Source organism: Streptomyces antibioticus, assembly GCF_002019855.1.
Classification (GTDB): Bacteria; Actinomycetota; Actinomycetes; order Streptomycetales; family Streptomycetaceae; genus Streptomyces; species Streptomyces antibioticus_B.
In genome coordinates this window covers 2389065-2617076 of record NZ_CM007717.1, presented here as the reverse complement: position 1 = coordinate 2617076, position 228012 = coordinate 2389065, and the positions used below count along the sequence as shown (strand labels likewise).

The window sequence follows — 228012 nt, the reverse complement described above, 5'->3', positions numbered from 1 at the left end:
CAGCCGGCGAGCTGGGCCGAACTGAGCGTGGAGGCGCAGGACGGCGTCGAGGGCTCGACCCTGGAGCTGTACCGCGCGGCGCTGCGACTGCGCCGCTCCCAGCCCGACCTGGGCGCGGGCGACGCGGTGGAGTGGCTGAAGGCTCCGGAGGGCGTCCTGGCCTTCCGGCGCGGCGAGTTCGTGTGCGTCGCGAACACCTCGGGCGAGTCGGCCCGGATCCCGGCGTACGGCCGGGTCCTGCTCGCCAGCGGTGAGGTCGCGGAGGTGGACGGCGAGGCGAAGCTTCCGGCCGACACCACGGTCTGGTTCACCACGGCCTGACCGATCGTCACGAGGGGTCGCCGTTCTTGGGGGAACGGCGGCCCCTTCCGCATGCCCGGGGTAACTTCTTGCGAATCCTTCACAACCTCACGGTGCCGTTTTCGGTCACGCGCCCTTAACATCACGCCACCGCAAGGTTTCTGAAAGATTTCAGCAAGAGCCTTCAACGACGAAGGAAACCCCACACATGGCACGCAAGAGAATCGTTTCGGGCGCCGTCGCGCTCTCCGCCACGACGGCCGTCCTGATGGCACCCGGTGTCTCGTACGCCTCCCCGCCCGGCACCAAGGACGTCACCGCCGTCCTCTTCGAGTGGAACTTCGCCTCGGTCGCCCGCGAGTGCACCAACACCCTCGGCCCGGCCGGCTACGGATATGTCCAGGTCTCCCCACCGGCCGAGCACATACAGGGCGGGCAGTGGTGGACCTCCTACCAGCCCGTCAGCTACAAGATCGCCGGACGGCTCGGCGACCGCACGGCCTTCCAGAACATGGTGAACACCTGCCACACGGCCGGTGTGAAGGTCGTCGTCGACACCGTCATCAACCACATGGCGGCCGCGAACGGCACCGGGACCGGCGGCTCGTCGTACACGAAGTACACCTACCCCGGCCTGTACTCGTCCTTCGACTTCGACGACTGCACGGCGCAGATCACCAACTACGCCGACCGCTGGAACGTCCAGCACTGCGAACTCGTCGGCCTGGCCGACCTGGACACCGGTGAGGACTACGTCCGCAAGACCATCGCCGGATACATGAACGACCTGCTGACCCTGGGCGTCGACGGCTTCCGGATCGACGCGGCCAAGCACATCGACACCGCCGACCTCGCCAACATCAAGTCACGGCTCACCAAGCCGGGCGTGTACTGGAAGCAGGAGGCCATCTACGGCGCCGGCGAGGCCGTCCAGCCCACCGAGTACACGGGCAACGGCGACGTGCAGGAGTTCCGGTACGCCTACGACCTCAAGCGGGTCTTCAACAACGAGAACCTCGCCTACCTGAAGAACTACGGCGAGGGCTGGGGGTACATGAGCAGCTCGGTCGCCGGTGTCTTCGTCGACAACCACGACACCGAGCGCAACGGCTCCACCCTCAACTACAAGGACGGCGCGAACTACACGCTGGCCAACGTCTTCATGCTGGCCCACCCCTACGGCGCCCCGGACGTCAACTCCGGCTACGAGTGGTCCGACATCGACGCCGGTCCGCCCAACGGCGGTGCGGTGAGCGCCTGTTGGCAGAACGGCTGGAAGTGCCAGCACGCCTGGCCCGAGATCCTGCGCATGGTCGGCTTCCGCAACGCGACCCGGGGCCAGGCGGTGACGAACTGGTGGGACAACGGGGGCGACGCGATCGCCTTCGGCCGCGGCACCAAGGGCTACGTCGCGATCAACCACGAGACGTCGTCCCTGAACCGCACCTACCAGACCTCGCTCCCGGCGGGCACGTACTGCAACGTCCAGAACAACACGACGGTGACGGTGAACTCCGGCGGACAGTTCACCGCCACCCTCGCCGCGAACACGGCCCTGGCGATCTACGCGGGCAAGTCGAGCTGCTGAACGGCCATCTGCGCTACTTCCAGGTGTCGTTCGCGCTGTAGCCGGACGAACCGCCCGTCGTGTACGTGCGGTTCGTGCCGGACTCCCAGGTCACGTTCCCGGACGCGTTCTTCTTGATGTACTTGTACTCGAACGACGTGTTCTTCGGGACGATCACCGTCCTGCTCCAGACGGGGTAGGACGCCGAGGAGAGCGGGATCGCGTCGGCCGGGTTCCAGGAGCCCAGGGAGGCGATCGAGCCGACGACGTAGACGTTCGTGCCCCAGTCGGTCGTCGCGGTGGCGTTGAAGGTCACATCGGTCGCGTTCGCCACGTTCCAGGAGCCCTGGAGCGTGAGCGCCGACGTGCCGCTCGTGGCGGTCCGGTCGGCGCCGGACTCCCAGGTCACGTTCCCCGCGGAGTCCTTCTTGATGAACTTGTAGGTGAAGGCCGTGCCGGCCGGGACGCTCGCCGTCCCCGACCAGAGCGGGTAGCCCGAGGACGACAGCGGGACGGCCTTGGCGGTGTCCCAGCCACCCAGCGCGGCGATCGAGCCGACGACGTGGACGGTGGTGCCGGACGGGGTCGGGGCGTACGCCTGGAAGGTCGCCGTCACCGTGGAGGTGCCGTCGTCCGGGTTCTCGCAGGAGGTGTCGCAGGGGGTGAACGCGCCGTCGTGGAAGGCGATCGCGCCCTTCGCCGGGAGCGTGAGGGTGGCGTTGCCGCCGGACACCGTGACCGTGGTGGCGCCGTTGTCGACGACATTGGCGTAGGTGCCGTCGGCCATCCCGGTGGCGAAGGTGTACGTCGCCGCGGCGGAGCCGTTGTTGAGCGCGAAGTAGCCGGCGGTGCCCCGGCCGAAGCCGATGACCTGGGACGACTTGGTCGACCAGTTCGTGACCGCCGCCGAGCCGACCGCGTTGTGCCACTTCACCAGGCCGGTGACGGCGGTGTCGCGCTGGAGGCAGTACCAGCCGGAGCCGCAGGTGGTGTCCGTGACGAAGCCGCCGGAGTGCGGCGGGGCCTGGTCGGAGGAGGAGAACTCGAAGCCGGAGTACACGGTCGGCGTCGACCACTGGTAGGCGAGCTGGAAGAGGTTGGCGAGCCGGTAGGCGTCGCCGTCCTTGTAGCTCAGGTGCAGACCGTTGCGCTCGGTGTCGTGATTGGTCACGAAGGACACCGAGTTCGCCGGGGTCAGCACCCCGGAGGAGGGCAGGGACGCGAGGTCCGAGACGTTGCCCTGGAAGGCGGACTTCAGCCGGCTCGCGTAGGTGAAGTCCAGCACGTCACCGGAGGCGTAGTAGTCGGAGGCGGCCGGGGTCGCGCCCGGGTACACCTCCTGGAAGACGTACGGCTCCGCGCCCGAGGTGGTGGTGTGCAGCTTCGCGCGGATCGCGTTCAGGTCGGCGACGGGCATGTGCTTGGCGGCGTCGACCCGGAAGCCGTCGACACCGAGGGCGATCTGCGCGTTGAGGTAGGCCGCGATGCCGGAGCGGACGTGGTCGTCCTCGGTCTTGAGGTCGGGCAGGCCCAGCAGTTCGCAGTTCTGGATCTCGGACAGATTCGACCAGTCGTCGATGATCAGGTCGGAGTCGTTGCACTGCGCCGAGGTGTGGTAGTCCCCGGGGTCCCAGTCGGGGGTGTCGTACTTGTTCGTCAGGGCCGTGCCGGCGTATCCGGTGCCGGTCTGGGCGGCGGTGTGGTTGATCACCGCGTCGGTGTAGACCTTGACGCCCGCGTCATGGCAGGCGCCGATCATGTCCGCGAACTGGGCGGCGGTCCCGAACCGGCCGTTCAGCGCGTACGAGTAGGGCTGGTAGACGTCCCACCAGAAGAAGTTCGACTGCTTGAGGGACTCGGACGGCGGGGCGACCCAGACCGCGCCGTAGCCGTTCGGACCGAGGACGTTCTCGCACTCGGCCGCGACCGAGTTCCAGTTGTACTCCCAGAGGTTGGCGATCACATCGCCCGAGGCCGTGGCGTCCGCGCGGGCCGGGGCGGCGGGCAGGGCGATCGCCCCGGCGAGGGCCAGCGCGGCGGCTGCCACGGCACCGGCCGTACGGCGGACGGCACCCGGAGGTCGTCGAGTTCTCATGTGCGGCTCCGAAACGTTTGCAGTGCGGGAGAGGTGCAGTGTTCGGCCTTCAACTACCCGTGAGAGTGGGGGAGTTGAGAAGAGGGCGTCAAGGACTCGGGTGAAAGTTCTTTCCGTCGGTTTCAAGCCTCTTGCTGTAAAGCTTTCGTTAGCGATACGGTCGCGCGGGGCGCCCGGCAACGAAGCCGATCAGGCCACGCCGCGGCGCAGGGGTCGGACCCAGAAGAGCCGTAATCGCAAGGAGTTCACGCCTGTGATACCGAGATGGGCGGCGCCCTCGACGCGCCGCCGCAGCGCTCATGCCGGACGGGTCGCGACCGTCACCGTCGCCGCGCTCGCCGCGGCCCTCGTCCAGCCCCTGGCCGCGGGCGCCGCCGCGCCGCCACCGGCGCCGTCGGACGCCAAGCTCGCCGCCGCGCCCGCCCGGCACGACGCCACCCGCGAGCAGTTCTACTTCGTCCTGCCGGACCGTTTCGCCAACGGCGACCAGCGCAACGACCGCGGCGGCCTGACCGGCTCCCGGCTCAGCACCGGCTACGACCCCGCCGACAAGGGCTTCTACCAGGGCGGCGACCTCAAGGGTCTGACCCAGCGCCTCGACTACATCAAGGGCCTGGGCACCACCGCCATCTGGATGGCCCCGATCTTCAAGAACCGGCCGGTCCAGGGCACCGGCGACAACGCCTCGGCCGGCTACCACGGCTACTGGATCACCGACTTCACCCAGGTCGACCCGCACTTCGGCACCAACAAGGACCTGGAGACCCTCATCTCCAAGGCGCACGCCAAGGGCATGAAGGTCTTCTTCGACGTCATCACCAACCACACCGCCGACGTCGTCGACTACCAGGAGAAGTCCTACGACTACCTCTCCAAGGGCGCCTTCCCCTATCTGACGAAGAACGGCGAGCCCTTCGACGACGCCGACTACGCGTCCGGCGCGAAGCGGTTCCCCGCCGTCGACACCGACTCCTTCCCGCGCACCCCCACGACCACCGCGCGGTCCAAGGTGCCCTCCTGGCTCAACGACCCGACGATGTACCACAACCGCGGCGACTCCACCTTCGCCGGCGAGAGCAGCGAGCAGGGCGACTTCTCCGGCCTCGACGACCTGTGGACCGAGCGGCCCGAGGTCGTCACCGGGATGGAGAAGATCTACCAGCGCTGGGTGCGCGACTTCGACATCGACGGCTTCCGGATCGACACCGTCAAGCACGTCGACATGGCGTTCTGGACCCAGTGGGCCACCGCCCTCGACGCCTACGCCGCCAAGAAGGGCCGTGACGACTTCTTCATGTTCGGCGAGGTCTACTCCGCCGACACCGCCGTCACCTCCCCCTACGTCACCCAGGGCCGCCTCGACGCCACCCTCGACTTCCCCTTCCAGGAGGCGGCCCGCCAGTACGCCTCCCAGGGCGGCAGCGCCCAGACGCTGTCCCGGGTCTTCGGTGACGACTACAAGTACACGACCGACAAGGCCAACGCGTACGAGCAGGTCACCTTCCTCGGCAACCACGACATGGGCCGCATCGGGTACTTCCTGAACCAGGACAACCCCAAGGCCACCGACGCCGAACTCCTCGCCAAGGACAAGCTCGCCAACGAGCTGATGTTCCTCAACCGCGGCAACCCGGTCGTCTACTACGGCGACGAGCAGGGCTTCACCGGCTCCGGCGGCGACAAGGACGCCCGCCAGACCCTGTTCGCCTCCCGCACCGCCGACTACCTCGACGACGACCAGATCGGCACCGACCGCACCCACGCCCGTGACGCCTACGACACGAGCGCCCCGCTCTACCGGCAGATCAGCGCCCTGGCCAAGCTCCGCAAGGCCGACCCGGCGCTCGCCGACGGCATCCAGACCGAGCGCTACGCGGCCGACGGCGCCGGAATCTACGCCGTCTCCCGCACCGACGCGAAGACCGGCACCGAGTACGTCGTCGCCTTCAACAACGCCGGCACCGCCAAGACCGCGACCTTCGCGGCCGGTTCGGCAGGCATGACCTACCGGGGCATCTACGGCACCGACGCCTCCCTCAGGAGCGGCGCCGACAAGAAGCTCACCGTCACCGTCCCGGCCGGCTCCTCCGTCGTCCTCAAGGCCGCCGCCAAGCCCGCCAAGCCCGCCACCAAGCCGGCGATCACGCTGAAGGCCCCGGCCGCCGGCGCCACCGGCACCGTCGAGATCGGCGCCGACGTCTCCGGCGGCGGCCTCAACCGCGTGGTCTTCGCCGCACAGGTCGGCAACGGCACGTGGAAGACCCTCGGCTCCGCCGACCACGCCCCCTACAAGGTCACGCAGACCGTCGGCGAGGACGTACCGGCCGGCACCGCGCTGCGCTACAAGGCGGTCGTGATCGACTCCGCCGGCCGCACCGCGAGCGCGCTCGCCACGTCCACCACCGGCACCCCGCCCGCCGAAGAGGTGCCCACCGCCTCCTCGCGCGACTACGCGGTCGTCCACTACCAGCGCAAGGACGGCGACTACGACGACTGGGGCCTGTACGCCTGGGGCGACATCGCCGACGGCGAGGCCACGAACTGGCCGGACAGCCACCCCTTCACCGGCCGGGACGCTTACGGCGCCTTCGCCTACGTCAAGCTCAAGCCCGGCGCCTCCTCCGTCGGCTTCCTCGTCATCGACAAGCAGGGCAACAAGGACGTCTCCGCCGACCGCACGATCGACGTGACCCGCACCGGCGAGGTCTGGATCGAGCAGGGCGAGGCCGACGTCCGCACCGAGCGGCCCGACTACCCGGCGCAGGACAAGACCAAGGCCGTCCTGCACTACCACCGCGCCGACGGGAACTACGACGGCTGGGGCCTGCACACCTGGACCGGCGCCGCCCAGCCCACCGACTGGTCGAACCCGCTGAAGCCCGTGCGGACCGACGCCTACGGCGCCGTCTTCGAGGTGCCGCTCGCCGAGGGCGCCACCAGCCTCAGCTACATCGTCCACAAGGGCGACGAGAAGGACCTCCCGAGCGACCAGTCGCTGGACCTGCGGGCCAACGGCAACGAGGTGTGGCTGCTCGGCGGCCAGGAGAAGTACCTGCTGCCGCAGCCGGCCGGCTCCGCCGCCGCCCTCGACCTGACCACCTCCAAGGCGGTCTGGATCGACCGCAACACCGTCGCCTGGAACGGCTCCGACGCCGCCGCCTCCACCCAGCTCGTCTACAGCAGAACCGGCTCGATCGCCGTCGACAACGGCGCGCTGACCGGCAAGGACGAGCGCTGGCTGCGGCTGTCCAAGACCACCCTGAGCGACGCCCAGAAGGCGAAGTTCCCGCACCTGAAGGGCTACACCGCCTGGTCCGTCGACCCGCGTGACCGCGACCGCGTCCGCGAGGCGCTCGGCGGCCAGCTCGTCGCCTCCCAGCGCGCCGCCAACGGCGCCGTCCTCGCGGCGACCGGCGTCCAGATCGCCGGCGTCCTGGACGACCTGTACGCCCGCGCCGCCAAGGCGGACCTCGGGCCGGTGTTCAGCAAGGGCCGTCCCACGCTGTCCGTCTGGGCGCCGACCGCGCAGAACGTCGCCCTGGAACTGGACGGCCTCACCGTGCGGATGAAGCGCGACGACGCCACCGGCGTCTGGTCCGTCACCGGCCCCGCGTCCTGGAAGGGCAAGTCCTACCGGTACGTCGTCACGGTCTGGGCGCCCAGCGTCCGCAAGGTCGTGACCAACAAGGTCACCGACCCCTACTCGGTCGCCCTGACCACCGACTCCAAGCGCAGCCTCGTCGTCGACCTCGCCGACAAGTCGCTGGCCCCGAAGGGCTGGACGTCGTACACCAAGCCCAAGGCCGTACCGCTCAAGGACGCCCAGATCCAGGAGCTGCACGTCCGGGACTTCTCGGTCGCCGACCCGACGACCCCTAAGGGCGACCGGGGCACCTACCTGGCGTTCACCGACAAGAAGAGCGCCGGCTCCACCCACCTGCGGGACCTGGCGAAGGCCGGCACCTCCTACGTGCACCTGCTGCCGGTCTTCGACATCGCCACCATCCCCGAGCGCAAGGCCGACCAGACGGCCCCCGCCTGCGACCTCGCCTCCTACCCGGCCGACTCCGACAAGCAGCAGGAGTGCGTGGCCGCGGCCGCCGCCAAGGACGCCTACAACTGGGGCTACGACCCGTACCACTACACGGTCCCGGAGGGCTCCTACGCCACCGACCCCAACGGCACCCGCCGCACGGTCGAGTTCCGCCGGATGGTCAAGGCGCTGAACGAGGACGGCCTGCGGGTCGTCATGGACGTCGTCTACAACCACACGGCGGCCAGCGGCCAGGCCGACACCAGCGTCCTGGACCGGATCGTCCCCGGCTACTACCAGCGGCTCCTGGCCGACGGCTCGGTCGCCAACAGCACCTGCTGCGCCAACACCGCGACCGAGAACGCGATGATGGGCAAGCTGGTCGTCGACTCGGTCGTCACCTGGGCCAAGGAGTACAAGGTCGACGGCTTCCGCTTCGACCTGATGGGCCACCACCCCAAGGCCAACATCGTGGCCGTCCGCAAGGCCCTGGACGCGCTGACCGTGGCCAAGGACGGCGTGGACGGCAAGAAGATCATCCTGTACGGCGAGGGCTGGAACTTCGGCGAGGTAGCCGACGACGCCCGCTTCACGCAGGCCACCCAGAAGAACATGGCCGGCACCGGCGTCGCCACCTTCTCCGACCGCGCCCGTGACGCGGTGCGCGGCGGCGGCCCCTTCGACTCCGACCCCGGCGTCCAGGGCTTCGCCTCCGGCCTCTACACCGACCCCAACACCTCGACGGAGAACGGCACTCCGGCCGAGCAGAAGTCCCGGCTGCTGCACTACCAGGACCTCATCAAGGTCGGGCTCTCCGGCAACCTGGCCGGATACCGCTTCACCGACACCGACGGCAAGGAGGTCACCGGCGCCCAGGTCGACTACAACGGCCAGCCCGCCGGCTACGCGGCGGTCCCGGGCGACGCCCTCGCCTACGCCGACGCGCACGACAACGAGTCGCTGTTCGACGCCCTCGCCTTCAAGCTGCCGAAGGACACCTCGGCCGCCGACCGGGCGCGGATGCAGGTCCTCGCGATGGCCACGGCCGCCCTCTCGCAAGGCCCGGCGCTCTCCCAGGCGGGCAGCGACCTGCTCCGCTCCAAGTCGCTGGACCGCAACTCCTACGACAGCGGCGACTGGTTCAACGCCATCCACTGGAACTGCGCGGCCGGCAACGGCTTCGGCGCCGGTCTCCCGCCGGCCGCCGACAACGCCGACAAGTGGCCGTACGCCAAGCCCCTGCTGACCACCGTCAACGTGGGCTGCCCGCAGATCACCGGGGCCTCGGCCGCCTACCGCGACCTGCTCAAGATCCGTACGACGGAGCAGGCGTTCTCGCTCGGCACGGCCGCGCGGGTGCAGTCGGCGCTCTCCTTCCCGCTGTCGGGCAAGGACGAGACCCCCGGCGTGATCACCATGCGCCTCGGTGACCTGGTCGTCGTGTTCAACGCGACGCCCGACGCGCAGCGCCAGCGCGTGGCCGCCGCGGCCGGTACCGGCTACCGACTGCACCCGGTGCAGGCGGCGGGCACGGACGCCACCGTCAAGTCCGCGTCCTACGAGAAGAAGTCGGGCACGTTCGACGTCCCGGCCCGTACGGTCGCGGTGTTCTCCCGGACCTCCTGACAGGGGCTGGGCAACAAAGGGAGGGGGCGGTCCCGGTCGGGGCCGCCCCCTCCTCCTGTTTCCGCTGTTTCTGTGACGGTGGCAGGCGCGCCTAAGGTGAACTCCCCGGACCACCCCCGACACCGGACCACCCGCCACAGGAGTGCCCCCATGCCGCAGATCACCGTCGACCACTCGGCCGAGCTGAGCGCCGCCCTCGACCGGGGCGCCTTCGCACGGGCGCTGCACACCGCCGTCGTCGAGATCGCGGCCGCCAGGCCGGAAGCCTGCAAGACCCTGTTCCGCGCGGCCGACTTCACGGCGTACGGCTACGAGGACCCCGAGGAGGGCCGGCACGCGATCGTGCACGTGACCCTCGGACTGCTCGCCGGCCGCACCGACGCGACCAAGGAGAAGCTCATCGAGGCCGTCCTGGAACTGCTGCGCACGCAGGTGAAGGACGACGGGATCGTGCTGCACGCCTCCGCCGAGATCCGCGATCTCGACCCGTCCTACCGCAAGTTCGAGCGCTGATCAGGACACGAGCGCGATGAGCCGGGCCGCCAGGTCCCCGAACGGCCCGCCGGCCGGCTCACCGTCGAGCACGGGCCGCAGCAGCGCCCGCGTCTCGGTGTCGTAGGCGGCGCTCACCGCCATCAGCGCGGCGAAGTCCCGCACGAGCTGCACCTCCAGCTCCTCGCGCGGGATGCGCCGCCCGTCCAGCCAGATCAGCGCCGTCGACTCGGCGAGCGAGATCCACGAGCGCACCACCAGATCCAGCCGGGCGGGCGGGTCGGCGATGCCCAGGTGCGACAGGATCTGCTCGTAGGCGGCCTGGCGCACCGAGTCGATGAGGGCGTTGGTGGTCGAGACATGGCTCATCGAGTCGACCCCGCCGACCGACACGGCCGGCCCGCCGCGCATCAGCGCGGAGAAACCGGGGCCGTGCTCGTCGACGAAGTCGAAGTAGCGGCCCATCACCCGCAGCAACCGGGCGCCCAGCGGCCCTTCGTGGGGCTCCACGAACCGGCTCGCGAGGTCCTCCGAGGCGCGTTTCAACGCGGCCTCGTACAGGCTGATCTTGCCGGGGAAGTAGTGGTAGACGAGGGGCCGCGAGATACCGGCGGCCGCCGCTATCTCGTCGATGGACACCTCGTCGGGCGAGCGCTGGGCGAAGAGTTCGAGGGCGACGCCGATCAACTGCTGCCGCCGCTCCTCGACTCCCATTCTGCGGCGAACCCCGGTTGTCATACGAACACCTTACCGATCGATTCAGGCCGCGATCGGCCCGGACCGGCCAGGGGCGTTCACATGTCGAGCACCAGCCGCTCGGTGTGCGCCCGCGACACACAGATGAGCATCGAGTCGCCGCGTTCGTCGTCGGTCAACAGCTCGTCGCGGTGGTCCACTTCGCCCTCCAGGACCCGCTGCTGGCACGTCCCGCAGAAGCCCTGCTCGCAGGAGTAGAGCGTGCCCGGCAGCTCGGCACGGACCGCGGACAGCACCGACGAGTCCGCCGGGACCGTCACCACCCGCCCGGTGCGCCGCAGTTCGACCTCGAAGGCGCCACCGGCCGCCGCCCGCGCCCCGAACCGCTCGATCCGCACGGCCGGGAACCGCTCGGCCACCGCCGCCATCAGCCCCTCGGGGCCGCAGCAGTACACCGCCGTCCCCTCGGGCAGATCCGCCGGCAGCACGTCGGCGTCCGGGCGCCCCTCCACCACGGTCACCCGCTCCCCGCCGAACGCCTCGATCTCCGCCAGGAACGGCATCGAGGCGCGCGTCCGGCCCGCGTACACCAGCCGCCAGTCGGCGCCCTCGGGCAGCGCCCGCAGCATCGGCAGGACCGGCGTGATCCCGATGCCGCCCGCGACGAACACGTACGACGGCGCGGCGACCAGCGGGAACCGGTTCCGCGGCCCCCGGACCTCGATCTCCGTGCCCTCCAGCAGCTTCTCGTGCACCTCCCGCGAACCGCCCCGCCCGTCCGCCACCAGCCGGGCCGCGATCGTGTACGACCCGGTGTCCGCCGGGTCCCCGCACAGCGAGTACTGCCGCACCAGCCCCGACGGCAGCACCACGTCGATGTGCGCCCCCGGCTCCCAGCGCGGCAGGTCCCGCCCTTCGAGCCGCAGCCGTACGACCCCGTCGGCCGCGGTCTCGCGCGCGGCCACCCGCAGCCGCAGCGCCCGCGAACGGGGCCGCCCGGACACCGGCTCCGCCAGCGCGGGCATCGGCCACAGCGGCGAGCCCTCGATCCGGCGCCGCAGCGCCCGCCGCACCAGCCAGGCCGCACCGGCGACGGCCACCACGGTCATCGGCCTCGGCATCACAGGACCCCCTTCTCGGCCTTCTCGGCGGCCAGTGCCGCGGGCGAGGACGCCAGATACGCCACCGCCTGCTCCGTCGAACCCTCCTGCGAGGGGTGGTAGTCCCGGCTCAGATAGCGCGGGACGGACTTCAGCAGCGCACCGGTCGCGGGCAGCGTGCCCCGCCGGCCCCGCAGGTAGAAGTCGCGGAAGCGCGCCCTGCCGTCGACCAGCGTCGGGTCGTTCGCCATGAAGAAGCGCGCCCCGCGCTGCCACAGGAAGAGCAGCGCCCCGAACGCCACGGCCCAGGTGCGCACCCGGCGCCGGTAGTCGCCGTCGAGGTGCATGAACAGGTCGAAGGCGACCGAGCGGTGCTCGACCTCCTCCGCGCCGTGCCAGCGCAGCAGGTCCAGCATGGTCGGATCGGCGCCCCGGCGGTCCAGCTCGTCGGCGTTGAGCACCCAGTCGCCCAGGAAGGCGGTGTAGTGCTCGATGGCCGCGATCAGCGCCACCCGCTCCTTCAGCCACCAGCGCCGCGCCCGCCCCGGCGGCAGCGTGCGGTCGCCGAGCAGCTTCTCGAAGAGCCAGTCGACCTGCGCGGTGTACGGCGTCGGATCGAGCCCCTGCTCCTTGAGGTGCGGCAGCACCTCGTCATGGGCCTGGGAGTGCATGGCCTCCTGGCCGATGAACCCGATGACGTCCTCGCGCAGCCGCTCGTCCCGGATGAACGGCAGCACCTGCCGGTAGACGTGCACGAACCAGCGCTCGCCGGCCGGCAGCAGCAGATGCAGCACGTTGATGGTGTGCGTGGTGAACGGATCACCGGGGACCCAGTGCAGCGGGGTGCCGTCCCAGGAGAAGGACACCTTGCGGGCCTTGAGCGGTATCCGGTCCTGCTTGTTAGACATGCTGTCAATGTACTGATGGGTAAGCCCGTGGTGAAGCCCTGTGCACGGATCAACGGGGATCAGCGGGGATCAGTGCGGATCAGCGCGGATCAGTGCGGATCAGCCGAGGCCGTCGACCGTCGTGCCGTCCGCCAGCGTCCCCTTCAGGCTCGCCTCGGCGCCCTGCTCGGCCTTCACGGTCAGCAGATTGCCCTGCGCCGAGCCGCTCACCCCGCCGCTCGCCCGCACCGACCGGGTCCCGCGGTCACCGGCGGCCAGCAGGTACCAGGTGCCGCCCTGCGACTTCCACAGCACCCCGGCGAGCACATGCGGTGCGCGCGGACCGCAGGCCGGCACGTCCCCGGCCTTCGCCACGGCCGCCCCGAACAGTCCGCCCGGCGTACGGAACTGGGCCAGCACCCTGCTGCCGTCGCCCCGCCAGGTCTCCGCCCGGGTGCACACCCAGGAGGCCGCCCCGCTGCCGTCGGGCAGCGACTGCCGCGCGTACGCCCAGGCATTGACCGTCCGCACGCCCTGCCCGCGCACATCGGCCAACGAGCAGGCGAACGGCGCCCAGGTGCTCAGCGCCTCGGCGCCCGTCGCGCGCTTGGTGGAGGACGGCCTGCCGGTGGTGAGCCGGGCCGGGACGAGTTCCCCGAGGTCGGTCAGGAGCTGGCTGCCGTCGGCGTCGGTGACCTGGAGGACGTTCCACGTCGTGCAGGTGCCGGTGCGGGTGGCGGGGCTGGCCTGCGGCGAGGTGATGCCGTCGGTCAGCGTCAGGTCCATCACCCCGGCGCCCGGCTTGGACAGGTCCCGCTCACCGGCCGAGGTGATCCAGGGCGCGGTGAGATAACGGACGTTGCCGTCGGCCCGGCCAAGGACCAGCGCCCCCGACTCGGCGCGGGTCGCGCCGTCGACCCGCGCGAAGTCCAGCGCCGCCCCGGCCGTGCCGTCCTTCGGCTCGGCGTAGCGGGCGATGCGCAGACCGTCGTAGAGGATCACCACGCGCGCGGTGTCGACCTCGCCCGCGTACAGCAGGTGGGGCGGGCCCGCGGGGCCGCCGGACGGGGTCTCGGGGGTCGCGGAGACCCGGACCGTCTCGCCGGGGCGGGCCCAGACGGCGAGGGCGCGGCGCAGCAGCGCGGTGTCGCCGGTGAGGGCGCCGCGGGCGGGCCAGACGGAGAAGTCGAGGCGCGGGGAGGTCTTCCAGGCGCTGGGGGAGACCTTGATCAGCCGGCCGGGGTCGAGCGCGGCCTCGGCGGCCGGGTTCTGCGCGTACGCCGGGGCCGCCGCGCCGTCGGGTCCCCAGCCGTCGCCGGGCAGCGCGACCAGGGCGCCGCACACGGCGAGCGCGGCCGCGGCGGCGAGCGCCGCCCTGATGTGCCGGCGGCGGCGCATCAGATCGGTGGGCCGGGCCTGGAGCGTGCAGGCATCGAACTCGGGGGAGTCGAGGAGCGCATACCGGGCGGCCGGGACCGCGTCGGCCTCGTTCAGCGCGGCGCCGACGTTCTTGACGCCGGCCTCGGTCAGCACCTTGCGGACCTCGCCGTCGGGCAGCTTCTCCAGACCGCGCAGCACATAGGCGGCGCGGGCCGGTCCGGCCAGGGTGGACAGGTGCTGGTCCAGGGCGAGTTCGTCGGCGCCGCCCGGACGCGGGAACAGCCGCAGGCCCCACACCTGGGGGAGCAGCGGCGGCAGTTGGGCGCGCCTGGGCCAGGCCGTGGGCCGCAGCGGCCGTCCCGCCTCCAGCGCGGAACGGACCACCTGGAGGCGGACGTAGGCGTACCCGGGGTCGCCGTCGCGGCCGGTGGACTGGGCCGGGATGACCGGGGCGGAGGCGCGGCCGCGGGGCAGGGCGCGCTGGGCGAGGGCGTGCGCGGTCAGGACGCGGCGGCCCCGGCCGAGTCCCGGCGGGAGCACCAGGTAGGCGAGCCGGACGAGGCGCGGGTAGTGCTCGACGAGCGCGGCCTCGGCCTGCTCGACGTCGACGATCCGGCCGGCGGCGGGACCGTGGGCGGGGCGCGGGCGCTGGGCGACATCCTGTGGCTGCACGTCCAGCGCAACGAGCCGGACGGTGGATGGTCACCCGCCGGCCGGGTGAATCACCCCACCGGGTCGGTCAGCGCGCGGGCGTAGTTGGCCATCGACCGCTGGTAGCGCGGCAGATGAGGGGCCAGCGCGCCCAGCACCAGCGCCAGTCCTTCGCGGTCGCGGCCCAGGCTCGACAGACACAGCGCCAGGGTGGCGCGTACGGCGTCGTCGAGTTCGTCGGACGGGCCGTCCAGCTCGGGGGTCAGCAGCGCGACGCCCTCCTCGGCCAGGCCGGTGTTGCGCAGGGAGCTGGCGAGCTGGATCCTCGCCCGCCGGCCCTTGTACCCGGACAGACCCCGGGCCAGGGCCTCCCGGTACAGCGGGACCGCCCGGTCGGAGTGGCCGGTCGAGTCCCAGGCGCAGGCCCGCTCGAAGGGGCCCAGCGGGCTGTCCGGCGGGAGTTCGGCGACGAGCGTGTCGACGACGGCCCGGAAGTCGGCCGCCCGCTCGGGCGGATATGTGTCGAAGGTCGCCCAGGCGGCGGTCACGCGGTCTTCCCAGTCGTCGTTCACCGGGTCACCTTCGCACGGGTGCGCGGGCGGGGGCACCGGTATTTTGAGCGGACCGCGCCCGGGAGCCGTATCCAGGACGAGGCTCTCGCAGGGAGGACAGATGAAGGTGACCCGACCGATGCTCGTGGCGGCGGCCGCCGTGGCGGCGCTGGCGCTGACCGGTTGCGGCGGCTCCGACGGGGGTTCGAAGGAGAAAGCGGTGCCCGAGACGGCGACCGGCAGCCTGGAGCACCTGGCCGCCGAGGTCAAGTGCACCCCGAACATGCAGACCGACGCGGACGAGATCCGCCAGGCCATCTGCAAGAACGGCGACGGCAAGTTCATCCTGGCGACGTTCGCCACCGACCGCGGCCAGCGCGAGTGGATCAACGGCGCCAAGGACTACGGCGGCCACTACCTGGTCGGCCGCAAGTGGGTGGCCGTCGGCGAGACCAGCACGGTGACCGCGCTGCGCGAGACGCTCGGCGGTGACCTCGAGGAGGGCATCGACCACTCCGGACACGGGGCGGGCGGCTCGGCCGGGGGCGCCACGCACTCCGGGCACTGAGCGTGCTCTGAGCACCGGCCGTCACGACAACGAAGAGGCCGGCGGTGAGGATTCCTCACCGCCGGCCTCCTTTCGTGGGGCCGGTCAGGCCGTCACTGGCAGCGCCTGCCGGAGTTGATGCAGTTGACCAGCTTGTTCATCGTGTTCGTGGAGAAGAAGTTGATGAAGTCGTTGTGGTCGGTGATCGGCTTGTGCAGGTTCTCCGGGAACGAGTCGACCGCGTAGGGGTTCACGACCGTGCCGTTCTGGATCCTGGGGGCCGGGACGTTGTAGACCAGCCGGACCTGGAGCTGGGGGATCGCCTTGAAGCCGTTGGCGCAGGTGCCGTCCGCCTGGACGAACGCCACGTGCGTACGGTGGTTGGCGCTGTCGATGTTCTGACCGTCCCAGCAGCTCTGGAAGTTGGTCGTGCGCACCACCTGGCTGCCGCGCGGGCAGATCGGGTACTTGTCCTTGAGCTGCACCCTGTTCTCGAAGCCGGTGCAGCTCCAGTTCACGTTGGCGTTGGCGTTGCCGTTGACGAACGCCTTGGCGTCACCGGTGATGATGCGCAGCGCGGTCGGCATCGCGACGACGGGGCCGCGCTTGTTGCCGACGAACTTGAGCTGGGCCTGCGCCGGCTGGAGGATCTTGCCGACGTTGCCCTCCTTGCCGCCGCCGTCGTTGTTCTGGTCGAAGTCCTGCGTGCCGTTCTGGAGACGCAGCACCGGCCAGAAGTACGACGACTTGTCGCCCTGGTTCTGGCACGAGGTCTGGGCCCCGGCCAGTTCCTGGTCGCTCGCGAAGGCGTCGTTGTTCTGGTTGCCGACGTAGTCGTGCAGGTGGTGGGCGCCGTTGGTGACACCGGGGGCCACGATCACGTTGTCCGTGTTGTGGTTGTCGTTGCCGTTGGTGCCGCACTTCGTGGTGAAGGTGCCGCGCGAACCGCCGTTGCCGTTGGCCGCGAGACCGTTGGCGCCGACGCCGAGCTGGGCGTTGCCCTGGACCTTGGTGATGTCCACGAAGTCCGCCGCGACCGGGCCGTTGCCGCCCTGACCGCCGCCGCCCTGCTGGCCGCCGTTGTTGTTCTGGCCGCCGTTCTGCTGGCCGCCATTGTTCTGCTGGCCACCGTTGTTGTTCTGCTGACCGCCGTTGTTCTGCTGGCCGCCGTTGTTGTTGTTCTGGCCGCCCGCGTTGGTCTGGTTGGCCGGGGTGGCGGTGCAGTTGATCAGGGAGTCCAGGTTCTGGGGCGTGGTGCCGCCGGCCCGGCCGACCTCCAGCCTGATGCGGTCGAAGATGACCTTCCGCCGCTGCTGGAGCGGCACGAGGATGCTGTTCTGGACGAAGCTCGCATCTCTGGCCTGGGCGTCCCGGGTGGTGGCGAGGCGCTGGTACGCCTCGGTGATCTGGCTGTCGAGATTGGCCAGTTCACCCCCGACCTCGTCGCGGGCCTGCCTCGGCACATTGGTCAGCTTCTGCCCCACGTCCGGGCAGGAGATGGTGGCGACCCAGCCCGCCGAGGCGGCCTTCGTCGCGTTCTGTCCCGACCTCGACTCGTGCGCCGAGGCGTAGAAGTTCGCCCAGATCAGCCCGCCCCCACCGAGCGCTAGGGCCGCCGATGCTGCCACGGCCTTGGTGGCCATCGACGAACGGCGTTTACGTGTGTTGCGTCCCATGGAACTCCTCTGACTTCCTTGCGGGGCAGCATCGAGGCGCCCGACAGGAGTGAAGCTGCCCCCTCCCATACGCACGTCGAGTCACAGGCGTTCAGCGGACTCAGGAATTGATGAGAGACCCGTACGACAAAACAACCCCAACAGCCTCACACTTCACGTGAGTTGGGGTGGTCACCGATCACGGTCCAGATAGGCCAGCACCGCCAGTACCCTGCGGTTGTCGTCGTCGGAGACCTCCAAACCCAGCTTCACGAAAATGTTCGCGGTGTGTTTGGCGACGGCCCGCTCGGTGACGACCAGTTTGCCGGCGATCGCGGTGTTCGACCGGCCTTGCGCCATCAGTTCGAGCACCTCCCGCTCCCGAGGTGTGAGGCGGCTCACAGGACTCTGTTCGTCGCCGGAGCGCCGCGCCAGCAACTGCTGGATCACCTGGGGGTCCATCGCCGTCCCGCCCGCCGCGACCCGCCGTACGGCGTCCACGAACTGCTCCGCGTCGAACACCCGGTCCTTCAGCAGATAGCCGACGCCGCCGCTGCCGTCGGCGAGCAACTCCCGCGCGTACAACTGCTCGACGTGCTGGGAGAGGACCAGCACCGGCAGCCCGGGCCGGGCGCGGCGCGCCTTCAGCGCGCACTGGAGGCCCTCGTCCGTGTGCGTCGGCGGGAGCCGGACGTCCACCACGGCGACGTCCGGCTCCAGTTCGGCGAGCGCCCGCTCCAGCTCGGGCCCGCTCTCCACGGCGGCGGCGATCTCGAAGTCGTACGCCTCGAGCAGTCGCACCAGCCCGTCCCGCAGCAGGAACAGGTCTTCGGCTAGGACAACACGCAAGGAATCTCCAGGGTCACCATGGTGGGGCCGCCCACCGGGGAGCTGACGGCCAGGACGCCGTCGAATGTACCCAGCCGCCGTTCGACCCCGGCCAGTCCCGAGCCGGCCCCGACCGCCGCGCCGCCCCGGCCGTCGTCGGTGACCGAGATCCGCAACAGCCCGTCCGCGTGGTGCAGATCGGCCCAGATCCGGCCGGCGCCGGAGTGCTTGACCGCGTTGGTGAGGATCTCGCTCACCGCGAAGTAGGCCGCCGACTCCACGGGGGCCTCGGCCCGGCCCGGCAGATCCACCACGACCTCGGTCGGCACCGGCAGCCTGAGCGCCAGCGCCCGGACCGCGTCGCCCAGACCGCGTTCGGCCAGCACCGGGGGGTGGATCCCGCGCACCAGGTCCCGCAGTTCGGCGAGCGCCTCGGCGGAGGCCCGGCGGGTCTGCGCGAGCAACAGCTTGGCGCGCTCCGGGTCCTTGTCGACCAGCGCCTCGACCGTGCCGAGATCCATGCCCATCGCCACCAGCCGGGCCTGCGCACCGTCGTGCAGATCCCGTTCGATACGGCGCAGTTCGGCGGCCGAGGTGTCCACGGCGTCCCGCCGCGTCTCCGTCAACACCCGCACGCGCTCGGCCAGTTCACCTTCGGGTGAGGCCAACAGGGCGCGGGTGAGCCGGAAGTGGAGGAGCAGCAGCGCCGGGGTGAGCCGGTAGGCGGCCACCAGCAGCACCGCGGCGGTCGCCCCCGCCCCCAGCGCGGTCGGCTGGTCGCTGACCGGCACGAAGCCGTACCAGTACGTCCCGTCGCCGGCCAGTTCCCGCCACAGCCCGGCCGCCACCGCGAACCCCTCCACCGGGTAGAGCAGCAGCACGGCCGGCAGCAGCGCGGTCACGAACCCCGCCGTCATGTCCACCGGCAGCCAGCGCACGTCCCGCCAGGTCTGCGGGTCGCGGAGCAGCTCGACGGTGCGCGTCCAGGGGCGGGCGCCCGGCGTCAGCGGCCGGTACACCACCGGTATCCGCACCCCGCACCACTCCTCGGCGAGCCGTCGGCGGGTGGCGGCGAGGGTGCGCACCAGGGCGAGCACCGCCGGGGTGGTGACGAGGCCGATCCCGAGCGGGATCAACGCCAGGGAGAGCAGGGTCAGTACGAGGCCCAGCACGGCGAACGGCAGGACCACCAGCGCCAGCACCAGCCCCTGCACGGCGGCGAGCACGACGGCCCGGGTCCGTGAACCGCCGCCGTTCTCGATGGTCCCCGGCCGGGTCGTGTCGGTCGTCTCGGTGTTCATGCCGCCAGTCTGTCCGACCGGCGGCGGCCGGGCACTGGCCCGAACCCCCCGGTCAGGGGGTGGTGCCAGATACACCCCCGACATTGTGCGTGCCGGCCAGCACCCGTGCCTCCACCTCCGGGTCCAGCCCCTTGACCGTACGGTCCGGGCGCTGCGGGGCGACCCCGCCGAGGGACTCCAGCCAGCGCCAGGTGTCGGCGACGGTCTCCTCGACCGGACGGCAGGACAGCCCCGCCGCCACGGCCCGTGACACGTCGGCCGAGTGCAGCGCGTCGTGCAGATCGCTGCCCGGCGGCACCCAGGCCGGGAGCTGGGTCCACGGCTCGATGCCCTCCTTGAGGACGATCTCCGGCTCGGTCCAGCGCAGTTCGGCCCCGGCGGCCGTGTCCGCGCCGGTGGCCCGCACGCACGCCTCCAGCAACGCGCCCATGGTGGCGTGTCCTTGGGGGCTGATCAGATTGAACGGCCCGCTCACCTCACGCTCCACCGCGCCGAGGATCCACTCGGCGAGGTCACGGACGTCGATGTACTGGAGGGGCAGTTCACGCGGACCGGGGGCGAGGACCGGGCCGCCGCGGGCGATCCGGTGGAGCCACCAGGGCAGCCGGCCGACGTTCTCGTACGGGCCGAGGATCAGCCCGGCCCGTACGAGCACGGAATGCTCCGCGCCGAACACGTCGACGGCGGCCAGTTCGCCGCCCCGCTTGTCGCGGGCGTAGTCGGTCGCGTCGGCGTCCGGCGCCGCGCCCTCGACCAGGGGCGCGTCCTCGGTGTACCCGGCGGGCGGGGCCCAGGCGTACACCGAGCAGCTCGACACGTACACGTACCGGCGGGCGCGGCCCCGCAGCAGCCGCGCCGCCTCGTGCACCGCCCGGGGCGCGGACGACCAGGTGTCCACGACCGCGTCCCACTCGGCCCCCGAGGGCAGGTCGATGCCCTCGGGCGCGGTCCGGTCGCCGATCAGGGTCCGGGTTCCGGGGACGGGTGCGTGCCGTCCCCGGTTCAGGACCGTGACGTCCCAGCCACGCCCGAGGGCCGTCTCGACGACGGCCCGTCCCACAAACTCCGTACCGCCCAGCACCAGAAGTCTCATGCCGGTGACTCTGCCCGGCCGGGCCGCGGAAGGGAACCGTGCTCTGCCCAGGGCAGAGCCGGGGGCCGTCCTGGGGGTCAGCGCCCGGTCGGCGGGGTGTACTTGTAGCCGACCCGGCGGACCGTCTGGATCGTCCGGCGGTGCTCCGCGCCCAGCTTGCGGCGCAGCCGGGCGACATGGACGTCGACCGTACGGCCGTCGCCGACATGGCCGTAGCCCCACACGGTGGTCACGAGCTGGTCGCGGGTGTGCACCCGGTTGGGGTGCGCCACCAGATGCGCGAGCAGCTCGAACTCCAGGTAGGTCAGGTCGAGTTCACGGCCGTCGACGGCGGCGGTGCGCTGCACGGTGTCGATCCGCACCAGCGGGTCGGCCGCGTCCGTACCGGGCCGGTCCGGCACGGCCACCGGGAGGAACGGCGGCTGCTGGTCGGCGGGGACGAGCACCAGGTAGCCGATCATCGGCGGCTGGCCGGGCAGGGTGGGCAGGGTGTGCTGCGGTGCGGGCAGCCAGGTGGCGCCCGGCGGCAGGAAGTCCGCGACGTCCACGACCTCGTCCCGGTCGACGGCACGCAGTCGGTGCCGGGCGGGAGCGGTCGGGGCGGGGGCGGGTGCCAGGGGAGCGGAGGAGAGAGAACGGGTGGTCGCCATGAGAGGTCAGCTCTTTCGCGCGAGAAAGTTCGTCGGAGAGGACGACGGCCGCGATTCGTGGTCGGGCTCGCCGAGGGACGTACGTCGTGCGCGCTGGCCGAAGGCCGGGGTGTACGGCTTTAGAGGGCCCGCGCGTTCCTCACGCGGCAACACACCCGGTCGAAATCGTGGTGCTGACGGGAAGGCCAGAACGGCTCGAGGTCGTGGCGACCCGTCGCGGTGTCCTTCTGGAAGCTGGCCATACCCTTATTGAAGCAGACACGCGCCCGTGACAGGACCCTCCTCTCACAGCTTGGACGAATCCTTGCGGAGGAACGCCGAAGGGGCGCCCGCCGATTCGGCGGGCGCCCCTTCGTGAGGTGCGGGGTGGATCAGACCTGGCCGGCCTTCTCCAGGGCGGCGCAGCAGGTGTCGACCAGCAGGCGGGTGACCACGTACGGGTCGACGTTGGCGTTGGGACGGCGGTCCTCGATGTAGCCCTTGCCGTCCTTCTCGACCTGCCACGGGATACGGACCGAGGCGCCGCGGTCGGAGACACCGTAGGAGTACTCGTTCCACGGGGCGGTCTCGTGCAGACCTGTCAGACGGTCGTCGATGCCGGCGCCGTAGTTCTTGACGTGGTCGAGCGGCTTGGAGCCCTCGCCGAGCGACTCGGCGGCGGTGATGATCGCGTCGTAGCCCTCGCGCATCGCCTTGGTGGAGAAGTTGGTGTGCGCGCCGGCGCCGTTCCAGTCGCCCTTGACCGGCTTGGGGTCGAGGGTGGCGGCGATGCCGAAGTCCTCGGCCGTGCGGTAGAGCAGCCAGCGGGCCACCCAGAGCTGGTCCGAGACCTCGAGCGGGGCGAGCGGGCCGACCTGGAACTCCCACTGGCCGGGCATGACCTCGGCGTTGATGCCGGAGATGCCGAGACCGGCGGCGAGGCAGTTCTCCAGGTGGGCCTCGACGACCTCACGGCCGAAGATCTCGTCGGCGCCGACACCGCAGTAGTAGCCGCCCTGGGGGGCCGGGAAGCCGCCCTTGGGGAAGCCCAGCGGGTAGCCGTCCTGGAAGAAGGTGTACTCCTGCTCGATGCCGAAGATCGGCTCCTGGGCGCCGTAGCGCGCCTCGACCTCGGCCAGCGCGGCACGGGTGTTGGACTCGTGCGGCGTCATGTCGATGTCGAGGACCTCGCACAGGACGAGGATGTCGTCGCCGCCGCGGATCGGGTCGGGGCAGGTGAAGACCGGCTTGAGGACACGGTCCGAGGAGTGGCCCTCGGCCTGGTTCGTGGAGGACCCGTCGAAGCCCCAGATCGGCAGCGCGTCCAGACCGACGGGCTCGCCCGTGATGATCTTGGTCTTGGAGCGGAGCTTGGCGGTCGGCTGGGTGCCGTCGATCCAGATGTACTCAGCCTTGAAGGTCACGGGCCACTTCCTTCGGGGTGTCTCTGACGCACTTGCGGGTGCTGCGGCGCTGCGGCACTGGGGCGCCGCCTTGTCTGCCCGGCAGACTGCCAACAGGCGATTTCCCGGTCATTGCTCGAATGTGAACCCCGTGTTACCTGGTGGTTCTGTGGTGCGAGTCACCGTGTGAGGGGTGCCGGGAGGCACCGGCGGGGCCGGTCCGGCACCGTTCGCGGAAGCACACTCGGGGCGGCCGGCGGCTCGTATGCGACGGGAATACGGGGGTGGGGGAGAGGGGGACGCGGGCGCGCGGGTGCGGGGCGGACACGCCGTCTGTTCCTCCTCGACCCCGGCCGTGCGGTCCTGTGGTGCTGTGGTCCGCCGGGTTCGAGACAGCGTGTCCGCCCCGCACATGCGGGCCCCGCCGCTCGTGGCCGCGAGCGGCGGGACCCTGTTCTCATCGTTCTCGTCGGCCGCCGGGGCCGGCGATCACCCCACCTTCTCGATCACGGCCCGGCGGATCAGGAACTTGCCGGGCTCGCGGACCTGCTCGAAGGCGGCGTTGTTGAGCAGCACGCAACTGCCCGACACCGAGGTCACCTCGACGGTCGTGGACTTGTTGTTGTCCAGGTTGGTGACCTTCAGCTTGGTCCCCGCCGGGAACTGGTTGCTGGAGGCCGCCGGGGCACCGCCCTCGCCGGAGAGCGTGACGGTCGAGCCGTTGCAGACCTGCTGGCCGGCGGCGGCACCGCCACCGTTGCCGGCGTTGCCAGCACCCGCGTCGTTACCGGCACCGGCACCGGCACCGGCGTTCCCCGCACCGGCCTCACCGGCGCCGTTGCCGGCGTTCCCGGCGCCCGCGCCGTTGCCCGCGTTGCCCGCAGGGGCCTCGGGCTGTGCCGCCTGGGAGCCCTGAGCCGACTCCCCAACGACGCACCCGGACGCCTTCTGCTGGACCTTGATCTGCGCGATGACGGCCTCGCGGTTGGCGATCCGCGCCTCCGACTGGGCGTCCGGAGCGGCCCGCTGGCCCTCGATGAACTTCTCGTTGTTGCCGAGGGCGGTGGCCAGCCCCTGACAGACGCTCGACTCGGCGGCCGTCTGCGCCGGCTGCGCGGCGTTCGAGGTGGCCGCCATGACAAACGCGCCGCCTCCCGCCACCGTCGCGGCACTCACCAGCAGGGCGAGCTTCTTCTTGGTGCTGAGGGTTCTCCTGCGCGACATCCGCGCCTCCTGAGCGGTAGGGAGCGTACGCCGGTATGTACGAGATACCGAACCGAGTTACTCAGCGGACACACAAGTCGGCTGTGGTGGCGTGCGTCACACGGCAACTCGGCGCCGGAGAACGGCCGTTGGCCACGGTGAATGACGGTCGGCTACCGCGACAACGCGTCCCGTACGGCCTCGTCGGTGCGGGCGACGACCGCCGTGCCGTCGTCGGCGGTGATGATCGGACGCTGGATGAGCTTGGGGTGCCCGGCGAGCGCAGCGATCCACCGGTCGCGCGAACCGGCGTCCCGCGCCCACTCCTTGAGCCCCAGCTCCTTGGCGACGGCCTCGCCGGTGCGGGTGATGTCCCACGGCTCCAGCCCGAGCCGGTCGAGGACGGCCCTGATCTCGTCCTCGCTCGGCACGTCCTCCAGATAGCGCCGGACCGTGTAGTCGGCCCCCTCCGCGTCGAGAAGGGTGAGGGCGCTGCGGCACTTGGAACAGGCGGGGTTGATCCAGATCTCCATGCCCCTCACGGTAGCGCCCGAAGGTGCCGAATGCCCTTGTGGCCAGGGGCTTTTGTCAGTGGGGGACGGTAGAATAGAAGCAGTGTTCGAGGGTTCCGCCGGACGTTCCGGACCGGGACCTTGACCGCGACAGGAGGATGCCCGTGCCCGCTGCCGCACTCCGTTCGAAGCCGCTGCCGACCCAGTCCACCGCGAACCACCCCGTCCAGCTCGACCTGCCGTACGTGCCCGTCGCGAAGCGGCCGCTGCCGCCCGGCCGGCCGCGTGAGTGGTACGCCACGCACAACCGCCGCCTCAAGGCGATGCGGCTCGCGATCGCCCTGCTCGACCTGGGCGTCTACCTGCCCGACCAGGCCCGCAACGAGAAGATCCGCAGCACGGCGGAACTGATCGGCATACACCCGCCGTCGGACACGACGTGTCACATGGTGCGGGCCCTGATGCGGTACTCCCGCTGACCCGACCCCGCCGGATGGCCGCCCCCCAGGGGGCGCCCCCCAGGGGGCGCCATCCGGCGGGGCGCCATCCGGCGGGGCGCCATCCGGCGGGGCGCCATCCGGCGGGGCGCCATCCGGCGGGGCGCCATCCGGCGGGGCGCCATCCGGCGGGGCGCCATCCGGCGGGGCGCCATCCGGCGGGGCGCCATCCGGCGGGGCGCCATCCGGCGGGGCGCCATCCGGCGGGGCGCCATGCCGCTCCCCCCGGGCGGCGCGTTTCTTACCGCGTCCAGCTCTGCCCGTCACCCCGTCTCACCGACCCAACTCCTTCTCCACCGGCGTCCGGAACCGCGGTGTCACCCGCGTGGTGCCGAGCCACGCCGTCAGGCGTTCCGCCTCCGACGCGATCGCCGTCTCCGCGTCGCGGCCGATGCCGCCCGCACCGTCCGCCCCCGTTCCCTCCCCGGTCAGGATCCGCCAGACGATCTCGCCGTCCGGACGCTGTGCCCAGCCGCCGACGATCCGGCCGTCCCACCACACCGTCGGACCGATGTTGCCGCTGTAGTCGAACAGGGCCGGCCGCAGCTCCGGGTCCAGATACCAGTCGCGGCCCTGCCAGCCCATCGCCGTGGGATCGAGCGCGGGCAGCAGCGCGGCCCACGGCTCCTGAGGCCCCGTCACCGGATCGCCGTCCTCCGCGAGGACGTACCCCGTGCCCTCGTCCAGTGACACGGCCCGCGCCCCGATCGCCGCCAGCGCCCGCCGTACGTCCGTGACCCGCCACCCCGTCCACCACTTGAGGTCCGCCTCCGTGGCCGGACCGCACGCCGCCAGCCAGTGGCGCAGCAGCTCCGCCTGGGCCTCGGCCGGGGGCAGTTCGGGATGCTCGGGGGCCAACGCCCAGCGGAACTGGCTCGACGTCCAGGAACCCAGCGGCCGCCCCCGGACCACCTTCCCCTCCACGCCCAGCACCCTCAGCAGCCGCGTCCCCACGGTGTGGACCCCCTCGTACGGCTTCCCGGCGGCGTACACGAACCGCTCCCGCAGCCGCGGCTCCGCCTCCGCCAGCTCGGACGCCGTGGCCTGGCCCAGCCGGCCCAGTGCCGCCAGCGCGCTCTCCTCGGTCTCCTTGAGCCACACCGCGTCCGGCGCGCCCGCCTTCGCCATGTCCTTGACCAGCGAGGCCCGCTCCCGCGCGGCCACGGCCAGCCCGGTCGAGGCGTGCACCACCGCCGTCAGCCCGGCCGGGAACGCGAACACGGTGTGCCGCATGCCGTGCATCCGCACCAGCGTCCGGTCCCCGTACAGCGCGCGGTCGGTCTCCGCGACGGTGCCCGCCGCGTCCGTCAGCCGGGCCCCCACCGCCAGATACACGGCCGCCGGGTCGCTGCCGTGCAGCGCGACCAGCGCGTCCGCCACCTCCTCGGGCGTCCCGGCCCGCGCCGCCGGGGCCAGCCGGTGCCGCAGTCCCAGCCGCGCCCGCCGCTCGTCCCCGCCGATGTACCGCACACCGTCACCCATCCCGGCCTCCGCCCGCCGTCCCCCGCCGGCCTTCGCCCGCGCTCCCTTCCGATACTCCCCGACGCCACTGACAACGGGACCGCCCGCGGGCCGTCCGCGTCACCCGTTCGCCGTATCCGGCATGCACACCACCCCCCGGGCCCACTTCACTGCCAACAGGAGGCGGTGCGACGGAGGGAGGACACGTGCAGGGACGACTCGTGCGGGGACGGCGCATGCAGGGCCGGCGAACGCGGGGGCGGCGCACGCCGGATCGACGCATTCAGGCACGGCGCACGCCGGATCGGCGCACGCCGGATCGGCGCACGCAGGCACGGCGCACGCAGGCACGGCGCACGCAGGGGCACCCCCGATGACCACCCCCGCGGAGCGGGCCCGGCGCGGCCGGGACGCGCGGGGGCGGATGCCCCGCTCCGGGCACGGACGCTGGCTGCCGTCCGTCGACCGGCCCGACCCCGTCGCCGTACTGGAGCGGCAGGGGCGGGACCGGCTGTCCGAGCTGCTGCCCGTCCGGTACGGGCGGATGACCTCGTCGCCGTCCGCCTTCCTGCGCGGTTCGGCCGCCGTGATGGCCGCCGACCTGGCCGCCCGCCCGCACACCGGGCTGACCGTGCAGCTCTGCGGCGACGCCCACCTGCTCAACTTCGGACTCTACGGCGCGCACTCCACCGCCCGCCGCACCCTGCACTTCGACCTCACCAACTTCGACGAGACCTTCCCCGGCCCCTTCGAGTGGGACGTCAAGCGGCTCGCCGTCTCCGTCGCCGTCGCCGCCCGCGCCAACGGCCACCCGGAACCCAAGGTGCGCCGCGCCGCCCTGGAGGCCGTCGCCGCCTACCGCACCGCCGTGCGCCGGCTCGCCGGGCTCGGCGAACTGGCGGTCTGGTACGACCGCGTCGACGCCGAACGCCTGCTGCCGCTGCTCCGCTCCGCGCACCGCCGGCACCGCGCCGGGGCGAGCCTCGCCCGGGCCCGCCGCCGCACCAGCCTCCCGGCGCTCGGCAAGCTCGCGGAGGTCGTCGACGGACGGCACCGCATCATCCAGGACCCGCCGCTCCTCCAGGCCGCCGGAGCCTCCGACAGCGCCGCCCTGCGCAAGATCTTCAGCGACTACCGCTCCACCCTCCCCGAGGAACGCCGGCTGCTCCTCGACCGCTACCGGTTCGTCGACGCGGCCCGCAAGGTCGTCGGCGTCGGCAGTGTCGGCCTGCGCTGCTTCGTCGTCCTGCTCGCCGGGCGCGACGCCGACGACCCGCTGTTCCTCCAGCTCAAGGAGGCCCGTACGTCCGTCCTGGAGGACCATCTGCCGACCGGCCCGTACACCCACCCCGGCCACCGGGTCGTCGCGGGCCAGCGTCTGCTCCAGGCGGCCGGCGACATCTTCCTGGGCTGGACGACCGGGCCGCAGGGGCGCGCCTACTACTGGCGGCAGCTCCGGGACGTCCAGGGCGCGGCGGACGTCGACGGCATGGACCCCGCCGACCTGCGCGCCTACGCCCGGCTGTGCGGCACCGCGCTGGCCCGCGCGCACGCCCGCTCCGGCGACCGGTTCGCCCTCGCCGGGTATCTCGGCCGCGCGGACACCTTCGACCGGGCCGTCGCCGAGTTCGCCCTCGCCTACGCCGACCAGAACGCCGCCGACCACGGCACCCTGAGGGCGGCGGTCGCGGCGGGGGTGGTCACGGCGGCGCCCGACGTCTGACACCGGCGGCCGCCCCGACGCCGAAAAGCGGATGCACTCTGCGTGACGGTGTCCCTACCCTCGATGTCATGGGCACCATCGTCTTGACCGGGACCGTGGTCCTGGTCCTCCTGGGATTCGGAAACCCCCTCTACTGGCTCGCCGCCGTGGCCCTGCTCCACCTGTACGTACGCCACGGACGCGGCCCGTCCACCACGGGCACGGGCACCGGCACCGGCACCACCAGCAAGGGCACCGGCGCCGCGACCGCGACCGGCGCCGCGCCGACGTCGTACAAGGCGTACCGCGACCGCCGTGACCAGCAGGCCAAGTGGGAGCGCCGCTACCGCCGCGAGCGCGGCCTGTAGGACCTGACCCGGCCCGTCGGGTCTCACAGGCCGGGCGCGCCCCACACCGGGAACCACCGGCTCAGATCGGGCTCCAGGCGAAGATCGTCCTCCAGGACCGCCTTCACCTGGAGTTCGAGGGCGTTGTCGCGCCGCTGCTCCGGCCCGGGCAGCGGCGCGAACGGATAGAACGTGCCGCGCTTGTAGAGGTACACCAGCGCCAGCGGACGGCCGCCGGTGTCGGTGAACCCGGCGAGCGAGCACAGCAGTTGCGGTCCGAAGCCGTTGACCTCCATCGCGCTGTTCACCGCGTGCAGGTCGTTGACCAGCAGGGACAGTTCGTCGGGGGAGCGGTGCGAGACCAGCCAGGAGTAGCCGTGCTCGTCGCGCAGCAGCCGTACCGGGGGACCGGTGCGGTCGGTGTCGGCGTCCAGGAGCGCCTGGACCTCGTGGTGCGTCTGCTCGAACGCGGCGCCCTCCACGGTCGCGAAGCAGACGGCGCCCCGCCCGGTCGGGGTGAACCCGGTCGCCGCCTCCAGCGTCACCGCCGCCGAGGGCAGTGCGAACAGCCGGTCCAGATCGGGCGCGACCGGTTTCGTACGGCCGAGCAGGATGTCCAGCAGCCCCATGGTCAGCCCGCCTTCCCGGGCTCGGCGGCCCGGCCCAGCTCGGCCGAGATCCTGCCGAGCTGGTCGAGCCGCTGCTGCAGGCTCGGGTGGGTGGAGAAGAGCCGGGAGAGACCGGGCTCGGCGCCCAGCGCCGGGGTGAAGTAGAAGGCGTTGAACGCCTGGGCCGTGCGCAGGTCCTTGGTGGGGATCCTGGCGATGTCCCCGGAGACCTTCGTCAGCGCGGAGGCCAGTGCCGAGGGCCGCCCGGTGAGCAGCGCGGCCGCCCGGTCCGCGGCCAGCTCCCGGTACCGGGACAGGGCCCTGATCAGCAGGAAGCTGATCGCGTACACGGCCGCCGACACCCCCATCACGGCCGCGAAGACCACCGCGGTGTTCTGGTCCCGGCGCCCGCCGCCGAAGAGCTGCGAGTAGAAGGCGAACCGGACGATCAGCCCGGCGATCACCCCGAGGAACGACGCGATCGTGATCACCGCGACGTCCTTGTGCGCCACGTGCGCCATCTCGTGCGCGAGGACGCCCTCCAGCTCGGCCGGTTCCAGCCGCCGCAGCAGGCCGGTCGTCACGCACACCACGGCGTTGTCGGCGTTGCGCCCGGTCGCGAACGCGTTCGGCATGTCCATATCCGACACGGCCACCACCGGCTTCGGCATGTCCGCCATCGCGCTGAGCCGGTCCACCACGGAGTGCAGCCCGGGATACTCCTCCCGCTCGACGACCCGCCCGCGCATCGCGAACAGCGCGATCCGGTCCGAGAACCAGAACTGGGCGCCCAGCATCCCCGCCACGACCACGACGACCAGCACCCATGACTTCAGAAACACGATCAACGCGACGACGAACGCCACGTAGAGCAGCCCCAGCAGAAACATCGTGACGGTCATCCGCACGGTCAACTGCCGGTCGCTCCGAAATCGACTCCGCATCTGCATCACCCCGCACCAAGGCCAGGCCCTACTGCCAGTGTGCACCGCCCCCACCCCATGAAGGGCCCCAGAGCGCCCCCACTCCCGGCAAAGCCCCGGCGGCGAGGCGAAAAATCAGTACGTCGACATCAGTACGGCGCCCGGAACCGCACATACCCCAGCAGCAGGATCACCGCCGCCACCACACCGAGCACGATCGTCGTCGACAGCCAGGACGATCGGCGGGGCGCGGACGGGCCGGGGTCGCCGCGGAACGGCACCGGGCGCGGCGGGTTCTCCTTCCAGCGGGCGGCCAGCATGCGGGCCCGCGCGGACGGCTCCTTGTGCTCGGCCCGGTCCGCCCAGCGGAGGTCGAACTCCCGTTCCTCGTCGTCCTGTTGAGCCATCGCCGTGCCCCGCTCCCCGTTACCGCGACTCGAACATCCGTACCTGTCACGATACGACGGTGCCCCCGCCCCGGGAAACCGGGACGGGGGCACCGTACGGGCCGATCACACGTCGAAGTACAGCTCGAACTCGTGCGGGTGCGGGCGGAGCTGGAGGGGGGCGATCTCGTTGTTGCGCTTGTAGTCGATCCACGTCTCGATCAGGTCGGACGTGAAGACGTCGCCGGCGAGCAGGAACTCGTGGTCCGCCTCCAGGCGGTCCAGGACGGCCGGGAGCGAGGTCGGGACCTGGGCGACGCCCGCGTGCTCCTCGGGGGCCAGCTCGTAGAGGTCCTTGTCGATCGGCTCGGCCGGCTCGATCTTGTTCTTGATGCCGTCGAGGCCCGCCAGCAGCAGCGCGGAGAAGGCCAGGTACGGGTTGCCGGAGGAGTCGGGCGCGCGGAACTCGACGCGCTTGGCCTTCGGGTTCGAGCCCGTGATCGGGATACGCATCGCCGCGGAGCGGTTGCGCTGCGAGTACACCAGGTTCACCGGCGCCTCGAAGCCCGGCACCAGACGGTGGTACGAGTTCACCGTCGGGTTGGTGAAGGCCAGCAGCGACGGGGCGTGCTTGAGGATGCCGCCGATGTAGTAGCGGGCCAGGTCCGACAGGCCCGCGTAACCGGCCTCGTCGTAGAACAGCGGGGAGCCGCCACTCCACAGCGACTGGTGGACATGCATGCCCGAGCCGTTGTCACCGAAGATCGGCTTCGGCATGAAGGTCGCGGTCTTGCCGTTGCGCCAGGCCACGTTCTTCACGATGTACTTGAAGAGCTGGAGGTCGTCGGCCGCGGCGAGCAGCGTGTTGAACTTGTAGTTGATCTCGGCCTGGCCGGCGGTGCCCACCTCGTGGTGCTGGCGCTCGACCTTGAGGCCGGACGCGGCCAGCTCCAGGGAGATCTCGGCACGCAGGTCGGCGAAGTGGTCGACCGGCGGGGTCGGGAAGTAGCCGCCCTTGTAGCGGACCTTGTAACCGCGGTTGTCCTCGATCGCACCGGTGTTCCAGGCGCCGGCCTCGGAGTCGATGTGGTAGAAGGACTCGTTCTCCGAGGTCTTGAACCGCACACTGTCGAACACGTAGAACTCGGCCTCGGGACCGAAGTACGCGGTGTCGGCGATACCGGTGGACGCCAGGTACGCCTCCGCCTTCTTCGCCACGTTGCGCGGGTCACGGGAGTACTGCTCGCCCGTGATCGGGTCGTGGATGAAGAAGTTGATGTTGAGCGTCTTGTCGCGGCGGAAGGGGTCCACACGCGCGGTCGACAGGTCGGCGCGCAGCGCCATGTCGGACTCGTGGATGGCCTGGAAACCGCGGATCGACGAACCGTCGAACGCCAGCTCCTCGTCCGGGTCGAACGCCTCGACGGGCAGCGAGAAGTGCTGCATGACGCCCGGCAGGTCGCAGAAGCGGACGTCGACGAACTTGACGTCCTCGTCCGCGATGAACTTCTTGGCTTCGTCGGCGTTCTGGAACATCCAGCTCCTCCTACTCCCGACCGCCCGGCCGGGGTGGTAGTTCGTTCGTGCGGCCAGTGCGGTGGCACACGCTCTGCCCGACCCTAGGGACGCGTGATTTCTCGGGCGTGACCCATTTGTTTCGCACAAGTTAACCGCCCGCCCCTCCACCGTAGCCCTGACACACCCCGCCGTCCCCCGCGCGTCGGGGCGCGCAGTACCGTGGTCGGGTGGACAACAGGCAAGCACTCGGATCGTGGCTCTCCGGACCCCGCGCGGCCATGGAGGACGCCGGTGCCGACTTCGGATACCGGGGGGAGCAGCTCGGTCTGCCGGAGCACGGACCGGGCTCCCTGGCCCGCCCCGGCCGGCGGCTCGGCGCCCTCGCGGTGGACTGGGGCCTGTGCCTCTTGATCGCATACAGCTTGATCACGGACGGCTACACGCCCTCCACCAGCAACTGGACCCTCCTGGTCTTCCTGGTGACGAGCCTGCTCACGGTCGGTACGGTCGGCTTCACCCCGGGCAAGCGGCTCTTCGGCGTGCGCGTGGTGTCCGCCGACACCGGCACCGTCAGCCCGCTGCGCTCCGCGCTCCGCTCGGTGCTGCTCTGCCTGGCGATCCCGGCCCTGATCTGGGACCGCGACGGCCGCGGCCTGCACGACCGGCTGGCCCGCACGGTCGAGGTCCGCATCTGAGACCGACCGCGACGCCGTGGTACGACGATGGCCCCGTGGTACGACGATGGCCGTGGTACGACGATGGGGGCGCCCGGATCACTCCGGGCGCCCCCATCGTCGTACCACGCAAGGTCGAGGGTCAGCGGGCCTTCGGGCCGCCCTTCGGCAGGCGCATGCCCTTGGGCATCGGCCCCTTCGGCAGCGGCATGTTGCTCATCAGGTCGCCCAGGGCGCGCAGCCGGTCGTTGGTCGCGGTCACCTGGGGGCCGGTCAGCACGCGCGGGTACTTCATCAGGGTCGTCCGCAGCTTCTTCAGCTCGGTCTGGCCCTCGCCGGTGCCCACGAGCACGTCGTGCACCGGGACGTCCGCGACGATGCGGTTCATCTTCTTCTTCTCGGCGGCCAGGAGGGTCTTGACCCGGTTCGGGTTGCCCTCGGCGACCAGCACGATGCCGGCCTTGCCGACCGCGCGGTGCACCACGTCCTGATTGCGGTTCATCGCCACCGCGGGGGTGGTCGTCCAGCCCCGGCCGATGTTGTCGAGGACGGCCGCGGCGGCGCCCGGCTGGCCCTCCATCTGGCCGAAGGCGGCCCGCTCGGCCCGGCGGCCGAACACGATCGCCGTCCCGAGGAACGCGAGCACGAAGCCCAGGATGCCCAGGTAGACCGGGTGGTCGATCAGGAAACCGATCGCGAGAAAGACACCGAAGATGATGAGAAAGACACCCGCGAGGATGAGACCGATCTTCTTGTCGGCCCTCCGGGTCATCTTGTACGTCAGGGCGATCTGCTTCAGTCGCCCGGTGTTCGCGGCCTCCGCCGCACTGTCACTTCTCGCCATGCCAGGAAGTCTACGTGGCCCGGGAAGTGCCGACGACGGCAGTGCCCGTCGGCCGGGAGCCGACGGCGGTGCCCGTCGGTCAGGAACGGACGGCGGTGACCGATTCGATGACGCGCTGCGTCTCGACCCGGTCCTTGGCACGACGGCGGTCCTCCAGCACGGAGGTCCACGCGTTGCGACGGGCGGTGCGCTGTCCGCTGCTCATGAGGAGCGACTCGACGGCGCGCAGGGCGGTGCTGAAGGACGGGATCGCGGTGGCGCGAACGGGCGCGGCCTGCATGGGAGAAGCCCCCTCGTACGGCGGTGGGTACGGGTCCGGTCGGTTCTACGTGGTGTGACACCAGCGTCACTGTTCGGTGTTACCAGGGCGTGACCGACCGGTCAAACGCCCATGAAGCCTTGTCACGGGGCCTTCGCGCGCCCGGGGACGACGACGCGGTCCCGACCGGGGCCCTCATCTGCGAGGACGGTCGGGACCGCGTCGTATCGGACAATACTGATCGGTAATATCTTGTGCGCGAGTTCACACGGGTGTCCCGCACTCGTACGGAGCAAGCGGGACGAAGGCTGTCGCCCAGGTCACACGGCAGTCACACGGCCTGAACGGCCACGAAGGCGCCGCGCTTCTCGATCGCCATCTGGTAGAGGCGCCCGGCGCGGTACGAGGAACGCACCAGCGGGCCCGACATCACGCCGGAGAAACCGATCTGCTCGGCCTCCTCCTTCAGCTCCACGAACTCCTGCGGCTTCACCCAGCGCTCCACCGGATGGTGGCGCACGGACGGACGCAGGTACTGGGTGATGGTGATCAGCTCGCAGCCCGCCTCGTGGAGCTGCTTCAGCGCCTCGCTGACCTCCTCACGGGTCTCGCCCATGCCGAGGATCAGGTTCGACTTGGTGACCAGGCCGTAGTCGCGGGCCTCGGTGATCACCTTCAGGGAGCGCTCGTAGCGGAAGCCGGGGCGGATCCGCTTGAAGATCCGCGGGACCGTCTCGACGTTGTGCGCGAAGACCTCGGGGCGGGAGGCGAAGACCTCGGCCAGCAGCTCCGGTACGGCGTTGAAGTCCGGGGCGAGCAGCTCGACCTTGGTGCGGCCGGCCTCACGGGCGGCGGTCTGCTCGTGGATCTGGCGGACCGTCTCGGCGTAGAGCCAGGCGCCGCCGTCCTCCAGGTCGTCGCGCGCGACGCCGGTGATGGTGGCGTAGTTCAGGTCCATGGTGACGACGGACTCGCCGACCCGGCGGGGTTCGTCACGGTCGAGCGCCTCGGGCTTGCCGGTGTCGATCTGGCAGAAGTCGCAGCGCCGGGTGCACTGGTCGCCGCCGATGAGGAAGGTGGCCTCGCGGTCCTCCCAGCACTCGTAGATGTTGGGGCAGCCGGCCTCCTGGCACACGGTGTGCAGGCCCTCGCTCTTCACGAGGTTCTGCATCTTCGTGTACTCGGGGCCCATTTTCGCCCGGGTCTTGATCCACTCGGGCTTGCGCTCGATGGGGGTCTGGCTGTTGCGGACCTCCAGGCGCAGCATCTTGCGTCCGTCGGGTGCGACTGCGGACACGACCGGCTCCCTAGCGATTGATTCTTCGGCGTGCTCCAGCGTACGCCCGTGGATTTGAAAGTCAGCCGCCCGTGTCAGGCCGCCGGTGTCTTCTCGGTTACTTTTTCGACCGCCTTCGGTTCGATCACCCTCGGCCGCAGCTCCGCGGTCGCCATGACCTCCGTCAGATGGCGCTCCACGACCGGCAGCACCTCGGCGATGGTGACGTCGCGGCCCAGTTCGTTCGCCAGGGACGCCACGCCCGCGTCGCGGATCCCGCACGGGATGATCCGGTCGAACCACTTGTTGTCGGGGTTCACGTTCAGCGCGAAGCCGTGCATCGTCACGCCCTTGGCCACCCGGATGCCGATGGCGGCGATCTTGCGGTCCTCGCGGCGCTGCCCGGCGTTGGAGGGGGCGTACTCCGGGCCGTTGAGCCGCGGGTCGAACTCCTCGTCGGTGAGCCGGGGGTCGAAGTCCAGGGAGAGGCCGCCGAGCGCGGGCCGTCGCTCCACCGGGTCGCCCAGCACCCAGACCCCGCTGCGGCCCTCGACCCGGGTGGTCTCCAGACCGAACTCCGCGCAGGTGCGGATCAGGGCCTCTTCGAGGCGCCGTACGTGCGCGACGACGTCGACCGGGCGCGGCAGCTTCTGGATGGGGTAGCCGACGAGCTGGCCCGGACCGTGCCAGGTGATCTTGCCGCCGCGGTCCACGTCGACCACCGGGGTGCCGTCGAGGGGGCGCTCGCTGTCGGCCGTGCGCCGGCCGGCCGTGTAGACGGGCGGATGTTCCAGGAGCAGCACGGTGTCGGGGATCTCGTCGGCGAACCGGGCCGCGTGCACCCGGCGCTGCTCGTCCCAGGCCACCTGGTACTCCACGGCCTCGGCTCCGAAACCCCTACGGACGAACCGCAACTCACTCACGGCAAGCGCCTCCCTGGACGTCGTAAGGCGCGTGACGCGCCAACGCCACTGTACGTCCGCGCGCTCCCCGTCAGCCCGGTGGTCGATTCTCACACGATCGGATGAATGAGCGTCGAGATGTGCGATCGGTTGGCTACGCTCAGCTACATTCGCGCCGTTCGCGAGGCCAAAAGGGCTGATCGCACCCATCAGGGCACTTCAACCGGGCACGTCAGAGGCCCGGGAGGCAGGAGACCGCACCGCAGATGACGGAACGACCCGCGCAGCGCACTCCCAACCGCCAGCTCGCCGCGCTCATCGCAGAAGCGGGCTTCTCCAACGCGGGACTGGCCCGTCGCGTCGATCAGCTCGGGCTGGAGCACGGGCTGGATCTCAGATACGACAAGACCTCCGTCACCCGGTGGCTGCGCGGGCAGCAGCCCCGGGGCACCACCCCGGCCCTGATCGCCGAGGTCTTCACCCGGCGCCTGGGCCGCCGGCTCACCGCCCAGGACCTCGGCCTGGACGCCTGCGCGCCCGTCTACGCGGGCCTGGAGTTCGCCGGCACCCCCGAGGAGGCCGTCGACATCGTCGGCGGGCTGTGGCGCAAGGACTCCGGCAGCCACGCCGAACTCCGCAAGATCGCCTTCACCCCGGCGGGCCTGGTGGTGCCGAGCCGCGACTGGCTGATCGGCCGGGCCGACGACAAGGTGGCCCGCGGCGAACCGCAGCCGCGGGTGCCCGTGCAGAACCGCCCGGCCCCCAAGGCGCCCCCGGCCGTCCCCCGGCAGCGCGGCACCGTCGAGCGCGGCCCCGGCCAGCGGGTCACCGGCGGCGACATCTCCGCGCTGCGCTCGGTCGGCGAGCTGTTCCGCACCCTCGACAACATGTACGGCGGCGGCCACGCCCGCCAGGCCCTCGTGCGCTACCTGGAGCACGAGTGCGAGCCCATGCTGCGCGGCACCTACGGCGAGCAGACCGGCCGCCGGCTCTTCGCGGCCACCGCCGACCTCACCCGGCTGGCCGGCTGGACCTCCTTCGACATCGCCGCGCACGGCCTCGCCCAGCGTTACTTCGTCCAGGCCCTGCGGCTCTCCCAGGCGGCGGGCGACCGGCCGTACGGCTCCTTCGTGCTGGTCACCATGAGCCGCCAGGCCGTCTACCTCGGCCACGGCCGGGAGGCCGTGCAGCTCGCGCGCGTGGCCCAGCAGGGCGTCGGCACCGGCGCCCCGCCCGTCGTCCAGGCGCTGCTGCACGCCGCCGAGGCGCGCGGGCACGGCGTACTCGGCGAGGTGCGCGCCTGCACGGCCGCCCTGGTGCGGGCCGAGCGCGCCCTGGAGGCGGCCCGCGCCGGGGACGAGGTGCCGCACTGGGCCCGGTTCTTCGACGAGGCGCAGCTCGCCGACGAGTTCGGGCACTGCCACCGCGACCTCCAGCAGTTCCGGGCCGCCGTCCAGCACGCCGAGCGCTCCCTCCAGTTGCGCCCGGCGGCCTACGCCCGCAGCCGGCTGTTCTGCCGGGTCGTGCTCGCCTCCGCCCGGCTGGGCCTCGGCGAGCTGGACCAGGCGTGCCAGCTCGCCGCCGAGGCGGCGGGACAGGCCGCGGAGATGCGGTCGGTCCGCGCCGTCGAGTACGTCAGGGACTTCGAACGGCGCCTGGAGCCGTACAAGGACGCGGCCCCGGCCCGCAGCTACCGGGACAAGGTGGCGGCCCTCGGCTGACCCGGAGGCGCGCCCACGCGCCCTGTACGGCCTGTACGGCGCCCTGCGCGCGTCCTACGCGGCCTGTACGGCGGCCGTCGCGGCGGTCCGCTCGGCGCCGGGCGCGGGGTCCGCGCGGTGCAGCGACCCCGTCGCCCCGAGGTCGGTCACGATCGCGGCCGCCGCCCGGTGCGCCGAGTGCAGCGCGCCCTGGACCGTGCTGGTGTCCCGGTGGTCGCCGCACACGTACAGGCCCGCCAGCAGCCGTACCGGACGCCGCGGGTCGTGCGGCGGCCGCATCGCGGGCACCGCCTCGGCGGTGTGCTGCACGGCGAGCGTCTCCCAGCGCGTGGTCGGCACCCCGTAGAGCCGCGACAGATGCATCCGTACGGCGGTGTCGACGCCGTCGGGCGGGGTGCCGAGGACCGTGGAGGAGATCAGCGCACGGCCCGCGGGCGCCCGGCTCGGGTCGACACCGCTGACCACGGCGGTGTGCGCGACCGGGCCGCCCCGGTCGGCGTCCAGCAGCAGCGAGGCGCCGGTCGGCGGCGGCTCGTCCGTGGTGTGGTGCAGGACCGTCACCGGGTGGAAGCCGGGCACCCGCAGGCCCGGCAGCAGCTCCGCCGCGGAGCGCGCGTCGGTGGCCACCAGGACGGCCCGGCAGCGGAACTCGCCGTGTTCGGCGGTGGTCACCGAGGTCGTGGAGACCGAGGTGACCCGCACGCCCGTGTGCACGGTGCCCGCGGGCAGGGTCCGCGCCAGCAGCTCCGGCACCACCTCGGCGCCGCCCTCCGGCAGACACAGCCGGCCCGCCGCGAACGACCGCAGCGCGAGGTCCGCGCACCGGCTGGAGGTGGCGAGGTCCGGGTCGCAGAGCAGCGCGGCCAGCAGCGGCCGCAGAAACCCGTCGAGCGTCCGGGCGGGCAGACCGCGCGCCGCGAGCGCCTCGGCGGCCGGGGACTCCGGGCGCCGCAGCAGCCGTTCGACGGAGGTGGCCGCGAGCCGGGTCAGCGCGGCGCCCAGCCGGGCCTGGTCCACCGCGGTGCCCAGCGGGGCGCCCGGCCGGACCCGGGGCGCCGGCACGGGCCCGGCGCCGGGGCGCGGCCGGGGCAGCGCGCCCGCCCGAGGGGCGCTCGCGAGGGCGCGTACGGCGTGGAGTGCGCCCCTTGCGCTCCCCGCGCCCGCCTGCGCGCCCGCGCGGTGGTGCCGTCCGTCGCTGTGCAGCAGCACCCCGGGGGCGAACGGGCGCAGGACGAGCCCCTCCAGCCCCGGGGTCAGGCCCAGTTCGGGCCACTCCGTGGACAGCAACTGTCCGATGCGGTCGAGCCGGAAGCCGTCGACCTTCTCGGTCGACATACGGCCGCCGACGTACGGGGCGGCCTCCAGGACTGCGGTCGTCACTCCTGCGCTGATGAGCCGATGCGCCGCGGCGAGACCGGCGACTCCGGCTCCCACGACGACGACGTCTGCCTGGTACGCGGGCTCAAGCACGTGCCCCTCCTCGAGGTTGCGCGGCCGGTGGAGACGTCATGCCCCCAACTGGCGTGTGGGATACCCGAGTTCGGGTCGAGGTTAGGGCCGGGACCGGTCGGGGACAGTCGCGCATGGACAGGGCACGGTCGCACGACGGTCGCACATGGCCGATTGCGGTCGCACCCGGTCGTACGGCCGCCCGGGTCCGTTCACGCCGCCCGGATCGCGTCCTCGATCCCCGGGAACGCGAAGACGAACCCCGACTCCAGGAGCCGCCTCGGCACCACCCGCGCGCTGCCCAGCACGTCCCCGGCCATCTCGCCCAGCGCCGCGCGCAGCACCGGGGCCGGCACCGCGAACACGGTCGGCCGGTGCAGCACCCGGCCCATCGCCTCGGTGATCTCACGGTTCGTCAGCGGCTCGGGCGCGGTCAGGTTGAAGGGGCCCGACAGATCGTCACGGTCCAGCAGATGCCGGATCGCGGCCACCTCGTCGTGCAGCGCGATGTACGACCAGTACTGGCGGCCGTCGCCCAGCCGTCCGCCGAGCCCGGCGCGGAAGAGCGGGAACAGCCGCCCCCACGCGCCGCCGTCGCGCGCCACCACCAGCCCGGTCCGGGTGAACACCGTGCGCACCCCGGCGTCCCGGGCCGGATCCGCGGCCGCCTCCCACTCCACGCACAGCTCCGGCAGGAACCCGCTCCCGGCGGGCGCGTCCTCGTCCACGACCCGGTCGCCGGTCTCGCCGTAGAAGCCCATCGCGCTGCCGTTCACCCACACCCGCGGCGGCTCGTCGAGCGCGGCGACGGCCTTCGCGAGGCCCGCCGTGGCGTGCACCCGGCTGTCGTGGATGCGCCGCTTGTAGGCGTCCGTCCAGCGCCGGTCCCCGACGCCGGCCCCCGCCAGATTGACCAGCGCGTCGCACCCGTCGAGCCCCGCCGCGTCCACGCGCCCCCGCTCGGGGTCCCACCGCACCTCCCGCTCGCCCCGCGGCGCATGCCGCACCAGCCGCACCACCTCGTGCCCGTCGGCGGCCAGCGACCGCACCAGAGCACCCCCGATCAGACCGGACGCCCCGGCCACCACGATCCGCCTACGCTCCTGAGCCATGAACCCATCCTGCCCACGCCCCACCGAAAGGCGCGCGAAGACCCGGCTGGACGCCTGACCAAGCTTCGCCGCCGAAAATCCCGGTAGGGATCCCGTACGCGCGTTCTAGGGTGGCGCGCATGTCCGGATCCAGTGCACCCAGTGCACCCAGCGCACCTCGTGTTCGTCCCGCTGTCCTCGCCGACGGTGATGTGCTCGCTCTCATCGACCGGGTCACCTGGTCGCCCCTGCACGCCGTCACACCGGAGCCGCAGCCGCCCTACGCCGACTTCTTCGACGCGCGGCATCCGCCCGAGGAGTACCTGGTCGCCGAGAGCGGCGGGCGGGTCGTGGGGTATGTGCGGCTCGGGCGGTCCACCCCGCTCGACTGCAACGCGCACGTCCGCCAGATCCAGGGCCTCGCCGTCGCCGACGAGGCGCGCGGCCGGGGCGTCGGGCGGGCGCTGGTCCGCGCGGCCGTCGAGGAGACCCGGCGGCGCGGCGCCCGCCGGCTCACGCTGCGCGTCCTCGGCCACAACGCCCCGGCCCGCCGGCTGTACGAATCCGAGGGGTTCGCCGTGGAGGGCGTCCTGCCGGGGGAGTTCCTGCTGGCCGGGGAGTACGTGGACGACGTGCTGATGGGGCGGGCGGTGTGACGCTCAGGAGCTGGTGAGGCGGCCGGTGTCCACCGGCCTCGTCGCCGTCGCCGCCCGCTTCGCGTCGGCGGCGACCTCGGCGGCCGTCAGCACGTACCCCGTCTCGTCGTCCGAGGTGGAGCGGGCGAACACCACGCCGTACACCTTGCCGTCGGTGGTCAGCAGGGGTCCGCCGGAGTTGCCGGGGCGGACCGTGGAGCGGATCGAGTAGATCTCGCGGGTGACGATCTCGTCGTTGTAGATGTTCCGGCCGGTCGCCTTCACCCGGTTCGCGACGGTCGCCGCCTGGAGGTCGAGGTCGCCGTCCTGCGGATAGCCCGCCACCACCGCCTCCGCGCCGCGTTTCGCGTCGTCGTCGAAGCGCAGCAGCGGCGCCTCCAGCTTCGGCACGTACAGCACGGCCACGTCCTTGTCCGGGTCGAACAGCACCACCCGCGCGTCGTACGGCTGTCCGACCCCGCCGACCTTCACCGTCGGGTCGTCGATGCCGGCCACCACGTGCGCGTTGGTCATCACATGCTCACGCGCGTACACGAACCCGCTGCCCTCGCGGCCCTGGTCGCCCGCGACGCCCTCGATCTTGACGGTGCTCAGCTTGGCCGCGTTCGTCGCGCGCGCGGTGACGCTGTCGCCGGTGGGCTTGGCGACCTCGGCCGTCGACTCGTTCTCGAACGGGTTGAAGACCTGCGGGAAACCCGCCTGGGTGAGCGCCGAGGTGGCGTCCGAGAACCAGGCCGGGGTGGTGTCCGGCATCGCGTCCTGCACGGCGCCGAGCAGCCGGGAGTCCCGGATCGCCGAGGTCACCAGCGGCGACGAGGACGCGGCCAGCACGCTCGCCGCCACCCACGCCACGATCAGCACCGCCAGCGCGTTCGCCGCGGCCCCGCCTATGCCGTCGGCGACGCGAAGCGGCCCCCGGTCCAGCTCGCGCCGCAGCCGCAGCGCCAGCCGGCCCGCCAGCTCGTGCCCCACCACCGCCGGGACCAGGACCGTGAACACCGCCGTCACCGTCGCCGCCGTCGTCCCCGGGGTCACCAGGTCCATCAGCCAGGGCAGCACCCACACACCCACCGCCGCCCCGCCCACGAAGCCGGCCAGCGAGACACAGCCGGCCACCAGTCCGCGCCGGTAGCCCGAGCCGGCGTAGGCCAGGATCGCCAGCACCAGCAGGATGTCGAGCAGGTCCACGGAGCCGCCTTTCTATGGGCCCCCTCATACGTGGGGGACGGGCCCGGTGATCAGCACGCGGGACACGTACATCCCGGGAAACGCCGTGGACCGGGACGATGGTTCCACCAGGTGGCACAGCACACATCGCGGACGGAACGGATCCGGCCGACAGTGGGTCCATGTGTGTCAAGCGACCGGTCCACCGCCGATCAGGGGGAACCCGAAGGCGGCGCCCGCCCCGGATACCGGGCCCGCTCCTGGTGCTGCTGGCCTGTCTGCCGGGCCTCGCCGCCGTCACCGCCCTGGGCCTGTGCGCGAGCGGCGTCGACCGCGTCGCCACCGCCGGCCTCGCCGCGCGCGCCGTGGCCCAGGACGCCGCCCGCCCCGCCGCGGCCGCCCACACCGCCGCCAAGCCGCGGATCGTGCCCCGCACGGTGTGGCTGGACGACGCCAGCCGCCGCAGCCAGCCCCCGCCGCGCTACGACGACAAGGTCGTCGCCGTCTTCGTGCACCACACCGACTCGCCCAACGGCTACGACTGCGCCGACGCCCCGCGCATCATCCGCTACCTGTACGCCGGCCAGACCGGCGCCCGGGACTGGGACGACATCGGCTACAACTTCCTGGTCGACAAGTGCGGCACCGTCTACGAGGGCCGCGCGGGCGGGGTCGACCGGCCCGTCACCGGCGCCCACACCCAGGGCTTCAACCACCGCACGGCCGGGATCGCCGCGCTGGGCACCTTCACCGCCGGGGTGCCCGTCCCGCAGGCGATGGTGGACGCCATAGCGGCGGTCGCCGCCTGGAAGCTCGGCATGGCCGACGTGGACCCGCGCACCGACGTCCGGCTGACGTCCAGCAACAGCCTCAGCCGCTACCGGTCCGGAGTCACCGCCACCCTGCCCGCCCTCGCCGGGCACCAGGACGGCTACATGACGAGCTGCCCCGGCGCCGCGCTCTCGGCCCGCCTCCCGGAGATCCGGCAGACCGCCGCCCGCCTCCAGGGCCGCCCGGTGACCGCACCCTGAGGCGGGCGGGCCCTCGCACGTGCGGGAGCCGCGTCAGTCCTTGAAGCGGCTCCACAGCCGGGGATACCGCTCGGCGAGCGCCCGCTCGTTCTCGAAGTCGACCGGGGTGCCCTCGGGTTCGGCCGGGGCGGGCGGGATGCCCAGATCGGGGGCGACGGTGCCGGTGAGCTGCTCGTACGCCTCGTCGGCCGCGTAGCCGAGGTCCTCGCCGTCGCCGTCCAGCTCCTCGTCGAACTCGCCCAGCAGATCGGCGAGCGCGTCCGGATCGTGCACCGCGCCCTCGAAGACGTCCCGGCCCTGCCCGATCAGCCAGCAGCGGAAGAAGTCGAAGGCGTCGTCGCTGGCGCCGTCGAGCAGCACCCAGGCGGCCCCCCACAGGTCCCAGGTGTAGGCACGGCCGTAACGGGCCTCGAAGTGCCGGGCGAAGTCGAGCACGGACTCGGGATCGAGCCGGGCCAGCCGGTCCACGAGCAGGTCGGCCTGGTCCTCCGGGTCGCCCTCGGCGCCCTCGCGGGCGGCGTCCACCAGCTCCCAGAACTCCGTCTCGTCCATCACGCGTCCAGCATCGTGCCTGGAGGGGTGCCGCGCACCCGGAGTGCCGGGGATTGTCACGCGCGTCCGTCACGTGCCGTACAGCTCCGCGAGCCGGGCCGCGTCCCGTGCGAACCGGGCCCGCAGCGAGGCGGGGGAGACCACCTCCGCCTCGGCGCCGAGCGCGGTGAGCTGGGTGTGCGCCACGTCCTCCGACTCCACGCCCAGGGTGAGCGTCACCCACCCGCGCGCGTCCGGCTCCCCGGCCCGCGCCAGGGCGTCGCGCGCGGCCACCGGATCCACGGCGTGCGGCAGCGCGCGCACCCCCGCCGCCGAGAGCCGCACCACGACCTCGGCCCGCAGGATCGACCGGGCGAACCGTTCCGCCTGCGCGTCCCAGAAGCCGGGCAGATCGAAGGACTCGTCTCTGCTGAAACGATCCTTCAGAACCTTCACGGCGACGAACCGGTCGATCCGGTACGTCCGGAAGACCCCCGCGTCGGCCACCCGCGCGCACAGGTACCAGACCCCCGCCTTCAGCACGAGCCCGTACGGCTCCAGCTCCCGCGCCACCTCCTCGTCCCCGCGCGCGTACCGGACGCTCACACACCGGTCGTCCCACACCGCGTCCGCCACCACCGCCAGCAGCCGGGGCACCTCCGGCTCCCGGAACCAGGCCGGCGCGTCCAGATGGAACCGCTGCGCCGCCGCCCGCGGCGCGTCCCGCAACGCCGGCAGCAGCGCGGCCGACACCTTCAGCCGGGCCGCCGACGCCACGTCCTCCAGACCCATCTCCCTGAGCGCCCCCGGCACCCCGCTCAGGAACAGCGCCTCGGCCTCGCCCCGGGCCAGCCCGGTCAGCCGGGTCCGGTACCCGCCGACCAGCCGGTATCCACCGGTGCGCCCGCGCTCCGCGTAGACCGGCACCCCGGCCTCCGACAGGGCCTGGGCGTCCCGGGTCACGGTCCGCTCGGACACCTCCAGTTCCTGGGCGAGCTCGGCCGCGGTCATGGCCGGCCGGGACTGGAGGAGCAGCACCATCTTGATGAGGCGGGCAGCGCGCATGCGCCCCATGATGCCGGGACCCGCCGACAGCGAAGGGGCACGGCGCGACGCCGTGCCCCTTCGACCTCCGCAGCGCCTTACAGGCCGTAGCGCTCCCGGGCCTCCTTCACCGCGGTCGCCTTGACCTCACCGCGCCGGGCGAGCTGCGCCAGCGCCGCGACGACGATCGACTCCGCGTCGACACCGAAGTGCCGGCGGGCCGCCGCCCGCGTGTCGGAGAGGCCGAAGCCGTCCGCGCCCAGCGAGGACCAGTCCTGCTCGACCCACTGCGCGATCTGGTCCGGGACCTGGCGCATGTAGTCGGACACCGCGAGGACCGGGCCCTCGGCGCCGTTCAGCGCCTGACGGACGAACGGCACCCGCTCCTCACCGCGCAGCAGGGCCGCGTCGGCCTCCAGCGCGTCGCGCCGCAGCTCCGTCCAGGAGGTCGCGGACCACACGTCGGCGGCCACGCCCCACTCCTCGGCGAGCAGCTTCTGCGCCTGGAGCGCCCAGTGGATCGCCGTACCGGAGCCGAGGAGCTGGATGCGCGGGGCGTTGGCGGCCGGGCTGAGCCCCGCCGACTCCGCCGTGTTGAAGCGGTACAGACCCTTGACGATGCCCTCGTCGACACCCTGGCCGCCCGGCTTGGCGGGCTGCGGCAGCGGCTCGTTGTAGACGGTCAGGTAGTAGAAGACGTCCGGGTCCTCGCCCGGGGCGGCCTCGCCGTACATCCGGCGCAGACCGTCCTTGACGATCGCGGCGACCTCGTAGGCGAACGCCGGGTCGTAGCTGAGGGCGGCCGGGTTGGTGGCGGCGATCACCGGGGAGTGCCCGTCGGCGTGCTGGAGGCCCTCGCCCGTCAGCGTCGTACGGCCCGCCGTGGCACCGACCAGGAAGCCGCGGCCGAGCTGGTCGCCGAGCTGCCACATCTGGTCGGCCGTGCGCTGCCAGCCGAACATCGAGTAGAAGATGTAGAACGGGATCATCGCCTCGCCGTGCGTCGCGTACGACGTCGAAGCGGCGATGAAGTCGGCCATCGAACCGGCCTCGGTGATCCCCTCGTTGAGGATCTGGCCGTTCTTGGCCTCCTTGTAGTACATGAGCTGGTCACGGTCGACCGGCTCGTACGTCTGGCCCTTGGGGGAGTAGATCCCGAGCGACGGGAAGAGCGACTCCATGCCGAAGGTGCGCGCCTCGTCGGGGACGATCGGCACCCAGCGCCGGCCCGTCTCCTTGTCGCGGACCAGGTCCTTGATCAGACGGACGAAGGCCATGGTGGTGGCCACGTTCTGCGAGCCGGAGCCCTTGTCGAAGGAGGCGAACGCCTTCTCGGCGGGGGCCGGCAGCGGGCCCACCGGGTGGACGCGGCGGGCCGGGGCCGGACCGCCGAGCGCCGCGCGGCGCTCCTGGAGGTAGCGGACCTCGGGGGAGCCGGCGCCGGGGTGGCCGTAGGGGACCTGGCCGTCGGCGAACGCGCTGTCCGCGATCGGCAGCTCCAGCAGGTCGCGCATCGCCTTGAACTCGTCCACCGAGAGCTTCTTCATCTGGTGGTTGGCGTTCTTCGAGGCGAAGCCCGCACCGAGGGTGTGGCCCTTGACCGTCTGGGCCAGGATCACGGTCGGCGCGCCCTTGAACTCCAGCGCGGCCCGGTACGCGGCGTACACCTTGCGTGCCTCGTGGCCACCGCGGGAGAGGTGGAAACACTCCAGGATCTTGTCGTCGCTCAGCAGCTTCGCCATCTCGACGAGCGCCGGGTCCTTGCCGAAGAAGTCCTGGCGGATGTAGGCGGCGTCGCGCGTCTGGTACGTCTGCACCTGGGCGTCCGGCACCTCGCGCAGCCGGCGGACCAGCGCGCCCGTGGTGTCGAGCCGGAACAGCTCGTCCCAGGCGGTGCCCCACAGCGTCTTGACGACGTTCCAGCCGGCGCCGCGGAACTGGGCCTCCAGCTCCTGCACGATCTTGAAGTTCGCGCGGACCGGGCCGTCGAGGCGCTGGAGGTTGCAGTTGATGACGAAGGTCAGGTTGTCCAGACCCTCGCGGGAGGCCAGTGCGAGCGCCGCCGTCGACTCGGGCTCGTCCATCTCGCCGTCGCCGAGGAAGGCCCAGACGTGGGACGCGGAGACGTCCTTGATGCCGCGGTTGGTCAGATAGCGGTTGAAGCGTGCCTGGTAGATCGCCGACAGCGGGCCGAGACCCATCGACACCGTCGGGAACTCCCACAGCCAGGGCAGCCGCCGCGGGTGCGGGTAGGACGGGAGGCCGTTGCCGCCGGACTCCTGCCGGAAGTTGTCGAGGTGGGTCTCGTTCAGCCGGCCGTCGAGGAAGGCGCGGGCGTAGATGCCGGGGGAGGCGTGGCCCTGGATGTAGAGCTGGTCGCCCGAGCCGTCGGCCTCCTTGCCCTTGAAGAAGTGGTTGAAGCCGGTCTCGTAGAGCCAGGCCGCCGAGGCGAAGGTGGCGATGTGGCCGCCGACGCCGTGTTTGGCGCCCCGGGTGACCATCGCGGCCGCGTTCCAACGGTTCCACGCGGTGATCTTCCGCTCCATCTCCTCGTCACCGGGCGCGGACGGCTCGGCGGCGGTCGGGATGGTGTTGACGTAGTCGGTCTCGAGCAGCTTGGGCAGCGCGACGCCGTTGCCCTCCGCGCGCTCCAGCGTGCGGCGCATCAGGTACGCGGCACGGTGCGGGCCGGCCGCCTTGGCGACCGCGTCCAGTGAGGCCTGCCATTCGGCGGTCTCCTCGGGGTCGCGGTCCGGGAGCTGGTCGAGCTCGCTCGGCTGGATGGCGTGGGGGTCGGTCATGTCGCCGCCTTCCTCAGTCGAAGGGGGTTCCCTCATCGGTAAGGGTTCGGGGGTGCCCTTGGTCTTTGGCAGGACAGGGCAGGGGCTCTGTGGTGGGAGCCCGTCGGCGACTGTAACCCCCTGATCGATGATCGATCAAAGGGTTGAAGGGGAAAACCTCTCGATTCCGGGAAAGTAGGCACAGGGTGTCCCGGCGGGAGGCACGGCGTGCCGCGTCAGGAGGGGTGTTTTCGCAGGTGAGCGGGGGCGCGCTCAGGGGGTGACCGGGCGGTTAGCGGTCGTCGTCATCGTCATCGTCATCGTCGTCGGAGTCGTCGTCCGGCTCGTCGTCATCGTCGTCGTCGGGCTCGTACGCGTCGTCGTCCGCGTCCTCGTCGTCATCGTCGTCGTCCTGCGAGGCGGTCGCGGCCGGGCTCGGGGCGGTCGGAGGCGGTGTGGGTGCGGGGGTCTCGGCCACCGGGGGAGGAGGTGCGGGGGCGGTCGGCTGCTCGGGGTCCGGGGTCCGGGGCGCCGGGGTCTCGACGGCCGAGGTCTCGCCCGCGGGCCCGGTCCGGTCGGAGCTGAACGTGATGCCGTCGGTGATCATCGACATCACCAGCAGGACGCCGAGCAGGAGAAGCCCCGCGGCCGCGGCGGTGACGGCGGTGGCCCGGCGGTCGCCCAACTGCTCCCACAGCCCGGTGCGGGGCGCGTCGGGCCGCTCGGCGGGGGCGGGGGGCCCGGGCGGCGCGGTGTCGAAGGGTTCGCCCGCCATGGTCCGGGTGGTCCGGTTCCCCTGGCGTGGATCGGGAGTGCTGGACACGGTGCCCTTTCTCTCGGTCGGGTTCTCTCGGTCGGGGAAGACGGCCGTCCGGCGGTCCGCCGGGACGGCTGGGGCACCACCCTAGGAGACCGCCGGTAGGGGAAGAACAGCGTTGTGACAGCGGATCGTTAAGGAACGGCCAACCCTTGTCGGGCCTGAACGCCGGACCCGTTCCGTGCGTACTCGACGGCGGGACACCCGGTCCCGCGCGCGCCGCACCGCCACTCCACCGTCACCTCCCAGGACTTGTGAGTCTGCCGATATGCGTGTCTTGCTGATCGAGGACGACGACCGGGTCGCCGGTCCGCTGACCGAGGGGCTGAGCCGCTTCGGATTCACCGTCGACCGTGCCCGCTCCGGGGCGGAGGGACTGGCCGCGGGGGAGCCCGACACGGTCCTGCTGGACCTGGGGCTGCCCGACATGGACGGCATCGAGGTGTGCCGGGCGCTGCGGTCCCGCTCCCAGGTGCCCATCATCATGATCACCGCGAGGAGCGACGAGGTCGACCGCGTCCTCGGCCTGGAGATCGGCGCCGACGACTATGTGTCCAAGCCGTTCGGCGTCCGGGAGCTCATCGCCAGGATCCGGGCCGTCAGCCGCCGTACGCAGTTCGGCCACCCGGGCCGGGCCGCCGCTGGCCACCCCGGCCGGGGCGAGTACGCCGCGTTCCCCGGGTCCGCGGGGCCGCCCGCGCCGCCGCTGTCCCAGACCCAGGCCCGGCCGCCCTCGTCCTGGCCGTCCTCGCCCGACGCGGCCGCCTTCGTCCAGCGGATCGGCCCGCTGACGATCGACCGCCGCACCCACCAGGTCCATCTGGACGGCACCCCGATCGCGCTGTCGCCGAAGGAGTACGACCTGCTGGCCTGTCTGGCGGGCGACCCCGGAGCCGTCTGCACCCGGCAGCACATCCTGGACATCGTGTGGCAGCCGAACTACTTCGGCCCGACCAAGACGCTCGACGTGCACATCGCCGCGCTGCGCCGCAAGCTCGGCGACTCCGCCTGGATCGACACCATCCGCGGCGTGGGATTCCGGCTCCGGCCGCCCGCCGGCGCGCCCGCGGCCGTCCCCGGGTGGCCGGGGCCCGAACAGGACGCTCGGTGACCCGCCGTCTCCTGCTCAGCTATCTCAGCCTCACCCTCCTGCTCCTGCTCGGTCTGGAAGTGCCGCTCGGCTACTACTTCGCGCGCGGCGAGATCTCCCGCTTCACCGGCGACGGCCGCCACTCGGCCGAGATCCTGGCGGGGATCCTCGAACAACGGGTCGAACGGCAGGAGGCGGCCGACGTCCCCGCGCTGGTGACCGACTTCGTCCACCGGTCCGGCAGCCACGCCGTCGTCGTGGACGCCGACGGCAGGCTCCTCACCGACTCCCGCGACACCCTCGCCCCCGGCACGGACCTGTCCGCCGAGCCCGGTATCGCCGCCGCGCTGCGCGACCGCACCCTCTCCACGACCCGCGAGGACCTCGCCGGGAGCGGCGACACCTACACCGTCACCGTGCCGTGCTCGTCCGGGGCCGACGTCCGCTGCGCGGTGCGCGTCTCCTATCCCGTCGCCCCGGTGACCTCCCGGATCCAGCGCACCTGGCTGGCCCTGGCCCTGATCGGCCTGGGCGTGCTGGTGGCCGTGGCGGCGATCGCCCTGGCGCTGGCCCACTGGGTCACCCGTCCCGTACGGGCCCTGGAACGCGCCACCGCCGAACTCGCCGACGGCAGCCTCAAGGACCCGCCCACCATCACCCAGGGGCCGCCCGAACTGCGCCGCCTCGCCTCCACGTTCACCCGGACCGCACGGCGGCTGCAGCATCTGCTCCAGGCCCAGCGGGCGTTCGCCTCCGAGGCCTCCCACCAGCTCAAGACCCCGCTGACCGCGTTGCGGCTGCGGCTGGAGAACTTCGAGCCCTACCTCGACCCGCGCGCCCACGACAGCCTGGACGAGGCGGTCGGAGAGGTGGAGCGGCTCGGCCGTATGGTGCAGGGGCTGCTCGCGCTGGCCCGGCTGGAGAACTCCGGGAGCACGCCGGAGCCCGCCGACCTGGACGCCGTCGTCGCCGACCGGGCGCTGACCTGGGCCGCGTTCGCCGCCGAGCACTCCGTCGACATCGCGGTGACCGGGGAGCGGGCCGGCCGGGTGTGGGCGATCCCCGGCGCCCTGGAGCAGGTCGTGGACAACCTGCTCTCCAACGCGCTGCGGGTGTCGCCCCCGGGAACCACCATCACGCTCGCCAAGAGACCCGCAGGGGACGCGCGGACGGGCGGGGCCGAACTGCATGTGATCGACCAGGGGCCCGGGATGACCGAGTCCGAGCGCGCCCGCGCCTTCGACCGTTTCTGGCGGGCCGCCGACTCCTACCACGACGGCACGGGACTCGGCCTGCCCATCGTCCAGCAGCTCACCCGGGCCGGCGGCGGTGACGTGGTGCTCCACGCCGCGCCCGGCGGCGGCCTGGACGCCGTCGTCCGGCTGCGGACCGTCGAGGAACGGCACCCGGCACCGCAGCGCGGCGCACGGTCCGCGGCCCGCAGGGCGAGGGTGTCGGCGTTCTGAACGGCCCCCGGCCGTACAGGGCTTGGCCAGCGCAAGGTTAAGAGCGACAAGGTTCGGCGAGCGGGCCGCCAACGTTGCGGTCCACGCCCGGAATTGCCCTCCGCACCGCCCAATACTCACTGGCGTCACAGCAATCGACGCGAAGGAGTCGGCCATGCGGAAGAGGAACGCACTCGCGGCCATCGTGGTGAGCGGCATCATGGTGGGCGGTGCCGGGATCGCCATGGGCGGTGAGGTGGCGCAGGACTCGGCGTCCGCGCCGCACCCGTCCGTACAGGTCCGCACCGACAGGTCGGCGGGGATCGGAACCCGGGCGCAGACAGGTGCCGAGGGCGCGGGGCTCGCGGTGGGCACCGTCGCCGAGGCCACGGACGCGATCATCCGCAACCTGGGCGACGGCCGGGTCACCGAGGTGGCGCTCGCCCAGGAGAACGGGCGCACCGTCTGGCGGGTGACCATCGACCAGGGCAAGGGCCCGGTCCGGGTCACGCTCGACGCCACCACCGGACAGATCCTCCGCAGCGCCGCCGCCCTGTCCTCCGAGTCCTCCGACGACTGCGCCGGAGCCCCGGGATCCGGCACGGGCGCGGGCGGAGGCGGCGACATCGACGACGACGATGACGACGACAGCGACGACGACAGCGATGACGACGATGACGACGGCGATGACGACGACGGCGGCCCGGTCCGCGAAGGCGTCGACCCGAACAAGTAGGCCGCACAAGCCCGTTCACCGCACGCACGCCGCCATCCGCCCCGCACGCGCCCCGCCGTCCGCCCCGCACTCGCCCCGAAAGGCCGGGAGACATCGTCGTGAACCCGCCGGACCGTTTTGTCAGGATCCTGTACGTGGAAGGCGCGGGACTTCTCGCGTCGGACACCTACGGCCGCGTCCATCTGCTCGACGAGGAGCTGCGGACCGTGGCGTCGTCGCCCTTCGTCCGGCAGGGCCGGCCGCTGTACGGGCTGGCCGCCGCCGAGGGGTGGGTGATCGGCAAGGACCGTATGGGCGCGGTGTTCCGCTGGTCGCTCGACACCCTGGACCTGGTCGACCGGCTGGACCCGGCGACGGCCTGCGACCGGGCCGGGCTGCTGCCGCGCGAGGAGCCCTCACCGTGCAGTTCCCGCGGCATCGGCGTCTGGGACGGCAGGGTCTTCGTCACCGGCGGCTACCACCGCCAGATGCTGGTGCTGGACCTGCACACCTTCGAGGTGCTGGAGATCCGGCCGAACATCACCGGCGACAGCCCCCTCGAGTGGGCCTGCACCGAGCACCCCACCCGGCACGCCGTCTCGGACAAGCACGGCAACCTGCGGTTCGGCTCCTTCACGGACGGCGTCTTCCCCGAGCTGGTCAAGCTGGACGACGGCAACATCCACCGGGTGCGCTACGACGCTCGGCACGACCGGTTCTGGGCCACCCAGGACTTCGGCGAGGGCGACAACGCCGACATCGCCAACGGGGTCGTGGTGGTCGGCATGTCGGGGGAGAAGGAGGGCGAGCTGCTGTTCGCCCGTGACGACGTCGAGTTCGTCGCCTTCTCGCCCGACTTCGGCCGGGCCTACGCCGGCGGGTTCGACGGCGAACTGCACCTCTTCGACAACACCCGGCGCGCCCTGCGCGTCGAGCGCACCGTGACCGGCTTTCCGCACCAGCTCAGCGATCTGACCGTCGGCCCCGGCGGCGAGGTGTACGTCCTGTGCCAGGACGGCACGCTCCTCGAACTGGACGCCGCGGGCGCCTTCGTCCGTGAACGCGGGCACCGGCGGCAGGCGGTGTGGGACGTCCAGCCGTCCCGGGAGGACCCGCGCACGCTGTACTGCGCCACCGACTCCGGGGTCGCCGTCGCCCGGGTGGAGGACTCCGCGACCGGACCCATGCTCCGGGTGGAGGCCGAGCATCCGACCGAGTGGGGGTTCACCCGGCGGGTGGCGCCGGTCGCGTCGGGCTGGGTCGGCGTCACCCGCGACCGGACGGTGTTCCGCGCCGACCGCGACGGGACCGTGCGCTGGCACCACCGGCTGCCGGACCTGCCGCACACCGTCGCGGTCTCCCCGGACGGCGGCCGGGCCCTGGTGGCGACCAACGGCGGCGCCGTCGAACTCGACACCGCGGACGGCCGGCGGCTCGCCGACCTCCAGGTGGACGGCGGCCTGCCCGTCTGGGCGACCGCGTATCTGCCGGACGGCGACCGGGTCCTGATCACCAGGAACGGCGTCATCGCCGTCCTGGACGCCGGGGACGGAAGCCCGCGCTGGCGCTTCGACCAGGGCGAATACCCCAAGCGCGCCTGGACCCAGGACGACCGGCTCTACGTCGTCGGGGACGGCGGGCTCAAGGAGATCGAGATCGGCGTGGGCGTGGCGGCCCGCTGGTCGCGGCTGCTGTCCAACACCGTCGAGAACGCCGTCGTCGCCGACGGGCTGGTCTGCGCCTCCTCGTACGGCATGCAACTGGCCGCCTACGAGCACGGCACCGCGAAGTTCGTCGGCCTGCTGGAGGACCTGGCCGACTACCCCAAGGCGCTCGCCGTGATCCGGGACGCGGACGACGCCCCGCACCTGCTGGTCGGCTGCCGTACCGGCCTGCTGTCCCTGTACCGCCTGGGCGAGGGCCCCGGCCGCCGGGTCTTCACCAAGCTCCGCGACCACTGGCTGCCGCGCCGCCCCGCCCACTACACGCTGCGCCACCACGACCACCCCGACGCCCCCGGGGCACCCCGGCCCGCGTCGGCCGGCGCGGTGAGCTGAGCCCCTGCCCCGCAACACCCCCCGAACCGAGGGAGAGGACCGACCCTTGCGCACCATCGATCTGCGGCCCGGACCGACCGGGCACGCCGCACCCGTCACCGACGTGGCCTTCCGGCCGGACGGCACACGGCTCGCGACCTGCTCGTACGACGGGACCGTGCTGCTGTGGGACGTGACCACGCCCGCGCGGCCGCGGCAGCTCACCCGGCTGCACCACCGCCGCCTGGTCAACGCCGCCCGCTGGAACCCCGTCCACACCGATCTGCTGGCCACCGCCTCGGCGGACAAGACGGTCGCCGTCTGGCGGATACCCGAGTGTCCGGACACCGGTCGGCTCGCCCCGCTCACCGTCCTGGCCCGGCACACCGACGACGTCAACGCGGTCGACTGGATGCCCGACGGCCGCCGCCTGATCTGTGTCTCCGAGGACGGCCGGGCCACCCTGTGGGACACCCGCACCGGCGCCTTCGCCGGCGAGGTGGGGTCCCACGCGGCGCACTGCATGCGGGTGTCGGTCAGCCGCGACGGCCTGGTCGCCACCGTCGGCGAGGACGGCATGATCGCCGTCTGCGACCCCGACCGCCCCGGCAGCACCGTCGTACGCCACCGCGCCGCCTCCGTCGAGGGCTGCGCGTGGTCGCACTCCGGCACGACACTGGCGGTCACCCGCGACGACGGTGTGGTCGAACTCCTCACCCCCGGACTCGCCGTGCGCCGGACGGTCACCGTCGCACGGACGGCCGCCCGCTCGGTCGCCTGGGCCGAGGACGACACCTCGTTCGTCGTCGGCGCCTACGACGGGGCCCTGCACGTGTTCGACGCCGAAGGACGACGGCTGCACCGGGTGCACGACGCCCGTATGTGGCCGCGGTCGGCCGCCGTCGCGCGGGGGCTGGTCGCGGTGGGCGGCTTCTGGAACGGCCCGCACCTGCTGGACCTCGCGACGGGGACGGCCCTGGCCGAGCCGTCGGCGCCGAACCACGGTCCGAACGCGATGACCGTGCTCGACGGCGAACTCCTCGTCGGCTGCGACTCGGGCACGGTCGTCGCCTTCGACCCGGACCTGAACGACACGGACGGCCCCGACGGCGCCGTCCTCGGCGCCCCGCCGCCGGTGCGGCTGCTGCCCGTCTCCGACAGCCCGGTGCTGTCGCTCGCCGCGGACGGGCAGGCGTTCTACGCGGGGACCTACGCCGGACAGGTGCACCGCTGCAACGCCGACGGCGAACTGACCGCCGTCACCGACCGGTCGGACACCCCCGTGACCGCCCTGTGCCGGACCGCGGGACTCCTGGTCGCCGGCGCCTACGACGGCGCGCTGACCGGCCTGGACCCGGCCTCGCTGGCCGAGACGGGCCGGGGCGGGCCCCACGACGGCGCGGTCAAGTCGCTGGAGCCGTTCGGCGACGGCTTCGCCTCCGCCGCCACCGACCGCACCACGGCGGTCGGGGGACTGCGCCACCGGACCACGCTGTGGGAACACGGCAACCTGGTCAACGCGGTCGCCACCCTGGGCGGCCGGGTCGTGGCGACCGCGTCCCGCGACCACACCGTCAAGGTCGGACTCCTGGAGCGCTCCCCCGAGCAGGACACCTGGGAACCGCTCCACCGCCGGACCCTGCTCGGCCCCGACGAGTCGGTCAAGTGCGTGACCCTGCTGGGCGATCCGGACCGTCCGGTGGTGCTCGCCGGGTCGTACGACTTCGGCCTGTACCGGTGGCGGATCGACTGGGACGACGACACCGGCCTCGGCTCGGGCCGCCGGGTCGACGAGTTCCGGCAGGGGGTGTCCTGCATGTGCCGCCTCGACGCACGACGGGCCGCGGTCGCCGGCTGGGACGGGCAGATCCTGATCGTGGGCCTGGACGCCGAGGACGAGGTGCGCGTCCTGCGCCGCTTCGACCTCGACACGCTCGCCCTCCGGGCCAGAAAGAGCCTCTGGGCGGGGAAAAGCCTCTGGGCGGTGGCCGGTTGACCGCCCGGACGGCCGCAGGACCGGCGACGGTGCGGGCCCGCGTACCCGTCGTCCTGCACCGAGCCCGGGGGCGGACCGCCGAACTGGTCACCTTCCGCGGCCTGCCCGACGACGGCGAGCACCTCGCCTGCCTGGTGCCCGCGCGCGACCCGCGGCGGACACCCCTGGCACGTCTGCACAGCGAGTGTCTGACGGGCGACGTGCTCGGCTCCGCACACTGCGACTGCGGCCCTCAACTCGACGAGTCCCTCGCCCTGTTGGCCCGGCACGGCGGCGTCCTGCTCTATCTGCGCCAGGAGGGCCGGGGCATCGGCCTCTACAACAAACTCGACGCCTACCTCCTCCAGCGCCGCGACCCCGGCACCGACACCTTCGAGGCCAACCGGCTCCTCGGCCGCGGCGCCGACGAACGCGACTACCTGACCGCCGCCGTCATGCTGCGCACGCTCGGTCTGCACCGCGTCCGGCTGCTCACCAACAACCCCGACAAGGTAGGGCAGTTGCGCGCCCATGGCATCGACGTCACCGAGACCCTGCCCACCGGGGTGCACCGGACGCCCGAGAACACCGCCTACCTGGAGGCGAAGGCCCGTGACGGCCACCACCTCCCCGCCCACCGCCCTGACACGGAGGTACCCGCATGAGGCTGGAGGACGTCGCAGGCTCCCCGCACTTCCAGGAGCACGCCGAGCCCGCCGACCCGCGGCGGTTCAGGCCCGCGCCCGAGGCCGCCGCCCGGCTCGCCGGGGCCGGCCCGCGGGAACTGGCGGCGCTGGTCGAGGACGGCTCGGCCGCCCTGCCCGACCGGCTCGCGGCGGGCGGCGTCCTGGCCCTGCTCGGGGACCCCCGCATCACGGCCGTCCCCGCCGTGTGCGCCGTACCGGGCGGCACCGTCGAGATCGGACTGCCCGAGGAGGACGTCCCCTCGGTCGTCGAGCGGTGGGCGCACGTGGGCGTGGAGCGCGAGTGGATCGAGAAGGAGACCCCCGTCCACCGCACGGAGCTGGCCGACTACCGGATCACCGTCCACCCGGTCACCAACGCCGAGTACCAGACCTTCCTCCACGCCACCGGGCACCCCGTCCGCCCCACCACCTGGTACCTGGGCGCCTACCCCTACGACCGCGCCAACCATCCCGTCGCCGGGGTCAGGGCCGCCGACGCCGACGCCTACGCCGCCTGGCTCGCCGTACGCACCGGGCTGCCCTGGCGGCTGCCGACCGAGGCCGAATGGGAGTACGCGGCCAAGGGCCCCGACGGGCTCACCCACCCCTGGGGCGACACCTTCGACCCGGACGCCGCCAACACCCGCGAGACCGGCCTCCACACCACCACCCCGGTGGGCGCCTTCCCCGCCGGCCGCTCCCCGTTCGGCGCCCTCGACATGGGCGGCAACGTGGAGGAGTACGTCGCCGACTCCTACCGCCCCTACCCCGGCGGACCGTACGTCCCCGACCACCTCGTGCAGAGCATGGGCGAGTACCGGATCGCCCGCGGCGGCAGCTTCTGCCGCCACGGCGACCTCACCCGCACCCGCCGCCGCCACGGCCCCTTCCCCGGCCCGCTCTACCCGGTCGGCTTCCGCCTGGCCCTGAGCACCCCGCCCCGGCCGCCCTCCCCGACAGGGGCAGACGGATGACCCGTGACCTGCCCGGCGACCTGTGGAAGAAGCTGACCAGCACCGTGGGCCTGGTCTGCGTCCGGCACGACGGCGGTACCGACGTCATGGCGGCCGAGTGGTCCTACTTCGTCAACAAGCGGCCCCTCTGCGCGGCCGTGGTCCTCGGCCCGCGCGCCGCCAGCCGCCGGTTCCTGGAGTCCGCGGGCGAGTTCTCGGTCACCCTGTGCGCCGAGGAGCAGGCCGCACTCGCCGACTTCGCCGGCAGCTTCTCCGTCACGGACGTCGACAAGACCGGCAGCGACCTCGTCCGCCTCGGCGCCCCGGAGGCGACCGCCACCCCCTGGGTCACCGGCGGAGTCCTGGCCGTCGAGTGCCGGCTGCGCCAGGCCGTCCCCCTGCCCGTCCACACCCTGTTCATCGGCGAGGTGGTCGCCGCGCACCTCCCGGAGCGTCCGCCCCGGCCCCTGGTCAAGCACGGGGCGATGCACACGCTGGGCGAACCCGTCCGGCGCACCGAGATCGTGGCGGCCGCCGAACTCCGCCACGGGGACGGTGACGTGCTGCGCGTGGCCGCCACCGGTCCGGCCGCAGACGGGCCGGGGGAGTGGCGGGTGACCCTGCTGGACACCGACGGCACCCCCACCCCGCTCGGCTCCCACCCCTCCACCCGGTACGACGACCTCCTGGTGGACATCCCCCTGCCCGCCGGCATCGAGCGACACCGGCTGCCCGGCCACCGGGTCCTCGTCGAGCGGGCGGGCGCGCAGCCCGGACGCACGCGCATCTCCGGAACCGGCCGATGAGCACGCCCCCGGCGGACGGCCCCCTCCCGGACACCCCTCTGCGCGTCGCGGCCGTACAGAGCGCGGCCCGGCCGCTCAGGACCGCCGACAACGCGCGCGCCGCGGCCGCCGGAGCCGCCGAGGCCGCGCACCGGGGAGCCCGTCTGGTCGTCCTCCCCGAACTCCACCTGTCCGCCTACGACCTGCCCGGCCTCGCCCGGCACAGGGGTGACGCGGACGACGCGGCGGTGCGAGCCGACCGCGCACGGCACGTCACCGACCACCGGCTGACCCCGCTCGCCGACATCGCCGTACAGCACCGGATCACCGTGGTCGTCGGCGCCGCCGTACGCCATCCCGACGGCCGGCTCACCAACTCGCTGCTGGCGGTGCACCCCGGCGGCACCGTCACCGTCCCCTACGACAAACAGCACCTGTGGCACGACGAGGAGGCGGCCCTGTTCTCCCCCGGCACCCGGGACGCGGCCCTGACCGTCGACGGCTGGCGGCTCGGACTGGGCGTCTGCTACGACATGTCCTTCCCCGAACACGCCCGCGCCGCCGCCCTCGCGGGCGCCCACGCCCTGCTGTACCCGGCCGCGTTCGCCACCGGGACCGAGCACCGGGCCGCCGTCTACCTCAGGGCCCGCGCTCTGGAGAACACCGTCCACACCGTGTTCGCCAACCCGGTCGGAGGCCCCGCGGACCGCCCCTGCGACGGCACGAGCGCGGTGTACGGCCCCGACGGCGGCACCCTGTCCCGGGCCCCGGCGGGCCGGGACGCCACGATCCTCGCCGACCTCGACCCGGAGAACCTCGCCCGGGTGCGCGGCCGGCTGCGCATGCTGGCGGAGTGCAGGGCATCGGGGTGACGGCGCGGGGACCGCTCAGGCGCGCGGCGCGCACCCCAGGACGTGGGCCTTCACCAGTTCCGCGATCCTCGGGTCGCGCCGCCGGAACGCCTGGACCAGCTCCTCGTGCTCCTCCGCGTAGGACTGCTGGACGGTCCCCAGCCAGCGGATGGACAGCGCCGTGAACACCTCGATGCCGAGCCCCTCCCAGGTGTGCAGCAGCACGGAGTTCCCGGCCGCCCGTACCAGCTCCCGGTGGAAGCCCACCGTGTGCCGCACCTGGGCGGTGCCGTCGGCGTGCCGGTCGGCCTCGTAGAGCGCGGCGACATGCGGCTCCAGCGCCGAGCAGTCCTCCGCCAGCCGCTGCGCCGCCAGCTCCGCCGCGATCGCCTCCAGACCGGCCCGCACCGGGTAGCTCTCCTCCAGGTCGGCCGCGGTGAGGTTGCGCACCCGGACGCCCTTGTTCGGCGCGGACTCGATCAGCCGCAGCGACTCCAGCTCGCGCAGCGCCTCCCGCACCGGCGTCTGGCTGACCTCCAGCTCGGTGGCGATCCGCCGCTCCACGATCCGCTCGCCCGGCTTCCAGCGCCCGCTGACGATCCCCTCCACGATGTGCTCGCGGATCTGTTCGCGCAGCGAGTGGACGACGGGCGCGGTCATGAGTGCTCCTTAAGGAGGGGCCGCCCGGCCCCGGGGGCGTTTTGACGTTAAGACAATACGGCCGCGAGCGCTTCCGGGAGGGGCGCACAACGGGGCTTTTACGCAGGTGAGACGAGACTTACACGCCGCTCATGGGCGCCGGGCGCCGTGCGCAGCACAAAGGCCCCCGCCCGGAGAAGCTCCGGACGAGGGCCCATGCGGTACGGCCACGAGGGGGTTACAGGCCGAGTTCGACCTCGAACTCGCCGGCCTCCAGGATCGCCTTCACCGCGGTCAGGTAACGGGCCGCGTCGGCGCCGTCGACCAGGCGGTGGTCGTAGGACAGGGTCAGGTACGTCATGTCGCGGACGCCGATGACCGTGCCCTCCTCCGTCTCGATGACGGCCGGACGCTTGACCGTGGCACCGATGCCGAGGATCGCGACCTGGCCCGGCGGCACGATGATCGTGTCGAAGAGCGCACCGCGCGAACCGGTGTTGGAGATGGTGAAGGTCCCGCCGGACAGCTCGTCCGGAGTGATCTTGTTGCCGCGGACCTTGCCGGCCAGGTCGGCCGTGGCCTTGGCGATACCCGCGATGTTGAGGTCGCCGGCGCCCTTGATGACCGGGGTCATCAGGCCCTTCTCCGAGTCCACCGCGATACCGACGTTCTCGGTGTCGAAGTAGGTGATCGTGCCCTCGGCCTCGTTGATCTTGGCGTTGATGACCGGGTGGGCCTTCAGCGCCTGGGCCGCCGCCTTCACGAAGAACGGCATCGGGGAGAGCTTGACGCCCTCACGGGCCGCGAAGGAGTCCTTCGCCTGGGCCCGCAGCCGCATCAGACGCGTGACGTCGACCTCGACGACCGACGAGAGCTGCGCCTGCTCGTGCAGCGCCTTGACCATGTTGTCGCCGATGACCTTGCGGATGCGGGGCATCTTCACGGTCTGGCCGCGCAGCGGGGACGCCTCGAGCGCCGGCGCCTTGCGGGCGGCGGCGGCCGGGGCAGCGGCGGCGGGCGCCGGGGCGGCCGCGGCCTTCGCGGCCTCGGCGGCGGCGATGACGTCCTGCTTGCGGATCCGGCCACCGACGCCGGTGCCCTTGACGGAGGCCAGGTCGACGCCGTTCTCGGCGGCGAGCTTGCGCACCAGCGGGGTGACGTAGGCGCCCTCGTCGGTGTCCTGCGCGGCGGGCGCAGGGGCGGCCGGGGCCGCGGCGACCGGCGCGGGGGCCGGAGCGGGGGCCGGAGCGGCGGGAGCCACCGGAGCCGGGGCGGCGACCGGCGCGGGAGCCGGGGCCGGAGCGGCCGGGGCGGGCGCGGGGGCCGGAGCCGGAGCGGGCGCCGGGGCAGCGGCGGCGGGCGCCGGAGCCGGGGCGGCCGGGGCGGGGGCGGCGGCCGGAGCCGCGCCCGGGGTGCCGATGACGGCCAGCTTGGCGCCGACCTCGGCGGTCTCGTCCTCGCCGACGACGATCTCCAGCAGCACACCGGAGACGGGCGCCGGGATCTCGGTGTCGACCTTGTCGGTCGAGACCTCCAGCAGCGGCTCGTCGGCCTCGACGCTCTCGCCGACCGACTTCAGCCAGCGGGTGACGGTGCCCTCGGTGACGGACTCGCCGAGCGCGGGCAGGACGACGTCCGTGCCCTCGGCGGAACCGCCGCCGGTCGCGGCCTCGGCGGTGGGAGCGGGCGCCGGGGCGGCCTGCTCGGTGGACGGCGCGGCCTGGGCCGGCTCGGGGGCGGGCGCGGCGGCCGGCTCGGCGGCCGGGGCCGGGGCGGCGGCGGGAGCGCCGGTGCCGTCGTCGATGACGGCCAGCTCGGCGCCGACCTCGACCGTCTCGTCCTCGGCGACCTTGATGGAGGCCAGGATGCCCGCGGCGGGGGAGGGGATCTCGGTGTCGACCTTGTCGGTCGACACCTCGAGCAGCGGCTCGTCGGCCTCTACGCGTTCACCCTCGGCCTTCAGCCAGCGGGTGACAGTGCCCTCGGTGACGCTCTCGCCGAGCGCCGGAAGGGTTACGGAAACCGCCATGGTTTCGGTTGCTCCTTACGAGTTGCGGAAGTCTGTGTCGTCGCTTCGTCGACCGAGGGGTCAGTCGTGCGAGTGCAGCGGCTTGCCCGCCAGGGCCAGGTGGGCCTCGCCGAGCGCCTCGTTCTGCGTCGGGTGGGCGTGGATGAGCTGGGCCACCTCGGCCGGCAGCGCTTCCCAGTTGTAGATGAGCTGGGCCTCGCCGACCTGCTCGCCCATCCGGTCGCCGACCATGTGGACGCCGACCACGGCGCCGTCCTTGACCTGGACGAGCTTGATCTCGCCCGCGGTGTTCAGGATCTTGCTCTTGCCGTTGCCCGCCAGGTTGTACTTCAGAGCGACGACCTTGTCCGCGCCGTAGATCTCCTTGGCCTTGGCCTCGGTGATGCCCACGGAGGCGACCTCGGGGTGGCAGTACGTCACCCGCGGGACACCGTCGTAGTCGATCGGAACGGTCTTCAGGCCGGCCAGACGCTCCGCCACCAGGATGCCCTCGGCGAAGCCGACGTGCGCGAGCTGGAGGGTCGGGACCAGGTCACCGACGGCGGAGATGGTGGGGACGTTCGTCCGCATGTACTCGTCGACCAGGACATAGCCGCGGTCCGTCGCGACGCCCTGCTCCTCGTAGCCGAGACCGGCGGAGACGGGCCCGCGGCCCACCGCGACCAGCAGGATCTCGGCCTCGAACTCCTTGCCGTCGGCCAGGGTGACCTTGACGCCGTCGGCGGTGTACTCGGCCTTCGAGAAGAAGGTGCCCAGGTTGAACTTGATGCCGCGCTTGCGGAACGCGCGCTCCAGCAGCTTGGAGCTGTTCTCGTCCTCGACCGGCACCAGGTGCTTGAGACCCTCGATGACGGTGACGTCCGCGCCGAAGGACTTCCACGCCGAGGCGAACTCGACGCCGATGACACCGCCGCCCAGGATGATCGCGGACTTGGGCACGCGGTCCAGGACGAGGGCGTGGTCGGAGGAGATGATCCGGTTGCCGTCGATCTCCAGACCCGGCAGCGACTTCGGCACGGAGCCGGTCGCCAGCAGGACGTGACGGCCCTGGACGCGCTGTCCGTTCACGTCGACGGAGGTCGGGGAGGACAGTCGGCCCTCACCCTCGATGTACGTCACCTTGCGGGAGGCGACGAGACCCTGGAGGCCCTTGTAGAGGCCGGAGATCACGCCGTCCTTGTACTTGTGGACCCCGGCGATGTCGATGCCGTCGAAGGTGGCCTTGACGCCGAACTGCGCGCTCTCGCGGGCCTGGTCGGCGACCTCGCCCGCGTGCAGCAGGGCCTTGGTGGGGATGCAACCCCGGTGCAGGCAGGTACCGCCGACCTTGTCCTTCTCGATCAGGGCGACGTCCAGACCAAGCTGCGCCCCGCGCAGGGCCGCGGCGTAACCGCCACTACCACCGCCGAGGATCACTAGGTCGAAAACGGTGCTGGCGTCGTTCGCCACGTCACGTCCTCCATGCATGTGCGCCGTGCGCCGGTCGTCGCTGACCGCCGGCGGCTGGTGTCCGGCCGCTCTTTCTTCGGCCCTGTGGTGGGGGCCCTGTCCTGCCGAGCCCCATCCTCGCACTTGTCGGAGGCCGACGAGACACGGGGCACCTATGTGAGACGCCCCACGTATCGAGCCCAGGGGCGCGGGGCTGTGCCGATCAGCGGCTCCGCCGCGCGAGCGCGACCGGCCACGTGATCAGGCGCACAGTCCCCGCGCCCCGAAGTGCGGGCTAGCCCAGCTCCCCCGCGGCGGTCAGCTCCGCGAGCCGCACGAGCGTCCGCACCGCGGTGCCCGTGCCGCCCTTGGGGGTGTACCCGAAGGGGCCACCCTCGTTGAACGCGGGACCCGCGATGTCGAGGTGCGCCCAGGTGATGCCCTCGCCCACGAACTCGCGCAGGAACAGGCCGGCCACCAGGCCGCCGCCCATCCGCTCGCCCATGTTCGCGATGTCGGCGACGCTCGAGTCCATGCCCTTGCGCAGGTGCTCCGGCAGCGGCATCGGCCAGGCCGGCTCGCCGACCTCCTCGGCGGCCTCGAACACCGCCGTGCGGAACGCCTCGTCGTTGGCCATGACACCGAACGTCCGGCTGCCCAGCGCCAGCATCATCGCGCCGGTCAGGGTCGCCACGTCGACGATCGCGTCCGGCTTCTCCTGCGAGGCGGCCCACAGCGCGTCGGCCAGCACCAGCCGGCCCTCGGCGTCGGTGTTGAGCACCTCCACCGTCTTGCCGCTGTACATGCGCAGCACATCACCCGGGCGGGTGGCGGAGCCGGACGGCATGTTCTCGGCGAGGGCGAGCCAGCCCGTGACGTTGACGTCGAGGCCCAGCCGCGCGGCGGCGACGACGGCGGCGAAGACCGCCGCGGCGCCGCTCATGTCGCACTTCATCGTCTCGTTGTGGCCGGCCGGCTTGAGCGAGATGCCGCCCGAGTCGTAGGTGATGCCCTTGCCGACGAAGGCGAGGTGCTTGTCCGCCGTGCCCGAGGTGTACGACAGCTTCACCAGACGCGGGGCGGACGACGAGCCGGAGCCGACGCCCAGGATGCCGCCGTAGCCGCCCTTGGCGAGCGCCTTCTCGTCGAGCACCTGCACCTTGATGCCGTGCTCCTTGGCCGCGGTCTGCGCGAGCGCGGCGAAGGCGGCCGGGTCGAGGTCGTTCGGCGGCATGTTGATCAGGTCGCGGGCGCGGTTCAGCTCCTCGCCGACGGCGACGGCGCGGGCGAGCGCGGCCTTGTGGGCGGCGTCGCGCGGCTTCCCGCCGAGCAGGGCGGCCTCGGCGAGCGGGGCCTTGCCGTTGCGCGCCTTGGCGTCCTTGGCGCTCTCCTTGTAGGCGTCGAAGGAGTAGGCGCCGAGCACCACGCCCTCCGCCACGGCGCCGATGTCACCGGCGTCCGTCAGGGGCAGGGCGAAGGCGGCCTTCTTGGAGCCGGTGAGGGTGCGCGCGGCGACACCGGACGCGCGGCGCAGGGCCTCGGCGTCGAAGGAGGCGTCCTTCTCGGGCTCCGCGCCGAGCCCCACCGCCAGCACGAGCGGTGCCTTGAAGCCGGCCGGGGCGGGCAGCTTCGTCACCTCGCCCTCGGCGCCGGAGGCCCCGAGGGTTTCCAGGACGCCGGCCAGCCGGCCGTCGTACGCCTGGTCGACGGCCTCGGCGCCCGGGGCGACGACCGGGCCCTTCGGACCCTTGGCGACACCGATCACGATCGCGTCGGCCCGCAGGCCGGGCGCCGCGGCGGTGCTGAGAGTGAGAGCAGTCACGGTGGTGAAATCTCGCTTCCGATGTGGAGTTGCAGTGGCCGGAATGTGGTGGGTCGACCGGGCCCGAGAGCCGACCCTAGATCCGGGCCCCGAAAGCGGTCGTCACCGGGGTCGACCCCACCGGCGCGGCGAACCGGCAGACCCAACCCGCAACGAGCCTACGCGTGCCGCTCCGTCCACTCATGCACGCAGCCCCACCTCACCCCGAATCCCACGCCCCCGACAACGCCCGAACCCCATCCGGGACCCGCGACGCCAGAACACACGAGCGTGCGAAGAACCGCCCTGCCGCGCCGCCCGCGCAGGGTCCCGGCCGCCGTGCCGGGCCGGGGCGCTGTGTCGACCCGCCGGTGTGCGCGGCGTCCAAGCCCGCGGCGCCAGGCCGCGCGCGTGCGGGGACCGCTCGCACCGCCCCGCCCACCGGGTCCCGGCACCCCGCCCGGCTGGGGCGCTGTGCCGGCTCGCCCGTGTACGTGAGGCCCGCGGGGCCAGGTCACGCGCGCGTGGGGGACCGCCCGCAGCGCGCCTCCCGGATCCCGGCGCCCGGCCGCTGTGCCGACTTGCCGGGGTGCCGCGTCCGGGGCCCTGCGGCGGCAGGTCACGCGCGTGTGGCGGGAACCGCCCGCCCTGCCTCGCCCACCCAGGCCCCGGCGGCCCGGCCGCTGCGCAGATCCGCTCGGGCGGTTCGGCGGCCCGTGGCGGCGCGCGGGCTTCGGCGGGGGTGTCCGTGTGGGGGCCTCCAGGCCGGCCACCGGTCTGAAGTCACGGGAGGGTCAGGACGGGCCCAGTGCCGAGATGACCAGTACCGTCGTCGCCGCCGTTTCCGCCAGTGCGCCGAAGACGTCGCCGGTGATGCCGCCGAAGCGGCGGCTGCAGTGGCGGAGGAGGAGTTCGGTGGTGGCGGTCGCGAGGAGGAGTGCCGCGGCCGTGCGGAGGGCGTCGGACGGGGAGGACAGGACGCCCAGCGCGGCCGAGGCCAGGACGCAGGCCGCCGTCACCGCGAGGGCGCCCGGCAGCGGGACCACGCCGGCCACCGCCGCGCCCAGGCCCTCGGGGCGGGCCGGCGGGACGCCCTTGCGGGCGGCCAGGGTGAGGGCCAGTCGGGCCGCGACCGCCGAGACGAGCGCCGCGATCGCGCCCCGCGTCCAGGAGTCGTCGTAGAGCTGCGCCAGCGTCGCCACCTGGGCCAGGAGCACGAACACGAGGGTGAGCACGCCGAACGGGCCGATGTCCGACTGCTTCATGATCCGCAGCGCGTCCTCCGCGGGCCGGCCGCTGCCCAGCCCGTCCGCGGTGTCCGCGAGCCCGTCCAGATGCAGACCGCGGGTGAGGACGGCCGGTACCGCGGCGGAGCCCACCGCGGCCGTCAGCGGGCCCGCGCCCAGGAACAGCAGCAGCAGACCGAGCCCGGCCGCGACGGCGCCCACGACCAGCCCCACGAGCGGCGCGGCCGTCATGCCGCCGCGGGCCGCCGTACGGTCCCAGCGCGTCACCCGGACGGGCAGCACGGTGAGGGTGCCGAAGGCGAATCGGAGGCCGTCCAGCGGCGGGATCTTGGACACGCGCGCAGAGTAGCCCGGACGCCGTCACGGACGGGCGGCCCACCCCGTCCGCCGGGAGACTGGGCCCATGGGCCAGTGGCTTCAGCGCAACATCATCGAACCGGGCAAACTCCCGCTGCTCCTCGCCCTGACCGCGTTCGTGCTCACCTTCCTGATCACCCGGGTCATCACCCGCCTCATCCGGGCCGGCAAGGGACCCTTCGGCAACATCAGCACCGGCGGGCTGCACATCCACCATGTGGTCCCCGGCGTCGTGCTGACGGTCGCCGGGGGTTTCGGCGCGGTGGGGAGCGGTCAGCGCCCCGTCGGCGCGGCGGTCTTCGCGGTCGTCTTCGGCATCGGCACCGGCCTGGTCCTGGACGAGTTCGCGCTGATCCTGCACCTGGACGACGTGTACTGGTCGGAGGAGGGCCGCAAGAGCGTGGAGGCCGTGGTGCTGACCGCGGCCCTGGTGGGGCTGCTCCTGGTGGGCGCCTCGCCGTTCGGTGTGGACGACCTGAGCGACGACGAACTCCAGGACCGCGGGACCGTGATCTCGACCATCGTCGTCAACTTCCTGTTCTCGCTGGCCGTGCTGACCAAGGGCAAGTTCTGGACGGCGGTCTTCAGCGTCTTCGTGCCGCTCCTGGGACTGATCGGGCTGATGCGGGTGGCCCGGCCGGGCTCGCCCTGGGCCCGGCGCTTCTACCGGCGCCGTCCGAAGGCACGCGCGCGGGCGATCCTGCGGGCCTACCGGCACGAACGCCGCTGGCTGCGGCCCCGCCGGATCGTGGGGGACTGGCTGGGCGGCAAGACGGACGAGGAACTCACCGCGTCCGCCGGCCCCCGCTGACGCCCCCGGCACCCCCGCCAAGGCCCCCGCCGACGCCGTAGCAGCCGCGCGCCCGCGCACAGCGCCAGCACCGCCGCGAGCGCCGCCAGATGCTCCTTGCCCGCCAGGTTGGGCTTGACCAGGACCTCGACGATCATCGCGAGGACCACCGCCGACGCCGTCACGTACGCGTGGTGGCGCAGCGACACGAACACCGCCAGGCCCACCACCGCGGCCGACGGACCGGTGTCGACCACCTGGGCGTCGGAGGCCGGCAGCACACCGAGATGGATGCCCACACGCGCGTACAGCGTGCCCGCGAGGGTCGCGGCGTACGCGACGGCGAGCGTGCGCCACCGGCCCAGACAGATCTCCGCGATCCCGAACACCAGCAGGATCTGTGCCAGCGCGCCCCAGACCGGCAGGTCGAGCGCGGGCACGAACAGCGACAACGGGGTGCGCAGCAGGGCGAGCCAGAGAGGGTCCTCGGCGCGTACGGCCCCCAGGTCCTGGACCGGCCGGTAGCCCCAGGGCCGGTTCTGGACGACCTGTATGACCGCCGTCAGACACACCGCCGCGAGCGTCATCGGCACCGCCCGCCACCGCCGCCGCACCAGGGGCCCGCGCACGGCCTCGTACAGCGGCCCCCACTCGGCGCGGGCCCAGCGGGCGGGGCGGTGTCTCATGCTCGGGTCTCCAGATGCTCATGTCGTCGGGTCGTCAGAGGCTCGCGGTACGGCCGCTTCCCCTCGCGGTACGGCCACTTCGGCAGCGCCGGCCCGTCCAGGAACCCCTCGGCCCGGGCGGACGCGACGCCGATCCGGGGCAGGTCCGCGCTCTTCTCGAAGAGCAGGAACCGCGGCTCCCAGACCGGCCGGTACTTGGCGTTGGCCCGGTACAGCGACTCGATCTGCCACCAGCGGGAGAAGAAGCCGAGCAGCGACCGCCACAGCCGCAGCACCGGTCCGGCGCCGAGCCGGGCGCCCCGTTCGAAGACCGACCGGAACATCGCGAAGTTCAGCGAGACCTGCGTGATCCCGATCTCCCCGGCCCGCCGCAGCACCTCGATCACCATGAACTCGATCAGCCCGTTGTCGGAGTCCCGGTCCCGCCGCATCAGGTCCAGCGACAGCCCCCCGGGCCCCCAGGGCACGAAGGAGAGCAGCGCCCGCAGGCGGCCGTCGCCGTCCGTGCACTCGACCATCACGCACCGGCCGTCCCGGGCGTCCCCGAGCCGCCCCAGGGCCATGCTGAAGCCGCGTTCCGTGGCCCCGTCCCGCCAGTCGTCGGCGCGCCGTACCAGGGCGGCCGTCTCGTCGGCCGGGATGTCCACGTGCCGCCGCACCCGCACGGTGTACCCGGCCCGCCGCACCCGGTTGTGGGCCTGGCGCACGGTCCGCATGGCGCGCCCCTCCAGGGTGAACCCGGCGACGTCGACGATCGCCTCGTCGCCGAGTTCCAGGGCGTCCAGGCCGTGCCGGGCGTACACCGTCCCGGCCTCCTCGCTGGCGCCCATCACCGCCGGGATCCAGCCGTGCGCGCGGGCCTCGGCGAGCCACGGCGCGATCGCCCCGGGCCACGCCTCCGGATCGCCGAGCGGATCCCCGGACGCCAGCGAGACCCCGCCGACGACCCGGTAGGCGACGGCCGCCTTCCCGGTCGGCGACCAGCACACGCTCTTCTCGCGGCGCAGGGCGAAGTAGCCGAGCGAGTCCCGCTCGCCGTGCCGGTCGAGCAGCTCCCGCAGCCGTTTCTCGTCGTCGTCGGTGAGCGGGTCGACGGCCCGCCGGGAGCGGAACGCGGCGTACAGGACGGCGAGGACCAGGGCCGTGCTCAGCACGTTGACGGTGACGTCGACCCAGGTGGGCGGCGCGATCCCGGCGACGGAACGGTCCTCGGCGGCGACGGAGACGAGCCGGAGGGTGCCGTAGCGCCAGCGGTCGAGGAAGGTGACGAAAGTGGAGGGGGCGCCCGAGCGGTCGGTGACCGTCACCAGCAGGGCGGCCAGCAGCGAGGCGCCCAGCAGCCCGCCGGCGCCGACGGCCGCGGCGAGCCGCGGGTTGGAGCGGTCGCCCTTGGCGTAGAACTCCCGCCGCCCGGCGAGCAGCGCGGCCACGAAGACGGCGGTCAGCCCGAGCGAGACCCAGTTCTGCGGCTGCCGCCGGATCTCCGGGAACGCCATGGCGAACGCCAGCAGCGCCAGAAACGCCCCGCTCAGCGCGAGGTTGAGGATCCAGGCGGCCCGCTTGCGCCGCCGCATGGTGACGGCGAGGAACGCGGTGAAGACCCCGGAGGCGAATCCCGCCGTCAGCAGATACGGCGTGAACAGATCCGCCTGGTTGTGCCGCCGCACGTCCTGCCCCAGCGAAACCCACACCGCGCTGAGGAAGTTGACGAACGCGACGGCACGCAGATACCAGACGGCGACGGAGGCGGCGACCCGGGAATGTCCCATGAAGGGGGATGATATGTCCCGTTTTCGCCCGCCATCCCGCTAGGCGCGACGACCCGTCAAGCGACGACCCGTCAAGAAACCTCGGTCACTCCGTCTCCGTCTCCGTCCCCGCCTCCGGTTCCCCGTCCGCCGTTTCCGGCTCCGGCTTCTCCTCGGGCCGTTCGCCCAGCTCCGCGGCCAGCGCCGCCGCGGCCTGCACCAGGGGCAGGGCCAGCAGCGCGCCCGCGCCCTCGCCGACCCGTACGCCCTGGTCGAGCAGGGGCTCCAGCGCCATCCGGTCCAGGGCCTTGGCCTGCCCCGGCTCCCCGCTCTTGTGCGCCGCCAGCCACCAGTCCGGCGCCCGGAACGCGATCCGCTGCCCGACGAGCGCGCACGCGGCCGCGACCACACCGTCCAGGACGACCGGCACCTTCCGCACCGCGCACTGGAGCAGAAAGCCCGTCATCGCGGCGAGGTCGGCGCCGCCCACGGTGGCCAGCAGCCGGAGCTGCTCCCCGAGCACCGGCCGCGCCCGCCGCAACGCGTCCCGGATCGCCGCGCACTTGCGCATCCACGCCAGGTCGTCGATGGCCTCGCCGCCCCGCCCCGTCACCACCGACGCGTCGGTCCCGCACAGCGCGGCCACCAGCACCCCGGCGACCGTGGTCCCGCCGACGCTCACATCGCCGAGCACCACCAGATCCGTACCGGAGTCGGCCTCCTCGTCGGCGATCGCGACGCCCGCGAGGAACGCCGCCTCCGCCTCTTCGGGCGTCAGCGCGTCCTCGATGTCGATCCGGCCGCTGCCGCGCCGCACCCGATGGCGCGTCACATCCTGCGGGAACACGTCCGGTTCGCAGTCCAGCGCCATGTCGACGACTCGCACCGGCACGTCCAGCCGCCGGGCGAGCACCCCGACCGGACGGCCGCCCTCGACGATCTCCCGCACCAGCTCCCCGGCGCTGCCCGCGGGCCGCGCCGACACGCCCAGCTCGGCGATGCCGTGGTCGCCCGCGAACAGCACCACCCGCGGCCGTACGACGGGACGCACCGGCACCGAGCCCTGCGCCGCCGCCAGCCATTCACCCAGGTCGTCCAGGCGCCCGAGCGCTCCGGGCGGCACGATCCGACGCTCCCGGCGCGCCGCCGCGTCGCGGCGCACTCCGCCGTCCGGGCGCTCGATCAGATCGGTGAAGTCGTCGAGATTAAGCGAGCTCATTCGCCGAACAGTACCGGCCCCGATCGAACGTCATGGCGCCACAGGGTGACCACACCCCGGCGACGTCATTGCACCCAAGATCCGTATCCCATACGTTCCGCTTTGCTGCTGAATGTCGCCACCCGCACACGCTGTCCCCCTCGTCCATCCTTCCCGGAGCCGCTCATGCCGTCCGCCCGGCCCAGGCCCATCCACGACCCGCGCCGCGACGACTGTCCCTGGTGCGGCTCCCGACGCCTGCGCACCCGGCTGCGGTCCCCGGACCTCCGCCACCGCCGCCCCGGCACCTTCGTGGTCGACGAGTGCCAGGACTGCGCCCACGCCTTCCAGAACCCGCGCCTCACCCCCGAGGGCCTGACGCTCTACGAGGCCGACGGCGACCGGAGACTCAGCCGGCGGCGGCTGCGGGCGACGGCCCGCGTGATGCTGCCCTTCCCGGAACCGGAGAGCTGGCTGGACGTCGGCACCGGCGACGCGTCCTTCCCCCTCGCGGCCAAGGAACTGTTCACCTACACCGCGTTCGACGGCCTCGACCCCACCCCCCGGGTCGAACGGGCCCGCGCGGCGGGACGTCTGGACGAGGCCCACGTCGGCCGGCTGACCGCCCCCGAGGTCCTCGCCCGGCTGCGCGGCCGCTACGACGTCGTCAGCATGCTCCACCACCTCGAACACACCCGGGACCCCAAGGAGGAACTCGCCGCCGCCCTCACCGCCCTGCGCCCCGGCGGCCATCTCCTCCTCGAACTCCCCGACCCCACCAGCGCGTCCGCCGCCGTCCTCGGCAAGTGGTGGCACCCCTACGACCAGCCCCGCCACCTCCACCTCATCCCGCCGGCCAATCTGCGCACCGAACTGGAGGCCCGCGGCTGCGTCGTCGTCGCCACGGACCGCCGAACCCCGCACACCCCCGACGACCTCGCCACGGCCGTCTCCCTGTGGCTGGCCCACTCCCCGCTGCGCGCCCTGACCCGCCCGGCCACCGCCGCGGCCGCCGCCCTGGACCACACCCTGTCGCCCCTGCTGCGCCGCACCCGCTTCTCCAACGCCTACCGCGTCATCGCCCGCAAGGCCCCCTGACCGCCCCTCCCGGCCTCCCCGGGCGCGCGTCCCTCACCCCCGCAGCACCACCGCCTGCCCCGCGACCACCAGCACCACCTGCTCGCACTGGCCGGCCACCGCCGCGTTCACCCGGCCCAGTTCGTCCCGGTAGCGGCGGCCGGAGGCGGTGGCCGGGACGATGCCCGAGCCGACCTCGTTGGAGACCAGGACGACCGTCCGCCGGGCGCCGCGCACCGCCGCCACCAGGTCCGCCACCCGGGACCGCAGGGCACGCTCGCCGCCGTCCGCCCAGACCGCGTCGTCCCAGGCTCCTACGGCGTCCATCGCGTCCGTCAGCCACAGCGACAGGCAGTCGATCAGCAGCGGGGCCCCGTCCTCGGCGAGCAGGGGGACGAGGTCGCAGGTCTCCGCCGTCCGCCAGGACCCCGGCCGGCGCTCCCGGTGCGTGGCGACGCGTGTCGCCCACTCGGTGTCCCCGCCCCGCGTCCCGCCGGTGGCCACGTACAGCACGCCGGGGAAGGACTCCAGCCGCCGTTCGGCCTCCACCGACTTGCCCGACCGGGCCCCGCCCAGCACCAGCGTCCGCCGCGGCACCTCGGACACGTCCGGCGTGTCCTCGTAGCCGCCCACCACCAGCGTCGTCCCGTCCGGCACCGCCCGCGCCCCCGCCGCGGCCAGCCGCCGCCGCAGCTCCGCGCCCGGCGGCACGTCGTGGTCCAGATGGACGGCGACCACGTCCGTGGCGGGCGTGACGGCACCCACCGCCCGCAGCTTGGCCAGCGCGTCCGGGCGTCCCACGACATCCGCGACGACCAGGTCGTAGCGCTCGGCGGAGCCCTCCTCGAGACCGGCCGGCGCGCCGCCCGGCGGCAGATACAGCAGGCGCTGCCCGTCCGGGCCGGTCACCGCGTACCCCGTGCCCGGCGCGTCCATCGCCACCGCCCGCACCCGGTGCCCCGTCAGCAGCGCCAGCTCCCGCCCGTCCGGCACCCGGCCGGGCTGCGGCAGCCCCGCCGGCACCTCCACGGCGGGACCGTCGTGCGGATGCGACAGCAGCACCTGCCCCACCCCGCCCAGCGAACGGCCCGCGCGCGCCGCCGCGAAGGCCGCGCCCGGGGTGAGGTCGAGCAGCAGCGCCCCGTCCACGAGCAACGCGGTCGCCGCACGCGCGTGTGCGGCGAGGGACAGCGCGCACACCGCGCAGGAGCAGTCGGGGCGGGGCAGTCCCGCGGGAGCGCCGGTACCGAGCAGAGTGACTTCCACGGACAGATTTTCGCCTGTCTGACCTGGTCTTGCGCATCCGACTAGGCTGCACAGCAGAAGCCGGACCAAGATCCGGCTTCTGCTCTGCACGTGTTCACATCAGGGAGGCGTACATGGCGGCATGGACGTGGCGGTTCGAGAAGGCCGACGGGACGGAGGTCCCGCCCGCGGTGCAGCCCGAGGAGTTCACCACCCAGGGGGACGCCGAGTCCTGGATCGGGGAGCAGTGGAAGGAACTCCTGGAGGGCGGCGCCGACCAGGTGCGGCTCTTCGAGGACGCCACCGAGATCTACGGGCCGATGAGCCTGCACGCCACCGATTCGTAACCGCGGCCACGGTCGCTTGATCCGGGGGCCGCAGAGCTGCTCCCGCCCCCGGATCTAACCCCGCACCCCGCACAGATGCAGCAGCGCCGCCACGCTCCGGTACGGATCCGTGCGCCCCGCGCGTTCCTCCACGGCCAGGAGCGTGTCCACGTCCTGCGGGATCTCCGCGCCGTCCGGTGCCGTGTCGGTGAAGACGCGTACGCCGTACCAGGACTGGAGCGGCGCCCCGATCCCGGCCAGCGCGTCGGTCAGTGTGGTCAGCCGGTCCGCGCGGACGTCCAGGCCCAGACGGTTGCGGTACGCCACCGAGTCGAAGGAGGCGAGCGCGCCCGCCCAGTCGCCGTCCAGACCGGGCCGCAGGGCCAGCGCGTCCGCGTTGCGCACCAGCAGCGACAGCAGCCCGCCCGGGGCCAGCATCCGCGCGAGCCCCGCCAGCAGGGCGTCCGGCTCCGCCACGTACATCAGCACGCCGTGGCACAGCACCACGTCGAAACTGCCGGGCAGGAAGTGCACTCCCGTGTCCCGGCCGTCGCCCTCGATGATCCGCATCCGCTCCCGGATGCCCTCGGGCTCGCCCGCGAGGGCGTCCCGCGCCGCCGCGATCATCGTGGCGTCCCGCTCCAGGCCGGTCACCTGATGACCGAGCCGGGCCAGCCGCAGCGCCTGCGTGCCCTGGCCCATCCCGACGTCGAGCACCCGCAGCCGCTGCCCGACCGGATAGCGCGCGGCTATCTGCTCGTCGAGCTGCCGGGCCACCAGCTCCTGTCGTACGACGTCACGCAGCCCGCCCAGCTTGTTCAGCCAGGCCTCGGCCGCTCCCCCGGAGAAAGCCGCAGTGCTCAGGGTCGCTCTCCGCGCTTGACCTGCGGCTTGGGCAGCCGGAGCCGACGCATCTGGAGGGAGCGCATCAGCGCGTAGGCCACCGCGCCCCGCCGGTTGTCGTCGGGGAAGCGCTCGGTGAGCTTCTTGCGCAGCCGGAAGCCCGTGAGGATCGAGTCGAGCACGATGAGCACGATCACGACCAGCCACAGCAGCAGCGCGATGCTCTGGAGCGAACCCACCCGGATCATGCTGAGCACCAGGATGACCACGGCCATCGGCAGGAAGAACTCCGCCACGTTGAAGCGCGAGTCGATGTAGTCACGGGCGAACTTGCGCACGGGACCCTTGTCGCGGACCGGCAGATAGCGCTCGTCGCCGCCCGCGAGGGCCTGGCGCTGGCGGTCCATCTGGGCACGGCGCTCGTCACGCTGGCGCTTGGCGGCCTCCTTGCGCGTCATGGGCGTGTTGGCCACGCTGCGACGCTGGGATTGGGCCTCACTCCGCTTGGGCGTGGGCCGGCCCTTGGGGGCCTGCGGATGACGGGGCTGACTGGAGTCGGTCACCACGGCCTTGTCGGCGGGGGCCTTCTCTTCCTTGGCACGGCTACGGAACACAAAACCCAAGGGTAAGCGCTCCCCGGGCATGGACCCCAGTCCCGTGGGGAACGATCCGGCAACACCATTCGTCTGTAGTGGGGACGGACCCGGTGGATCCGAGCGCTCACCCCTGAAGGTCACCTACTCCTTGCGCCGGAGCAAAGCCGTGGTCAGTCGTCCTTGGGGATGAGCACATCCGTCCCCGAACAGTGCGTCAATGGATGCAGGGCCCGTACTCTGGGTCCTGTCGCAGACCTGTGGAGCTGTCCGTCAGAAGGGGGCGCGCGAAGCCCATGAGCGGTGTCATGAAGCGTATGGGGATGATCTTCCGCGCGAAGGCGAACAAGGCCCTTGACCGGGCCGAGGACCCGCGCGAGACCCTCGACTACTCGTACCAGAAGCAGCTCGAACTGCTCCAGAAGGTCCGCCGGGGTGTCGCCGATGTGGCCACCTCCCGCAAGCGGCTGGAGCTCCAGCTCAACCAGCTCCAGTCGCAGTCCGCCAAGCTGGAGGACCAGGGGCGCAAGGCCCTCGCGCTCGGCCGGGAGGACCTCGCCCGCGAGGCGCTGTCCCGCCGCGCCGCCCTCCAGCAGCAGGTCACCGACCTGGAGACCCAGCACGCCACGCTCCAGGGCGAGGAGGAGAAGCTCACCCTCGCGGCCCAGCGGCTCCAGGCCAAGGTCGACGCCTTCCGTACGAAGAAGGAGACCATCAAGGCCACCTACACGGCCGCCCAGGCGCAGACGCGCATCGGCGAGGCGTTCTCCGGCATCTCCGAGGAGATGGGCGACGTCGGCCTGGCCATCCAGCGCGCCGAGGACAAGACCGCCCAGCTCCAGGCCCGCGCCGGCGCCCTCGACGAACTGCTCGCCTCCGGCGCCCTCGACGACCCGACGGGCATCGCCAAGGACGACCTCCAGGCCGAGCTGGACCGCCTCTCCGGTGGTACGGATGTAGAGCTGGAGCTTCAGCGGATGAAGGCCGAGCTGGCCGGCGGCCCCTCCGCGGGGCAGCAGGCCATCGAAGGCGGCACCAACCAGGCGCAGCCCCAGCAGCAGCCGCAGGACACCCCGCGCTTCGACAAGCAGTAGACGGCAGGCAGGAGCCGCCGTCCGGCGCCGGGGCCCGGAGCCGAGGAGGCCGATCATGATCGTGCGGATCATGGGGGAGGGCCAGTGGAAGCTGGCCGACTCCCACTTCGCCGAGCTGAACACGCTGGACGACGACCTGCTGCAGGAGATGGAGAGCGGCGACGACGCGGGCTTCCAGCGCACGCTCGGCGCTCTCCTCGACGCCGTCCGCCGCCTCGGCGACCCCCTGCCGGACGACGCCCTGGAACCGTCGGAGCTGATCCTCCCGGCCCCGGACGCGAGCCTCGCGGAGGTCCGCGAGATGCTCAGCGACGACGGACTGATCCCCGGCTGACTCCGGACTGATTCCCGGGTGACTCCGGGGGGATCCCCGGGCGGCTTCCGGGGGATCCCCGGGGGCTCCAGGGGGTTCCCCGGGTGGTCCCCTGAGGGGTCGCGGCGAGGTGCTGGGCGCGCGCCCCCGGACCCGGCACGGAAAGCGACGGTAGCTCCCCAGTGACCCCCCTCGCCCGAGCCCAGCGCCAGCTCACGGCGCACCCCCTCGCGGCGGACGCCGCGCTCGCCGCGGGCGTCCTGCTGTGCATGCTCGCCGGCTCCTTCGTGGACCCGCACAGCGGCCACAGCGTGAGCTGGCGCATCCGCCCCCCCGACCCCCTCAGCCTGCTGCTGATGACCCTCGGCGCGGCCGCCCTCGTCTTCCGGCGCCGCGCCCCCATGGCCGTCCTCGCCGTCACCGGCACCGTCTCCGTCGCCGAGTCCGTCACCGGCGACCCCCGCGCCCCCGTCGCGATGTCCGCCGTCGTCGCCCTCTTCACCGTCGCCGCCACCACCGACCGCCCCACCACCTGGCGGGCCGGACTGCTCACCATGACCGTCCTCACCGGCGCCGCCATGCTCGCCGGACCCCTGCCCTGGTACGCCCAGGAGAACCTCGGGATCCTCGCCTGGACCGGCATCGGCGCCACCGCCGGGGACGCCGTGCGCAGCCGGCGCGCCGTCGTGCAGGCCATCCGGGAGCGGGCCGAGCGCGCCGAGCGCACCCGGGAGGAGGAGGCCCGCCGCCGGGTCGCCGAGGAGCGGCTGCGCATCGCCCGGGACCTGCACGACGTCGTCGCCCACCACATCGCCCTCGTCAATGTGCAGGCCGGGGTCGCCGCCCATGTCATGGACAAACGGCCCGACCAGGCCAAGGAGGCCCTCGCCCACGTCCGCGAGGCCAGCCGCTCCGCCCTGAACGAACTGCGGGCCACCGTCGGCCTGCTGCGCCAGTCCGGCGACCCCGAGGCCCCCACCGAACCGGCGCCGGGCCTCGACCGCCTCGACGAACTCGCCGGCACGTTCCGCAGCGCCGGACTCCAGGTCGAGGTCGCCCGCTCCGACGACGGCACCACGCTCCCCGCCGCCGTCGACCTGGCCGCCTACCGGGTCATCCAGGAGGCCCTCACCAACGTGCAGAAACACGCCGGCCCGGCCGCCAGGGCCGAGGTCAGCGTCGTCCGCGTCGGACCGAGCCTGGAGGTCACCGTCCTGGACGACGGGACAGACGACGGCCCTCAAAGCGCGCCAGGACCGCAGCAGGGCGGCGGTCACGGTCTGCTCGGCATGCGCGAACGCGTCACCGCGCTGCGCGGCACCCTCACCACCGGGCCCCGCTACGGAGGCGGCTTCCGCGTCCATGCGATCCTGCCCGTCAAACCCCGCACCGCCGACGCGAAGGACCCCGTATGACCATCCGTGTCCTGCTCGCCGACGACCAGGCCCTGCTGCGCAGCGCGTTCCGGGTGCTCGTCGACTCCGAGCCCGACATGGAGGTGGTCGGCGAGGCGTCCGACGGCGCGGAGGCGGTCCGGCTGGCCGGGCGGGAGCGCCCCGACGTCGTCCTCATGGACATCCGGATGCCCGGCACGGACGGCCTCGCCGCGACCCGGCTGATCAGCGCCGACCCGGAGCTGGCCCAGGTGCGGGTGGTCATCCTGACGACCTTCGAGGTCGACGACTACGTGGTGCAGTCGCTGCGCGCGGGCGCCTCCGGGTTCCTCGGCAAGGGCAGCGAACCCGAGGAACTGCTGAACGCCATCCGGATCGCCGCCGGCGGTGAGGCGCTGCTCTCGCCGGCCGCCACCAAGGGGCTGATCGCCCGTTTCCTCGCCCAGGGCGACGCGCTGGGCGACCATCGCGACCCGGCCCGCGCCGAGCGCCTCGACGCGCTGACCGTCCGCGAGCGCGAGGTCCTCGTCCAGGTCGCCGGCGGACACTCCAACGACGAGATCGCCGAGCGTCTGGAGGTCAGCCCGCTGACGGTGAAGACGCACGTCAACCGGGCCATGGCCAAGCTGGGCGCGCGGGACCGGGCCCAGCTCGTGGTGATCGCGTACGAGTCCGGGCTGGTACGCCCGAGGGTGGACTGACCGCTCGCCGCGTACTGCGGGCGGAGTAGGAGCCGGATAAGGAAATGGACCTGGGGCTTACGGATCGGCGTCCGGCGATGGCCCAGGGTGTGAGAACCACATCCGTCCCCCGGCACCGACCGGACCCGTCCCCCCGCCACGCCTGCCGAAGAGAGACCCGCCGCCCATGTCCTGGCTGTCGAGATTCAGTCTCGCGCAACGGTCCCTGATAGCCCTGATGTCCCTCGTCGCCCTCGTCTTCGGCGCGATCGCCATCCCGCAGCTCAAGCAGCAGTTGCTGCCCACCATCGAACTGCCGATGGTGTCCGTGCTCGCCCCCTACCAGGGCGCCGCCCCGGACGTCGTCGAGAAGCAGGTCGTCGAGCCCATCGAGGACAGCCTGGAGGGCGTCGACGGCATCACCGGCGTCACCTCCACCGCCAGCGAGGGCAACGCGCTCGTCGTGGCGTCCTTCGACTACGGCAACGACACCGAGCGCCTCGTCGCCGACGTCCAGCAGGCCGTCAACCGGGCCCGGGTGCGGCTGCCCGACACGGTGGACCCGCAGGTCGTCGCCGGTTCCACCGACGACATGCCGACCGTCGTCCTCGCCGTCACCTCCGGCAAGGACCAGCAGGCGCTCGCCGACCAGCTCGACACCACCGTCGTCCCGGCCCTGAAGGGCATCGACGGCGTCGGCCAGGTCGCCGTCACCGGCGTCCGCGACCTCCAGGTCTCGGTCACCCCCGACCCGGCGAAGCTCGCCAAGGCCGGTCTGACCACGCTGTCCCTGAGCCAGGCCCTGGAGGCGGGCGGCGCGACCGTCCCGGCCGGCTCCTTCGACGAGGCCGGCGCCAACCGCACCGTCCGGGTCGGCGGCGGCTACACCTCGGTCGCCCAGATCGAGGACCTGCGCATCGCCCGCGCGAGCGGCGGGAAGCCGGTCCGGCTCGGTGACGTGGCCGCCGTGCGCCAGGAGGAGGCCCCGGCCGACTCCATCACCCGTACGAACGGCAGGCCCAGCCTCGCCGTCATGGTCACCATGGACCACGACGGCAGCGCCGTCGCCATCTCGGAGGCCGTCGAGGACAAGCTCCCCGCCCTGCGCGCGGACCTCGGCTCCGGCGCGGCGATCACCGTCGTCAGCGACCAGGGCCCGGCCGTGTCCCAGGCCATCGACGGCCTCACCACCGAGGGCGCGCTCGGTCTGCTCTTCGCGGTCCTGGTCATCCTGGTCTTCCTGGCGTCGGTCCGCTCCACCCTGGTGACGGCCGTCTCCATCCCGCTGTCCGTGGTGCTGGCGCTGATCGTCCTGTGGACGCGCGACCTCTCCCTGAACATGCTGACCCTGGGCGCGCTGACCATCGCGATCGGCCGGGTCGTCGACGACTCGATCGTCGTCCTGGAGAACATCAAGCGCCACCTCGGCTACGGCGAGGAGCGCCAAGCCGCGATCATCACCGCGGTGCGCGAGGTGGCCGGCGCGGTCACCTCCTCCACCCTCACCACGGTCGCCGTGTTCCTGCCGATCGGCCTGGTCGGCGGCATGGTGGGCGCCCTGTTCGGCTCGTTCAGCCTCACCGTCACGGCGGCCCTGCTGGCCTCCCTGCTGGTCTCGCTGACGGTCGTCCCGGTGCTGTCGTTCTGGTTCCTGCGCGCCCCCAAGGGCACCCCCGAGGACGCCGCGGAGGCCCGCCGCGCGGCCGAGGAGAAGGAGGCGAAGAGCCGCCTCCAGCGCTTCTACGTCCCCGTCCTGCGGTTCGCGACCCGGCGCCGGCTGACCAGCGTGGCCATCGCCGTCGTCGTCCTGCTCGGCACCTTCGGCATGGCGCCGCTGCTCAAGACGAACTTCTTCGACCAGGGCGAGCAGCAGGTCCTGACGGTGAAGCAGAAGCTGGCGCCCGGCACCAGCCTCGCCGCGACCGACGCCCAGGCGCGCAAGGTCGAGAAGCTGCTCGGCGCCACCGACGGCGTCAAGGACTACCAGGTCACCATCGGCTCCTCCGGCTTCATGGCGGCCTTCGGCGGCGGCACGGACACCAACCAGGCGTCCTACCAGGTCATGCTGGAGGACTCCGCGTCCTACGACGACGTCCAGGGCCGGATCGAGGACGGGCTGAAGAAGCTCGACGGCATCGGCACCACCACCGTCGCCGCCGGTGACGGCTTCGGCAGCCAGGACCTGAGCGTCGTCGTCAAGGCGGCCGACGCCGATGTGCTGCGCACCGCCGCCGAGCAGGTCCGCAAGACCGTGGCGGGGATCGACCACGTCACCGACGTGACCAGCGACCTCTCGCAGAGCGTGCCCCGCGTCTCGGTCAAGGCCAACGACAAGGCCGCCGCGGCCGGGTTCGACGACCGCACCCTCGGCGCGGCGGTCGCCCAGGCGGTCCGCGGCACCCCGGCGGCCAAGGCGATCCTCGACGACACCGAGCGCGACGTCGTGATCACCTCGGCGAAGCCCGCCACCACCCTGGCCGAGCTGAAGAACCTCCGCCTGGGCGCGGTGAAGCTGTCCGACGTCGCCACGGTCGAACTGGTCGACGGACCCGTCGCCATGACCCGGATCGACGGCCAGCGCGCCGCCACCGTCACCGCCCGCCCGACCGGCGACAACACCGGCGCGGTGAGCACGAAGCTCCAGGCCGAGATCACCGCCCTGAAGCTCCCGGCGGGCGCCACCGCCGAGATCGGCGGGGTCAGCCAGGACCAGGACGACGCCTTCGCCAACCTGGGCCTCGCGATGCTCGCGGCGATCGCGATCGTCTTCATGCTGCTGGTCGCGACCTTCCGCTCGCTCGCCCAGCCGCTGATCCTGCTGGTCTCCATCCCGTTCGCGGCCACCGGCGCGATCGGCCTGCTGATCGCCACCGGCACCCCGATGGGCGTCCCGGCGATGATCGGCATGCTGATGCTCATCGGCATCGTGGTGACCAACGCGATCGTCCTGATCGACCTCATCAACCAGTACCGGGCCCAGGGCTACGGCGTCGTCGAGGCCGTCGTCGAGGGCGGCCGCCACCGGCTGCGCCCGATCCTGATGACGGCGCTGGCGACCATCTTCGCCCTGCTCCCGATGGCGTTGGGCGTCACCGGCGAGGGCGGTTTCATCGCCCAGCCGCTGGCGGTGGTCGTGATCGGCGGTCTGATCACCTCGACCCTGCTCACCCTGCTCCTCGTCCCGACGCTCTACGCCATGCTGGAACTCCGCAAGGAGCGCCGGGCGGACAAGCGCGCCGCCAAGCGGCAGACGGCGGAGCCCGAGAAGACGCCGGAACCCGCCGGAGTCTGACCGGACTCCGGCCCCGGCCGCGCCGATGTCCCTTCCCCCGCACGGGTTTTCTATCCTGTGAACGCGAACTGCTCGGCGGGGGAAGGGAACAGGGGCGTTGCCGCTGCACAAGGACGATCCGAAGGCGCTCGGCGGACACCGGATCGTCGACCGCCTCGGCTCCGGGGGAATGGGCGTCGTCTACCTGGGCCGCTCCCGGTCGGGCCGTGAGGTCGCCGTCAAGGTGGTCCACGCCCAGTACGCGCAGGACGACGTCTTCCGCGCCCGGTTCCGGCAGGAGATCGCCGCCGTCCGCAGGGTCAGCGGCGCCTTCACCGCCCCGGTCGTGGACGCCGACCCGGAGGCCGAACGGCCCTGGATGGCCACCCAGTACGTGCCGGGACCGGCGCTGTCCGCCCGGATCCGCGACGGCGGCCCGCTCAAGGGCGCCGAACTGCGCCTGCTGGCCCTGGGGCTGGTGGAGGCGCTGCGCGACATCCACCGGGCCGGGGTGGTCCACCGCGACCTCAAGCCCGCCAACGTCCTGATGGCCGAGGACGGCCCCCGCGTCATCGACTTCGGCATCTCCCGCGCCGCCGGGAACCAGACCCTCACCGAGACCGGCCACGCGATCGGCACCCCGCCGTTCATGTCCCCGGAGCAGTTCACGGACCCCCGCTCGGTCGGCCCCGCCTCGGACGTGTTCTCCCTCGGCGCGCTGCTGGTGTTCGCGGCGACCGGCCGCGGCCCCTTCGACGCCGAGAGCCCCTATCTGACGGCGTACCGGGTCATGCACGAGGAACCCGAGGTGGACGCCGTCGCCGAGCCGCTGCGCGCGGTGCTGACCCGCTGCCTCGCCAAGGAGCCCGGCGACCGGCCCGAACTGGCGGAACTCGGACCGGAGTTCGCCGAGGCGCTGCCCGAACCGGCGGCGGACGACACCCGCACGGTGACTCTCCGGCTGCCTCCCGACCCCGCCGCCCGCGAGGAGCCCACCCAGGCCGGCGCCGCACCCCGCCCGGCCCGCGGGAGCCGGGCGCGCCGGTGGCCGGTCCTGGCGGGGGTGGCCGCCGTGCTGGCCGTGGCGCTCACCGGCTACCTCCTGTTCGACCCCTTCCGGCGGGGCGACGCGAACGCGGCGCCGGACGCCCCCGCCCGCCCCGCCGCCTCCCGCTGGGACCCGCTGCCGGCCGGCTGGAAGCCGTGGCGGACCTCGCTCTACGGGGCCGCGCTCTCCGGCGTGACCCGGCCGATGAACGACAACGGAAGCTCCCTCGGCACCAACCTGTCCTGCGCGATGGGCAAGGACGCCCTGTACTGCGGCGGCAACGGGGTGCTCCCCGTCCGTATCGACGCGACCGACGGCCGACGCGGCTGGCGCGCCGACTCGGTGCCCTCGGGCGTGCCGATGGACACGTACGACAGCACGGTCCTCGGGGAGCACGACGGGGCGCTGCTGGTCCTCCAGTCGGTGGTGAGCGACACCGGCGGCGACCCGACGGCCACGGTCCTGGCCCTCGACACCCGCACCGGCGAGCGGCTCTGGTCCCGCACACTGGGCGGACGGGAGGTCGAGCCCGCCCTCGTCGGCGCTCTGGTGCTCACTCCGGACGGCAAGCGCGTCACGGCCCGCGACCCGCGCGACGGCCGCGCGCGCTGGACCGCGGACCTGCCCGCCGGGCCGACCTACTCCTGCGCCTTCCACGACCTCGGGGGCGTGCCGTACGCGGGCTGTCTCGACGCCGGCTCACCGATGCGGAACGTGTTCTACGCCCTGGACCCGGACGACGGCACGACCCGCGAGGTGGCCGTGCCGGACGACCTCGAACACGTCGGGGTCACCGGCGGCGATCTGGTCTTCGTGGCGTCCGGCCGGCAGGACGAGCCGGTCTCCGGGGACTCGGTCCACAGCGAGGTCGTGCTGATCGACCCGGACACCGGGTCGGTACGGCGGCGGAACCTGCCGGACGGCACGCGCGGCGAGGCGACGGCGGCGGGCGGCGTGCTCTGCCTCGCCTCCTCCAGCGGCCGGATGACCGCCTACGCGCCGAAGACGGGCAAGCGGCTGTGGACGACCTCGACCACGCTCCAGCAGCCCGGCGGGATGGTCGCCGACGCGCGGGGCCGCACCCTGTTCGCGGCCAGCGCCTCCGGGCGGGTGGCCGCGCTCGACGCGGCGACCGGGCGACTGCTGTGGGAGTCCCCGGCGCGCGCCGAGCAGGTCATCGACACCAGCTACCACCAGGCACGGGTCTTCCGCGCCGACGGCGCCCTGGTCGTCCTCGCCCCCGACGGCACCGTCTTCACGCTGGACCCGCGTCACCCCGGCCGGGAGCCGGTCGCGGGGTGAGGCGGGTGCGCGGCGGTCCGGCTACGGCAGCGCCAGCATGCGCTCCAGGGCCAGCTTGGCGAACGCCTCGGTCTCCTGGTCGACCTCGATGCGGTTGACCAGCTTGCCGTCGGCGAGGGACTCCAGGGTCCACACCAGGTGGGGCAGGTCGATGCGGTTCATGGTCGAGCAGAAGCAGACCGTCTTGTCGAGGAAGACGATCTCCTTGCCCTCCGGCGCGAACCGGTTCGCCAGCCGCCGGACCAGGTTCAGTTCGGTGCCGATGGCCCACTTCGAGCCGGCCGGGGCCGCCTCCAGCGCCTTGATGATGTACTCGGTCGAGCCGACGTAGTCCGCCGCGGCTACGACCTCGTGCCGGCACTCGGGGTGCACCAGCACGTTCACGCCGGGGATCCGGGCGCGGACGTCCTCGACCGACTCCAGGCTGAACCGGCCGTGCACCGAGCAGTGGCCGCGCCACAGGATCATCTTCGCGTCACGGAGCTGCTGGGCGGTCAGCCCGCCGTCGGGCTTGTGCGGGTTGTAGACGACACAGTCCTCCAGGGACAGGCCCATGTCCCGCACGGCGGTGTTGCGGCCGAGGTGCTGGTCCGGCAGGAACAGGATCTTCTCGCCCTGCTCGAACGCCCACTCCAGGGCCCGCTGGGCGTTGGAGGAGGTGCAGATCGTGCCGCCGTGCTTGCCGGTGAACGCCTTGATGTCGGCGGACGAGTTCATGTACGACACGGGCACGACCTGCTCGGCTATGCCGGCCGCGGTCAGCACGTCCCAGCACTCGGCGACCTGCTCGGCCGTCGCCATGTCGGCCATGGAGCAGCCGGCGGCGAGGTCGGGCAGGACCACCTTCTGGTCGTCCGACGTCAGGATGTCGGCGGACTCGGCCATGAAGTGCACACCGCAGAAGACGATGTACTCGGCCTCCGGGCGGGCGGCCGCGTCCCGGGCCAGCTTGAAGGAGTCGCCCGTGACATCGGCGAACTGGATGACCTCGTCGCGCTGGTAGTGGTGGCCGAGCACGAAGACCTTGTCACCGAGCTTCTCCTTGGCCGCGCGGGCGCGCTCGACCAGGTCCGGGTCCGACGGCGAGGGCAGGTCGCCGGGACACTCGACACCCCGCTCGCTCTTCGGGTCGGCCTCACGGCCGAGCAGCAACAGGGCGAGCGGACTCGGCTGTACGTCGAGTTCCGTGGTCTGGGCGGTGGTCACGTCACGCACCCTTTCTGCTTTTCGTCTATCTGACGTTATCTATGATAGCTTGCTTCACGTCACTTTGACGATGGTCATTGCGTCGATGTGACATGAATCCCGGTGAGGACACCGCGGCCACCGTCGGGGGAGCGCACGGTCGCTGTTCGCTTCGGCGCCGGTGTGCGAGCATGAAGAGACAGGCGAAAGAGAAGTGCCCGGCCCGGAATGAATCCGCGGCCCCGTCGGTTGCAACCGTCGGCAAGCAGTCTCCGTACAACCCGGGAGAGATGTAGATGTCCGTATCGGACGAGACCAGCACCGTCACCGACGGCATCATCCTGTCCGACGCCGCCGCGGCGAAGGTCAAGGCCCTGCTCGACCAGGAAGGCCGTGACGACCTGGCCCTGCGCGTCGCCGTTCAGCCGGGCGGCTGCTCCGGCCTGCGCTACCAGCTCTTCTTCGACGAGCGCTCGCTCGACGGCGACGTCGTCAAGGACTTCGACGGCGTCAAGGTCGTCACCGACCGTATGAGCGCCCCCTACCTGGGCGGCGCGTCCATCGACTTCGTCGACACCATCGAGAAGCAGGGCTTCACGATCGACAACCCGAACGCGACGGGCTCCTGCGCCTGCGGCGACTCCTTCAGCTAAAGCTGCCGCGATCCACGCGAAAGGCGGCGGCCCCCACCTCGATGGGGGCCGCCGCCTTTTCCGTACGCCTCCGCGAAGGAGGGCCGGGTCACCGGGGCAGCCGCGCCCCCGGCTTCTCCAGCGGGATCGCCGCGCCGTCCGACCCGACGACCTTCCGGTCACCGAGCGGCTCGTCCAGGCGCACGGTCTCGTGGAACTCCTTGGCGATCATGATGCAGACCTTGTCCTTCCACGGCGTCTCGGTCACCGTGACCTTCACCTGGCCGCCGGACTCGACCGCCGTCGCCGCGTAGTCGCCGCACACCCCGCCGGTGAAGCTCACGACCAGCTCGTCGCCCTCGGCCGTGTATCCGTCGACCCGGACGTCACGCCGGTCCTCGCCCGGGGAGGCGCTGGGCGCCGGTGAGGGCTTCGAGGCCGACGCCGACTCCAGATACGCCGGCTCCACCGCCGGATGCGTCAGCCGGTAGCCGTCCGCCGCGCCCTTCGCCTTCACGTCGAACAGCCAGGTCGGCACGAGCACCTGCCGGCCGCCCGAGGTGTGCGGGGCGAGCCCGAGCACCGCGTCCTCGACCGTGACCGTCTCCCGCTTCGTGGCCGCGGGGTCCGTCGCCGTCCCGCAGGGGCTCTCCAGCTTGTCCTTCAGCGGCACCGGGCTCGCGCAGCCGCCGATGCCCATCCGGTGTTCCGTCCCCGGCGCCGCGTTCATCGCCGCCAGCGCCTCGTCGGCGCTCAGCAGCGGATACGCGGCACCCTTCACCGGCGCGCCGAGCTGCCCGTCGGCGCCCACGACCTCGCCCTGCGCGCTGACCGTGACGCCGGTCGTCCAGCCGTAGGAAGGCAGACCGCCGATGGCCGGATCGGCGTTCACGATCCGCTGGGAGCCCATCACCTGGCTCGCGTCCAGCTTCGCGTCCTCCTGCCCGACGGCCTTCAGGACCGGCGCCGCCGCCTTCTTCGCGGCCGCCTCGCTCACCGGGGCGGTGGCCGGGGCCGCCGGGTCCTTGGTGCACTTGGCGAGGGAACCGGTGCAGTTGTCGGTGCCGGGCGCGTACCGGCTGAACGACCAGGAACCCGGCGCCTCCCGGCGCACCCGCAGGACCGGACCCGAGCCGTCGTTGCCGGAGCCGACCTTCCAGGCGTCCCCGTCGGCCGTCGGCGTCCCGGCGACCCCGAGCGCCTTCGCCAGCCGGGCGACCTCGTCCTTGCCGACCGAGCCCGTCGCCCAGTACACGGGCGCCGTACCGGGGCCGTCGGGAAGGTCGCCGTCCGCCACGTACGTCACCCCGTAGGGGTTCGGCTCGCCGGGCGCGATGCCGGCCGTGTCACCGGGGGTGCCGTCGTCGGTCGCCTTGCCGGCGTAGTCGTCCAGCGAGAGCGCCGGGGGAGTGCCGTCCCCCGAGGGCGCCCCCGGCCCGCCCGAGCCACCGGTGGCCTGCGCGGTGAGATACGCCCCGCCCCCGCCCACCAGCAGCACGGCGGCGGCCACGGAGGCGACGAGCAGGGGGGAACGGCGGCGGGGCGCGGCCGGGGCGGCGTCGGGGGTGACATCGGCTTCGCCGACATCCCCGGCGCCGTCGGCCTCCGGCTTCTCGGCCGCGATGTCCTTGACCTGGGGCTGCTCGGCCGCTGCGGCTTCGGCCTCGGGCTTGTCGGCCGAGGTGTCCCCGGCCTCGGGCTTCTCGGCCGCCGCCGCTTCGGCCTGGGTCTTCCCGGCCGTGGCGTCCTCGGCACCGGACTCCGTGTCGGCCCCGGCCGAGCTCTCCGCCGAGCCCGGTGCCGTATCGGACCCGGATCCCGGTGCCGTCTCCGACTCCGCCCGTTCCGGCTCGCGCGCGGCGGCGGTGTCGTCGTCGTTCTCGGGTCGCTCGGTGTTCACCGCATCGCTCCTTCGGCTGCCCTGCTGTCGTACCCCACATCCCCTTTACGGGGGACAGCGATGGGACGCGGCGGGGGAGCGCACGGTTCCCTTCCGAGCGCCACAGGGATTACCTCGGAGCGCCGAAGGGGCTAGTTTCCGTAGTCCGGCATCGCTTCCAGCAGCCTCGCCGACCTCGCCGGGACGGAGACGCCGTGGATGAGGGAGGGGGAGACCGGGCGCGAGGCGTCCTTCTCCGGCGCCGCCCAGTGCGGAGCCATCCGGGCGCAGTCGCCCCACAGCGGCGCCAGGCCGCCTTCGAGGTCGGCCGGAGCGGTCGCGGGGAGATCGAGGTTCGTCATGGCGGAACCGTAAGCACGCTGGAGCCCGCGAAGAAAGATCTACTATCGGGTAGTTTCGACTGCTTCAACGGTGCCGCTCCACCGGGTAGCGTGAACTGTCAATCCCCCTCCCCTCACAGGAGAGTCCACGCCGTGCGCATCGCAGTCACCGGCTCCATCGCAACCGACCACCTCATGACCTTCCCTGGCCGCTTCGCCGACCAGCTCGTCGCGGACCAGCTCCACACGGTCTCGCTCTCCTTCCTGGTCGACCAGTTGGACGTACGGCGCGGCGGAGTCGGGGCGAACATCGCCTACGGCATGGGGCAGCTCGGCACCCGGCCCGTGCTGGTCGGCGCCGCCGGCTCCGACTTCGACGACTACCGTGCGTGGCTGGACCGCCACGGCGTCGACACCGAGTCGGTCCGTATCTCGGAGACCCTGCACACCGCCCGCTTCGTGTGCACCACCGACGCCGACCACAACCAGATCGGCTCCTTCTACACCGGCGCCATGAGCGAGGCCCGGCTGATCGAGCTGAAGACCGTGGCCGACCGGGTCGGCGGTCTCGACCTGGTCCTGATCGGCGCCGACGACCCGGAGGCCATGCTCCGCCACACGGAGGAGTGCCGCTCGCGCACGATCCCGTTCGCCGCCGACTTCTCCCAGCAGATCGCCCGGATGGACGGCGAGGAGATCCGCATCCTGCTGGACGGCGCGACCTACCTCTTCTCCAACGAGTACGAGAAGGGCCTCATCGAGACCAAGACCGGCTGGAGCGACGAGGAGATCCTCGGCAAGGTCGGCCACCGCGTCACCACCCTCGGCTCGCGCGGCGTCCGCGTCGAGCGGGCCGGCGAGGAGCCGATCGAGGTCGGCTGCCCCCAGGAGGAGCGCAAGGCCGAGCCCACCGGTGTCGGCGACGCCTTCCGGGCCGGCTTCCTGTCCGGTCTGGTCTGGGGCGTCTCCCTGGAGCGCGCCGCCCAGATCGGCTGCATGCTCGCCACCCTCGTCATCGAGACGGTCGGCACCCAGGAGTACCAGTTGCGCCGCGCCCACTTCATGGACCGCTTCGCCACCGCCTACGGCGACGAGGCCGCCTCCGAGGTCCGCAAGCACCTCGGCTGAGACCCCGGAGCCCGGACCCCGGGCTCAGGACACCCGGCGGACCACATAGGCGACACCGTGGTCCGCCGGTTCCTCACCCACGTACTCCTGCCCGCGCATCTCGCACCACGCCGGGATGTCGAGCCGGGCCGCCTCGTCGTCGGAGAGCACCCGCACCGTGCCGCCCACCGGCACGTCCCCGATGACCTTCGCCAGCTCGATGACCGGGATCGGGCACCGCCGGCCCAGCGCGTCCACCACGAGCGAGTCCGCGCGCACCTCCGCGGCCGGCGCCGCCACCGGCGCCCCCAGCTTCTCCCGCACCCCGGCCACCACCCCCGGCAGCACGTCCAGGAACCGCTCCACGTCCGCCTCGGCCGCGCCGAACGGCAGGGACACCCGGACGTTCCCCTCGCTCAGCACCCCCATGGCCCGCAGCACATGGCTCGGCGTCAGCGTGTCGCTGGTGCAGGACGACCCCGAGGACACCGAGAACCCCTCCCGGTCCAGCTCGTGCAGCAGCGCCTCCCCGTCGACGTACAGACAGGAGAACGTGACGATCCCCGGCAGCCTCCGCAGCGGATCGCCCACGACCTCGACGTCCGGGACCAGTTGGGGCACCCGCAGCCGGATCCGCTCCGTCAGTTCCCGCAGCCGTACCGCCTCCGCGGCGGCCTCGGCCCGCACCGCCCGCAGCGACGCCACGGCCGCCACCACGGCCGGCAGGTTCCCGAACTCCTCCGCCTCACGGACCGCGAACCGCACTCCCTTGCGCACCACCAGCAGCCCCACCCCCGAAGGCCCGCCCCATTTGCGCGCACTGGCGGTCAGCGCCGACCAGCCGCCGTCCACCCGCCCCCACGCCAGCGACTGGGCCGCGTCCACCAGCAACGGCACCCCCGCCGCCCGGCACGCCTCGGCGACGGCCGCGACCGGCTGTTCGGTGCCCACCTCGTGATTGGCCGACTGAAGACACGCCAGCGCGGTGTCGGGGCGCAGCGCCTCCGCGTACGCGCCGCTCTCCACGGCCCCGCTCCGCAGCACCGGCAGCCGGGTCACCGTGCCGCCGTCGGCCTCGAACGACTCGGCCGAACGGAGTACCGACGAATGCTCGACGGATGACACGATCAGGTGACGTCCGATCCGCCGTCGGCCCGTCAGCATCCCGGCCACGCCCGTCTGCACGGCCCGGGTCCCGGAGGACGTGAACGTCAGTTCGCCGGGACGGCAGCCGACGGCCTCGGCCGCCGCCTCCCGGGCGGCGTCGAGCAGGATCCGCGCCCTGCGCCCCTCCCGGTACAGCTTCCCCGGATCGGCCCACCCCTCGTCCAGCGAGGCCGACAACGCCTGGTGGGCCACGGGATGGAGAGGGGCGGCGGACGCGGCGTCGAAGTAGGCCATACGGCAACGGTAGAACGTACGGCAGGGGTTCACGGCCGCGGGGAACCGTACGAGAGCGGCGACAACGCGCCCGGACCGGCCAAAGCGCCCGAACCTCCGAGCTACTGGGCGCTTTCGGGTGACCCGCCGCGCGTATGCCACCCTCCCCGCGAACCCCCGGAAGGCGTCGGCTAGGGTTTGGTCCGCATAAACATCCAAACCCCTGCCCGACGCAGGGCGGCGACCGACCAGCGAGAAGGCAGGCCGCAGCCAACCGCGCGGGCGAGACTCTCGGGAAGGCGCTACGTGAGTCCCAACGGCTCCGACCTCCCCCACTGCCCGAATGGCGTGGGCGGGACCCCCAAGCCGCGGCGCCCGATGCGTCGGAAGCTGCTGCAGGCAATGACCGCGGGCCTGGTCCTGGCGACCGCCACCGGTTGCACATACAAGGACTTCCCCCGGCTTGGCATGCCCACCCCGGTCACAGAGGAGGCTCCGCGGATCCTCTCCCTGTGGCAGGGCTCCTGGGCGGCCGCGCTCGCCACCGGTGTGCTGGTGTGGGGCCTGATCCTGTGGAGCGCTTTCTTCCACCGGCGCAGCCGCACGAAGGTCGAAGTTCCTCCGCAGACCCGGTACAACATGCCCATCGAGGCGCTGTACACGGTGGTGCCGATCATCATCGTCTCGGTGCTGTTCTACTTCACGGCACGTGACGAGTCGAAGCTGCTCAGCCTCGAGAAGAAGCCCGACGTCACGGTCAACGTGGTCGGCTTCCAGTGGAGCTGGTGCTTCAACTACATCGAGAACGTCGACGGTTCCAGCGGGGACGCGAAGACCGACGCGAACCTGGCCGCGATCCCGGACCGGTTCAAGAAGGACTTCCCCGCCGACGCGGGCGGCGTCTACTCCTGCGGTGTCCCCAACGAGCGGAACCCGCAGACGAACAACCCGGGTCCGACCCTCTGGCTCCCCGAGGGCAAGACGGTCCGCTTCGTCCTCACCTCGCGTGACGTCATCCACTCCTTCTGGGTGGTGCCGTTCCTCATGAAGCAGGACGTCATTCCGGGTCACACCAACGCCTTCCAGGTGGTCCCCAACGCAGAGGGCACCTACCTGGGCAAGTGCGCCGAGCTGTGCGGTGTGGACCACTCCCGGATGCTGTTCAACGTCAAGGTGGTCTCCCCCGAGCGCTACGAGCAGCACCTCAAGGAACTCGCCGAGAAGGGGCAGACCGGTTACGTTCCCGCGGGCATCGAGCAGACCGCCCATGAGAAGAACCGGGAGACGAACAACCTGTGAGCATCCTCAACGACCCCCAGGGTGCCGCGGCAGCCGAGGGCTCCTACGAGAACGAGCTGCCGGTCCGGCGTAAGCAGCCCGGCAATGTCGTGGTCAAGTGGCTCACCACCACCGACCACAAGACCATCGGTACGTTGTACCTGGTCACGTCGTTCGTGTTCTTCTGCATCGGTGGCGTGATGGCGCTCGTCATGCGCGCCGAGCTGGCCCGTCCGGGCCTTCAGATCATGTCGAACGAGCAGTTCAACCAGGCGTTCACGATGCACGGCACGATCATGCTGCTGATGTTCGCGACGCCGCTGTTCGCCGGCTTCGCGAACTGGATCATGCCGCTCCAGATCGGCGCGCCGGACGTCGCCTTCCCGCGGCTGAACATGTTCGCCTACTGGCTCTACCTGTTCGGCTCGCTCATCGCCGTCGCCGGTTTCCTCACCCCGAACGGCGCGGCCGACTTCGGCTGGTTCGCCTACTCCCCGCTGTCGGACGCGGTCCGCAGCCCGGGGATCGGCGCCGACATGTGGATCATGGGCCTGGCCTTCTCCGGCTTCGGCACCATCCTCGGCTCGGTCAACTTCATCACCACGATCATCTGCATGCGCGCGCCGGGCATGACCATGTTCCGCATGCCGATCTTCGTGTGGAACGTGCTGCTGACCGGTGTCCTGGTCCTGCTGGCCTTCCCGGTGCTGGCCGCCGCGCTGTTCGCCCTGGAGGCGGACCGTAAGTTCGGTGCCCATATCTTCGACGCCGCCAACGGCGGCGCGCTGCTGTGGCAACACCTCTTCTGGTTCTTCGGCCATCCAGAGGTGTACATCATCGCGCTGCCGTTCTTCGGCATCATCTCCGAGGTCATCCCGGTCTTCTCGCGCAAGCCGATGTTCGGTTACTTCGGCCTGATCGCGGCGACCATCGCGATCGCGGGTCTGTCCGTGACGGTGTGGGCCCACCACATGTACGTCACCGGCGGTGTACTCCTGCCGTTCTTCTCCTTCATGACGTTCCTCATCGCGGTCCCGACCGGTGTGAAGTTCTTCAACTGGATCGGCACGATGTGGAAGGGCTCACTGTCCTTCGAGACACCGATGCTCTGGGCGACGGGCTTCCTCGTCACCTTCACCTTCGGTGGTCTGACGGGCGTCATCCTGGCCTCGCCGCCGATGGACTTCCACGTCTCCGACTCGTACTTCGTGGTGGCGCACTTCCACTACGTCGTCTTCGGAACCGTCGTCTTCGCGATGTTCTCCGGCTTCCACTTCTGGTGGCCGAAGTGGACGGGCAAGATGCTGGACGAGCGGCTCGGCAAGATCACCTTCTGGACGCTGTTCGTCGGCTTCCACGGCACCTTCCTGGTCCAGCACTGGCTGGGCGCCGAGGGCATGCCGCGCCGGTACGCCGACTATCTGGCGGCCGACGGGTTCACCGCCCTGAACACGATCTCGACGATCAGCTCGTTCATCCTGGGCCTGTCGATCCTGCCGTTCCTCTACAACGTGTGGAAGACGGCGAAGTACGGCAAGCCCGTCGGTGTCGACGACCCGTGGGGTTACGGCCGCTCCCTGGAGTGGGCGACCTCCTGCCCGCCGCCCCGGCACAACTTCCTCACCCTGCCGCGGATCCGCAGTGAATCCCCGGCGTTCGACCTGCACCACCCCGAGATCGCGGCGCTGGAGCAGTTGGAGCACGCCGGCCACGGTGCGGGCGCCATCTCGGGCAGCAAGGAGGCCGGCAAGTGAAGATCCAGGGCAAGATGTTCGTCTGGCTGAGCGTCTTCGTCCTCGCCATGGCGGTCGTCTATGGCGTGTGGTCGAAGGAGCCGGCCGGCACCACGGCGCTCTTCCTGGCCTTCGGCCTGTGCATCATGGTCGGCTTCTACCTGGGCTTCACCGCCCGGCGGGTCGACACCGGTGCCCAGGACAACAAGGAGGCCGACGTCGCGGACGACGCCGGCGAGCTGGGCTTCTTCAGCCCTCACAGCTGGCAGCCGCTGTCGCTCGCCATCGGCGGCGCCCTGGCCTTCCTGGGTGTCGCGGTCGGCTGGTGGCTGCTGTACTTCTCCGCCCCGCTGGTCCTCATCGGCATCTTCGGCTGGGTCTTCGAGTACTACCGCGGTGAGAACCGCACCCAGTAGGACCTACGCCGCCACAGGCGCCCAGTAGCACGCGCCGAGCGCACGGGAGCCCGGACACTCCGTCACGGAGGGTCCGGGCTCCGTCTTTTGCCGCAATGCGTGTCCTCCATCCGTGGCGTCCAGCGCGCCGCTGTTGACGCGGCTCCCTAGCGTGAAGTCATGAGCCACTCACCCCGCCCCCGCACCGTCGTCGGCTGCACGCTGCTGGTGACCGCCCTGGTCGCGGGCGCCAACGCCTGCGGCTCGAGCGACAACCCCCTGGCCGCCCGCCCCTACGACGCGAGCAGCATGGTCTCCTTCAACACCCCCGAGGACGAGGGCAAGAAGGCCGACCCCGACAAGCCGCTGGAGATCACCACCGCGGACTCCGACGACCGCATCACGGACGTCACCGCCGTGGACGCCACGGGCCGCTACGTGGCCGGCGAACTCGCCGCCGACGGCAGCCGCTGGCACAGCACCGAGCCGCTGGCCGCCGACGCCCACTACACGGTCCGGGTCAGCACCGAGGACGACAACGGCGCCCCCGGCCGCCGGGTCGTCACCTTCGACACCGGCAAGCCCAGCGGGAAGAAGCGCCTGAGCGTCGAGTTCGGCCCGGAGGCGGGCGACTACGGCGTCGGACAGCCCGTCACCGCCACCCTGAGCGAGCCCGTCAAGGACCCCGCCCAGCGGGCCGTCGTGGAGCGCGGCCTCAAGGTCGAGTCCACCCCGTCCGTGCAGGGCGCCTGGTACTGGGTGGACGACAAGGAACTCCACTACCGGCCCAAGGAGTACTGGCCCGCCCACGCCACCGTCCGCGCGCGCAGCAACCTGGACGGCATCAAGATCGGCGACCGGCTGTGGGGGAGCAGGAGCAAGGACCTGAAGCTGGCCATCGGCGACCGGGTCGTCGCCGTCACGGACGCTTCCAGCCACCAGATGACGGTCTACCGCAACGACGAGGTCGTCAACACGATCCCGGTCACCACCGGCAAGCCCGGCTTCGAGACCCGCAACGGCGTCAAGGTGGTCCTGGGCAAGGAGTACCTCGTACGGATGCGCGGTACCTCGATCGGGATCGCCGAGGGCTCCTCCGAGTCGTACGACCTCGACGTGTACTACGCCACCCGGGTGACCTGGAGCGGCGAGTACGTCCACGCGGCCCCCTGGAGCGTGGGCTCGCAGGGCTACGAGAACGTCAGCCACGGCTGCACCGGGATGAGCACGTCCAACGCGGCCTGGTTCTACGAGAACGTGCGCCGCGGCGACGTGGTCAAGGTGGTCAACAGCTACGGCGACACCATGGAGACCTTCGGCAACGGCTTCGGCGACTGGAACGTCGACTGGAAGAAGTGGACCGCGGGCAGCGCGTTGACGGGCGGTGGGAAGACGGTGGGACAGCACGACACGTCGACCCTGCGGCCCGTGGCGGTCTGAGCCGCCCCGCGGGCGCCCGGGCCCGGATCACGCACCGGACGGCCCGGGGAGCCCGCACGCGCCTCTCAGGCGCTCTGGAGCCTCTTCTGCCGCAGCAGGGCGGCCAGCGCGTCGGCGAACTCCACCGGGTCCACCGGCAGCGTCACCGCCGCGTCCGCACGGCTCCAGGTGGCCAGCCAGGCGTCCTGCGGCCGCCCCATGAGCAGCAGCACGGGCGGGCACTGGAAGACCTCGTCCTTGAGCTGCCGGCACAGGCCCATGCCGCCCATGGGCACGGCCTCGCCGTCCAGGACGACGACGTCGACGCCGCCCCGGTCCAGCTCGCGCACGACCGCCGCGGACGTGGCGCACTCCAGGAACTCGACCACGGGCACATCGGGGGCCGGCCGCCGGCCGGTGGCGAGGCGCACCTGCTCGCGGGTGTTGGAGTCGTCGCTGTAGACCAGCACCGTGGCGGTCGCCTGCATGCTTCCTCCGTGACATCGGCGTCGTACGGACAGAACCGTTGCGGCGGATGCTACTCCCTTGAACACCCCGTCAACACCGGTTGGAACACGACTTCGATGGGCCATCCGGGCAGTACACGACGTGCGAACACTCCGAACGGCACCCCCCGGAGTGAGGGCGGGATAAGCGACCGACATAATGTCGGTCGTGGCGACAGCAACGACAGTAGATACCGGGCACGCGCACCCGTCGGTCAATCGGCCGAACCTCACCAGCGTCGGAACCATCATCTGGCTGAGTTCCGAGCTGATGTTCTTCGCGGCCCTCTTCGCGATGTACTTCACCCTGCGATCGGTGACCGGTCCGGACTTCTGGAAGGAACAGGCCGACGCCCTGAACTTCCCGTTCTCGGCGACGAACACCACGATCCTGGTGCTCTCCTCCCTCACCTGCCAGCTCGGCGTGTTCGCCGCCGAGCGCGGTGACGTGAAGAAGCTCCGGGGCTGGTTCATCGTCACCTTCGTCATGGGCGCGATCTTCGTCGGCGGTCAGATCTACGAGTACACCGAGCTGGTGAAGCACGAGGGCCTGTCGCTCTCGTCGAACGCCTACGGCTCGGCCTTCTACCTGACCACCGGCTTCCACGGCCTGCACGTGACGGGCGGCCTGATCGCCTTCCTGCTGGTCCTCGGGCGAACCTACGCGGCCAAGAGGTTCACCCATGAGCAGGCGACCGCCGCGATCGTCGTGTCCTACTACTGGCACTTCGTCGATGTCGTCTGGATCGGCCTCTTCGCCACGATCTACATGATCAAGTAGCGGGACCGTTCCACGCGCCGCAGAGCGCACTTCCAGAAGCATCGACGCAGAAGATCCTGACACCGGGGTAATCCGTGAAAAAGCTCTCCGCACGACGACGCCATCCGCTGGCGGCGCTCGTCGTCCTACTCCTCGCGCTGGCGTGCACGGGGGGGCTGTACGCCGCGTTCGCGCCCGCGAGCAAGGCGCAGGCAGATGAAACCGCCCAGTCCCTGGCCATCGAAGAGGGCAAGAAGCTCTACGCCGTAGGCTGCGCAAGCTGCCACGGCACCGGCGGTCAGGGCAGTTCCGACGGTCCGAGCCTGGTCGGCGTGGGCGCCGCGGCCGTCGACTTCCAGGTCGGCACCGGGCGTATGCCGGCGGCGACCTCCCAGGGCGCCCAGGTGCCCAAGAAGAAGGTCATCTATTCGCAGGCCCAGATCGACCAGCTCGCCGCGTACGTCGCCTCCCTCGGCGCCGGCCCGAACGTCCCCACCGAGGCCCAGTACGGCCCGGAGGGCGCCGACATCGCCAAGGGCGGCGAGCTGTTCCGCACCAACTGCGCGCAGTGCCACAACTTCACCGGCAAGGGCGGTGCCCTCACCAAGGGCAAGTACGCCCCGACCCTCGAGGGCGTGGACCCGAAGCACATCTACGAGGCCATGCAGACCGGCCCGCAGAACATGCCCTCCTTCCCCGACACCACGCTGTCGGAGCAGAACAAGAAGGACATCATCGCGTACCTGCACGCGGTCAACAGCGACGAGACGGTGAACCCGGGCGGTCTGGAGCTGGGCGGCCTCGGCCCCGTCAGCGAGGGCCTGTTCGCCTGGATCTTCGGTCTCGGCGCCCTGATCGCGGTCGCCGTCTGGGTCGCCGCTCGGACCGCAAAGGCCAAGAAGTCATGAGTAGCCAAGACATTCCAGAAGAGAACCTGCCCGCAGAGCAGGACCACGCGCACGGTGCGGTCACCGTGGCGGACGAGAAGAACCCGTTCGCCGACCCGGGACTGCCGCCGCACGAGCACCGGATCCAGGACATCGACGAGCGGGCCGCCAAGCGGTCCGAGCGTGCGGTCGCCTTCCTGTTCACGCTCTCGATGCTCGCGACCGTCGGCTTCATCGCGTCCTTCGTGACGATCCCCGCCGACAAGTCGATCTTCGTGTTCCCGATCGGCCACATCAGCGCACTGAACTTCGCGCTGGGTCTGACCCTGGGCACGGCGCTGTTCACCATCGGCGCCGGCGCGGTCCACTGGGCCCGCACCCTGATGTCCGACGTCGAGGTCGCCGACGAGCGGCACCCGATCGCCGCCTCCCCCGAGGTGCGCGCCAAGGTCCACGCGGACTTCAAGGCGGGCGCCCAGGAGTCGGCGATCGGCCGCCGCAAGCTGATCCGCAACACGATGTTCGGCGCGCTCACCCTGGTGCCGCTCTCCGGTGTCGTGCTGCTGCGCGACCTCGGCCCGCTGCCCGAGGACAAGCTGCGCCACACGCTGTGGGCCAAGGGCAAGCTGCTCGTCAACATGAACACGAACGAGCCGCTGCGTCCCTCGGACGTCGCCGTCGGTTCGCTCACCTTCGCCATGCCCGAGGGCCTGGAGGAGCACGACGAGAACTTCCAGAACGAGATCGCCAAGGCGGCCCTGATGATCGTCCGGCTCCAGCCGGAGAACATCAAGGACAAGCGCGAGCTCGAGTGGTCGCACGAAGGCATCGTGGCGTACTCGAAGATCTGCACCCACGTCGGTTGCCCGATCTCGCTGTACGAGCAGCAGACGCACCACGTGCTGTGCCCCTGCCACCAGTCCACCTTCGACCTCTCCGACGGTGCCCGAGTGATCTTCGGCCCGGCCGGTCACGCCCTGCCGCAGTTGCGCATCGGCGTGAACGACGAGGGCTACCTCGAGGCGCTCAGCGACTTCGAAGAGCCCGTCGGTCCTGCCTTCTGGGAGCGCGGATGAGCACCACAGAGAACACCGAGGCCCGCGAACGCGGCAAGGCCCCGGCCGGCGAGCGCATCGCCGACTGGGCCGACGGCCGGCTGGGGATCTACTCCCTGGCCAAGGCCAACATGCGGAAGATCTTCCCCGACCACTGGTCGTTCATGCTGGGCGAAGTCTGCATGTACAGCTTCCTCATCATCATCCTGACCGGTGTCTATCTGACGCTGTTCTTCCACCCGTCGATGAACGAGGTGGAGTACCACGGCAGTTACGTCCCGCTCCAGGGACAGCTCATGTCGGAGGCGTTCAGCTCGACGCTGCACATCTCCTTCGACGTGCGCGGCGGTCTGCTGATCCGGCAGATCCACCACTGGGCGGCGCTGATCTTCCTCGCCGGCATGTTCGTGCACATGATGCGCGTGTTCTTCACGGGCGCGTTCCGCAAGCCGCGTGAGATCAACTGGCTGTTCGGCTTCCTGCTGTTCGTCCTGGGCATGTTCACCGGTTTCACCGGCTACTCGCTCCCTGACGACCTGCTCTCCGGCACCGGTGTCCGCTTCACCCAGGGCGCCATCCTGTCGATGCCGATCGTCGGCACGTACATCTCGATGTTCCTGTTCGGCGGGGAGTTCCCGGGCCACGACTTCGTGGCGCGGTTCTACTCGATCCACATCCTGCTGCTGCCGGGCATCATGCTCGGCCTGATGGTGGCGCACCTGATCCTGGTCTTCTACCACAAGCACACGCAGTTCGCGGGTCCCGGCAAGAACAACAAGAACGTCGTCGGCATGCCGCTGCTGCCGGTCTACATGGCCAAGGCCGGAGGCTTCTTCTTCCTGGTCTTCGGTGTGATCGCGATCATCTCCGCGGTCACCCAGATCAACCCGATCTGGGCGCTCGGCCCCTACCGTCCGGACCAGGTGTCCACCGGCGCCCAGCCCGACTGGTACATGGGCTTCGCCGAGGGTCTGATCCGCTTCATGCCGGGCTGGGAGATCAACATCTGGGGCCACACGCTGGTCCTGGGCGTGTTCATCCCGCTGGTGCTCTTCGGTGTCGTCCTCGCGGCGCTCGCCGCCTACCCCTTCATCGAGTCGTGGGTGACCGGCGACAAGCGCGAGCACCACATCCTGGACCGCCCGCGCAACGCGCCGACCCGCACCGCGCTCGGCGTCGCCTGGGTCACGATGTACATGATCACGCTGGTGGGCGGCGGCAACGACCTGTGGGCCACGCACTTCCACCTGTCGATCAACTCGATCACCTGGTTCGTCCGGATCTTCTTCTTCGTCGGACCGGTCATCGCGTACATCCTCACCAAGCGGATCTGCCTCGGCCTCCAGCGCCGGGACCGGGAGAAGGTGCTGCACGGCCGGGAGACCGGCACCATCAAGCGCCTGCCGCACGGTGAGTTCATCGAGGTGCACGAGCCGCTCAGCCAGGAGCAGCTCTACACGCTCACGGCCCACGAGCAGTACGAGCCGGTCGCGATCGGCGCCACGGTCGACGAGAACGGCGTCGAGCGCAAGGTGAAGGCCACCGAGAAGCTGCGTGCCAAGATCAGCGGCGCGTACTTCGGCGAGGACCAGCAGATCCCCAAGCCGACCGTCGAGGAGTACAAGGAGATCACGAGCGGCCACGGCCACCACTGATCACCAGGCGTCGCCACGCCCTGAGTGAAGGGCCCCGTCCGGTCTTCGGACGGGGCCCTTCGCCGTGTCCGCGGGCTGGATAGGGTGGGATCACACCCTGTTTGCGCGAGCCAGGCTCGCCCGTACGACACCCAGGAGCGGCTATGAGCGCTGTGACCCCCGCCGGAGGCGACACCGCGGCGGTCCGTTCCTGGCCCGCCCTGCTGAACGGCCTGCTGGCCGGCCGGGACCTGTCGGCGGACGACACCGCCTGGGCGATGGACCTGATGATGCGCGGCGAGGCGACCGACGCCCAGATCGCCGGGTTCGCGGTGGCGCTGCGGGCCAAGGGCGAGACCGTCGCGGAGATCAACGGACTCGTGCGGACGATGTACGAGCACGCCAACCTGATCGAGGTGCCGGGCCGCACCGTCGACATCGTCGGCACCGGCGGCGACGGCGCCAAGACGGTGAACATCTCCACGATGTCCTCGATCGTGGTGGCCGGCACCGGCGCCAAGGTCGTCAAGCACGGCAACCGCGCCGCGTCCTCGGCCTCCGGCGCCTCGGACGTCCTGGAGAAGCTGGGCGTCAATCTGGAGCTGACGCCGAAGCGGGTGGCCGAGGTGGCCGAGGAGGCCGGCATCACCTTCTGCTTCGCCGTCAAGTTCCATCCGGCGCTGCGCCATGTGGGCGCCGCCCGCGGCCAGTTGGGCATCCGTACGGTGTTCAACGCGCTCGGTCCGCTGACCAACCCGGCGAAGGTGCGGGCGCAGGCGGTGGGGGTCGCCGATCCCCGCATGGCGCCGATCGTCGCCGGGGTCTTCGCCGAGCGCGGCCACTCCTCGCTGGTCTTCCGCGGCGACGACGGCTTCGACGAGCTGACGACCACCTCCACCTCCCGGGTCTGGGTCGTCCGTGACGGCACGGTCACCGAGGAGACCTTCGACCCGCGCGAGGTCGGCATCGAGCTGGTCCCGGTGGAGGCTCTGCGCGGCGGTGACCCGTCCTACAACGCGGAGGTCGCCCGGCGGCTCCTCGAGGGCGAGCCGGGCCCGGTGCGCGACGCCGTCCTGCTGAACTCGGCGGCGGCCCTGGTCGCCCTCGACCCGGCCGGCGGGACGCTCGCCGAGCAGATCGCCGCCGGCATGGCCCGCGCCGCCGAGTCCGTGGACTCCGGGGCGGCCCGCCGGGTCCTGGAGCGCTGGGTCACCGCCAGCAACGCCTGACGTGACGGGAATCGCCGTCCCGCGATCCGGACACGGGTTGCGGGACGGCGATCACGTCCCGTAGTTTCTGTACCAGGTCATGAGTGACAGTCATGAGGCCCCGGCCGACTGTCCGGCAACCCTCCGTCCGTGGCGGGGTGCCCCGGGTGAAGACCAGGCCGTAGGCAGCGAGGTCTACGGCAAGCGCGGGCCCCTCTCGACACCAGGGGTCCTGGTCGTTCGAGGGAGTCTTCCGTGAGCCAGCGAATGCGATAGGGCCGCCGAGCCCCGCCTCCGCGCACCCCTTTTCACTCTTCTTCCTTTCCTCTCACGGGAGTTCCGTCATGTCTGTCTCCACCGCTGCCTCCGTCCAGGACGTTTGTGCCCCGCTGCCCGTTCTGGGCTGTGATGTCACCGTCCCGCTCGTCACCGGTGGCGAGGTCACCTACGCCGCGCTCGACTACGCCGCCAGCGCACCGGCGTTGCAGCGGGTGTGGGACGACGTCGCGGCCTACGCGCCGTACTACGGCAGCGTCCACCGCGGCGCCGGCTACCTCTCGCAGCTCTCGACGGACCTGTTCGAGAACGCCCGCGCCACGGTCGCCGAGTTCCTGGACTGCCGCGCCGACGACCAGGTGGTCTTCACCCGCTCCACCACCGACTCCCTCAACCTGCTCGCCGCCGCCCTGCCCGCCGGCTGCCAGGTCTTCGTCTTCGAGACCGAGCACCACGCCTCGCTGCTGCCCTGGCGGGACGCCCGGGTCACCTACCTCGACGCCCCCCGCACCCCGGGACAGGCCGTCGAGACCCTGGAGCGGGCCCTCGCCGACCGCGACCCCTACGGCCCGGCCCTGGTCTGTGTGACCGGCGCCTCCAACGTCACCGGCGAGCTGTGGCCGGTGCGGGAGCTGGCCGCGGCCGCGCACGCCCACGGCGCCCGGATCGTCCTGGACGCCGCCCAGCTCGCCCCGCACTACCCGGTGTCCGTCCGGGACCTCGACGTCGACTGGGTCGCCTTCTCCGGGCACAAGCTGTACGCGCCCTTCGGCTCCGGTGTGCTGGCCGGCCGCGCCGACTGGCTGCGCGCGGCCGACCCCTACCTCGCGGGCGGCGGCGCGAGCCGCAGGGTCACCCGGCGCGAGGACGGGGGAGTGGACGTGGAGTGGCACGACAGCGCGGCCCGCCACGAGGCCGGCTCGCCGAACGTGATCGGCGCCTACTCCATCGCCTCGGCCTGCAAGGCGCTCACCGAGGCCGGTTTCGACACGCTGGTCGCGCGCGAGCGGCAGCTCATCGAGAAGGTGCGCACGGGCCTCGCCGATGTGCCGGAGGTGCGGATCCTGTCGCTCTTCGGCGACGACGCGCCCCGGGTCGGGGTGATCTCCTTCGTCGTCGACGGCTGGAACAGCTCCCACTTCGCCGCCGCGCTGTCCGCCGAGTACGGCATCGGCGTCCGCGACGGCCTGTTCTGCGCCCACCCGCTGGTGCGCACCCTGCTGGGCGGTGCCCCCGAGGCGCAGGGCGAGTGCGGGGCCCCCGAGGCGGCGCCGGGCGAGAAGTCCCTCAACGCCATCCGGGTGAGCTTCGGCGCCGGGACGCCCGACGAGCACGTGGACCGCTTCGTGGCGGCCGTGCGGGAACTGGTCACCGACGGCGCGCGGTGGACGTACCGCACGCAGGACGGCCGCTGCGTCCCGGCGGTCTGAGCTCGGTCTTCCGCAGGGGGCGGCGTCAGGCGGTCACACGGTCAGGAGTCCAGGCCGATCGCGAACGCCGCCTCCAGGTCGTGCTGCGAGTACGTCCGGAACGCCACGTGCGTGTCCGTCGCCTCCACGCCGGGGATCTTGCTGATGCTGCCGGGGATCACGTCGGCCAGGTCGTCGTGCCGCTTCACCCGCACCATGGCGATCAGGTCGTAGGTCCCGGTGACGGAGAAGACCTCGCTGACGCTCTCCAGCGAGGCGATCCGCTCGGCGATCTCGGGGATCCGGTCCACGCTGGTCTTGATGAGGACGATCGCGGTGATCACGGCTGGTTCTCTCCCTCGGGGGCCGGAGCGGGCGTGGCCCTCACTCTAGTCCCAGGACGAAACCGCGCCCACGCGTAGCCGAGGCCCAGGCCGAAGCCCACCAGGTGCGCCAGATAGGCCACGCCGGGGCCCTGGGGCGCCCGTCCCGCCGCCACCCACTGGAGGGCCGCCCAGCAGGGCAGCACGACCCAGGCGGGGAAGCGCAGCGGCAGGAAGAACAGGAACGGCAGAAGACTGGTCACCCGCGCCCGGGGGAACAGGTACAGAAACGCGCCCAGCACCGCGGAGATCGCCCCCGACGCCCCCACCAGCGAGGCCGGCGACCCGGCGTTGGCCGCGGCGTACCCCAGCAGCGCCAGGTAGCCGCAGCCGACGTAGAACAGCGTGAACTGGACGCGGCCCATCCGTTCCTCGGTCATCACGCCGAAGACGTAGAGGAAGAGCATGTTGCCCAGGAGGTGCACCCAGCTACCGTGGATGAACAGCGCCGTCGCCGGGGTCAGCGCGGCCCGCGGGGAGTCCGCGAACAGTTCCACCGGGATCACCCCCCAGCGGCGGAAATAGGCGCGCTGGGCGGCGAGCAGGGCGTCGCCGGAGCCGTAGGCGGGATCGAGGCCCGCGGCCGGGCCCAGCACGAAGATCGCGGAGCACACGGCGATCAGCACGTGCGTCACCGGCGCCCGTCGGAACGCGGCGCCGAGGGGGCCGCTCCACTTGCCGATCATGAACACAGAGCATGACGTAACGGGACGCACTCGCCCGTACCGCCTCGCCGCCGTGGACGGACGGGCGGTGAGGACCCGCCAGGCCGTAGGGTTACGAGCCATACACGGCGGGGAGCCTCCGGCCCGACCCGTTCGTACCAGCGACACCAGCGACCCGACACCAGAAGGAGCGGACAGTCACCATGACGGTTCCCCTGCCGACCGCCACCACCCGGTGGCGCTGCACCCTGTGCGGCAACCTCACCCGGTTCGACGTCACGCGTTCGTCGAAGGCCGTCGAGTACGTCCACCTCGACCTGGCGGGCGAGCCCAAGGTGGAGGAGCGCGAGGTGGTCAGTGAGACCATCGAGTCGGTGCGGTGCCGCTGGTGCAACGCCGTGGACCAGGTGGAACTCGTGGATCGGCCGGGCGCCGGCTCCTGACCGGAGCCGGCCCCGTACACGTATTGGGGTGTGACGGATGGTGGAGAGCGCAGGCGGGGGGCCGGGCGACGGCGCCGCTGAGGTGCTCGACCGTCCGCTGCCCGACGGGGTGCGCCGCCGGGTCGTGCAGATCGTCTCGGACGGCTTCGGCGGGCTGACCGTCGGCGAACTGCCCGCGCAGTTGCGGCAGTACGCCCGGTTCGCCCCGAACCGCCGGGCGAAGTTCGCGGGCAACGCGATGGCGGCCGCGCTGGAGACCGACGCGCTGTTCCGGCAGCGCATCGCCGAGAAGTTCAGAGAAGCCCAGCCGGAGCTGTCCGGCGCCCTCGACTCCGGCTCGCCGACCCCGGCCGCGGACCCGCTCGACGTGGCGGCCGCGGCCTATGTGCTGCGGCCCGTCGGCTGGGTGAAGCTGGTCACCGCGGCGGGCGAGGAGGCCCAGCGGGCGGACGCCGAGCGCGTCGACGACGAGACGCGGGCCGAACTGGCGCGGCTGCGCGAGGAACTGGACCGCGCCCGGGAGCAGAGCCGGGCGGACACCGAGCGGCTGCGCACCGAGCTGGACGCGGCGCGCAAGGAGACGGAGTCCCTGCACCGCAAGCTGCGTTCGGCCCTCAGCGACGTGAAGCGGGGCGAGGCGGCCCTGCGCAAGGTGCAGGCCGAGACGGAGGCCGTGCGCGCCGAGGGGCAGACCCAGGTGTCCGCCGCCGAGAGCGAGGCCCGGCGGCTCAAGGCGCGGCTCGGCGAGGCGGAGGCGGCCCTGGAGGCGGCCCGCCGGGCGGCCCGCGAGGGGCGCAGCGTCGAGGACATGCGGGTCCGGCTGCTGCTCGACACCGTGCTCGACGCGGCCCAGGGGCTGCGCCGCGAACTGGCGTTGCCGCCGGTGTCGGTGCGGCCCGCGGAGACGGTCGACGCGGTCGAGCCGGGCCGGATGACCCCCAAGGACATCGCCGCGCGCGCCCTGTCGGAGAACGACCCGGCCATCATCGACCAGTTGCTCGCCCTGCCCCAGGCGCATCTCGTGGTCGACGGCTACAACGTCACCAAGACCGGCTATCCGCAGATGCCGCTGGAGAAGCAGCGGCTGCGGCTGCTGGGGCAGCTCTCCCAGCTCGCGGCGCAGACCGGCGCCGAGGTCACCTGTGTCTTCGACGGGGCCGAACTGGCCGCCCCGGTGCTGCTCGCGCCGCCGCGCGGGGTGCGGGTGCTGTTCTCCAAGGCGGGGGTGACCGCCGACGAGCTGATCCGCCAGCTCGTGCGCGCGGAGCCGCCCGGCCGGCCGGTGATCGTCGTCTCCACCGACCGCGAGGTGGCCGACGGCGTCGCCAAGGCGGGGGCCCGTCCGGTGGCTTCGGCGGTCCTCCTCAAGCGCCTGTCCTGAAGGTCGATGTTGCAGGTTTAACGCCCGAATTGGCGGAATCGTCACGCAACGTAGCGTCAACCCGGCATCACCGCACGTGAGTTAGTTGAAAAAACTGCGTTGCGTGAGGTGTTTTTGTGGCTGGGGATTTGAAGTGATCACGGCCGGGTCACTAAGGTCTGGGCTCGAACCTCCACACGGGTGATCACTCAAAAGAAGGAGCCCGTCTCCGTGGCGTCCCACCGTCGACCGAAGCAGCCGAGTCGCGCGCGCGTGACCGTGCTCACCACCGCAGCCGCCGCTGCCGTCGCGCTCAGCTCCCAGGCAGCCAACGCGGCGCCGAGCGAGAAGCCGAGCAAGGACGAGGTGAAGACGAAGGTCGACAAGCTCTACGAAGAGGCGGAGCAGGCCACCGAGAAGCTCAACGGCGCCACGGAGAAGCAGGAGAAGCTCCAGAAGGAGATCTCCACCATCCAGGACAACGTCGCCCGTGGCCAGGAGGAACTGAACGCGCTCCGCGACTCGATGGGCCTGGCGGCCGCCGCGCAGTACCGCACCGGCACCATCGACCCCTCCCTCCAGCTCTTCCTGTCGGCCGACCCCGACGACTACCTGGACAAGGCGTCCGCCGCCGACCAGCTCAGCGCCCAGCAGGTCGAGGCGCTGAAGAAGATCCAGGTCAAGCAGCGCGAGCTGGCGCAGGACCGCGCCGAGGCGTCCGACAAGCTCAAGGACCTCGCCTCCACCCGGACCGAGCTGGGCAAGAAGAAGAAGGAGGTCCAGGGCAAGCTCGCCGAGGCGCAGAAGCTCCTCAACTCCCTGACCGCCAAGGAGAAGGCCGAGCTGGCCGCCGAGCAGGAGCGCGCCAACCGCTCCTCCTCCGCCCGCGTCGACCTGGGCAACTCCACGCCCGCCTCCGGCCGCGCCGCCGCCGCCTTCTCCGCCGCCCAGTCCAAGCTGGGCACCCCGTACGTCTACGGCGCCACCGGCCCGTCCTCGTACGACTGCTCGGGCCTCACCTCCTGGGCCTACGCCCAGGCCGGCGTCGGCATACCCCGGACCTCCGAGGCGCAGTCCACCATCGGCACGAAGATCTACTCGTCGAGCCAGCTCCAGGTCGGCGACCTGGTCTTCTTCTTCGGCGACCTGCACCACGTCGGCCTGTACGCGGGCAACGGCCAGATCATCCACGCGCCCCGCAGCGGCACCGTCGTGCGCTACGAGTCGATGAACACCATCGGCGGCCCGTTCATGTTCGGCGTCCGCGTCTGACCGGAGCCCCGCCCCGCCGGTCCAAGATCAGGACACGGCACCGCCCGAACGGGCGAATTACGACGACCCGAAGTGACCCCACGCCCCGCCGGTGACCTGCGTCAGCGGCGGGGCGTCACTGTGCGTGCCGTGCGGAGGTCTTTGGTCACCCCCTGGACTCGGGGCTACTGTCTGCCGCGTTTCGTCAGCCAGGGGAAGGAGCGCGGCTTCCGTGGGGTCCCATCGCCGCCTTGCACCGTCCGGGTTCGACCGGGGTGCCACCTGCGCCCTGTCCGCGCTGTCCGCCGCGGCCGCCGCTCTCGGCGCCCTCGCCGCCGTACCGGCCTCGGCCGCGCCGCACGAGGACACCCGGGCCGAGGTGGACCGGCTCTACGCGGAGGCCGAGAAGGCCACCGAGGCGTACAACGAGGCCGGGGAGCGCGCCGACGTCCTGCGCGAGCAGGTCGGCGCCGCCCGGGACGCGATCGCCCGGCAGCAGGGGCACATCAACGACCTGCGGGAGGAACTCGGTTCGCTGGCCGGGGCGCAGTACCGCTCCGGCGGCCTCGACCCCTCCCTGGCGCTGCTGTTCTCCGACGACCCGGACGACTACCTCGACAAGGCGTCCGTCCTGGACCGCATCACCGCCCACCAGGCCGGGGAGCTGAAGGAACTGCGGGGCGCGGTCCGCGAACTCGCCCAGGACCGCACCGAGGCGGCCCGCAAGCTCGCCGATCTGGAGGCGAGCCGCAAGGCCGTGGTGCGCCACAAGCGGACCGTCGAGGACAAGCTCGCCCGGGCCCGTCGGCTCCTCAACTCCCTGCCGTACGCCGAGCGCGCGGCCTGGGACCGGGCCTCCCGCTCCGGCCGCTCGGGTCTTCCGGGGCTCTTCGGCGACGTGCCGGCCTCGGGCCGGGCGGGCGCCGCGCTCGCCGCCGCGCGGTCCGCGCTCGGCCGGCCGTACGTGTGGGGCGCCAACGGGCCCTCCGGCTTCGACTGTTCGGGCCTGGTGCAGTGGTCGTACGCGCAGGCCGGGGTCGCCCTGCCGCGCACCTCGCAGGCCCAGGCGCACGCGGGGCGGCGGGTGCCGCTCTCCCAGGCCCGGCCGGGGGACATCGTCACCTACCGCTCCGACGCCAGTCATGTCGGCATGTACGTCGGCAACGGCCAGGTCATCCACGCCCCCTACCCGGGCGCGCCGGTGCGCTACGACCCGGTCGGGATGATGCCGGTCTCCTCGGTGACCCGGCCCTGACACAGCCCCGACCCGGCCCTGATCCGGTCCGCCCCGCCCCTGACCGGCGCCCGGCCGGGCCGGCCGCCGTACGATCGGGAGGATGGCTGGTCACGGGCGGGCGCGCGGATCCGGGGTGGTGGCGCTCTGTCTGCTGCTCGTCTCCCTGGTGGCCTGCGGCGGCCGGGCCCCGCAGGACGGCGTGCGCTCCGAGGTGCAGCGGGTGCTGGACCGGCGGGCGGCGGCCGTCCTCGCCCAGGACGCCCGCGCGTACGCGGCCACCGGCGGCGCCCCCTCCTACGCCCGGCTGCGGGCCGTGCCGCTGGCCGCCTGGTCGTACCGGGTGACCGAGGTGCGCCGGGACGGCGACACGGCGACCGCCGACGCCGAGCTGAGCTACCGCGTCGAGGGCCACGACAAGGCTCCAGTGACCACCGCCCGCACCCTGCGGCTCGTCCGGTCCGGGGACGGACGGTGGACGGTGGCCTCCGAAAGGCCCGCGCCGAAGGCCGCCGAGCAACTGTGGGACCAGGGCGCGGTGAGCGCGGTGCGCGGCGCGCACAGTCTGGTCCTGGGCGCCGGGCAGAGCCGACAGCGGCTGCGGGAGTTCGCGGACCTCGCGGACGGCGCGGTCCCGGCGGTGTCGGCGGCCTGGGGCACCGGCTGGGCGGGGCGGGTCGTCGTGCTGGTGCCGAAGTCGCTCGACGACATGGCGGGGCTGCTGGGCTCGCCCGCCTCCTCCTACCGGGGGATCGCGGCCGTCACCACCGGGGAGACCGGCGGCGGGGCGAAGGCGCCAGCGGACCGGATCGTGGTCAATCCCGACGCCTACGCCATGCTCGGGCACCTCGGACGGCAGGTCGTGCTGACCCACGAGACCACCCATGTCGCCACCCGCGCCCACACCAACGCGGCCACCCCGCTGTGGCTGTCCGAGGGGTACGCCGACTGGGTCGGCTACCGCGAGACCGGCCGCACCCCGCGCGAGGCCGCCCCCGAGCTGGGGAGCGCGGTCGCCCGGGGGGAGCTGCCGGAGGAGCTGCCCACCGACGAGGACTTCGGGTTCTCCGGTGACGGGGGCCGGCTGGCCCGGGCGTACGAGGGCGGCTGGCTGGCCTGCCGGCTGATCGCCGAGCGGTGGGGCGAGGTGAAGCTGGACGCGTTCTACCGGGCCGTGGGGGCGCACGGGACGCGGCCGGGGGCGGTCGAGGGGGCGCTGGAGAGCGTGCTGGGCGTCTCGGAGGCGGACTTCACGGCGAGCTGGCGGGAGTATCTGGTCGCTCAGCTCCGCTGAGCCAGCGTCTCCAGGGCCTCGCGCAGCCAGGTCCGTTCCGCCTCGCCGGTGGCCCGGGCGACCCGCAGGACGCCCTGCCGGAACAGGTCCCCGGCGTCCTCCGCCCGCACGGGCCTGCCGTCGTCGTAGAAGAAGCTGGTCGGGGTCTCCAGGAACTCCAGCCGGCGGCGCAGGACGGCCGCCTGCTCGGCGGGGTCCGGCAGATACCGCAGGAACGCCAGGACCGTGTTGAAGCGGACGTGGTCGCTGATCTCGGCCGGCTTGGGGTGCCGGAGCCGCTCCAGGAGGGTGGCGCGGCCCCGGTCGGTGAGGGACAGCACCCTGCGCGGGGCGGCGCTCACGCCGTCCTCGGTGCGCTGGTCGAGCGCGCCCGCGGCGACCAGGCGGGCGATGGCCGGGTAGAGCGCGCCGTCGCTGACCGGGCGGACATGGCCGGTCAGGGCGGTGATGCGTTCCTTCAGCTCGTAGCCGTGCAGAGGCTCCTCGGCGAGGAATCCGAGGATCGACAGCTCCAGCATGGTTCTCCTGGTCTTCGGGGCTGGGGGGGGCTCCGGGTCGTCCCTTGCGGTCGTGACGTGCCCCATGCTACCTCTTTTCGAGCTACCTCGATTCGAGGTAGCTCGAAAAGAGGGGGACTCTCGTCATGGACCGTCACCGGCGGCAGCTCGTCGCGCTCGCCCACCCCGTCTACTTCTCGCTGCTCGCCCCGGTCGCCGCCGGGATCGTCAACACCGTGTGGGTCTCCCGGCTCGGCGGTCCGGCGGTCGCCGCCGTCGCGGTCGCCACCACCACCGAGAACGTGCTGCTCGGCGTCGCCCTCGTCTTCGCCTCCGGCACGACCGTGCTCGTCGCGCACGCCCGGGGCGCCCGGGACCCCGCCGCCGTGCGCTCGGCCGTACGGGGCGGCTGGGCGCTGTGCCTCGCGGTGACCCCGGTGGTCGCGGTGGGAGGCTACGCGCTGCGCGAGCCGCTCGCCCGGCTCGTCCTGGGCGGCGCCGGGGGTCCCGCGGTGCCGCTCGCGGTCTCCTACTTCGCCGTCGCGCTGCCCGGCATCGCCGTCTTCTTCGCCCAGCAGCTCGTCGACGGCATCCTCAAGGGCACCGGCGACACCCGCACCCCGCTGCGCCTCGCCCTCCTGTCGAGCGGCCTGATCCTGGTCTGCGACCCCTTCCTCATCCACCTCTACGGCGTTCGGGGCGCCGCCCTCTGCACCGTGCTGTGCCGGGGCGTGGCCCTGGCGGCGGGCCTGCTGGCGCTGCGCCGCAACGCCCTGCTGCGCTCGGCCGCCACCCGGCCCGCCTCGGGCACCGTCGCCGCCCTGCGGCGGACCCTGACGACCGGTCTGCCCATGTCCGCCGACTTCACCGTCCGGCAGGCCGGGGCGCTTGCCCTGGTGGCCGTCGTGGCGCGGCTGGGGGTGACGGCGGTGGCGGCGTACGCGATCGCCTACAAGGCGCTCTACGTGGCGACCATGGCCTTCTACGCGGTACGCCAGGCCGCCGCCATCCACACCGCGCACACCCGCGGCGAGGGCCGGCAGGAACGGCGGGCGATCGCCCGGCAGGCCGTGCTCCTGTCCGGCGCGCTGGGACTCGCCGCCGGCCTGCTGCTGGCCGCCACGGCCCCCTGGATCATGGCGGCCTTCGGCGCGGGCCCGGCCGTGGCCCACGAGGGCGTGCTGTTCCTGCGCTGCGTCGGCCCGTACCTGCTGCTGACGGCCGGCTGCATCGCCCTCGGCGGCGTCTTCGAGGGCAGCGGCGGAGCCCCCGTGCTGCTCCGGGTGACCGCCCTCGGCACGGCCGTCCAACTCCCCCTCGCCGTCGCCCTGTCGGGCCTCGGCCTGCCGGGGGTGTGCCTGGCCCTGGCCCTCGGGATGGCCGTCCAGTGCGCGGCCCTGAGCGTGGTCCTACGGCGCACCTGGCACGAGGAGACGCAGCCGGCGCCCGTGCCGACGGGAGTGAGCTGACCCGACGGGACGGGGATAAGGTCGTCCGCGATGCACAAGACCCTGATCGTGACCAACGACTTCCCGCCCCGGCCCGGTGGTATCCAGGCGTTCCTGCACAACATGGCGCTGCGGCTCGACCCGGACCGGCTCGTCGTCTACGCCTCGACCTGGAAGCGGTCGCGGGACGGTGTCGAGGCGACGGCCGCCTTCGACGCCGAGCAGCCCTTCACCGTCGTACGGGACTCCACGACGATGCTGCTGCCGACGCCCGGGGCGACCCGGCGGGCCGTCGGGCTGCTGCGGGAGCACGGGTGCACGTCGGTGTGGTTCGGGGCGGCCGCGCCGCTCGGGCTGATGGCGCCCGCGCTGCGCAGGGCCGGTGCCGAGCGGCTGGTGGGGACCACGCACGGGCACGAGGCCGGGTGGGCCCAACTCCCCGCGGCCCGGCAGCTCCTCGGGCGGATCGGGGAGGGCACGGACACGCTCACCTACCTCGGCGAGTACACCCGCTCCCGGATCGCCACCGCGCTGAGCGCCGAGGCGGCCGGACGGATGGTCCAACTGCCGCCCGGCGTCGACGAGAAGACCTTCCACCCGGGGTCGGGCGGCGACGAGGTGCGGGCCAGGCTCGGGCTGACCGACCGGCCGGTGGTCGTGTGCGTCTCGCGGCTCGTGCCGCGCAAGGGCCAGGACACGCTGATCCGCGCGATGCCCCGCATCCTGGCCGCGGAACCGGACGCCGTCCTGCTGATCGTCGGCGGCGGGCCGTACGAGAACGACCTGCGCAGGCTCGCCGAGGAGACCGGCGTGGCCGCCTCCGTGCGGTTCACCGGCGCCGTGCCCTGGGCCGAACTGCCCGCGCACTACGGCGCCGGGGACGTCTTCGCGATGCCCTGCCGGACCCGGCGCGGCGGCCTGGACGTCGAGGGGCTCGGGATCGTCTACCTGGAGGCGTCGGCGACCGGCCTCCCGGTGGTCGCCGGGGACTCCGGGGGCGCGCCCGACGCCGTGCTCGACGGGGAGACGGGCTGGGTCGTGCCGGGCGGCTCCCCGGCGGACGCCGCCGAGCGGATCACCGTCCTCCTCGGCGACGCCGAACTGCGCCGCAGGATGGGGGAGCGGGGCCGTCGCTGGGTCGAGGAGAAGTGGCGCTGGGACCTGCTCGCCGACCGGCTGAAAGCCCTGCTGTGACGCAGAAGGCGCGGGCCCCCGTCGAGGAGGACCCGCGCCGACTCGGCCGTAGGAAGGGCTACTTGGCGTACAGCGCCTCGATCTCCGCCGCGTAATCCTTCGCCACCACGTTGCGCTTGAGCTTCAGCGACGGCGTCAGATGACCCGAGTCCTCCGTGAACTGGGCGGACAGGATACGGAACTTGCGCACCGACTCCGCCTTCGACACCGCCGCGTTGCCGTCGTCGATCGCCGACTGGACGGCCGCCACCAGATCCGCGTCGTCCCGCAGCGAAGCCGCCGTGGAATCCGCCGGCTTGCCGTGGTCGGCGGCCCAACGGCCCAGGAACTCCTCGTCGATGGTGACCAGCGCGCCCACGAACGGCCGCCCGTCGCCCACCACCATGCACTCCGCGACCAGCGCGTGCGCCCGGATGCGGTCCTCTATGACCGCAGGGGCGACGTTCTTGCCGCCCGCGGTGACGATGATCTCCTTCTTGCGGCCGGTGATCCGCAGATAACCGTCCTCGTCCAGGGTGCCGATGTCCCCCGTGTGGAACCAGCCGTCGGCCAGCGCCTCGGCGGTCGCGCCCGGGTTGTTCCAGTACTCCTTGAACAAGTGCTCGCCGTGCAGCAGCACCTCGCCGTCGTCGGCGATCCGCACCACCGAGCCCGGCAGCGGCTGCCCGACCGTCCCGATCTTCTGCCGGTCCCACGGGTTGAACGCGGTCGCCGCACAGGACTCCGTCAGGCCGTAGCCCTCCAGGACCGTGAAGCCGATACCGCGGAAGAAGTGGCCCAGGCGCTCACCCAGCGGGGCCCCGCCCGAGATCGCGAACTCGCCGCGGCCGCCCAGCACCGCGCGCAGCTTGCCGTAGACCAGCCGGTCGAAGACCTTGTGCTTGAGCTTCAGACCGAGGGACGGACCCGACGGCAGGTCCAGCGCCCGGCTGTACGCGATCGCGGTGTCCGCCGCCTTGTCGAAGATCGCGCCCTTGCCGTCGGCCTGCGCCTTGGCCCGCGCCGAGTTGTAGACCTTCTCGAAGACCCGCGGCACGCCGAGGATCAGCGTCGGCCGGAAGGACGCCAGCTCGTCCGTGAGGTTCTTGATGTCCGGGACCGTGCCCAGCTTGATCGGCGCCATCATCGGGGCGATCTGCACCAGCCGGCCGAAGACGTGCGCCAGCGGCAGGAAGAGCAGCACGCTGCACTCACCGGTGCGGAACAGCGGGCGCAGCCGCTCCACGATGTTCCCGCACTCGGCGAAGAAGCTGCGGTGGGTGAGCACACAGCCCTTGGGCCGGCCGGTCGTCCCGGACGTGTAGACGATGGTCGCCGGGTCGTCGGCCTTGGCGAGCGAGCTGCGCTCCTCGACCGTGGCGTCGGAGACGTCCTTGCCGAGCCGCCCCAGCTCCTCCACGCCGCCGGCCTCGATCTGCCAGACGTGCTTCAGCGCGGGCAGGGTGTCGCGCACCGACTCGACGGCCGCCGCGTGGGCGTCCAGCTCCACCACGACCGCGGTCGCGCCCGAGTCCGAGAGGATCCACTGCACCTGCTCCGGCGAGCTGGTCTCGTACACCGGCACGGTGACCGCGCCCGCGCACCAGATCGCGAAGTCGAGCAGCGTCCACTCGTACCGGGTGCGCGACATCAGCCCGACCCGGTCGCCCGGCTGGACCCCGGAGGCGATCAGACCTTTGGCGGCGGCGTGCACCTCGGCCAGGAAGGCGGTCGCGGTCACGTCCTGCCAGGCCCCGCCCGCCTTGCGCGCGATGACGGCGACGTCGGGATGCTGCGCGGCGTTTCTGCGGACGATGTCGGTCAGATTGCCGTCCGCGGGGACCTCGTACAAAGCCGGAAGGCTGAACTCGCGCAAGACTGCTGCTCCTCATAGGGCGCCGGCGCCACGACGTTGTGTGATGCGACGGTGCGGTCCACGGCTCGGACGTGCTCAGACATTTCGGTCGTTGAAATCCTGAGCACAACTGGACTGCCCGGACGTTACCCGCCGGTATGGCGTCTTCGACAGGGGGCCCGACGAGATGTTCGCTGCGTCACACGGACTGATATTTCCTTGCGCACAGTAGTCCACCCCTTTACTGACTGGCCAGTAACCGCTATTCCCGCCGCCACTGTTCACGTGTGCCACACACGCCTACGCTTGATCGACATGTCATCCACACCGTCCGGAAACCGCCGGAACCGCGTGCACGTGGTGAGCGATGTGCACGGCAACGCCCGTGACCTGGCCCGGGCGGGGGAGGGCGCCGACGCGTTGATCTGCCTGGGCGACCTCGTCCTCTTCCTCGACTACGCCGACCACTCCCGCGGGATCTTCCCCGACCTCTTCGGCGTCGAGAACGCGGACCGGCTGGTGGAGCTGCGCACCGCCCGCCGCTTCGAGGAGGCCCGTGAACTGGGCGCCCGCCTCTGGGGCGGCGTCGAAGGCGACCGGGCGGCCGTCATCGAGCGGGCCGTGCGCAAGCAGTACGCCGAGATGTTCCCGGCGTTCCCCACCCCGACGTACGCCACCTACGGCAATGTCGACATGCCGCACCTGTGGAGCGAGTTCGCCGAGGCCGGCACCACCGTCCTGGACGGCGGGCGCGCCGAGATCGGCGGCTGGGTCTTCGGCTTCGTCGGCGGCGGCCTGCGCACCCCCATGCGCACGCCCTACGAGATCGGCGACGAGGAGTACGCCGCCAAGATCGAGGCCCTCGGCGAGGTCGACGTGCTCTGCACCCACATCCCGCCCGAGGTCCCCGAACTCGTCTACGACACCGTCGCCCGCCGCTTCGAGCGCGGCAGCCGCGCCCTCCTGGACGCCATCCACCGCACCCGCCCCCGCTACTCCCTCTTCGGCCACGTCCACCAGCCGCTCGCCCGGCGGATGCGGATCGGCGCGACCGAGTGCGTCAACGTCGGGCACTTCGCGAGCAGCGGCACGCCGTGGGCGCTGGAGTGGTGACGCCCGCGGCGACCGGTGAAGGCGGCCGGCCGGGCGCGCGGTAGCCTTCACGCTGCACACACGTGCGCTCCCAGGGCGCGCACGGTGACCTCTCTCCCGGTCTTGACCGGCCAGCATCCGGAGGAGCCACGGCGATGGCGGAACACACCAGCTCGAGCATCACGATCGAGGCGGCACCGGCCGACGTCATGGCGGTCATCGCCGACTTCGTCCGCTACCCCGACTGGACCGGAGAGGTGAAGCAGGCCGAGGTCCTCAAGAAGGACGACCAGGGCCGCGCCGAACAGGTCCGGCTGGTCATGGACGCCGGCGCCATCAAGGACGACCAGGTCCTCGGCTACACCTGGACCGGCGAACACGAGGTGTCCTGGACCCTGGTGAAGTCCCAGATGCTCCGCCAGCTCGACGGCTCCTACCTCCTCAAGCCGGCCGGCGCGGGCGCCACCGAGGTCACCTACCAGCTCACCGTCGACGTCAAGATCCCCATGCTCGGCATGATCAAGCGCAAGGCCGAGAAGGTCATCATCGACCGGGCGCTGGCCGGACTGAAGAAGCGCGTGGAGTCGAAGGACCTCTAGTCCGCGGCCCTTCGCGAGACCCCGCCGACGGTACGGTTCACCCCCATGCGCACCCTCCTGATCACCGGCCCCGGCGGCAGCGGACGGACGACCGTCGCCGCCGCCACCGCACAGCGCGCCGCGGCGGCCGGCACCCGGACCCTCGTCCTCAGTGCCGACCGCACCGACAGCCTCGGCGCCGCGCTGGGCGTACCGACCGGCCGCGAGCCGGTCCGGGCCGCCCCGGGGCTCACCGCCTGGCGGCCCGACGCGGGCGCCGGATTCCGCGACGACCTCGCCTCGTTCCAGGAGCGCGCCACCGGCGTCCTCGACCTGCTCGGCGCCTCCCGGCTCGACCCCGAGGAGGTCACCCCCCTCCCCGGCGCCGAGGAACTGACCCTGCTGCGCGCGCTGCGCGACGCCGCCCTCGCCGAGACCCACGACCTCCTCGTCGTCGACCTGCCGCCGCTCCCGCAGGCCCTAGCCCTGCTCGCCCTGCCCGAGGAACTGCGCCGCTATCTGCGCCGGCTGCTCCCGCCCGAACGCCAGGCCGCCCGCGCCCTGCGCCCCGTCCTCGGCCGCCTCGCCGGCGTCCCCATGCCCGCCGAGTGGCTGTACGAGACCACCGCGCGCTGGGACCTGGAGCTGGCCGCCGTCCAGACCGTCCTCGCCGACCGGCACACCGCCGTACGGCTCGTCGCCGAACCGGGTCCCGCCGGGGCCGACGCCGTCCGGGACGCCCGGCTCGCCCTCGCCCTGCGCGCGCTGCCCGTCGAGTCCCTCGTCGCCAACCGGGTGCTGCCGGACACCGCCGACGACGACCCCGGGCATCCGCTCGGCCGGCTCGCCGCCCAGCAGCGCAAGACCCTCACCGAGTGGGGCGAGGCCCGCACCGTCGCCCACCTCGGCCACGACCCGCGCGGCGCCGACGACCTCACGGCGCTCGGCGTGCCCGCCGTCGACGCCGGGACCCACTCGGTCGAGTGGCCCGTCGCCGACCGGCTGGCGGCGGACGGGGTGCTCGTCTGGCATCTGCCGCTGCCCGGCGCCATACGCGAGGAACTCGACCTCGTCCGGCGCGGCGACGAACTCGTCGTCACCGCCGGGCCCTTCCGCCGGATCGTCCCGCTGCCCTCCGCGCTGCGCCGGTGCGCCGTGGACGGCGCGGCCCTGCGCGACGGGGAGCTGCGCATCCGCTTCGCGCCGGATCCCGGACTGTGGCCCCGCGGCGGGTGAACCGCGTACCGCCGTTCGGGTAACGTCGTAGGGGCGGGCCGCCGTCGGGCGGTCGCCGCACCGCGTCGCAGGAGCAGGGGCACCGGGAGGCCGTCATGAGCGAAGAGCGTCCGACGCCCGACGCCGCCGGGGACGAGGTCGCCGGGCAGGGGACCACCGGGCAGGAAGCCGTCACGGAAGAGACCGCCGCGGACGCACCCGCCGCGGACGCACCCGCCGCGGACGCACCCGTCGCGGAGACGGCCGTCACGGAGGACACCGTCGCACCGGAGCCCCGGGCCACCGACGACGACGCCTGGGCCACCGCCTGCGCCGAGGACCTCGCGCGCGAGAAGGAGCGCCGCCGCTCCGGACAGGACCGGCCGCAGGGCTCGGCCGCCGAGGAGCTGCGCAAGCTCGTCGACGCGGTCACCGACAAGCTCTCCACCCTCCAGTCGCCGCTGCTCGGCGCGGTCGCGGGGCCGGCCGCCCAGCAGATGGTGCGCCAGGTCGTCCAGCAGGCCAGGGCCGCGGTCGAGCCGGTCGTGGAGCGCAACCCCGACGTCTTCGACCACCTCGCGGCGGCCGGCGGCGAACTCCTCGCCGCCTACCGCTCCGCGGTCCAGCAGCAGGAGCACCGCTGGACCAGCGGCGAGCGGCGCCCGCGCGACGCCCGCGACCTGGACGACGAGCGCGGCGACGACCGGCGGGACGACCGGGGCGACGAGTCCGGTCCCGGCCAGCGCATCGATCTGGACTGACCGGAGCGTGTCGTTCCCCGGCTCTCCACCGGCCGGGGCACCGCCCGCTGGGCGGACGACGGGAATCCCACGGCAGGGCCTCGGGTACGGTTGGCCGTAGCGGGGCTCGACCGAAACTGAGGGATTCATGGGACTCACCATCGGCGTCGACATCGGCGGCACGAAGATCGCGGCCGGCGTGGTCGACGAGGAAGGCAACATCCTCTCGACCTTCAAGGTGCCGACCCCCACCACGCCCGAGGCCATCGTGGACGCCATCGCCTCCGCGGTGGAGGGGGCGCGAGCGGGCCACGACATCGTCGGTGTGGGCATCGGCGCGGCCGGTTACGTCAACCGGCAGCGCTCCACCGTCTACTTCGCACCCAACATCGACTGGCGCAACGAACCGCTCAAGGCGGAGGTCGAGGCCCGCGTCGGCCTCCCGGTCGTCGTGGAGAACGACGCCAACGCCGCCGCCTGGGGCGAGTACAAGTTCGGCGCGGGCAAGGGCCACCGCAACGTCATCTGCATCACGCTCGGCACCGGCCTCGGCGGCGGCATCATCATCGGCAACAAGCTGCGCCGCGGCCACTTCGGCGTCGCCGCCGAGTTCGGCCACATCCGCATGGTGCCGGACGGCCTGCTGTGCGGCTGCGGTTCGCAGGGCTGCTGGGAGCAGTACGCCTCCGGCCGCGCCCTCGTGCGCTACGCCAAGCAGCGCGCCAACGCCACCCCCGAGCGCGCCGAGGCCCTGCTGGGCCTGGGCGACGGCACCCCGGACGGCATCGAGGGCAAGCACATCTCGATGGCCGCCCGCCAGGGCGACCCGGTCGCCGTCGACTCCTACCGCGAGCTGGCCCGCTGGGCCGGTGCCGGTCTCGCCGACCTCGCCTCGCTGTTCGACCCGTCCGCGTTCATCGTCGGCGGCGGACTCTCGGACGAGGGCGACCTGGTCCTGGACCCGATCCGCAAGTCCTACAAGCGCTGGCTGGTGGGCGGCAACTGGCGGCCGGTGGCCGATGTGATCGCCGCCCAGCTCGGCAACAAGGCGGGCCTGGTGGGCGCGGCGGACCTGGCCCGCGAGCCCGACCCGATCATGTAGTCGCACCGTAGAGAGTCGTACCGCCCTGGGGGTGGAGCGGGGGCCGCGTGCGGCCCCCGTCGGCTTTTCCGGAAGCGTCTCCGGAAGCCTCTCCGGAGGTGTCTGTGGAGGTGTCTGCGGACGTATTTCCGGACGTACGGGATCAAGCGGCGTATCTTGATCGGCATGCCGACGACCTCGCCGCTGCCCAACTCCCGCACCGAGCCCGACGGTTCGGCCGTCATCCGGGTCCTCAGCTACAACATCCGCTCGCTGCGCGACGATCCGGACGCCGTCGCCCGGGTCGTCACCGCCTGCGCCCCCGATCTGGTCCTCGTCCAGGAATCCCCGATCTTCTTCCGCTGGCGCAAGAAACTCGCCCGGCTCGCCGCCGCCTCCGGTCTGGTGATCCTCACCGGCGGCGGCACCGCGGCCGGTCCCGCGATCCTGTGTTCCCTGCGCGCCGGGGCGATCCGCACCGAGGACGTGCTGCTGCCCCGCACCCCGGGACAGCACCGGCGCGGATTCGCCACCGCCGTCGTCCGGATCGCGGGCACCCGGCTCGGCGTCCTGAGCTGCCATCTGAGCCTGGAGCGCCGGGAGCGCCTGGAGCAGGGCGGGATGCTCCTCGACCGGCTGGCCGGGATGGGCGTGGAGCACGCGGTCGCGGGCGGCGACCTCAACGAGCGGCCCGACGGGGCCACCTTCACCCGGCTCGCCGCCGGACTCCAGGACTGCCGCACGGTCGCGCCCTGGGGCGCCGAGCACACCTTCCCCGCCGCCGCACCGGACCGCAGGATCGACGCCGTCTTCGCGACCAAGGGGGTGGAGGTGCTGGGCTGCGGGGTGCCGCTCGGACTGCCCGGAGTCACCGAGGACGACCTGAGGGCGGCCACGGACCATCTCCCGGTCCTGGCCGCCCTCAGAGTTCCCGCCCCATGAGCCGTGCGTAAGCCGTGCGCTAGACGACCGCTCCCCGTCCGGGATCGTCGTCGTCCTCGTCGTCCGGCCCCATCCGCGCCACCAGCGTGGCGAAGCCGCCGAGGAAGCCGCCGATGCAGATCGTGGTCAGCCACCACGTCATGTCCCAGCCGAGCAGGATCGCGAGCAGCAGCAGGACGGGACCGCCGATCACACCGAGCCAGGCGAACTTGGCGGTGGTGTCGGCCTCGGGCAGCGGCGGCGGCTCCGGCGGTACGAAGTGGCCCTCGTCGTCCGCGTCGAAGTCGTCGTCGGACGGGTCGGGGGCGGTGTAGTCGCGCGGGCCGACCCCGGGCGCGAAGGAGATGGAGCCGCCCAGCGGCTTGGCCGGTTTCCGCTCCTCGACAGGCTCCGCGACGGGCTCCTTGGCGGCCTCCTTGACGGGCTCCTTCGGCTCCTTGCCCGGCTCCGCGCCCTCACCCGGACCCCGGTCGGGCTCCCCGGCGGGGTCAGGACCGGCCCCGCCGACGGTGTCCGCGGCCGGACCGGCCGTGTCGTCGCCCGCCGGGACCTCCAGCAGGGCGAGATCCTCGACCGACCGGAAGGGCTTGGCGCCCGGCGGGTCCGGCGGCTCCTCGCCGTACCCCTCGACGATGGCCGCCCAGGCGGCCGCCTCGTCGAAGGGGACGTGCTGCTCCTGCGGCCCGTGGCCCTCCCGGGCGTCCGGACCGTCCCGCCCGTCCCGCTCGTCCCGGTTCTCCCGGTCCTCGCGGTCGGAGTCGTGCTCAGCCACCTACGGCCGTCCCTTCCTTGCCGACACTGGGCGCGATCCGGGCGATGAACGCGTAGCTCTCCTCGAAGATCCGGTCCGCATCGTGGTCCAACGTTGCCACGTGGTAGCTCTGTTCCAGCAGGATCTCGGTCACGTCCGTGGACGACACCCGGCTCAGGATCCGCGCCGAGTCCGCCCCCGGCACCACATGGTCCTCGACACTGCGCAACAGCAGCAGCGGCTGGGTGACCTGCGGCAGCTCGCCGTCCACCTGCCGGAAGAAGATCCGCAGCGAGTGCGCCGCGTGCAGCGGCACCCGCTCGTACCCCGTCTCCACCCGCCCCGGCGCGGCGATGTCGCTCACGATCCCCTTGGTGGACCGGACGAGATGCCGGGCCACCGGAAGGGCGTACGCCGACAGTCCGTGCACCTTGTTCGCCGGGTTGACGACGATCACGCCCTCCACCCCTTCGCCGTGCTTCGCGGCCAGCCGCAGGGCCAGGGCGCCGCCCATCGACAGCCCGGCCACGAAGACCCGCGAGCAGCGGGCGCGCAGGGCGCGCAGCTCCCGGTCCACCTCCGCGTACCAGTCGGGCCAGCCGGTGAGGGCCATGTCCTCCCAGCGGGTGCCGTGCCCCGGCAGCAGCGGCAGCGAGACGGTCAGACCGCGCCCGGCCAGATACCGGGCCCAGGGGCGCAGCGACTGGGGGGAACCGGTGAATCCGTGGCAGAGGAGGACCCCGACCTCCCCGCCCTCGTGGCGGTACGGCTCGGCTCCAGGAAGGACCGGCACTTCGGTCTCCCGTCCGTGAGAAGTGGGTGCGGTGAGATTCACCGTACGCGACCGCACTGACACCGACCAGGCCCGTCGGGCTCATCGGCGCCGCTCCGGGTTAAGGTCTGATCTACACACACAGGAGGCACTCGGTTGTTGTACGGCGCGATGAAGGTCGCTATCGGAGGACCGCTGAAGGTCACCTTCAGACCCTGGGTGGAGGGGGCGGAGAACATCCCCGCCGAGGGCCCCGCGATCCTGGCGAGCAACCACCTGTCCTTCTCCGACTCGTTCTTCCTGCCCGCGGTCCTGGACCGCAAGGTCACCTTCATCGCGAAGGCCGAGTACTTCACCACGCCCGGGGTGAAGGGCCGGCTCACGGCGGCCTTCTTCAAGGGCGTCGGCCAGCTCCCCGTGGACCGCTCCGGCGCGCGCGGCGCGGGCGAGGCCGCCATCAAGAGCGGGATCGACGTCCTGGAGCGCGGTGAGCTGTTCGGCATCTACCCGGAGGGCACCCGCTCCCCGGACGGCCGGCTCTACCGCGGCAAGCCCGGCGGTCTGGCGCGCGTGGCGCTGGCCACCGGCGCGCCCGTGATCCCGGTCGCCATGATCGACACCGAGAAGATCCAGCCGCCCGGCAAGGTCCTGCCCAAGGTGATGCGGCCCGGCATCCGCATCGGCCGGCCGCTGGACTTCAGCCGCTACCAGGGCATGGACCACGACCGCTTCGTGCTGCGCGCGCTGACCGACGAGGTCATGTACGAGATCATGAAGCTCTCCGGCCAGGAGTACGTCGACATGTACGCGACCGCCGCCAAGCGGCAGATCGCGGAGGCGGCGAAGGCCGACAAGGAGGCCGAGAAGGCCGCGAAGGCGGCGCTCGCGCAGGCCGAGAAGGACCAGGCCAAGAAGGAACAAGAGCAGTAGCCCGGGGGCGGGCGGACGGACAGGCGGGCGACCGGGGGGACGGATGGCCAGGCGCGAGAGAGTCATGAGGATGTCGGTCGAGGTGCCGCTGTGGCGCGCCCTGGCCGGCTACCGGGTGCTCACCATGCTGTACGCGGTCGGCCTGTTCGCCTTCTCCTACGGCGACTACGACCGGGCCGGCCTCGCCATCGGCTACTTCGCCGTCCTGTTCGTCTGGACGCTCGCCACCCTGCCCCGGGTGCAGAGCGCGGCCGCCTGCACCAAGCGCTTCCTCGCCCTCGACCTGGTGGTCGCGCTGACCGGCATCGTCCTGACCCCGCTGGTCGTCACCGACCAGCACATCCAGGACAGCGGACCCACCCTGCCGTCGATATGGACGGCCGGGTCGGTGCTGGCGTTCGCCATCAAGGGCGGCTGGCGCTGGGCCGCGTTCGCCTCCACCCCGGTCGCCGTCGCCAACCTGATCGAGCGCGGCCACCCGGCCCGCGACACCGTGCACAACGTCATCCTGGTCTGGGTCGCCTCCATCGCCATCGGATACGTCGTCGAGGTCGCCCGCGCCTCCGAACGCACCCTGGCCCGCGCCCTGGAGATCGAGGCCGCCACCCGGGAACGGGAGCGGCTCGCCCGGGACATCCACGACGGTGTGCTCCAGGTGCTGGCCATGGTGCAGCGGCGCGGCGCGGTCCTCGGCGGCGAGGCGGCCGAGCTGGGCCGGCTCGCGGGGGAGCAGGAGGTCGCGCTGCGCACCCTGGTCTCGGGCGGTCTGGTGCCGGTCTCCCGGGTCTCGCGGGACGCCGCCGAGGGCGCGGTCGTGATCGCCGTCGACGAACCGGACGACGACCCCGACGACGGCCCCGTGGACCTGCGCACCCTGCTCGCCCCGTACGCCGCCGCCCGCGTCAGCCTCGCCGAACCGGGCGCCCCGGTGCCGCTGGAACCGGCCGCCGCGCGGGAGCTGGCCGCGGCCGTCGGGGCCGCGCTGGACAATGTGCGCCGGCACGCGGGCGACGACGCCCGCGCCTGGATCCTGGTCGAGGACGAACCCGACGCGGTGATCGTCACCGTCCGGGACGACGGCCCCGGCATCCCCGAGGGCCGGCTCGCCCAGGCCGAGGGCGAGGGGCGGATGGGCGTGGCCCTCTCCATCCGGGGACGGCTGCGCGATCTCGGCGGCAGCGCCGAGCTGATCTCGGTCCCGGGGCAGGGCACGGAGGTCGAGCTGACGGTACCGAAGGTCTCCCGGGGGAAGGCGGAACGACGATGAGTGAGCTGCGGGACCCGATCAGGGTCATGGTGGTCGACGACCACCCCATGTGGCGCGACGCGGTCGCCCGCGACCTGGCGGCCTCCGGCTTCGAGGTGGTCGCCACCGCGGGCGACGGCGAGCAGGCCGTGCGCCGGGCCCGGGCCACCACCCCCGACGTCCTCGTGCTGGACCTCAACCTGCCCGCCAAGCCGGGCGTCCAGGTCTGCAAGGAGGTCGTCGGCGCGAACCCCGCGCTGCGCGTCCTGGTGCTCTCCGCCAGCGGTGAGCACGCCGACGTGCTGGAGGCGGTGAAGTCCGGCGCGACCGGCTATCTGCTGAAGTCGGCGTCCACCGAGGAACTCCTCGACGCGGTGCGCCGTACGGCCGTCGGCGACCCGGTGTTCACCCCGGGCCTGGCCGGACTGGTCCTCGGCGAGTACCGCAGGCTGGCCTCGGACCCCGGCCCGGCGGCCGGTCCCGACGAGCCGGACGCGCCCCGGCTGACCGACCGGGAGACCGAGGTGCTGCGGCTGGTCGCCAAGGGCCTGAGCTACAAGCAGATCGCCGAGCGGCTGGTCATCTCCCACCGCACCGTGCAGAACCACGTCCAGAACACCCTGGGCAAGCTCCAGTTGCACAACCGGGTCGAGCTGGTCCGCTACGCCATCGAGCGAGGTCTCGACGACGAGTGAGACGGGTGCCGATCGCCGACGCGACCACCCGGCTGAAGACGGTGGACCCGAAGCTCTACGCCGAGGTGGGGGTGTTCTTCGGCCGACCCCGAACACCGCGCCGTATATTCGGCACACAACCTGATGAAAAGGGAGCGGTGATGGAGATCCTGGCCTTCGGCGTCCAGGCCGACGAGAAGCCCCTGATCGAGCGGGCCTTCGCCGGCCACCACGAGATCCGCTGCCTGGACGTCTTCCTCAACGAGGACACCGCCCCCATCGCCGCCGGCTACGAGGCCGTCTCCAGCAGTGTCAACGCCGTCCTCGACGGCCCCGTCCTGGAGATCCTCGCGGCCGGCGGGACCCGGCTGATCGCCCAGCGCTCCACCGGCTTCAACAACATCGACCTGGCCGCGGCCGAGCGCCTCGGCCTCACCGTCGCCCGGGTCTCGTACTACTCGCCGTACTCCGTCGCCGAGTTCGCCTGGACCCTGGCCATGGCCGTCAACCGCCGGGTCGTCCGCGCCTCCACCCGCACCCGCGACTTCGACTTCCGCCTCGACGGACTGATGGGCCGCGACATGCACGGCCGCACCGCCGGAGTGCTCGGCACCGGCAAGATCGGCGAGGCGTTCGCCCGCATCGCCCACGGCTTCGGCATGCGGCTGCTCGGCTGGGACGTCGCCGAGAACCCCGCCTGCATGGAACTCGGCATGAAGTACGTCAGCAAGGACCAGCTCCTCGCCGAGTCCGACCTGATCAGCCTGCACGTCCCCCTGATGCCCGAGACCCAGCACCTCATCGACGCGGACGCCCTCAAGGCCATGAAGGACGACGCGATCCTCGTCAACTCCAGCCGCGGCGGCCTGATCGACACCGCGGCCCTCGTCTCCGAACTGCGCGAGGGCCGCTTCGCCGGCGTCGGACTCGACGTCTACGAGGCCGAGGCGGGCCTGTTCTACGTCGACCGGTCCCTGGAGACCGTCGAGGACGACACCCTGGCCCGCCTCGTCACCTTCCCCAACGTCCTGGTCACCTCCCACCAGGCGTACTACACCGAGGACGCCGTCGGCCAGATCGTCGACGCCACCGTGAAGAACGTCCTCGACTACAGCGCCGGCCGCCGCTCCGAGAACGTGCTCGTCCCGCGCACCTGAGCCACCAGCTCCCGCACGATCGCCGCCCCGTCCAGCGTCAGCACCGACTCCGGATGGAACTGCACCCCGGCGAACGCGTTCCGGGGGGTGCCGCCGCGCTGCCCCGGACCCCGCAGCGCGTGCACCTCCCCGTTCGCCGCCCGGCTCACCTCCACCCCGAGCCCGGCCAGCCGCGCCGCCGCCCCGTCGTCGCACCGCGCCACGAAGCTGTTGTAGAACCCCACGGTCTCCGCCCGCCCGAACAGATCCACCACCGTCTGCGCCCCCTGGTACGGCACCTCCTTGCGGACCAGGTCCAGCCCCAGCTCCGCCGCGATCAGCTCGTGCCCCAGGCAGACACCGAGCACCCCGAACCGGTGCTCCCGCAGCACCCGGCCGGTCAGATCCCGCAGGAACCGCATCTTCGGATCGGCGGGATCCGAGGGGTCACCGGGCCCGGGACCCAGCACCACGGGCCCCTCGTGCCCGAGCACCGCCTCCCGCAGCCCCGGCTCGTCGTACCGCCGGACCGTCACCTCCAGCCCGCCCGAGCGCAGCAGATGCGCGAGCATCGCCGTGAACGTGTCCTCCGCGTCCACCACCAGCGCGTGCCCCTCCAGCGCGCCGGACCGCTCCTGCATCCGCAGCCAGAACGGCGCCAGCGCGGCCCGCCGCCCGTCCAGCGCCGCCCGCACCCGCGGATCGTCCGCCAGCCGGGCACCGGTGTGCTCCGCCCGCGGCCGGCCCGGCCGCACCCCCAGCGCCGCCAGCACACCCGCCGCCTTCGCGTGCGTCTCCGCGACCTCGCCCGCCGGATCCGAGCCGCGCACCAGCGTCGCGCCCACCGGCACCCGCAGCCGCCCGCCCGCGTCGATGTCCGCGGTCCTGATCAGGATGGGGGAGTCCAGGGTCTGCGCCCCGCCCGAGTCCCGCCCGAGCAGCGCCAGCGCCCCCGCGTAGTAGCCGCGCCCGCCCACCTCGTGCCGCTCGATCACCCGGCAGGCGTTCTGCACCGGCGAACCGGTCACCGTCGCCGCGAACAGCGTCTCCCGCAGCACCTCCCGCACATCCAGCGAGGACTTTCCGCGCAGCTCGTACTCGGTGTGCGCGAGATGCGCCATCTCCTTCAGCCGGGGCCCGATCACCACCCCGCCCATGTCGCCGACCGTGCACATCATCTTCAGCTCCTCGTCGACGACCATCGACAGCTCCTCGATCTCCTTGCCGTCGGCGAGGAAGCCGAGCAGATGCTCCGGAGTGGGCCCCTCGGCCGGATAGCGGTACGTCCCGCTGATCGGGTTCATCACGACCGTCCCGCCGGACATCCGCACATGCACCTCCGGGCTCGCCCCGACCAGCGTCCGCTCCCCGGTGTGCACCACGAACGTCCAGTAGGCGCCCCGCTCGCCCTCCAGCAGCCGCCGGAACAGCGCGAGCGCGTCGCGCCGCCCGAACCCGGCGATCTCCCCCTCGTACGTCCGCCGGATCACGAAGTTCGCGCCCTCGCCCCCGCCGATCTCCTCCCGCAGCACCCGGCCGACGATCTCCCCGTACTCCTCGTCGTCCACGTCGAACCCGCCGCCCCCGACCCGCACCTCGTGCGCGGGGAGCTGCGCCAGCGCCTCGGCGAGCGGGATCCCGTACCGCTCCTCGGGGATCAGGACGGTGAGCGGGGTGCCGTCGTCGCGGACGTCGAACCCGCGCTCGCGGATCTGCCGGAACGGGACCAGCGCGAGGCACTCGTCGGGCAGCTCGGCGAGACGCTCACGCTCGTCGACCGGGCCGAGGAGCAGCTCCACGGTGTGCTCGTCATGGCCCGGCGTGCGGCGGCGCAGCAGGGCGAAGGGGCGGGGGTCGTCGAGCAGGTCGAGCAGATGCATGGGTGTCGTGTGCATGGGGTCGGTCGTCTCCTTCTCGCTGGTGGAGCGTGAGATGAGGAACGGACCCGGAAAACACCGAAGGCCGCCCCTCGGGCGGCCTTCGCGAAGTCGTACGTACGCGCAGTCAGTGGGCCGCCGGATGAGCGGTCCACCACCAGTTCTGAACGGAGTTCAGGGTCGAAAGCGCGAACATGCGTCGCACCCTACCCCACGCGCACCTGAGCGGGAGGGCGTCTCACCTGTCGGGCCGTGGGAAAACGACTCGACACGACCCCGTAATGTGGGGGTGTGACCGTGAACGCTAAGACCGGCCCGAGCGCCGGCAACACCTGGCGAGACCTGCCCGCGGCGCAGCAGCCCGAGTACCCCGACCCCGAGGCTCTGCGCGCAGTCGTTGCGGAGCTGGAGTCGTATCCGCCGCTCGTCTTCGCGGGCGAGTGCGACCAGCTGCGTGCCCGGATGGCGGCCGTCGCCAAGGGAGAGGCGTTCCTCCTCCAGGGCGGCGACTGCGCCGAGGCGTTCGACGCGGTGTCGGCCGACCACATCCGCAACAAGCTCAAGACGCTTCTCCAGATGGGCGCCGTGCTGACGTACGCCGCCTCCGTGCCGGTCGTGAAGGTCGGGCGGATCGCCGGGCAGTACTCCAAGCCGCGCTCCAAGCCCACCGAGACCCGTGACGGCGTGACGCTGCCGACCTACCGGGGCGACTCGGTCAACGGCTTCGACTTCACCGAGGCCGCCCGGATCCCGGACCCCGAGCGCCTGAAGCGGATGTACCACGCCTCCGCGTCCACGCTGAACCTGGTGCGCGCCTTCACCACCGGCGGTTACGCCGACCTGCGCCAGGTGCACGCCTGGAACCAGGACTTCGTGAAGTCGTCCCCGTCCGGCCAGCGCTACGAGCAGCTCGCCCGCGAGATCGACAACGCGCTGCACTTCATGCGGGCCTGCGGAACCGACCCGGAAGAGTTCAAGACGGTCGAGTTCTACTCCTCGCACGAGGCGCTGCTCCTGGACTACGAGTCGGCGCTGACCAGGGTCGACTCCCGCACCGGCGAGCTGTACGACGTCTCGGGCCACATGGTGTGGATCGGTGAGCGCACCCGGCAGCTCGACCACGCGCACATCGAGTTCGCCTCGCGGATCCGCAACCCCATCGGCATCAAGCTCGGCCCGACCACCACGGCCGAGGACGCGCTCCAGTACATCGAGCGTCTCGACCCGGACCGGGAGCCGGGCCGGCTGACCTTCATCGTCCGGATGGGCGCCGACAAGGTCCGCGACAAGCTGCCGGAGCTGGTGGAGAAGGTCACCGCCTCGGGCGCGACCGTCGCCTGGGTCACCGACCCGATGCACGGCAACACCTTCGAGGCGGCCTCGGGCCACAAGACCCGCCGCTTCGACGACGTGCTCGACGAGGTCAAGGGCTTCTTCGAGGTCCACAAGGCCCTCGGCACCCACCCCGGCGGCATCCACGTCGAGCTGACCGGCGACGACGTCACGGAGTGCGTGGGCGGCGGCGACGAGATCTTCGTCGACGACCTCCACCAGCGCTACGAGACGGCCTGCGACCCGCGGCTGAACCGCAGCCAGTCCCTGGACCTGGCGTTCCTCGTCGCGGAGATGTACCGGGACCAGTGAGGGCGGCCGGCAGCGGCTGAGACGGACGGTGGGGCGCGGATCACATACGATCCGCGCCCCACTCCACTTTTGCGGTTCCTATAAGCCGGGTAAGGTTAGGTTAGCCTCACCGATCAAGCGGGACGGCGCCACATCATCGATCCCGGCGGGAGGTGGACCGCGTGTACGTGTGCAGTTGCTTCGGAGTCACCGAGCAGCAGGTCAAGCAGCACGCGGCGGACGGCGCCTGTACGCCCCGCCAGATCGCCTCCGCCTGCAAGGCGGGCACGGACTGCGGCTCCTGCGTCCGCCGGATCCAGGCCATCCTCGGCCGGGGCGCCTGCCCGCGCCGGGACCTGGCCGACCAGGGCAAGCCGGTCCTCGCCGAACTGGACGAGGCGGCCTAGAACCCCGGAGCCTCAGCTCTCGGGCTGCTCGATGACCTGCGCGATGTAGAGCGCCTCGCCGAGCTTCTCCAGCAGTTCGAGCTGGGTGTCGAGGTAGTCGATGTGGTGCTCCTCGTCCTCCAGGATCGACTCGAAGATGTTGGCGGACGTGATGTCGCCCTTCTCGCGCATCACCTTGATCCCGCGCTTGAGGCGGTCGATCGCCTCCACCTCGATCAGCCGGTCCGCCTCGAACATCTCCTTGACCGTCTGGCCCACCCGCACGTGGAACAGCCGCTGATAGTTCGGCAGCCCGTCCAGGAAGAGGATCCGGTCGGTCAGCACCTCCGCGTGCTTCATCTCGTCGAACGACTCGTGGCGGGTGTACTTCGCGAGCTTCGTCCAGCCGAAGTTCTCCTGCATCTTCGCGTGCAGGAAGTACTGGTTGATCGCCGTCAGCTCGCCGGTGAGCTGTTCGTTGAGGAATTCGATGACCTCGGGGTCGCCCTGCATCGCAGAGGCTCCTTCCGCGTGGGGAATCGGGGAGGTTGCCGCCGCATGATTTCACCCGCCGAGGAAGATCGTCCAGTAAGTGCGTACTTAGTAAGTTAGTCCATGCTTAGTGGCAGTTGCCCGATTCCGGACATGGCTGGTCATGTGCACCGCTCCGGGTCTGTCAGGATGGAGCCATGGGTCAGTCGGTGGAGCGCGGAACGGGACAAGCAGCAGCGTCCGAGCTTCCGCCGGGACAGCGCCTCCAGCGCGGCTGGCCGGTCACCCACTACGGTCCGGTGCCCAAATTCCGGCCGGAACGCTGGGAGTTCAGGGTCTTCGGCGCCACCGCCGACGGTGCCAAGCACTGCTGGAGCCACGACGAGTTCACCGCCCTGCCGTACACCACCGTCGTGGCCGATCTGCACTGTGTGACGAAGTTCAGCATGCTCGGCGCGGAGTGGGGCGGGATCCCGGCCAGGACCGTGCTGGACATCGCCCCGCCCGCCGCCGATGTCACCCATGTGATGGTGTGGGCGGAGTACGGCTTCAGCTCGAATCTGCGTCTCGCGGACTTCGCCTCCGAGCGCACCATCTTCGCCACCCACAAGGACGGCGAACTCCTCACCGCCGAACACGGCTTCCCGGTCCGCCTGGTCGTCCCGCATCTGTACGCCTGGAAGGGACCCAAGTGGGTCCGCGGCGTCGAGTACATGACCGCCGACCGCCGCGGCTTCTGGGAGGAGCGCGGCTATCACAACGTCGGCGACCCCTGGCGCGAGCAGCGCTACTCCTACCAGGAGGAGCCCGGGGACGGCCCCGAGCTCTGACGCGGTCAGTGGTGGTACCGGTGCACCACCGCGTGGCCCCGGCCGCGGCCGATCATCCACTTGTTGACGGGGGTCGTGAGCACGAACGCGACGGCGAGGGCGATCGCCAGCGCGCCCCAGAACAGCGCGTCGCCGAGGCCGGCGTCCATCGCGCCCGGCCACAGCACGATCACCCCGTTGTCGACCAGTTCCATCACGGCGATCGACAGGGTGTCCGCCGCCAGCGCCACCCGGACCGCCGCCCGCAGACCGACGCCCGCCTTCAGCACGCCGCGCAGCGTGAGCGCGTAGCCGAAGAAGAAGGCGAGGACGATCGCCAGGACCAGGGTGGCGGTGTTCCCCCAGCCCAGCGCGGTGCCGACGACCATGCCGAGCACCTCGCCGATGGCGCAGCCGGTGAGGCAGTGCAGGGTGGCGCGGACGGCGGTCGCCCATGAGCCGTCCGGTGCCGTGCGGTGCTGATCGTGGTCGTGCTGCTCGTGGTGCTCGTGGTGCTCGTGGTGGTGAGCGTGTGCTTCGTGCGTGTCGTGTCGCATGAGGTGCCCCCAATGCCAGGTGACGGTGCCCGTGCTCAGCAGGAACCGTATACCCCCCGGGGGTATTCCCGACACTGCCGGGCGGCGGCTATCCGTCCCGCAGTTTCTTCAGCCGTTCCACGTCCGCCGCGTGGCCCTCCTTGCCGCCGGGGGTCTCGATGATCAGCGGGACTCCCTCGGTCGCCGGGTGCGTCATCAGGGCGCGGAAGGGGTCCTCGCCGATGTGGCCGGCGCCGATGTTCTCGTGCCGGTCCTTGTGCGCGCCGGCCACGTCCTTGGAGTCGTTGGCGTGGATCAGCTTCAGCCGCCCCGCTCCGACCGTGTCCACCAGCAGGTCCAGGGTGCGGTGCATCCCGTCCGGGCCGGTCAGGTCGTGGCCCGCGGCGAAGATGTGGCAGGTGTCCAGGCAGACGCCGAGCTTCGGATGGGCGTCCAGCGCCTCGAAGTACGGTCCGAAGTCCCAGGTCCGGGAGCAGAGCGAGGAGCCCTGCCCCGCCGTGGACTCCAGGAGGAGGAAGGGGTCGTCGTCCTCGGTCAGCTCGTCCAGCAGCGGTAGCAGATGCTCGCGGACCTGCTTGAGGGCCACCGACCGGTCCCGTCCGCCCGTCGCGCTCCCGGTGTGCACGACCACGCCCAGCGCGCCGATCTCCCGTCCGCGGCGCAGCGAGTGCCGGAGCGACTCCACCGACTTCTCCACGGTCGCCTCGGTGTGCGAACCGAAGTTGATCAGGTAGGGGGCGTGGACGTACGCCGGGAGGTTCCGCTCGGCGCAGGCGGTGCGGAAGGCCTCGTCCTGGGCCGGGTTGCCGACCGGGGTGGCCCAGCCGCGCGGGTTGGCGACGAAGACCTGGACCGTCTCGGCCTTGAGGTCCTGGGCGTACGACAGCCCGACGGAGTGCAGACCGCCGGCCACCGGGACATGGCCGCCGACGGGATTGCGGGAGGGGAGGGGGCGCTGAGAACTCACCCGTTCAGGGTGTCATGCCCGCGCGCCCCTCCCGTCGGCGGAGGTCTCCGGAGGTCAGCGGATGGTGATCGTGATCGTCGAGCCCTTGGGCGCCTTGTCGCCGCCCGAGACGGACTGGCTCTTGACGGTGTCGCCGAAGAGGCCGAGCAGACCGCGGTCCTCGTCGACGTCGAACCCGGCCGCCTCCAGGGCGTCCTTCGCGTCCCCGACGCTGTCCCCGACCACGTCCGGGACCTCGACCATCTCCGGGCCCTTGGACAGGGTCAGCGTGACGGTGTCGCCCTCGCCGAGCTGGGCGCCCTCCTCCGGGGACTGGGCCGCGACCTGCCCCTTGTCGAACTCGGAGTTGATCTCCTCGCTCGCGACCTCGACCTCGAAGCCGGCCTCCTCCAGCTCGGCCCGCGCGTCGTCCAGGGAGTCGCCCGTGACGTCCGGGACGTCCAGCGCGGGGCCCTTGCTGACGACCAGGGCGATCGCCGAGCCCGCCCGGCGCTCGGTGCCGGACTCGGGGTCGGTGCTGATCACGAAGCCCTTGAGCACGTCGTCGCTGAACTCCTTGGTGACCAGCCCCGGCGCCAGCCCCTCCGTCTTCAGCCGCTGCTGTGCCTTGTCCAGCCGGGTGCCGGCCAGATCGGGCACCTTCACCGTCTCGGGGCCGTCGGAGACGACCAGGGCCACGGAGTCGTTCTTCCGGATCCGCGCGCCCGGCTTGGGGTCGGTGTCGATGATCGTGCCGCGCTTGACGGTGTCGCTGTACGCGTGCGTGACCTTGCCGACCTCGAGACCGGCCGCCTCCAGGCGCTGCTCGGCGCGCTCCTGGGTCTGGGTGAGCACCGCGGGGACCTTGGTGAACTGGCCGGAGTTGATGTACCAGACGCCGGCGCCCACGCCGAGCACCAGCAGCACCACGGTGACCAGCGCCAGCACCCCGCGCCGGGGGCGCGGGAAACCGCGTCCGGCGGGCGGCGGCGGGGGCGGCGGGCTCTGGAAGCGGGAGGTGCGGTTCATCGGGTCGGCGCCGCCGGGGCCGTACGGCGTCCCGGGCCCGCCCGGTTCGTCCTCGTTCACCGGCAGGGGGCGGGGGACCGTCAGGGAGCGCGGGATGACGCTGGTGCGGTCCTCGGCGTTGTCGTGCGCCGCGGCCAGGGCCTGCGGCGGCACGGCGTCGAGCTGTTCCTCGGTGAGCGCGGCGCGCGCCTCGCGCACCTGCCCGAGCAGCGCGACCGCGTTGTACGGCCGCACCTCCAAGGTGCGCGCGGTGGCGGAGGCCACCACCTCGTCCAGCTCGAAGGCCAGGCCGGGCACGATCGCCGAGGGCGGCGGGACGTCTTCGTGCAGATGCTTGTAGAGCACGATCGCGGGCGACTCGCCGTCGTGCGGCTTCTCGCCGGTGAGCATCTCGTACAGCACGACACCGCACGCGTACACGTCGACCCGGGCGTCGGCCGTGCCGGGCGTCTCGACCTGTTCGGGCGCGAGGTAGGCGACGGTGCCGAGCACCGCGCCGGTCGTGCTGGTCACGGTGTCCACGGAGCGCACCAGGCCGAAGTCGGCGACCTTGACCCGGCCGTCGTCCCCTATCAGGACGTTCTCCGGCTTCATGTCGCGGTGCACGAACCCGGCCCGGTGGGCGGCGCCGAGCGCGGCGAGGACCGGCTCCAGGATGTCGAGCGCGGCCCGCGGCTGGAGCGCCCCGCGCTCGCGCAGCACGTCACGCAGCGTGCACCCGGCGATGTACTCCATGGCCAGGTAGACGTACGACCCGTCGGTGCCCTGGTCGAAGACCTGCACCACGTTCGGGTGGGCGAGGCGGGCGACGGACTTGGCCTCGCGGATGAACCGCTCGACGAAGGTGCCGTCGGCGGCGAGTGCCGGATGCATCACCTTGAGCGCGAGCACGCGGTCGAGGCGGGTGTCCACGGCCCGGTAGACCGTGGCCATCCCGCCGACCGCGATCCGCGCCTCGACGCGATACCGACCGTCGAGCACCTGCCCGACCAGAGGGTCCTGAAGGGTCGTGTCCACGCAGCGAGTCTACGAGGCACCACCGACACACCTCCCGCTTCCGCCCCATCGGAGCAGGACTGCGGCCGAGCTGTGACGGAGCGCGGAGATGCGGGGGGCTTGCGCCCCGGGGCACGGCTCCCCCCCCGGGAGTCAGAAGGCGGGGCGTTCCGGGTCCAGGGCGGCCAGGCCCTCCGTGGGGGAGGACGCCTGCGCGAACCAGCGGCGGGGGATGCGGCCCGCCAGCCGGGCCAGGCGTCCGGCCTCGACCCCGGCCCGCATGGCCAGCGCCATCCGCTCGGGGTCCTGGGCGCGGGTCACCGCCGAGGCCAGCATCACCCCGGCGCAGCCCAGCTCCATCGCCAGCGCCGCGTCCGACGCCGTACCGGCGCCCGCGTCCAGGATCACCGGCACGCGCGCGTGCTCGACGATGAGCTGGAAGTTGTGCGGGTTGCGGATGCCGAGCCCCGAGCCGATGGGGGAGCCCAGCGGCATCACCGCGGCACAGCCCACGTCCTCCAGCTTCCGGGCCAGGACCGGGTCGTCGTTGGTGTACGGCAGCACCGTGAACCCGTCGTCCACCAGCGTCTCCGCCGCCTCCAGCAGTTCCACCGGGTCCGGCAGCAGGGTGCGTTCGTCGGCGATGACCTCCAGCTTCACCAGGGAGGTGCCGAGCGCCTCGCGGGCCAGGCGGGCGGTCAGCACCGCCTCCCCGGCCGTGAAGCATCCGGCCGTGTTCGGCAGCACCCGGATCCCGAGCCGCTCCAGGACCGACAGCACCGAACCGTGCACCGTCGGGTCGACCCGCCGCATCGCGACCGTGGTCAGCTCGGTGCCCGACGCGACCAGCGCCCGCTCCAGCACCTCCAGGCTGGGCGCGCCCCCGGTGCCCATGATCAGCCGGGACGAGAAGGTCGTACCCCCGAGGACGAAGGGATCGTCGGCCATGGCTCAGCCTCCCTGGACGGCGGTCAGGATCTCCACCCGGTCGCCCTCGGCGAGCGCCGTGGCGGGCCACTGCGCGCGCGGGACGACCGTCTCGTTGAGCGCGGCGGCCACCCCGGAGGGCGCCGGCGCCAGCGACCGTACGACGCTGTCGAGCGCCGTGCCGGAAGCGACCTCGCGCCGCTCCCCGTTGACCGAGATGGTGACGGACCGGCTCATGCGGGCTGCTCCAGGAGGGCTGCGGCACCGAAGCGCCGGGGCGTGAAGGGACGGGCCTCGTCGGGGAGTTCACCGGTGGTCAGGGCGTGCGCGAGGACGTCCCCGGTCACCGGGGTCAGCAGCACCCCGTTGCGGTGGTGGCCGGTGGCCAGCAGCAGTCCGTCCAGCTCCGTCGGTCCGAGCAGCGGCGCGTTGTCCGGGGAGCCGGGACGCAGTCCCGCACGGGTCTCGGTCAACGGCAGTTCGGTGATCCCGGGCACCAACTCGTGCGCGTCCCGCAGCAGTTCGTACACGCCACCGGCGGTCACCGTGGTGTCCCAGCCCAGTTCCTCGCTGGTCGCGCCGACGACCAGCTCGCCGTTCTCGCGCGGCACCAGATACACATGACTGCCGCGCACCACGGCCCGCACGGTGCGGTTCAGGAACGGCGCGTACCGGGGCGGCACCGCCAGCCGCAGCACCTGCCCCTTCACCGGCCGTACGGGCGGCCGGACCTGCTCGGGGACGCCGGTGAGCCGGCCGCTCAGGCTGCCGCCCGCCAACACCACCTGTCCGGCGGCCAGTTCCGTCCCGTCGTCCGTGACCACGCCCGTGGCCCGCCCGCCGGTGACGGACAGCCGCTCGGCCCACGCGCGATGCAGCGTCACGCCCGTGCGCTCGCACGCGGTGACCAGCGCCGCGGCCAGCCGCCGCGGATCGACCTGATGGTCGCCGTCCACCCGGAGGCCGCCGCGCACGCCCGGCGCGAGCATCGGTTCGAGCCGCCGGCACTCGCGGCCCGACAGCCACTGCGAGTCGAGCCCCGACCGGGTCTGGAGCGCGTGGAGTTCACGCAGATGCGCGCGGTCGTCGGCGTCCAGCGCGACCGCGAGCGTGCCGCAGCGGCGGTGGCCGACGTCCTGCCCGGTCAGCTCGGTCAGCTCCGCCACGAAGTCCGGATAGCGGTGCGCCGAGGCCAGGTTGAGGCCGAGCAGGGTCTGCTCGCCGTGGTGCAGTTCCGTGACGGCGGCCAGCATGCCGGCCGCCACCTGCGCGGCGCCGCCGCCCGGCGCCGGATCCACCACCGTCGTGACGAGCCCGCGCTGCGCGGCCCGCCAGGCGGTGACGAGCCCGATGATCCCGCCCCCCACCACGAGGACGTCTGCTGCTGGTGTACGCGACATCGGCGTCCAGCCCCTCCCTTCGCCGGCATGACCCGGATCAGGTTCGTACGGTCGGAGGCCGGCCAGCCTCCCTCTCAGCCCGGTCCGTCCGGGCTCCCGCGAGTGCTCTACGTTGGCCACCCTAGCCCGCCCGCGCACGTCTCAGTAAGGGAGCCTCCGCCCGTGCCCCGCTCGCTCGACGGTCTCGTCCTCGCGCCGGTCGCCGACCAGGCCCCCGGCCAGGTCGGCACCCGCACCCGCTTCACGTACCACGAGGCCGAGGGCGTGGTCTGGGCCGACTACGCGGGCGGTGACGTCGTACGCGGCCATCTCGTGGGTACCCGTAGGGGGGACCGGCTGGACTTCCGGTACGTGCAGCTCAAGCGGGACGGGACCACCTCGTCGGGGCACTGTGTGTCGACGGTCGGGGAGCTGCCGGACGGCCGGGTGCGGCTGACGGAGACCTGGGAGTGGGAGTCCCAGGAGGGCGGCGGCACGAGCGTTGTGGAGCAGGTCACGGAGCACGACCGCTGACTGACGTTCCGTCAGGTGTCTAAGGTGATCAGGTGAGCGAGCAGAGACTGGACGACGAGGGCAGGCCCACCGGACGGCGCGTGGTCGTCGCCGGCGCCGGGATGGCCGGGGTGCAGACCGCGGTCGCCCTGCGCGAGCAGGGCTTCGACGGCACGGTGACCCTGATCGGCGCCGAACCCCACCAGCCCTACGACCGCCCCCCGCTCTCCAAGGCCGTCCTCCTCGGCAAGGCCGAGCACTCCGCCTTCGACGTCGACTTCGAGAGCCTCGGCATCGACCTGGTCCTCGGCCGCGAGGTCCTCGGCCTGCGCCCCGCCGACCGCGCCCTGGACACCGAGACGGGACCCGTCCCCTACGACGTCCTGGTCGTCGCCACCGGTGCCGAACCGATCCGGCTGCCCGGCGCCGAGGGCGTCCCGGGCGTCCATCTGCTGCGCACCCTGGACGACGCGGAACGGCTGCGGCCCGTCCTCGCCGACCGGCACGACGTCGTGGTCGTCGGCGCCGGCTGGATCGGCGCCGAGTTCGCCACCGCCGCACGCGAGGCCGGCTGCGCGGTCACCGTCGTGGAGGCCGCCGACCGGCCGCTCGCCGGCGCCCTGCCCGCCGAGGTCGCCGCCCCGATGACCGGCTGGTACGCCGACGCCGGCATCGACCTGCGCACCCACACGCGCGTGGACCGCGTCGAGCCCGGCGCGGTCGTGCTGGACGACGGCTCACGGCTGCCGGCCGACGCCGTGGTGGTCGGCATCGGCGCCCGCCCCGCCACCGGCTGGCTGACCGGCTCCGGCGTCGAGCTGGGCGCGCACGGCGAGGTGGTGGCCGACGCCGCGCTGCGCACGTCCGTGCCCGAGGTGTACGCGGTCGGCGACTGCGCCTCCTTCCCGTCCGGCCGCTACGGCGAGCGGCTGCTCGTGCACCACTGGGACAACGCCCTCCAGGGCCCGCGCACGGTCGCCGCGAACATCCTGGGCGCCGCCACCGGCCGGCCCCCGGCGGTCTACGACCCGGTCCCGTACTTCTGGTCGGAGCAGTTCGGCCGTTTCGTCCAGTACGCCGGTCATCACGCCGCCGCCGACACCGTCCTGTGGCGCGGCGACCCGGCGGGACCGGCCTGGACGGTCTGCTGGCTGCGCGAGGACCGGCTGGTCGCCCTGCTGGCCGTCGGCCGCCCGCGCGATCTCGCCCAGGGCAGACGGCTGATCGAGTCGGGCACAGCGATGGACCCCGGGCTCCTGGTGGACCCGGGCCGGCCGCTCAAGACGGCCACGGCGTAGGCGGTGGCGCAGGGGCGTTGCCCCGGTCGGGGTGGCCCGGCTTCCGACTGTCAGTGGCAGATGGCAGGCTTGTCCCGTGACCGAGATTGACGCAAAGACCGATGCTCTCGTCCCCGCCTGGCTCACCCTGCCCGACATCGCGGAGATGCTCGACGTGGAGGTGACGCGCGTGCGGCAGCTCGTCAAGGACGGCCAGCTCATCGCCGTACGCCGAGGCGAGAACCGCGCCCTGCACGTTCCCGCCGCCTTCATCGACGAGGACAAGGTGGTCAAGGGCCTGGCCGGCACCCTGACCCTCCTGAGGGACGACGGCTTCACGGACGAAGAGATGCTGGAGTGGCTCTTCACTCCCGACCCCAGCCTGCCCGGCACCCCCGCGCAGGCCCTGAGCGAGAATCGCGGCACGGAGGTGAAGCGCCGGGCGCAGGCGCTCGCCGTCTGACCCGTCCGACCGGCCGATCCGAACCGTGACGGCGTGCGGGGCCCGTCCCCGCACGCCACCGCCCTGGGGGGACCCTCGTATGCCCGACACCGCCCGTGCCCGCCTCGCCGGCGCCCTGCTCTACCTCTGCACGGACGCCCGCACCCGGCAGGGCGACCTGCCGGAGTTCCTGGACGCGGTCCTCGCGGCCGGTGTCGACGTCGTGCAGTTGCGGGACAAGGGCATCGAGGCGGCCGAGGAGCTGGAGCACCTGGAGGTGTTCGCCGACGCCTGCGCCCGGCACGGCAGACTCCTCGCGGTCAACGACCGGGCGGACGTCGCCCACGCGGCCCGCGCCGACGTGCTCCACCTCGGCCAGGGCGACCTTCCGGTGCCCGCCGCCCGCGCCCTCCTCGGCGAGGACGTCCTGATAGGCCGCTCCACGCACACCGAGGCGGAGGCCGAGGCCGCCGCCGTCCAGGAGGGCGTGGACTACTTCTGCACCGGCCCCTGCTGGCCCACCCCCACCAAGCCCGGCCGGCCCGCGCCGGGCCTCGGCCTGGTCCGCCGCACGGCGGCCCTCGGCACCGACCGCCCCTGGTTCGCCATCGGCGGTATCGACCTCACCAACCTCGACGAGGTGCTCGCCGCCGGTGCCCGCCGGGTGGTCGTCGTCCGGGCGATCACCGAGGCCGACGACCCCGGCGCGGCCGCCGCCGAGTTCGCCGGACGGCTGCGCAAGGCCCAGGACGGGTGACGGCGGAACCGCGACGGGCCCCGCCCGCGCGGGGGCGTGTTTCGGCCGCGGATCGTCCCGAAGGGTGGACAACAGGCCGACAATACGGGCAAATATCCGGCATCCGGTTGGGTGACCACCGGCGCCCTGGCTAACCTGCGGGTATGGCCCTCGGAACCGCATCGACCAGGACCGACCGTGCACGCACCGTGCGCGACATCCTGGCCACCGGCAAGACGACGTACTCGTTCGAGTTCTACGCGCCGAAAACACCCCAGGGCGAGAAAAGCCTGTGGAACGCGCTCCGCAGGGTCGAGGCGGTCGCCCCCGACTTCGTCTCCGTCACCTACGGTGCCGGCGGATCCACCCGGGCCACCACGGTCCGTGAGACCCAGCAGATCGTCGTCGACACCACCCTGACCCCGGTCGCCCACCTCACGGCCGTCGACCACTCCGTCGCCGAGCTGCGCAACATCATCGGCCAGTACGCCGACGCCGGGATCCGCAACATGCTCGCGGTGCGCGGCGACCCGCCGGGCGACCCCATGGGCGACTGGGTGCCGCACCCGCAGGGCCTCACCTACGCCGCCGAGCTGGTCCGGCTGATCAAGGAGTCGGGCGACTTCTGCGTGGGCGTCGCCGCCTTCCCGGAGATGCACCCCCGCTCCACCGCGTGGGACACCGACGTCGAGCACTTCGTCGACAAGTGCCGGGCCGGCGCGGACTACGCGATCACCCAGATGTTCTTCCAGCCCGAGTCGTATCTGAGGCTGCGCGACCGGGTGGCGGCGGCCGGCTGTGACACCCCCGTCATCCCCGAGGTGCTTCCGGTGACCAGCGTGAAGATGCTGGAGAGGCTGCCGAAACTCAGCAACGCCCACTTCCCCGGGGAGTTGAAAGAGCGGATCCTCACAGCCAAAGAGGATCCGGCCACTGTACGCTCCATGGGAATCGAGTTCGCCACGGAGTTCTGCGCTCGGCTGCTGGCCGAGGGAGTGCCCGGACTGCACTTCATCACGCTCAACAGCTCCACGGCGACACTGGAAATCTACGAGAACCTGGGCCTGCACCACCCGCCGCGGGTCTAGACCGGTCGCACCGACGTACGACACACTGCGTAGCGGCCATTGGAGAGGGGCGTACATGGGCTGGACGGTCCTCTACATCGCGTTCGGCATCGTCGCGCTGTGGCTGCTCGGTGAGGTGCTGCTTCAGTACAAGGCGCGGCTGCGCTGGCGACTGCTGGCGTTCGCGGGCTTCCTGGGCGTCGTGCTCGGTGTCCTGATCCCGTCGGTCGTGGTCATCGGACTGGGCGCGGCCGCCTTCGCGGTCGGCCAGACGTACGTCACGCTGTCGTTCCGCCGCGGCTTCGCCGAGGGCTGGGCCGTCCGCCGCGGCGGCGCCGAGTCCGACGCCGACGACGACGTCGAACCCCTGCCCAAGCGCCGCCGCGGCAAGAACGGCCAGGACCCGGCCCTCGACCCCCTGGGCCAGGAGCCCGGCGAGGCCGGCTACCTCGACGCCGACGGCGGACAGCCGTCGTACGGCGACACCGCGGCAGCGGGGTACGACCGGAGCCCGGGCGCCTACCCCGACGACGACTTCGACCGCGACGACGTCTTCACCCCGGCCGCCCGCGGCCCCCAGGCCGACGCCGAGAGCACCGCCGTCTACGAGCCGCAGCCCCTGCCCGACGACACCGGCTCCTACGGCATATACAGCGACACCGCCTACGCGAACACCGCCGGCCAGCCCCAGGACCAGTACGCGACGGCGGCCCAGGCCGGCGCCGACCAGACCTACGGCTACGACGGCTACTCCGGGTACAACCAGCAGCAGTACGGCTACGACGCCACCGGCGAGCAGCAGTACGCCGCCTACTCCGACCCGTACATCGGCACCCAGACCTACGGCGGCGGCACCTACGACGCCGACTACGGCCAGCAGCAGTACGGGCAGCAGGGCTACGGCCAGGACCAGTACGGCACCGGCGGCTACGAGACCCCGGCGGCCGGGGTCTGGGTCCCGCAGCAGCGCACCGACGACTCCTACGGCGGCGACCTCCCGCCCGAGCAGCAGTCCTACCCCTACCAGGGCGACGGACAGCAGGGCCAGGGCAACGGGCAGGGCAACGGCTACGACGAGCAGCAGTACCGCTACTGACCCGCGCGGGGCTCACTGCGAGCCGCGGAACTCCGGCCCCTCCACGATCAGCCCCGCCACCAGCGCGCCCGACATCCCCGCGTGCGGCAGCCCGCCGCCGGGATGGGACCAGCCGCCGACGGTGAACAGACCGCCCGGCCCTGCCGTGTTCCCCGGATGCAGCAGCCGGCCGTCCGCGGCGGCCAGCGCCGGTGCCGGGACCGCCCCGCCCGCCGCGCCCGTCTCCGCCGCGACGTCCGCGGGCGTGCGGACCTCGTGCCACAGGATCCGGCCCCGCAGACCGGGTACGGCCCGCTCGGCGACGGCGATCGTCCCCGCCACCCACGCCTCGTCCGGCTCCGCCCCCGCCGGGACCACCGCACTCAGCGTCACCGCCTCATGGCCGGAGTCCGGCACCAGCGCCGGGTCGTCCGGCCGCAGCACCGTGACCGTCGGCCGCGCGGGGGCCGCCGGGGCCGTACCGAACAGGCTCTCCAGCTCGGCGTCACGGTCCTCGGTGTGCACCACCGTGCGGTGCGCGGCGCCCTCGGGGCGGGCGCCCCGCAGCGCCAGCAGCACGGTCAGCCGGCTCGGCAGGCCCCGCTGCGGCGCCACCTCGGCCGCCCCGCGCGCGGACAGCCACGGGGCGTTGCCGGGGGCGAGCACGAAGTCCGCCTCCTCGACCTCGCCGCCGGCCAGCTCCACGCCCGTCACGGCGCCGTCCTTCTCCAGGACCCCGGTGACCTCGGCGCCGAAGCGGAACGCCACCCGGCGGGCCAGACACCGCTCGTACACGGCCCGGGCCAGCTCCCGCATCCCGCCGCGCACGTACCACATGCCGAAGGCGTGCTCCATGTACGGCAGCACCGCCGCGCTCGCCGGGGCCGTCCGCGGATCGAGGCCGTACGCGAGCGCGTGCCCCTCCAGCAGGGCGGCCAGCCGGGGATCGCGCAGCTCCCAGGCGCCGACCTCGGCGAGCGTGCCGGCCCGCCGGGTGCGCAGCAGCCGCTTGTGCGGCACCGCCGGGTAGGGCTCGCGCTCCGCCAGGACCCGCCAGTCGGGCCACAGGGGCTCCTCCAGGAGCGGCCGCCGGGTGCGGTCCCACGCCTCACGGGCCCGCACCAGGAAGTCGCCCCAGCGCTGCCCGGCACCCGCGCCGAGCGCGTCGTCCAGAGCCGAGACGACTCCCGCGCGCGAGGCGTTCGGCAGGGACACCTCGGTGCCGTCCGCGAACACGTGCCGGGCCGACGGATCGACCTGCACCAGCTCGACACAGGACTCCAGCGGCTCCTTGCCGGTCTTCACGAACAGATCGCGCCACACCGCGGGCAGCGGGAGCAGCCCCGGACCGGTGTCGAACCCGAACCCGTCCCGCTCGAACCGGCGCACCGCCCCGCCGTACGTCTCCGCCCGCTCGCACACCACCACCCGATGCCCCGCGACCGCCAACCGCGCGGCCCCCGCCAGCGCCCCCATCCCCGCCCCGACCACCACAATCCGTGCCATGCGGCCGACTTTATCGGCCGGGACCGACAGGGCTGGGCGGGGGCCGGTACCGGGGGCGCCCGCGCGGTCGGGGTCGGCAGCCCGGGTGGGGCTGACGGGCGTCGGCCGGTACCGGTGAGGGACATGGGCCGGGGCTGGGGGTGGCTTGCGGTGGTCGTCGGCCCGGGGCGGGACCGGTGCCCGGCAGGGCCCGTGCCCGGGGCGCAGGCCCGGTGGCGGCCGACGCGGGGCCCGCCGCCGGTCCGGCCCCCTCGGCGTCGCCGGTCGACACCCGAAGGGCGTCAGTCGCAGCGGCCGACACCGCGCCGCCGGGCCCGGCCGGGGATCAGCGCGGGTTGTTCCTGGGAGTGGTCGGCCGGCTTGCGGTCGGCGCACCCGTAGGTCGTCGGTCCGCCGGGACCGGCGCCGGGGCCGTCGGCAGGCCTGGGGGTCGCCACCGCCGTCGAGCAGGCGGTGGCCGGTGCCGGGGGCTGCCGGCCCGGCCCGCGGTTCCCACACCCGAGGGGGCGGGCCGGCGGCGCCAGTGCCCGGTGGGCGTCAGTCCGGCCTGCGGCTGGCATCCGCGGGGCTCGGGCCGGCGGGCGCCTGTGGTTGGAGACGGTAGGGACTGCGGCTGGCCCCCGGAGGGAAACGTGCCGTCAGGCAGGTGGTTCCGGTGGGTGGTGGGTCAGGTGGCGTTCCTCGCGGCGTTGGGCTCGGCGGCGGAGGAAGCGGCGGATTCGGGAGATCAGGAAGAGCAGGGTGATCAGGCCGGCCAGGAGCAGGGTGGCCGCGATCACCGCCGCCGCCAGCGGGTGGAACAGGGCGAACGTCACGATGCCGGCGACGCCGAGGTCCTCGGCCAGGCTCACGATGACGTTGCTGAAGGGCTCCGGGGAGGTGTTGACCGCCATCCGGGTGCCCGCCTTGACGGCATGGCTGGCCAGCGCGGTCGTACCGCCGAGGACGCCCGCCGCCGCGTCCGACAGGGAGCCGCTCTGCCCGGCGAGCACGGCCCCGATCCAGGCACCGGCGGCCGGCCGGATCAGGGTGTGGACCGTGTCCCACGCCGAGTCGACGTACGGGATCTTGTCGGCGACGGCCTCGCACAGGAACAGCACGCCCGCGACGATCAGCACCTCGGGGCGCTGGAGCGTCTCGGGGACCTCGTCGGTCAGACCGGCCGCGCCGAACAGGCCGAGCAGCAGCACCACCGCGTAGGCGTTGACGCCGCTGGCCCAGCCGCTCGTGAAGACCAGGGGGAGTACGGACACGGGGGCGATCGTAACCAGGCGGGCCCGCCGCGTCCTGGGGTTGAGTGCGCAGGTCTGAGTACGCGTACCTAGGGAGTGAGTTGAGTACGCGCGCGGATGGGGGACGACCCGCGCGGACGGAAGAGTGGAGGCACGGAAAGGGGCGCGGCTCCGGCACCGGCGACACGGGGCGCCGGAACGGAGCGGCCCTCGATCCGCGCGGGGGGCGTGGGGGTGTGGCGCCGGTCCGTGACGGCCCGCGGGGGACGCGGCCGGCACGGACCGGCGCTCTCGCGCGTCCGGGGCGAGTCCCCCTACCGGCTGCCGCTCACCCGCCCCTGGAGCAGCCGGGACAGCGCCGCGTGGACGTCGTCCAGCGAGCGCTCCGGCTGGAACGCCTGCCAGTCCAGGGCCGCCACCAACACCATCCCGACCAGCGCCGCCGCGGTCAGCGGCACGTCGATCTCCGCGCTGAACTCACCGCTCTCGACGCCCTCGCGCAGCACCCCCTCGACGACTGCCACCGCCTGCTGCCGCACCACCATGAGCGTGGACTGCCAGGCCCGGTTGGTGCGCCACAGCTCGGCCACGTAGAGCTGTGTGAAGGACGGATAGCGCTCGATGAAGACGAGCCCCGCACGGACCATCGCGTCCAGCGCGTCGACCTTGCCGCCGCCCTCCCGGTCCGCCCGCTCGGCGGCGTCCCGCAGCGAGGCGGTGAGGAGTCCCACGCCGTGCCGCAGCAACTCCTCGAAGAGGACCGACTTGCTCGCGAAGTTGTAGTACACCGTGCCCTTCGCGACCCCGGCCCGCTCGGCGATCTCGTCCACCGTGGTGGCGGAGAACCCCTGCTCGGCGATGAGGGTGACGGCCGCCTCGTAGAGCTTCTGCCGGGTGGCCTCCCGGCGGGTGCGGCCGGTCGAGGTTGTGCTGCTGTCCATGGTCCCGATTGTCACAGCAACCCGGCCACCCGTACGCCCGATCTTCACAGGCTCAGCTCCGGATGCAGCCGGTCCAGGGTCCACACCTGGCGGCGGCGCGCCGACAGCGCGGTCAGCGCGAGGGCGCCGACGGTGAAGGCGACGAGCACCACGCACGCGTACCCCACCGGTTCCAGCCCGCCGCCCGTGATCAGCCGGCGCAGCGCCTCGACGACGTAACTCATCGGCAGGAACGGGTGGATGGCGTTGAAGAAACCGGGGCTGGTCTGCACGGGGTAGGTGCCGCCCGCCGAGGTCAACTGGAGCATCAGCAGGGCGAGGACGAGGATCCGGCCCGCCGCGCCGAAGCGCGCGTTGAGCCACTGCACCAGCGCCGCGAAGCACGCCGACACCAGGAACAGGAAGCCCACCGTCCCGGCCGCCCTGGCCATCTCCAGGCCGATCGCCCAGTGCAGCACCGCCATCAGGGCCGCCGTCTGGAGGATCCCGATCGCCACCACCGGCAGCCAGCCCGCCAGCGCGATCCGCCAGGCCGAGGCGCCCGCGGCGAGGGCACGCCGGTTCATCGGCGCGATCAGCATGTACGCCACCATGGCGCCCACCCACAGGGACAGCGGGATGAAGTACGGGGCGAAGCCGGTGCCGTAGTTGGCCGCCTTGTGCATGTCCTCGGAGACGAGCTTCACCGGGTCGGCCATGACGGCCGTACGGGCGTCGCGGGCGTCCTTGTCGTAGTCGGGGATCCGTGCCGCGCCGTCGTGCAGCCCGCCGGCGAGCTTTCCGGAGCCGTCGACCAGCTTGAACATGCCGCCGTTGAGGTCCTCGGCGCCGTTCTTCAGCTCGCCGACGCCCTGGTTCAGATTGCCGGCGCCGGTGTTGGCGGTGCCGAGCCCGGCGTGCAGCGCCTTCGCGCCGTCGGCGACCTCGGCCGCCCCGGTGTTGAGGGCGTTGACCTGCTTGACGGCGTCGTCGAGGTCCTCGGAGAGGTTCGGGGCCCGGTCGGCCAGTTCCTGTGCCTTCGTCCGCAGCGTGGCCAGGTTGGTGCGGAGCGTCTTGAGGTCGCCGTCCTGGTCGGCGATCAGCGTGTTGAGGTCGTCGGCGACGACCGCCACGTCGGCGGCGGAGTCCTTGGCCTTCTTCAGGTCCGCGCAGGCCGGGTCGTCGAGCACCTGGTCCTCGCAGCGCGCGAGATAGACGGCGGCCAGGGCGTCCGAGGCCGTGTGGGCGCCCTCGGCGGCGGTCGGCGCCCTCTTCACCAGGGTCGCGAGGTGGTTGTCGACCACCTTCGCGGAGTCGGCGACGAGCTGGGCGGTGTCCCCGATGGTCTTCTCGTTGTCCTTCAGGAAGGGCGCCAGGGGACCGGCGAAGCCGTTCACCTTGTCGGCCAGCGCCTGGGTGCCGTTCGCGACCTGCCGCGAGCCCGTCTCCAGGTCACCGGCCCCGCTGTCGAGCGTCTTCAGGCCCTTGGACAGCTTGCCGCTGCCCTTCTTGGCGTCCTTCAGCCCGTCGGCGAGGTCCTTGGAGCCCTTCTCCGCCTTTCCGATGCCGCCGGAGAGATCGTCGGCGCCGTCGGCCGCCTCCACGGTCGCGCCGTGGATGTCGGAGAACGAGATGAACATCTTGTCGAGGAACGACCGCGACGCCTTGGTGGAGGCGGCCGTGCGCACCTCGCCGAAGACGGTCCGCGAGATCTGCCCGACGATGTAGTTGTTCGCGTCGTTGGTGCGCACCTGGAGGGCACCGGTCTCGGGGAAGTCGCCCCCGCTGGAGGCGATCCGGGTGCTGAAGTCGGCCGGCATGGTCAGCGACAGGTAGTACGTCCCGTCCTCCACGCCCGCGCGTGCCTGCGCGGCGCTCACCTCGTGCCAGTCGAAGACCCGGCTGTCGCGCAGCCCCTCGGTGATGTCGTCCCCGGCGGTCAGCTTCTTCCCGTCGGCGGTCGCCCCGCGGTCGTCGTTCACCAGCGCCACGGGGATGCGGTCGAGCCTGCTGTACGGGTCCCAGAAGGACCACAGATACAGCGCGCCGTACAGCAGCGGGAGCAGCAGCAGCGCGACGAGCGCGGCCCGCGGCAGCTTCCCCCTGCCGAAGCGGCGCAGCTCAAGCGCGGCCAGTCTCGGCGAGCGCATCGGCCTTCTCCTCCCTGTGCTCGGTCTGCTCGGTCTGCTCCGTGGGCCCGGTCCGCTCCGCGGGTGCTTCGTCCTGTGCGGGTGCGTCGCCGCTCTCGCCGCTCTCGCCGCTCTCGCCGTCCTCGCCGTCCTCGCCGTCCGGCCGTCGTGGCCGGGTGGACAGGGCGACGGTGTCCTGCGGGGCCTCGGCGCACACCGCCAGGACGGTGGTGCCGGACCCGGTGACCGACCGCAGCAGGTCCCAGACCTCCGCGCTCTCGGCCTCGGACAGCTTCAGATCGGTGTCGTCGACCCCGAGCAGCCGCGGCCGTCCGACGAGCGCCAGCGCCACGGACAGCCGCAGCGCCTCGATCCGCTCCAGATCCCGTACGGCGGTCCGCGTGCCCTTGGGCAGGGCCTCACGGTCGAGCCCGGCGGCGGCGAGCGCGGTGTCGACGCGCAGCCTCGCCTCCGAGGCCCGCTCCGCGCGCGGGCGCAGCAGCTCCCGCACGGACCCCCCGAACCGCCGCTGGAGCAGCGCCCGCTCACGCAGGTGCTCCCCGACGGTGAGGGCCGGGTCGAGATCGGTGACCCCGGTGACGTGCGCGAGCGCGCTGACGCGGCGCACGGCCCCCAACTGCTTCGGCAACCGGGCCTCGCCCACGGCCGCCGTCCCCTCGGTGGCCTTCATCCGGCCGGTGAGCGCGAGCAGCAGACTCGTCCGGCCGGATCCGGACGGTCCCTCGATCGCGATCAGTGAACCGGCCGGGGCGTCGATGTCGACGCCCCGGAAGGCCCAGCCGCGAGGGCCCTCCAGACCGAGGCCCTCGGCTGCGACGCGGATTCCGCTCACAGCTCCCCCTGACTCCATTTTTGAACTGACTGGTCAGTGCAAAAACTAGCCCGAACCTTCGATCGAAGCAAAAGCCCAGGTCAGAACGGATTGTCAGTGGCATACCTCACGATGGGCACATACGGCACCACCCGACCGTGCGTGCCGTCACCCGACGACAGGAGGTTCGTCATGGCCAGCTACCACGCGGCCGCCGCCCACCGGCGCCGCGCCCTCGGCCCTGCCCCCTCACTGACCGGCCCGGCGAGCGACGTCCACCCCGTGCTGCGCCGCACCACGGCCCCGCCCGCCGCCCTCGACCTGCTCGCCCAGGCCCGCGCCGGACTGGACGAGGCCACCACCCTCGACACCCCCAACGAGCGCTACGCCACCGCCCACCTCGCCGCCCTGCGCACCGCCGCCGCCGTGCTCGCGGCGCGGGGCCGCCCCGACCCGGCGCCCCGACGGCGGGCGCGCATCCGCAGCGCCTGGGAGGTGCTGCCCGAGATCGCCCCCGAGCTGACCGAGTGGAGCGCGCTGTTCGCCTCCGGGGCCCGCCGCCGCGCCCGGGCGGAGGCCGGCATCGAGGGCGCGGCCAGCCGCCGCGACGCCGACGACCTGATACGCGACGTGGCGATGTTCGTCCGCCTCGTCGAACGGATGCTGGTGCTCCAGCCCGTCCTGCCCCAGCCCCGCCAGGACGGCGGCCGGCCGGACACCCCCGACGGCGGCCACGCGGTACCGGACGCGGGCTGACCGGGCTGACCGGGCCGGCCCCGCCCGGCTTTCGCAGGTGGCCGCCGGGCCGGCCCCTGTACCGGCCGGGCGCGGGGCGGATGCGGCGACCGGGTGCGGCGGCCGGGGCAAGGGGGTGGAGGCAATAGGGTGGAAGGTGCCTGAAGCCTGTCCGTCGCCCCGCGCCGGGGACCGGAGGGCACCCCGTTCGCTCCGCCGTGCAGCAGGCGGTGCCGCGCCGAGGAGTCAACTGCCGTGCCGGACCCGATGCGCCCCCGCGCCTCCCTCCGTACCGCCGTGGTCTGGGAGGTCCTCCAGGACGCCCTCGACCGCCGGGTCAAGGCCACCGGCCGTGAGGCGCTGGACGTCCTCGACACCGGCGGCGGCAGCGGCAACTTCGCGGTGCCCGTCGCCCGCCTCGGGCACCGGGTCACCGTCGTCGACCCCAGCCCCAACGCGCTGTTCGCCCTGGAGCGGCGCGCCGCCGAGGCCGGGGTCGCCGACCGCGTCCGCGGCGTCCAGGGCGACGCCCACGGCCTCTTCGACGTCGTCGAGCGCGGCGGATACGACGCCGTCCTGTGCCACGGCGTGCTGGAGTACGTGGACGACCCCGCCGAGGGCCTGCGCAACGCGGTCGCGGCCCTGCGCCCCGAGGGCGTCCTCAGCCTGCTCGCCGCCGGGCTCGGCGGCGCCGTCCTCGCCCGGGCCCTCGCCGGTCACTTCAAGGAGGCCCGGCAGGCCCTCTCCGACCCGGACGGCCGCTGGGGCACCGGCGACCCCGTGCCGCGCCGCTTCACCACCGAGCAGCTCACCGCCCTGGTCGAGGGCGCCGGTCTGCGCGTCGGCGCGGTGCACGGCGTACGGGTCTTCGCCGACCTCGTCCCCGGCGTGCTGGTGGACACCGAGCCCGGCGCGCTGGAGGCCCTGCTGAAGCTGGAGGAGGTCGCCGCGGAGCTGCCCGCCTTCCACTCCGTCGCCACACAGCTTCATGTGCTCGGTGAGACGCGAGGGGCCCACGGGGCCTGAGCGTCTCCTGGGCCGCGCCGCTGATCAGGGACTTGGCCGCACATGGAGTACGCCACAGGCCCCCCGTTCGGGCGCTGTGCGCCGTATGATCGAGGGAGACCGCCCGGCATGACGGGTCGGCCGCCGGGGAATGGAAACCTCAGCGAGCCGGGACGTCCATGGCGGGCGGCGGTTGGCCAAGTGGCGTAGAGGGGCGGGTTTCACGGGGGCGATTCCCTGCCTATCCTGAAGGGACCCCCAAGTCGCCCCGGCGACTGCACAATGAGGAGGACTCCGTGCCGCTCTCGGAGCACGAGCAGCGCATGCTCGAGCAGATGGAGCGAGCGCTGTACGCCGAAGATCCCAAGTTCGCGTCGGCGCTTGAGGGAAGCGGGCTGCGTACGTACACCCGGCGTCGGGTCTACCAGGCGGTCGCGGGCTTCCTCGTAGGTATCGCGCTCCTCATGGCCGGTATGGTCGCCAAGCAGGTCTGGCTCAGTGTGGTCGGTTTCCTGGTGATGCTGGGATGCGCCGTGCTCGCCGTGACCGGATGGCGCAAGGCCCCCAAGCCGGGTGAACAGCCCGCGGGCGGCGGTGCGCCGCACGCGCGCGGTCAGGCCCGGCAGAAGCGCTCCATGATGAACCGGATCGAGCAGCGCTGGCAGCGCCGTCGTGACGAGCAGGGTGGCCAGGGCCACTGACACCCGGATGTTCGTGAGGGGGTGACCACCCGCGGGTGGTCACCCCCTCACGCATGCCCGGTGGCCGGTCCCCACCCCGGGGTGGGGACCGGCCACCGGGCTCAGCCGTTCTGCCGGCCCGGCCGGCGCGCCAGACCCGCCAGCCGGTCCGCCCACGCCGGGGTCCTCAGCCGGGCCGCCCAGGACGCCTTGAGGGCCGTCCAACGGTCGGAGAGGTCCCAGATCGCCCGCACGGCCGAACGCGGCGCGACCACGGCACGGATCCGGGTGGTCCGGCTGACCCGCGCCCGCAGCGCCGCCCGCACCGCGCGGACCTCGTCCGCCAGCCCCGCCTCGGCCCGCGGCTCCGGAGCGAACAGCACCTGCTCCACCGCACCGGCGACCCGGTGCACCGAACGGCCCACCGACGCGTCCAGCTCGCCGAGCCGCACGATGCGCTCCGCGGCCCGCCGCGGGGTCAGCGCCTCGTCCGGCTCGATGCCGTAGTCCCAGGCCGTGTCGGTCAGCTCCCGCCAGACCGCCAGCACATGGGCGACGGCCGCCTCGCCCGCCTCCCGGGCCGGGACGTCCAGCCGGACCGACCCGGCGGCACCCTCCGCCCGCAGATCGTCCGGGCTGCCCTCCTCGCGGCGGCCCGGGGGAGCCGGGCCCGCCGCGGAGCCGGTGTGCTGGGCCGACGCCAGCCGCACCGACCGCCGTCTCAGCCGCCACAGCATCGGCAGCAGCGGGAGGGCCAGAGCGCCCGCCCCGAGCAGCGACCACCCGGCCAGCGCGTACCAGGGAGCGCCACCGTCGCCCTGGCTCACCGCGTCCACCGGGAGCGCGGCGGCGCATGCCTCGGCCTCCTTCTTGTCCGCGGCCGCACAGCTCGTGCTCGCCGAGGGCGCGGCCGACGGCGCCGCGTCCGCCGACCGGGACGCCTCCGGCAGCTCGGGCACGGTCTCGCCGGAGGTGTCCGGCAGGGTGTACGACGGGGTCGAACCACGGGTCGGGGTGGGCTCGAAACGGGTCCAGCCCACGCCCTCGAAGTACAGCTCCGGCCAGGCGTGCGCGTCCTTCAGGGACACCGCGACCGAGCCGTCCGCCTGCGGGGAGCCCGGCGCGAAGCCCACCGCGACCCGGGACGGTATGCCCAGGGTGCGGGCCATCGCCGCCATCGCGAACGAGTAGTGGACGCAGAAGCCCTGCTTGTCGCGGAGGAAGCGGGCGATCGCGTCGCGTCCGGAACCGACCTCCACCTCGGTGTCGTACTCGAAGCCCCCGGTCACCGCGAAGTAGTCCTGGAGCTTCACCGCCTTCTCGTAGTCGCTCCCGGCACCCCGGGTGATGTCACGGGCCTGCCGCGCCACCACCGGCGGGAGGGAGTCCGGCACCTCGGTGTACGTGTTCCTGATGGCACCGGGCGCCTCGCCCGCGTCGGCCAACTGCTCCCGCGTCGGCTGCACGTCCAGGCTCTTGACCTCGTACGTCTTGCCGTTGGTCTTCTGGCCGTGGTCGCCGACGAGCGTCATTCCGACCGGTTCGTACCGCCAGTTGCCCTCGATCCGCACACTGCTCGGCGGGTAGGGCATCGGCAGCCAGTCCTGCGCGTACCCGTCGGAGGCGGCGATCCGGGTGGTGATCTCGGAGCGCTTGACGTCCCCGCTCAGACCGCTGGGCGTCGGGAACTCGTCCGGCACGGCGACGATGTGGCGCTTCGACGGCTTCCAGGTGGTGCCGTCGAAGTCGTCCAGGGACACGATCCGCAGATACAGGTCGGAGAGATTGCCCGTGTTGGTGCGCAGGGTCAGGACCGTGCGGTCCTCGTCCATGTTCAGGCTGTCGCGCAGGGAGACCAGGGGGTTGACCGCGGAGATCGTGCCCCCGCCGCCGCTGCCCGCGCCGACCCCCGCGCCCGTGCCGTCCAGCAGACCGCCCTGGATGGCGGGCAGCGGCAGCAGCGGGACCACCAGGGCGACGCCCAGCGCGGCCATGCCGATCCGCCGCCCGGTGCGCACCGGGGCCACCGGCCCGATCTGCTCGCCCGGGGACCGTGGGGCGCCGCCGAAGACCCGGCCCCACTGGGAGAGCCGCTCCCGTCCCTCGGCGAGCAGCAGCATCAGATAGCCGGCCGCGGCGACCAGGAACCACAGCCAGTCCGCGGCCGCGTCGGACAGCCCCGCGGCCACCGAGTACAGCGCCAGCAGCGGCAGGCCCGCCGGAGCGGCGTTGCGGTAGGTCACCGCGAGGGTGTCCACCGCCAGCCCGATCAGCAGCACGCCGCCGATCACCATGAGCCGGATGCCGGCCGTCAGCGGGGCCGGGATGGCGTACCGCGTGACGTCGTCGGCGCCCTCCTGGAAGAGGTCGCCGAAGTGCCGGAGGGCCTCCGGGCCGGGGATCAGCCCGCCCACGGCGTACTGCCGGGCGAAGACGAAGGTCAGCAGCATCAGCGTGACCAGGGCCTGGGCGGCCACCGTCAGCGGCCGGGCCAGCGGCACCCGGCGCGCGGCCGCGCCCACCCCGCACTGCACGGCCAGCAGGAAGGCCGCCTGGAAGATCCAGGTGGCCGGGTCGACCAGCGGCAGCAGGGCGCAAGCGGCCATCAGCGTGGCCGCCGCGGAGCACAGCGTCACTCTCGCCCGCCCGCTCATGATCCCGCCTCCCCGCCTCTGATCCCGTCGGCCGTCACGACGCCCGCGCGCTCCCGGTCCGCCTGCCGCCACAGCTCGCCCAGCGAGACGCCCCGGGGCACGCTCAGGGCCGTCCAGCCCGCCTCGCGCAGCATGCGCAGCCGCTCCTCCTGCTTGTTCATCGGATGCTTGTTCATCGGATCGGGGGTGCCGTTCGGTTCACGCCCCGGGACATGTCCCGGCGCACCCCCCGGTGCACCTCCCGGGTCTCGTCCCGGTGCGCCTCCCGGTTCACGCCGGGACTCGCGCCCCCACGCGTCGCCGTCCAGCAGGAAGGCGACCGCGCCCCCGCTGCGCCGGCGCATCTTCGCCGCGACGGCCGCCTGCTCCTCGTCGATGTCGCCGAGGATCGCCACCAGCAGCCCCTCGTTGCCGCGGCGCAGCACGTCGTAGGCGTGGGACAGACCGCTGCCGTCGGAGTGGTCGACCACCGCGAGGGTGTCCATCATCAGCCCGGCCGCGTCCGCCGAGCCGTCGCCGGCCCCGGCGAAGCCCTCGACGCCCTCGCCGGGCACCGAGGTGCCGGTGTCCGTCAGCAGCCGCACCGAGAAGCCCCGCTCCAGCATGTGCACCAGCACGGACGCGGCGGCCGAGACCGCCCACTCGAAGGAGGAGTCGGGGCCCGCGCCCTCGTAGGCCAGGCCGCGGGTGTCCAGCAGGACCGTGCAGCGGGCGCGCTGCGGCTGCTCCTCGCGGCGCACCATCAGCTCGCCGTAGCGGGCGGTGGAGCGCCAGTGGACGCGCCGCAGGTCGTCGCCGTAGCGGTAGCCGCGCGGGATCACGTCGTCCTCGCCGGCCAGGGCCAGCGAGCGCTGTCTGCCGTCGCCGTAGCCCTTGGCCTCGCCGGTCAGCCGGATCGGGGGCAGGGGCTCCACGCGCGGGATCACGGTCAGGGTGTCGAAGGTGGAGAAGGACCGGGTCAGCTCGCACATGCCGAAGGGGTCGCTCAGCCGCAACTGGAGCGGGCCCAGCGGGTAGCGGCCGCGCAGGTCCGAGCGGACCCGGTAGGACACCTCGCGGCGGCCGCCCGCCTCCACCCGGTCCAGCACGAAGCGGGGACGCGGGCCGAGGACGTAGGGCACCCGGTCCTGGAGCATCAGCAGGCCCGTGGGCAGCCGCGAGACGTTGTCCATCCGCAGATGGACGCGGGCCTCGCTGCCGGCGGGCACCCGCGCGGGGGCGAGCCGGCGGCTGCCGGCCACCCGGTAGCGGGTGCGGTAGACGACGGCCGCGCAGATCAGCGGCAGGACGGCCAGCAGCATCCCGACCCGCAGCAGATCGGGCTGGCCCAGGACGTACGCGCAGACCGCGGCCGCCACCCCGGCGGCGAGGAAGGAGCGGCCCCGGGTGGTCAGACCGGCCAGCGCGGTCCGGGCGGCGCCCTTCTCGCCGGGACCGGCGGACGGCTGCCCGGTCCCCCCGGCGGTCATCACAGCCTCCGGGGCGGCCGCCGGCCGAACGGCTCCGAGCCCACGCCGTAGTCGTGCTGCTGGGGTCCCGCGGGCACCGGGGTGCGCTGGAGGATCTCCTCGACGACCTGCTCGGCCGTCCGGCGGTTGAGCTGGGCCTGGGCGGTGGGCAGCAGACGGTGGGCGAGGACGGCCACCGCGAGGTTCTGCACGTCGTCCGGCAGGGCGTAGTCGCGGCCGCTCAGAGCGGCGGAAGCCTTCGCCGCGCGCAGCAGATGCAGCGTCGCGCGCGGCGAGGCGCCGAGTCTGAGGTCGGGGTGGGTGCGGGTGGCCGACACCAGGTCGACCGCGTACCGGCGGACCGACTCGGCGACATGGACCCCGCGGACGGCGTCGATCAGCTTCACGATCTCGTGCGCGTGGGCGACCGGCTGGAGGTCGTCCAGCGGGCTGGCCCCGCCGTGCACGTCGAGCATCTGGAGCTCGGCCTCGGGGCTCGGGTAGCCGATGGAGACCCGGGCCATGAAGCGGTCGCGCTGGGCCTCGGGGAGCGGGTAGGTGCCCTCCATCTCGACCGGGTTCTGGGTGGCCACCACCATGAAGGGGCTGGGCAGCTCGTAGGTCTGCCCGTCGATGGTGACCTGGCGCTCCTCCAGGGACTCCAGCAGTGCCGACTGGGTCTTGGGGGAGGCGCGGTTGATCTCGTCGCCGATCACGATCTGGGAGAAGATCGCGCCGGGTTTGAACTCGAAGTCACGCCGCTGCTGGTCCCAGATGGACACGCCCGTGATGTCCGAGGGCAGCAGGTCCGGCGTGAACTGGATACGGCGTACCGAACAGTCGATCGACCGTGCCAGCGCCTTGGCGAGCATCGTCTTGCCGACGCCGGGGACATCCTCGATCAGAAGATGCCCTTCGGCGAGCAGCACGGTCAGCGAAAGCCGTACGACCTCGGGCTTGCCCTCGATCACTCCCTCCACCGAACTGCGGACACGCTCCACAGTGGCGGTCAGATCTGTGAGGCTCGCTCGCTCGTCATAGGTCGTCACCCGGCCCTCCTCGGCCCGTACTTTCTCCGGGCCGACGCTCCATGCCTGCGGACCGGCCCACCCCGAATCACGTGCGCCACCCGCAAAATGTTCGGCGCGGCGTCACAACCGCATTCTTGCTGCCGTTACCGATTCGTGTCACTCGCCTGTGGACAACTGCTCGCGATATGTCTGTTCTATGGCCTTTTGGGCCCCTGGTGAACGGAAAATCAACAGCGGAACGACAGCTCAGGACGGTGGACGGTCCGGCCCCGGACGGGATCAGGCGGGGTCGATCTCGCGCAGCAGACCCGTCTTCACGTCGAACACGAAGCCGCGGACGTCGTCGGTGTGCAGCAGGAACGGCGAGGTGCGCACGCGCTGCATCGACTGCCGGACGTCCTGGTCGACGTCCCGGAACGCCTCGACCGCCCAGGCGGGACGCTGGCCGACCTCCATCTCCAGCTCGTTGCGGAAGTCCTCGGTGATCGCCTCCAGACCGCAGCCCGTGTGGTGGATCAGGACGATGCTGCTGGTGCCCAGCTTGCGCTGGCTGATCGTGAGCGAGCGGATCACGTCGTCGGTGACCACACCGCCCGCGTTGCGGATCGTGTGACAGTCGCCCAGCTCCAGGCCGAGCGCGGCGTGCAGGTCGAGCCGGGCGTCCATGCAGGCCACGACCGCCACGTGCAGCACGGGGCGGGCGTCCATCCCGGGGTCGGTGAAGGCGGACGCGTAGCGCTCGTTGGCGTCCACGAGCCGGTCGGTCACGGTGCCGCCGTGTATGGCGCCTTCGGATGCGGTGGGTACGGATGCGGAAGTCGTCATAACCATGACGGTACTGGTCACAGCCGTCGCGGTCCTGTTGTGAGAAGGGAAAAAGAGCGTCATCACGCCGTGTTTGTGAGGTAAGCCACAAGAGTGAGAGGGGTGAGCCCGAGGGGGTGAATTCCGTCGGTCCGCCGCTTCGCGAGCGCGCCGGGCCGCGCCGCGCAGGCCGGTTGATTGACCGCGAGACACCGTGGACTAAAGTGACGCGAAGCGGGAGACGATGATCTCCACGGTCGTCCCCCCGCTGACTGAAACCCCGCGAGACCCCGGCGCGGCTGCCGGAGATCTCCCCGCGTGCGCGGCGCGTACGTACGGCTCGGCCTCCTCCCGCTCCCGGTCGGCTGACGCTTCCGGCGCCGGCAGGACCCCCTCCAGAGAGGGCCAGGAGAGGGCGGGGACCCGGCGGTGCGTATCTCCCGCCGGATCTGAGAGGGCCCCGGAGAACATGGTGCGCGACGCGCAGGCGAATGAGGGCGGTGACGGGCCACGCGAGGGACAGGCCCGGCACGTGCCGGTGATGCTCCGGCGCTGTCTCGACCTGCTGGCCCCCGCCCTCCAGCACCCCGGAGCGGTCGTCGTCGACTGCACCCTCGGCCTCGGCGGCCACAGCGAGGCCCTGCTGACCCGGTTCCCCGAGGCCCGCCTGGTCGCCCTCGACCGCGACAAGGAGGCCCTGCGGCTCTCCGGCGAACGCCTCGCCCCCTTCGGCGAGCGCGCCACCCTGGTGCACGCGGTCTACGACGAACTCCCCGACGTCCTCGAACGGCTCGGCATCGCGCGCGTGCAGGGCGTCCTGTTCGACCTCGGCGTCTCCTCCATGCAGCTCGACGAGGCCGACCGCGGCTTCGCCTACGCCCAGGACGCGCCGCTCGACATGCGCATGGACCAGACGACCGGCATCAGCGCGGCCGAGGTCCTCAACACCTACCCGCCGGGCGAACTGGTCCGTATCCTGCGCGCCTACGGCGAGGAGAAGCAGGCCAAGCGGATCGTCTCCGCGATCGTGCGCGAGCGCGCCGAGAAGCCCTTCACCAACAGCGCCCGGCTGGTCGAGCTGATCCGCGACGCCCTGCCCCAGGCCGCCAAGCGCACCGGCGGCAACCCGGCCAAGCGCACCTTCCAGGCGCTGCGCATCGAGGTCAACGGCGAGCTGTCCGTGCTGGAGCGGGCGATCCCGGCCGCCGTCGAGGCGATCGACGTGGGCGGGCGGATCGCCGTCCTGTCGTACCACTCGCTGGAGGACCGGCTGGTCAAGCAGGTGTTCGCGGCGGGCGCCGCCACCACCGCCCCGCCCGGACTCCCGGTGGTCCCCGAGCGCTACCAGCCCCGGCTCAAGCTGCTCACCCGCGGTGCCGAACTTCCCACCGAGGAAGAGATCGCCGAGAACCGGCGCGCGGCCCCGGCGCGACTGCGCGGGGCCGAGCGCATCAGGGAGTCCATCGAATGAGCCAGGTGGGGCGGGCGAGGGCCGGAGAACCGAACGCAGGGGAGGGCGAGTGAGCGGGAAACCCGAACTCAAGGGACGGGCCGCGCGCCTCGCGCGCCTCTTCCCCACCGGTCCGCGCCGGGCGGCCAGAACCCCGTTCGTCCTCCTCGTCGTCCTGCTCCTCGGCGGCGGCCTCATCGGGCTGCTCGTGCTGAACTCCGCGCTCAGCGAGGGCTCCTTCAAGATGGACGACCTCCAGCGCGACACCAAGGGCCTCACCGACGAGGAACAGGCCCTCCAGCGGGACATCGACTCCTACTCCGCCCCCGACGCCCTCCAGCGCCGGGCCCGCGAACTCGGCATGGTCCCCGGCGGCGACCCGGCCTTCCTGAACCCGGACGGCACCGTGAAGGGCGTCCCCTCGGCCGCCGCCCCGCTGCCGGCCGGGGACGCGGCGGAGACCGTCCGCCCGCCCGAGGCCATCACGCTCTCCCAGCCGGCGGTGGGCACCGCGTCGCCCGCCCCGCCGACGGCACCCGTGGCCACCGCTTCCCAGGGGAGCCCGGCCCCCGCCCCGACCGCAGCCCTCCCCACGACCCCCGGCAGGTGACGGAAGTGTCCGACAGGGAACCGCCGCGCCGGCGCGTGCCCGGCCCCGCCCGGCCCTCCCGCCCGGCGGCTGCCGCCCGGCGGCGCCCGGGACCCGGCGCCCGCCCCGCCCGCCGCCCGGCCGGCCGGACGGCCCCGCCCCGCCCCCCGGCCGCCCGCTCGATCCGGCTCGGCAGCCCCCGCCCCCGGCTGCGCATGGTCGGCCTCGCGCTCACCCTGGTGATGATCGCCTTCGTCGTACGGCTGCTCCAGGTGCAGGCCGTCGACGCGAGCACCTACGCCGCCAAGGCCGAACAGAACCGGTACGTCGGCCAGGTGCTGGCCGCCGAGCGCGGCGAGATCACCGACCGCAGCGGGATCGCCCTCGCCACCAGCGAGGACGCCTACGACATCACCGCCGACCCCACGATGTTCAACCGCGAGAACCTCAAGATCGACGACGGCCCCGAGCAGGCGGCCGCGCTCCTCGCGCCGATCCTCGGCCAGGAACAGTCGGCACTGGTCAAGAAGTTGCGCCCGAAGAACAGCGCGGTGCGCTACACCAAGCTCGCCGGACGGCAGACCCCGCAGGTCTGGAAGCAGATCAAGGACCTGAAGTCGGCGCTCACCGCCAAGAAGGGCGCCGACGGCACCACGGTCAACGTCCTGGCCGGCGTCTTCTCCGTGCCCAGCAGCAAGCGCGTGTACCCCAACGGCGATCTCGCCGCCGCCGTCCTGGGCTGGGTCAACGCCGAGGGCAAGGGCGGCGGCGGGATCGAGCGGCGGCTCGACGAGACCCTGTCCGGCAAGGACGGCAAGATCCGCTACGCCCAGTCCGGCGGCCGCCAGGTGCCCACCGCGGGCTCCACCGAGACGCCCGCCGTGCCCGGCTCGGACATCGAGCTGACCCTCGACCGGGACATCCAGTGGGCCGCGCAGAACGCCATCACCGAGCAGGTCGCCAAGTCCGGCGCGGACCGCGGGTACGTCATCGTCCAGGACACCCGCACCGGCGAGATCCTCGCCATGGCCAACTCGCCCGGCTTCGACCCCAACGACCTCACGAAGGCCGACGCCGACGCCCTGGGCAACGCGGCCCTCCAGGACGCCTACGAGCCCGGCTCCACCGCCAAGATCATGTCGATGGCGGCCGTCCTGGAGGAGAACGTCGCCACGCCGCTCACGCACGTCACCGTGCCCAACCGGCTGCACCGCGGCGACCGGCTCTTCAAGGACGACATCGACCACGCGACCTGGTACCTCACGCTCAACGGCGTCCTCGCCAAGTCCAGCAACATCGGCACCATCCTGGCCACCGGCGAACTCGGCAAGACCCAGGCCGAGGCCAACCGGGTGCTCTACTCCTACCTGCGCAAGTTCGGCCTCGGCAGCTACACCGGCGTCGGCTTCCCCGGCGAGACCAAGGGCATCCTCGCCGCCCCCGCCGACTGGTCGACCTCGCAGCAGTACACGATTCCTTTCGGCCAGGGCGTCTCCCTCAACGCGCTCCAGGCGGCCTCGGTCTACTCGACGATCGCCAACGGCGGCGTCCGCGTGGAGCCCACCCTGGTGCGCGGCACCCAGGGCCCCGACGGCCGCTTCACCCCCGCCCCCGCGCCCGACAAGCGCAGGGTGGTGAGCGAGAAGACGGCGAAGACCCTCGCCCGGATGCTGGAGTCGGTGGTGGACGACCAGGAGGGCACCGGCACCAAGGCGCGCATCCCCGGCTACCGCGTCGCGGGCAAGACGGGTACTGCCAACCGCGTGGATCCGGCCACCGGCAAGTACAAGGGATACACCTCGTCCTTCGCCGGGTTCGCGCCCGCCGACAACCCCCGCGTCACCGTCTACTGCGCCATCCAGAACGCCACCAAGGGCAGTTACTTCGGCGGCCAGATCTGCGGACCCATCTTCAAGCAGGTCATGGAGTTCGCCCTGAAGACCCTCCAGGTCCCGCCGACCGGGGCGAAGCCCGCCAGTCTCCCGGTCTCCTTCAGCCCCTGAGCCACCCGTCCCGAACCCTCCCAAGTCGTCCGTGTTCAGCGTCGAATACAGCCAGGAACCAGCCCGTGACCATGATCACTCCCGATCCCGGGAAACCCGTACCGTCCCCGTCCTCGCTTCGCCCGCAGGCGGGTACGCCCGGTACGCTCACCGCCGTGCCACACGCTGATCAGTACCGAACCACCCAGAAGGGCGCTTCCGTGACATATCCCGGACCGCCCAGGCCGGCCCAGGTCTCCGCCACACCCCTCGCGGACCTCGCCGGCCAACTGGGTACGACCGTCGCGGAGAACGCCGACGTCACGGGCATCACCCATGACTCGCGCGCCGTACGCCCCGGCGATCTGTACGCCGCCCTCCCGGGCGCCCGGCTGCACGGCGCCGACTTCGTCACCCAGGCCGCGGGCCTGGGCGCGGTCGCCGTCCTGACCGACCCCACCGGCGCCGAGCGCGCCGCCGCGACCGGGCTGCCGGTCCTGGTGGCCGACGACCCGCGCGCGGAGATGGGCGAACTGGCCGCCACCATCTACGGCCGGCCCGGACGCGACCTGCTCCAGATCGGCATCACCGGCACCTCCGGCAAGACCACCACCGCCTACCTGGTCGAGGGCGGTCTGAAGGCCGACCGCGGCACCGGGCTGATCGGCACCGTCGAGACCCGGATCGGCGACGAGCGCATCAAGTCCGAGCGCACCACCCCCGAGGCCACCGACCTCCAGGCCCTGTTCGCCGTCATGCGCGAGCGCGGTGTCGAGGCGGTCGCCATGGAGGTCTCCAGTCACGCGCTGGTCCTGGGCCGGGTCGACGGCTGTGTCTTCGACATTGCCGTCTTCAACAACCTCAGCCCGGAGCACATGGAGTTCCACTCCGACATGGAGGACTACTTCCAGGCCAAGGCGAGGCTGTTCACCCCCGCGCGCAGCCGGCTCGGCGTGGTCAACCTGGACGACGCGTACGGCCGCCGGCTCAGCCAGGAGGCCGGCGTCCCGGTCGTGACCTTCTCCGCCGAGGGCCACCCCGACGCCGACTGGCGCGCCGCGGACGTCCACATCGGCCCGATGGACGCCACCTTCACGGTGCTCGGCCCCGACGGGGTGCGGGTCGCCGCCAGATCGCCGCTGCCGGGCCCCTTCAACGTGGCCAACACCCTCGCCGCGATCGTCGCCCTGGCCGCCGCGGGCCTCGACCCGCAGCGGGCCGCCGACGGCGTCGCCGCCGTCCCCGGCGTACCGGGCCGGCTGGAGCGGGTGGACGCCGGCCAGCCCTACCTCGCCGTCGTCGACTACGCGCACAAGACGGACGCCGTCGAGTCGGTGCTCCGGGCCCTGCGCAAGGTCACCAAGGGCCGGGTGCACGTCGTCCTCGGCTGCGGCGGCGACCGGGACCGCACCAAGCGCGCGCCGATGGGCGCCGCCGCCGCCCGGCTCGCCGACACCGCCGTACTGACCTCCGACAACCCCCGCTCCGAGGACCCGCTCGCGATCCTCGCGGCCATGCTCGACGGGGCGGCGTCCGTGCCCGCGCACGAGCGCGGCGAGGTCCTCCTGTTCGAGGACCGGGCCGCCGCCATCGCCGCCGCCGTGGCCCGCGCGCACGCCGGGGACACCGTGCTGGTCGCCGGCAAGGGCCATGAGCAGGGCCAGGACATCGCCGGGGTGGTCCGTCCGTTCGACGACCGCCAGGTGCTCCGCGAAGCTATCCAGCAGACCCAGGGATGAACTTGTGATCGCCCTCTCCCTCGCCGAGATCGCAGCAGTCGTCGGCGGGCAGACGCACGACATACCGGATCCGTCCGCGCGGGTCACCGGACCGGTGGTCCGGGACTCCCGCGAGGTGGAGCCCGGCAGCCTCTTCGTCGCCTTCGCCGGCGAGCGGGTGGACGGCCACGACTTCGCGGCGGCGGTCGTCGAGGCGGGCGCGGCGGCCGTACTGGCCTCGCGCCCCGTCGGCGTCCCCGCGATCGTCGTGGACGACGTCCAGACCGCCCTGGGCGCCCTCGCCCGGCACGTGGTGGACAAGCTCGGCGCGACGCTCGTCGCGCTCACCGGCTCGGCCGGCAAGACCAGCACCAAGGACCTCGTCGCCCAGGTCCTGCGGCGCGCGGCGCCCACCGTCTTCACCCCCGGTTCGCTCAACAACGAGATCGGGCTGCCGCTGACCGCCCTGTCCGCCACCGAGGAGACGAAGTTCCTCGTGCTGGAGATGGGCGCCCGCGGCATCGGCCACATCCGCTACCTGACCGGTCTGACGCCCCCGCGGATCGGTCTCGTCCTCAACGTCGGCACCGCCCACATCGGCGAGTTCGGCGGCCGCGAGCAGATCGCGCAGGCGAAGGGCGAACTCGTCGAGGCCCTGCCCGCGGCGGCCGACGGCGGTGTCGCGGTCCTCAACGCCGACGACCCCTTGGTACGGGCCATGGCCTCCCGTACGACGGCGAAGGTGGTCCTTTTCGGAGAGTCCGACGAAGCGGACGTTCGGGCCGAGAACGTACGACTCACGGACAGCGGACAGCCTTCCTTCAGCCTTCACACACCCTCCGGGTGCAGCGATGTGACCATGCGCCTGTACGGTGAGCACCACGTGTCGAACGCGCTCGCCGCGGCCGCCGTCGCCCATGAGCTGGGGATGTCCGTAACTGAGATCGCCACCGCGCTCTCCGAGGCGGGTTCCCTCTCCCGCTGGCGGATGGAGGTCACCGAGCGCCCGGACGGCGTGACGATCGTCAACGACGCCTACAACGCGAACCCCGAGTCCATGCGAGCGGCCCTGCGCGCGCTGGCGGCGATGGGCAAGGGGGGCCGGACCTGGGCGGTGCTCGGCAAGATGGCCGAGCTCGGGGACGAGGCGCTCGCCGAGCACGACGCGGTCGGACGGCTCGCCGTCCGGCTCAACGTCAGCAAGCTCGTCGCGGTCGGGGGGATCGAAGCCTCCTGGCTGCAACTGGGCGCATATAACGAGGGTTCGTGGGGTGAGGAGTCGGTGCACGTGTCCGACGCACAGGCGGCGGTCGACCTGTTGCGCAGCGAGCTGCGCCCGGGTGACGTCGTTCTCGTGAAGGCGTCCCGTTCGGTCGGCCTCGAGAGCGTCGCGCAGGCGCTGCTCGCGACCGGTGCCGAGGGTGAGGTAGCCGTCCGATGATGAAGCAGATCCTGTTCGCGGGCGTCATCGGTCTGTTCCTGACGCTGATCGGCACCCCGTTGCTGATCAAGCTGCTCGCGCGCAAGGGCTACGGCCAGTACATCCGGGACGACGGCCCGCGCGAGCACGCCAGCAAGCGCGGTACGCCGACCATGGGCGGTATCGCCTTCATCTTCGCGACGATCGCCGCGTACTTCCTGTCGAAGCTCATCACCGGCAAGCCGCCGACCTATTCGGGTCTGCTGGTGCTGGGCCTGATGTTCGGCATGGGCCTGGTCGGCTTCCTGGACGACTACATCAAGATCGTCAAGCGGCGTTCGCTGGGTCTGCGCGCCAAGGCCAAGATGGCCGGGCAGTTGCTCGTCGGTATCGCCTTCGCGGTGCTCTCGCTCCAGTTCGCCGACGCCCGCGGCAACACCCCGGCCTCCACCAAGCTGTCGTTCATCACGGACTTCGGCTGGACGATCGGCCCGGTGCTGTTCGTCGTCTGGGCGCTGTTCATGATCCTCGCGATGTCCAACGGCGTGAACCTCACGGACGGTCTGGACGGTCTCGCGACCGGCGCCTCCGTGCTCGTCTTCGGCGCCTACACGTTCATCGGTGTCTGGCAGTACCAGGAGTCCTGCGCCAACGCCAAGACCCTGACCAACCCCGGCGCCTGCTACGAGGTCCGCGATCCGCTCGACCTCGCGGTGGTCTCCGCCGCGCTGATGGGAGCCTGCCTGGGCTTCCTGTGGTGGAACACCTCGCCGGCCAAGATCTTCATGGGCGACACCGGTTCGCTCGCGCTCGGCGGTGTCCTGACGGGCCTGGCCATCTGCTCCCGCACCGAGCTGCTGGTCGCCATCATGGGCGGTCTGTTCGTCCTCATCACCATGTCCGTGGTGATCCAGGTCGGTTCGTTCCGGCTCACCGGCAAACGCGTCTTCCGGATGGCGCCGCTCCAGCACCACTTCGAACTCAAGGGCTGGTCCGAAGTGCTCGTCGTGGTCCGATTCTGGATCATCCAGGGCATCTGTGTGATCGTCGGACTCGGCCTCTTCTACGCGGGATGGGCAGCGGACAAGTGACCGACTGGCAGGGGAAGAACGTCACCGTCGCCGGACTCGGCGTCTCCGGCGTCCCGGCGGCCACCGTGCTGCACGGGCTCGGCGCGCGGGTCACCGTCGTCAACGACGGCGACGACCCACGCGCGCGTGAACAGGCCGCCGGACTGCGGGCGCTCGGGGTCACCGTGCGCCTCGGCGACGGGGACACCCTGCCCGAAGGCACCGAACTCGTCGTCACCGCACCGGGCTGGCGTCCCGACAAGCCGCTCTTCACCGCGGCCGCCGAGGCGGGCGTCCCGGTCTGGGGCGACGTGGAGCTGGCCTGGCGGCTGCGCGGCCGGGACGGCCGGGAAGCAGCCCCTTGGCTCTGTGTCACCGGCACCAACGGCAAGACGACCACCACCCAGATGCTGGCGTCCATCCTGAAGGCCGCCGGCCTGCGCACGGCCGCCGTCGGCAACATCGGCGTCTCCCTGCTCGACGCGGTGCTCGGCGACGAGCCCTACGACGTACTGGCCGTGGAGCTGTCCAGCTACCAACTCCACTGGGCGCCCTCGCTGCGCGCCCACTCCGCCGTCGTCCTCAACCTCGCCCCCGACCATCTCGACTGGCACGGCTCCATGGAGGCGTACGCCAAGGACAAGGGCCGCGTCTACGAGGGCAATCGGGTCGCCTGCGTCTACAACACCGCCGACAAGGCCACCGAGGACCTGGTGCGCGCGGCGGACGTCGAGGAGGGCTGCCGCGCGATCGGCTTCACCCTCGGCACCCCGGGCCCCTCCCAACTCGGCGTCGTGGACGGCATCCTGGTCGACCGCGCCTTCGTCGAGAACCGGCAGAAGAACGCCCAGGAGCTGGCCGAGGTCTCCGACGTGAACCCGCCCGCCCCGCACAACATCGCCAACGCCCTTGCCGCGGCGGCCCTCGCCCGCGCCTACGGCGTGCCCGCGCAGGCCGTCCGGGACGGTCTGCGGGCCTTCACCCCGGACGCCCACCGCATCGCCCATGTCGCCGACGTGGACGGCGTCGCCTACGTCGACGACTCCAAGGCGACCAACACCCACGCCGCGGAAGCCTCGTTGGCGGCGTACGAGTCGATCGTGTGGATCGCGGGCGGCCTCGCCAAGGGCGCCACCTTCGACGAACTCGTCGCCCGGTCCGCGAAGCGGCTGCGCGGCGTCGTCCTGATCGGCGCCGACCGCGCCCTGATCCGCGAAGCCCTGGCGCGACACGCCCCCGAGGTACCCGTCGTCGACCTCGACCGGACCGACACTGGGGCGATGCTCGCGGCTGTCCAGGAGGCCCGGCGCCTCGCCGGCGCAGGAGACACGGTGCTGCTCGCCCCGGCCTGCGCCTCCATGGACATGTTCGTCAACTACAACCAGCGCGGTGACGCGTTCGCCCAGGCGGTGCGCGAACTCGGCGCGGGCGCCTGACGGCGCGTCCCGGCCGCGACGGTTGCTCCAGGACCCTTGGAGGGACGCGTGACTCGGATGTGGCCGGTACCCCGTCGGCGGCCGTGCGCCGCGCCCGTCGGCCGGGCGGTGAACCGCGATGCCCGGTAGCCGTACCGGCGGCCGGCCGCCGGTCCAGCGCACGGTGCGCCGCCCGCCCGCCGTACGGCCCCGGCGCGACAACCCGGTGCTGCGGCTCTACATCCGGGTCCGCAGGGCCTGGGACCGGCCGCTGACCGCCTACTACCTGATCCTCGGCGGCAGTCTGCTCATCACCGTGCTCGGGCTCGTGATGGTGTACTCGGCGTCCCAGATCACCGCGCTCCAGAAGTCGCTGCCGGGATCCTTCTTCTTCCGCAAACAGTTGCTGGCCGCCGCGATCGGCGCCGGACTGCTGTTCGCCGCCTCCCGGATGCCGGTGAAACTGCACCGCGCGCTGGCCTATCCGATCCTCGCCGGCGCCGTCTTCACGATGGCGCTGGTGCAGGTCCCCGGGATAGGGATGGCGGTCAACGGCAACCAGAACTGGATCTCGCTCGGCGGCTCCTTCCAGCTCCAGCCCAGCGAGTTCGGCAAGCTCGCCCTGGTGCTGTGGGGCGCCGATCTGCTCGCCCGCAAACAGGACAAGAAACTGCTGGCCCAGTGGAAGCACATGCTGGTGCCGCTGGTCCCGGTCGCCTTCATGCTGCTCGGACTCATCATGCTGGGCGGCGACATGGGGACGGCGATCATCCTGACGGCCGTCCTGTTCGGCCTGTTGTGGCTGGCCGGGGCACCCACCCGGCTCTTCGTCGGGGTGCTGGCGGTCGCGGCCGCGATCGGCGCGATCCTGATCAAGACCAGCCCCAACCGGATGGCCCGGCTCCAGTGCATCGGCGCCACCGATCCCGGCCCCGGGGACGCCTGCTGGCAGGCCGTGCACGGCATCTACGCCCTGGCCTCCGGCGGCATCTTCGGCTCCGGGCTGGGGGCGAGTGTGGAGAAATGGGGACAATTGCCCGAAGCCCACACCGACTTCATCTTCGCCGTCACCGGTGAGGAACTGGGTCTGGCGGGGACGCTGTCGGTACTCGCCCTGTTCGCGGCTCTAGGCTATGCGGGTATCCGCGTGGCCGGACGCACGGAGGACCCCTTCGTCAGGTATGCCGCGGGAGGTGTGACCACCTGGATCACCGCTCAGGCGGTGATCAACATCGGTGCGGTGCTCGGCCTGCTGCCGATCGCCGGAGTCCCCCTCCCGCTGTTCTCCTACGGGGGTTCGGCCCTGCTGCCGACCATGTTCGCCATCGGGCTGCTGATCGCCTTCGCACGCGACGAGCCCGCTGCGCGGGCGGCGCTTGCGATGCGCCACCCCCGCTTTGGTAGAAAGCGGGGGGCTGGAGGCTTCGGACCCGTCCGGAGACTTCGGAGATGGAACACGATGCGACGGCGTGCCTCGGCGGCGCGTCCGTCCGGAGAGCGGTGAATTTCGGTGCATGTCGTACTCGCTGGTGGGGGGACCGCCGGCCACATCGAGCCCGCGCTCGCCCTCGCGGACGCCCTGCGCAGGCAGGACCCCACCGTGGGGATCACGGCCCTGGGCACCGAGCGCGGACTGGAGACCACGCTGGTTCCGCAGCGCGGCTACGATCTGGCGCTGATCCCGGCCGTACCGCTGCCGCGCAAGCCCACCCCTGAACTGATCACCGTCCCGGGCCGGCTGCGCGGCACGATCAAGGCCGCCGAGCAGATCCTGGAGCGCACCAAGGCGGACGCCGTCGTCGGCTTCGGCGGATACGTGGCCCTGCCGGGCTACCTCGCCGCCAAGCGCCTCGGGGTGCCGATCGTGGTCCACGAGGCCAACGCCCGCCCCGGCCTGGCCAACAAGATCGGCTCCCGCTACGCGGCCCGGGTCGCGGTCTCCACGCCCGACAGCAAGCTGCGCGACGCGCGGTACATCGGCATCCCGCTGCGCCGCACCATCGCCACCCTGGACCGCGCCGCCGCGCGCCCCGAGGCCCGCGCGATGTTCGGCCTCGACCCCAACCTGCCGACGCTGCTGGTCTCCGGCGGCTCGCAGGGCGCCCGCCGTCTCAACGAGGTCGTCCAGCAGGTCGCGCCCTGGCTCCAGCAGGCCGGTATCCAGATCCTGCACGCGGTCGGCCCCAAGAACGAACTGCCGCATGTCCAGCAGATGCCGGGAATGCCCCCCTACATCCCGGTACCGTACCTGGAGCGCATGGACCTCGCGTACGCCGCAGCCGACATGATGCTCTGCCGCGCGGGCGCGATGACCGTCGCCGAACTCTCCGCCGTCGGACTCCCGGCCGCCTACGTCCCGCTGCCCATCGGCAACGGCGAACAGCGGCTCAACGCCCAGCCGGTGGTCAAGGCCGGCGGCGGACTGCTCGTCGACGACGCCGAACTGACCCCCGACTGGGTCCGGGAGAACGTCCTGCCGGTGCTCGCCGACCCGCACCGGCTCTACGAGATGTCCCGCGCCGCCGGTGAGTTCGGCCGCCGCGACGCCGACGACCTGCTCGTCGGCATGGTGTACGAGGCGATCGCCGCGAGCCGCGCGCAGCGTTAGGCACGGTTCGTCCGTGTGAGACACGGTTCTTCCGTGTGAACGAAAGGGCAGGGAGCGTGGCCGGATCCGCCACCGCCGAGCGCGGTGCACGCCAGGAGGAGTCGTCCGGCCCGCCCCTCGTCCGGAGGTGGGGACCCCGGCGGCTTCGTGTGATCATCATCCTCGTGGTCGCCGCCCTTCTCCTCGGCGCGGGCGGCGTCTGGGTGTTGTACGGCTCGCGGTGGCTGCGCGTCGACCACGTCTCCGTGTCCGGCACCGACGTGCTGACCCCGCGCGAGGTGCGCGCGGCCGCCGCCGTACCCCTCGGATCGCCGCTCGTCTCCCTCGACACCGCCGCGATCGAGGCCCGGCTGCGCCGTGAACTGCCGCGTATCGACGAGGTCGAGGCGGTCCGTTCCTGGCCCGACGGAATCGGCCTGAAAGTGACCGAGCGCAAGCCCGTTCTGCTGGTGCGAAAAGGGTCGAAGTTCATCGAAGTGGACGATGAGGGCGTCCGTTTCGCCACGGTTTCCCGCGCCCCGAAGAACGTGCCGTTCCTCGAACTGGCGCTCCCCACCTCGGGTTCCGCCACGGCCGGTCTGCGCCGGTTCGGCGAGGACCGGCTGGTGCGCGAGGCGGTGAAGGCCGCCGGTGATCTGCCGGCCGCGGTCGCCCGCCGGACCCGTGCCCTCAAGGTCCGTTCCTACGACGGCATCTCGCTGGAGTTGGCCGGCGGACGCACGGTCGACTGGGGGAGTGCCGAGAACGGCGCGCTCAAAGCGCGTACTCTCACCGCACTGATGAAAGCCGCCCCGACCGCGCGGCACTTCGACGTCAGCGCTCCCACGGCCCCCGCGTCATCGGGGAGTTGACGCACATCAGCGCAGGCCAGCACCCTGGTTGGGCAGCGACATGGCTGATCACATAGGGTGAAAAGAAAAACGGGAGGTTCGGCGTGTTCGTTGAACGGGCGCCACTTGTCGACTTAGTGTCCTGTTCAGAAGACTCCAAGGAACAGACACACTGGTAACCCTAAACTTCAGCGTTAGGGTTCGGGTCGGCGAAACGGACCGGCCCATTCGGCATCAGTCGTCGGATCGCATCACCCGCGAGGCGACGACACGTAACTCGAGGCGAGAGGCCTTCGACGTGGCAGCACCGCAGAACTACCTCGCAGTCATCAAAGTCATCGGTGTCGGCGGCGGTGGTGTCAATGCCATCAACCGGATGATCGAGGTCGGTCTCAAGGGCGTCGAGTTCATCGCCATCAACACCGACGCCCAGGCGCTGTTGATGAGCGACGCCGACGTCAAGCTCGACGTCGGCCGCGAACTGACCCGCGGACTCGGCGCCGGCGCCAATCCGGCCGTCGGCCGCAAGGCCGCCGAGGACCACCGCGAGGAGATCGAGGAGGTCCTCAAGGGGGCCGACATGGTCTTCGTCACCGCCGGTGAAGGCGGCGGCACCGGCACCGGCGGCGCGCCCGTCGTCGCCAACATCGCCCGCTCCCTGGGCGCCCTCACCATCGGCGTGGTCACCCGCCCCTTCACCTTCGAAGGGCGCCGCCGGGCCAACCAGGCCGAGGACGGCATCGCGGAACTCCGCGAAGAGGTCGACACCCTCATCGTCATCCCCAACGACCGGCTGCTGTCCATCTCGGACCGCCAGGTCTCCGTCCTCGACGCCTTCAAGTCGGCCGACCAGGTCCTGCTCTCCGGTGTCCAGGGCATCACCGACCTGATCACCACGCCGGGCCTGATCAACCTCGACTTCGCCGACGTCAAGTCGGTCATGTCCGAGGCCGGTTCGGCGCTCATGGGCATCGGCTCGGCCCGCGGCGACGACCGCGCGGTGGCCGCCGCCGAGATGGCGATCTCCTCGCCGCTCCTGGAGGCGTCCATCGACGGCGCCCGCGGTGTGCTGCTCTCCATCTCCGGCGGCTCCGACCTCGGCCTGTTCGAGATCAACGAGGCCGCCCAGCTCGTCAGCGAGGCCGCCCACCCCGAGGCCAACATCATCTTCGGCGCGGTCATCGACGACGCGCTCGGCGACGAGGTCCGGGTCACCGTGATCGCGGCCGGCTTCGACGGCGGACAGCCCCCGGCCCGCCGCGAGACCGTCATGGGTGCGTCCTCGGCCTCGGCCCGCCGCGAGGAGCCCACCCCGGTACGGCAGCCCGAGAGCCGCCCGTCCTTCGGCTCGCTCGGCAGCGTCACGCCCAAGGAGGAGCCGGAGCCGGTGCCCGAGCCGGTCGCGGACCTCCCGGTCTCCCCGCCGGTCCCGCCGTCGCGGACCTACTCGGACAGCGCGGCCGAGGAGCTGGACGTGCCGGACTTCCTGAAGTGATAGGACGGCGCGAGACCGTGAGCGGCGCGCACTTCGCCTTCACCGACCGGTGGGGCGGGGTGAGCGCCGCTCCGTATGAGCAGCTCAACCTGGGCGGCGCGGTCGGCGACGACCCCGGGGCCGTCCGCACCAACCGCGAACTCGCCGCCAAGTCGCTGGGCCTGGACCCGGCGCGGGTGGTCTGGATGAACCAGGTGCACGGCGCCGACGTCGCCGAGGTCGACGGACCCTGGACCACCCGGCTCACCCCGGAGGTCGACGGACTGGTCACCGCGGCGCGCGGGCTCGCCCTCGCCGTGCTGACGGCCGACTGCGTCCCGGTCCTGCTGGCCGACCCGGTCGCCGGGGTGGTCGCCGCGGCGCACGCCGGGCGGCCCGGCATGGTCAAGGGGATCGTGCCCGCCGCCGTCGACGCCATGGCATCGCTCGGCGCCGACCCCGCCCGGATCGTCGCCCGCACCGGACCCGCCGTGTGCGGCCGGTGCTACGAGGTGCCGGAGGCGATGCGCGCCGAGGTCGCCGCGCTGGAGCCGGCGGCCCACGCCGAGACGAGCTGGGGCACCCCCGCGGTGGACGTCGTCGCCGGAGTGCACGCACAGCTCGACCGGCTCGGGGTGCGCGACCGGGAGCGTTCGCCGGTGTGCACGCTGGAGTCGGACGATCACTTCTCGTACCGCCGCGACCGCGCCACGGGGCGACTCGCGGGATATGTCTGGCTGGACTGAAGAACATGACGGACCGTAAGGACGAACTCGCCACGAATCTGGCGAAGGTGGAGGAGCGCATCGCCCGCGCCTGCGAGGCGGCGGGCCGCCCGCGGGACGAGGTGACCCTGATCGTGGTCACCAAGACCTACCCGGCGAGCGATGTGCGGATCCTCGCGGACCTCGGCGTACGGCACGTCGCCGAGAACAAGGACCAGGACGCCGCCCCCAAGGCCGCGGAATGTTCGGATCTGTCTCTCCAGTGGCACTTCGTCGGTCAGTTGCAGACCAACAAGGTGCGATCCGTGGTCGGTTACGCGGACTTCGTGCAGTCGGTCGACCGGTCCCGGCTGGTGACCGCGCTGTCGAAGGAAGCGGTGCGGGCCGGACGCGAGATCGGCTGCCTCGTGCAGGTCGCGCTCGACGCGGGCGACGAGGCCCGGGGCGAGCGGGGCGGCGTGGCGCCGGGCGGAATCGCGGAGTTGGCCGACCAGGTGGCCGGCGCGCCGGGGCTGCGACTCGCCGGACTGATGACCGTCGCACCTCTGACCGGGGAGTACGCCGGACGTCAACGGGCCGCCTTCGAGCGGTTGATGGATTTGTCGACTGACCTGCGCCGAGCCCATCCTGCTGCGAACATGGTGTCCGCGGGGATGAGTGCGGACCTCGAGGAGGCCGTGGCTGCCGGGGCGACACATGTGCGCGTCGGCACTGCGGTACTCGGAGTCCGCCCCCGGCTCGGGTAACGTCGCCAGGAAGTCGGACCACAGCAGAAAATATGGTCATTTCCGCCGAAAGGCGGGCACAAGGGCCACGTGGATCGCGGGACTTGGCAGTCGAAAGCCGATCCACCACAGAGCGGAGGACTCAGAGCATGGCCGGCGCGATGCGCAAGATGGCGGTCTACCTCGGCCTCGTGGAGGACGATGGGTACGACGGCCGGGGCTTCGACCCCGACGACGACTTCGAGCCCGAGCTGGACCCGGAGCCCGAGCGGGATCACCGACGGCACGAGCCGTCCCACTCGTCACACGGAGCACATCAGTCCCAGAGGGACGAAGAGGTACGAATCGTACAGCCGCCCGCCCCGCGCGAGCCGGTGTCCCGATCCGCCTCGCCCCTCGCGGAATCCGGGCGTCCCGCGCGCATCGCGCCCGTGGCGTCCATCACACAAGAACGTCAGTCCCTGGAGAAGAACGCACCGGTGATCATGCCCAAGGTCGTGTCGGAACGAGAGCCGTACCGGATCACCACGCTCCACCCCCGGACCTACAACGAGGCCCGTACCATCGGGGAACACTTCCGTGAGGGCACCCCGGTGATCATGAATCTGACTGAGATGGATGACACAGACGCGAAGCGACTTGTCGACTTTGCGGCAGGTTTGGTGTTTGGTCTTCACGGCAGCATCGAGCGGGTGACGCAGAAGGTGTTCCTGTTGTCGCCTGCTAACGTCGATGTCACGGCGGAGGACAAGGCCCGCATCGCAGAGGGCGGGTTCTTCAACCAGAGCTGAGACGCACAGCCGGAAACAGCAGTACAGAGCAGTAGGAAACAGGGGAGAGGGAAGCACCGAACATGAGCGTGGTCCTGGATGTCGTTCGCATCGCGCTGATGGTGTTCCTTCTGGTACTCATCTTCCGGTTGGTCATGGACTACGTCTTCCAGTTCGCCCGCTCATGGCAGCCCGGCAAGGCGATGGTGGTCGTTCTGGAGGCCACCTACACTGTCACCGATCCACCGCTCAAGCTTCTGCGGCGGGTCATCCCGCCGCTGCGTCTCGGGGGCGTGGCGCTCGACCTGTCCTTCTTCGTACTGATGATCATCGTCTACATCCTGATCTCGATCGTGAGCCGGCTGTGAGCGATGTGAACTACCGTCTTGCCGATGCCGACGACTACGTTGAGGTGAAGAGATGCCGTTGACCCCCGAGGACGTGCGGAACAAGCAGTTCACGACCGTCCGCCTCCGAGAAGGCTATGACGAGGACGAGGTCGATGCCTTCCTCGACGAGGTCGAAGCCGAACTGACCCGACTTCTCCGTGAGAACGAGGATCTGCGGGCCAAACTGGCCGCGGCCACGCGCGCTGCTGCCCAGAACCAGCAGAACATGCGCAAGCCTCCGGAGCAGGACCAGCAGCAGGGCGGCATGCCGCAGCAGGGGATGCCCCAGCAGGGCATGCCTCCGCAGGGGATGCCCCCGCAGGGAATGCCGCAGCAGGGCATGCGCGGTCCCGGCGCTCCGGTGCCCGCCGGCATATCGGGCCCGCCGCAGCAGCAGATGGGTGGCCCCATGGGTGGCCCGCCCCAGCTGCCGAGCGGTGCCCCGCAGCTTCCGGCCGGCCCCGGTGGCGGCCAGGGCGGTCCCCAGGGTCCCGGCCCGATGGGTCAGGGTCCGATGGGCCAGGGCCCCATGGGTCAGGGTCCGATGGGGCAGGGCCCCATGGGCGGCCAGCCTCCGATGCAGCAGCAGATGGGTGGCCCGATGGGCGGCCCCATGGGTGGTCCCATGGGCGGCGGTCCGATGGGCGGCCCCGGTCAGGGCCCCGGTGGCGACAGCGCCGCCCGTGTCCTCTCGCTGGCCCAGCAGACCGCCGACCAGGCGATCGCCGAGGCCCGTTCCGAGGCCAACAAGATCGTCGGTGAGGCCCGCAGCCGCGCCGAGGGTCTGGAGCGGGACGCCCGTGCCAAGGCCGACGCCCTGGAGCGGGACGCGCAGGAGAAGCACCGTGTCGCGATGGGCTCCCTGGAGTCCGCCCGCGCCACGCTGGAGCGCAAGGTCGAGGACCTGCGCGGCTTCGAGCGCGAGTACCGTACGCGCCTGAAGTCCTACCTGGAGTCCCAGCTCCGTCAGCTCGAGACCCAGGCCGACGACTCGCTCGCTCCGCCGCGCACCCCGGCAGCGGCCTCGCTGCCGCCGTCCCCGGCGCCCTCCATGGCTCCGGCCGGCGCGAGTGCCCCGTCCTACGGCGCCGGTGCGCCGGGCATGGGCTCGGGAATGGGTTCCGGCATGGGGGCTCCCAGCCCCGCCGCGCCGTCCTACGGCGGCCAGCAGCAGATGTCGCCGGCGATGACTCAGCCGATGGCGCCGGTGCGTCCGCAGGGTCCCTCCCCGATGGGCCAGGCTCCCTCGCCGATGCGTGGCTTCCTCATCGACGAGGACGACAACTGACGGCCTGTAGTACGCCTTAGGCGTCGGCAGCGTTCAAAGGGCGGGACCCCGGATTCGATCCGGGGTCCCGCCCTTTTGCGTGCGCCGACAGGTGACACGGACCACTGGGAACGAGAACGAGAACGGGAACGGGAACGGCGAAGGGCCCGGCTCCCTGGGCGTTCTCCAGGGGGCCGGGCCCTCGGTGTGACGGGTGTTACGCCTTGCGCAGGCGGAACTCCAGCGTCAGCGCCTCGTCCGAGAACGGGGTGCCGAATGTGTCGTCCGCCTCACCCCGGGCGAAGTCCGTGGCGAGGACCTCGTCGGCGATCAGGCCGGAGTGACCGGTCAGGGCGTCGACGGTGGCCGGGTCGGTCGCGGTCCAGCGCAGCGCGATCCGGTCGGCCACGTCGAGCCCGCTGTTCTTGCGGGCCTCCTGGATCAGCCGGATCGCGTCCCGGGCCAGGCCCGCGCGCCGCAGGTCCTCGGTGATCTCCAGGTCGAGGGCGACCGTGGCACCGGCGTCGGACGCCACCGACCAGCCCTCGCGCGGGGTCTCCGTGATGATGACCTCGTCGGGGGCGAGGGTGATCGTCTCGCCGTCGATCTCCACCGACGCGGTGCCCTCGCGCAGGGCGAGGGAGAGCGCGGCCGCCTCGGCGTTGGCGACCGCCTTCGCCACGTCCTGGACGCGCTTGCCGAACCGCTTGCCCAGGGCCCGGAAGTTGGCCTTGGCGGTGGTGTCGACCAGCGAGCCGCCCACCTCCGAGAGGGACGCCAGGGACTCGACGTTCAGCTCCTCCGTGATCTGCGCGCGCAGTTCGGGGGAGAGGGCGTCGAAGCCGGTGGCCGCGACGAGCGCGCGCCGCAGCGGCTGGCGGGTCTTCACACCCGACTCCGCGCGCGTGGCGCGGCCCAGCTCCACCAGCCTGCGCACCAGGACCATCTGCTTCGACAGCTCCGGGTCGATGGCGGTGAGGTCCGCCTCCGGCCAGGACGAGAGGTGGACCGACTCCGGGGCGCCCGGGGTGACCGGCACGATCAGGTCCTGCCAGACCCGCTCGGTGATGAACGGGGTCAGCGGGGCCATCAGCTTGGTGACCGTCTCCACGACCTCGTGCAGGGTGCGCAGCGCGGCCTTGTCGCCCTGCCAGAAGCGGCGGCGCGAGCGGCGCACGTACCAGTTGGACAGGTCGTCGACGAACGCCGAGAGGAGCTTGCCGGCGCGCTGGGTGTCGTACGCCTCCAGGGCCTGGGTGACCTGGTCGGTGAGCGCGTGCAGTTCGGAGAGCAGCCAGCGGTCGAGCAGCGGGCGCTCGGCCGGGGCCGGGTCGGCCTCGGAGGGCGCCCAGCCGGACGTACGGGCGTACAGGGCCTGGAAGGCGACCGTGTTCCAGTACGTCAGGAGCGTCTTGCGGACGACCTCCTGGATGGTGCCGTGGCCCACCCGGCGGGCCGCCCACGGGGAGCCGCCGGCCGCCATGAACCAGCGGACCGCGTCGGCGCCGTGCTGGTCCATCAGCGGGATCGGCTGGAGGATGTTGCCCAGGTGCTTGGACATCTTGCGGCCGTCCTCGGCGAGGATGTGGCCGAGGCAGACCACGTTCTCGTACGAGGACTTGTCGAAGACCAGGGTGCCGACGGCCATGAGGGTGTAGAACCAGCCGCGGGTCTGGTCGATGGCCTCGGAGATGAACTGCGCCGGGTAGCGGGACTCGAAGAGTTCCTTGTTCTTGTACGGGTAGCCCCACTGCGCGAACGGCATCGAACCCGAGTCGTACCAGGCGTCGATGACCTCGGGCACGCGCGTGGCCGTCTTCGCGCACTGCGGGCAGGCGAAGGTGACCTCGTCGATGAACGGGCGGTGCGGGTCCAGCTCGGACTGGTCGGTGCCGGTCAGTTCGCTCAGCTCCGCGCGGGAGCCGACGACGGTGAGGTGGTCGTCCTCGCAGCGCCAGATCGGCAGCGGGGTGCCCCAGTAACGGCTGCGGGACAGCGCCCAGTCGATGTTGTTGTTCAGCCAGTCGCCGAAGCGGCCGTGCTTGACCGTGTCGGGGAACCAGTTGGTCTTCTCGTTCTCCTGGAGGAGACGGTCCTTGACGGCCGTCGTGCGGATGTACCAGGAGGGCTGCGCGTAGTAGAGCAGCGCGGTGTGGCAGCGCCAGCAGTGCGGGTAGCTGTGCTCGTACGGGATGTGCCGGAAGAGCAGACCGCGCTCCTGGAGGTCCTCGGTGAGCCGTTCGTCCGCCTTCTTGAAGAAGACGCCGCCGACCAGCGGGACGGACTCCTCGAACGTGCCGTCCGGGCGGACCGGGTTGACCACGGGCAGGCCGTAGGCGCGGCAGACCTTGAGGTCGTCCTCACCGAAGGCGGGCGACTGGTGGACCAGACCGGTGCCGTCCTCGGTGGTGACGTACTCGGCGTTGACGACGTAGTGCGCCTCGGCCGGGAACTCCACCAGCTCGAACGGACGTTGATAGGTCCAGCGCTCCATCTCGGCGCCGGTGAAGGTCTCGCCGGTGGGCTCCCAGCCCTCGCCGAGCGCCTTGGCGAGCAGCGGTTCGGCGACGACGAGCTGTTCCTCGCCGTCGGTGGCGACGACATAGGTGACGTCGGGGTGCGCGGCCACGGCCGTGTTGGAGACCAGGGTCCAGGGGGTCGTCGTCCAGACCACGAGGGCGGCCCGGCCGGCGAGCGGACCGGAGGTGAGCGGGAAACGGACGTACACGGACGGGTCGACGACCGTCTCGTAGCCCTGCGCCAGCTCGTGGTCGGAGAGGCCGGTGCCGCAGCGCGGACACCAGGGGGCGACGCGGTGGTCCTGGACCAGGAGGCCCTTGTCGAAGATCTCCTTGAGCGACCACCAGACCGACTCGATGTACTCGGGGTCCATGGTGACGTACGCGTCGTCGAGGTCGACCCAGTAGCCCATGCGGGTCGTCAGCTCGGAGAAGGCGTCGGTGTGGCGCAGGACGGACTCGCGGCAGCGGTCGTTGAACGCGGCGATGCCGTACGCCTCGATGTCCTTCTTGCCGGAGAAGCCCAGCTCCTTCTCGACGGCCAGCTCCACCGGGAGGCCGTGGCAGTCCCAGCCGGCCTTGCGGGCGACGTGGTAGCCGCGCATGGTGCGGAAGCGGGGGAAGACGTCCTTGAAGACGCGCGCCTCGATGTGGTGGGCGCCCGGCATGCCGTTGGCGGTGGGCGGGCCCTCGTAGAACACCCATTCGGGGCGGCCCTCGGACTGCTCCAGGCTCTTGGCGAAGATCTTCTGCTCGCGCCAGAAGTCGAGCACGGCGTGCTCGAGGGCGGGCAGGTCGACCTGGGCGGGTACCTGGCGGTACGTCGGCGTTGTCATCAGCGAGCTTCCTCCGGCGGACTTGCTGCCTTCCGTCCGGAGGGACGAGAGCCGAGTCTTTCCTTACGCCGGTTTCGGCGTGCTCCCGCGGTACCACCCTCCTTGGCCCTCCGACGCGGGGTGTGCGTCGGCGAGCCCCCTCATTGGGGTCGCGATACCGGGTCTACTCGCCGAGGTGGGTCCCTGCGGCTTTCTTCCGGCGGCTCCGGGGTGATCTTCACGTCGCGCCGGCCCCCGGGCTCCCACCGTCCCCGGGTCGCTCTGGGCTGCGTACGCCGCTACTCGTCCCCATCCATGCTTTTCGCTCCGCCCAGTGTACGGCGCCGCACCGACAGCGGCCGACCGGTTTACGGCCGGTCCGGGTTGACCCGATTGGAGGTGCGTCCGGAGGGAACTCGTGTTCGGATTTCGGCGTGGTCGGCGGGGCGGATTACCCCGCGGGGAGCTGGGCACAACGCAGGCAGGCTTGCCGCGGGGCGTGCGCGAGGCGGGCGATCCGGGCGGTGTGCCCCGTTGCCGCGGCTCTCGGGTCGATTTATCGTCCCAGCACGATTCGCGAGCAAGATCACAGTATGTGAAGGGGCCGCGGCCATGGTGGCGAAGAAGACCGCCGCACAACACCCGGCGACGGGCCGGTCCGGGGGTACGACCGGCGCCGCCGAGGCCGTGCCCGAAAGGGCGGTCACGAAGGGGGCCGACGGGAAAGCGAGGCGCGGAAAGGCCGCCGCCGAGAAGGCGAGCCCCAAGACGGTGAACGCCGAGGAGGCGGCGAAGACGCCGGTCGGCAAGACGTCGGCCTCGAAGAAGGCGGGTGCTGAGAAGGTGGGCGCCGAGAGGGCGAGTCCCAAGCGGGCAGGCCCCAAGCGAGCGGGCCCCAAGAAGGCGGCGGCAAAGGAGCCGGTCGCGGGAAAGCCGGTCGGCGACAAGCCGGCCGTCGAGACGGCGCACGCCGACGCGGCAGCCGTGAAGAAGCCGGCGGCGAAGGAGCCGACGGCCAAGAAGTCGGCCGCCAAGAAGGCGGTCGGCAAGAAGACCTCAGCCAAGAAGACCTCAGCCAAGAAGTCGGCGGCCAAGAAGGCACCAGCCAAAGCAAAGGCACCGGCCAAAGCAAAGGCACCGGCCAAAGCGTCGGCCAAAGCACCGGCCAAAAAGGCGGCGGCTCGGAAAGGCGGTGCCGAAAAGGGCGTCGCCGAGACGGCCGGCGTCGGAAAAGCAGGTCGCGCCGGGGGCGTGGCCCAGGGCAGGGCGGGAAAGAAGAGCACGGCCAAGAAGGTGGGCGCGGCCTCGGCCGCGGAGCAGACGGGAGCCACGACTGTGGTTGCGAAGAAGACTCCTGGCACGGCCACGGCGGCGGCGAAGACCGCTGTTCCCAAGGCACGCCTCGCCGCGGCGGAACCCGGCGACCTGGCGGTGCGCCCCGGTGAGGACCCCTGGACGCCCGAGGAGGTCGAGGAGGCCCGCGCCGAGCTCCAGTCCGAGCAGGCGCGGCTGCACACGGAGCTGGCCACGTCCGAGTCCGCCCTGGCGGGCCTGATGCGGGACTCGGGGGACGGCGCGGGCGACGACCAGGCGGACACCGGCACCAAGAACATCACCCGGGAGAGCGAGCTGGCGCTGGCCGCCAACGCGCGCGAGATGCTGATCCAGACGGAGCACGCCCTGGAGCGGCTCGACGCGGGCACGTACGGTCTGTGCGAGAACTGCGGCAACGCGATCGGCAAGGCCAGGATGCAGGCGTTCCCCCGGGCCACGCTGTGTGTCGAGTGCAAGCAGAAGCAGGAGCGGCGGTACTGATCACGCCGAGGTCGCACGGCGTGTCGTACCCTCGTCCTCAGTCAGGTACCTAGGTTGAGGGACTCACGTGGCAGAGGCGGAGCGCATCATCGGTACGCCGGACACCCCGGAGGCGGCGGGAGCCGAGCCGGAGGAGTCGTCCGGTGCGGACGGACGGCAGGATGCCGCGCCGCGGCCCCGCGGCAGGCGTCGTATCGCCGTGCTGTTCGCCGTGGCAGCGTTCGCGTACGCCATCGACCTGATCAGCAAGATGATCGTGGTCGCCAAGCTGGAGCACCATCCGCCGATCGAGATCGTCGGCGACTGGCTGCGGTTCGAGGCCATCCGCAACGCGGGCGCGGCCTTCGGCTTCGGCGAGGCATTCACGATCATCTTCACGGTGATCGCGGCGGCGGTGATCGTGGTGATCGCGCGGCTGGCCCGCAAGCTGTACAGCCTGCCCTGGGCGATCGCGCTGGGCCTGCTGCTGGGCGGCGCCCTCGGCAACCTCACCGACCGGATCTTCCGCTCGCCGGGCGTCTTCGAGGGCGCGGTGGTGGACTTCATCGCGCCGAAGCACTTCGCGGTCTTCAACCTCGCGGACTCGGCGATCGTCTGCGGCGGCATCCTGATCGTGCTGCTGTCCTTCAAGGGCCTCGACCCCGACGGGACCGTCCACAAGGACTGAGGCGGGTCAAGGACCGGGGCCGCGTGTTGTCGGGGCTGTCGGAGGCGTCCGGCATACTCGACGGGTGAGCACGATTCCCGAGATCCGTACCCTGCCCGTGCCGGACGGCCTGGAGGGCGAGCGCGTCGACGCCGCCATCTCCCGCATGTTCGGCTTCTCCCGTACCAAGGCGGCGGAGCTGGCCGCCGCGGGGAAGGTCTCGGTCGACGGCTCGGTGGTGGGCAAGTCCGAGCGGGTCAGCGGCGGGGCCTGGCTGGAGGTCGAGATGCCGCAGGCGCCCGCGCCGGTGCAGATCGTCGCCGAGCCGGTCGAGGGCATGGAGATCGTGCACGACGACGACGACATCGTCGTGATCGTCAAGCCCGTCGGCGTGGCCGCGCACCCCTCGCCCGGTTGGAGCGGCCCGACCGTCATCGGCGGTCTCGCGGCCGCCGGCTACCGCATCTCCACCTCCGGTGCCGCCGAGCGCCAGGGCATCGTGCACCGGCTCGACGTGGGCACCTCCGGTCTGATGGTGGTCGCCAAGTCGGAGCGGGCGTACACCTCGCTCAAGCGCCAGTTCAAGGAGCGCACGGTCGACAAGCGCTACCACACGCTCGTGCAGGGCCACCCGGACCCGACCAGCGGCACCATCGACGCCCCCATCGGCCGGCACCCGAACCACGACTACAAGTGGGCCGTCACGGCCGACGGCAAGCCGTCCGTCACGCACTACGACCTGATCGAGGCGTTCCGCGCCGCCTCCCTGCTCGACGTGAAGCTGGAGACGGGCCGTACCCACCAGATCCGGGTGCACATGTCCGCCCACCGGCACCCCTGTGTCGGCGATCTCACCTACGGCGCCGACCCGACGCTCGCCAAGCGGCTGAAGCTGACCCGGCAGTGGCTGCACGCGGTGCGGCTGGGCTTCGAGCACCCCGGCGACGGGCAGTGGGTGGAGTTCTCCAGCGACTACCCGGCCGACCTCCAGCAGGCCCTGGACCAGGTCCGCGAGGAGACGTACGGATGAGCGACGCACGGACGGGCGGCACGCACGCGTACACGGTCCGCGTCGCCGAGGACCCCGCCGACCGGGAGGCGTGCTTCGCGGTGCGCAAGGAGGTCTTCGTCCGCGAGCAGGGCGTCCCGGAGGACCTGGAGTACGACGCGTACGACGCCGGCGCGGTGCATGTGCTGGCGATACGCGAGGACGGCGTACCGCTGGGGGCCGGGCGGCTGCTGTACGGCCCCGAGGTGGCCGGGGAGAAGACCGGCGGGGATCCGTCGGTCGGCTCGCTCGGGCGGCTCGCCGTGACGCGTGAGGCGCGCGGGCTCGGGGTCGGCGTCGCGCTGGTGCGGGCCATCGAGGAGGCGGCACGCGCGCGTGGCCTCGCGGCGGTGGACCTGCACGCGCAGACCCAGGCGCTCGGTTTCTACGAGCGGCTGGGGTACGAGGCGTACGGTCCCGAGGACATCGAGGCGGGGATTCCGCACCGGTCGATGCGGCGTTCGCTGTAGCCGGGCGGGGCCGTGCGAGGCTGGGGGTCTGGTCGCTCTTGATCGTCTAGCCCCCCGGAGCGCTGACCGTGGATCAGCTTGCCCTGTTGTTCGTCCTGATGCTCGGGGCCGTGGTGAGCGTGCCGGTCGGCGACCGGTTCGGGCTTCCCTCGCCGGTCCTGATGACACTGCTCGGGATCGTCCTCGCGGTGCTGCCCTTCGTGCCGAACGTCGACATCCCGCCCGAGCTGATCCTCCCCCTGCTGCTGCCGCCCCTGCTCTACGCGGCCGTGCGCCGGACCTCGTGGCGGCAGTTCGCGGCCAACAAACGGCCGATCTTCCTGCTGGCCGTGGCGCTGGTGTTCGTCACCACCTTCTCCGTGGCCGCCGTCGCGCACGCGGTGGTGCCCGGGCTGCCGCTCGCCGCAGCGGTCGCGCTGGGCGCGCTCGTGGCGCCGCCCGACCCGGTGGCCGCGACCGCCGTCGCCGGACAGCTCGGACTGCCCCGCCGGCTCGTCTCCATCCTGGAGGGCGAGGGGCTCTTCAACGACGTCACCGCCATCGTGCTGTACCACGTGGCGATCGCCGCCGCCGTCAGCGGGGACTTCACGCCCTCGACGGCCGCGCTCGAACTGGTGCTGTCCGCCGTGGTCGCCGTCGCCGTGGGCGTCGGGCTCGGGTGGGGCGCCAACCGGCTGATGGACCTGCTCGGCGACGCGACCCTCCAGATCGGGCTCACCCTGCTCGTGCCGTACGCGGCGTACGTGCTTGCCGAGGAGCTGCACGGATCCGGGGTGCTGGCCGTGCTGACCTGCGCGCTCTTCCTCGCCGAGTACGCCACCGACCCCGACGACGTGATGACCCGGCTCGCCGGGCACGCCTTCTGGGACATCGTCGACACGCTGGTGACGGGCGTCGCGTTCGGGCTGATCGGCCTGGAGCTGCACAACGCGATCCGTACCGCGTCCGGCCGGTGGGGCGAGATGCTCGGCTGGGCGGGGATCGTGGTGGCCGTCGTGATCGTCGTACGGCTGCTGTGGCTGCTGCCCGCGACCTGGCTGACCCAGCGGATGCACGCGCGGCGGGACTACGACGAGGACATCCCGATGAGCTGGCGGGAGACCGTGGTCATGTGGTGGTCCGGGATGCGCGGGGTGGCGTCGGTGGCGCTGGCGCTCGCGATCCCGCTGAGCACGGACGACGGGGGGCCGTTCCCCGACCGGGACGAGATCGTCTTCATCGCCTTCGGGGTGATCATGGCGACGCTGGTGGTGCAGGGACTGACGCTGCCGTGGCTGGTGCGGCGGCTCGGGGTGCGGGCCGACAGCGAGCGGGAGCAGGAGCTGGAACGGGAGCTGGCGGTGCGGGCTGCCAAGGCGGCGAAACGGCGGCTGCGGGAGATCGAGTCGGTGGAGGAGCTGCCGGAGGAACTGTCCGAGCAACTCCTGCGGCGGGCCTTCGAGATCGGGGTGCGGATCAGCCCGGACATGGGCGAGGACGAGCGCCGGGAGGGGCACGAGCACCGGGTGCGGCGGCTGAAGCGGCTGCGGCGGATCCAGGCGGAGATGATGAGCGCCGCCCGGCACGAGGTGCTGGCCGCGCGCAGCGAGCCGGGCGCGGATCCGGAGATCGTGGACCGGGTGCTGCGGCAACTGGACGTCCGCAGCCTGAAATGACGCCCGCGCGGCACCCCCGTCCACGGAAGGGGGTGCCGCGCGGGGTGTGCGTCAGCGGCTCGTGCGCGGCGGTTCGTGGACCCGGCGGGCCGCGCCGTCCGGGGAGGGCGACGGGCCTGGGACACGGCCCGGGGGCGGTGCGGCGTCGGCCGTGTTGACCCGCGGCAGCGCGTACGGGTGCTCCTGCGCCAGCCAGCGGATCATCCGTTCGCGGACCGTGACCCGTACCGTCCAGATGTCGTCGGCGTCCTTCGCCGTCACCAGCGCCCGGACCTGCATGGTGTTCGGGGTGGTGTCCGTCACGTTCAGACCGCAGGCGCGGCCGTCCCAGGCGGGGCACTCGCGCAGGATGTCGCGGAGCTTCTCGCGCATCGCCTCCACCGGGGCCGTGTGGTCCACGTGCCAGTAGACGATGCCGGTCATCTGCGGGGTGCCGCGCGACCAGTTCTCGAACGGCTTCGACGTGAAGTACGACACCGGCATGGTGATCCGGCGCTCGTCCCAGGTCCGGACCGTCAGGAAGGTCAGCGTGATCTCCTCGACCGTGCCCCACTCGCCGTCCACCACCACGGTGTCGCCGATGCGCACCATGTCGCCGAAGGCGATCTGGAGCCCGGCGAACATGTTGCTGAGCGTTGACTGGGCGGCCACACCGGCGACGATGCCGAGGACACCGGCCGAGGCCAGCAGCGAGGCGCCGGCCGCCCGCATCGCGGGGAACGTCAGCAGCATCGCCGCCACCGCCACCACCCCGACGACGGCCGCCACCACCCGCATGATCAGCGACACCTGGGTGCGCACCCGGCGGACCCGGGCGGCGTCGCGGTGCACGCGCGCGTAGCGGGAGTACGAGGTCTCGACGACCGCCGCCGCGATCCGGATCACCAGCCAGGCCGCGGAGCCGATCAGCACCAGGGTGAGCGTCCGGCCGATGCCGACGCGGTGTTCCTCCAGCAGGCGCGCCTGGTCGTACGAGCCTCTCAGCAGCGCCGCGCACAGCACGAGCTGGTAGGGGATGCGGCCGCGGCGCAGCAGACCCCACAGGGGGGTCTCGCCGTGCCGCGCGTCGGCCTTGCGCAGCAGAAGGTCGGTGGCCCAGCCGATGAGCAGTGTCAGTACGACCGAGCCGCCGACCACGATCAGGGGTCGGAGCAGGTTCTCCATGCCAACGAACGTAACCGCGACCGCGGGGCCTTGAACATGTGACTTCCGTGCCGGGACGTGCGCGGGGCGTTGTCGGTGGTGGCTGGCACCATGGGCGGCATGAACATCATGCTCTTTCACTCGGTCTTCGGCCCCCGGCCCGCGGTGCGCGCGGCGGCGGACCGGCTGCGCGCCGCCGGGCACCAGGTGTGGACGCCCGACCTCTTCGAGGGGCGCACGTTCGACTCGGTCGAGGAGGGCATGGCCCACAACACGGAGATCGGCAAGGACGAGCTGCTCAGACGGGCCGTGCTGGCCGCCGCGCCGTACTCGGACCGGGGGCTGGTGTACGCCGGGCTCTCGCTCGGCGCGTCGATCGCGCAGACCCTCGCCCTCGGCGACGACAAGGCACGCGGTCTGCTGCTTCTGCACGGCACCTCCGACCTCGCGCCGAACGCCTCGGCGGACGGCCTGCCGGTGCAGTTGCACGTGGCCGAGCCGGACCCGTTCGAGACGGACGACTGGCTGAGCGCCTGGTATCTCCAGATGGGCAGGGCGGGCGCCGATGTGGAGGTCTATCGCTACCCGGGCGCCGGCCACCTGTACACCGACCCCGGCCTGCCCGACTACGACGAGGAGGCCGCCGAGGCCACCTGGCGGGTGGCACTCGGCTTCCTCGACTCGCTCGCGGACCCGGGGGACCCGGGGGATCAGACCGGGTCGTAGGTGCGCTCGACCTTCTGGGTGCCGGTGCGGGTGCGGTAGGAGCGGGACCAGGTGGAGGTCGCGTTCGCCTTGGTGCGGTCGGAGACCACGTAGTAGTCCATCTGCGCGCGGGCGGCGGTGATGTCCAGGACGCCGTAGCCGTGGCGGTCGGTGTCGACCCAGTGGACGTGCCGGTTGGCGGCCTTGATGATCGGGGAGGCGATCGCGGAGACCGTGCCCTCGGGGACCTTCACGATGTCGTCCAGGTTGTCGGAGGTCACCGAGGTGACCACGAACTCCGTGGCGGCGGAGGCCGACAGCGGGTAGGTCCCGGCGTCCACGGGCACGTCGTTGGCCCAGGCCATGTGGATGTCACCGGTCAGGAAGACGGTGTTGCCGATGGCGTTCGAGCGCAGGTGGGCGAGGAGTTCGCGGCGGTCGTCGGTGTAGCCGTCCCACTGGTCGGTGTTGAGGGCGATGCCCTCCTGGGGGAGGCCGAGGAGCTTCGCGAGGGGCCTGAGCAGGCTGGCGGGGAGCGAGCCGACCGCGAACGGCGAGATCATCACCGAGTTGCCGACCAGCCGCCAGGTGGTGTCGGAGGACTTCAGCCCGGCCTTCAGCCAGTCGAGTTGGGCGCGCCCGGTCAGGGTGCGGTCCGGGTCGTCGACGGAGCCCTTGCCTATGCCGACCTGCTGGGAGCGGAAGGAGCGCAGGTCCAGCAGGGAGAGGTCGGCGAGCTTGCCGAAGCGCAGCCGGCGGTAGGTGGTGCCGGCGAGGGCGGGGCGGACCGGCATCCACTCGAAGTACGCCTGCTTGGCGGCCGCCTGACGGGCCGCCCAGGTGCCCTCGGCGCCTTCGGTGTGGTTCTCGGCGCCGCCGGACCAGGTGTCGTTGGCGATCTCGTGGTCGTCCCAGATCGCGACGACCGGTGCCTTGGCGTGCAGGGCCTGGAGGTCGGGGTCCGTCTTGTACTTGGCGTGCCGGATGCGGTAGTCGGCGAGCGTGAGGGTCTCGTGGGTGGGCGAGGTCTGGCGGACCACGGTGCCGCGCGCGCCGTACTCGCCGGTGCCGTACTCGTAGATGTAGTCGCCGAGGTGCAGCCAGGCGTCGAGGTCGCCACGGGCGGCGAGATGGCGGTACGGGGAGAAGTAGCCGGCCTCCCAGCTCGCGCAGGAGACGACGCCGAAGCGCAGGCCCGGTACGGCCGCGTCCGCCGCGGGGGCGGTGCGGGTGCGGGCCGCCGGGGAGTCGGTGCCGTTCGCGGAGAAGCGGAACCAGTAGTCCGTCGCCGGGGCGAGACCGCGCACGTCCGCCTTGACGGTGTGGTCGGAGGCGGCGGTCGCGGTGAGGGCGCCTTTGGCCACGATGTCGGTGAGCGCCTTGTCCCGGGCGACGACCCAGTCGACCTGGGTGTCGGGGCCGAGTCCGGAGCCGGGTGTCGCCTCAGCGGTGGGCGTGACCCGCGTCCACAGCAGGACGCCGTCGGGCAGCGGGTCGCCGGAGGCGAGACCGTGCTGGAAGACGGGGGCCTCGGCGGCCCGGGCGGGAAGGGCGGCGGCCAGCGGGCCGGCCAGTACGGCGGTGGCGGCCGCGGCCTTGACGACCGTACGGCGGCGCGGAGCGAGCGGGGTACCGCCCCCAAGGGGCGCGCCGGTGCTCTCTGTTGATCTGTATCGACTGTTGGTCACGGCCGATCAGATTACTGACCGGTACGACGAAAGAGCAGGCGAACTCGCAAAGTTCGCCCGCTCGTTCGGTTCACTTTCGCCCGGTGTCACACACCGGGCCGGATCACTTGGTGACGCCCGCGTCCTTCAGGGCCGCCGCCCAGCCCGCGGCGTCCGCCGGGGTCTCGATCGCCTTGTCGTTGATCTTGATGGTCGGCGTCGACCTGACCCCCTCGGCCTTGTCGAAGGAGTCGCTCATCCGCATCGCCCAGGCGTCGTAGGTGCCCTTCTCCACGGCGTCCTGGAACTTCTTGTTGTTCTTCAGGGCGTCGACCGTGTTCGCCACCTTGATCAGGTAGGCGTCCTTGGCGAGATCGTCGGTCGACTCGGCCGGGTGGTACTCGGCCGAGTAGAGCGCGGTCTTGTAGTCGAGGAACGCCTCGGGGCTGACGTTCAGCGCGGCACCCAGCGCGCTGAGCGCGTTCTTCGAGCCCTCGCCGCCCAGGTTGCCGTCGAGGAACGTGCCGATCGTGAAGGAGAGCTTGTAGTCGCCGTCCTCCATGCCCTTGTTGACCGTCTCGCCGATGGTCTGCTCGAAGTTGGCGCAGCCGGGGCAGCGCGGGTCCTCGTAGAGGTGGACGACGTTGTCGGACTTCGACTCGCCGATGACGACCGTGGTGCCGTTCTTGCCGGAGGTGTTGGCCGGGGCGACCACCGTGGCCTTGGCGGCCTCGTCCCAGTAGCCCGGCTTGTTGGCCTGGACGATCGCGTAGCCTATGCCGCCCGCCGCGGCGAGGACCGCTACGGCCGAGGCCGCGACGATGATCTGGCGCTTGGCCTTGGCGCGCTTGGCCTGGCGCTCGCGTTCGAGGCGCAGCCGCTCTCGGGCCGCCGTCTTCGCCGCCTGGGTGTTCCGCTTGCTCATGTCGGTGATCTCCATCGGGGACGCGCACGGGGGTGCGCGGGGGTAAGGGGTTCTGCGTGTCGGGGACTGCTCGTGCTCGCGGCCGGGCCGGAGGCGGCGGCGCTCAGGCGAGGGCGGTGCGGTGGGGCGGTCCGCGGCGGCCCAGGGAGTGCGCGAGGAGCAGGGTGCGGGCGGTGGCCGTACGGTGCGCGGGCCGCGGCAGGCGGCGGGCCGCCGGGGCGCGTCGTACGGTCACGGCGGCGACGGCCGTCAGCAGCGGCCGGAAGGTGGTGGCGCCGGCCGCCCGCAGGAGCTGGGCCAGCGCCCGTTCGCCGCGGCGCAGCCAGGCGGCCGCGATCAGGCCGACGCCGATGTGCGCGCCGAGCAGCAGCCAGGCGGTGGCCGCGTCGGTGTGCGCGCCGGTGCCGGTGACCTGGGCCAGCGGGGCGCCGACCCCGGTGCCGTCACCGCACAGCACGTCCCAGCCGACGGAGGCCAGCGGCCCCGCCACCGGGCCGCCGGAGCTGCCGTAACAGACGTGCTGGCCGGTGGTGAAGACGGTGTCGGCCGCCAGTTCCAGCGGGATCAGCAGGGCGGCGATCCGCCCGAAGCCGCGCTCCCGCCCGGCCAGCGCGTAGGCGAGGACGAACACGGCGACCACCACGGCGGCCACCGTGTTCAGCGGCAGCGGGGCCCGGGACAGCAGGACGTGCGACGCGGTGCTGAGCGTCACGACGAGTGCCGTGAACAGCGCCGCGCGCACGGCTCTGAGTCGGGTCCCGGATATGTCCATAGCAGCAGAGAGTGTGTCACGTGCTCCGGTAAGGGACCCCTAAAGGGACCCTGTGGAAGCGGACCGTTAGAGACCCGGGATCCGGCCGTTGCGGAAGAGGTCCACGAAGATCTGGTGGTCCGCGCGCGCCCGGGCGCCGTAGGAGTGCGCGAAGTCCACCAGCAGCGGCGCGAAGCCCTCCTCGTCGGCCGCGAGGGCCGCGTCGATGGCGCGCTCGGTGGAGAACGGCACCAGCGACTCGCCCGAGGTGTCGTCCGCCGCCGCGTGCATGGTGGCCGTGGCCCGGCCCAGGTCGGCGACGACCGCCGCGATCTCCTCCGGGTCGTCGATGTCGCCCCAGTCCAGGTCGACCGCGTACGGCGAGACCTCGGCGACGAGCTGCCCCGCGCCGTCCAGCTCGGTCCAGCCGAGCCACGGGTCCGCGTGCTGCTGCAGGGCGCGCTGCGAGATCACCGTGCGGTGCCCCTCGTGCCGGAAGTAGTCACGGATCGCCGGATCCGTGATGTGCCGGGAGACGGCCGGGGTCTGGGCCTGCTTGATGTAGATCACGACGTCGTTCTCCAGGGCGTCGCTGTGGCCCTCCAGGAGGATGTTGTACGACGGCAGACCGGCCGAGCCGATCCCGATGCCGCGCCGCCCCACGACGTCCTTCACCCGGTACGAGTCCGGGCGGGCCAGGGAGGTCTCCGGCAGGGTCTCCAGATAGCCGTCGAACGCGGCGAGGATCTTGTACCGGGTGGCCGCGTCCAGCTCGATGGAGCCGCCGCCCGGCGCGAACCGGCGCTCGAAGTCCCGGATCTCGGTCATCGAGTCCAGCAGCCCGAAGCGCGTCAGGGAGCGGGCGTCGCGCAGCGCGTCGAGCAGCGGGCCCTGGGCGGTGTCCAGGGTGAACGGCGGCACCTCGTCGCTCTTGGCGCCGGTGGCCAGGGCGTGGACGCGCTCGCGGTACGCGCCCGCGTACACCCGCACCAGCTCGGTGATCTGGTCGTCGCCGAGCGCCTTCGCGTACCCGATGAGGGCGATCGAGGCGGCGAAACGCTTGAGGTCCCAGGTGAACGGTCCGACGTACGCCTCGTCGAAGTCGTTGACGTTGAAGATCAGCCGGCCGGTGGAGTCCATGTACGTGCCGAAGTTCTCCGCGTGCAGATCGCCGTGGATCCACACGCGCGAGGTGCGCTCGTCCAGGAACGGGCCGCCCCGCTTCTCCGCGTCCACGTCGTGGTAGAAGAGGGCCGCCGTGCCCCGGTAGAACGCGAACGCCGAGGCCGCCATCTTGCGGAACTTCACCCGGAACGCGGCCGGGTCGGCGGCCAGGAGCTCGCCGAAGGCGGTGTCGAAGACGGCGAGGATCTCCTCGCCGCGCTGCTCGTCGTCGAGCTGGGGAACCGACATCGCTGGGTGCCTCCTGGTGCATGACATGTACGACAGCGTTTCTGTCGTCTCCAACGGGCGGAGCCGTACGAAAGTGCCCACGGCCCCCCGCTGTGAAGGTACGCGGGGGAGACCCTCGCGTGTCAGTGGCGAGGCATAGACTTCGACGCTGACCCCCGGACCGTCCGCCCCGCCGTCGTCGAATGTTTCCCTTGGAGGCCACGCCGTGTCGAAGCCGCCCTTCACGCACCTGCACGTCCACACCCAGTACTCGCTGCTGGACGGTGCCGCGCGGCTGAAGGACATGTTCGACGCGTGCAACGAGATGGGCATGACCCACATCGCCATGTCCGACCACGGCAACCTGCACGGGGCGTACGACTTCTTCCACACCGCGAAGAAGGCCGGGGTCACCCCGATCATCGGCATCGAGGCGTACGTCGCCCCCGAGTCGCGGCGCAACAAGCGCAAGATCCAGTGGGGCCAGCCGCACCAGAAGCGCGACGACGTCTCCGGTTCCGGCGGTTACACCCACAAGACCATCTGGGCGGCGAACGCGACCGGCCTGCACAACCTCTTCAAGCTGTCCTCGGACGCGTACGCCGAGGGCTGGCTCCAGAAGTGGCCCCGGATGGACAAGGAGACCATCTCCCAGTGGTCCGAGGGGCTCATCGCCTCCACCGGCTGCCCCTCCGGCGAGCTCCAGACCCGGCTGCGCCTCGGCCAGTTCGACGAGGCGCTCAAGGCCGCCGCCGACTACCAGGACATCTTCGGCAAGGACCGCTACTTCCTGGAGCTGATGGACCACGGCATCGAGATCGAGCACCGGGTCCGTGACGGCCTGCTGGAGATCGGCAAGAAGCTCGGCATCCCCCCGCTGGTGACGAACGACTCGCACTACACCTACGCGCACGAGGCCACCGCCCACGACGCGCTGCTGTGCATCCAGACCGGCAAGAACCTCTCCGACCCCGACCGCTTCAAGTTCGACGGCACCGGCTACTACCTGAAGTCCACCGAGGAGATGTACGCCATCGACTCTTCGGACGCCTGGCAGGAGGGCTGCGCCAACACCCTCCTGGTCGCCGAGCAGATCGACACCACCGGCATGTTCGAGGCCAAGAACCTCATGCCGAAGTTCGACATCCCCGAGGGCTACACCGAGGTCACCTGGTTCCGCGAGGAGACCATGCGGGGCATGCACCGCCGCTTCCCGAACGGGATCCCGGACGACCGCATGAAGCAGGTCGAGTACGAGATGGACACCATCATCTCGATGGGCTTCCCGGGCTACTTCCTCGTCGTCGCCGACTTCATCATGTGGGCCAAGAGCCAGGGCATCGCGGTCGGCCCCGGCCGAGGCTCCGCGGCCGGCTCGATCGTGGCGTACGCCATGGGCATCACCGACCTCGACCCGATCCCGCACGGACTGATCTTCGAGCGCTTCCTCAACCCCGAGCGCATCTCCATGCCCGATGTCGACATCGACTTCGACGAGCGCCGGCGCGTCGAGGTGATCCGGTACGTGACGGAGAAGTACGGCGCCGACAAGGTCGCCATGATCGGCACCTACGGCAAGATCAAGGCCAAGAACGCCATCAAGGACTCCGCGCGCGTGCTGGGCTACCCGTACGCCATGGGCGACCGGCTCACCAAGGCCATGCCCGCCGACGTCCTCGGCAAGGGCATCGACCTCGACGGCATCACCAACCCCTCCCACCCGCGCTACAGCGAGGCGGGCGAGATCCGGGCGATGTACGAGAACGAGCCGGACGTGAAGAAGGTCATCGACACCGCCAAGGGCGTCGAGGGCCTGGTCCGGCAGATGGGCGTGCACGCCGCCGGCGTGATCATGTCCAGCGAGCCGATCGTCGACCACGCCCCGATCTGGGTGCGGCACACCGACGGCGTCACCATCACCCAGTGGGACTACCCGCAGTGCGAGTCGCTCGGCCTGCTGAAGATGGACTTCCTCGGCCTGCGCAACCTCACGATCATGGACGACGCCGTCAAGATGGTGAAGGCCAACAAGGGGATCGAGCTCGACCTCCTGGCCCTGCCGCTGGACGACCCCAAGACCTTCGAACTGCTCCAGCGCGGAGACACCCTCGGCGTCTTCCAGTTCGACGGCGGTCCCATGCGCTCGCTGCTGCGCCTGATGAAGCCCGACAACTTCGAAGACATCTCCGCCGTCTCCGCGCTCTACCGTCCCGGCCCGATGGGCATGGACTCGCACACCAACTACGCGCTGCGCAAGAACAAGCTCCAGGAGATCACCCCGATCCACCCGGAGCTGGAGGAGCCCCTCGAAGAGGTCCTGGCCGTCACCTACGGCCTGATCGTCTACCAGGAGCAGGTGCAGAAGGCCGCCCAGATCATCGCCGGCTACTCGCTCGGCGAGGCCGACATCCTGCGCCGTGTGATGGGCAAGAAGAAGCCCGACGAACTGGCGAAGAACTTCGTCCTCTTCCAGAAGGGCGCCCGCGACAAGGGCTACAGCGACGAGGCGATCCAGGCCCTGTGGGACGTGCTGGTGCCGTTCGCCGGCTACGCCTTCAACAAGGCGCACTCCGCCGCGTACGGACTGGTCTCCTACTGGACCGCCTACCTCAAGGCGAACCACCCCGCCGAGTACATGGCCGGACTGCTCACCTCGGTCAAGGACGACAAGGACAAGTCGGCCGTCTACCTCAACGAGTGCCGCCGCATGGGCATCAAGGTGCTCCCGCCGAACGTCAACGAGTCGGTGCACAACTTCGCCGCGCAGGGCGACGACGTGATCCTCTTCGGCCTGGAGGCCGTGCGCAACGTCGGCACCAACGTGGTGGAGTCGATCATCAGGAGCCGCAAGGCCAAGGGGAAGTACGCCTCCTTCCCCGACTACCTCGACAAGGTCGAGGCGGTCGCCTGCAACAAGCGCACCACCGAGTCGCTGATCAAGGCCGGCGCCTTCGACACCCTCGGCCACACCCGCAAGGGCCTCACCGCGCACTTCGAGCCGATGATCGACAACGTGGTCGCGGTCAAGCGCAAGGAGGCCGAGGGGCAGTTCGACCTCTTCGGCGGCATGGGCGAGGAGGAGAACGACGAACCCGGCTTCGGACTCGACGTCGTCTTCACCGAGGACGAGTGGGACAAGACGTATCTGCTCGCGCAGGAGCGCGAGATGCTCGGCCTGTACGTCTCCGACCACCCGCTGTTCGGTCTGGAGCACGTCCTGTCCGACAAGGCGGACGCGGGCATCGCCCAGCTCACCGGCGGTGAGCACGCGGACGGCGCGGTCGTCACCATCGGCGGCATCATCTCCGGCCTCCAGCGCAAGATGACCAAGCAGGGCAACGCCTGGGCGATCGCCACCGTGGAGGACCTCGCGGGCTCCATCGAGTGCATGTTCTTCCCGGCGACCTACCAGCTCGTCTCGACCCAACTCGTCGAGGACGCCGTGGTGTTCGTCAAGGGCCGCCTCGACAAGCGCGAGGACGTCCCGCGGCTGGTCGCGATGGAGCTGACGGTCCCCGACCTGTCCAACGCGGGCACCAACGCGCCGGTGATCCTCACCATCCCGGCCACCCGGGTCACCCCGCCGATGGTCTCCCGCCTGGGCGAGATCCTCACCCACCACCGGGGCGACAGCGAGGTCCGCATCAGGCTCCAGGGCCCGACGAAGACCACCGTGCTGCGTCTGGACCGGCACCGGGTCAAGCCCGACCCGGCGCTCTTCGGCGACCTCAAGGTGCTGCTCGGCCCGTCCTGCCTGGCGGGCTGACCCCTCCGCCGTCCACCCGCCGTCATCACCGAGGGGCGCATCCGGTCATGGATGCGCCCCTCGGTGTGCCTGGGCTGCAACAGCCCGTCGGCCGTACGTCAGTTGTGGCCGAACCTCTTCTGCCGGCCCTTGCGGGCGACGTCCGCGGGCGTCACCTGGGAGAGCCGCTGCTCGGCCTGGTCCTGCATCGAGGACTGCTGTGCCTGCTGCTGACCACGTTCGGACTGCGGCTGTTTACGGTCCTGCTTCTTGTTCTTGGCCATGGGGATCTGCCTCCTGCGGGGGATGTAGGGACCAGGGCCGGGACCAGATTCACATACGCTGACCTAAGGTGCATGTCGGATAATTACCGTCTGTGACAGGGGTTCTCGGAGCGCACCGGCCCGAAACGCCACGCCGAAGATCGAGTTCGGGCCGTTAACCTCCGCGCGGTCGGGCAGACTCGAAGGAAGCCCGAAGCAAACCTCCCGGGAAGAGGGTGAGTCGTGTGGACCGCTGCATCGTCCTGGTGGACGCCGGGTATCTGCTGGGGGCCGCCGCGAGTCTCCTCGCCGGGGAACCCTCGCGCTCCCGCATCACCGTCGACCACTCCGCCCTCGTCCAGGGCCTGCGCGAACAGGCCGAGTCCGACACCGAACGGCCGCTGCTGCGCATCTACTGGTTCGACGGCGCCCCCGACCGCGTCCCCCAGCCCGAGCACCGCCGGCTGCGCGTGATGCCCCGGGTCACCGTCCGCCTCGGCGCCCTGACCCGCAGCGACGGCCGCTGGGCCCAGAAGGGCGTGGACGCCGCGATGCACGCCGAACTCACCGAACTCGCCCGCAACCGCGCCTGCTCCGACGTCGTCCTCGTCACCGGCGACGGCGATCTGCTGCCCGGCATGATGGCCGCCAAGGAGCACGGCGTCGCCGTCCACCTGTGGGCCGTCCAGGCCGCCGACGGCGACTACAACCAGTCCGAGGACCTCGTCGCCGAGGCCGACGAACGACGCGTCCTGGACCGCACCTGGATCACCAAGGCCGTCCGCGCCAAGGAACTCGGCGGGGTGTGCGCGCCGCCGCCCGTGCCCCGGCCCGAGATCGCCGCGATCCTCTCCGCGCCGCTGCCCGACACCGGCCTCGCCCCCGGCCCCGACCGCGGCGCCGAGGAGGGCGACCACGCCGCCGGCGCGCCCCGCTCCGAGCACGGCACGCCCGAGCGCGCCCCCACCGCCAAGGGCGTACCGACCCCCAAGGACCTGGCCGCCCTGCGCGCCCCCGGCGCCCACCCCGCCCCGCACCCCTCGACCGCCACCCTGCGCTGGTCCTCCGACAAGGGCTGGGTCGACCGGCCCGGCACCGCGGCCGAACCGCCCGAGGTCGCCTCGATGCCCACCCTCGCCCAGCTCACCACCGCCGAGCAGCGCTGGGCCGACCGCGAGGAGGACATCACCACCGTCGGCGGCGACCCCTTCGAGGTCGGACAGGTCTTCGCCCGGCGGTGGATGGGACGCCTGGGCGACCAGAGCCACTTCCAGAAGCTGTCCGGCATGTACCCGCGCATCCCGCACCGCATCGACGGCGAGCTGCTGCGCTACGCCGCCCGCTTCGGCCTGCTCGCCCACAAGGACGACCAGATCGACGAACACGACCGTTACGCCATCCGGGCGGGCTTCTGGCGCGAGATCGACGTCCGCACCGCCGCCGAGCACGCCCCCGCGGGGGACTGAACCGGGCATCCGGGCCGACCCGACCGCGAGCGGACCTCCCCGACCCCTTAGGCTCGTCCCTTGTGAGTACGCGCGCGGCAACGGCAATCCGGCACAGGGACGAGGTCGTGTGTGCCGTACGCGGGCTGACCAAGACCTACCCGGCCGTCCGCGGCCGCCGGGGCGCCCCCGCCACCCCCGAGGTCCGGGCCACCGACGACGTGGGGCTCGACATCCGGCGCGGCGAGATCTTCGGACTGCTCGGGCCGAACGGCGCCGGCAAGTCCACCCTCGTCCGCCAGCTCACCGGGCTGATGCGGCCCGACACCGGCAGCGTGGAGATCCTCGGGCACGACATCGTGCGCCACCCCGAACGGGCCGCCCGGATCCTCGCCTACCTGGGCCAGGAGTCCAGCGCCCTGGACGAACTCACCGTCTCCCTCGCCGCCGAGACCACCGGACGGCTGCGCGGCCTCCCCGTCCGCGAGGCCCGCCGGGAACGCGACGCCGTCCTCGACGAACTGGGGCTCACCCCGCTCGCCGGACGGCCGCTGCGCAAGCTCTCCGGCGGACAGCGCCGGCTGGCCTGCTTCGCGACCGCGCTCGTCGGGGAACGGCCGCTGCTCGTCCTGGACGAACCGACGACCGGGATGGACCCGGTGGCGCGGCGCGCCGTCTGGGGCGCCGTGGACCGGCGGCGCGCCGAACGCGGCACGACCGTCCTGCTCGTCACCCACAACGTCATCGAGGCCGAGACCGTCCTCGACCGGGTCGCCGTCCTCGACAAGGGCCGGGTCATCGCCTGCGACACGCCCTCAGGACTCAAGGAACAGGTGGCCGGCGAGGTCCGGGTGGAACTGGTGTGGCGGGAACGGGCACCGCTGGACGTGCCCGAGGTCGCCGCGCTGCGCGAGCGGGCGCAGGAGTCGGGGCGCCGCTGGACCCTGCGGCTGGGCCCCGACGAGGCACGCGCGGTCGTCGCCACCGTCACCGGCGGCGCGGCCTTCGCCGCCCTCGACGACTTCACCCTGGCCACCCCCAGCCTGGAGGACGTCTACCTGGCGCTGGGCGGGGCGGCACGCGCGGGGCTGGTGCGGACGTGAGCGCGGAGGTCTTCGGGTCCGTATGGGACGGCAGAGAGAGCCGTAGGGAAGAGGAGCAGCGCCACGTGAGTGTCGTACCCGCCGAGGTTCTGCCGGGCAGCGCCCGGGCCGTCGCGCAGCCGCCGGTGCGCGCCGCGGCCGAGCTGGCGCCGCGCGCGCGGCTGTGGCCGTCGCTGGTGGCCGTCTACCGCGCGCAGCTCTCCCGGGCCCGGGTGGCGCGGATCCCGCTGCTGTTCGTGGCGACCTTCCAGTCGGTCGGCATCCTGATCATGATGCGGGGCGTGGTGGACGGCGGCCGCGAGGCCGAGGCGGTCGTCGCCGGGTCCGCCGTGCTCGTCGTCGCCTTCGTCGCGCTGAACCTGCTCGCCCAGTACTTCGGGCAGCTCCGGGCCAGCGGCGGCCTCGACCACTACGCCACCCTGCCGGTGCCGCCCGCCGCCGTGGTGCTCGGCGCGGCGGGCGCCTACGCCTCCTTCACCGTGCCCGGGACCCTGGTCACCGCGGTCTTCGGCTGTGTGCTGTTCGGGCTGCCGCTGACCCATCTGTGGATCCTCGCCGCCGTGATCCCGCTCGCGGGCGCCGCGCTGTCCGGACTCGGGGCGGCCTTCGGGCTGCTGGCGCCCCGGCCGGAGCTGGCCACCGTGCTCGGCCAGCTCGGCATGTCCGCGGCCCTGCTGCTCGGCGTGCTGCCGCCGGACCGGATGCCGGAGGCGGTGCGCTTCACCCGCGACCTGCTGCCGTCGACGTACGGCGTCGAAGCCTTCGCCCGGACCTTCGGGCCGGATCCCGACTGGGCGTTCGTCCTCGGGGACCTCGCCGTCTGCGCGGGCGTCGGGGTCGTCTCGCTGGCCGTCGCCACCTGGGCGTACCGGCGGGCCGCCGTCCGATGACGCGCCGCGCGGCCCGGCCTGGCACGATGTCATGGTGACCGCACCGCTGACTCCGCCCCCGCCGCCGCACGAGCCCTCCTCGCAGGACGCCTGGCCGCCGCCGGGCGGGTACGCGCGCGTGGGGGCCGTGCCCCCCGTCTCCCCGTACGGACAGGACGGGCCCGGGATGAAGACCGAACTGCGCGAAGCCGCCCTGATCACCCTCGCCGTCGCCCTGTCCGGGGCGCTGCTCGGTGTGCTGTGGGAGTGGCTGACGCCGAAGGTGCCGCTCGTCGGTGACGTGGTGAACGGCGGCTGGGTGGTCTACCTCAAGGACACCGAGGGCGAGCAGGCCGTCGGGGTGGACGGCACGTTCACCCTGCTGGCGCTGGGCTTCGGGGCGGTGAGCGCGGCGGCGGTGTTCCTGTGGCGGCGGCGCGGGGGTGTGCCGCTGGTGGTGGCGCTGGCCGTGGGCGGGCTGCTGGGGTCGGTGCTGGCGTGGCGGTTCGGGCTGTGGCTCGGGCCCGGGTCGGACGTGATCGCGCGGGCGCGGGCGGCGGGGGAGGGGGTCACGTTCTCCGCGCCGCTGAAGTTGGGGGCGAGGGGGGCGTTGCTGGCGTGGTCGTTGGCGGCGGTGGTGGTGCATCTGGGGTTGACGGCGTTGTTCGGGCCGCGGGATCCGGATCCGTTTGCGCCGGCGGTGCCCAAGGACGGGTACGGGGCGCCGTTGCAGTAGGGGTGGTTTTTCGCCCCCGCCGCCCCTTCCCGTCCCGTCCCTGGGGGCTGTGCCCCCAGACCCCCCTTCGGCCCTGGACGGGCCTCGTCCTCAAACGCCGGACGGGCTGGTTGTGCGGGCGATGGGGGCCATGGTTGCCGTCGTCAGGTGTGCCAGGTCCTTCGGGGCCAGTTCCACCTCCAGGCCGCGGCGGCCCGCCGAGACGCAGATCGTGGGGTGGGTCGTCGCCGAGGTGTCCAGGACCGTGGGGAGCTTTTTGCGCTGGCCCAGGGGGGAGATGCCGCCGCGGACGTAGCCGGTGGTGCGTTCGGCCAGGGTGGGGTCGGCCATGGCCGCCTTCTTGCCGCCGACCGCCGACGCCAGCGCCTTCAGGTCCAGCGAGCCCGCCACCGGGACGACGGCGACGGTCAGGGTGCCGTCCACGTCCGCGACCAGGGTCTTGAAGACCCGGTCGGGGGAGACGCCCATCGCCTCGGCCGCCTCCTCGCCGTAGGACGGATGGCCCGGGTCGTGGTCGTAGGCGTGGACGGTGAAGTCCACGCCCGCCGAGGTCAGGGCCACGGTCGCGGGCGTGCCGCCGGGCTGCTGCTTCTTGGATTTCTTCGCCATGCGGTGCCTTCTCGCCTTCTCGCCTTCTCGGTCCAGGCTTCGGTTCCGGCTTCAGTTCAGGCTCGTCGGCCCGCGGGTCAGGTCCGCCGCGGGCAGCGAGGGCAGATTGCGCAGGATCGCCGTCTCCGCGCGCAGGAGCGTCAGCTCGTCCCGCAGTCGGGAGGCCGTGTCCGGGGCCTGGAGGAGCCGCTGCTTGGTGGGGGTGTCCAGCATCATCGCGGCGGCCACCAGGTACGACACCACCGACGGGTCGTCCGGGAGGTCGGCGCCGGTCGCCAGCGAGCGTTCCCGGGCGCCCGCCAGGCGCTTCTGGTACTGGCGGAAGGCCCGCAGCACCCCCTCCGCGAGGGCGCCCGCCTCGTCGCCCGGCGCCTCCGGGAGTTCCTCCAGCTCGGCCGTCAGGAACGGTCCCGAGGAGTCCACGGACAGCAGCCGGACCCGGGTCGTGCCGGTCGCCAGCACCTCGAAGGTGCCGTCGGCCCGTTCCCGGATGGTCGCCGCGTCGGCCACGCAGGCGGTGCCGTGGAACGTCTTGAGCGGGTCGTCGCCGAAGCCGGCCGCCGGGCCGCGCTCCGGCAGCGCGGTCGGGTCCGGCATCCCCGGCGCGGCCGGCGCCACCTCGTGACCGTCGCGGATCGCCACGACGGCGAACCGGCGCGGTTCCTCCTCGGGGGTCTTCAGCAGGTCGCGCATCATGGCGCGATAGCGCTCCTCGAAGACGTTCAACGGAAGCACCAACCCCGGGAACAGCACCGAGTTCAGGGGGAAGAGCGGCAGACGGACGGTGGTCACGGCGTAGAAGCCTAGTGGTCCTCGGAGTGCGCCCGGTCGCCGTGACCGACCCGCGGACGCGGCGGGGGCTGCGCGGACGGCGTCCAGCGGCCCGAGCGCACCTCCTCGCGCACCGCCAGGAAGTGCCCCAGCGGATCGTCCGACAGCCGGCTCCAGGGGAAGGACGTGGCGTACGGGCCGATCAGCCGCAGTTGGACGAGGGCGTCCTCGCGGCGGTGCAGCCGGACCAGGACGTACACAAGCAGATTGCGGATCTCGGCCGGCCAGGGGTCGACCGCCGGGAAGCGCGCGGAGAGCGCGATCGCCCGGTCGGCCGCCGCGTCCAGCCGGTCCCGGGGCACGTCGGGGCCGCAGCCGTCGGTCAGATAGGCGAAGGCCGCCCGCACCGGCAGGGCCTGGACCAGGGAGCCGGCCGGGGCGTCCTGCGCGGCCCGGTCGGCGAAGTCGAAGCACTCGCGGTGCGAGCCGTGCCAGGACTGGGCCAGATAGCGCTTGGCGGCCACATGGCAGCCGTAGTGGTGCGGGGCGCGCCGCACCGCCGCCTCCCACAGCTCGCCGAAGTACTTGTGCCCGGCGCGGCTGCCGCGGGCGTGGTCCAGGGCGATCCGCCACGGCACCGGGTCGCGGACGTCGCTGCCCGCGGCCGCGGTGATCAGCGGGCTCACCTCGCGCAGCAGCTCGGCCCGGGCGGGCGAGCGCCAGGCGTGGTCCACCGCGCGCTGGGCGGTCAGCAGCAGCACGTCCGGATCGCGGGGCGCGGCGGCCCGCCAGGTCTCCAGCCACTCCGGGCGGGAGCGGGCGAAGGACGCCAGACGGGTCACGTACCGGTCCCGGTACTCCCACTCGGCCCGCTCCCGGGTACGGGCCAGCAGCCGGGCGGCGGGCTCGTAGGCGTCCCGCGCGGCCGCGACCAGCACCGGGCCGAGCCGGTCGTCGGGCACGTCGAGCAGCACCTCGTCGTCGGCGGGGAGCCCATCGGCGGCGCGGCGGGGGGCGGTGGCGTTCCGGGCCGTCCGGCTGAGCCGGGGGGCGCGGATGAACGGGGGCAGCAGAGCCATGGTGCCGACCATTGAAAGCCGCAGGTGGGGGTTGCGCCAGAGGGCAACGGGAACCTGCGGAAAGTTGTACGGCGGAAGGTCAAGGACCGGTAAAAGTGAGCGGGCGGCGACTGTGGGTGAAAACCGCAGGTCCACGCGCTCTTGCGTGCACAGCCCCGTTCAGTCCCGCCGCAGCGTCCGCGTCGCCCCCGTCGCCACCGTCGTCGCCAGGATCCAGCCGAGCAGGATCAGCGCCGTCGCCAGCCACTGCCAGCCCCCGGTCAGCCGCCACTGGTTGGCCTGGCCCAGGTCGATCACCGGCAGCAGCAGATCGAGCGCGAACAGCGTCGGGTTCCACTGCGGATGCCCCTCGCGGCTCACCGGCGGCGGCGCGGAGTGCGTGAAGGCCACCGAGCCGGCCGCCCACAGCAGCGCCATCCACACCGCCGCCCGCCCCGGCCGGTACCCGTAGGCCACCGTCCAGTCCTGCGCGTACCCCCAGAACTTCGCGGCCGGCGGCAGCGTCTCGCGGCGCCGGCGCTGCTTGGCGAGCAGTACCTCGCGGGCGTCCTCGTCCTCCCCGCCGTTGCGCAGCACGGTCGCCAGCCGCTCGTACGGCTCCGGCGCGTACTCGGCGGTCGACGCGGCCACCCAGCTCAGCCGCTCGGCCAGCGGGAAGGGTCCCTGCGGCACCAGGTTCTCGTACGCGAAACCGCCCATGTGCAGATTGCCCGGGCCCGGCCAGGCGCTCGCCCGGTCCACCAGGGTGACCACCCGGGCGCCGGACAGCACCACCTTGCCGCGCGGCGGCCGCTCCCCGAGGAAGCGCAGCTCGGGCGTCTGCACCCGGCGCAGCGACAGCTCCTGCTCGTCGGTGAGGACGAACCGGGCCCGCTCCAGGTCGACGGCGTCCCCGAACCGCCCGTCGTCCAGGCGCAGCCCGCCCCGGCACTCGAACCGCTGGATGCGCGTCCCGCGCGCGGGCGTCGCCCCGCTCAGCGCCTGCCCGCCGACCCCGGCCGGGGTCAGATACAGCGAGCGCTCCACCGTCATCTGGGGCGCGTTCAGCGCCAGCCGGGTGTACGGGTTGGCCAGCCGCGCGCCGCGCAGACTCAGCGACACGCCGATCTTGGCGCTGCGCAGGCTCAGTTCGCCGTGCGACTCCAGCATCTCGGCCTGGAGGTCCTGGCCGACCGTCATCCCGTCGGCGGCGATCGAGCGGCCGGTCCGGTCGCGGTAGACGATCGCCTGGTTGAGCAGCAGGTCCGTGCCGATGTGCGCGTCGGTGAGCCGCACGCCGTTGTGGAAGCGGCAGCGCGGCAGATGCAGATCGCCCTCGGTGTGCACCCGGGCCGCCTCCAGACGCGGCACCGAGCAGTCCACCATCCGCACGGTCGTGAACCGCGCCTCCGGCAGCAGCACGTCCCGGTCGAACCGGCAGCGCTTCATCTCCACGTACGGCACCACGGTGCCGCCCGCCAGGTCCAGGCTGTCGCTGATCCGCACGCCGACCAGCTTCAGCGAGGCCACCCGGCCGTCCAGCGCGGGCGGCCCGTCCAGCAGCAGCCAGGCCACGATCCGCGCCCGCACCGTGCGCTCGGGCCCCCAGGGGTGCCCGCCGTGCGGATCGTCGACGACCGAGTCGCCGTCGCTCAGGTCGTAGACGCTGCCGTTGCGGAACGCCTGCCACATCCCGGCCTCGGCCGCGGTCAGGTCGTCCGGCAGATCGCCGGCGCGGACGCCGTCCGTCCCGGCGGCCCCGTCGGTCCCACCCGTCATCCCCCGTCACCCCCTCGGTCACCGTCGGTCACTCGGGTCGCGCACAGCCGTTGTGCCCGCTGAGTGACCTCCCGAACGCAGGACGTGAAGGCGATCTTCCGGGTTCCGGCCACGTTCTGTATCAGCCATTGATACGCGCGGACGGTGCCCGATCCCGGTCTGAGAGAATTGACGGCGTGATCTCCCGAATCGATCTGCGCGGCGACGCCCTCCCCGAGGGACCCGCCCTGCGCGACCTGCTGCCCCGTGCCGACTTCGACGTCGCGGCCGCCCTGGAGAAGGTGCGTCCGATCTGCGAGGCCGTGCATCATCGGGGTGACGCGGCGCTGATCGACTTCGCGGAGAAGTTCGACGGCGTGAAGCTGGAGCAGGTCCGGGTGCCCGCCGAGGCCCTCGCCCGCGCCCTGGAGGAGCTGGACCCGGCCGTGCGCGCGGCCCTGGAGGAGTCGATCCGCCGCGCCCGCCTCGTGCACCGCGCCCAGCGCCGTACGACCCACACGACCCAGGTCGTGCCGGGCGGCAGCGTGACCGAGAAGTGGGTACCCGTCGACCGGGTCGGGCTGTACGCGCCCGGCGGCCGCTCGGTCTACCCGTCCTCCGTCGTGATGAACGTGGTGCCCGCCCAGGAGGCAGGCGTCCCGTCCGTCGCGCTCGCCTCCCCGGCCCAGGCCGAGTTCGGTGGCCTGCCGCACCCCACCATCCTCGCGGCCTGCGCCCTGCTGGGCGTCGACGAGGTGTACGCGGCCGGCGGCGCGACCGCCGTCGCGATGTTCGCCCACGGCACCGAGTCCTGCCCGCCCGCCAACATGGTCACCGGCCCCGGCAACATCTGGGTCGCCGCCGCCAAGCGCTACTACACCGGCCGGATCGGCATCGACGCCGAGGCGGGACCGACCGAGATCGCGATCCTGGCCGACGCCGGCGCCGACCCGGTGCACGTGGCGGCCGACCTGATCAGCCAGGCCGAGCACGACCCGCTCGCGGCGGCCGTCCTCGTCACCGACTCCGTCGAGCTGGCGGACGCGGTCGAGAAGGAGCTGGAACCGCAGATCGCGGCCACCCGGCACATCGACGACCGGATCGTCCCGGCGCTGAGCGGCCGGCAGTCCGCGATCGTCCTCGTCGACGGCGTCGAGGAGGGCCTGCGGGTGGTCGACGCGTACGGCGCCGAACACCTGGAGATCCAGACGGCCGACGCCGCCGCGGTGGCCGGCCGGGTGCGCAACGCGGGCGCGGTCTTCGTCGGCCCCTGGGCGCCCGTCTCCCTCGGCGACTACGCGGCCGGCTCCAACCACGTGCTGCCCACCGGCGGCTGCGCCTGCCACTCCTCCGGCCTGTCCGTCCAGTCCTTCCTGCGCGGCATCCACATCGTGGACTACACGCGGGACGCGCTCGCCGAGGTCGCGCACCACGTGGTGACCCTGGCGGAGGCGGAGGACCTGCCCGCGCACGGCGCGGCGATCAAGGCTCGATTCAGTTGGAAGGTTCCCGAGGGCAAGTGACCGGCATCGACGATCTCCCCGTACGGGACGAGCTGCGCGGCAAGTCCCCCTACGGCGCACCCCAGTTGGACGTCCCCGTCCGGCTGAACACCAACGAGAACCCCTACCCGCTGCCCGAGGCGCTGGTCGACCGGATCGCGGAGCGCGTCCGCGAGGCCGCCCGCAACCTCAACCGGTACCCGGACCGCGACGCCGTCGACCTGCGCACGCAGCTCGCCCGGTATCTCACGGACACCTCCGGGTACGAGGTCGGCCTCGCCAACGTCTGGGCCGCCAACGGCTCCAACGAGGTCCTCCAGCAGCTCCTCCAGACCTTCGGCGGCCCCGGCCGCACGGCGATCGGCTTCGAACCGTCGTACTCGATGCACGGGCTCATCGCGCGCGGCACCGGGACCGGCTGGATCTCCGGGCCGCGCCGCGAGGACTTCACCATCGACCTCGCGGCGGCCGAGCAGGCCATCGCCGAGCACCGCCCCGACGTCGTGTTCGTCACCACCCCCAACAACCCCACCGGCACCGCCGTCCCGGCCGAGACCGTCCTCGCGCTGTACGAGGCCGCGCAGGCCGCGCGGCCCTCGATGGTCGTCGTGGACGAGGCGTACATCGAGTTCAGCCACGGCGACTCGCTGCTGCCGCTGCTCGAAGGCCGGCCGCATCTCGTCGTCTCCCGGACCATGTCGAAGGCGTTCGGCGCGGCCGGCCTGCGCCTCGGCTACCTCGCCGCGCACCCGGCCGTCGTGGACGCCGTCCAGCTCGTCCGGCTGCCGTACCACCTCTCGGCCGTCACCCAGGCGACCGCGCTGGCCGCCCTGGAGCACACCGACACCCTGCTGAAGTACGTCGAGCAGCTCAAGTCGGAGCGCGACCGGCTGGTGGCCGAACTGCTCGCCGCCGGCTACGAGGTCACCGCCTCGGACGCCAACTTCGTCCAGTTCGGCCGCTTCGCCGACGCCCACGACGTGTGGCGGCGGATCCTCGACCGCGGCGTCCTGGTCCGGGACAACGGCGTGCCCGGTTGGCTGCGGGTCACCGCCGGAACCCCCGAAGAGAACGACGCGTTCCTCGACGCGGTGAGGGACTTGAAGAAGGAGCTTGACGCATGAGCCGCACAGGACGCGTGCAGCGCACCACGAAGGAGACCTCGGTCCTCGTCGAGATCGACCTCGACGGCACCGGCAAGACCGACATCGCCACCGGCGTCGGCTTCTACGACCACATGCTCGACCAGCTCGGCCGGCACGGCCTGTTCGACCTGAGCGTGAAGACCGACGGCGATCTGCACATCGACTCGCACCACACCATCGAGGACACCGCCCTCGCCCTCGGCGCCGCCTTCAAGCAGGCGCTCGGCGACAAGGTCGGCATCTACCGCTTCGGCAACTGCACGGTCCCGCTGGACGAGTCCCTCGCCCAGGTCACCGTCGACCTCTCCGGCCGCCCCTACCTCGTGCACACCGAGCCCGAGAAGATGGCGCCGATGATCGGCGAGTACGACACCACGATGACCCGGCACATCCTGGAGTCCTTCGTGGCCCAGGCCCAGATCGCGCTGCACGTGCACGTGCCCTACGGGCGCAACGCGCACCACATCGTGGAGTGCCAGTTCAAGGCGCTGGCCCGGGCCCTGCGCTACGCCAGCGAGCGCGACCCGCGCGCGGCCGGCATCCTCCCCTCCACGAAGGGCGCGCTGTGAACGGGCTGTCCACCCTGCTGATCGTCGTCGGGCTCTTCCTGGCCGGCGGCATCTACTCCTTCGTCAAGCAGGACATGCCCAGGAGCCTGGTCGTGCTGCTGTCGATCGGCTCCGGGATGTGTCTCGTCGCCGGTGTGATGCGGCTGGGGGTGTGGAGTTGAGCGCGGCCACCGGCACACCGAAGAAGGTCGTCGTCTTCGACTACGGCTTCGGCAACGTCCGCTCCGCCGAACGCGCCCTGGCCCGCACCGGCGCCGACGTCGAGATCACCCGTGACTTCGACGCGGCCATGAACGCCGACGGGCTGCTGGTCCCCGGCGTCGGCGCCTTCGCCGCCTGTATGCGCGGGCTGCGCGAGGCGCGCGGCGACTGGATCATCGACCGCCGGCTGTCCGGGGGCCGCCCGGTGATGGGGATCTGCGTCGGCATGCAGATCCTGTTCGCGCGGGGCATCGAGCACGGCGTGGAGACCGAGGGCCTCGACGAATGGCCCGGCACGGTCGGACCGCTCAAGGCCGAGATCGTCCCCCACATGGGCTGGAACACCGTGGACGCCCCGGCCGACTCCGAACTCTTCGCCGGACTGGACGCGGACGCGCGCTTCTACTTCGTGCACTCCTACGCCGTCCACGACTGGTCCCTGGAAGTGCACAACCCGTCGATGCGCGCCCCCCGGGTGACCTGGTCGACGCACGGCGAGCCCTTCGTGGCCGCCGTGGAGAACGGCGCCCTGTGGGCCACCCAGTTCCACCCCGAGAAGTCCGGCGACGCCGGAGCCCAGCTCCTCACCAACTGGATCGGAACCCTGTGAGCAAGCTCGAACTCCTCCCCGCCGTCGACGTCCGGGACGGCCAGGCCGTTCGTCTCGTGCACGGCGAGTCCGGCACGGAGACCTCGTACGGCTCCCCGCTGGAGGCGGCGCTGGCCTGGCAGCGGGCGGGCGCCGAGTGGCTGCACCTGGTCGACCTGGACGCCGCGTTCGGCACCGGCGACAACCGGTCGCTGGTCGCCGAGGTCACCCGGGCCATGGACATCAAGGTGGAACTGTCCGGCGGCATCCGCGACGACGCCACCCTGGCCGCCGCCCTCGCCACCGGCTGCACCCGCGTGAACCTCGGCACGGCCGCCCTGGAGACCCCCGAGTGGGTCGCCAAGGTCATCGCCGAGCACGGCGACAAGATCGCCGTCGGCCTGGACGTCCGGGGCACCACCCTGCGCGGCCGCGGCTGGACCCGGGACGGCGGCGACCTCTACGAGACGCTGGCCCGCCTGGACCAGGAGGGCTGCGCGCGCTACGTCGTCACCGACATCGCCAAGGACGGCACCCTCCAGGGCCCCAACCTGGAGCTGCTGAAGAACGTGTGCGCCGCCACCGACCGCCCGGTCGTGGCCTCCGGCGGCGTGTCGTCCCTCGACGACCTGCGCGCCCTCGCCGGTCTGGTCCCGCTCGGGGTCGAGGGCGCCATCGTCGGCAAGGCGCTGTACGCCAAGGCGTTCACCCTGGAAGAGGCGCTGTCGGCGGTGGCCCTGTGAGCGACGTACGCCGGGTGACGACGGGCGCGCCCTGGGAGGAGCAGTTCGGCTACTCCCGCGCGGTGGAGCTGCCGAACGGCCTGGTGCTGGTCGCCGGCTGCACCTCCGTCGTGGCCGGCGAGATCGCCGGGGGCGGCCCCTACGAGCAGACGGTCAACGCCTTCAACGTCGCGTTCTCGGCGCTGGACCAGCTCGGTCTCGGCCGCGACGACGTCGTCCGCACCCGCATGTACGTCACCCACGCGCGGGACGTGGACGAGGTCGGACGGGCCCACAAGGAGCTGTTCGACACCGTCCGGCCCGCCGCCACCATGATCATCATCTCCGGTCTCGTGGACCCCAGCCTGGTCGTCGAGGTCGAGGTCGAGGCCTACCGAGGAGGGTCCTCGTCATGACCCTGGCCGTACGAGTCATCCCCTGCCTGGACGTGGACGCCGGCCGCGTCGTCAAGGGCGTGAACTTCCAGAACCTGCGCGACGCCGGCGACCCCGTCGAGATGGCCAAGGTCTACGACGCCGAAGGCGCCGACGAGCTGACCTTCCTGGACATCACCGCCTCCTCCGGCAACCGCGAGACCACCTACGACGTGGTGCGCCGCACCGCCGAGCAGGTGTTCATCCCGCTGACCGTCGGCGGCGGCGTGCGCACCCCGGCGGACGTGGACAGGCTGCTGCGGGCGGGCGCCGACAAGGTGGGCGTCAACACCGCCGCGATCGCCCGGCCCGAGCTGATCCAGGAGATCGCCGAACGCTTCGGCAGCCAGGTCCTGGTGCTGTCGGTGGACGCCCGGCGCACCCCGTCCGGCGGCTTCGAGGTCACCACCCACGGCGGCCGCAAGGGCACCGGGATCGACGCGGTCGAATGGGCGCACCGGGCGGCCGAGCTGGGCGCCGGCGAGATACTGCTGAACTCGATGGACGCCGACGGCACCAAGGACGGCTACGACCTGGAGATGATCGCCGCCGTGCGCAAGCACGTCACGATCCCGGTGATCGCCTCCGGCGGCGCCGGCAAGCTCGCCGACTTCGCCCCGGCCGTCGGCGCCGGCGCCGACGCGGTCCTGGCCGCCTCCGTCTTCCACTTCGGCGACCTGCGCATCGGCCAGGTCAAGCAGGCCCTGGGAGAGGCCGGACACCCGGTGCGCTGAGCCGGACCCGGCCGGGCGCTCAGATCCCGAGCTGCCGGCCGTCGTGAAGCTTCTCCACGGCCTCCTTGTCGCCGTCCAGTTCCACCTGGGCGGCGCTCTGCCGGCCGTAGAGGAACAGCAGCAGCTCCGATGCCTCGCCGGTCACCGTCACCACCGGGGTGCCCCGGTTGGCGACCACCGTGCGGCCGTCCGCGCGGCGCAGCACCAGACCGGTCGGGGCGGAGCGGCCCATCAGCCGCGCGCTGCGCTCCAGCCGGCTCCACAGGGCGTCCTGGAAGACCGGGTCCAGCTCGCGCGGCGACCAGTCGCGCTGGGCGCGCCGGACGTCCTCGGTGTGCACATAGAACTCGATGGTGTTCGACATCTCCTCGACCTGCTTGAGCGCGAACGGCGAGAACCGCGGCGGACCGGTCCTGATGAGCTGGATCAGCTCCTCGTACGGCTTGGCGGCGAACTCCTCCATCACCCGGTCGAGCCGGGTCGCGAGCTGCTTGATCAGGATGCCCCCGGCCGCGTCCGGACGGCGCTCGCGCACCACCACGTGCGCGGCCAGATCCCGGGTCAGCCAGCCCTCGCACAGGGTCGGCGCCTCGGGACCGGCGGTCTCCAAGAGGTCGGCGAGCAGAAGCCGTTCACGCTTGGCGAAAGTCGACATGGAGTCAGCCTACGACCGCGTAACGACTCCGCCCACCCGTCGCCCGGCCGGCCGCCCTTTCCAGCCTCCGGACACCGGCCGTCACCGTCCGTGGCGCGCGGCACAATGGCCCCATGACCAGCACGCCCCCTCCCAGCAGCCTGGACCCCGCCATCGCCGCGCGCCTCAAGCGCAGCGCCGACGGGCTCGTCCCCGCCATCGCCCAGCAGTACGACACCGGAGAGGTGCTCATGCTGGGCTGGATGGACGACGAGGCGCTGCACCGCACCCTGACCACCGGCCGCTGCACCTACTGGTCGCGCAGCCGTCAGGAGTACTGGGTCAAGGGCGACACCTCCGGCCACTTCCAGTGGGTCAGGTCCGTCGCCCTCGACTGCGACGCCGACACCGTGCTGGTCAAGGTCGACCAGGTCGGCGCCGCCTGCCACACCGGCGCCCGCACCTGCTTCGACGCCGATGTCCTGATCGAGAACGCCGATTCCGGCGTGTCCGCCACGGATCAGTAAGGTCGCCGCCATGGACCTCGAGACGTTCCGCAAGCTGGCCGGCGACCGCCGTGTCATCCCGGTCACCCGCAAGCTGCTCGCCGACGGCGACACCCCGGTCGCGCTCTACCGCAAGCTCGCCGCCGAGCGGCCCGGCACCTTCCTCCTGGAGTCCGCGGAGAACGGCCGTTCGTGGTCCCGGTACTCCTTCGTCGGCGTCCGTTCCGCCGCCACCCTCACCGCCCGCGACGGCCGGGCGCACTGGCTGGGCACCCCGCCCGTCGGCGTCCCCGTCGACGGCGACCCGCTGGCCGCCCTGCGCGCCACCATCGAGGCCCTGCACACCCCCCACCAGGAGGACCTGCCGCCCTTCACCGGCGGCATGGTCGGCTACCTCGGCTACGACATCGTCCGCCGCCTGGAGAAGATCGGCCCCGGCGACCACGACGACCTGCGGCTGCCCGAGCTGACCATGCTCCTGACCAGCGACCTCGCCGTCATGGACCACTGGGAGGGCTCCGTCCTGCTGATCGCCAACGCGATCAACCACAACGACCTCGACACCGGCGTCGACGAGGCGTACGCGGACGCCGTGGCCCGGCTGGACGCCATGGAGGCCGACCTCTCCCGCCCGGTGGCCCAGCCGCCCGCCGTCCTGCCGCCCTCCGAACTGCCCGAGTACACCGCCCGCTGGGGCGGCCCGGACTTCCAGCGGGCCGTCGAGGACATCAAGGAGCGCATCCGCGCGGGCGAGGCGTTCCAGGTGGTCCCCTCGCAGCGCTTCGAGACGCCCTGCACGGCGAGCGCGCTGGACGTCTACCGGGTGCTGCGGGCCACCAACCCCTCGCCGTACATGTATCTGTTCCGCTTCGACGGCTTCGACGTCGTGGGCTCCTCCCCGGAGGCCCTGGTCAAGGTCGAGGACGGCCGGGCCATGGTCCACCCCATCGCCGGCACCCGGCACCGCGGCACCACCCCGCAGGAGGACCAGGCCCTCGCCGACGAACTGCTCGCCGACCCCAAGGAGCGCGCCGAGCACCTGATGCTCGTCGACCTCGGCCGCAACGACCTCGGGCGGGTCTGCGAACCGGGCTCCGTCGAGGTCGTCGACTTCATGTCCGTCGAGCGGTACTCGCACGTCATGCACATCGTCTCCACCGTCACCGGCAAGGTCGCCCCCGGCCGCACCGCCTTCGACGTCCTCACCGCCTGCTTCCCGGCCGGCACCCTCTCCGGCGCTCCCAAGCCCCGCGCCATGCAGATCATCGACGCACTCGAACCCGCCCGCCGCGGCCTGTACGGCGGCTGCGTCGGCTATCTCGACTTCGCCGGCGACTCCGACACCGCCATCGCCATCCGGACGGCCCTGCTGCGCGACGGCACCGCCTACGTCCAGGCCGGCGCGGGCGTCGTCGCCGACTCCGACCCGGCCGCCGAGGACCAGGAGTGCCGCAACAAGGCCGCCGCCGTGCTGCGCGCCGTCCACACGGCGAACCGGCTCGGCACCCGGAGCACCACCGCGCCCGGCACCGCGGCCGCCACCCCGGGCGGCGGAAAATAGGGCGCGTCTCACGTCGGCCCCGGGTGACGGTTCGCCCGGGGTTCAGGCGATAGTGGTCTACGTGACTGCTGCCGTACCTCCCCCCCGATCCGAAGCCGCCCCCACGCGGTCCGGCCGCCGCAGCCTCGCCCTCGCGCTGCTGAGCGGTGCGCTGGGCGCGGCCATGGCCCTGCTGTCCACCCGGCAGCCCTGGTCGAAGGGCTGGGCCTCGGTGCCCGGCGGCGCCTTCCGGCTGACCGCCGACGGCAGTGACGTCACCGGCGTCCCCGCCGCGCTCGCGATAGTGGGCCTCGCCGCGCTCGTCGCCGTCTTCGCCGTGCGCCGCACCGGCCGCCTCGCCGTCTCCGTCCTGCTGACGCTCTCCGGCGCCGGCATCGTCACCGCCGCCCTGCTCGGCGCCGGCGACAACTCCGCGCTCGACGAGCAGGCCGCCAAGGTGTCCGGCGACACCTCGGCCACCGTCGCCTCCTTCGGCTACACCGCCTGGCCCTTCGCCGCGGTCGCCGGCGGCGCCCTGATCCTGCTGGCCGGCCTGCTCGCCCTGCGCTACGGCAACCGCTGGCCCGGCATGTCCGGCCGCTACGAGCGCGACGGCACCCCCCGCCCGCGCCGCGCCGCCCGGCCCGCCGACCCGGAGCGGCCCGAGGAGATGTGGAAGGCCCTGGACCGCGGCGAGGACCCCACCCGCCCCGACCCGGCGTGAGCACCGGGTCGCGCGCGGTGCGCGCCCGCCTCTCGATGTGGTGAATCAGACGCGACCGCGGGCCACCCCCGCGTCCGGTACGCCCGCGCGTACGGGACAATGGACGACGAACGTCCGGCCAGGACACGTACGGGACGCGCCCACCGGGCCGGCCCCTACAACCCCGACAGCAATGAGGAGCAAGCAATGGCGGGCAGCAGCCACGGACACACCCCGGCCGCCTGGACCGGTGTCATCATCGCCTTCATCGGTTTCTGCGTCTCGGGCGCGTTCATGGTGATGGCCCAGCCGGTGGGCTTCTGGGCCGGCATGGTCATCGTGGCCCTCGGCGGTGTGGTCGGCGGCGCCATGCGCATGGCGGGCCTGGGCCAGCCGCGCGAGACCCACCGCCCCGCGGCGAAGGTCGTCACCGCGACCCGTGAGCCGGCCGGCGCCGAGAGCTGAGCGGACTCCCGACGACAGCTTCGCAGGACCTCGTGAGGGGCGGCCGGTGTCACACCGGCCGCCCCTCACGCGCGCGTGGCCGCACCGCGAGGCACAATGCGAGGCGTGAACGCCGACAGCCAGCGGGTGACGTCAACGGTCGCGGGACGGCTCGCCGTACCCGCCGGGATCCTCGCGGCCGTCGCCGGGGCCTTCGCCTACGTCGGCGCCGTCGACCCCAACGAACCCGGCCACTACCCGGTCTGCCCGCTGCTGCGGCTCACCGGCCTGTACTGCCCCGGCTGCGGCGGACTGCGCAGCGCGTACGCCGTCGCGCACGGTGACCTCGGCGCCGCCCTGCACGCCAACGCGATGGCCGTCGTCGGCTATCTGGGGTTCGCCGTGCTGTGGACCGTCTGGGTGGTCCGCGCGGCCCGCGGACGCCCGGTCCGGCTCGACCTGACACCCGTCCGGCTGTGGACGCTCGGCGCGTTGCTGCTGGTCTTCACGGTGGTCCGCAACCTGCCGTTCGGCGGCTGGCTCCATCCCTGACCGGGCCGGAGAACGTCCAGGTGGTGGGACCGGCGTCAACCGGATGTGAGGGCTTCGCCTTCTGGCGGATACCATCGCAGTGACCATCTGTTCCATTCGTTCCCTGGTCGCTGGATCGCTCAGCCGACCGTCAACCCTCGGAAGGGGGCCGCTCGCGTGAGTGTGCTCGACGAGATCATCGACGGAGTCCGTGCCGACCTCGCGGAGCGGCAGGCGCGCGTCAGCCTCGACGAGCTGAAGGAGCGCGCGGCGAAGGCCCCCGCCGCCAAGGACGGCGCGGCCGCCCTGCGCGGCGACGGCGTCAAGGTGATCTGCGAGGTCAAGCGGTCCAGCCCCTCCAAGGGCGCGCTGGCCGCCATCGCCGACCCGGCCGGACTGGCCGCCGACTACGAGGCGGGCGGCGCCGCCGTCATCTCCGTCCTCACCGAACAGCGCCGCTTCGGCGGCTCCCTCGCCGACCTGGAGGCGGTCCGCGCGCGGGTGGACATCCCCGTGCTGCGCAAGGACTTCATCGTCACCTCGTACCAGCTCTGGGAGGCCCGCGCGTACGGCGCCGACCTCGCGCTGCTGATCGTCGCCGCCCTCGACCAGCCGGCCCTGGAGTCCCTCATCGAGCGGGCCGTCTCCATCGGCCTCACCCCGCTCGTCGAGGTGCACGACGAGGAGGAGGTCGAGCGCGCGGTGGACGCGGGCGCCAAGGTCATCGGTGTCAACGCCCGCAACCTCAAGACCCTCAAGGTCGACCGCTCCACCTTCGAGCGGGTCGCCCCCGAGATCCCCGCCCACCTCGTCAAGATCGCCGAGTCGGGCATCCGCGGCCCGCACGACCTGATCGCGTACGCCAACGCCGGCGCCGACGCCGTCCTGGTCGGCGAGTCCCTGGTCACCGGCAAGGACCCCAAGTCCGCGGTCTCCGACCTGGTGGCGGCGGGCGAGCACCCGGCCCTCCGGCACGGCCGCGGCTGATCCTTCGCTAGGCTTGCCCCGATGACTCCCACCATGACGACCGTGGACCGGTACGCCCGCCTCGCGCGCGGCTGCCGCCCCCGTGGCTGCCGAGCCCCGGCGAGGCGCGTCCACGGCCGCCGCGTCCGGTACGTCATCGGCGACGAACCGGGGCAAGTGAACGGCATGCGATGGCAGCAACCCCCCAGGGGCGCGGGGAACTGCGCGACCAGCCACTGACGACCTGAGGCCGTCCCACAACCCCCGCCCCCACGGCGAATCGTGTTTTCCACCAACACTCACCGTGAGGTTTCCGCATGCCCAGCGAGTTCTTCATCCCCGACCCGGAGGGTCAGATCCCCACCGCCGAAGGCTACTTCGGCGCCTACGGCGGCAAGTTCATCCCGGAGGCCCTCGTCGCCGCCGTGGACGAGGTCGCCGTCGAGTACGACAAGGCCAAGCACGACCCCGAATTCGCCCGCGAACTGGACGACCTGCTGGTCCACTACACCGGCCGCCCCAGCTCCCTCACCGAGGTCCCCCGCTTCGCCGCGGAAGCGGGTGGCGCACGGATCTTCCTCAAGCGCGAGGACCTCAACCACACCGGCTCCCACAAGATCAACAACGTGCTGGGTCAGGCGCTGCTCACCAAGCGCATGGGCAAGACCCGGGTGATCGCCGAGACCGGCGCCGGCCAGCACGGCGTCGCCACGGCCACCGCCTGCGCGCTCTTCGGCCTCGACTGCACCATCTACATGGGCGAGATCGACACGCAGCGCCAGGCCCTCAACGTGGCCCGGATGCGCATGCTGGGCGCCGAGGTCGTCGCGGTGAAGTCCGGCAGCCGCACCCTCAAGGACGCCATCAACGAGGCGTTCCGCGACTGGGTCGCGAACGTCGACCACACCCACTACCTGTTCGGCACGGTCGCCGGTCCCCACCCCTTCCCGGCGATGGTCCGCGACTTCCACCGGGTCATCGGCGTCGAGGCCCGCCGCCAGATCCTGGAGAGCGCCGGACGGCTGCCCGACGCGGCGATCGCCTGTGTCGGCGGCGGTTCCAACGCCATCGGCCTCTTCCACGCCTTCATCCCCGACACCGGGGTGCGCCTGATCGGCTGCGAGCCGGCCGGACACGGCGTCGAGACCGGCGAGCACGCGGCGACCCTGACCGCGGGCGAGCCCGGCATCCTGCACGGCTCCCGCTCCTACGTCCTCCAGGACGACGAGGGCCAGATCACCGAGCCGTACTCCATCTCGGCCGGTCTGGACTACCCGGGCATCGGCCCCGAGCACTCCTACCTCAAGGACTCCGGCCGCGGTGAGTACCGCGCGGTCACCGACGACGCGGCCATGCAGGCGCTGCGCCTGCTCTCGCGCACCGAGGGCATCATCCCGGCCATCGAGTCCGCGCACGCCCTGGCCGGCGCCCTGGAGGTCGGCAGGGAACTGGGCCCGGACGGGCTGATCGTGGTCAACCTGTCCGGCCGCGGCGACAAGGACATGGACACCGCCGCCCGCTACTTCGGGCTGTACGACACCGACGCCGAGGTCGCCGCCGACGCGGCCGCCACCGCCGAGATCGAGGGGGACGCCAAGTGAGCGGCAACATCCGGCTGTTGAGCGACACCCTCTCCGCGGCGAAGGCCGAGGACCGGGCCGCGCTGATCGCCTATCTGCCGGCCGGGTTCCCGACCGTGGACGGCGGCATCGAGGCGATCAAGGCCGTCTTCGACGGCGGCGCCGACGTCGTCGAGGTGGGGCTGCCGCACAGCGACCCCGTCCTGGACGGCCCCGTCATCCAGACCGCCGACGACATCGCCCTGCGCGGCGGGGTACGGATCGCCGACGTGCTGCGGACGGTCCGCGAGGCGCACACGGCCACCGGGAAGCCGGTGCTCGTGATGACGTACTGGAACCCGATCGACCGTTACGGCGTCGAGCGGTTCACCGCCGAACTCGCCGAGGCGGGCGGCGCGGGCTGCATCCTGCCCGACCTGCCGGTGCAGGAGTCGGCGCTGTGGCGCGAGCACGCCGAGAAGCACGGCCTGGCGACGGTCTTCGTGGTCGCGCCGAGCAGCAAGGACGAGCGGCTCGGCACGATCACCGCGGCGGGCAGCGGCTTCGTCTACGCCGCCTCGCTGATGGGCGTCACCGGCACCCGTGAGTCGGTCGGCGCGCAGGCCCAGGACCTGGTCGAACGCACCCGGGCCACCGGCAGCGGCCTGCCCGTCTGCGTCGGCCTCGGCGTCTCCGACGCCCGGCAAGCCGCCGAGGTGGCGGGCTTCGCCGACGGGGTGATCGTCGGCTCGGCCTTCGTCAAGCGGATGCTGGACGCGCCGGACCACGCGGCCGGGATCGCGGCGGTCCGCGACCTCGCGGCCGATCTGGCCAAGGGCGTGCGCCGCCAGGTGTGAGCCGGGCGGTGTGAGCCGGGCGGTGTGAAGGACACGGTCACCCGTACGGGTGGACCTGGGACCGGGGAGGCGCAATGCGCCTCCCCGGTTCGTTCTGGGGGTGTGAGCGAGAAGAATCGTGACGGAAAGCGCAACGCCCGGGAGCGGCTGGCGGCGGAGCGCGAGAAGCAGAAGGCCGCGGAGCGGCGGCGGCGCACCCTGATCGTCGCCGCGAGCGTCGTCTGCGTGCTGGGCCTGGCCGCCGTGATCGGCATCGTCGCCGCCAACGCCGGGAAGGACGACGACAGCGCGGACGCGGGTCCGGTCGTCGCCCCCTCGGGGGCCCAGGGCAAGGACGCCCTGGCGATCCCCGTCGGCAAGGACGACGCCAAGTCCACGCTCACCGTGTGGGAGGACTTCCGCTGCCCGGCCTGCAAGGCGTTCGAGGCGGCGTACCGGCCGACGATCCATGAGCTGACCGAGTCCGGACAGCTCAGAGTCGAGTACCACCTGGTGACCCTGATCGACGGCAACATGGGCGGCAGCGGCTCGCGCAACGCGGCCAACGCCGCGGCCTGCGCGCAGAACGCCGGGAAGTTCCCCGCCTACCACGACGTGCTCTTCGAGAACCAGCCCGAGGAAACCGACGACGCGTTCGCGGAGAACGACAAGCTGATCGAGCTGGCCGGCAAGGTCGACGGCCTCGACACCCCCGAGTTCCGTACGTGTGTCGAGAAGGGCACGCACAACAGCTGGGTCGCGAAGTCCAACCAGGCGTTCCAGGACGGCCGCTTCGGCGGTACCCCCACCGTCCTGTTCAACGGCAAGAACATCTACCAGGACCAGTCGATGACCCCGGCGAAGCTGAAGCAGATGGTGGAGGAGGCCAACCAGGGGTGAGCGCGGGCGGGCGGGGGTGAGAGGTTTTCTCACCCGCCCGTTATGGAGCCGTAGCCGGGCTGCCCGCCGTGCGCCCGGTCCGGCACGGTAGCGTCGACCCTGCCATGGAACTTGCCTACATTCCCAGCCCGTCGCGCGGGGTGCTGTACCTCGGCCCCATTCCGCTGCGCGGCTACGCGTTCTGCATCATCATCGGCGTCTTCGTCGCGGTCTGGCTCGGCAACAGGCGCTGGATCGCCCGGGGCGGGCGGGCCGGGACGGTCGCCGACATCGCCGTCTGGGCGGTGCCCTTCGGCCTCGTCGGCGGCCGCCTCTACCACGTGATCACGGACTACGAGCTGTACTTCAGCGAGGGCCGTGACTGGGTGGACGCCTTCAAGGTCTGGGAGGGCGGCCTCGGTATCTGGGGCGCGATCGCGCTCGGCGCGGTGGGCGCCTGGATCGGCTGCCGCCGCCGGGGCATCGCCCTGCCCGCGTACGCCGACGCCATCGCGCCCGGTATCGCGCTCGCCCAGGCGATCGGCCGCTGGGGCAACTGGTTCAACCAGGAGCTGTACGGCAAGGCGACCGACCTGCCGTGGGCCCTGCACATCACGTCCTCGACCGACGGCCGGCTGCCCGGGTACTACCACCCGACGTTCCTGTACGAGTCGCTGTGGTGCATCGGTGTCGCCCTGCTCGTCATCTGGGCCGACCGCCGCTTCAAGCTCGGGCACGGGCGGGCGTTCGCGCTGTACGTCGCCGCGTACTGCGCCGGGCGCGGGTGGATCGAGTACATGCGGATCGACGACGCCCACCACGTCCTGGGCCTGCGGCTGAACGTCTGGACCGCGATCGTGGTGTTCGTGCTGGCGGTGACGTACATCGTGGTGTCGGCGAAGAAGCGGCCGGGCCGCGAGGAGATCGTGGAGCCGGGCGCCGCCGAGGACGGCTCCGACGCGGGGACCGACGGCGAGTCCGTGAAGTCCGAGGAGCCGGCCGACGCGAAGGCCGAGTCCGAGTCCGGCGCCGCCGCCGAGTCCGGCACCGAGGCGGCCCTCAAGGACGAGGAGAAGTCCGAGGCCGCCGACGACACCGCGGACAAGACCGCCGACGAGACCGAGTCCGCCGGCAAGAAGAGCTGAGCCGACGCGGTCGTACGACGCACAGGGCGCCCGGGGTCACCCCGGGCGCCCTTGTCGTACACGGTGCGCGGGTCAGCGTCGGCGGGCCAGGGACAGGGTGCGGTGGGCCGCCGCGACCACCGCCGCGTCGATGAACCTGCCGTCCGGCAGGGCCTGCGCGCCCGGCTCCACGGCCGCCGCCTTGACGACGGTCTCCGCCTCCTCCAGCTCCTGTTCGGTGGGCAGATAGGCCCGCTCGATGATCGGGAGCTGCCGGGGGTGGATCGCGGCGCGGCCCAGGAAGCCGAGGGTGCGGCCGTGGGCGCAGGACGCGGCGAGCCCGTTGAGGTCCCGGGTGTCGGGGTGCACGGACTGCGGCGGCGGGTTCAGGCCCGCGGCCCGCGCGGCGACGACCACCCGCGAGCGCGACCAGTCCAGGCCCGCGTCGTCGCGGATCCCGAGGTCGGCCCGGAGATCGGCCTCGCCGAGGGCGATCCCGCGCAGCGCCGGGTGCGCGGCGGCGATGGGGTAGGCGTGTTCGACGCCCAGCGCGCTCTCCAGCAGGGCGTAGAGGGGCGGGGCCCCGCCGCCCGCCGGGGCGAGCCGCTCCGCGAGCCGGGTGATCTGGGCGGGGGAGACCACCTTGGGCAGCCGCAGCCCGCGGACGCCGGGGAGGGCGGCGACGGCGTCCAGATCGGCGCCGGCCAGCGGTCCGTCGAGGGCGTTGACCCGGACGTGCACCGGCACCGGCTGGGGGTCGGAGAGCCGTTCGGCGGTGGCCGCGCGGGCGTACTCCTTGCGGTCGGGGGCGACCGCGTCCTCCAGGTCGATGATGACGACGTCGGCGCCGCAGGTGAGCGCCTTGCTGACGATGTGCGGCCGGTCCCCGGGGACGTAGAGCCAGGTCAGCGGGGTGGGGATCACAGGGCGCCCTCCGCGCGCAGGGCCGCGAGGTCGGCGCCCGTCAGGCCTAGCTCGGTCAGGACGGACTCGGTGTCGGCGCCGTGCGGGCGGCCCGCCCAGCGGATCGCGCCGGGGGTGGCGGAGAGCCGGAAGAGCACGTTCTGCATCCGCAGCGCGCCCAGCTCCGGGTCGTCCACGGCGGCGATCGTGCCGAGAGCCTGGTACTGGGGGTCGGCCATCACGTCCCGGACGTCCTGGACCGGGGCGACGGCCGCCTCGGCCTTCTCGAAGGCGGCGAGCACCTCGGTGCGGGGGCGGGCGGCGATCCAGGTGCCGACCGCCTCGTCCAGGACGTCGGTGTGGGCGGCGCGTTCGGCGCCGGTCGCGAACCACGGTTCGTCGATCAGCTCGGGGCGTCCGACCAGCCGCAACACGCGTTCGGCGACCGACTGCGCCGAGGTGGAGACGGCGACCCAGGTGCCGTCGGCGGTGCGGTAGGTGTTGCGCGGGGCGTTGTTCGCGGAGCGGTTGCCGGTGCGTTTCTGCACATGGCCGAGCTGGTCGTACCAGAGCAGATGGGGGCCGAGGACCATCAGGATCGGTTCGATGAGGGCCATGTCCACGACCTGGCCCTCGCCGGTGCGGTCGCGGGCGGCCAGGGCGGTCATCACGGCGTAGGCGGTGGCCAGGCCCGCGATGGAGTCGGCGAGTCCGAACGGCGGCAGGACCGGGGGCGCGTCCGGTTCGCCGGTGATCGCGGCGAAGCCGCTCATCGCCTCGGCGAGGGTGCCGAAGCCGGGCCGGTGGGCGTAGGGGCCGAACTGGCCGAAGCCGGTGACCCGGGTGAGGACGAGCCGCGGGTTGGCGGCCGACAGCTCCTCCCAGCCGAGGTCCCACTTCTCCAGGGTGCCGGGGCGGAAGTTCTCCACGATCACATCGGCGCTCGCGGCGAGCCGCAGCAGGGTGGCGCGGCCGCCGGGGGTGGAGAGGTTCAGCGTGATCGTGCGCTTGTTGCGGCCGAGGTGCTTCCACCACAGGCCGACGCCGTCCTTGGACGGGCCGTGCCCGCGGGACGGGTCGGGCCGCTCCGGGTGCTCGACCTTGATCACCTCCGCGCCGAAGTCGCCGAGCAGGGTGGCGGCCATGGGTCCGGCGAAGAGGGTGGCCAGATCGAGGACGCGCAGCCCGGTCAGCGGGCCGTCAGGCGGGCTGGTGGGAGGGCCGGCCGGCGGGGTCGTGGCGGCGGGCCCGGTCATGACGCGTACTGCTTGTCGATCTCGGAGCGGTACGGCATCGCGGCGGACGCGCCGGGCCGCTGCACGGAGAGCGCCGCCGCCGCGGCCGCCCAGGCCAGGGCCTCCCGCATGGGCAGATCCTCGCCGCGGGCCACCGCGAGCGCGCCGACGAAGGTGTCGCCCGCGCCGGTGGAGTCGACGGCGGTGACCCGGGGCGCGGGCACCTCGACGGGGTCGGCGCCGCGCGCCAGATAGAGGCTGCCGGCCGCGCCGAGCGTGATCACGACCTCCGGCACGCTCTCCAGCAGGGCCGCGGCCGCCTCGCGCGGGTCGGTGCGGCCGGTGAGGGCGGTGGCCTCGTGCTCGTTGGGGACCAGCAGGTCGACGGCGGCGAGGAGTTCGGGCGGCAGCGGCCGGGCGGGGGCGGGGGTGAGGATCGTCCGGACGCCATGGGCGCGGGCCGCCTCCGCGCCCGCGACGACCGCGGCGAGCGGGACCTCCAACTGGAGCAGCAGCGCGTCGGCGGAGGCGATCAGGCCCTCGTCGCCGGGGGCGAGGTGGTCGACGGTGCCGTTGGCGCCGGGGACGACGACGATCGCGTTGCCGCCCTCGTCGTCCACGACGATGTGCGCGGTGCCGGAGGGGGATTCGACCGTGCGCAGATGGTCGGTGTTCACCCCGGAGTGCTCCAGGGTGGAGCGCAGCCGGGCGCCGAAGGAGTCGTTGCCGACCGCTCCGATCATCGAGACGATGCCGCCCGCGTGGGCCGCGGCGATCGCCTGGTTGGCGCCCTTGCCGCCGGGGATCGTGCGGAACTCCCGTCCGGTGACGGTCTCCCCGCGCTGCGGGGCCTTCTCGACGTACGCGACGAGGTCCATGTTCGTGCTGCCGAGCACGACGATGTCGGTCATGGGCGGGACGCCTCCCGGGGGGTGAGGGACCAGGTGAGATGGGCGAGGGTGTCGAAGCCGGTGCCGTCGAAACCGGCGACGGAGGTGGCCAGTCGGTTCTTGAGCGGGGCCGTCCAGCGGTCGGGGAGGGCGGCGGGCCGGCCGGCGAGGAGACCGGCGACGCTGCCCGCGGTGGCGCCGTTGGAGTCGGTGTCCCAGCCGCCGGACACCGCGCGGCACACCGAGCCGGTGAAGTCGCCGTCGGCGTGGGTGAGGGCGGCGGCGATCAGGGCGGTGTTGGGCACGGCGTGCACCCAGTGGGCGGCCTTGTGCGTGGTGTGGAGTTCGTCCACGACCGTGTCGAAGTCGGCGTGGGTCTCGGCCAGTCGGACGGCGTGGGTGACCGCGCGGGCCAGGCGGGAGCGGGGCGGGATCACGGAGAGCCCGGCGCGCAGACACGTGTGCACGTCGTGGGCCCCCGTGGCCGCGGCCGCGATGACGGCCGCCGTGAACATCGCCGCGTAGACGCCGTTGGCGGTGTGGGTCAAGGCGGCGTCGCGGTACGCCTGTTCGGCCGCGGCGGCCGGGTCGCCGGGGTTGGTCCAGCCGTGGACGTCGGCGCGGATGAGGGCGCCGATCCATTCGCGGAACGGGTTGCGGTGGCGGGCGGTGTGCGGGGGTTCGATGCCGGAGAGCAGATTGCGGTAGGCGACGCGTTCGGCGGTGAAGGTGCGGCCCGCGGGGAGTTCGTCCAGCCAGAGCCGCGCCACGTCGTCGGTGCCGAACGCGCGGCCGTGGCGCTGGAGCAACAGCAGATTCAGCAAGGGGTAGTTGAGGTCGTCGTCCTCCGGCATGCCGTCGATGTTCTCAGCGAGGGAGGTCGATGCCGAGCGGCGGTTCCAGGGATGTTCCTCCAGAAGGTGGTCGGGGACGCCCCGGGCGGTGAAGTAGTCGCCGAGCGGCCAGTTGCCGGCGGCGCGGGCGAGGGCGCGGATGGCGTGCAGCGGGAGTTTCTCCACGGGTTTGCCGAGGAGACAGCCGACGGCCCGGCCCGTCCAGGCGGCCTCCAGCGCGGACCGGTCGGGTCCCGCCGGGGCGGCCGCGGGGGAGCCGGTGCGGTGGTAGGCGGGGGCGCAGAGACGGCGGATGGCGTCCAGTTCGGTCGGTTCGTCGTCGGCCAGTCCGCTCGGCAGGTCGGCCAGTTCGTCCAGCAGGTCCTCGGCGAGCTGCCGCAGATAGCCGGAGACCCGGTGGGCGGAGGCGCCCGCGCGGGCCGGTGCCTGCGGGCCGCCCGCGGCCCGCCAGCGGGCGGCGATCGCCCAGGGCTCACGGCCGTCCTCGGCGGCCTGGCGGAGTTCGTGGCCGAGGAGGTCCTCCGGCTGGACCCAGGTCAGGCGGAGCATCCCGGGCCTCCGAGGAGGGTGGCGAAGGCCGCCTCGCGGGCCCGGTGCGCCTCGGTGTCCCGGGCGAAGATCTGCCGGGTGACCTCGGCGAGGGTGCGGGCGGGCTCCCACAGGTCGAGCCGGTTGGCCTCCGCCACCCGCTTCGACCACTCGTCCGGGACGGGGGAGCCGAGGGCGCCGGCCAGCGCCCCGGCCATCGTGGCGATCGAGTCGCAGTCACGGCCGTAGTTGACCGCGCCGAGCACGGCGTGCCGGTAGTCGCCCGCCGCGACCACCACCATGCCCAGCGCGACGGGGAGTTCCTCGATCGCGTGCAGCCGGGAGGGGCGGCGGGCGCCGAGGGAGGGCCGGCGGTAGTCGGGGCCCACGGTGTCGTACGGCGTCACGGCCCGGCGCAGCGGGAGCAGGGCCGACTCGAAGTCCCGGTGGCGGGACGCCTCTTCGCAGACCGCCTCGATCGCGGCGCGGGTGCCGTCCTTCGCCAGGGCCAGGCAGGCCGCCACCACCGAGTCGACGGTGGCGCCCGGGGCGCAGGCCGCCGCGACCGCCGCCGCGAAGACGCCCGCCGCCTCCCGGCCGTAGGAGGACTGGTGGGCGCCCGCGACGTCCAGCGCCTCGGCGTACGCGCCCGCCGGATCGGCCGCGTTGACCAGGCCGACGGGCGCCATGTACATCGCCGCACCGCAGTTGACGATGTTGCCGTTGCCCGCCTCGCGGGGGTCGACATGGCCGTAGTGGAGGCGCGCGACGAGCCACTTCTCCGCGAGGAAGATCCGCTGGAGGGGGAGCGCCTCCGCCTCCAGTTCCGGGATCCAGCGGGGGTTGGTCATCAGGTCGGGGACCAGGTGGTCGGCGATCGCGTACGCGTCGAGGTGGTCGCGGACCGTGGCGTAGACCCTGATCAGCGCGTGGGTCATCAAGGTGTCGTCGGTGACGTGGCCGTCGCCCTTGTGGTACGGGGCGATGGGGCGGGCGGTGCGCCAGGCGTCGCCGTTCCAGGGGCCGACGATGCCGTGGACGCGGCCGCCGTGCCGCTCGGTGATCTGGTCGGGGGAGTAGCCCTCGACCGGGCCGCCGAGCGCGTCGCCGACGGCCGCGCCGACCAGGGCGCCGGTGATCCGTTCGTCGAGACCCGCCTCAGGGCTTTCTGCTGCTTTGGGCGTCATGCCCCGAATCATCCTCCTGGTGGGGCCGGTTGTGCCGCTTCCAGCAGTTCGGCGAGTTCCACCAGGTCGGTGCCGGTGAGCCGGGGGAGCGCACAGCCGGACAGGGTGCGGCAGGCGTCCCGCCAGGAGGCGGGGATCGCGTCACCGCCGCCCAGCGCGCCGGTGAGGGCGCCCGCCAGCGCCGGGGCGGAGTCCGCCACCCGGGACAGACAGGCCGCCGCCGGGACGGCCTCGGCGACCCGGCCGCCGGAGGCCAGCGCCAGGGCGAGGGCCACCGGGACCGTCTCGGCGGCCGCGATGCCGTAGCTGTAGACGTGGTCGACGATCTGGTGCTCCAGGAGCGGGACCAGCGCGAAGGCGCTGTCGGCGGCGCGCGCCAGCGCCAGCGCGTGCCGGGCGTTGCGGCCGATCTCCGTGCCCTCGGGCAGTTCGGCGAGGGCCGCGTCCGCACAGCTCCCGGGGTCCGCGCCGGCCAGGGCCATGGCGAGCGCGGCGGCCATCGCGCGGGCCCCGTGCACACCGTCGCCGTCCTGGGTGTAGCGGGCGTCGAACTCGGCGAGTTCGGCGGCGAGTCGGGGGTCGCCGGGGTGGGCGACGGCGAGGACGCAGGCGCGTACGCAGGCCGCGTCGTCGAAGAAGTGCGGGTTGTCGTGGCCGGTGGCGGGCGGGCGCAGTCCCGCGGCGAGGTTGCCGAGCCCGGCCCGTACGGAGATCCGGGCGCGCAGCGGCAGCACCGCGGACTCGATCTCCGGGGCCCGGTCGGCGGCGGCCGCGACCTCGCTCGCGACGGCGTTCCAGGTGAGGTCGATGGCGGCGCGCATCCGGCGTTCCCGGCCGAGGTCGCCGAGGACGGTGTCGTCGCCGGCCCGCAGGACGGCCTCCGCCGCGAACGCGGCCCACTCGGCGTCGTCGGAGGGGCCGAGGCGGAGCGGCTCGGGGGGCTGGTTGAGGGCGATGGGGACGGGGAGCGTGGTGGTGGCGTTCTGCTCGGCGAAGGTGTCGAGTTCGCGGGTGAGGCGGCGGGTCCACTCGGGCATCCGGGCGGCGCGGTGCCGGGCGGCCGGCCAGCCGGCGGCGTCACCGGCGGCCAGCCCGAGGAGAAGGCCGCGGATGCGGTGGGGGCGCGGCGGGACGGGTGCGGGTGCGGTGGTGTTCTCGGTGACCGCCGGTGTCCGCGGCTCCTCCGTGAGGGTGCCGCCCTGCGGCTGCGCCGTCGTGCCCTCGTCCCAGGGTCCCGGTGGTCTCATCGGACGCTCTCCTTCTCGGGGGCCGAAGCCGAAGCCGGGGCCGGGGCCGCCGGGGCGGGCGGCAGCAGGCTGGAGACGAGGTCCTCCGCGACCACGCCCTCGCCCCACTTGCCGCCCTCGCCCGGCACCAGCAGTTCGGCCACGTCCAGGACGTGGTGTCCGGCCATCGACGGCAGACAGGTGCCGCGCGCCGGTCCGATCGCCGCCGCCCAGTGGGCCGGGACGGCGGCGACCCCCTGGGTGGCCCCGGCCAGCGCGCCCGCGACCGCCGCCGTGGTGTCGGCGTCGCGGCCCATGTTGACGGCGGTGAGGACGGCCTGGGTGAAGTCGCCGTCGGCCGACGCGTACGCGCCGAAGGCGAGGGCCACGGCCTCGGGGGCGAGGTCGGTCCAGGGGTAGCCGCCGATGACGACGGCGGAGCGGACGGCGCGTTCGCCGCGGTGGGCGACCGCCACGGCCCGGCGCAGCGAGCGGGCCGTCCAGGAGTCCTCGGGGACGACGGCCAGCGCGGAGGCGATCACGGCGCTCGGCGGGGCGCCCGCCATCGCCGCCGCCACTCCGGCCGCGACCGCCTGGCCGCCGTAGATGCCCTCGCCGTCGTGGCTCACCGACCCGTCGACGGCGACCAGCCGGGCCGCCTCCGCGGGGCGGCCCGACGCGAACACGCCGAAGGGGGCGGCGCGCATCGCCAGGCCGTCGCTCCAGGCGTGCCGGTGCTGGGCGGAGATCGGGGCGGCCAGGCCCCGGCGCAGGTTCTCCAGGGTGCCGCGCTCGCTGAACCCGGCGCCGCGGAAGGGGCCCTCGTCGCGGTCGGCGATCCACTGGTGCCAGGCCGCCTCCACATGGGCGGGGGTGAGGGCCGAGCCGTGCCGGGCGAGCAGCAGACCGGAGAAGATCGCGTACTCGGTGTCGTCCGTGCCGGCCGGCCGGTCCGCCACATAGCCGGTGATACGGCCCCAGCGGGCCCGGATCTCGGACGGCTTCAGGTTCTCGGCCGGGGCGCCGAGGGCGTCTCCCACGGCGAGGCCCAGCAGGGCGCCGCGGGCCCGTTCACGGATGGATGCCATGCGCGGCCTTTCCTCCACAGGGCCGCTCGGGGCGCGGATCCCTTTGCGGATGTGTCCCACCGTCGGCGGTTGACCTGAGCCTCGCGGCCCCTCATGTCACCCGGTCGACATCTGTGCGGGCTCTTGATCGAATGAGCGCTCGATGACAAAAGCGCAGGTTAGCGCAGCCTTGCTTTGCTGGCGGCGGGGCGCCCGGGGGCGTATCTTGGTGGCCGTAAGGAATTAGACTCCGTCTAAAGTTAGCTTTGGCTCAGCTTACTCAGGGGGATGCAACCCGTGGCCGTCATCGAGACCGAGGCGTCGCTCCACGCGGCGCACCGCGACAACCACACCCACCGCGATGTGAACGGCGGCTGGCTGCGCCCCGCCGTCTTCGGCGCGATGGACGGTCTGGTCTCCAACCTCGCCCTGATGACCGGTGTCGCCGGCGGGGACATCGGCCGGCAGGGGCTCGTGCTGACCGGACTCGCCGGACTCGCGGCCGGCGCCTTCTCCATGGCGGCCGGCGAGTACACCTCCGTCGCCTCCCAGCGCGAGCTGGTCGAGGCCGAGCTGGACGTCGAGCGCCGTGAGCTGCGCCGGTACCCCAAGGACGAGGAGGCGGAGCTGGCCGCGCTCTACGAGACCCGGGGTGTCGACCCCGACCTGGCCCGGCAGGTCGCCCGGCAGTTGTCGCGCGATCCCGAACAGGCACTGGAGATCCACGCCCGCGAGGAACTGGGCATCGACCCCTCCGACCTGCCCTCGCCGCTGGTCGCGGCCGTGTCGAGCTTCGGGGCGTTCGCGCTCGGCGCGCTGCTGCCCGTCCTGCCGTATCTGCTCGGCGCGAGCGCGCTGTGGCCGGCCGTGCTGCTGGCGCTCCTCGGACTCTTCGGCTGTGGTGCGGTCGTGGCGCGGGTGACCGCGCGAACCTGGTGGTTCAGCGGACTGCGGCAGCTCGCCCTGGGCGGCGCGGCGGCCGGTGTGACCTATGCCCTGGGGCATCTGTTCGGAACGGCCGTAGGATAGCTCCACCGCTACTTATGCGATGGGCCGCATAAGTAGCCGTTACTGATGGGTTTCGACCGCTTGACCAGCGGGCAAGAGCCGTAAGCGCTGTGGGCAATGACGCCTGCGGCGCACGCGCGGGGCGGGCGATGACGCCCGCACCGCCTCCCGGACCGACGGACACCGATCTGTCCCGTTCTGTCCCCCCATACTTCCAGCCATATACGCGGTACCCCCGCCGCACCCCCATGGCGTCCGCATGTTGGAACGCGGTATCCGGTTCCCGAGAACCGCTCCATCATGTAACCTGCACGAAATTTTGCACCC

General features: G+C 72.4%; 207 protein-coding genes and 2 riboswitches (1 of these 209 cut by a window edge). Of the genes, 118 read left to right on the top strand and 89 right to left on the bottom strand.

Features of this window, described 5'->3' with window-relative positions; genetic code table 11:
* Both AFM16_RS11665 and AFM16_RS11660 read left to right on the top strand, forming a co-directional pair.
* On the top strand, nucleotides 1-321 hold the 3' end of the coding sequence (locus AFM16_RS11665; protein ID WP_078633249.1) for a glycoside hydrolase family 13 protein. It extends 1374 nt beyond the left edge of the window; the window shows 321 of its 1695 coding nt (coding positions 1375-1695); its start codon lies beyond the left edge, outside the window; its stop codon occupies nucleotides 319-321.
* 187 nt (nucleotides 322-508) lie between these two features.
* Entirely contained in the window at nucleotides 509-1888 is a 1380-nt protein-coding gene (locus tag AFM16_RS11660) for an alpha-amylase (RefSeq protein WP_078633248.1), read from the top strand.
* Between the two features lie 13 nt (nucleotides 1889-1901).
* Here the strand turns inward: AFM16_RS11660 and AFM16_RS11655 are convergent, their stop codons facing one another.
* On the bottom strand, nucleotides 1902-3962 hold the full coding sequence (locus AFM16_RS11655) for a carbohydrate-binding module family 20 domain-containing protein (RefSeq protein ID WP_078633247.1): 2061 nt from the start codon (nucleotides 3960-3962) through the stop codon (nucleotides 1902-1904).
* A gap of 253 nt (nucleotides 3963-4215) precedes the next feature.
* On the opposite strand from AFM16_RS11655, the gene pulA reads away from it, so the two are divergent.
* Entirely contained in the window at nucleotides 4216-9621 is a 5406-nt protein-coding gene (gene pulA, locus AFM16_RS11650; RefSeq protein WP_078633246.1) for a pullulanase-type alpha-1,6-glucosidase, read from the top strand.
* Nucleotides 9622-9771: 150 nt separating this feature from the next.
* The gene (locus AFM16_RS11645) at nucleotides 9772-10134 is read left to right on the top strand and encodes a 5-carboxymethyl-2-hydroxymuconate Delta-isomerase (protein ID WP_078633245.1); all 363 of its coding nucleotides are present in this window, start codon (nucleotides 9772-9774) and stop codon (nucleotides 10132-10134) included.
* On the opposite strand, the gene AFM16_RS11640 is transcribed toward AFM16_RS11645, so the two are convergent.
* The 5 genes from AFM16_RS11640 to AFM16_RS11620 all read right to left on the bottom strand — a co-directional run bounded on the left by AFM16_RS11640 (nucleotide 10135) and on the right by AFM16_RS11620 (nucleotide 15399).
* Nucleotides 10135-10851: a TetR/AcrR family transcriptional regulator gene (locus AFM16_RS11640; RefSeq protein ID WP_107419065.1), complete on the bottom strand. Its 717-nt coding sequence runs from the start codon at nucleotides 10849-10851 to the stop codon at nucleotides 10135-10137. It lies immediately after the preceding gene.
* Between the two features lie 56 nt (nucleotides 10852-10907).
* Nucleotides 10908-11930, bottom strand: a complete 1023-nt coding sequence (locus AFM16_RS11635; RefSeq protein ID WP_030794364.1) for a PDR/VanB family oxidoreductase — start codon at nucleotides 11928-11930, stop codon at nucleotides 10908-10910.
* Nucleotides 11930-12817 carry a metal-dependent hydrolase gene (locus AFM16_RS11630; protein WP_030794366.1) on the bottom strand — a complete coding sequence of 296 codons (888 nt, stop codon included), beginning with the start codon at nucleotides 12815-12817 and terminating at the stop codon, nucleotides 11930-11932. The genes AFM16_RS11635 and AFM16_RS11630 overlap by 1 nt, the downstream gene beginning before the upstream one ends.
* A gap of 99 nt (nucleotides 12818-12916) precedes the next feature.
* Complete coding sequence (locus AFM16_RS11625; protein ID WP_078633244.1) at nucleotides 12917-14848, bottom strand: hypothetical protein; 1932 nt, start codon at nucleotides 14846-14848, stop codon at nucleotides 12917-12919.
* A 50-nt stretch (nucleotides 14849-14898) separates the two neighbouring features.
* On the bottom strand, nucleotides 14899-15399 hold the full coding sequence (locus tag AFM16_RS11620; RefSeq protein WP_030794372.1) for a tetratricopeptide repeat protein: 501 nt from the start codon (nucleotides 15397-15399) through the stop codon (nucleotides 14899-14901).
* Nucleotides 15400-15499: 100 nt separating this feature from the next.
* On the opposite strand from AFM16_RS11620, the gene AFM16_RS11615 reads away from it, so the two are divergent.
* On the top strand, nucleotides 15500-15946 hold the full coding sequence (locus tag AFM16_RS11615) for a hypothetical protein (RefSeq protein ID WP_030794375.1): 447 nt from the start codon (nucleotides 15500-15502) through the stop codon (nucleotides 15944-15946).
* A gap of 92 nt (nucleotides 15947-16038) precedes the next feature.
* Here AFM16_RS11615 and AFM16_RS11610 read toward each other — a convergent pair whose 3' ends face one another.
* The 8 genes from AFM16_RS11610 to AFM16_RS11575 form a co-directional block, all read right to left on the bottom strand.
* A complete protein-coding gene (locus AFM16_RS11610) occupies nucleotides 16039-17601 on the bottom strand; it encodes a DUF1996 domain-containing protein (protein WP_078633242.1) in 1563 nt (520 codons plus the stop codon).
* Nucleotides 17602-17772: 171 nt separating this feature from the next.
* Nucleotides 17773-18429, bottom strand: coding sequence for a LuxR C-terminal-related transcriptional regulator (locus tag AFM16_RS11605; protein WP_030794386.1), 657 nt, complete (start codon nucleotides 18427-18429; stop codon nucleotides 17773-17775).
* Nucleotides 18414-19709 (bottom strand): sensor histidine kinase, encoded by a 1296-nt coding sequence (locus AFM16_RS11600; RefSeq protein WP_078633241.1) that lies wholly within the window; start codon nucleotides 19707-19709, stop codon nucleotides 18414-18416. The genes AFM16_RS11605 and AFM16_RS11600 overlap by 16 nt, the downstream gene beginning before the upstream one ends.
* Before the next feature lie 52 nt (nucleotides 19710-19761).
* Nucleotides 19762-20802, bottom strand: coding sequence for an NAD-dependent epimerase/dehydratase family protein (locus tag AFM16_RS11595; protein WP_078633240.1), 1041 nt, complete (start codon nucleotides 20800-20802; stop codon nucleotides 19762-19764).
* A 77-nt stretch (nucleotides 20803-20879) separates the two neighbouring features.
* Complete coding sequence (locus AFM16_RS11590; RefSeq protein WP_030794395.1) at nucleotides 20880-21452, bottom strand: winged helix-turn-helix domain-containing protein; 573 nt, start codon at nucleotides 21450-21452, stop codon at nucleotides 20880-20882.
* 371 nt (nucleotides 21453-21823) lie between these two features.
* Entirely contained in the window at nucleotides 21824-22855 is a 1032-nt protein-coding gene (gene glnII, locus AFM16_RS11585; RefSeq protein WP_030794399.1) for a glutamine synthetase, read from the bottom strand.
* A gap of 468 nt (nucleotides 22856-23323) precedes the next feature.
* Nucleotides 23324-24058, bottom strand: coding sequence for an SCO2207 family protein (locus AFM16_RS11580; protein WP_078633239.1), 735 nt, complete (start codon nucleotides 24056-24058; stop codon nucleotides 23324-23326).
* Between the two features lie 152 nt (nucleotides 24059-24210).
* Nucleotides 24211-24570, bottom strand: a complete 360-nt coding sequence (locus AFM16_RS11575) for an arsenate reductase family protein (RefSeq protein ID WP_030794405.1) — start codon at nucleotides 24568-24570, stop codon at nucleotides 24211-24213.
* A 143-nt stretch (nucleotides 24571-24713) separates the two neighbouring features.
* Here AFM16_RS11575 and AFM16_RS11570 point away from each other — a divergent pair, with 143 nt between their 5' ends.
* The gene (locus AFM16_RS11570) at nucleotides 24714-25028 is read left to right on the top strand and encodes a hypothetical protein (protein ID WP_078636907.1); all 315 of its coding nucleotides are present in this window, start codon (nucleotides 24714-24716) and stop codon (nucleotides 25026-25028) included.
* A gap of 291 nt (nucleotides 25029-25319) precedes the next feature.
* On the opposite strand, the gene AFM16_RS11560 is transcribed toward AFM16_RS11570, so the two are convergent.
* Nucleotides 25320-26528 (bottom strand): winged helix DNA-binding domain-containing protein, encoded by a 1209-nt coding sequence (locus AFM16_RS11560; protein WP_078633238.1) that lies wholly within the window; start codon nucleotides 26526-26528, stop codon nucleotides 25320-25322.
* 352 nt (nucleotides 26529-26880) lie between these two features.
* On the opposite strand from AFM16_RS11560, the gene AFM16_RS11555 reads away from it, so the two are divergent.
* Both AFM16_RS11555 and AFM16_RS11550 read left to right on the top strand, forming a co-directional pair.
* A complete protein-coding gene (locus AFM16_RS11555) occupies nucleotides 26881-28230 on the top strand; it encodes a DUF2252 domain-containing protein (RefSeq protein WP_030794411.1) in 1350 nt (449 codons plus the stop codon).
* Between the two features lie 68 nt (nucleotides 28231-28298).
* Nucleotides 28299-28577 carry a hypothetical protein gene (locus AFM16_RS11550; protein ID WP_030794414.1) on the top strand — a complete coding sequence of 93 codons (279 nt, stop codon included), beginning with the start codon at nucleotides 28299-28301 and terminating at the stop codon, nucleotides 28575-28577.
* Between the two features lie 23 nt (nucleotides 28578-28600).
* On the opposite strand, the gene pspAB is transcribed toward AFM16_RS11550, so the two are convergent.
* The 4 genes from pspAB to glnA form a co-directional block, all read right to left on the bottom strand.
* On the bottom strand, nucleotides 28601-29185 hold the full coding sequence (gene pspAB / locus AFM16_RS11545) for a PspA-associated protein PspAB (RefSeq protein WP_030794417.1): 585 nt from the start codon (nucleotides 29183-29185) through the stop codon (nucleotides 28601-28603).
* A 2-nt stretch (nucleotides 29186-29187) separates the two neighbouring features.
* On the bottom strand, nucleotides 29188-30108 hold the full coding sequence (gene htpX / locus AFM16_RS11540; RefSeq protein WP_078636906.1) for a zinc metalloprotease HtpX: 921 nt from the start codon (nucleotides 30106-30108) through the stop codon (nucleotides 29188-29190).
* A gap of 128 nt (nucleotides 30109-30236) precedes the next feature.
* The gene (locus AFM16_RS11535) at nucleotides 30237-30494 is read right to left on the bottom strand and encodes an SCO2583/SCO2584 N-terminal domain-containing protein (protein ID WP_078633237.1); all 258 of its coding nucleotides are present in this window, start codon (nucleotides 30492-30494) and stop codon (nucleotides 30237-30239) included.
* A gap of 105 nt (nucleotides 30495-30599) precedes the next feature.
* Nucleotides 30600-32009, bottom strand: coding sequence for a type I glutamate--ammonia ligase (gene glnA / locus AFM16_RS11530; protein WP_030794427.1), 1410 nt, complete (start codon nucleotides 32007-32009; stop codon nucleotides 30600-30602).
* Nucleotides 32010-32218: 209 nt separating this feature from the next.
* Between glnA and AFM16_RS11525 the strand changes: the two genes are divergently transcribed.
* The gene (locus AFM16_RS11525) at nucleotides 32219-32686 is read left to right on the top strand and encodes an RDD family protein (protein WP_030794429.1); all 468 of its coding nucleotides are present in this window, start codon (nucleotides 32219-32221) and stop codon (nucleotides 32684-32686) included.
* A 121-nt stretch (nucleotides 32687-32807) separates the two neighbouring features.
* Here AFM16_RS11525 and AFM16_RS11520 read toward each other — a convergent pair whose 3' ends face one another.
* The 4 genes from AFM16_RS11520 to lipB form a co-directional block, all read right to left on the bottom strand.
* Complete coding sequence (locus AFM16_RS11520; RefSeq protein ID WP_030794432.1) at nucleotides 32808-33509, bottom strand: DUF4191 domain-containing protein; 702 nt, start codon at nucleotides 33507-33509, stop codon at nucleotides 32808-32810.
* Between the two features lie 79 nt (nucleotides 33510-33588).
* On the bottom strand, nucleotides 33589-33789 hold the full coding sequence (locus tag AFM16_RS11515; protein ID WP_030794435.1) for an SCO2195 family GlnR-regulated protein: 201 nt from the start codon (nucleotides 33787-33789) through the stop codon (nucleotides 33589-33591).
* Nucleotides 33790-34099: 310 nt separating this feature from the next.
* Complete coding sequence (lipA, locus tag AFM16_RS11510; protein ID WP_078633236.1) at nucleotides 34100-35065, bottom strand: lipoyl synthase; 966 nt, start codon at nucleotides 35063-35065, stop codon at nucleotides 34100-34102.
* 74 nt (nucleotides 35066-35139) lie between these two features.
* Nucleotides 35140-36156 carry a lipoyl(octanoyl) transferase LipB gene (gene lipB / locus AFM16_RS11505; RefSeq protein ID WP_256861274.1) on the bottom strand — a complete coding sequence of 339 codons (1017 nt, stop codon included), beginning with the start codon at nucleotides 36154-36156 and terminating at the stop codon, nucleotides 35140-35142.
* A gap of 56 nt (nucleotides 36157-36212) precedes the next feature.
* Between lipB and AFM16_RS11500 the strand changes: the two genes are divergently transcribed.
* Nucleotides 36213-37667 carry an NsdA family TPR-like regulatory protein gene (locus AFM16_RS11500; protein WP_078633235.1) on the top strand — a complete coding sequence of 485 codons (1455 nt, stop codon included), beginning with the start codon at nucleotides 36213-36215 and terminating at the stop codon, nucleotides 37665-37667.
* A gap of 54 nt (nucleotides 37668-37721) precedes the next feature.
* On the opposite strand, the gene AFM16_RS11495 is transcribed toward AFM16_RS11500, so the two are convergent.
* Together AFM16_RS11495 and AFM16_RS11490 are read right to left on the bottom strand one after the other, a co-directional pair.
* On the bottom strand, nucleotides 37722-39137 hold the full coding sequence (locus AFM16_RS11495; RefSeq protein ID WP_078633234.1) for an NAD(P)/FAD-dependent oxidoreductase: 1416 nt from the start codon (nucleotides 39135-39137) through the stop codon (nucleotides 37722-37724).
* 191 nt (nucleotides 39138-39328) lie between these two features.
* On the bottom strand, nucleotides 39329-40228 hold the full coding sequence (locus AFM16_RS11490) for a TIGR01777 family oxidoreductase (protein WP_078633233.1): 900 nt from the start codon (nucleotides 40226-40228) through the stop codon (nucleotides 39329-39331).
* Nucleotides 40229-40347: 119 nt separating this feature from the next.
* On the opposite strand from AFM16_RS11490, the gene AFM16_RS11485 reads away from it, so the two are divergent.
* Nucleotides 40348-40863 carry a GNAT family N-acetyltransferase gene (locus AFM16_RS11485; protein ID WP_078633232.1) on the top strand — a complete coding sequence of 172 codons (516 nt, stop codon included), beginning with the start codon at nucleotides 40348-40350 and terminating at the stop codon, nucleotides 40861-40863.
* Between the two features lie 3 nt (nucleotides 40864-40866).
* On the opposite strand, the gene AFM16_RS11480 is transcribed toward AFM16_RS11485, so the two are convergent.
* Entirely contained in the window at nucleotides 40867-42051 is a 1185-nt protein-coding gene (locus AFM16_RS11480) for a MarP family serine protease (RefSeq protein ID WP_030794454.1), read from the bottom strand.
* 161 nt (nucleotides 42052-42212) lie between these two features.
* On the opposite strand from AFM16_RS11480, the gene AFM16_RS11475 reads away from it, so the two are divergent.
* Nucleotides 42213-43061: a peptidoglycan recognition protein family protein gene (locus AFM16_RS11475; RefSeq protein WP_370628032.1), complete on the top strand. Its 849-nt coding sequence runs from the start codon at nucleotides 42213-42215 to the stop codon at nucleotides 43059-43061.
* A 33-nt stretch (nucleotides 43062-43094) separates the two neighbouring features.
* On the opposite strand, the gene AFM16_RS11470 is transcribed toward AFM16_RS11475, so the two are convergent.
* The 4 genes from AFM16_RS11470 to AFM16_RS39340 form a co-directional block, all read right to left on the bottom strand.
* Complete coding sequence (locus AFM16_RS11470; RefSeq protein ID WP_030794461.1) at nucleotides 43095-43613, bottom strand: DUF4240 domain-containing protein; 519 nt, start codon at nucleotides 43611-43613, stop codon at nucleotides 43095-43097.
* 69 nt (nucleotides 43614-43682) lie between these two features.
* On the bottom strand, nucleotides 43683-44657 hold the full coding sequence (locus AFM16_RS11465; RefSeq protein ID WP_078633230.1) for a helix-turn-helix transcriptional regulator: 975 nt from the start codon (nucleotides 44655-44657) through the stop codon (nucleotides 43683-43685).
* 77 nt (nucleotides 44658-44734) lie between these two features.
* Entirely contained in the window at nucleotides 44735-47437 is a 2703-nt protein-coding gene (gene aceE, locus AFM16_RS11460) for a pyruvate dehydrogenase (acetyl-transferring), homodimeric type (protein WP_078633229.1), read from the bottom strand.
* A gap of 271 nt (nucleotides 47438-47708) precedes the next feature.
* Nucleotides 47709-48191 (bottom strand): hypothetical protein, encoded by a 483-nt coding sequence (locus AFM16_RS39340; protein WP_078633228.1) that lies wholly within the window; start codon nucleotides 48189-48191, stop codon nucleotides 47709-47711.
* 310 nt (nucleotides 48192-48501) lie between these two features.
* Between AFM16_RS39340 and AFM16_RS11450 the strand changes: the two genes are divergently transcribed.
* From AFM16_RS11450 to AFM16_RS11410, 9 genes are all read left to right on the top strand, one after another.
* Entirely contained in the window at nucleotides 48502-49344 is an 843-nt protein-coding gene (locus tag AFM16_RS11450; protein WP_078633227.1) for a response regulator transcription factor, read from the top strand.
* A complete protein-coding gene (locus AFM16_RS11445; RefSeq protein ID WP_078633226.1) occupies nucleotides 49341-50789 on the top strand; it encodes a sensor histidine kinase in 1449 nt (482 codons plus the stop codon). The genes AFM16_RS11450 and AFM16_RS11445 overlap by 4 nt, the downstream gene beginning before the upstream one ends.
* A gap of 154 nt (nucleotides 50790-50943) precedes the next feature.
* Entirely contained in the window at nucleotides 50944-51504 is a 561-nt protein-coding gene (locus AFM16_RS11440) for a PepSY domain-containing protein (protein WP_078633225.1), read from the top strand.
* 98 nt (nucleotides 51505-51602) lie between these two features.
* Complete coding sequence (locus AFM16_RS11435; protein ID WP_078633224.1) at nucleotides 51603-53540, top strand: WD40 repeat domain-containing protein; 1938 nt, start codon at nucleotides 51603-51605, stop codon at nucleotides 53538-53540.
* 46 nt (nucleotides 53541-53586) lie between these two features.
* Nucleotides 53587-55515 carry a WD40 repeat domain-containing protein gene (locus AFM16_RS39945; protein WP_078633223.1) on the top strand — a complete coding sequence of 643 codons (1929 nt, stop codon included), beginning with the start codon at nucleotides 53587-53589 and terminating at the stop codon, nucleotides 55513-55515.
* Nucleotides 55512-56159, top strand: coding sequence for a GTP cyclohydrolase II RibA (gene ribA, locus AFM16_RS39940; protein ID WP_078633222.1), 648 nt, complete (start codon nucleotides 55512-55514; stop codon nucleotides 56157-56159). Before AFM16_RS39945 ends, ribA begins: the two co-directional genes overlap by 4 nt.
* Complete coding sequence (locus AFM16_RS11420) at nucleotides 56156-57154, top strand: formylglycine-generating enzyme family protein (RefSeq protein ID WP_078633221.1); 999 nt, start codon at nucleotides 56156-56158, stop codon at nucleotides 57152-57154. The genes ribA and AFM16_RS11420 overlap by 4 nt, the downstream gene beginning before the upstream one ends.
* A complete protein-coding gene (locus tag AFM16_RS11415; RefSeq protein ID WP_078633220.1) occupies nucleotides 57151-57939 on the top strand; it encodes a flavin reductase family protein in 789 nt (262 codons plus the stop codon). The genes AFM16_RS11420 and AFM16_RS11415 overlap by 4 nt, the downstream gene beginning before the upstream one ends.
* Nucleotides 57936-58790 carry a carbon-nitrogen hydrolase family protein gene (locus tag AFM16_RS11410; RefSeq protein ID WP_078633219.1) on the top strand — a complete coding sequence of 285 codons (855 nt, stop codon included), beginning with the start codon at nucleotides 57936-57938 and terminating at the stop codon, nucleotides 58788-58790. Before AFM16_RS11415 ends, AFM16_RS11410 begins: the two co-directional genes overlap by 4 nt.
* Before the next feature lie 15 nt (nucleotides 58791-58805).
* Here AFM16_RS11410 and AFM16_RS11405 read toward each other — a convergent pair whose 3' ends face one another.
* From AFM16_RS11405 to AFM16_RS11385, 5 genes are all read right to left on the bottom strand, one after another.
* Nucleotides 58806-59429 carry a GntR family transcriptional regulator gene (locus tag AFM16_RS11405; RefSeq protein WP_030794498.1) on the bottom strand — a complete coding sequence of 208 codons (624 nt, stop codon included), beginning with the start codon at nucleotides 59427-59429 and terminating at the stop codon, nucleotides 58806-58808.
* A 217-nt stretch (nucleotides 59430-59646) separates the two neighbouring features.
* Complete coding sequence (sucB, locus tag AFM16_RS11400) at nucleotides 59647-61437, bottom strand: 2-oxoglutarate dehydrogenase, E2 component, dihydrolipoamide succinyltransferase (protein ID WP_078633218.1); 1791 nt, start codon at nucleotides 61435-61437, stop codon at nucleotides 59647-59649.
* Nucleotides 61438-61497: 60 nt separating this feature from the next.
* Nucleotides 61498-62886 carry a dihydrolipoyl dehydrogenase gene (lpdA, locus tag AFM16_RS11395; RefSeq protein WP_030794500.1) on the bottom strand — a complete coding sequence of 463 codons (1389 nt, stop codon included), beginning with the start codon at nucleotides 62884-62886 and terminating at the stop codon, nucleotides 61498-61500.
* Nucleotides 62887-63160: 274 nt separating this feature from the next.
* The gene (locus AFM16_RS11390) at nucleotides 63161-64687 is read right to left on the bottom strand and encodes a leucyl aminopeptidase (RefSeq protein ID WP_078633217.1); all 1527 of its coding nucleotides are present in this window, start codon (nucleotides 64685-64687) and stop codon (nucleotides 63161-63163) included.
* Between the two features lie 773 nt (nucleotides 64688-65460).
* Entirely contained in the window at nucleotides 65461-66249 is a 789-nt protein-coding gene (locus AFM16_RS11385; RefSeq protein ID WP_078633216.1) for an adenosylcobinamide-GDP ribazoletransferase, read from the bottom strand.
* Nucleotides 66250-66316: 67 nt separating this feature from the next.
* Between AFM16_RS11385 and AFM16_RS11380 the strand changes: the two genes are divergently transcribed.
* Nucleotides 66317-67081: a hypothetical protein gene (locus tag AFM16_RS11380; protein WP_030794512.1), complete on the top strand. Its 765-nt coding sequence runs from the start codon at nucleotides 66317-66319 to the stop codon at nucleotides 67079-67081.
* Here the strand turns inward: AFM16_RS11380 and AFM16_RS39335 are convergent.
* The 3 genes from AFM16_RS39335 to cobT all read right to left on the bottom strand — a co-directional run bounded on the left by AFM16_RS39335 (nucleotide 66979) and on the right by cobT (nucleotide 70713).
* Nucleotides 66979-67746 (bottom strand): hypothetical protein, encoded by a 768-nt coding sequence (locus tag AFM16_RS39335; RefSeq protein ID WP_179123264.1) that lies wholly within the window; start codon nucleotides 67744-67746, stop codon nucleotides 66979-66981. The two genes, AFM16_RS11380 and AFM16_RS39335, sit on opposite strands and share 103 nt — an antisense overlap.
* Nucleotides 67743-69515 carry a phosphatidylglycerol lysyltransferase domain-containing protein gene (locus AFM16_RS11370; RefSeq protein ID WP_078633215.1) on the bottom strand — a complete coding sequence of 591 codons (1773 nt, stop codon included), beginning with the start codon at nucleotides 69513-69515 and terminating at the stop codon, nucleotides 67743-67745. The genes AFM16_RS39335 and AFM16_RS11370 overlap by 4 nt, the downstream gene beginning before the upstream one ends.
* 85 nt (nucleotides 69516-69600) lie before the next feature.
* Complete coding sequence (gene cobT / locus AFM16_RS11365) at nucleotides 69601-70713, bottom strand: nicotinate-nucleotide--dimethylbenzimidazole phosphoribosyltransferase (RefSeq protein WP_078633214.1); 1113 nt, start codon at nucleotides 70711-70713, stop codon at nucleotides 69601-69603.
* Between the two features lie 165 nt (nucleotides 70714-70878).
* Between cobT and AFM16_RS11360 the strand changes: the two genes are divergently transcribed.
* A complete protein-coding gene (locus tag AFM16_RS11360) occupies nucleotides 70879-71790 on the top strand; it encodes a class I SAM-dependent methyltransferase (protein WP_078633213.1) in 912 nt (303 codons plus the stop codon).
* 33 nt (nucleotides 71791-71823) lie between these two features.
* Here AFM16_RS11360 and AFM16_RS11355 read toward each other — a convergent pair whose 3' ends face one another.
* Nucleotides 71824-73035, bottom strand: a complete 1212-nt coding sequence (locus AFM16_RS11355; protein ID WP_078633212.1) for a bifunctional adenosylcobinamide kinase/adenosylcobinamide-phosphate guanylyltransferase — start codon at nucleotides 73033-73035, stop codon at nucleotides 71824-71826.
* Between the two features lie 113 nt (nucleotides 73036-73148).
* Here AFM16_RS11355 and AFM16_RS11350 point away from each other — a divergent pair, with 113 nt between their 5' ends.
* Complete coding sequence (locus tag AFM16_RS11350) at nucleotides 73149-73361, top strand: hypothetical protein (protein WP_030794525.1); 213 nt, start codon at nucleotides 73149-73151, stop codon at nucleotides 73359-73361.
* 54 nt (nucleotides 73362-73415) lie between these two features.
* Here AFM16_RS11350 and AFM16_RS11345 read toward each other — a convergent pair whose 3' ends face one another.
* Both AFM16_RS11345 and AFM16_RS11340 read right to left on the bottom strand, forming a co-directional pair.
* Entirely contained in the window at nucleotides 73416-74117 is a 702-nt protein-coding gene (locus AFM16_RS11345; protein ID WP_030794529.1) for a methyltransferase domain-containing protein, read from the bottom strand.
* Between the two features lie 83 nt (nucleotides 74118-74200).
* Nucleotides 74201-74827 (bottom strand): DUF3043 domain-containing protein, encoded by a 627-nt coding sequence (locus tag AFM16_RS11340; RefSeq protein ID WP_078633211.1) that lies wholly within the window; start codon nucleotides 74825-74827, stop codon nucleotides 74201-74203.
* Between the two features lie 266 nt (nucleotides 74828-75093).
* Here AFM16_RS11340 and AFM16_RS11335 point away from each other — a divergent pair, with 266 nt between their 5' ends.
* The 6 genes from AFM16_RS11335 to AFM16_RS11310 all read left to right on the top strand — a co-directional run bounded on the left by AFM16_RS11335 (nucleotide 75094) and on the right by AFM16_RS11310 (nucleotide 83878).
* Nucleotides 75094-75870, top strand: a complete 777-nt coding sequence (locus AFM16_RS11335; RefSeq protein ID WP_245177963.1) for a PspA/IM30 family protein — start codon at nucleotides 75094-75096, stop codon at nucleotides 75868-75870.
* Nucleotides 75871-75925: 55 nt separating this feature from the next.
* Nucleotides 75926-76204 (top strand): PspA-associated protein PspAA, encoded by a 279-nt coding sequence (gene pspAA, locus AFM16_RS11330; protein WP_078633209.1) that lies wholly within the window; start codon nucleotides 75926-75928, stop codon nucleotides 76202-76204.
* A gap of 161 nt (nucleotides 76205-76365) precedes the next feature.
* On the top strand, nucleotides 76366-77598 hold the full coding sequence (locus AFM16_RS11325; RefSeq protein WP_078633208.1) for a sensor histidine kinase: 1233 nt from the start codon (nucleotides 76366-76368) through the stop codon (nucleotides 77596-77598).
* Nucleotides 77595-78278 (top strand): response regulator, encoded by a 684-nt coding sequence (locus AFM16_RS11320; RefSeq protein ID WP_030794541.1) that lies wholly within the window; start codon nucleotides 77595-77597, stop codon nucleotides 78276-78278. The genes AFM16_RS11325 and AFM16_RS11320 overlap by 4 nt, the downstream gene beginning before the upstream one ends.
* A 166-nt stretch (nucleotides 78279-78444) precedes the next feature.
* On the top strand, nucleotides 78445-81549 hold the full coding sequence (locus AFM16_RS11315; RefSeq protein WP_078633207.1) for an efflux RND transporter permease subunit: 3105 nt from the start codon (nucleotides 78445-78447) through the stop codon (nucleotides 81547-81549).
* A 97-nt stretch (nucleotides 81550-81646) separates the two neighbouring features.
* Complete coding sequence (locus AFM16_RS11310; protein ID WP_078633206.1) at nucleotides 81647-83878, top strand: serine/threonine-protein kinase; 2232 nt, start codon at nucleotides 81647-81649, stop codon at nucleotides 83876-83878.
* 21 nt (nucleotides 83879-83899) lie between these two features.
* On the opposite strand, the gene nadA is transcribed toward AFM16_RS11310, so the two are convergent.
* Complete coding sequence (gene nadA / locus AFM16_RS11305; RefSeq protein WP_030794548.1) at nucleotides 83900-85084, bottom strand: quinolinate synthase NadA; 1185 nt, start codon at nucleotides 85082-85084, stop codon at nucleotides 83900-83902.
* A 275-nt stretch (nucleotides 85085-85359) separates the two neighbouring features.
* Between nadA and AFM16_RS11300 the strand changes: the two genes are divergently transcribed.
* On the top strand, nucleotides 85360-85716 hold the full coding sequence (locus tag AFM16_RS11300; protein ID WP_030794551.1) for a HesB/IscA family protein: 357 nt from the start codon (nucleotides 85360-85362) through the stop codon (nucleotides 85714-85716).
* Nucleotides 85717-85804: 88 nt separating this feature from the next.
* Here AFM16_RS11300 and AFM16_RS11295 read toward each other — a convergent pair whose 3' ends face one another.
* Both AFM16_RS11295 and AFM16_RS11290 read right to left on the bottom strand, forming a co-directional pair.
* Complete coding sequence (locus AFM16_RS11295) at nucleotides 85805-87595, bottom strand: hypothetical protein (protein ID WP_078633205.1); 1791 nt, start codon at nucleotides 87593-87595, stop codon at nucleotides 85805-85807.
* Nucleotides 87596-87726: 131 nt separating this feature from the next.
* Nucleotides 87727-87936 (bottom strand): hypothetical protein, encoded by a 210-nt coding sequence (locus tag AFM16_RS11290; protein WP_030794557.1) that lies wholly within the window; start codon nucleotides 87934-87936, stop codon nucleotides 87727-87729.
* 132 nt (nucleotides 87937-88068) lie between these two features.
* Here AFM16_RS11290 and AFM16_RS11285 point away from each other — a divergent pair, with 132 nt between their 5' ends.
* A complete protein-coding gene (locus tag AFM16_RS11285; protein WP_030794560.1) occupies nucleotides 88069-89043 on the top strand; it encodes a carbohydrate kinase family protein in 975 nt (324 codons plus the stop codon).
* Nucleotides 89044-89067: 24 nt separating this feature from the next.
* Here AFM16_RS11285 and AFM16_RS11280 read toward each other — a convergent pair whose 3' ends face one another.
* Entirely contained in the window at nucleotides 89068-90423 is a 1356-nt protein-coding gene (locus AFM16_RS11280) for a cysteine desulfurase/sulfurtransferase TusA family protein (protein ID WP_078633204.1), read from the bottom strand.
* A gap of 285 nt (nucleotides 90424-90708) precedes the next feature.
* Between AFM16_RS11280 and ctaC the strand changes: the two genes are divergently transcribed.
* The 4 genes from ctaC (at nucleotide 90709) to AFM16_RS11260 (ending at nucleotide 95248) form a co-directional block, all read left to right on the top strand.
* Nucleotides 90709-91701 (top strand): aa3-type cytochrome oxidase subunit II, encoded by a 993-nt coding sequence (ctaC, locus tag AFM16_RS11275; RefSeq protein WP_370628031.1) that lies wholly within the window; start codon nucleotides 90709-90711, stop codon nucleotides 91699-91701.
* Entirely contained in the window at nucleotides 91698-93434 is a 1737-nt protein-coding gene (ctaD, locus tag AFM16_RS11270; protein ID WP_030794569.1) for an aa3-type cytochrome oxidase subunit I, read from the top strand. Before ctaC ends, ctaD begins: the two co-directional genes overlap by 4 nt.
* The gene (locus AFM16_RS11265) at nucleotides 93431-93829 is read left to right on the top strand and encodes a cytochrome c oxidase subunit 4 (protein WP_030794572.1); all 399 of its coding nucleotides are present in this window, start codon (nucleotides 93431-93433) and stop codon (nucleotides 93827-93829) included. The genes ctaD and AFM16_RS11265 overlap by 4 nt, the downstream gene beginning before the upstream one ends.
* A gap of 159 nt (nucleotides 93830-93988) precedes the next feature.
* Complete coding sequence (locus tag AFM16_RS11260) at nucleotides 93989-95248, top strand: L,D-transpeptidase (RefSeq protein WP_078633203.1); 1260 nt, start codon at nucleotides 93989-93991, stop codon at nucleotides 95246-95248.
* Between the two features lie 65 nt (nucleotides 95249-95313).
* Here the strand turns inward: AFM16_RS11260 and AFM16_RS11255 are convergent, their stop codons facing one another.
* Nucleotides 95314-95715 carry a response regulator gene (locus AFM16_RS11255; protein WP_030794578.1) on the bottom strand — a complete coding sequence of 134 codons (402 nt, stop codon included), beginning with the start codon at nucleotides 95713-95715 and terminating at the stop codon, nucleotides 95314-95316.
* A gap of 178 nt (nucleotides 95716-95893) precedes the next feature.
* Between AFM16_RS11255 and ctaE the strand changes: the two genes are divergently transcribed.
* The 6 genes from ctaE to AFM16_RS11225 all read left to right on the top strand — a co-directional run bounded on the left by ctaE (nucleotide 95894) and on the right by AFM16_RS11225 (nucleotide 102983).
* Entirely contained in the window at nucleotides 95894-96514 is a 621-nt protein-coding gene (gene ctaE / locus AFM16_RS11250) for an aa3-type cytochrome oxidase subunit III (protein WP_078633202.1), read from the top strand.
* 74 nt (nucleotides 96515-96588) lie between these two features.
* Nucleotides 96589-97401, top strand: a complete 813-nt coding sequence (gene qcrC, locus AFM16_RS11245; protein WP_030794584.1) for a cytochrome bc1 complex diheme cytochrome c subunit — start codon at nucleotides 96589-96591, stop codon at nucleotides 97399-97401.
* A complete protein-coding gene (gene qcrA / locus AFM16_RS11240) occupies nucleotides 97398-98456 on the top strand; it encodes a cytochrome bc1 complex Rieske iron-sulfur subunit (protein ID WP_030794589.1) in 1059 nt (352 codons plus the stop codon). The genes qcrC and qcrA overlap by 4 nt, the downstream gene beginning before the upstream one ends.
* Nucleotides 98453-100090, top strand: a complete 1638-nt coding sequence (qcrB, locus tag AFM16_RS11235; RefSeq protein WP_030794592.1) for a cytochrome bc1 complex cytochrome b subunit — start codon at nucleotides 98453-98455, stop codon at nucleotides 100088-100090. Before qcrA ends, qcrB begins: the two co-directional genes overlap by 4 nt.
* A gap of 143 nt (nucleotides 100091-100233) precedes the next feature.
* Nucleotides 100234-101298 (top strand): anthranilate phosphoribosyltransferase, encoded by a 1065-nt coding sequence (gene trpD, locus AFM16_RS11230; RefSeq protein WP_078633201.1) that lies wholly within the window; start codon nucleotides 100234-100236, stop codon nucleotides 101296-101298.
* Between the two features lie 75 nt (nucleotides 101299-101373).
* A riboswitch (SAM riboswitch) is annotated at nucleotides 101374-101490 on the top strand.
* A gap of 131 nt (nucleotides 101491-101621) precedes the next feature.
* Nucleotides 101622-102983 (top strand): aminotransferase class V-fold PLP-dependent enzyme, encoded by a 1362-nt coding sequence (locus tag AFM16_RS11225; RefSeq protein ID WP_078633200.1) that lies wholly within the window; start codon nucleotides 101622-101624, stop codon nucleotides 102981-102983.
* 41 nt (nucleotides 102984-103024) lie between these two features.
* Here the strand turns inward: AFM16_RS11225 and AFM16_RS11220 are convergent, their stop codons facing one another.
* Together AFM16_RS11220 and AFM16_RS11215 are read right to left on the bottom strand one after the other, a co-directional pair.
* Nucleotides 103025-103306, bottom strand: a complete 282-nt coding sequence (locus AFM16_RS11220; protein WP_030794599.1) for an Lrp/AsnC family transcriptional regulator — start codon at nucleotides 103304-103306, stop codon at nucleotides 103025-103027.
* Nucleotides 103303-104031 (bottom strand): rhomboid family intramembrane serine protease, encoded by a 729-nt coding sequence (locus AFM16_RS11215; protein WP_030794603.1) that lies wholly within the window; start codon nucleotides 104029-104031, stop codon nucleotides 103303-103305. The genes AFM16_RS11220 and AFM16_RS11215 overlap by 4 nt, the downstream gene beginning before the upstream one ends.
* Before the next feature lie 182 nt (nucleotides 104032-104213).
* Here AFM16_RS11215 and AFM16_RS11210 point away from each other — a divergent pair, with 182 nt between their 5' ends.
* From AFM16_RS11210 to AFM16_RS11190, 5 genes are all read left to right on the top strand, one after another.
* Nucleotides 104214-104453, top strand: coding sequence for a hypothetical protein (locus AFM16_RS11210; RefSeq protein WP_030794607.1), 240 nt, complete (start codon nucleotides 104214-104216; stop codon nucleotides 104451-104453).
* A 37-nt stretch (nucleotides 104454-104490) separates the two neighbouring features.
* Nucleotides 104491-105834: an NYN domain-containing protein gene (locus tag AFM16_RS11205; protein ID WP_030794619.1), complete on the top strand. Its 1344-nt coding sequence runs from the start codon at nucleotides 104491-104493 to the stop codon at nucleotides 105832-105834.
* Nucleotides 105835-106044: 210 nt separating this feature from the next.
* On the top strand, nucleotides 106045-107085 hold the full coding sequence (locus tag AFM16_RS11200; protein ID WP_030794620.1) for a C40 family peptidase: 1041 nt from the start codon (nucleotides 106045-106047) through the stop codon (nucleotides 107083-107085).
* Between the two features lie 211 nt (nucleotides 107086-107296).
* Nucleotides 107297-108319, top strand: coding sequence for a C40 family peptidase (locus tag AFM16_RS11195; RefSeq protein WP_078633199.1), 1023 nt, complete (start codon nucleotides 107297-107299; stop codon nucleotides 108317-108319).
* Between the two features lie 82 nt (nucleotides 108320-108401).
* A complete protein-coding gene (locus AFM16_RS11190; RefSeq protein ID WP_078633198.1) occupies nucleotides 108402-109592 on the top strand; it encodes a hypothetical protein in 1191 nt (396 codons plus the stop codon).
* On the opposite strand, the gene AFM16_RS11185 is transcribed toward AFM16_RS11190, so the two are convergent.
* Nucleotides 109580-110110 (bottom strand): PadR family transcriptional regulator, encoded by a 531-nt coding sequence (locus AFM16_RS11185; protein ID WP_078633197.1) that lies wholly within the window; start codon nucleotides 110108-110110, stop codon nucleotides 109580-109582. The genes AFM16_RS11190 and AFM16_RS11185 overlap by 13 nt on opposite strands.
* 125 nt (nucleotides 110111-110235) lie before the next feature.
* Here AFM16_RS11185 and AFM16_RS11180 point away from each other — a divergent pair, with 125 nt between their 5' ends.
* Together AFM16_RS11180 and AFM16_RS11175 are read left to right on the top strand one after the other, a co-directional pair.
* Nucleotides 110236-111558: an MATE family efflux transporter gene (locus tag AFM16_RS11180; RefSeq protein ID WP_078633196.1), complete on the top strand. Its 1323-nt coding sequence runs from the start codon at nucleotides 110236-110238 to the stop codon at nucleotides 111556-111558.
* A 30-nt stretch (nucleotides 111559-111588) separates the two neighbouring features.
* Nucleotides 111589-112731 carry a glycosyltransferase family 4 protein gene (locus AFM16_RS11175; protein WP_078633195.1) on the top strand — a complete coding sequence of 381 codons (1143 nt, stop codon included), beginning with the start codon at nucleotides 111589-111591 and terminating at the stop codon, nucleotides 112729-112731.
* A 58-nt stretch (nucleotides 112732-112789) separates the two neighbouring features.
* Here the strand turns inward: AFM16_RS11175 and AFM16_RS11170 are convergent, their stop codons facing one another.
* Nucleotides 112790-114586: an AMP-dependent synthetase/ligase gene (locus AFM16_RS11170; RefSeq protein ID WP_030794634.1), complete on the bottom strand. Its 1797-nt coding sequence runs from the start codon at nucleotides 114584-114586 to the stop codon at nucleotides 112790-112792.
* Nucleotides 114587-114922: 336 nt separating this feature from the next.
* On the opposite strand from AFM16_RS11170, the gene AFM16_RS11165 reads away from it, so the two are divergent.
* From AFM16_RS11165 to AFM16_RS11140, 6 genes are all read left to right on the top strand, one after another.
* Nucleotides 114923-115678: a metallophosphoesterase family protein gene (locus AFM16_RS11165; protein ID WP_030794637.1), complete on the top strand. Its 756-nt coding sequence runs from the start codon at nucleotides 114923-114925 to the stop codon at nucleotides 115676-115678.
* Nucleotides 115679-115812: 134 nt separating this feature from the next.
* The gene (locus AFM16_RS11160; protein ID WP_030794639.1) at nucleotides 115813-116256 is read left to right on the top strand and encodes an SRPBCC family protein; all 444 of its coding nucleotides are present in this window, start codon (nucleotides 115813-115815) and stop codon (nucleotides 116254-116256) included.
* Between the two features lie 45 nt (nucleotides 116257-116301).
* Nucleotides 116302-117471: an ArsA family ATPase gene (locus AFM16_RS11155; RefSeq protein WP_030794641.1), complete on the top strand. Its 1170-nt coding sequence runs from the start codon at nucleotides 116302-116304 to the stop codon at nucleotides 117469-117471.
* Nucleotides 117472-117566: 95 nt separating this feature from the next.
* Complete coding sequence (locus tag AFM16_RS11150) at nucleotides 117567-118211, top strand: DUF5304 domain-containing protein (RefSeq protein ID WP_078633194.1); 645 nt, start codon at nucleotides 117567-117569, stop codon at nucleotides 118209-118211.
* A gap of 127 nt (nucleotides 118212-118338) precedes the next feature.
* On the top strand, nucleotides 118339-119292 hold the full coding sequence (locus AFM16_RS11145; RefSeq protein WP_030794647.1) for an ROK family glucokinase: 954 nt from the start codon (nucleotides 118339-118341) through the stop codon (nucleotides 119290-119292).
* Between the two features lie 165 nt (nucleotides 119293-119457).
* The gene (locus tag AFM16_RS11140) at nucleotides 119458-120213 is read left to right on the top strand and encodes an endonuclease/exonuclease/phosphatase family protein (RefSeq protein ID WP_078633193.1); all 756 of its coding nucleotides are present in this window, start codon (nucleotides 119458-119460) and stop codon (nucleotides 120211-120213) included.
* A gap of 19 nt (nucleotides 120214-120232) precedes the next feature.
* Here the strand turns inward: AFM16_RS11140 and AFM16_RS11135 are convergent, their stop codons facing one another.
* Both AFM16_RS11135 and AFM16_RS11130 read right to left on the bottom strand, forming a co-directional pair.
* A complete protein-coding gene (locus AFM16_RS11135; RefSeq protein WP_078633192.1) occupies nucleotides 120233-120985 on the bottom strand; it encodes a hypothetical protein in 753 nt (250 codons plus the stop codon).
* On the bottom strand, nucleotides 120978-121757 hold the full coding sequence (locus AFM16_RS11130; RefSeq protein ID WP_030794655.1) for an alpha/beta hydrolase: 780 nt from the start codon (nucleotides 121755-121757) through the stop codon (nucleotides 120978-120980). The genes AFM16_RS11135 and AFM16_RS11130 overlap by 8 nt, the downstream gene beginning before the upstream one ends.
* Before the next feature lie 150 nt (nucleotides 121758-121907).
* Between AFM16_RS11130 and AFM16_RS11125 the strand changes: the two genes are divergently transcribed.
* From AFM16_RS11125 to AFM16_RS11110, 4 genes are all read left to right on the top strand, one after another.
* Nucleotides 121908-122666, top strand: a complete 759-nt coding sequence (locus AFM16_RS11125; RefSeq protein ID WP_030794658.1) for a lysophospholipid acyltransferase family protein — start codon at nucleotides 121908-121910, stop codon at nucleotides 122664-122666.
* A 43-nt stretch (nucleotides 122667-122709) separates the two neighbouring features.
* Nucleotides 122710-123933, top strand: coding sequence for a MacS family sensor histidine kinase (gene macS / locus AFM16_RS11120; protein WP_030794661.1), 1224 nt, complete (start codon nucleotides 122710-122712; stop codon nucleotides 123931-123933).
* The gene (locus tag AFM16_RS11115; RefSeq protein WP_030794663.1) at nucleotides 123930-124607 is read left to right on the top strand and encodes a response regulator; all 678 of its coding nucleotides are present in this window, start codon (nucleotides 123930-123932) and stop codon (nucleotides 124605-124607) included. Before macS ends, AFM16_RS11115 begins: the two co-directional genes overlap by 4 nt.
* Nucleotides 124608-124747: 140 nt before the next feature.
* Nucleotides 124748-125743, top strand: coding sequence for a 2-hydroxyacid dehydrogenase (locus AFM16_RS11110; protein ID WP_030794666.1), 996 nt, complete (start codon nucleotides 124748-124750; stop codon nucleotides 125741-125743).
* Here AFM16_RS11110 and AFM16_RS11105 read toward each other — a convergent pair.
* Both AFM16_RS11105 and AFM16_RS40635 read right to left on the bottom strand, forming a co-directional pair.
* Nucleotides 125695-127602, bottom strand: coding sequence for an anthranilate synthase family protein (locus AFM16_RS11105; protein WP_078633191.1), 1908 nt, complete (start codon nucleotides 127600-127602; stop codon nucleotides 125695-125697). The genes AFM16_RS11110 and AFM16_RS11105 overlap by 49 nt on opposite strands.
* Nucleotides 127603-127726: 124 nt before the next feature.
* Nucleotides 127727-127795 (bottom strand): trp operon leader peptide, encoded by a 69-nt coding sequence (locus AFM16_RS40635; protein WP_107419267.1) that lies wholly within the window; start codon nucleotides 127793-127795, stop codon nucleotides 127727-127729.
* A gap of 95 nt (nucleotides 127796-127890) precedes the next feature.
* Between AFM16_RS40635 and AFM16_RS11100 the strand changes: the two genes are divergently transcribed.
* Together AFM16_RS11100 and AFM16_RS11095 are read left to right on the top strand one after the other, a co-directional pair.
* Complete coding sequence (locus AFM16_RS11100) at nucleotides 127891-129243, top strand: class II 3-deoxy-7-phosphoheptulonate synthase (RefSeq protein ID WP_030794671.1); 1353 nt, start codon at nucleotides 127891-127893, stop codon at nucleotides 129241-129243.
* Nucleotides 129244-129395: 152 nt separating this feature from the next.
* Nucleotides 129396-129629, top strand: coding sequence for a (2Fe-2S)-binding protein (locus AFM16_RS11095; RefSeq protein ID WP_037876430.1), 234 nt, complete (start codon nucleotides 129396-129398; stop codon nucleotides 129627-129629).
* Nucleotides 129630-129641: 12 nt separating this feature from the next.
* Here AFM16_RS11095 and bfr read toward each other — a convergent pair whose 3' ends face one another.
* Nucleotides 129642-130121, bottom strand: a complete 480-nt coding sequence (bfr, locus tag AFM16_RS11090) for a bacterioferritin (RefSeq protein ID WP_030794676.1) — start codon at nucleotides 130119-130121, stop codon at nucleotides 129642-129644.
* A 176-nt stretch (nucleotides 130122-130297) separates the two neighbouring features.
* Here bfr and AFM16_RS11085 point away from each other — a divergent pair, with 176 nt between their 5' ends.
* On the top strand, nucleotides 130298-130930 hold the full coding sequence (locus tag AFM16_RS11085; RefSeq protein ID WP_078633190.1) for a sulfite oxidase-like oxidoreductase: 633 nt from the start codon (nucleotides 130298-130300) through the stop codon (nucleotides 130928-130930).
* Between the two features lie 5 nt (nucleotides 130931-130935).
* Here AFM16_RS11085 and AFM16_RS11080 read toward each other — a convergent pair whose 3' ends face one another.
* The 6 genes from AFM16_RS11080 to thiO form a co-directional block, all read right to left on the bottom strand.
* On the bottom strand, nucleotides 130936-131466 hold the full coding sequence (locus AFM16_RS11080; protein WP_078633189.1) for a DUF4396 domain-containing protein: 531 nt from the start codon (nucleotides 131464-131466) through the stop codon (nucleotides 130936-130938).
* 88 nt (nucleotides 131467-131554) lie between these two features.
* Entirely contained in the window at nucleotides 131555-132433 is an 879-nt protein-coding gene (locus AFM16_RS11075; RefSeq protein ID WP_078633188.1) for a deoxyribonuclease IV, read from the bottom strand.
* Between the two features lie 54 nt (nucleotides 132434-132487).
* The gene (gene pknB / locus AFM16_RS11070; protein ID WP_078633187.1) at nucleotides 132488-134458 is read right to left on the bottom strand and encodes a Stk1 family PASTA domain-containing Ser/Thr kinase; all 1971 of its coding nucleotides are present in this window, start codon (nucleotides 134456-134458) and stop codon (nucleotides 132488-132490) included.
* A 132-nt stretch (nucleotides 134459-134590) separates the two neighbouring features.
* A complete protein-coding gene (locus AFM16_RS11065) occupies nucleotides 134591-135385 on the bottom strand; it encodes a thiazole synthase (RefSeq protein ID WP_030794691.1) in 795 nt (264 codons plus the stop codon).
* 3 nt (nucleotides 135386-135388) lie between these two features.
* Complete coding sequence (gene thiS / locus AFM16_RS11060; protein ID WP_030794693.1) at nucleotides 135389-135601, bottom strand: sulfur carrier protein ThiS; 213 nt, start codon at nucleotides 135599-135601, stop codon at nucleotides 135389-135391.
* Complete coding sequence (thiO, locus tag AFM16_RS11055; protein WP_078636905.1) at nucleotides 135598-136764, bottom strand: glycine oxidase ThiO; 1167 nt, start codon at nucleotides 136762-136764, stop codon at nucleotides 135598-135600. Before thiO ends, thiS begins: the two co-directional genes overlap by 4 nt.
* Nucleotides 136762-136874: riboswitch (TPP riboswitch) on the bottom strand. Its footprint overlaps the gene before it by 3 nt.
* A gap of 52 nt (nucleotides 136875-136926) precedes the next feature.
* Between thiO and AFM16_RS11050 the strand changes: the two genes are divergently transcribed.
* The 6 genes from AFM16_RS11050 to AFM16_RS11025 all read left to right on the top strand — a co-directional run bounded on the left by AFM16_RS11050 (nucleotide 136927) and on the right by AFM16_RS11025 (nucleotide 141874).
* Nucleotides 136927-137277, top strand: coding sequence for an avidin-fold protein (locus AFM16_RS11050; protein ID WP_078633186.1), 351 nt, complete (start codon nucleotides 136927-136929; stop codon nucleotides 137275-137277).
* Nucleotides 137278-137378: 101 nt separating this feature from the next.
* Nucleotides 137379-138554 carry an NAD(P)/FAD-dependent oxidoreductase gene (locus tag AFM16_RS11045; protein ID WP_370628137.1) on the top strand — a complete coding sequence of 392 codons (1176 nt, stop codon included), beginning with the start codon at nucleotides 137379-137381 and terminating at the stop codon, nucleotides 138552-138554.
* 76 nt (nucleotides 138555-138630) lie between these two features.
* Nucleotides 138631-138996 (top strand): Rv2175c family DNA-binding protein, encoded by a 366-nt coding sequence (locus AFM16_RS11040; protein ID WP_030794704.1) that lies wholly within the window; start codon nucleotides 138631-138633, stop codon nucleotides 138994-138996.
* Nucleotides 138997-139075: 79 nt separating this feature from the next.
* Nucleotides 139076-139732, top strand: a complete 657-nt coding sequence (gene thiE / locus AFM16_RS11035) for a thiamine phosphate synthase (RefSeq protein WP_078633185.1) — start codon at nucleotides 139076-139078, stop codon at nucleotides 139730-139732.
* Between the two features lie 143 nt (nucleotides 139733-139875).
* Complete coding sequence (metF, locus tag AFM16_RS11030) at nucleotides 139876-140799, top strand: methylenetetrahydrofolate reductase [NAD(P)H] (protein WP_030794709.1); 924 nt, start codon at nucleotides 139876-139878, stop codon at nucleotides 140797-140799.
* Nucleotides 140800-140854: 55 nt separating this feature from the next.
* On the top strand, nucleotides 140855-141874 hold the full coding sequence (locus tag AFM16_RS11025) for an SCO2102 family sporulation regulator (RefSeq protein WP_078633184.1): 1020 nt from the start codon (nucleotides 140855-140857) through the stop codon (nucleotides 141872-141874).
* A 12-nt stretch (nucleotides 141875-141886) separates the two neighbouring features.
* Here AFM16_RS11025 and AFM16_RS11020 read toward each other — a convergent pair whose 3' ends face one another.
* The 5 genes from AFM16_RS11020 to AFM16_RS11000 all read right to left on the bottom strand — a co-directional run bounded on the left by AFM16_RS11020 (nucleotide 141887) and on the right by AFM16_RS11000 (nucleotide 148511).
* Complete coding sequence (locus tag AFM16_RS11020) at nucleotides 141887-143359, bottom strand: phytoene desaturase family protein (RefSeq protein ID WP_078633183.1); 1473 nt, start codon at nucleotides 143357-143359, stop codon at nucleotides 141887-141889.
* A 638-nt stretch (nucleotides 143360-143997) separates the two neighbouring features.
* Nucleotides 143998-144612 (bottom strand): DUF4126 domain-containing protein, encoded by a 615-nt coding sequence (locus AFM16_RS11015; protein WP_030794717.1) that lies wholly within the window; start codon nucleotides 144610-144612, stop codon nucleotides 143998-144000.
* Between the two features lie 293 nt (nucleotides 144613-144905).
* On the bottom strand, nucleotides 144906-145532 hold the full coding sequence (locus AFM16_RS11010) for a TetR/AcrR family transcriptional regulator (protein WP_078633182.1): 627 nt from the start codon (nucleotides 145530-145532) through the stop codon (nucleotides 144906-144908).
* Between the two features lie 44 nt (nucleotides 145533-145576).
* A complete protein-coding gene (locus AFM16_RS11005) occupies nucleotides 145577-147661 on the bottom strand; it encodes a YhgE/Pip family protein (RefSeq protein WP_078633181.1) in 2085 nt (694 codons plus the stop codon).
* Nucleotides 147633-148511 carry an ATP-binding cassette domain-containing protein gene (locus tag AFM16_RS11000; protein ID WP_078633180.1) on the bottom strand — a complete coding sequence of 293 codons (879 nt, stop codon included), beginning with the start codon at nucleotides 148509-148511 and terminating at the stop codon, nucleotides 147633-147635. Before AFM16_RS11000 ends, AFM16_RS11005 begins: the two co-directional genes overlap by 29 nt.
* 153 nt (nucleotides 148512-148664) lie before the next feature.
* On the opposite strand from AFM16_RS11000, the gene AFM16_RS10995 reads away from it, so the two are divergent.
* The 3 genes from AFM16_RS10995 to AFM16_RS10985 all read left to right on the top strand — a co-directional run bounded on the left by AFM16_RS10995 (nucleotide 148665) and on the right by AFM16_RS10985 (nucleotide 150913).
* Nucleotides 148665-149228, top strand: coding sequence for an SAV_6107 family HEPN domain-containing protein (locus AFM16_RS10995; protein ID WP_030794727.1), 564 nt, complete (start codon nucleotides 148665-148667; stop codon nucleotides 149226-149228).
* Nucleotides 149229-149462: 234 nt separating this feature from the next.
* Nucleotides 149463-150233 (top strand): methyltransferase, encoded by a 771-nt coding sequence (locus tag AFM16_RS10990; RefSeq protein ID WP_078633179.1) that lies wholly within the window; start codon nucleotides 149463-149465, stop codon nucleotides 150231-150233.
* Nucleotides 150234-150508: 275 nt separating this feature from the next.
* Nucleotides 150509-150913: an SCO2097 family morphological protein gene (locus tag AFM16_RS10985; RefSeq protein ID WP_030794732.1), complete on the top strand. Its 405-nt coding sequence runs from the start codon at nucleotides 150509-150511 to the stop codon at nucleotides 150911-150913.
* 101 nt (nucleotides 150914-151014) lie between these two features.
* Here the strand turns inward: AFM16_RS10985 and AFM16_RS10980 are convergent, their stop codons facing one another.
* The 4 genes from AFM16_RS10980 to AFM16_RS10965 all read right to left on the bottom strand — a co-directional run bounded on the left by AFM16_RS10980 (nucleotide 151015) and on the right by AFM16_RS10965 (nucleotide 156913).
* Nucleotides 151015-153546: a transglutaminase TgpA family protein gene (locus AFM16_RS10980; RefSeq protein ID WP_078633178.1), complete on the bottom strand. Its 2532-nt coding sequence runs from the start codon at nucleotides 153544-153546 to the stop codon at nucleotides 151015-151017.
* The gene (locus tag AFM16_RS10975; protein ID WP_078633177.1) at nucleotides 153543-155015 is read right to left on the bottom strand and encodes a DUF58 domain-containing protein; all 1473 of its coding nucleotides are present in this window, start codon (nucleotides 155013-155015) and stop codon (nucleotides 153543-153545) included. Before AFM16_RS10975 ends, AFM16_RS10980 begins: the two co-directional genes overlap by 4 nt.
* Complete coding sequence (locus tag AFM16_RS10970) at nucleotides 155015-156043, bottom strand: AAA family ATPase (protein ID WP_030794741.1); 1029 nt, start codon at nucleotides 156041-156043, stop codon at nucleotides 155015-155017. The genes AFM16_RS10975 and AFM16_RS10970 overlap by 1 nt, the downstream gene beginning before the upstream one ends.
* 261 nt (nucleotides 156044-156304) lie before the next feature.
* A complete protein-coding gene (locus AFM16_RS10965; RefSeq protein WP_078633176.1) occupies nucleotides 156305-156913 on the bottom strand; it encodes a beta-class carbonic anhydrase in 609 nt (202 codons plus the stop codon).
* A 385-nt stretch (nucleotides 156914-157298) separates the two neighbouring features.
* On the opposite strand from AFM16_RS10965, the gene rsmH reads away from it, so the two are divergent.
* The 16 genes from rsmH to AFM16_RS10885 all read left to right on the top strand — a co-directional run bounded on the left by rsmH (nucleotide 157299) and on the right by AFM16_RS10885 (nucleotide 175282).
* Nucleotides 157299-158300, top strand: coding sequence for a 16S rRNA (cytosine(1402)-N(4))-methyltransferase RsmH (gene rsmH / locus AFM16_RS10960; RefSeq protein WP_078633175.1), 1002 nt, complete (start codon nucleotides 157299-157301; stop codon nucleotides 158298-158300).
* A gap of 49 nt (nucleotides 158301-158349) precedes the next feature.
* Complete coding sequence (gene ftsL, locus AFM16_RS10955) at nucleotides 158350-158889, top strand: cell division protein FtsL (protein ID WP_030794750.1); 540 nt, start codon at nucleotides 158350-158352, stop codon at nucleotides 158887-158889.
* 5 nt (nucleotides 158890-158894) lie between these two features.
* Entirely contained in the window at nucleotides 158895-160871 is a 1977-nt protein-coding gene (locus tag AFM16_RS10950) for a peptidoglycan D,D-transpeptidase FtsI family protein (RefSeq protein ID WP_306293467.1), read from the top strand.
* Between the two features lie 65 nt (nucleotides 160872-160936).
* Nucleotides 160937-162589 carry a UDP-N-acetylmuramoyl-L-alanyl-D-glutamate--2,6-diaminopimelate ligase gene (locus tag AFM16_RS10945; RefSeq protein ID WP_370628030.1) on the top strand — a complete coding sequence of 551 codons (1653 nt, stop codon included), beginning with the start codon at nucleotides 160937-160939 and terminating at the stop codon, nucleotides 162587-162589.
* A 4-nt stretch (nucleotides 162590-162593) separates the two neighbouring features.
* Nucleotides 162594-164009, top strand: coding sequence for a UDP-N-acetylmuramoyl-tripeptide--D-alanyl-D-alanine ligase (locus AFM16_RS10940; protein ID WP_030794150.1), 1416 nt, complete (start codon nucleotides 162594-162596; stop codon nucleotides 164007-164009).
* Nucleotides 164006-165079, top strand: coding sequence for a phospho-N-acetylmuramoyl-pentapeptide-transferase (gene mraY / locus AFM16_RS10935; protein WP_030794147.1), 1074 nt, complete (start codon nucleotides 164006-164008; stop codon nucleotides 165077-165079). The genes AFM16_RS10940 and mraY overlap by 4 nt, the downstream gene beginning before the upstream one ends.
* Complete coding sequence (gene murD, locus AFM16_RS10930; protein ID WP_030794144.1) at nucleotides 165061-166494, top strand: UDP-N-acetylmuramoyl-L-alanine--D-glutamate ligase; 1434 nt, start codon at nucleotides 165061-165063, stop codon at nucleotides 166492-166494. The genes mraY and murD overlap by 19 nt, the downstream gene beginning before the upstream one ends.
* Before the next feature lie 118 nt (nucleotides 166495-166612).
* Entirely contained in the window at nucleotides 166613-167977 is a 1365-nt protein-coding gene (ftsW, locus tag AFM16_RS10925) for a putative lipid II flippase FtsW (RefSeq protein WP_030794142.1), read from the top strand.
* Between the two features lie 6 nt (nucleotides 167978-167983).
* Nucleotides 167984-169081, top strand: a complete 1098-nt coding sequence (gene murG / locus AFM16_RS10920; RefSeq protein ID WP_030794140.1) for an undecaprenyldiphospho-muramoylpentapeptide beta-N-acetylglucosaminyltransferase — start codon at nucleotides 167984-167986, stop codon at nucleotides 169079-169081.
* 56 nt (nucleotides 169082-169137) lie between these two features.
* Entirely contained in the window at nucleotides 169138-169932 is a 795-nt protein-coding gene (locus AFM16_RS10915; protein ID WP_030794137.1) for a cell division protein FtsQ/DivIB, read from the top strand.
* A gap of 277 nt (nucleotides 169933-170209) precedes the next feature.
* The gene (ftsZ, locus tag AFM16_RS10910; RefSeq protein ID WP_030794134.1) at nucleotides 170210-171406 is read left to right on the top strand and encodes a cell division protein FtsZ; all 1197 of its coding nucleotides are present in this window, start codon (nucleotides 170210-170212) and stop codon (nucleotides 171404-171406) included.
* Nucleotides 171403-172131, top strand: a complete 729-nt coding sequence (pgeF, locus tag AFM16_RS10905) for a peptidoglycan editing factor PgeF (protein ID WP_030794130.1) — start codon at nucleotides 171403-171405, stop codon at nucleotides 172129-172131. The genes ftsZ and pgeF overlap by 4 nt, the downstream gene beginning before the upstream one ends.
* Before the next feature lie 5 nt (nucleotides 172132-172136).
* Nucleotides 172137-172856, top strand: coding sequence for a YggS family pyridoxal phosphate-dependent enzyme (locus AFM16_RS10900; RefSeq protein WP_030794127.1), 720 nt, complete (start codon nucleotides 172137-172139; stop codon nucleotides 172854-172856).
* Between the two features lie 128 nt (nucleotides 172857-172984).
* Nucleotides 172985-173626 (top strand): cell division protein SepF, encoded by a 642-nt coding sequence (locus tag AFM16_RS10895; protein ID WP_030794124.1) that lies wholly within the window; start codon nucleotides 172985-172987, stop codon nucleotides 173624-173626.
* A 62-nt stretch (nucleotides 173627-173688) separates the two neighbouring features.
* Entirely contained in the window at nucleotides 173689-173973 is a 285-nt protein-coding gene (locus AFM16_RS10890) for a YggT family protein (protein WP_030794121.1), read from the top strand.
* A 52-nt stretch (nucleotides 173974-174025) separates the two neighbouring features.
* Nucleotides 174026-175282 (top strand): DivIVA domain-containing protein, encoded by a 1257-nt coding sequence (locus AFM16_RS10885; RefSeq protein ID WP_030794118.1) that lies wholly within the window; start codon nucleotides 174026-174028, stop codon nucleotides 175280-175282.
* A gap of 196 nt (nucleotides 175283-175478) precedes the next feature.
* Here the strand turns inward: AFM16_RS10885 and ileS are convergent, their stop codons facing one another.
* Nucleotides 175479-178616 carry an isoleucine--tRNA ligase gene (gene ileS / locus AFM16_RS10880; RefSeq protein WP_078633172.1) on the bottom strand — a complete coding sequence of 1046 codons (3138 nt, stop codon included), beginning with the start codon at nucleotides 178614-178616 and terminating at the stop codon, nucleotides 175479-175481.
* A gap of 591 nt (nucleotides 178617-179207) precedes the next feature.
* Here ileS and AFM16_RS10870 point away from each other — a divergent pair.
* The 5 genes from AFM16_RS10870 (at nucleotide 179208) to AFM16_RS10850 (ending at nucleotide 184229) form a co-directional block, all read left to right on the top strand.
* The gene (locus AFM16_RS10870; RefSeq protein ID WP_078633171.1) at nucleotides 179208-180410 is read left to right on the top strand and encodes a TraR/DksA C4-type zinc finger protein; all 1203 of its coding nucleotides are present in this window, start codon (nucleotides 179208-179210) and stop codon (nucleotides 180408-180410) included.
* Between the two features lie 67 nt (nucleotides 180411-180477).
* Nucleotides 180478-181077 carry a signal peptidase II gene (gene lspA, locus AFM16_RS10865; protein WP_030794104.1) on the top strand — a complete coding sequence of 200 codons (600 nt, stop codon included), beginning with the start codon at nucleotides 180478-180480 and terminating at the stop codon, nucleotides 181075-181077.
* A 64-nt stretch (nucleotides 181078-181141) separates the two neighbouring features.
* Entirely contained in the window at nucleotides 181142-182086 is a 945-nt protein-coding gene (locus tag AFM16_RS10860; RefSeq protein WP_030794101.1) for an RluA family pseudouridine synthase, read from the top strand.
* Nucleotides 182083-182574, top strand: coding sequence for a GNAT family N-acetyltransferase (locus AFM16_RS10855; protein ID WP_030794098.1), 492 nt, complete (start codon nucleotides 182083-182085; stop codon nucleotides 182572-182574). The genes AFM16_RS10860 and AFM16_RS10855 overlap by 4 nt, the downstream gene beginning before the upstream one ends.
* A 68-nt stretch (nucleotides 182575-182642) precedes the next feature.
* A complete protein-coding gene (locus tag AFM16_RS10850; RefSeq protein ID WP_030794096.1) occupies nucleotides 182643-184229 on the top strand; it encodes a Na+/H+ antiporter in 1587 nt (528 codons plus the stop codon).
* Nucleotides 184230-184280: 51 nt separating this feature from the next.
* Here AFM16_RS10850 and AFM16_RS10845 read toward each other — a convergent pair whose 3' ends face one another.
* A complete protein-coding gene (locus AFM16_RS10845; protein ID WP_030794093.1) occupies nucleotides 184281-185393 on the bottom strand; it encodes a mechanosensitive ion channel family protein in 1113 nt (370 codons plus the stop codon).
* Nucleotides 185394-185492: 99 nt separating this feature from the next.
* Here AFM16_RS10845 and AFM16_RS10840 point away from each other — a divergent pair, with 99 nt between their 5' ends.
* Nucleotides 185493-186098, top strand: a complete 606-nt coding sequence (locus tag AFM16_RS10840) for a dienelactone hydrolase family protein (protein WP_078636903.1) — start codon at nucleotides 185493-185495, stop codon at nucleotides 186096-186098.
* Here the strand turns inward: AFM16_RS10840 and AFM16_RS10835 are convergent.
* The 4 genes from AFM16_RS10835 to AFM16_RS10820 form a co-directional block, all read right to left on the bottom strand.
* Nucleotides 186083-187765 carry an alkaline phosphatase D family protein gene (locus AFM16_RS10835; RefSeq protein ID WP_078633170.1) on the bottom strand — a complete coding sequence of 561 codons (1683 nt, stop codon included), beginning with the start codon at nucleotides 187763-187765 and terminating at the stop codon, nucleotides 186083-186085. The genes AFM16_RS10840 and AFM16_RS10835 overlap by 16 nt on opposite strands.
* 103 nt (nucleotides 187766-187868) lie before the next feature.
* Complete coding sequence (locus AFM16_RS10830; protein WP_030794084.1) at nucleotides 187869-188669, bottom strand: DsbA family protein; 801 nt, start codon at nucleotides 188667-188669, stop codon at nucleotides 187869-187871.
* A gap of 103 nt (nucleotides 188670-188772) precedes the next feature.
* Nucleotides 188773-189441 carry a hypothetical protein gene (locus AFM16_RS10825; RefSeq protein ID WP_078633169.1) on the bottom strand — a complete coding sequence of 223 codons (669 nt, stop codon included), beginning with the start codon at nucleotides 189439-189441 and terminating at the stop codon, nucleotides 188773-188775.
* A gap of 66 nt (nucleotides 189442-189507) precedes the next feature.
* Nucleotides 189508-190833, bottom strand: coding sequence for a DUF2252 domain-containing protein (locus AFM16_RS10820; RefSeq protein WP_030794079.1), 1326 nt, complete (start codon nucleotides 190831-190833; stop codon nucleotides 189508-189510).
* Nucleotides 190834-191038: 205 nt separating this feature from the next.
* On the opposite strand from AFM16_RS10820, the gene dnaE reads away from it, so the two are divergent.
* Nucleotides 191039-194578: a DNA polymerase III subunit alpha gene (dnaE, locus tag AFM16_RS10815; RefSeq protein ID WP_030794076.1), complete on the top strand. Its 3540-nt coding sequence runs from the start codon at nucleotides 191039-191041 to the stop codon at nucleotides 194576-194578.
* A 98-nt stretch (nucleotides 194579-194676) separates the two neighbouring features.
* Here the strand turns inward: dnaE and AFM16_RS39330 are convergent, their stop codons facing one another.
* Nucleotides 194677-194841, bottom strand: coding sequence for a hypothetical protein (locus AFM16_RS39330; protein WP_167797175.1), 165 nt, complete (start codon nucleotides 194839-194841; stop codon nucleotides 194677-194679).
* Nucleotides 194842-195065: 224 nt separating this feature from the next.
* Between AFM16_RS39330 and AFM16_RS10810 the strand changes: the two genes are divergently transcribed.
* The 4 genes from AFM16_RS10810 to AFM16_RS10795 all read left to right on the top strand — a co-directional run bounded on the left by AFM16_RS10810 (nucleotide 195066) and on the right by AFM16_RS10795 (nucleotide 198973).
* Nucleotides 195066-196286: an NYN domain-containing protein gene (locus AFM16_RS10810; RefSeq protein WP_030794073.1), complete on the top strand. Its 1221-nt coding sequence runs from the start codon at nucleotides 195066-195068 to the stop codon at nucleotides 196284-196286.
* A gap of 107 nt (nucleotides 196287-196393) precedes the next feature.
* Nucleotides 196394-197368, top strand: coding sequence for an ABC transporter ATP-binding protein (locus AFM16_RS10805; protein ID WP_078633168.1), 975 nt, complete (start codon nucleotides 196394-196396; stop codon nucleotides 197366-197368).
* Nucleotides 197369-197433: 65 nt separating this feature from the next.
* On the top strand, nucleotides 197434-198258 hold the full coding sequence (locus tag AFM16_RS10800; protein ID WP_030794066.1) for an ABC transporter permease: 825 nt from the start codon (nucleotides 197434-197436) through the stop codon (nucleotides 198256-198258).
* A 34-nt stretch (nucleotides 198259-198292) separates the two neighbouring features.
* Entirely contained in the window at nucleotides 198293-198973 is a 681-nt protein-coding gene (locus AFM16_RS10795; RefSeq protein ID WP_030794064.1) for a hypothetical protein, read from the top strand.
* Nucleotides 198974-199063: 90 nt separating this feature from the next.
* On the opposite strand, the gene ybaK is transcribed toward AFM16_RS10795, so the two are convergent.
* From ybaK to AFM16_RS10775, 4 genes are all read right to left on the bottom strand, one after another.
* Nucleotides 199064-199582, bottom strand: a complete 519-nt coding sequence (gene ybaK / locus AFM16_RS10790; protein WP_078633167.1) for a Cys-tRNA(Pro) deacylase — start codon at nucleotides 199580-199582, stop codon at nucleotides 199064-199066.
* A 51-nt stretch (nucleotides 199583-199633) separates the two neighbouring features.
* Nucleotides 199634-200374, bottom strand: coding sequence for an LON peptidase substrate-binding domain-containing protein (locus AFM16_RS10785; RefSeq protein WP_078633166.1), 741 nt, complete (start codon nucleotides 200372-200374; stop codon nucleotides 199634-199636).
* Nucleotides 200375-200385: 11 nt separating this feature from the next.
* Complete coding sequence (locus AFM16_RS10780; RefSeq protein WP_078633165.1) at nucleotides 200386-201444, bottom strand: hypothetical protein; 1059 nt, start codon at nucleotides 201442-201444, stop codon at nucleotides 200386-200388.
* A gap of 147 nt (nucleotides 201445-201591) precedes the next feature.
* The gene (locus AFM16_RS10775) at nucleotides 201592-203190 is read right to left on the bottom strand and encodes an oxidoreductase (RefSeq protein ID WP_030794052.1); all 1599 of its coding nucleotides are present in this window, start codon (nucleotides 203188-203190) and stop codon (nucleotides 201592-201594) included.
* Between the two features lie 176 nt (nucleotides 203191-203366).
* On the opposite strand from AFM16_RS10775, the gene hisD reads away from it, so the two are divergent.
* The 8 genes from hisD to hisF are packed head-to-tail and all read left to right on the top strand — an operon-like array spanning nucleotide 203367 to nucleotide 209065.
* On the top strand, nucleotides 203367-204692 hold the full coding sequence (gene hisD / locus AFM16_RS10770) for a histidinol dehydrogenase (RefSeq protein ID WP_030794049.1): 1326 nt from the start codon (nucleotides 203367-203369) through the stop codon (nucleotides 204690-204692).
* The gene (locus AFM16_RS10765; protein WP_030794046.1) at nucleotides 204689-205795 is read left to right on the top strand and encodes a histidinol-phosphate transaminase; all 1107 of its coding nucleotides are present in this window, start codon (nucleotides 204689-204691) and stop codon (nucleotides 205793-205795) included. Before hisD ends, AFM16_RS10765 begins: the two co-directional genes overlap by 4 nt.
* Nucleotides 205792-206385: an imidazoleglycerol-phosphate dehydratase HisB gene (gene hisB, locus AFM16_RS10760; RefSeq protein WP_030794043.1), complete on the top strand. Its 594-nt coding sequence runs from the start codon at nucleotides 205792-205794 to the stop codon at nucleotides 206383-206385. The genes AFM16_RS10765 and hisB overlap by 4 nt, the downstream gene beginning before the upstream one ends.
* Nucleotides 206382-206546 (top strand): CG2302 family histidine operon protein, encoded by a 165-nt coding sequence (locus AFM16_RS39325; protein WP_030794040.1) that lies wholly within the window; start codon nucleotides 206382-206384, stop codon nucleotides 206544-206546. Before hisB ends, AFM16_RS39325 begins: the two co-directional genes overlap by 4 nt.
* Nucleotides 206543-207196 (top strand): imidazole glycerol phosphate synthase subunit HisH, encoded by a 654-nt coding sequence (hisH, locus tag AFM16_RS10755; RefSeq protein WP_370628029.1) that lies wholly within the window; start codon nucleotides 206543-206545, stop codon nucleotides 207194-207196. Before AFM16_RS39325 ends, hisH begins: the two co-directional genes overlap by 4 nt.
* Nucleotides 207193-207918 (top strand): bifunctional 1-(5-phosphoribosyl)-5-((5-phosphoribosylamino)methylideneamino)imidazole-4-carboxamide isomerase/phosphoribosylanthranilate isomerase PriA, encoded by a 726-nt coding sequence (gene priA / locus AFM16_RS10750; protein WP_030794034.1) that lies wholly within the window; start codon nucleotides 207193-207195, stop codon nucleotides 207916-207918. The genes hisH and priA overlap by 4 nt, the downstream gene beginning before the upstream one ends.
* Nucleotides 207915-208313, top strand: a complete 399-nt coding sequence (locus tag AFM16_RS10745) for a RidA family protein (RefSeq protein ID WP_030794032.1) — start codon at nucleotides 207915-207917, stop codon at nucleotides 208311-208313. The genes priA and AFM16_RS10745 overlap by 4 nt, the downstream gene beginning before the upstream one ends.
* A complete protein-coding gene (gene hisF / locus AFM16_RS10740) occupies nucleotides 208310-209065 on the top strand; it encodes an imidazole glycerol phosphate synthase subunit HisF (RefSeq protein ID WP_078633164.1) in 756 nt (251 codons plus the stop codon). The genes AFM16_RS10745 and hisF overlap by 4 nt, the downstream gene beginning before the upstream one ends.
* Nucleotides 209066-209084: 19 nt before the next feature.
* On the opposite strand, the gene AFM16_RS10735 is transcribed toward hisF, so the two are convergent.
* Nucleotides 209085-209720: a TIGR03085 family metal-binding protein gene (locus AFM16_RS10735; RefSeq protein ID WP_030794027.1), complete on the bottom strand. Its 636-nt coding sequence runs from the start codon at nucleotides 209718-209720 to the stop codon at nucleotides 209085-209087.
* Between the two features lie 113 nt (nucleotides 209721-209833).
* Between AFM16_RS10735 and hisI the strand changes: the two genes are divergently transcribed.
* The 11 genes from hisI (at nucleotide 209834) to lgt (ending at nucleotide 218808) form a co-directional block, all read left to right on the top strand.
* Nucleotides 209834-210226: a phosphoribosyl-AMP cyclohydrolase gene (gene hisI / locus AFM16_RS10730; RefSeq protein ID WP_078633163.1), complete on the top strand. Its 393-nt coding sequence runs from the start codon at nucleotides 209834-209836 to the stop codon at nucleotides 210224-210226.
* 10 nt (nucleotides 210227-210236) lie between these two features.
* Entirely contained in the window at nucleotides 210237-211766 is a 1530-nt protein-coding gene (locus AFM16_RS10725) for an anthranilate synthase component I (RefSeq protein WP_078633162.1), read from the top strand.
* 52 nt (nucleotides 211767-211818) lie between these two features.
* Entirely contained in the window at nucleotides 211819-212469 is a 651-nt protein-coding gene (locus tag AFM16_RS10720) for a TIGR02234 family membrane protein (RefSeq protein ID WP_030794018.1), read from the top strand.
* 186 nt (nucleotides 212470-212655) lie between these two features.
* Nucleotides 212656-212913: an HGxxPAAW family protein gene (locus tag AFM16_RS10715; RefSeq protein WP_030794015.1), complete on the top strand. Its 258-nt coding sequence runs from the start codon at nucleotides 212656-212658 to the stop codon at nucleotides 212911-212913.
* 96 nt (nucleotides 212914-213009) lie between these two features.
* Nucleotides 213010-213444 (top strand): DUF2752 domain-containing protein, encoded by a 435-nt coding sequence (locus tag AFM16_RS10710; RefSeq protein WP_030794012.1) that lies wholly within the window; start codon nucleotides 213010-213012, stop codon nucleotides 213442-213444.
* Between the two features lie 156 nt (nucleotides 213445-213600).
* Nucleotides 213601-214410: an indole-3-glycerol phosphate synthase TrpC gene (gene trpC, locus AFM16_RS10705; RefSeq protein WP_030794008.1), complete on the top strand. Its 810-nt coding sequence runs from the start codon at nucleotides 213601-213603 to the stop codon at nucleotides 214408-214410.
* Nucleotides 214411-214431: 21 nt separating this feature from the next.
* Nucleotides 214432-214629, top strand: coding sequence for a tryptophan biosynthesis modulator TrpM (trpM, locus tag AFM16_RS40630; protein WP_078633161.1), 198 nt, complete (start codon nucleotides 214432-214434; stop codon nucleotides 214627-214629).
* A gap of 77 nt (nucleotides 214630-214706) precedes the next feature.
* Nucleotides 214707-215990 (top strand): tryptophan synthase subunit beta, encoded by a 1284-nt coding sequence (trpB, locus tag AFM16_RS10695; RefSeq protein ID WP_030794006.1) that lies wholly within the window; start codon nucleotides 214707-214709, stop codon nucleotides 215988-215990.
* On the top strand, nucleotides 215987-216805 hold the full coding sequence (gene trpA, locus AFM16_RS10690) for a tryptophan synthase subunit alpha (RefSeq protein WP_078633160.1): 819 nt from the start codon (nucleotides 215987-215989) through the stop codon (nucleotides 216803-216805). The genes trpB and trpA overlap by 4 nt, the downstream gene beginning before the upstream one ends.
* Before the next feature lie 102 nt (nucleotides 216806-216907).
* Nucleotides 216908-217684 carry a thioredoxin domain-containing protein gene (locus tag AFM16_RS10685; protein ID WP_030794002.1) on the top strand — a complete coding sequence of 259 codons (777 nt, stop codon included), beginning with the start codon at nucleotides 216908-216910 and terminating at the stop codon, nucleotides 217682-217684.
* A gap of 104 nt (nucleotides 217685-217788) precedes the next feature.
* Nucleotides 217789-218808 carry a prolipoprotein diacylglyceryl transferase gene (gene lgt / locus AFM16_RS10680; RefSeq protein ID WP_078633159.1) on the top strand — a complete coding sequence of 340 codons (1020 nt, stop codon included), beginning with the start codon at nucleotides 217789-217791 and terminating at the stop codon, nucleotides 218806-218808.
* A gap of 72 nt (nucleotides 218809-218880) precedes the next feature.
* On the opposite strand, the gene AFM16_RS10675 is transcribed toward lgt, so the two are convergent.
* From AFM16_RS10675 to AFM16_RS10645, 7 genes are read right to left on the bottom strand one after another with little or no spacing between them, the layout of a single operon-like run.
* Nucleotides 218881-219711, bottom strand: coding sequence for an HpcH/HpaI aldolase/citrate lyase family protein (locus tag AFM16_RS10675; RefSeq protein ID WP_078633158.1), 831 nt, complete (start codon nucleotides 219709-219711; stop codon nucleotides 218881-218883).
* The gene (locus AFM16_RS10670; RefSeq protein WP_078633157.1) at nucleotides 219708-220946 is read right to left on the bottom strand and encodes a CaiB/BaiF CoA transferase family protein; all 1239 of its coding nucleotides are present in this window, start codon (nucleotides 220944-220946) and stop codon (nucleotides 219708-219710) included. The genes AFM16_RS10675 and AFM16_RS10670 overlap by 4 nt, the downstream gene beginning before the upstream one ends.
* Nucleotides 220943-221836, bottom strand: coding sequence for a ribokinase (gene rbsK / locus AFM16_RS10665; RefSeq protein WP_030793991.1), 894 nt, complete (start codon nucleotides 221834-221836; stop codon nucleotides 220943-220945). Before rbsK ends, AFM16_RS10670 begins: the two co-directional genes overlap by 4 nt.
* A complete protein-coding gene (locus tag AFM16_RS10660; protein ID WP_078633156.1) occupies nucleotides 221833-223218 on the bottom strand; it encodes an ADP-ribosylglycohydrolase family protein in 1386 nt (461 codons plus the stop codon). Before AFM16_RS10660 ends, rbsK begins: the two co-directional genes overlap by 4 nt.
* Nucleotides 223206-224384 carry an ADP-ribosylglycohydrolase family protein gene (locus AFM16_RS10655; protein WP_078633155.1) on the bottom strand — a complete coding sequence of 393 codons (1179 nt, stop codon included), beginning with the start codon at nucleotides 224382-224384 and terminating at the stop codon, nucleotides 223206-223208. The genes AFM16_RS10660 and AFM16_RS10655 overlap by 13 nt, the downstream gene beginning before the upstream one ends.
* 8 nt (nucleotides 224385-224392) lie before the next feature.
* On the bottom strand, nucleotides 224393-225631 hold the full coding sequence (locus AFM16_RS10650) for an ADP-ribosylglycohydrolase family protein (RefSeq protein ID WP_245177672.1): 1239 nt from the start codon (nucleotides 225629-225631) through the stop codon (nucleotides 224393-224395).
* Nucleotides 225628-226698: an ADP-ribosylglycohydrolase family protein gene (locus AFM16_RS10645; RefSeq protein WP_078633154.1), complete on the bottom strand. Its 1071-nt coding sequence runs from the start codon at nucleotides 226696-226698 to the stop codon at nucleotides 225628-225630. The genes AFM16_RS10650 and AFM16_RS10645 overlap by 4 nt, the downstream gene beginning before the upstream one ends.
* A 276-nt stretch (nucleotides 226699-226974) precedes the next feature.
* Between AFM16_RS10645 and AFM16_RS10640 the strand changes: the two genes are divergently transcribed.
* Entirely contained in the window at nucleotides 226975-227706 is a 732-nt protein-coding gene (locus AFM16_RS10640; protein WP_078633153.1) for a VIT1/CCC1 transporter family protein, read from the top strand.
* Nucleotides 227707-228012 lie beyond the last annotated feature (306 nt).

Bases quoted from the DNA above. Each gene is read 5' to 3' on its own strand.
- AFM16_RS11500 (WP_078633235.1), top strand. From the start codon at position 36,213: ATGACGGAACGACCCGCGCAGCGCACTCCCAACCGCCAGCTCGCCGCG.
- AFM16_RS11475 (WP_370628032.1), top strand. From the start codon at position 42,213: ATGTGTGTCAAGCGACCGGTCCACCGCCGATCAGGGGGAACCCGAAGG.
- AFM16_RS11160 (WP_030794639.1), top strand. From the start codon at position 115,813: ATGGCGGAACACACCAGCTCGAGCATCACGATCGAGGCGGCACCGGCC.
- AFM16_RS11610 (WP_078633242.1), bottom strand. From the start codon at position 17,601: ATGGGACGCAACACACGTAAACGCCGTTCGTCGATGGCCACCAAGGCC.
- AFM16_RS11655 (WP_078633247.1), bottom strand. From the start codon at position 3,962: ATGAGAACTCGACGACCTCCGGGTGCCGTCCGCCGTACGGCCGGTGCC.
- AFM16_RS10650 (WP_245177672.1), bottom strand. From the start codon at position 225,631: ATGAGACCACCGGGACCCTGGGACGAGGGCACGACGGCGCAGCCGCAG.
- AFM16_RS10825 (WP_078633169.1), bottom strand. From the start codon at position 189,441: ATGGACATATCCGGGACCCGACTCAGAGCCGTGCGCGCGGCGCTGTTC.
- htpX (WP_078636906.1), bottom strand. From the start codon at position 30,108: ATGCGGAGTCGATTTCGGAGCGACCGGCAGTTGACCGTGCGGATGACC.
- AFM16_RS11420 (WP_078633221.1), top strand. From the start codon at position 56,156: ATGAGGCTGGAGGACGTCGCAGGCTCCCCGCACTTCCAGGAGCACGCC.
- AFM16_RS11470 (WP_030794461.1), bottom strand. From the start codon at position 43,613: ATGGACGAGACGGAGTTCTGGGAGCTGGTGGACGCCGCCCGCGAGGGC.
- AFM16_RS11380 (WP_030794512.1), top strand. From the start codon at position 66,317: ATGGGCCAGTGGCTTCAGCGCAACATCATCGAACCGGGCAAACTCCCG.
- AFM16_RS11010 (WP_078633182.1), bottom strand. From the start codon at position 145,532: ATGGACAGCAGCACAACCTCGACCGGCCGCACCCGCCGGGAGGCCACC.
- AFM16_RS11555 (WP_030794411.1), top strand. From the start codon at position 26,881: ATGACCACCCCCGCGGAGCGGGCCCGGCGCGGCCGGGACGCGCGGGGG.
- hisI (WP_078633163.1), top strand. From the start codon at position 209,834: ATGACCAGCACGCCCCCTCCCAGCAGCCTGGACCCCGCCATCGCCGCG.
- AFM16_RS11335 (WP_245177963.1), top strand. From the start codon at position 75,094: ATGGGGATGATCTTCCGCGCGAAGGCGAACAAGGCCCTTGACCGGGCC.
- qcrA (WP_030794589.1), top strand. From the start codon at position 97,398: ATGAGTAGCCAAGACATTCCAGAAGAGAACCTGCCCGCAGAGCAGGAC.
- trpB (WP_030794006.1), top strand. From the start codon at position 214,707: ATGCCCAGCGAGTTCTTCATCCCCGACCCGGAGGGTCAGATCCCCACC.
- AFM16_RS11485 (WP_078633232.1), top strand. From the start codon at position 40,348: ATGTCCGGATCCAGTGCACCCAGTGCACCCAGCGCACCTCGTGTTCGT.
- AFM16_RS10820 (WP_030794079.1), bottom strand. From the start codon at position 190,833: ATGTCGGTTCCCCAGCTCGACGACGAGCAGCGCGGCGAGGAGATCCTC.
- AFM16_RS10775 (WP_030794052.1), bottom strand. From the start codon at position 203,190: ATGACGGGTGGGACCGACGGGGCCGCCGGGACGGACGGCGTCCGCGCC.
- AFM16_RS10870 (WP_078633171.1), top strand. From the start codon at position 179,208: ATGGTGGCGAAGAAGACCGCCGCACAACACCCGGCGACGGGCCGGTCC.
- AFM16_RS11360 (WP_078633213.1), top strand. From the start codon at position 70,879: ATGCCGTCCGCCCGGCCCAGGCCCATCCACGACCCGCGCCGCGACGAC.
- AFM16_RS11115 (WP_030794663.1), top strand. From the start codon at position 123,930: ATGAGTGAGCTGCGGGACCCGATCAGGGTCATGGTGGTCGACGACCAC.
- AFM16_RS11255 (WP_030794578.1), bottom strand. From the start codon at position 95,715: ATGCAGGCGACCGCCACGGTGCTGGTCTACAGCGACGACTCCAACACC.
- AFM16_RS10725 (WP_078633162.1), top strand. From the start codon at position 210,237: ATGGACCTCGAGACGTTCCGCAAGCTGGCCGGCGACCGCCGTGTCATC.
- qcrB (WP_030794592.1), top strand. From the start codon at position 98,453: ATGAGCACCACAGAGAACACCGAGGCCCGCGAACGCGGCAAGGCCCCG.
- AFM16_RS11210 (WP_030794607.1), top strand. From the start codon at position 104,214: ATGACGGTTCCCCTGCCGACCGCCACCACCCGGTGGCGCTGCACCCTG.
- AFM16_RS10845 (WP_030794093.1), bottom strand. From the start codon at position 185,393: ATGGAGAACCTGCTCCGACCCCTGATCGTGGTCGGCGGCTCGGTCGTA.
- lipB (WP_256861274.1), bottom strand. From the start codon at position 36,156: ATGGGTGCGATCAGCCCTTTTGGCCTCGCGAACGGCGCGAATGTAGCT.
- AFM16_RS11340 (WP_078633211.1), bottom strand. From the start codon at position 74,827: ATGCCCGGGGAGCGCTTACCCTTGGGTTTTGTGTTCCGTAGCCGTGCC.
- AFM16_RS10965 (WP_078633176.1), bottom strand. From the start codon at position 156,913: ATGACGCTCTTTTTCCCTTCTCACAACAGGACCGCGACGGCTGTGACC.
- AFM16_RS11215 (WP_030794603.1), bottom strand. From the start codon at position 104,031: ATGATCGGCAAGTGGAGCGGCCCCCTCGGCGCCGCGTTCCGACGGGCG.
- AFM16_RS11110 (WP_030794666.1), top strand. From the start codon at position 124,748: ATGGAGATCCTGGCCTTCGGCGTCCAGGCCGACGAGAAGCCCCTGATC.
- pspAB (WP_030794417.1), bottom strand. From the start codon at position 29,185: ATGGGGCTGCTGGACATCCTGCTCGGCCGTACGAAACCGGTCGCGCCC.
- AFM16_RS10995 (WP_030794727.1), top strand. From the start codon at position 148,665: ATGGCCAGCTACCACGCGGCCGCCGCCCACCGGCGCCGCGCCCTCGGC.
- AFM16_RS10900 (WP_030794127.1), top strand. From the start codon at position 172,137: ATGACGGACCGTAAGGACGAACTCGCCACGAATCTGGCGAAGGTGGAG.
- AFM16_RS39330 (WP_167797175.1), bottom strand. From the start codon at position 194,841: ATGGCCAAGAACAAGAAGCAGGACCGTAAACAGCCGCAGTCCGAACGT.
- AFM16_RS11150 (WP_078633194.1), top strand. From the start codon at position 117,567: ATGAGCGAAGAGCGTCCGACGCCCGACGCCGCCGGGGACGAGGTCGCC.
- AFM16_RS11085 (WP_078633190.1), top strand. From the start codon at position 130,298: ATGGGTCAGTCGGTGGAGCGCGGAACGGGACAAGCAGCAGCGTCCGAG.
- pspAA (WP_078633209.1), top strand. From the start codon at position 75,926: ATGATCGTGCGGATCATGGGGGAGGGCCAGTGGAAGCTGGCCGACTCC.
- AFM16_RS11300 (WP_030794551.1), top strand. From the start codon at position 85,360: ATGTCCGTATCGGACGAGACCAGCACCGTCACCGACGGCATCATCCTG.
- AFM16_RS11280 (WP_078633204.1), bottom strand. From the start codon at position 90,423: ATGGCCTACTTCGACGCCGCGTCCGCCGCCCCTCTCCATCCCGTGGCC.
- AFM16_RS11185 (WP_078633197.1), bottom strand. From the start codon at position 110,110: ATGCTGGAGCTGTCGATCCTCGGATTCCTCGCCGAGGAGCCTCTGCAC.
- ileS (WP_078633172.1), bottom strand. From the start codon at position 178,616: ATGACAACGCCGACGTACCGCCAGGTACCCGCCCAGGTCGACCTGCCC.
- AFM16_RS10885 (WP_030794118.1), top strand. From the start codon at position 174,026: ATGCCGTTGACCCCCGAGGACGTGCGGAACAAGCAGTTCACGACCGTC.
- glnA (WP_030794427.1), bottom strand. From the start codon at position 32,009: ATGTTCCAGAACGCCGACGAAGCCAAGAAGTTCATCGCGGACGAGGAC.
- AFM16_RS11405 (WP_030794498.1), bottom strand. From the start codon at position 59,429: ATGACCGCGCCCGTCGTCCACTCGCTGCGCGAACAGATCCGCGAGCAC.
- AFM16_RS11065 (WP_030794691.1), bottom strand. From the start codon at position 135,385: ATGGCCGACGATCCCTTCGTCCTCGGGGGTACGACCTTCTCGTCCCGG.
- mraY (WP_030794147.1), top strand. From the start codon at position 164,006: ATGATGAAGCAGATCCTGTTCGCGGGCGTCATCGGTCTGTTCCTGACG.
- AFM16_RS11490 (WP_078633233.1), bottom strand. From the start codon at position 40,228: ATGGCTCAGGAGCGTAGGCGGATCGTGGTGGCCGGGGCGTCCGGTCTG.
- AFM16_RS11175 (WP_078633195.1), top strand. From the start codon at position 111,589: ATGCACAAGACCCTGATCGTGACCAACGACTTCCCGCCCCGGCCCGGT.
- AFM16_RS11290 (WP_030794557.1), bottom strand. From the start codon at position 87,936: ATGACGAACCTCGATCTCCCCGCGACCGCTCCGGCCGACCTCGAAGGC.
- AFM16_RS10830 (WP_030794084.1), bottom strand. From the start codon at position 188,669: ATGAGCAAGCGGAACACCCAGGCGGCGAAGACGGCGGCCCGAGAGCGG.
- AFM16_RS11125 (WP_030794658.1), top strand. From the start codon at position 121,908: ATGAAGGTCGCTATCGGAGGACCGCTGAAGGTCACCTTCAGACCCTGG.
- AFM16_RS11520 (WP_030794432.1), bottom strand. From the start codon at position 33,509: ATGGCGAGAAGTGACAGTGCGGCGGAGGCCGCGAACACCGGGCGACTG.
- AFM16_RS11190 (WP_078633198.1), top strand. From the start codon at position 108,402: ATGGCTGGTCACGGGCGGGCGCGCGGATCCGGGGTGGTGGCGCTCTGT.
- sucB (WP_078633218.1), bottom strand. From the start codon at position 61,437: ATGGCGGTTTCCGTAACCCTTCCGGCGCTCGGCGAGAGCGTCACCGAG.
- AFM16_RS11180 (WP_078633196.1), top strand. From the start codon at position 110,236: ATGGACCGTCACCGGCGGCAGCTCGTCGCGCTCGCCCACCCCGTCTAC.
- AFM16_RS11410 (WP_078633219.1), top strand. From the start codon at position 57,936: ATGAGCACGCCCCCGGCGGACGGCCCCCTCCCGGACACCCCTCTGCGC.
- hisF (WP_078633164.1), top strand. From the start codon at position 208,310: ATGACCCTGGCCGTACGAGTCATCCCCTGCCTGGACGTGGACGCCGGC.
- AFM16_RS11005 (WP_078633181.1), bottom strand. From the start codon at position 147,661: ATGCGCTCGCCGAGACTGGCCGCGCTTGAGCTGCGCCGCTTCGGCAGG.
- AFM16_RS11000 (WP_078633180.1), bottom strand. From the start codon at position 148,511: ATGGAGTCAGGGGGAGCTGTGAGCGGAATCCGCGTCGCAGCCGAGGGC.
- AFM16_RS10655 (WP_078633155.1), bottom strand. From the start codon at position 224,384: ATGACGCCCAAAGCAGCAGAAAGCCCTGAGGCGGGTCTCGACGAACGG.
- bfr (WP_030794676.1), bottom strand. From the start codon at position 130,121: ATGCAGGGCGACCCCGAGGTCATCGAATTCCTCAACGAACAGCTCACC.
- AFM16_RS10840 (WP_078636903.1), top strand. From the start codon at position 185,493: ATGAACATCATGCTCTTTCACTCGGTCTTCGGCCCCCGGCCCGCGGTG.
- AFM16_RS39340 (WP_078633228.1), bottom strand. From the start codon at position 48,191: ATGGCGGGCGAACCCTTCGACACCGCGCCGCCCGGGCCCCCCGCCCCC.
- AFM16_RS11370 (WP_078633215.1), bottom strand. From the start codon at position 69,515: ATGGGACATTCCCGGGTCGCCGCCTCCGTCGCCGTCTGGTATCTGCGT.
- AFM16_RS11025 (WP_078633184.1), top strand. From the start codon at position 140,855: ATGGGCTGGACGGTCCTCTACATCGCGTTCGGCATCGTCGCGCTGTGG.
- AFM16_RS11440 (WP_078633225.1), top strand. From the start codon at position 50,944: ATGCGGAAGAGGAACGCACTCGCGGCCATCGTGGTGAGCGGCATCATG.
- AFM16_RS11350 (WP_030794525.1), top strand. From the start codon at position 73,149: ATGGCGGCATGGACGTGGCGGTTCGAGAAGGCCGACGGGACGGAGGTC.
- AFM16_RS10715 (WP_030794015.1), top strand. From the start codon at position 212,656: ATGGCGGGCAGCAGCCACGGACACACCCCGGCCGCCTGGACCGGTGTC.
- AFM16_RS11600 (WP_078633241.1), bottom strand. From the start codon at position 19,709: ATGAACACCGAGACGACCGACACGACCCGGCCGGGGACCATCGAGAAC.
- AFM16_RS11615 (WP_030794375.1), top strand. From the start codon at position 15,500: ATGAAGGTGACCCGACCGATGCTCGTGGCGGCGGCCGCCGTGGCGGCG.
- AFM16_RS10710 (WP_030794012.1), top strand. From the start codon at position 213,010: ATGCGAGGCGTGAACGCCGACAGCCAGCGGGTGACGTCAACGGTCGCG.
- AFM16_RS11450 (WP_078633227.1), top strand. From the start codon at position 48,502: ATGCGTGTCTTGCTGATCGAGGACGACGACCGGGTCGCCGGTCCGCTG.
- ybaK (WP_078633167.1), bottom strand. From the start codon at position 199,582: ATGGCGAAGAAATCCAAGAAGCAGCAGCCCGGCGGCACGCCCGCGACC.
- AFM16_RS10975 (WP_078633177.1), bottom strand. From the start codon at position 155,015: ATGACCGCCGGGGGGACCGGGCAGCCGTCCGCCGGTCCCGGCGAGAAG.
- murD (WP_030794144.1), top strand. From the start codon at position 165,061: ATGGGCAGCGGACAAGTGACCGACTGGCAGGGGAAGAACGTCACCGTC.
- AFM16_RS11260 (WP_078633203.1), top strand. From the start codon at position 93,989: ATGAGCCACTCACCCCGCCCCCGCACCGTCGTCGGCTGCACGCTGCTG.
- AFM16_RS11595 (WP_078633240.1), bottom strand. From the start codon at position 20,802: ATGAGACTTCTGGTGCTGGGCGGTACGGAGTTTGTGGGACGGGCCGTC.
- AFM16_RS11415 (WP_078633220.1), top strand. From the start codon at position 57,151: ATGACCCGTGACCTGCCCGGCGACCTGTGGAAGAAGCTGACCAGCACC.
- trpM (WP_078633161.1), top strand. From the start codon at position 214,432: ATGACTCCCACCATGACGACCGTGGACCGGTACGCCCGCCTCGCGCGC.
- AFM16_RS11315 (WP_078633207.1), top strand. From the start codon at position 78,445: ATGTCCTGGCTGTCGAGATTCAGTCTCGCGCAACGGTCCCTGATAGCC.
- AFM16_RS10855 (WP_030794098.1), top strand. From the start codon at position 182,083: ATGAGCGACGCACGGACGGGCGGCACGCACGCGTACACGGTCCGCGTC.
- AFM16_RS10980 (WP_078633178.1), bottom strand. From the start codon at position 153,546: ATGAGCGGGCGGGCGAGAGTGACGCTGTGCTCCGCGGCGGCCACGCTG.
- rsmH (WP_078633175.1), top strand. From the start codon at position 157,299: ATGGTGCGCGACGCGCAGGCGAATGAGGGCGGTGACGGGCCACGCGAG.
- lgt (WP_078633159.1), top strand. From the start codon at position 217,789: ATGGAACTTGCCTACATTCCCAGCCCGTCGCGCGGGGTGCTGTACCTC.
- trpD (WP_078633201.1), top strand. From the start codon at position 100,234: ATGAGCGCTGTGACCCCCGCCGGAGGCGACACCGCGGCGGTCCGTTCC.
- AFM16_RS11020 (WP_078633183.1), bottom strand. From the start codon at position 143,359: ATGGCACGGATTGTGGTGGTCGGGGCGGGGATGGGGGCGCTGGCGGGG.
- AFM16_RS11080 (WP_078633189.1), bottom strand. From the start codon at position 131,466: ATGCGACACGACACGCACGAAGCACACGCTCACCACCACGAGCACCAC.
- AFM16_RS10735 (WP_030794027.1), bottom strand. From the start codon at position 209,720: ATGTCGACTTTCGCCAAGCGTGAACGGCTTCTGCTCGCCGACCTCTTG.
- AFM16_RS11515 (WP_030794435.1), bottom strand. From the start codon at position 33,789: ATGCAGGCCGCGCCCGTTCGCGCCACCGCGATCCCGTCCTTCAGCACC.
- AFM16_RS11155 (WP_030794641.1), top strand. From the start codon at position 116,302: ATGCGCACCCTCCTGATCACCGGCCCCGGCGGCAGCGGACGGACGACC.
- aceE (WP_078633229.1), bottom strand. From the start codon at position 47,437: ATGACCGACCCCCACGCCATCCAGCCGAGCGAGCTCGACCAGCTCCCG.
- AFM16_RS11640 (WP_107419065.1), bottom strand. From the start codon at position 10,851: ATGACAACCGGGGTTCGCCGCAGAATGGGAGTCGAGGAGCGGCGGCAG.
- AFM16_RS11225 (WP_078633200.1), top strand. From the start codon at position 101,622: ATGTCTGTCTCCACCGCTGCCTCCGTCCAGGACGTTTGTGCCCCGCTG.
- metF (WP_030794709.1), top strand. From the start codon at position 139,876: ATGGCCCTCGGAACCGCATCGACCAGGACCGACCGTGCACGCACCGTG.
- ctaE (WP_078633202.1), top strand. From the start codon at position 95,894: ATGTCGGTCGTGGCGACAGCAACGACAGTAGATACCGGGCACGCGCAC.
- AFM16_RS11560 (WP_078633238.1), bottom strand. From the start codon at position 26,528: ATGGGTGACGGTGTGCGGTACATCGGCGGGGACGAGCGGCGGGCGCGG.
- AFM16_RS11145 (WP_030794647.1), top strand. From the start codon at position 118,339: ATGGGACTCACCATCGGCGTCGACATCGGCGGCACGAAGATCGCGGCC.
- AFM16_RS10645 (WP_078633154.1), bottom strand. From the start codon at position 226,698: ATGGCATCCATCCGTGAACGGGCCCGCGGCGCCCTGCTGGGCCTCGCC.
- AFM16_RS11205 (WP_030794619.1), top strand. From the start codon at position 104,491: ATGGTGGAGAGCGCAGGCGGGGGGCCGGGCGACGGCGCCGCTGAGGTG.
- AFM16_RS39335 (WP_179123264.1), bottom strand. From the start codon at position 67,746: ATGAGACACCGCCCCGCCCGCTGGGCCCGCGCCGAGTGGGGGCCGCTG.
- AFM16_RS10660 (WP_078633156.1), bottom strand. From the start codon at position 223,218: ATGCTCCGCCTGACCTGGGTCCAGCCGGAGGACCTCCTCGGCCACGAA.
- AFM16_RS11105 (WP_078633191.1), bottom strand. From the start codon at position 127,602: ATGCATCTGCTCGACCTGCTCGACGACCCCCGCCCCTTCGCCCTGCTG.
- AFM16_RS11635 (WP_030794364.1), bottom strand. From the start codon at position 11,930: ATGCCGAGGCCGATGACCGTGGTGGCCGTCGCCGGTGCGGCCTGGCTG.
- AFM16_RS11645 (WP_078633245.1), top strand. From the start codon at position 9,772: ATGCCGCAGATCACCGTCGACCACTCGGCCGAGCTGAGCGCCGCCCTC.
- hisB (WP_030794043.1), top strand. From the start codon at position 205,792: ATGAGCCGCACAGGACGCGTGCAGCGCACCACGAAGGAGACCTCGGTC.
- AFM16_RS10890 (WP_030794121.1), top strand. From the start codon at position 173,689: ATGAGCGTGGTCCTGGATGTCGTTCGCATCGCGCTGATGGTGTTCCTT.
- thiS (WP_030794693.1), bottom strand. From the start codon at position 135,601: ATGAGCCGGTCCGTCACCATCTCGGTCAACGGGGAGCGGCGCGAGGTC.
- AFM16_RS11630 (WP_030794366.1), bottom strand. From the start codon at position 12,817: ATGTCTAACAAGCAGGACCGGATACCGCTCAAGGCCCGCAAGGTGTCC.
- AFM16_RS11580 (WP_078633239.1), bottom strand. From the start codon at position 24,058: ATGTCGCGCAGGAGAACCCTCAGCACCAAGAAGAAGCTCGCCCTGCTG.
- AFM16_RS11575 (WP_030794405.1), bottom strand. From the start codon at position 24,570: ATGGAGATCTGGATCAACCCCGCCTGTTCCAAGTGCCGCAGCGCCCTC.
- AFM16_RS11140 (WP_078633193.1), top strand. From the start codon at position 119,458: ATGCCGACGACCTCGCCGCTGCCCAACTCCCGCACCGAGCCCGACGGT.
- AFM16_RS10670 (WP_078633157.1), bottom strand. From the start codon at position 220,946: ATGACCGGGCCCGCCGCCACGACCCCGCCGGCCGGCCCTCCCACCAGC.
- AFM16_RS11660 (WP_078633248.1), top strand. From the start codon at position 509: ATGGCACGCAAGAGAATCGTTTCGGGCGCCGTCGCGCTCTCCGCCACG.
- AFM16_RS11590 (WP_030794395.1), bottom strand. From the start codon at position 21,452: ATGGCGACCACCCGTTCTCTCTCCTCCGCTCCCCTGGCACCCGCCCCC.
- rbsK (WP_030793991.1), bottom strand. From the start codon at position 221,836: ATGACCGACATCGTCGTGCTCGGCAGCACGAACATGGACCTCGTCGCG.
- thiO (WP_078636905.1), bottom strand. From the start codon at position 136,764: ATGTCGCGTACACCAGCAGCAGACGTCCTCGTGGTGGGGGGCGGGATC.
- AFM16_RS11465 (WP_078633230.1), bottom strand. From the start codon at position 44,657: ATGCGCGCTGCCCGCCTCATCAAGATGGTGCTGCTCCTCCAGTCCCGG.
- macS (WP_030794661.1), top strand. From the start codon at position 122,710: ATGGCCAGGCGCGAGAGAGTCATGAGGATGTCGGTCGAGGTGCCGCTG.
- AFM16_RS11535 (WP_078633237.1), bottom strand. From the start codon at position 30,494: ATGGCTCAACAGGACGACGAGGAACGGGAGTTCGACCTCCGCTGGGCG.
- AFM16_RS11550 (WP_030794414.1), top strand. From the start codon at position 28,299: ATGGGCACCATCGTCTTGACCGGGACCGTGGTCCTGGTCCTCCTGGGA.
- cobT (WP_078633214.1), bottom strand. From the start codon at position 70,713: ATGAGCTCGCTTAATCTCGACGACTTCACCGATCTGATCGAGCGCCCG.
- AFM16_RS10895 (WP_030794124.1), top strand. From the start codon at position 172,985: ATGGCCGGCGCGATGCGCAAGATGGCGGTCTACCTCGGCCTCGTGGAG.
- thiE (WP_078633185.1), top strand. From the start codon at position 139,076: ATGCCCGACACCGCCCGTGCCCGCCTCGCCGGCGCCCTGCTCTACCTC.
- AFM16_RS10780 (WP_078633165.1), bottom strand. From the start codon at position 201,444: ATGGTCGGCACCATGGCTCTGCTGCCCCCGTTCATCCGCGCCCCCCGG.
- ftsW (WP_030794142.1), top strand. From the start codon at position 166,613: ATGCCCGGTAGCCGTACCGGCGGCCGGCCGCCGGTCCAGCGCACGGTG.
- AFM16_RS11320 (WP_030794541.1), top strand. From the start codon at position 77,595: ATGACCATCCGTGTCCTGCTCGCCGACGACCAGGCCCTGCTGCGCAGC.
- AFM16_RS11045 (WP_370628137.1), top strand. From the start codon at position 137,379: ATGGCCGGGGTGCAGACCGCGGTCGCCCTGCGCGAGCAGGGCTTCGAC.